Source organism: Ramlibacter sp. GCM10027632 (genome assembly GCF_042675325.1).
Taxonomy (GTDB): domain Bacteria; phylum Pseudomonadota; class Gammaproteobacteria; order Burkholderiales; family Burkholderiaceae_C; genus Ramlibacter.
On sequence record NZ_JBHTGW010000008.1, the window covers coordinates 1 to 220,957 of the forward strand.

At 71.0% G+C, this 220,957-nt stretch carries 204 protein-coding genes and 1 tRNA gene (1 of these 205 cut by a window edge); 101 read left to right on the top strand and 104 right to left on the bottom strand.

The genetic code is table 11. The features are described from left to right. From ACFQZY_RS12835 to ACFQZY_RS12850, 4 genes are all read right to left on the bottom strand, one after another. A partial coding sequence (locus ACFQZY_RS12835) for an Ig-like domain-containing protein (protein WP_377416334.1) occupies positions 1–3,914 on the bottom strand: 3,914 nt, incomplete at its 3' end. Between the two features lie 27 nt (positions 3,915–3,941). Next, entirely contained in the window at positions 3,942–4,247 is a 306-nt protein-coding gene (locus tag ACFQZY_RS12840; protein ID WP_377416336.1) for a hypothetical protein, read from the bottom strand. A 172-nt stretch (positions 4,248–4,419) separates the two neighbouring features. Next, positions 4,420–5,097 (bottom strand): LuxR C-terminal-related transcriptional regulator, encoded by a 678-nt coding sequence (locus ACFQZY_RS12845; protein WP_377416338.1) that lies wholly within the window; start codon positions 5,095–5,097, stop codon positions 4,420–4,422. A gap of 157 nt (positions 5,098–5,254) precedes the next feature. Continuing rightward, complete coding sequence (locus ACFQZY_RS12850; protein WP_377416340.1) at positions 5,255–6,049, bottom strand: SDR family oxidoreductase; 795 nt, start codon at positions 6,047–6,049, stop codon at positions 5,255–5,257. Positions 6,050–6,136: 87 nt separating this feature from the next. Between ACFQZY_RS12850 and ACFQZY_RS12855 the strand changes: the two genes are divergently transcribed. Continuing rightward, a complete protein-coding gene (locus ACFQZY_RS12855; RefSeq protein WP_377416342.1) occupies positions 6,137–7,009 on the top strand; it encodes an oxaloacetate decarboxylase in 873 nt (290 codons plus the stop codon). Between the two features lie 24 nt (positions 7,010–7,033). Continuing rightward, complete coding sequence (locus tag ACFQZY_RS12860; RefSeq protein WP_377416344.1) at positions 7,034–8,056, top strand: Bug family tripartite tricarboxylate transporter substrate binding protein; 1,023 nt, start codon at positions 7,034–7,036, stop codon at positions 8,054–8,056. 30 nt (positions 8,057–8,086) lie between these two features. Here ACFQZY_RS12860 and ACFQZY_RS12865 read toward each other — a convergent pair whose 3' ends face one another. After that, positions 8,087–11,146, bottom strand: coding sequence for an FAD-binding and (Fe-S)-binding domain-containing protein (locus ACFQZY_RS12865; RefSeq protein ID WP_377416346.1), 3,060 nt, complete (start codon positions 11,144–11,146; stop codon positions 8,087–8,089). Then, a complete protein-coding gene (locus ACFQZY_RS12870) occupies positions 11,143–11,835 on the bottom strand; it encodes a GntR family transcriptional regulator (protein ID WP_377416348.1) in 693 nt (230 codons plus the stop codon). The genes ACFQZY_RS12865 and ACFQZY_RS12870 overlap by 4 nt, the downstream gene beginning before the upstream one ends. 137 nt (positions 11,836–11,972) lie before the next feature. Here ACFQZY_RS12870 and ACFQZY_RS12875 point away from each other — a divergent pair, with 137 nt between their 5' ends. From ACFQZY_RS12875 to ACFQZY_RS12890, 4 genes are all read left to right on the top strand, one after another. Continuing rightward, positions 11,973–13,202 (top strand): pyridoxal-phosphate-dependent aminotransferase family protein, encoded by a 1,230-nt coding sequence (locus tag ACFQZY_RS12875; protein WP_377416350.1) that lies wholly within the window; start codon positions 11,973–11,975, stop codon positions 13,200–13,202. Positions 13,203–13,281: 79 nt separating this feature from the next. Beyond that, positions 13,282–14,247 carry a Bug family tripartite tricarboxylate transporter substrate binding protein gene (locus ACFQZY_RS12880; RefSeq protein WP_377416352.1) on the top strand — a complete coding sequence of 322 codons (966 nt, stop codon included), beginning with the start codon at positions 13,282–13,284 and terminating at the stop codon, positions 14,245–14,247. Further along, positions 14,244–15,476, top strand: coding sequence for a CaiB/BaiF CoA transferase family protein (locus tag ACFQZY_RS12885; RefSeq protein ID WP_377416354.1), 1,233 nt, complete (start codon positions 14,244–14,246; stop codon positions 15,474–15,476). The genes ACFQZY_RS12880 and ACFQZY_RS12885 overlap by 4 nt, the downstream gene beginning before the upstream one ends. Beyond that, the gene (locus tag ACFQZY_RS12890) at positions 15,473–16,330 is read left to right on the top strand and encodes an enoyl-CoA hydratase/isomerase family protein (protein WP_377416356.1); all 858 of its coding nucleotides are present in this window, start codon (positions 15,473–15,475) and stop codon (positions 16,328–16,330) included. Before ACFQZY_RS12885 ends, ACFQZY_RS12890 begins: the two co-directional genes overlap by 4 nt. Positions 16,331–16,376: 46 nt before the next feature. Here ACFQZY_RS12890 and ACFQZY_RS12895 read toward each other — a convergent pair whose 3' ends face one another. After that, complete coding sequence (locus ACFQZY_RS12895; protein WP_377416358.1) at positions 16,377–17,891, bottom strand: methyl-accepting chemotaxis protein; 1,515 nt, start codon at positions 17,889–17,891, stop codon at positions 16,377–16,379. A gap of 233 nt (positions 17,892–18,124) precedes the next feature. On the opposite strand from ACFQZY_RS12895, the gene ACFQZY_RS12900 reads away from it, so the two are divergent. Continuing rightward, entirely contained in the window at positions 18,125–18,973 is an 849-nt protein-coding gene (locus ACFQZY_RS12900; protein ID WP_377416360.1) for a cyclic nucleotide-binding domain-containing protein, read from the top strand. Between the two features lie 73 nt (positions 18,974–19,046). On the opposite strand, the gene ACFQZY_RS12905 is transcribed toward ACFQZY_RS12900, so the two are convergent. The 10 genes from ACFQZY_RS12905 to ACFQZY_RS12950 are packed head-to-tail and all read right to left on the bottom strand — an operon-like array spanning position 19,047 to position 30,245. After that, positions 19,047–19,493: a hypothetical protein gene (locus ACFQZY_RS12905; protein WP_377416362.1), complete on the bottom strand. Its 447-nt coding sequence runs from the start codon at positions 19,491–19,493 to the stop codon at positions 19,047–19,049. A 14-nt stretch (positions 19,494–19,507) separates the two neighbouring features. Next, a complete protein-coding gene (locus ACFQZY_RS12910) occupies positions 19,508–22,573 on the bottom strand; it encodes a chemotaxis protein CheW (RefSeq protein ID WP_377416364.1) in 3,066 nt (1,021 codons plus the stop codon). Between the two features lie 53 nt (positions 22,574–22,626). Beyond that, the gene (locus ACFQZY_RS12915; protein ID WP_377416366.1) at positions 22,627–23,031 is read right to left on the bottom strand and encodes a response regulator; all 405 of its coding nucleotides are present in this window, start codon (positions 23,029–23,031) and stop codon (positions 22,627–22,629) included. Positions 23,032–23,044: 13 nt separating this feature from the next. Continuing rightward, positions 23,045–24,154: a chemotaxis-specific protein-glutamate methyltransferase CheB gene (cheB, locus tag ACFQZY_RS12920; protein ID WP_377416368.1), complete on the bottom strand. Its 1,110-nt coding sequence runs from the start codon at positions 24,152–24,154 to the stop codon at positions 23,045–23,047. Then, positions 24,151–25,236 carry a CheR family methyltransferase gene (locus tag ACFQZY_RS12925; RefSeq protein ID WP_377416370.1) on the bottom strand — a complete coding sequence of 362 codons (1,086 nt, stop codon included), beginning with the start codon at positions 25,234–25,236 and terminating at the stop codon, positions 24,151–24,153. Before ACFQZY_RS12925 ends, cheB begins: the two co-directional genes overlap by 4 nt. A 14-nt stretch (positions 25,237–25,250) precedes the next feature. Next, complete coding sequence (locus ACFQZY_RS12930; protein WP_377416372.1) at positions 25,251–26,633, bottom strand: chemotaxis protein CheW; 1,383 nt, start codon at positions 26,631–26,633, stop codon at positions 25,251–25,253. Between the two features lie 25 nt (positions 26,634–26,658). Further along, positions 26,659–28,164, bottom strand: coding sequence for a methyl-accepting chemotaxis protein (locus ACFQZY_RS12935; RefSeq protein ID WP_377416374.1), 1,506 nt, complete (start codon positions 28,162–28,164; stop codon positions 26,659–26,661). Continuing rightward, the gene (locus ACFQZY_RS12940) at positions 28,130–28,660 is read right to left on the bottom strand and encodes a PAS domain-containing protein (RefSeq protein ID WP_377416376.1); all 531 of its coding nucleotides are present in this window, start codon (positions 28,658–28,660) and stop codon (positions 28,130–28,132) included. Before ACFQZY_RS12940 ends, ACFQZY_RS12935 begins: the two co-directional genes overlap by 35 nt. A 32-nt stretch (positions 28,661–28,692) precedes the next feature. Continuing rightward, the gene (locus ACFQZY_RS12945) at positions 28,693–29,877 is read right to left on the bottom strand and encodes an adenylate/guanylate cyclase domain-containing protein (protein WP_377416378.1); all 1,185 of its coding nucleotides are present in this window, start codon (positions 29,875–29,877) and stop codon (positions 28,693–28,695) included. Next, positions 29,874–30,245 carry a response regulator transcription factor gene (locus tag ACFQZY_RS12950; protein ID WP_377416380.1) on the bottom strand — a complete coding sequence of 124 codons (372 nt, stop codon included), beginning with the start codon at positions 30,243–30,245 and terminating at the stop codon, positions 29,874–29,876. The genes ACFQZY_RS12945 and ACFQZY_RS12950 overlap by 4 nt, the downstream gene beginning before the upstream one ends. Before the next feature lie 329 nt (positions 30,246–30,574). Between ACFQZY_RS12950 and ACFQZY_RS12955 the strand changes: the two genes are divergently transcribed. From ACFQZY_RS12955 to ACFQZY_RS12990, 8 genes are all read left to right on the top strand, one after another. Beyond that, positions 30,575–33,310 carry a PAS domain S-box protein gene (locus tag ACFQZY_RS12955; protein ID WP_377416382.1) on the top strand — a complete coding sequence of 912 codons (2,736 nt, stop codon included), beginning with the start codon at positions 30,575–30,577 and terminating at the stop codon, positions 33,308–33,310. Positions 33,311–33,442: 132 nt separating this feature from the next. Further along, positions 33,443–35,401 (top strand): methyl-accepting chemotaxis protein, encoded by a 1,959-nt coding sequence (locus tag ACFQZY_RS12960; protein WP_377416384.1) that lies wholly within the window; start codon positions 33,443–33,445, stop codon positions 35,399–35,401. A gap of 92 nt (positions 35,402–35,493) precedes the next feature. Beyond that, positions 35,494–35,853 (top strand): MarR family transcriptional regulator, encoded by a 360-nt coding sequence (locus ACFQZY_RS12965; protein WP_377416386.1) that lies wholly within the window; start codon positions 35,494–35,496, stop codon positions 35,851–35,853. Between the two features lie 4 nt (positions 35,854–35,857). Then, positions 35,858–36,418: a hypothetical protein gene (locus ACFQZY_RS12970; RefSeq protein ID WP_377416388.1), complete on the top strand. Its 561-nt coding sequence runs from the start codon at positions 35,858–35,860 to the stop codon at positions 36,416–36,418. 151 nt (positions 36,419–36,569) lie between these two features. Beyond that, entirely contained in the window at positions 36,570–37,553 is a 984-nt protein-coding gene (locus ACFQZY_RS12975; protein WP_377416390.1) for a Bug family tripartite tricarboxylate transporter substrate binding protein, read from the top strand. Position 37,554: 1 nt separating this feature from the next. Next, a complete protein-coding gene (locus ACFQZY_RS12980) occupies positions 37,555–38,061 on the top strand; it encodes a MarR family winged helix-turn-helix transcriptional regulator (RefSeq protein ID WP_377416392.1) in 507 nt (168 codons plus the stop codon). 32 nt (positions 38,062–38,093) lie between these two features. Next, positions 38,094–39,788: an FAD-dependent monooxygenase gene (locus tag ACFQZY_RS12985; protein ID WP_377416394.1), complete on the top strand. Its 1,695-nt coding sequence runs from the start codon at positions 38,094–38,096 to the stop codon at positions 39,786–39,788. Between the two features lie 14 nt (positions 39,789–39,802). Beyond that, complete coding sequence (locus ACFQZY_RS12990; protein WP_377416396.1) at positions 39,803–39,991, top strand: DUF2783 domain-containing protein; 189 nt, start codon at positions 39,803–39,805, stop codon at positions 39,989–39,991. A 48-nt stretch (positions 39,992–40,039) separates the two neighbouring features. Here ACFQZY_RS12990 and ACFQZY_RS12995 read toward each other — a convergent pair whose 3' ends face one another. The 11 genes from ACFQZY_RS12995 to ACFQZY_RS13045 all read right to left on the bottom strand — a co-directional run bounded on the left by ACFQZY_RS12995 (position 40,040) and on the right by ACFQZY_RS13045 (position 50,980). After that, entirely contained in the window at positions 40,040–40,969 is a 930-nt protein-coding gene (locus tag ACFQZY_RS12995) for an SMP-30/gluconolactonase/LRE family protein (RefSeq protein ID WP_377416398.1), read from the bottom strand. An 8-nt stretch (positions 40,970–40,977) separates the two neighbouring features. Beyond that, complete coding sequence (locus ACFQZY_RS13000; RefSeq protein WP_377416400.1) at positions 40,978–41,964, bottom strand: Bug family tripartite tricarboxylate transporter substrate binding protein; 987 nt, start codon at positions 41,962–41,964, stop codon at positions 40,978–40,980. Positions 41,965–41,985: 21 nt separating this feature from the next. Next, the gene (locus tag ACFQZY_RS13005; protein WP_377416402.1) at positions 41,986–42,978 is read right to left on the bottom strand and encodes a Bug family tripartite tricarboxylate transporter substrate binding protein; all 993 of its coding nucleotides are present in this window, start codon (positions 42,976–42,978) and stop codon (positions 41,986–41,988) included. A gap of 19 nt (positions 42,979–42,997) precedes the next feature. Next, entirely contained in the window at positions 42,998–43,990 is a 993-nt protein-coding gene (locus ACFQZY_RS13010) for a tripartite tricarboxylate transporter substrate binding protein (RefSeq protein WP_377416404.1), read from the bottom strand. 13 nt (positions 43,991–44,003) lie between these two features. Continuing rightward, on the bottom strand, positions 44,004–45,071 hold the full coding sequence (locus ACFQZY_RS13015) for a cyclase family protein (protein ID WP_377416406.1): 1,068 nt from the start codon (positions 45,069–45,071) through the stop codon (positions 44,004–44,006). A gap of 18 nt (positions 45,072–45,089) precedes the next feature. Continuing rightward, positions 45,090–46,019 (bottom strand): NAD(P)-dependent oxidoreductase, encoded by a 930-nt coding sequence (locus ACFQZY_RS13020; RefSeq protein ID WP_377416408.1) that lies wholly within the window; start codon positions 46,017–46,019, stop codon positions 45,090–45,092. Continuing rightward, the gene (locus ACFQZY_RS13025; RefSeq protein WP_377416410.1) at positions 46,016–46,696 is read right to left on the bottom strand and encodes an RraA family protein; all 681 of its coding nucleotides are present in this window, start codon (positions 46,694–46,696) and stop codon (positions 46,016–46,018) included. The genes ACFQZY_RS13020 and ACFQZY_RS13025 overlap by 4 nt, the downstream gene beginning before the upstream one ends. Positions 46,697–46,752: 56 nt before the next feature. Then, the gene (locus ACFQZY_RS13030) at positions 46,753–47,751 is read right to left on the bottom strand and encodes a Bug family tripartite tricarboxylate transporter substrate binding protein (protein ID WP_377416412.1); all 999 of its coding nucleotides are present in this window, start codon (positions 47,749–47,751) and stop codon (positions 46,753–46,755) included. A 4-nt stretch (positions 47,752–47,755) separates the two neighbouring features. Then, a complete protein-coding gene (locus ACFQZY_RS13035) occupies positions 47,756–48,652 on the bottom strand; it encodes an amidohydrolase family protein (RefSeq protein WP_377416414.1) in 897 nt (298 codons plus the stop codon). A 39-nt stretch (positions 48,653–48,691) separates the two neighbouring features. After that, the gene (locus ACFQZY_RS13040; RefSeq protein WP_377416416.1) at positions 48,692–49,678 is read right to left on the bottom strand and encodes a Bug family tripartite tricarboxylate transporter substrate binding protein; all 987 of its coding nucleotides are present in this window, start codon (positions 49,676–49,678) and stop codon (positions 48,692–48,694) included. A 201-nt stretch (positions 49,679–49,879) separates the two neighbouring features. Beyond that, the gene (locus ACFQZY_RS13045; RefSeq protein WP_377416418.1) at positions 49,880–50,980 is read right to left on the bottom strand and encodes a porin; all 1,101 of its coding nucleotides are present in this window, start codon (positions 50,978–50,980) and stop codon (positions 49,880–49,882) included. A 101-nt stretch (positions 50,981–51,081) separates the two neighbouring features. On the opposite strand from ACFQZY_RS13045, the gene ACFQZY_RS13050 reads away from it, so the two are divergent. The 3 genes from ACFQZY_RS13050 to ACFQZY_RS13060 all read left to right on the top strand — a co-directional run bounded on the left by ACFQZY_RS13050 (position 51,082) and on the right by ACFQZY_RS13060 (position 54,707). Continuing rightward, positions 51,082–51,861 (top strand): IclR family transcriptional regulator, encoded by a 780-nt coding sequence (locus ACFQZY_RS13050; protein ID WP_377416420.1) that lies wholly within the window; start codon positions 51,082–51,084, stop codon positions 51,859–51,861. 174 nt (positions 51,862–52,035) lie between these two features. Further along, a complete protein-coding gene (locus ACFQZY_RS13055) occupies positions 52,036–54,447 on the top strand; it encodes an ATP-binding protein (RefSeq protein WP_377416422.1) in 2,412 nt (803 codons plus the stop codon). Positions 54,448–54,503: 56 nt separating this feature from the next. Further along, the gene (locus tag ACFQZY_RS13060) at positions 54,504–54,707 is read left to right on the top strand and encodes a hypothetical protein (protein WP_377416424.1); all 204 of its coding nucleotides are present in this window, start codon (positions 54,504–54,506) and stop codon (positions 54,705–54,707) included. Here ACFQZY_RS13060 and ACFQZY_RS13065 read toward each other — a convergent pair. The 10 genes from ACFQZY_RS13065 to gspG all read right to left on the bottom strand — a co-directional run bounded on the left by ACFQZY_RS13065 (position 54,694) and on the right by gspG (position 63,862). Beyond that, the gene (locus tag ACFQZY_RS13065; protein ID WP_377416426.1) at positions 54,694–56,085 is read right to left on the bottom strand and encodes a GspE/PulE family protein; all 1,392 of its coding nucleotides are present in this window, start codon (positions 56,083–56,085) and stop codon (positions 54,694–54,696) included. The genes ACFQZY_RS13060 and ACFQZY_RS13065 overlap by 14 nt on opposite strands. Before the next feature lie 15 nt (positions 56,086–56,100). Continuing rightward, positions 56,101–58,359: a type II secretion system secretin GspD gene (gene gspD / locus ACFQZY_RS13070; RefSeq protein WP_377416428.1), complete on the bottom strand. Its 2,259-nt coding sequence runs from the start codon at positions 58,357–58,359 to the stop codon at positions 56,101–56,103. Positions 58,360–58,364: 5 nt separating this feature from the next. Next, positions 58,365–59,168 (bottom strand): type II secretion system protein N, encoded by an 804-nt coding sequence (gspN, locus tag ACFQZY_RS13075; protein ID WP_377416430.1) that lies wholly within the window; start codon positions 59,166–59,168, stop codon positions 58,365–58,367. Positions 59,169–59,182: 14 nt separating this feature from the next. Next, on the bottom strand, positions 59,183–59,689 hold the full coding sequence (gene gspM / locus ACFQZY_RS13080; protein ID WP_377416432.1) for a type II secretion system protein GspM: 507 nt from the start codon (positions 59,687–59,689) through the stop codon (positions 59,183–59,185). Beyond that, complete coding sequence (gene gspL / locus ACFQZY_RS13085; RefSeq protein WP_377416434.1) at positions 59,686–60,891, bottom strand: type II secretion system protein GspL; 1,206 nt, start codon at positions 60,889–60,891, stop codon at positions 59,686–59,688. Before gspL ends, gspM begins: the two co-directional genes overlap by 4 nt. An 88-nt stretch (positions 60,892–60,979) precedes the next feature. Then, positions 60,980–61,936, bottom strand: a complete 957-nt coding sequence (gene gspK, locus ACFQZY_RS13090; protein ID WP_377416436.1) for a type II secretion system minor pseudopilin GspK — start codon at positions 61,934–61,936, stop codon at positions 60,980–60,982. Then, the gene (locus ACFQZY_RS13095; RefSeq protein ID WP_377416438.1) at positions 61,933–62,649 is read right to left on the bottom strand and encodes a type II secretion system protein J; all 717 of its coding nucleotides are present in this window, start codon (positions 62,647–62,649) and stop codon (positions 61,933–61,935) included. The genes gspK and ACFQZY_RS13095 overlap by 4 nt, the downstream gene beginning before the upstream one ends. Before the next feature lies 1 nt (position 62,650). Then, positions 62,651–63,010 (bottom strand): type II secretion system minor pseudopilin GspI, encoded by a 360-nt coding sequence (gene gspI / locus ACFQZY_RS13100; protein ID WP_377416440.1) that lies wholly within the window; start codon positions 63,008–63,010, stop codon positions 62,651–62,653. Beyond that, positions 63,007–63,450, bottom strand: coding sequence for a type II secretion system protein (locus ACFQZY_RS13105; protein ID WP_377416442.1), 444 nt, complete (start codon positions 63,448–63,450; stop codon positions 63,007–63,009). Before ACFQZY_RS13105 ends, gspI begins: the two co-directional genes overlap by 4 nt. Then, on the bottom strand, positions 63,425–63,862 hold the full coding sequence (gene gspG, locus ACFQZY_RS13110; RefSeq protein WP_377416444.1) for a type II secretion system major pseudopilin GspG: 438 nt from the start codon (positions 63,860–63,862) through the stop codon (positions 63,425–63,427). Before gspG ends, ACFQZY_RS13105 begins: the two co-directional genes overlap by 26 nt. A gap of 41 nt (positions 63,863–63,903) precedes the next feature. On the opposite strand from gspG, the gene ACFQZY_RS13115 reads away from it, so the two are divergent. After that, positions 63,904–64,365 carry a type II secretion system protein N gene (locus ACFQZY_RS13115; RefSeq protein ID WP_377416446.1) on the top strand — a complete coding sequence of 154 codons (462 nt, stop codon included), beginning with the start codon at positions 63,904–63,906 and terminating at the stop codon, positions 64,363–64,365. An 11-nt stretch (positions 64,366–64,376) separates the two neighbouring features. Here the strand turns inward: ACFQZY_RS13115 and ilvA are convergent, their stop codons facing one another. Further along, positions 64,377–65,933, bottom strand: a complete 1,557-nt coding sequence (gene ilvA / locus ACFQZY_RS13120; RefSeq protein WP_377416448.1) for a threonine ammonia-lyase, biosynthetic — start codon at positions 65,931–65,933, stop codon at positions 64,377–64,379. Between the two features lie 173 nt (positions 65,934–66,106). On the opposite strand from ilvA, the gene ACFQZY_RS13125 reads away from it, so the two are divergent. Beyond that, positions 66,107–67,429, top strand: coding sequence for a hypothetical protein (locus ACFQZY_RS13125; protein WP_377416450.1), 1,323 nt, complete (start codon positions 66,107–66,109; stop codon positions 67,427–67,429). A gap of 94 nt (positions 67,430–67,523) precedes the next feature. On the opposite strand, the gene ACFQZY_RS13130 is transcribed toward ACFQZY_RS13125, so the two are convergent. Continuing rightward, a complete protein-coding gene (locus ACFQZY_RS13130; RefSeq protein WP_377416452.1) occupies positions 67,524–68,642 on the bottom strand; it encodes a porin in 1,119 nt (372 codons plus the stop codon). A gap of 295 nt (positions 68,643–68,937) precedes the next feature. On the opposite strand from ACFQZY_RS13130, the gene coq7 reads away from it, so the two are divergent. Next, positions 68,938–69,555 carry a 2-polyprenyl-3-methyl-6-methoxy-1,4-benzoquinone monooxygenase gene (gene coq7 / locus ACFQZY_RS13135; RefSeq protein ID WP_377416454.1) on the top strand — a complete coding sequence of 206 codons (618 nt, stop codon included), beginning with the start codon at positions 68,938–68,940 and terminating at the stop codon, positions 69,553–69,555. A 25-nt stretch (positions 69,556–69,580) separates the two neighbouring features. Here coq7 and ACFQZY_RS13140 read toward each other — a convergent pair whose 3' ends face one another. After that, positions 69,581–70,033, bottom strand: a complete 453-nt coding sequence (locus ACFQZY_RS13140; RefSeq protein ID WP_377416456.1) for an OsmC family protein — start codon at positions 70,031–70,033, stop codon at positions 69,581–69,583. A gap of 438 nt (positions 70,034–70,471) precedes the next feature. On the opposite strand from ACFQZY_RS13140, the gene ACFQZY_RS13145 reads away from it, so the two are divergent. Then, positions 70,472–71,491, top strand: a complete 1,020-nt coding sequence (locus ACFQZY_RS13145) for a porin (protein ID WP_377416458.1) — start codon at positions 70,472–70,474, stop codon at positions 71,489–71,491. Between the two features lie 143 nt (positions 71,492–71,634). After that, the gene (locus ACFQZY_RS13150) at positions 71,635–72,309 is read left to right on the top strand and encodes a DUF3047 domain-containing protein (protein WP_377416460.1); all 675 of its coding nucleotides are present in this window, start codon (positions 71,635–71,637) and stop codon (positions 72,307–72,309) included. 52 nt (positions 72,310–72,361) lie between these two features. Here ACFQZY_RS13150 and ACFQZY_RS13155 read toward each other — a convergent pair whose 3' ends face one another. Together ACFQZY_RS13155 and zwf are read right to left on the bottom strand one after the other, a co-directional pair. Continuing rightward, positions 72,362–73,210, bottom strand: a complete 849-nt coding sequence (locus ACFQZY_RS13155; protein WP_377416462.1) for a MurR/RpiR family transcriptional regulator — start codon at positions 73,208–73,210, stop codon at positions 72,362–72,364. Positions 73,211–73,223: 13 nt separating this feature from the next. Further along, positions 73,224–74,690: a glucose-6-phosphate dehydrogenase gene (gene zwf, locus ACFQZY_RS13160; protein ID WP_377416464.1), complete on the bottom strand. Its 1,467-nt coding sequence runs from the start codon at positions 74,688–74,690 to the stop codon at positions 73,224–73,226. Positions 74,691–74,830: 140 nt separating this feature from the next. Between zwf and tal the strand changes: the two genes are divergently transcribed. Genes tal through ACFQZY_RS13175 form a run of 3 tightly spaced genes read left to right on the top strand, consistent with a single transcriptional unit; the run spans position 74,831 to position 77,701 of the window. Further along, positions 74,831–75,778: a transaldolase gene (gene tal / locus ACFQZY_RS13165; RefSeq protein WP_377416466.1), complete on the top strand. Its 948-nt coding sequence runs from the start codon at positions 74,831–74,833 to the stop codon at positions 75,776–75,778. Position 75,779: 1 nt separating this feature from the next. Beyond that, a complete protein-coding gene (gene pgi / locus ACFQZY_RS13170) occupies positions 75,780–77,375 on the top strand; it encodes a glucose-6-phosphate isomerase (protein WP_377416468.1) in 1,596 nt (531 codons plus the stop codon). Continuing rightward, positions 77,372–77,701, top strand: coding sequence for a DUF805 domain-containing protein (locus tag ACFQZY_RS13175; RefSeq protein WP_377416470.1), 330 nt, complete (start codon positions 77,372–77,374; stop codon positions 77,699–77,701). The genes pgi and ACFQZY_RS13175 overlap by 4 nt, the downstream gene beginning before the upstream one ends. 119 nt (positions 77,702–77,820) lie before the next feature. On the opposite strand, the gene groL is transcribed toward ACFQZY_RS13175, so the two are convergent. The 4 genes from groL to ACFQZY_RS13195 all read right to left on the bottom strand — a co-directional run bounded on the left by groL (position 77,821) and on the right by ACFQZY_RS13195 (position 81,477). Further along, positions 77,821–79,464 (bottom strand): chaperonin GroEL, encoded by a 1,644-nt coding sequence (groL, locus tag ACFQZY_RS13180; protein WP_377416472.1) that lies wholly within the window; start codon positions 79,462–79,464, stop codon positions 77,821–77,823. Between the two features lie 41 nt (positions 79,465–79,505). Next, the gene (groES, locus tag ACFQZY_RS13185) at positions 79,506–79,796 is read right to left on the bottom strand and encodes a co-chaperone GroES (protein WP_377416474.1); all 291 of its coding nucleotides are present in this window, start codon (positions 79,794–79,796) and stop codon (positions 79,506–79,508) included. Between the two features lie 212 nt (positions 79,797–80,008). Continuing rightward, the gene (locus tag ACFQZY_RS13190; RefSeq protein ID WP_377416476.1) at positions 80,009–81,202 is read right to left on the bottom strand and encodes an ABC transporter substrate-binding protein; all 1,194 of its coding nucleotides are present in this window, start codon (positions 81,200–81,202) and stop codon (positions 80,009–80,011) included. 17 nt (positions 81,203–81,219) lie between these two features. After that, positions 81,220–81,477, bottom strand: a complete 258-nt coding sequence (locus ACFQZY_RS13195; protein ID WP_377416478.1) for a hypothetical protein — start codon at positions 81,475–81,477, stop codon at positions 81,220–81,222. An 80-nt stretch (positions 81,478–81,557) separates the two neighbouring features. On the opposite strand from ACFQZY_RS13195, the gene ACFQZY_RS13200 reads away from it, so the two are divergent. Next, a complete protein-coding gene (locus ACFQZY_RS13200; protein WP_377416480.1) occupies positions 81,558–81,842 on the top strand; it encodes a hypothetical protein in 285 nt (94 codons plus the stop codon). A 20-nt stretch (positions 81,843–81,862) separates the two neighbouring features. Here the strand turns inward: ACFQZY_RS13200 and ACFQZY_RS13205 are convergent, their stop codons facing one another. Then, positions 81,863–82,759: a 5'-nucleotidase gene (locus ACFQZY_RS13205; protein ID WP_377416482.1), complete on the bottom strand. Its 897-nt coding sequence runs from the start codon at positions 82,757–82,759 to the stop codon at positions 81,863–81,865. Continuing rightward, positions 82,760–83,986, bottom strand: a complete 1,227-nt coding sequence (gene gspF, locus ACFQZY_RS13210; RefSeq protein WP_377416484.1) for a type II secretion system inner membrane protein GspF — start codon at positions 83,984–83,986, stop codon at positions 82,760–82,762. Between the two features lie 107 nt (positions 83,987–84,093). Between gspF and ACFQZY_RS13215 the strand changes: the two genes are divergently transcribed. Then, complete coding sequence (locus tag ACFQZY_RS13215; RefSeq protein ID WP_377416486.1) at positions 84,094–85,362, top strand: class I SAM-dependent methyltransferase; 1,269 nt, start codon at positions 84,094–84,096, stop codon at positions 85,360–85,362. 6 nt (positions 85,363–85,368) lie between these two features. Further along, entirely contained in the window at positions 85,369–85,692 is a 324-nt protein-coding gene (locus tag ACFQZY_RS13220; protein ID WP_377416488.1) for a DUF1840 domain-containing protein, read from the top strand. Positions 85,693–85,767: 75 nt separating this feature from the next. Here the strand turns inward: ACFQZY_RS13220 and ACFQZY_RS13225 are convergent, their stop codons facing one another. The 4 genes from ACFQZY_RS13225 to ACFQZY_RS13240 form a co-directional block, all read right to left on the bottom strand. Further along, a complete protein-coding gene (locus ACFQZY_RS13225) occupies positions 85,768–86,772 on the bottom strand; it encodes a tripartite tricarboxylate transporter substrate binding protein (protein ID WP_377416490.1) in 1,005 nt (334 codons plus the stop codon). Between the two features lie 154 nt (positions 86,773–86,926). Then, positions 86,927–87,916 carry a tripartite tricarboxylate transporter substrate-binding protein gene (locus ACFQZY_RS13230; protein WP_377416492.1) on the bottom strand — a complete coding sequence of 330 codons (990 nt, stop codon included), beginning with the start codon at positions 87,914–87,916 and terminating at the stop codon, positions 86,927–86,929. A gap of 80 nt (positions 87,917–87,996) precedes the next feature. Then, the gene (locus ACFQZY_RS13235) at positions 87,997–88,464 is read right to left on the bottom strand and encodes a hypothetical protein (RefSeq protein WP_377416494.1); all 468 of its coding nucleotides are present in this window, start codon (positions 88,462–88,464) and stop codon (positions 87,997–87,999) included. Continuing rightward, complete coding sequence (locus tag ACFQZY_RS13240) at positions 88,430–89,272, bottom strand: hypothetical protein (RefSeq protein ID WP_377416496.1); 843 nt, start codon at positions 89,270–89,272, stop codon at positions 88,430–88,432. Before ACFQZY_RS13240 ends, ACFQZY_RS13235 begins: the two co-directional genes overlap by 35 nt. Positions 89,273–89,388: 116 nt before the next feature. Here ACFQZY_RS13240 and ACFQZY_RS13245 point away from each other — a divergent pair, with 116 nt between their 5' ends. After that, positions 89,389–90,159, top strand: coding sequence for a pseudouridine synthase (locus tag ACFQZY_RS13245; protein WP_377416498.1), 771 nt, complete (start codon positions 89,389–89,391; stop codon positions 90,157–90,159). A gap of 9 nt (positions 90,160–90,168) precedes the next feature. On the opposite strand, the gene ACFQZY_RS13250 is transcribed toward ACFQZY_RS13245, so the two are convergent. From ACFQZY_RS13250 to ACFQZY_RS13265, 4 genes are read right to left on the bottom strand one after another with little or no spacing between them, the layout of a single operon-like run. Next, positions 90,169–92,520: a fimbria/pilus outer membrane usher protein gene (locus tag ACFQZY_RS13250; RefSeq protein WP_377416500.1), complete on the bottom strand. Its 2,352-nt coding sequence runs from the start codon at positions 92,518–92,520 to the stop codon at positions 90,169–90,171. Continuing rightward, positions 92,511–93,299, bottom strand: coding sequence for a molecular chaperone (locus ACFQZY_RS13255; protein WP_377416502.1), 789 nt, complete (start codon positions 93,297–93,299; stop codon positions 92,511–92,513). Before ACFQZY_RS13255 ends, ACFQZY_RS13250 begins: the two co-directional genes overlap by 10 nt. Before the next feature lie 39 nt (positions 93,300–93,338). Further along, positions 93,339–93,779, bottom strand: a complete 441-nt coding sequence (locus tag ACFQZY_RS13260; protein ID WP_377416504.1) for a hypothetical protein — start codon at positions 93,777–93,779, stop codon at positions 93,339–93,341. Positions 93,780–93,790: 11 nt separating this feature from the next. Then, complete coding sequence (locus ACFQZY_RS13265; protein ID WP_377416506.1) at positions 93,791–94,273, bottom strand: spore coat protein U domain-containing protein; 483 nt, start codon at positions 94,271–94,273, stop codon at positions 93,791–93,793. A 195-nt stretch (positions 94,274–94,468) separates the two neighbouring features. Here ACFQZY_RS13265 and htpG point away from each other — a divergent pair, with 195 nt between their 5' ends. Beyond that, entirely contained in the window at positions 94,469–96,394 is a 1,926-nt protein-coding gene (htpG, locus tag ACFQZY_RS13270; RefSeq protein ID WP_377416508.1) for a molecular chaperone HtpG, read from the top strand. 19 nt (positions 96,395–96,413) lie between these two features. On the opposite strand, the gene ACFQZY_RS13275 is transcribed toward htpG, so the two are convergent. From ACFQZY_RS13275 to ACFQZY_RS13310, 8 genes are all read right to left on the bottom strand, one after another. Beyond that, positions 96,414–97,382 (bottom strand): tripartite tricarboxylate transporter substrate binding protein, encoded by a 969-nt coding sequence (locus ACFQZY_RS13275; RefSeq protein WP_377416510.1) that lies wholly within the window; start codon positions 97,380–97,382, stop codon positions 96,414–96,416. 128 nt (positions 97,383–97,510) lie between these two features. Next, positions 97,511–98,500 carry a serine/threonine protein kinase gene (locus ACFQZY_RS13280; RefSeq protein WP_377416512.1) on the bottom strand — a complete coding sequence of 330 codons (990 nt, stop codon included), beginning with the start codon at positions 98,498–98,500 and terminating at the stop codon, positions 97,511–97,513. A gap of 11 nt (positions 98,501–98,511) precedes the next feature. Further along, complete coding sequence (locus tag ACFQZY_RS13285) at positions 98,512–99,957, bottom strand: serine/threonine protein kinase (RefSeq protein ID WP_377416514.1); 1,446 nt, start codon at positions 99,955–99,957, stop codon at positions 98,512–98,514. Beyond that, positions 99,954–100,709, bottom strand: coding sequence for a metallophosphoesterase family protein (locus ACFQZY_RS13290; RefSeq protein ID WP_377416516.1), 756 nt, complete (start codon positions 100,707–100,709; stop codon positions 99,954–99,956). The genes ACFQZY_RS13285 and ACFQZY_RS13290 overlap by 4 nt, the downstream gene beginning before the upstream one ends. A 54-nt stretch (positions 100,710–100,763) precedes the next feature. Further along, entirely contained in the window at positions 100,764–101,183 is a 420-nt protein-coding gene (locus ACFQZY_RS13295) for an organic hydroperoxide resistance protein (RefSeq protein WP_377416518.1), read from the bottom strand. A 19-nt stretch (positions 101,184–101,202) separates the two neighbouring features. Next, positions 101,203–101,655: a MarR family winged helix-turn-helix transcriptional regulator gene (locus ACFQZY_RS13300; RefSeq protein ID WP_377416520.1), complete on the bottom strand. Its 453-nt coding sequence runs from the start codon at positions 101,653–101,655 to the stop codon at positions 101,203–101,205. A 76-nt stretch (positions 101,656–101,731) separates the two neighbouring features. Continuing rightward, positions 101,732–102,529 (bottom strand): ABC transporter permease, encoded by a 798-nt coding sequence (locus ACFQZY_RS13305; protein WP_377416522.1) that lies wholly within the window; start codon positions 102,527–102,529, stop codon positions 101,732–101,734. Positions 102,530–102,531: 2 nt separating this feature from the next. Next, positions 102,532–103,458, bottom strand: coding sequence for an ATP-binding cassette domain-containing protein (locus ACFQZY_RS13310; protein WP_377416524.1), 927 nt, complete (start codon positions 103,456–103,458; stop codon positions 102,532–102,534). Between the two features lie 101 nt (positions 103,459–103,559). Between ACFQZY_RS13310 and asd the strand changes: the two genes are divergently transcribed. After that, positions 103,560–104,399, top strand: a complete 840-nt coding sequence (asd, locus tag ACFQZY_RS13315; RefSeq protein WP_377416780.1) for an archaetidylserine decarboxylase — start codon at positions 103,560–103,562, stop codon at positions 104,397–104,399. A 53-nt stretch (positions 104,400–104,452) separates the two neighbouring features. On the opposite strand, the gene ACFQZY_RS13320 is transcribed toward asd, so the two are convergent. Continuing rightward, positions 104,453–105,961: an AMP nucleosidase gene (locus ACFQZY_RS13320; protein WP_377416526.1), complete on the bottom strand. Its 1,509-nt coding sequence runs from the start codon at positions 105,959–105,961 to the stop codon at positions 104,453–104,455. Positions 105,962–106,119: 158 nt separating this feature from the next. On the opposite strand from ACFQZY_RS13320, the gene ACFQZY_RS13325 reads away from it, so the two are divergent. From ACFQZY_RS13325 to ACFQZY_RS13340, 4 genes are read left to right on the top strand one after another with little or no spacing between them, the layout of a single operon-like run. Then, on the top strand, positions 106,120–106,380 hold the full coding sequence (locus tag ACFQZY_RS13325) for a hypothetical protein (RefSeq protein WP_377416528.1): 261 nt from the start codon (positions 106,120–106,122) through the stop codon (positions 106,378–106,380). A 46-nt stretch (positions 106,381–106,426) separates the two neighbouring features. Further along, positions 106,427–107,227: an MlaE family ABC transporter permease gene (locus ACFQZY_RS13330; protein ID WP_377416530.1), complete on the top strand. Its 801-nt coding sequence runs from the start codon at positions 106,427–106,429 to the stop codon at positions 107,225–107,227. An 8-nt stretch (positions 107,228–107,235) separates the two neighbouring features. After that, positions 107,236–108,219, top strand: a complete 984-nt coding sequence (locus ACFQZY_RS13335) for an MlaD family protein (protein ID WP_377416532.1) — start codon at positions 107,236–107,238, stop codon at positions 108,217–108,219. Next, on the top strand, positions 108,216–108,875 hold the full coding sequence (locus tag ACFQZY_RS13340) for a hypothetical protein (protein WP_377416534.1): 660 nt from the start codon (positions 108,216–108,218) through the stop codon (positions 108,873–108,875). The genes ACFQZY_RS13335 and ACFQZY_RS13340 overlap by 4 nt, the downstream gene beginning before the upstream one ends. 49 nt (positions 108,876–108,924) lie before the next feature. Here the strand turns inward: ACFQZY_RS13340 and ACFQZY_RS13345 are convergent, their stop codons facing one another. The 8 genes from ACFQZY_RS13345 to ACFQZY_RS13380 all read right to left on the bottom strand — a co-directional run bounded on the left by ACFQZY_RS13345 (position 108,925) and on the right by ACFQZY_RS13380 (position 119,003). After that, complete coding sequence (locus ACFQZY_RS13345; RefSeq protein ID WP_377416782.1) at positions 108,925–109,473, bottom strand: histone H1-like repetitive region-containing protein; 549 nt, start codon at positions 109,471–109,473, stop codon at positions 108,925–108,927. A 215-nt stretch (positions 109,474–109,688) separates the two neighbouring features. Continuing rightward, positions 109,689–110,879 carry a ribonucleotide-diphosphate reductase subunit beta gene (locus tag ACFQZY_RS13350; RefSeq protein ID WP_377416536.1) on the bottom strand — a complete coding sequence of 397 codons (1,191 nt, stop codon included), beginning with the start codon at positions 110,877–110,879 and terminating at the stop codon, positions 109,689–109,691. A 142-nt stretch (positions 110,880–111,021) separates the two neighbouring features. Further along, positions 111,022–113,940, bottom strand: coding sequence for a ribonucleoside-diphosphate reductase subunit alpha (locus tag ACFQZY_RS13355; RefSeq protein WP_377416538.1), 2,919 nt, complete (start codon positions 113,938–113,940; stop codon positions 111,022–111,024). 281 nt (positions 113,941–114,221) lie between these two features. Further along, a complete protein-coding gene (gene ampD, locus ACFQZY_RS13360; RefSeq protein ID WP_377416540.1) occupies positions 114,222–114,800 on the bottom strand; it encodes a 1,6-anhydro-N-acetylmuramyl-L-alanine amidase AmpD in 579 nt (192 codons plus the stop codon). Beyond that, positions 114,797–116,248 (bottom strand): sigma-54-dependent transcriptional regulator, encoded by a 1,452-nt coding sequence (locus ACFQZY_RS13365; protein ID WP_377416542.1) that lies wholly within the window; start codon positions 116,246–116,248, stop codon positions 114,797–114,799. The genes ampD and ACFQZY_RS13365 overlap by 4 nt, the downstream gene beginning before the upstream one ends. Next, positions 116,248–117,933, bottom strand: a complete 1,686-nt coding sequence (locus ACFQZY_RS13370; RefSeq protein ID WP_377416544.1) for a sensor histidine kinase — start codon at positions 117,931–117,933, stop codon at positions 116,248–116,250. The genes ACFQZY_RS13365 and ACFQZY_RS13370 overlap by 1 nt, the downstream gene beginning before the upstream one ends. 3 nt (positions 117,934–117,936) lie before the next feature. Continuing rightward, the gene (locus ACFQZY_RS13375; protein ID WP_377416546.1) at positions 117,937–118,209 is read right to left on the bottom strand and encodes a PP0621 family protein; all 273 of its coding nucleotides are present in this window, start codon (positions 118,207–118,209) and stop codon (positions 117,937–117,939) included. Continuing rightward, complete coding sequence (locus ACFQZY_RS13380; RefSeq protein WP_377416548.1) at positions 118,206–119,003, bottom strand: inner membrane protein YpjD; 798 nt, start codon at positions 119,001–119,003, stop codon at positions 118,206–118,208. The genes ACFQZY_RS13375 and ACFQZY_RS13380 overlap by 4 nt, the downstream gene beginning before the upstream one ends. Before the next feature lie 66 nt (positions 119,004–119,069). Here ACFQZY_RS13380 and ffh point away from each other — a divergent pair, with 66 nt between their 5' ends. Then, positions 119,070–120,449, top strand: coding sequence for a signal recognition particle protein (gene ffh / locus ACFQZY_RS13385; protein ID WP_377416550.1), 1,380 nt, complete (start codon positions 119,070–119,072; stop codon positions 120,447–120,449). Positions 120,450–120,452: 3 nt separating this feature from the next. Here ffh and ACFQZY_RS13390 read toward each other — a convergent pair whose 3' ends face one another. The 7 genes from ACFQZY_RS13390 to ACFQZY_RS13420 form a co-directional block, all read right to left on the bottom strand. Beyond that, complete coding sequence (locus ACFQZY_RS13390; RefSeq protein ID WP_377416552.1) at positions 120,453–122,834, bottom strand: VCBS domain-containing protein; 2,382 nt, start codon at positions 122,832–122,834, stop codon at positions 120,453–120,455. A gap of 89 nt (positions 122,835–122,923) precedes the next feature. Next, entirely contained in the window at positions 122,924–124,288 is a 1,365-nt protein-coding gene (locus ACFQZY_RS13395) for a calcium-binding protein (protein ID WP_377416554.1), read from the bottom strand. 127 nt (positions 124,289–124,415) lie between these two features. Continuing rightward, a complete protein-coding gene (miaB, locus tag ACFQZY_RS13400) occupies positions 124,416–125,756 on the bottom strand; it encodes a tRNA (N6-isopentenyl adenosine(37)-C2)-methylthiotransferase MiaB (RefSeq protein ID WP_377416556.1) in 1,341 nt (446 codons plus the stop codon). Positions 125,757–125,816: 60 nt separating this feature from the next. After that, complete coding sequence (locus ACFQZY_RS13405; protein ID WP_377416558.1) at positions 125,817–126,146, bottom strand: hypothetical protein; 330 nt, start codon at positions 126,144–126,146, stop codon at positions 125,817–125,819. 91 nt (positions 126,147–126,237) lie between these two features. Next, entirely contained in the window at positions 126,238–127,023 is a 786-nt protein-coding gene (locus ACFQZY_RS13410; RefSeq protein WP_377416560.1) for a fumarylacetoacetate hydrolase family protein, read from the bottom strand. An 85-nt stretch (positions 127,024–127,108) separates the two neighbouring features. After that, complete coding sequence (locus tag ACFQZY_RS13415; RefSeq protein ID WP_377416562.1) at positions 127,109–127,804, bottom strand: hypothetical protein; 696 nt, start codon at positions 127,802–127,804, stop codon at positions 127,109–127,111. 20 nt (positions 127,805–127,824) lie between these two features. Continuing rightward, on the bottom strand, positions 127,825–128,355 hold the full coding sequence (locus ACFQZY_RS13420) for a hypothetical protein (RefSeq protein ID WP_377416564.1): 531 nt from the start codon (positions 128,353–128,355) through the stop codon (positions 127,825–127,827). 145 nt (positions 128,356–128,500) lie between these two features. On the opposite strand from ACFQZY_RS13420, the gene ACFQZY_RS13425 reads away from it, so the two are divergent. Continuing rightward, positions 128,501–129,376, top strand: a complete 876-nt coding sequence (locus ACFQZY_RS13425; RefSeq protein ID WP_377416566.1) for a carbonic anhydrase — start codon at positions 128,501–128,503, stop codon at positions 129,374–129,376. Positions 129,377–129,456: 80 nt separating this feature from the next. Here the strand turns inward: ACFQZY_RS13425 and ACFQZY_RS13430 are convergent, their stop codons facing one another. After that, the gene (locus ACFQZY_RS13430) at positions 129,457–129,852 is read right to left on the bottom strand and encodes a surface-adhesin E family protein (RefSeq protein WP_377416568.1); all 396 of its coding nucleotides are present in this window, start codon (positions 129,850–129,852) and stop codon (positions 129,457–129,459) included. A gap of 11 nt (positions 129,853–129,863) precedes the next feature. Beyond that, positions 129,864–130,787 carry a lipid II:glycine glycyltransferase FemX gene (locus ACFQZY_RS13435; RefSeq protein WP_377416784.1) on the bottom strand — a complete coding sequence of 308 codons (924 nt, stop codon included), beginning with the start codon at positions 130,785–130,787 and terminating at the stop codon, positions 129,864–129,866. A gap of 81 nt (positions 130,788–130,868) precedes the next feature. Between ACFQZY_RS13435 and ACFQZY_RS13440 the strand changes: the two genes are divergently transcribed. The 8 genes from ACFQZY_RS13440 (at position 130,869) to ACFQZY_RS13475 (ending at position 137,920) form a co-directional block, all read left to right on the top strand. Continuing rightward, positions 130,869–131,060 (top strand): hypothetical protein, encoded by a 192-nt coding sequence (locus ACFQZY_RS13440; protein WP_377416570.1) that lies wholly within the window; start codon positions 130,869–130,871, stop codon positions 131,058–131,060. A gap of 15 nt (positions 131,061–131,075) precedes the next feature. Next, entirely contained in the window at positions 131,076–131,939 is an 864-nt protein-coding gene (motA, locus tag ACFQZY_RS13445; RefSeq protein ID WP_377416572.1) for a flagellar motor stator protein MotA, read from the top strand. Further along, positions 131,939–132,889 (top strand): flagellar motor protein MotB, encoded by a 951-nt coding sequence (locus tag ACFQZY_RS13450; RefSeq protein WP_377416574.1) that lies wholly within the window; start codon positions 131,939–131,941, stop codon positions 132,887–132,889. Before motA ends, ACFQZY_RS13450 begins: the two co-directional genes overlap by 1 nt. An 88-nt stretch (positions 132,890–132,977) precedes the next feature. After that, a complete protein-coding gene (locus ACFQZY_RS13455) occupies positions 132,978–133,568 on the top strand; it encodes a carboxymuconolactone decarboxylase family protein (protein ID WP_377416576.1) in 591 nt (196 codons plus the stop codon). 23 nt (positions 133,569–133,591) lie between these two features. Continuing rightward, positions 133,592–134,794: an MFS transporter gene (locus ACFQZY_RS13460; RefSeq protein WP_377416578.1), complete on the top strand. Its 1,203-nt coding sequence runs from the start codon at positions 133,592–133,594 to the stop codon at positions 134,792–134,794. Between the two features lie 48 nt (positions 134,795–134,842). Then, complete coding sequence (locus ACFQZY_RS13465) at positions 134,843–136,132, top strand: MmgE/PrpD family protein (protein WP_377416580.1); 1,290 nt, start codon at positions 134,843–134,845, stop codon at positions 136,130–136,132. A gap of 29 nt (positions 136,133–136,161) precedes the next feature. Further along, positions 136,162–137,148 (top strand): Bug family tripartite tricarboxylate transporter substrate binding protein, encoded by a 987-nt coding sequence (locus ACFQZY_RS13470; protein WP_377416582.1) that lies wholly within the window; start codon positions 136,162–136,164, stop codon positions 137,146–137,148. A 10-nt stretch (positions 137,149–137,158) separates the two neighbouring features. After that, positions 137,159–137,920, top strand: a complete 762-nt coding sequence (locus ACFQZY_RS13475) for an SDR family NAD(P)-dependent oxidoreductase (protein ID WP_377416584.1) — start codon at positions 137,159–137,161, stop codon at positions 137,918–137,920. Positions 137,921–137,932: 12 nt separating this feature from the next. Here the strand turns inward: ACFQZY_RS13475 and ACFQZY_RS13480 are convergent, their stop codons facing one another. Continuing rightward, entirely contained in the window at positions 137,933–138,919 is a 987-nt protein-coding gene (locus ACFQZY_RS13480; protein ID WP_377416586.1) for a Bug family tripartite tricarboxylate transporter substrate binding protein, read from the bottom strand. Between the two features lie 270 nt (positions 138,920–139,189). On the opposite strand from ACFQZY_RS13480, the gene ACFQZY_RS13485 reads away from it, so the two are divergent. The 3 genes from ACFQZY_RS13485 (at position 139,190) to ACFQZY_RS13495 (ending at position 142,638) form a co-directional block, all read left to right on the top strand. Next, positions 139,190–139,906, top strand: a complete 717-nt coding sequence (locus ACFQZY_RS13485; protein WP_377416588.1) for an OmpW family protein — start codon at positions 139,190–139,192, stop codon at positions 139,904–139,906. Positions 139,907–140,000: 94 nt separating this feature from the next. After that, on the top strand, positions 140,001–142,238 hold the full coding sequence (locus ACFQZY_RS13490) for an NADP-dependent isocitrate dehydrogenase (protein ID WP_377416590.1): 2,238 nt from the start codon (positions 140,001–140,003) through the stop codon (positions 142,236–142,238). A 100-nt stretch (positions 142,239–142,338) separates the two neighbouring features. Then, positions 142,339–142,638 (top strand): antibiotic biosynthesis monooxygenase family protein, encoded by a 300-nt coding sequence (locus ACFQZY_RS13495; protein WP_377416593.1) that lies wholly within the window; start codon positions 142,339–142,341, stop codon positions 142,636–142,638. Positions 142,639–142,669: 31 nt separating this feature from the next. On the opposite strand, the gene ACFQZY_RS13500 is transcribed toward ACFQZY_RS13495, so the two are convergent. Continuing rightward, the gene (locus ACFQZY_RS13500) at positions 142,670–143,377 is read right to left on the bottom strand and encodes a GntR family transcriptional regulator (protein WP_377416595.1); all 708 of its coding nucleotides are present in this window, start codon (positions 143,375–143,377) and stop codon (positions 142,670–142,672) included. Positions 143,378–143,513: 136 nt separating this feature from the next. On the opposite strand from ACFQZY_RS13500, the gene ACFQZY_RS13505 reads away from it, so the two are divergent. The 13 genes from ACFQZY_RS13505 to ACFQZY_RS13565 all read left to right on the top strand — a co-directional run bounded on the left by ACFQZY_RS13505 (position 143,514) and on the right by ACFQZY_RS13565 (position 157,250). After that, positions 143,514–144,287 (top strand): SDR family NAD(P)-dependent oxidoreductase, encoded by a 774-nt coding sequence (locus tag ACFQZY_RS13505; protein ID WP_377416597.1) that lies wholly within the window; start codon positions 143,514–143,516, stop codon positions 144,285–144,287. A 56-nt stretch (positions 144,288–144,343) separates the two neighbouring features. Then, positions 144,344–145,549 (top strand): ABC transporter substrate-binding protein, encoded by a 1,206-nt coding sequence (locus ACFQZY_RS13510; RefSeq protein WP_377416599.1) that lies wholly within the window; start codon positions 144,344–144,346, stop codon positions 145,547–145,549. A gap of 39 nt (positions 145,550–145,588) precedes the next feature. Next, on the top strand, positions 145,589–146,491 hold the full coding sequence (locus ACFQZY_RS13515) for a branched-chain amino acid ABC transporter permease (protein ID WP_377416601.1): 903 nt from the start codon (positions 145,589–145,591) through the stop codon (positions 146,489–146,491). After that, positions 146,488–147,519 (top strand): branched-chain amino acid ABC transporter permease, encoded by a 1,032-nt coding sequence (locus ACFQZY_RS13520; RefSeq protein ID WP_377416603.1) that lies wholly within the window; start codon positions 146,488–146,490, stop codon positions 147,517–147,519. The genes ACFQZY_RS13515 and ACFQZY_RS13520 overlap by 4 nt, the downstream gene beginning before the upstream one ends. Then, on the top strand, positions 147,516–148,283 hold the full coding sequence (locus ACFQZY_RS13525; protein ID WP_377416605.1) for an ABC transporter ATP-binding protein: 768 nt from the start codon (positions 147,516–147,518) through the stop codon (positions 148,281–148,283). The genes ACFQZY_RS13520 and ACFQZY_RS13525 overlap by 4 nt, the downstream gene beginning before the upstream one ends. Further along, positions 148,276–148,995, top strand: a complete 720-nt coding sequence (locus ACFQZY_RS13530) for an ABC transporter ATP-binding protein (RefSeq protein ID WP_377416607.1) — start codon at positions 148,276–148,278, stop codon at positions 148,993–148,995. Before ACFQZY_RS13525 ends, ACFQZY_RS13530 begins: the two co-directional genes overlap by 8 nt. Positions 148,996–149,017: 22 nt before the next feature. Next, positions 149,018–149,770: an SDR family NAD(P)-dependent oxidoreductase gene (locus ACFQZY_RS13535; protein ID WP_377416609.1), complete on the top strand. Its 753-nt coding sequence runs from the start codon at positions 149,018–149,020 to the stop codon at positions 149,768–149,770. A 14-nt stretch (positions 149,771–149,784) separates the two neighbouring features. Then, entirely contained in the window at positions 149,785–150,516 is a 732-nt protein-coding gene (locus tag ACFQZY_RS13540) for an SDR family NAD(P)-dependent oxidoreductase (protein ID WP_377416611.1), read from the top strand. Next, on the top strand, positions 150,513–152,288 hold the full coding sequence (locus tag ACFQZY_RS13545) for an FAD-dependent oxidoreductase (RefSeq protein WP_377416613.1): 1,776 nt from the start codon (positions 150,513–150,515) through the stop codon (positions 152,286–152,288). The genes ACFQZY_RS13540 and ACFQZY_RS13545 overlap by 4 nt, the downstream gene beginning before the upstream one ends. Positions 152,289–152,308: 20 nt before the next feature. After that, entirely contained in the window at positions 152,309–152,920 is a 612-nt protein-coding gene (locus ACFQZY_RS13550) for a glutathione S-transferase (protein ID WP_377416615.1), read from the top strand. Between the two features lie 137 nt (positions 152,921–153,057). Further along, positions 153,058–154,560, top strand: coding sequence for a glycerol kinase GlpK (gene glpK / locus ACFQZY_RS13555; protein WP_377416617.1), 1,503 nt, complete (start codon positions 153,058–153,060; stop codon positions 154,558–154,560). Continuing rightward, entirely contained in the window at positions 154,548–156,113 is a 1,566-nt protein-coding gene (locus tag ACFQZY_RS13560) for a glycerol-3-phosphate dehydrogenase/oxidase (RefSeq protein ID WP_377416619.1), read from the top strand. The genes glpK and ACFQZY_RS13560 overlap by 13 nt, the downstream gene beginning before the upstream one ends. 174 nt (positions 156,114–156,287) lie before the next feature. After that, on the top strand, positions 156,288–157,250 hold the full coding sequence (locus ACFQZY_RS13565; protein ID WP_377416621.1) for a homocysteine S-methyltransferase family protein: 963 nt from the start codon (positions 156,288–156,290) through the stop codon (positions 157,248–157,250). Positions 157,251–157,283: 33 nt separating this feature from the next. On the opposite strand, the gene ACFQZY_RS13570 is transcribed toward ACFQZY_RS13565, so the two are convergent. After that, the gene (locus ACFQZY_RS13570; RefSeq protein ID WP_377416623.1) at positions 157,284–157,502 is read right to left on the bottom strand and encodes a YdcH family protein; all 219 of its coding nucleotides are present in this window, start codon (positions 157,500–157,502) and stop codon (positions 157,284–157,286) included. 281 nt (positions 157,503–157,783) lie between these two features. On the opposite strand from ACFQZY_RS13570, the gene ACFQZY_RS13575 reads away from it, so the two are divergent. Continuing rightward, entirely contained in the window at positions 157,784–158,620 is an 837-nt protein-coding gene (locus ACFQZY_RS13575; protein WP_377416625.1) for a rhodanese-like domain-containing protein, read from the top strand. 42 nt (positions 158,621–158,662) lie between these two features. On the opposite strand, the gene ACFQZY_RS13580 is transcribed toward ACFQZY_RS13575, so the two are convergent. The 3 genes from ACFQZY_RS13580 to ACFQZY_RS13590 all read right to left on the bottom strand — a co-directional run bounded on the left by ACFQZY_RS13580 (position 158,663) and on the right by ACFQZY_RS13590 (position 159,953). After that, the gene (locus ACFQZY_RS13580; RefSeq protein WP_377416627.1) at positions 158,663–158,983 is read right to left on the bottom strand and encodes a DUF4282 domain-containing protein; all 321 of its coding nucleotides are present in this window, start codon (positions 158,981–158,983) and stop codon (positions 158,663–158,665) included. Positions 158,984–159,297: 314 nt separating this feature from the next. Beyond that, positions 159,298–159,374: transfer RNA gene (locus ACFQZY_RS13585), tRNA-Met, on the bottom strand. A 12-nt stretch (positions 159,375–159,386) separates the two neighbouring features. Further along, complete coding sequence (locus ACFQZY_RS13590) at positions 159,387–159,953, bottom strand: nuclear transport factor 2 family protein (RefSeq protein ID WP_377416629.1); 567 nt, start codon at positions 159,951–159,953, stop codon at positions 159,387–159,389. Positions 159,954–160,059: 106 nt separating this feature from the next. Between ACFQZY_RS13590 and ACFQZY_RS13595 the strand changes: the two genes are divergently transcribed. Continuing rightward, positions 160,060–161,190 carry a Kelch repeat-containing protein gene (locus tag ACFQZY_RS13595; protein WP_377416631.1) on the top strand — a complete coding sequence of 377 codons (1,131 nt, stop codon included), beginning with the start codon at positions 160,060–160,062 and terminating at the stop codon, positions 161,188–161,190. A gap of 27 nt (positions 161,191–161,217) precedes the next feature. Here ACFQZY_RS13595 and ACFQZY_RS13600 read toward each other — a convergent pair whose 3' ends face one another. From ACFQZY_RS13600 to ACFQZY_RS13620, 5 genes are all read right to left on the bottom strand, one after another. Then, positions 161,218–161,997 carry an enoyl-CoA hydratase gene (locus ACFQZY_RS13600; RefSeq protein ID WP_377416633.1) on the bottom strand — a complete coding sequence of 260 codons (780 nt, stop codon included), beginning with the start codon at positions 161,995–161,997 and terminating at the stop codon, positions 161,218–161,220. 86 nt (positions 161,998–162,083) lie between these two features. Continuing rightward, positions 162,084–163,319, bottom strand: coding sequence for a DUF3108 domain-containing protein (locus ACFQZY_RS13605; RefSeq protein ID WP_377416635.1), 1,236 nt, complete (start codon positions 163,317–163,319; stop codon positions 162,084–162,086). After that, positions 163,298–165,052, bottom strand: coding sequence for a M61 family metallopeptidase (locus ACFQZY_RS13610; RefSeq protein WP_377416637.1), 1,755 nt, complete (start codon positions 165,050–165,052; stop codon positions 163,298–163,300). Before ACFQZY_RS13610 ends, ACFQZY_RS13605 begins: the two co-directional genes overlap by 22 nt. Then, entirely contained in the window at positions 165,049–165,768 is a 720-nt protein-coding gene (locus ACFQZY_RS13615) for a DsbC family protein (protein WP_377416639.1), read from the bottom strand. Before ACFQZY_RS13615 ends, ACFQZY_RS13610 begins: the two co-directional genes overlap by 4 nt. 24 nt (positions 165,769–165,792) lie before the next feature. Further along, complete coding sequence (locus ACFQZY_RS13620) at positions 165,793–166,890, bottom strand: FAD-dependent monooxygenase (RefSeq protein ID WP_377416641.1); 1,098 nt, start codon at positions 166,888–166,890, stop codon at positions 165,793–165,795. 97 nt (positions 166,891–166,987) lie between these two features. Between ACFQZY_RS13620 and ACFQZY_RS13625 the strand changes: the two genes are divergently transcribed. Beyond that, positions 166,988–167,851, top strand: a complete 864-nt coding sequence (locus tag ACFQZY_RS13625; RefSeq protein WP_377416643.1) for an MOSC domain-containing protein — start codon at positions 166,988–166,990, stop codon at positions 167,849–167,851. Here the strand turns inward: ACFQZY_RS13625 and ACFQZY_RS13630 are convergent. After that, positions 167,826–169,025 carry an MFS transporter gene (locus ACFQZY_RS13630; RefSeq protein ID WP_377416644.1) on the bottom strand — a complete coding sequence of 400 codons (1,200 nt, stop codon included), beginning with the start codon at positions 169,023–169,025 and terminating at the stop codon, positions 167,826–167,828. The genes ACFQZY_RS13625 and ACFQZY_RS13630 overlap by 26 nt on opposite strands. Before the next feature lie 7 nt (positions 169,026–169,032). Then, positions 169,033–169,329: a hypothetical protein gene (locus tag ACFQZY_RS13635; RefSeq protein WP_377416646.1), complete on the bottom strand. Its 297-nt coding sequence runs from the start codon at positions 169,327–169,329 to the stop codon at positions 169,033–169,035. A gap of 190 nt (positions 169,330–169,519) precedes the next feature. On the opposite strand from ACFQZY_RS13635, the gene ACFQZY_RS13640 reads away from it, so the two are divergent. The 7 genes from ACFQZY_RS13640 (at position 169,520) to ychF (ending at position 180,432) form a co-directional block, all read left to right on the top strand. Continuing rightward, positions 169,520–170,485, top strand: coding sequence for an MBL fold metallo-hydrolase (locus ACFQZY_RS13640; protein WP_377416648.1), 966 nt, complete (start codon positions 169,520–169,522; stop codon positions 170,483–170,485). Positions 170,486–170,563: 78 nt separating this feature from the next. Further along, the gene (locus ACFQZY_RS13645) at positions 170,564–172,561 is read left to right on the top strand and encodes a methyl-accepting chemotaxis protein (RefSeq protein ID WP_377416650.1); all 1,998 of its coding nucleotides are present in this window, start codon (positions 170,564–170,566) and stop codon (positions 172,559–172,561) included. 131 nt (positions 172,562–172,692) lie between these two features. Then, a complete protein-coding gene (locus tag ACFQZY_RS13650) occupies positions 172,693–175,836 on the top strand; it encodes an MASE3 domain-containing protein (RefSeq protein ID WP_377416652.1) in 3,144 nt (1,047 codons plus the stop codon). A gap of 36 nt (positions 175,837–175,872) precedes the next feature. Further along, positions 175,873–177,126: an HD-GYP domain-containing protein gene (locus ACFQZY_RS13655; RefSeq protein WP_377416654.1), complete on the top strand. Its 1,254-nt coding sequence runs from the start codon at positions 175,873–175,875 to the stop codon at positions 177,124–177,126. Next, positions 177,126–177,416, top strand: a complete 291-nt coding sequence (locus tag ACFQZY_RS13660; protein ID WP_377416656.1) for a hypothetical protein — start codon at positions 177,126–177,128, stop codon at positions 177,414–177,416. Before ACFQZY_RS13655 ends, ACFQZY_RS13660 begins: the two co-directional genes overlap by 1 nt. A gap of 126 nt (positions 177,417–177,542) precedes the next feature. Continuing rightward, entirely contained in the window at positions 177,543–179,237 is a 1,695-nt protein-coding gene (locus tag ACFQZY_RS13665) for an MHYT domain-containing protein (protein ID WP_377416658.1), read from the top strand. Between the two features lie 100 nt (positions 179,238–179,337). After that, entirely contained in the window at positions 179,338–180,432 is a 1,095-nt protein-coding gene (gene ychF / locus ACFQZY_RS13670; protein ID WP_377416660.1) for a redox-regulated ATPase YchF, read from the top strand. Between the two features lie 64 nt (positions 180,433–180,496). On the opposite strand, the gene ACFQZY_RS13675 is transcribed toward ychF, so the two are convergent. Continuing rightward, the gene (locus tag ACFQZY_RS13675) at positions 180,497–181,222 is read right to left on the bottom strand and encodes an aspartate/glutamate racemase family protein (RefSeq protein WP_377416662.1); all 726 of its coding nucleotides are present in this window, start codon (positions 181,220–181,222) and stop codon (positions 180,497–180,499) included. 292 nt (positions 181,223–181,514) lie between these two features. Here ACFQZY_RS13675 and ACFQZY_RS13680 point away from each other — a divergent pair, with 292 nt between their 5' ends. The 3 genes from ACFQZY_RS13680 to ACFQZY_RS13690 all read left to right on the top strand — a co-directional run bounded on the left by ACFQZY_RS13680 (position 181,515) and on the right by ACFQZY_RS13690 (position 184,447). Continuing rightward, positions 181,515–182,495: a Bug family tripartite tricarboxylate transporter substrate binding protein gene (locus tag ACFQZY_RS13680; RefSeq protein ID WP_377416664.1), complete on the top strand. Its 981-nt coding sequence runs from the start codon at positions 181,515–181,517 to the stop codon at positions 182,493–182,495. 112 nt (positions 182,496–182,607) lie between these two features. After that, on the top strand, positions 182,608–183,249 hold the full coding sequence (locus ACFQZY_RS13685; protein ID WP_377416666.1) for a flavin reductase family protein: 642 nt from the start codon (positions 182,608–182,610) through the stop codon (positions 183,247–183,249). A gap of 103 nt (positions 183,250–183,352) precedes the next feature. After that, a complete protein-coding gene (locus ACFQZY_RS13690; RefSeq protein WP_377416668.1) occupies positions 183,353–184,447 on the top strand; it encodes a maleylacetate reductase in 1,095 nt (364 codons plus the stop codon). Positions 184,448–184,532: 85 nt separating this feature from the next. Here ACFQZY_RS13690 and ACFQZY_RS13695 read toward each other — a convergent pair whose 3' ends face one another. Then, the gene (locus ACFQZY_RS13695; RefSeq protein ID WP_377416670.1) at positions 184,533–185,462 is read right to left on the bottom strand and encodes a LysR family transcriptional regulator; all 930 of its coding nucleotides are present in this window, start codon (positions 185,460–185,462) and stop codon (positions 184,533–184,535) included. Positions 185,463–185,602: 140 nt separating this feature from the next. On the opposite strand from ACFQZY_RS13695, the gene ACFQZY_RS13700 reads away from it, so the two are divergent. From ACFQZY_RS13700 to ACFQZY_RS13715, 4 genes are read left to right on the top strand one after another with little or no spacing between them, the layout of a single operon-like run. Then, the gene (locus tag ACFQZY_RS13700; protein WP_377416672.1) at positions 185,603–185,935 is read left to right on the top strand and encodes a Dabb family protein; all 333 of its coding nucleotides are present in this window, start codon (positions 185,603–185,605) and stop codon (positions 185,933–185,935) included. A gap of 26 nt (positions 185,936–185,961) precedes the next feature. Beyond that, complete coding sequence (locus ACFQZY_RS13705) at positions 185,962–186,567, top strand: nuclear transport factor 2 family protein (protein WP_377416674.1); 606 nt, start codon at positions 185,962–185,964, stop codon at positions 186,565–186,567. A gap of 1 nt (position 186,568) precedes the next feature. Continuing rightward, the gene (locus ACFQZY_RS13710) at positions 186,569–187,543 is read left to right on the top strand and encodes a Bug family tripartite tricarboxylate transporter substrate binding protein (protein ID WP_377416676.1); all 975 of its coding nucleotides are present in this window, start codon (positions 186,569–186,571) and stop codon (positions 187,541–187,543) included. Positions 187,544–187,580: 37 nt separating this feature from the next. Further along, positions 187,581–188,165 (top strand): malonic semialdehyde reductase, encoded by a 585-nt coding sequence (locus ACFQZY_RS13715; RefSeq protein WP_377416678.1) that lies wholly within the window; start codon positions 187,581–187,583, stop codon positions 188,163–188,165. Between the two features lie 16 nt (positions 188,166–188,181). Here ACFQZY_RS13715 and ACFQZY_RS13720 read toward each other — a convergent pair whose 3' ends face one another. Further along, positions 188,182–189,066 (bottom strand): LysR substrate-binding domain-containing protein, encoded by an 885-nt coding sequence (locus ACFQZY_RS13720; RefSeq protein ID WP_377416680.1) that lies wholly within the window; start codon positions 189,064–189,066, stop codon positions 188,182–188,184. A 147-nt stretch (positions 189,067–189,213) separates the two neighbouring features. Between ACFQZY_RS13720 and ACFQZY_RS13725 the strand changes: the two genes are divergently transcribed. The 9 genes from ACFQZY_RS13725 (at position 189,214) to ACFQZY_RS13765 (ending at position 198,817) form a co-directional block, all read left to right on the top strand. Beyond that, positions 189,214–190,107, top strand: a complete 894-nt coding sequence (locus ACFQZY_RS13725; RefSeq protein WP_377416682.1) for a dioxygenase — start codon at positions 189,214–189,216, stop codon at positions 190,105–190,107. A gap of 79 nt (positions 190,108–190,186) precedes the next feature. Continuing rightward, positions 190,187–190,999 (top strand): citryl-CoA lyase, encoded by an 813-nt coding sequence (locus ACFQZY_RS13730; protein WP_377416684.1) that lies wholly within the window; start codon positions 190,187–190,189, stop codon positions 190,997–190,999. After that, on the top strand, positions 190,996–192,153 hold the full coding sequence (locus ACFQZY_RS13735) for a CaiB/BaiF CoA transferase family protein (protein WP_377416686.1): 1,158 nt from the start codon (positions 190,996–190,998) through the stop codon (positions 192,151–192,153). The genes ACFQZY_RS13730 and ACFQZY_RS13735 overlap by 4 nt, the downstream gene beginning before the upstream one ends. Continuing rightward, on the top strand, positions 192,150–193,154 hold the full coding sequence (locus ACFQZY_RS13740; RefSeq protein ID WP_377416688.1) for a Bug family tripartite tricarboxylate transporter substrate binding protein: 1,005 nt from the start codon (positions 192,150–192,152) through the stop codon (positions 193,152–193,154). The genes ACFQZY_RS13735 and ACFQZY_RS13740 overlap by 4 nt, the downstream gene beginning before the upstream one ends. Positions 193,155–193,177: 23 nt before the next feature. Beyond that, on the top strand, positions 193,178–194,170 hold the full coding sequence (locus ACFQZY_RS13745) for a Bug family tripartite tricarboxylate transporter substrate binding protein (protein WP_377416690.1): 993 nt from the start codon (positions 193,178–193,180) through the stop codon (positions 194,168–194,170). Between the two features lie 61 nt (positions 194,171–194,231). After that, complete coding sequence (locus ACFQZY_RS13750; protein ID WP_377416692.1) at positions 194,232–195,428, top strand: amino acid ABC transporter substrate-binding protein; 1,197 nt, start codon at positions 194,232–194,234, stop codon at positions 195,426–195,428. Between the two features lie 19 nt (positions 195,429–195,447). After that, positions 195,448–196,308, top strand: coding sequence for a branched-chain amino acid ABC transporter permease (locus ACFQZY_RS13755; RefSeq protein ID WP_377416694.1), 861 nt, complete (start codon positions 195,448–195,450; stop codon positions 196,306–196,308). Positions 196,309–196,341: 33 nt separating this feature from the next. Next, complete coding sequence (locus tag ACFQZY_RS13760) at positions 196,342–198,111, top strand: ATP-binding cassette domain-containing protein (RefSeq protein WP_377416696.1); 1,770 nt, start codon at positions 196,342–196,344, stop codon at positions 198,109–198,111. Next, positions 198,104–198,817, top strand: a complete 714-nt coding sequence (locus ACFQZY_RS13765) for an ABC transporter ATP-binding protein (RefSeq protein WP_377416698.1) — start codon at positions 198,104–198,106, stop codon at positions 198,815–198,817. Before ACFQZY_RS13760 ends, ACFQZY_RS13765 begins: the two co-directional genes overlap by 8 nt. Positions 198,818–198,868: 51 nt before the next feature. Here ACFQZY_RS13765 and ACFQZY_RS13770 read toward each other — a convergent pair whose 3' ends face one another. Next, positions 198,869–199,468, bottom strand: coding sequence for a glycine zipper 2TM domain-containing protein (locus ACFQZY_RS13770; RefSeq protein ID WP_377416700.1), 600 nt, complete (start codon positions 199,466–199,468; stop codon positions 198,869–198,871). Between the two features lie 213 nt (positions 199,469–199,681). On the opposite strand from ACFQZY_RS13770, the gene ACFQZY_RS13775 reads away from it, so the two are divergent. Both ACFQZY_RS13775 and ACFQZY_RS13780 read left to right on the top strand, forming a co-directional pair. Continuing rightward, entirely contained in the window at positions 199,682–200,743 is a 1,062-nt protein-coding gene (locus ACFQZY_RS13775; RefSeq protein WP_377416702.1) for an efflux RND transporter periplasmic adaptor subunit, read from the top strand. Positions 200,744–200,752: 9 nt separating this feature from the next. Then, positions 200,753–204,040 (top strand): efflux RND transporter permease subunit, encoded by a 3,288-nt coding sequence (locus ACFQZY_RS13780; protein WP_377416704.1) that lies wholly within the window; start codon positions 200,753–200,755, stop codon positions 204,038–204,040. Between the two features lie 4 nt (positions 204,041–204,044). On the opposite strand, the gene ACFQZY_RS13785 is transcribed toward ACFQZY_RS13780, so the two are convergent. Beyond that, complete coding sequence (locus tag ACFQZY_RS13785) at positions 204,045–204,515, bottom strand: YqaA family protein (RefSeq protein ID WP_377416706.1); 471 nt, start codon at positions 204,513–204,515, stop codon at positions 204,045–204,047. A gap of 96 nt (positions 204,516–204,611) precedes the next feature. Here ACFQZY_RS13785 and dusB point away from each other — a divergent pair, with 96 nt between their 5' ends. Genes dusB through purH form a run of 3 tightly spaced genes read left to right on the top strand, consistent with a single transcriptional unit; the run spans position 204,612 to position 207,463 of the window. Continuing rightward, positions 204,612–205,652: a tRNA dihydrouridine synthase DusB gene (gene dusB, locus ACFQZY_RS13790; protein ID WP_377416708.1), complete on the top strand. Its 1,041-nt coding sequence runs from the start codon at positions 204,612–204,614 to the stop codon at positions 205,650–205,652. Further along, positions 205,649–205,885, top strand: a complete 237-nt coding sequence (locus tag ACFQZY_RS13795; protein WP_377416710.1) for a Fis family transcriptional regulator — start codon at positions 205,649–205,651, stop codon at positions 205,883–205,885. The genes dusB and ACFQZY_RS13795 overlap by 4 nt, the downstream gene beginning before the upstream one ends. Positions 205,886–205,888: 3 nt before the next feature. Next, entirely contained in the window at positions 205,889–207,463 is a 1,575-nt protein-coding gene (gene purH / locus ACFQZY_RS13800; RefSeq protein WP_377416712.1) for a bifunctional phosphoribosylaminoimidazolecarboxamide formyltransferase/IMP cyclohydrolase, read from the top strand. Positions 207,464–207,537: 74 nt separating this feature from the next. Here purH and ACFQZY_RS13805 read toward each other — a convergent pair whose 3' ends face one another. Continuing rightward, positions 207,538–208,452 carry a LysR family transcriptional regulator gene (locus tag ACFQZY_RS13805; protein WP_377416714.1) on the bottom strand — a complete coding sequence of 305 codons (915 nt, stop codon included), beginning with the start codon at positions 208,450–208,452 and terminating at the stop codon, positions 207,538–207,540. Positions 208,453–208,547: 95 nt separating this feature from the next. On the opposite strand from ACFQZY_RS13805, the gene ACFQZY_RS13810 reads away from it, so the two are divergent. Next, on the top strand, positions 208,548–209,525 hold the full coding sequence (locus ACFQZY_RS13810; protein WP_377416716.1) for a Bug family tripartite tricarboxylate transporter substrate binding protein: 978 nt from the start codon (positions 208,548–208,550) through the stop codon (positions 209,523–209,525). Positions 209,526–209,536: 11 nt separating this feature from the next. Next, on the top strand, positions 209,537–211,126 hold the full coding sequence (locus ACFQZY_RS13815) for a sulfatase (protein WP_377416718.1): 1,590 nt from the start codon (positions 209,537–209,539) through the stop codon (positions 211,124–211,126). 151 nt (positions 211,127–211,277) lie between these two features. Here the strand turns inward: ACFQZY_RS13815 and hemL are convergent, their stop codons facing one another. Both hemL and ACFQZY_RS13825 read right to left on the bottom strand, forming a co-directional pair. Next, on the bottom strand, positions 211,278–212,588 hold the full coding sequence (gene hemL / locus ACFQZY_RS13820; RefSeq protein ID WP_377416720.1) for a glutamate-1-semialdehyde 2,1-aminomutase: 1,311 nt from the start codon (positions 212,586–212,588) through the stop codon (positions 211,278–211,280). Continuing rightward, positions 212,572–213,504, bottom strand: a complete 933-nt coding sequence (locus tag ACFQZY_RS13825) for a hydroxymethylpyrimidine/phosphomethylpyrimidine kinase (RefSeq protein ID WP_377416722.1) — start codon at positions 213,502–213,504, stop codon at positions 212,572–212,574. Before ACFQZY_RS13825 ends, hemL begins: the two co-directional genes overlap by 17 nt. Positions 213,505–213,618: 114 nt before the next feature. Here ACFQZY_RS13825 and ACFQZY_RS13830 point away from each other — a divergent pair, with 114 nt between their 5' ends. From ACFQZY_RS13830 to ACFQZY_RS13855, 6 genes are all read left to right on the top strand, one after another. Continuing rightward, complete coding sequence (locus tag ACFQZY_RS13830) at positions 213,619–213,771, top strand: rubredoxin (RefSeq protein WP_276606534.1); 153 nt, start codon at positions 213,619–213,621, stop codon at positions 213,769–213,771. A 70-nt stretch (positions 213,772–213,841) separates the two neighbouring features. Then, entirely contained in the window at positions 213,842–214,255 is a 414-nt protein-coding gene (locus tag ACFQZY_RS13835) for a PleD family two-component system response regulator (protein ID WP_377416724.1), read from the top strand. Beyond that, positions 214,255–214,620, top strand: coding sequence for a PleD family two-component system response regulator (locus tag ACFQZY_RS13840; protein WP_377416726.1), 366 nt, complete (start codon positions 214,255–214,257; stop codon positions 214,618–214,620). The genes ACFQZY_RS13835 and ACFQZY_RS13840 overlap by 1 nt, the downstream gene beginning before the upstream one ends. Positions 214,621–214,630: 10 nt before the next feature. Further along, entirely contained in the window at positions 214,631–215,200 is a 570-nt protein-coding gene (locus tag ACFQZY_RS13845; protein ID WP_377416728.1) for a chemotaxis protein CheW, read from the top strand. A 13-nt stretch (positions 215,201–215,213) separates the two neighbouring features. Continuing rightward, positions 215,214–217,433 carry a methyl-accepting chemotaxis protein gene (locus ACFQZY_RS13850; RefSeq protein ID WP_377416730.1) on the top strand — a complete coding sequence of 740 codons (2,220 nt, stop codon included), beginning with the start codon at positions 215,214–215,216 and terminating at the stop codon, positions 217,431–217,433. A gap of 11 nt (positions 217,434–217,444) precedes the next feature. After that, on the top strand, positions 217,445–220,957 hold the 5' portion of the coding sequence (locus tag ACFQZY_RS13855; protein ID WP_377416732.1) for an Hpt domain-containing protein. 2,223 nt of this gene lie beyond the right edge of the window; 3,513 of the gene's 5,736 nt are visible here — the first part of the coding sequence; the start codon lies at positions 217,445–217,447; its stop codon lies off the right edge, out of view.

A 220,957-nucleotide genomic window follows, 5' to 3' on the forward strand; every position in this document is an offset into this window, starting at 1 on the left:
ACGACCTCCAGCACATTGGAAGTGGCATCGTTGCCTGCGGCGTCGGTGACGACGGCGCGGAAGCGGTAGTTGCCGTCGGCCAGGGCGCTCTGGGCGGCGGCGGTCGAAGCCCAGTCGCCGTTGTTGAAGGAGACCTGGTACGCAACTGAGGCAGTCGACTCTTGGCCGTCCAGCGCGAGGTTGAAGGCGTTGTCCTGGGTGATGTCGACGGTGTCGTCGCTGCCGGTGTCGGTCAGGCTCTGGAACGACAGATTGCCCGGTACGGGATCGGTGTTGTCGATCACGACCTCCAGCACATTGGAAGTGGCATCGTTGCCTGCGGCGTCGGTGACGACGGCGCGGAAGCGGTAGTTGCCGTCGGCCAGGGCGCTCTGGGCGGCGGCGGTCGAAGCCCAGTCGCCGTTGTTGAAGGAGACCTGGTACGCAACTGAGGCAGTCGACTCTTGGCCGTCCAGCGCGAGGTTGAAGGCGTTGTCCTGGGTGATGTCGACGGTGTCGTCGCTGCCGGTGTCGGTCAGGCTCTGGAACGACAGATTGCCCGGTACGGGATCGGTGTTGTCGATCACGACCTCCAGCACATTGGAAGTGGCATCGTTGCCTGCGGCGTCGGTGACGACGGCGCGGTAGCGGTAATTGCCGTCGGCCAGGGCGCTCTGGGCGGCGGTGGTCGAGGTCCAGTCGCCGTTGTTGAACGAGACCTGGTACGCAGATGAGGCAGTCGACTCTTGGCCAGCCAGCGCGAGGCTGAACGCGTTGTCCTGGGTGATGTCGATGGGGTCGTCGCTGCCAGTGTCATCCAGGCCGGTGAAGCTCAGGGTGCCCGGAGCCGGAGCAGTCTTGTCGATCACGACCTCCAGCACGTTGGAGGTGGCCGCGTTGCCTGCGGCGTCGGTGACGACGGCGCGATAGCGGTAGTTGCCGTCGGCCAGGGCGCTTTGGGCGGCGGTGGTCGAGGTCCAGTCTCCGTTGTTGAAGGAGACCTGGTAGACGACATTGGCCGTGGACTCTTGGCCTGCCAGCGAAAGGTTGAAGCTGTTGTCCTGAGTGACGTCAACGGGATCGTCGCTGCCAGTGTCATCCAGGCCGGTGAAGCTCAGGGCGCCCGGAGCCGGAGCAGTCTTGTCGATCACGACCTCCAGCACGTTGGAGGTGGCCGCGTTGCCTGCGGCGTCGGTGACGAGGGCGCGATAGCGGTAGTTGCCGTCGGCCAGCGCGCTTTGGGCGGCGGTGGTCGAGGTCCAGTCGCCGTTGTTGAACGAGACCTGGTACGCAGATGAGGCAGTCGACTCTTGGCCAGCCAGCGCGAGGCTGAACGCGTTGTCCTGGGTGATGTCGATGGGGTCGTTGCTGCCGGTATCGGTCAGGTCGGTGAAACTCAAAGTGCCCGGTGCCGGAGCAGTCTTGTCGATAACGACTTCGAGCACGTTGGAAGTGTCATCGTTGCCTGCGGCGTCGGTGACGACGGCGCGGAAGCGGTAGTTGCCGTCGGCCAGGGCGCTCTGGGCGGCGGTGGTGGAAGTCCAGTCGCCGTTGTTGAAGGAGACCTGGTAGACCACGTTGGCCGCGGACTCTTGGCCAGCCAGCGAGAGGTTGAAGCTGTTGTCCTGAGTGATGTCGACGGTATCGTCGCTGCCGGTGTCGGTCAGGTCGGTGAAGCTCAGGACGCCCGGAGCCGGATCGGTGTTGTCGATGACGACTTCGAGCACATTGGAAGTGGCATCGTTGCCTGCGGCGTCGGTGACGACGGCGCGGAAGCGGTAGTTGCCATCGGCCAAGGCGCTCTGGGCGGCGGTGGTCGAAGCCCAGTCGCCGTTGTTGAAGGAGACCTGGTAGACCACGTTGGCCGCGGACTCTTGGCCAGCCAGCGAGAGGTTGAAGCTGTTGTCCTGAGTGATGTCGACGGGATCGTCGCTGCCGGTGTCATCCAGACCAGCAAAGCTCAGGGTGCCCGGAGCCGGATCGGTGTTGTCGATGACGACTTCGAGCACATTGGAAGTGGCATCGTTGCCTGCGGCGTCGGTGACGACGGCGCGGAAGCGGTAGTTGCCATCGGCCAAGGCGCTCTGGGCGGCGGTGGTCGAAGCCCAGTCGCCGTTGTTGAAGGAGACCTGGTAGACCACGTTGGCCGCGGACTCTTGGCCTGCCAGCGAAAGGTTGAAGGCGTTGTCCTGTGTGATGTCGACGGTATCGTCGCTGCCGGTGTCGGTCAGGCCGGTGAAGCTCAGGGTACCTGCGGCGGGCGCCGAGGTGTCCACAGTAAGGTTCAGTGCCGTGGTTGCAACGCTCTGGTTGCCAGCGGGGTCGGTCTGCTTCGCCCGAATGTGGTGGAGTCCCTCGGCCAGGGCAATATCAACGCTGAAGCTTCCATCGACAACGGTGGTCGTTGTGAGCAGTTCGCCTCCATCAATGACGCCATCGTCGTCAGCGTCGTCAAACAAGGCGACGCTGGCGCCGCTCTCCCCGGTGCCCGAAACGGTCAGGCCGCTGGTTTGGCTTGTGTTGTTGTCACTATTGGATGTGCCCGAATCATCGCCCGCCGCGAGGTCCAGTTCACCCAGGGACTGCAGCGCCCCGGGCGCGGTGGTGTCGATCGTGATGCTCAGGCTGCCGGAGGGCGAACTGAGGTTGTTCGCACCGTCGGCCTGGATGGCGCGGACGTGGTGGACGCCCTCGGCCAGTGCAATGTCCACCGTGAAGCTGCCGCCCGAAACCGAGGCCGTTCCCAAGGAGCCTTCGTTGCTGTCGCGAACGCCGTTGTTGTTCGCGTCATCGAACAGCGTGACGGTGTTCCCGTTCACGCCATTGCCCGTGATGGTCAGGCCGCTGGTCTTGTTCGTGAGGTTGTCGACGCTGGAGCTGCCCGTGTCATCCGCCGCGGCCAGGTCCAGCCCGGTGGGAGCGGGGACATCAGGGGCCAGGATGGTCAACGTGCGGGTGGATACCAGGACCTCCTGAACGATGTTGCCCGGGTTGGCCGTGATGACCAGCGTGTGGTTGCCGGTCGCCAGGTTGTTCGGGAAGGTGTAGCTCCAGGGGGCGTTCGTTTGCGACGCTGACAATTCAACCGTCGCGACGTTGGTCCCGTCCAGCCAGACATAGAGCTTTGCGGCGCCATTGTTCGAGGTGTAGTTGCCCCCGATCGTGGGCGTCGCGTCGGTCGTCGACAGCGTCGTGGTGAGCGTTGCGGCCGTCACGTTCAGCAGGCCCGCATAAGCCGTGTCCCCAATCACCTGCGCCTCAATCACCCCCGTACTCGCCTCCAGCACCCAATCCCCTCCCAGCGACGCCGCGCCGGTCGGGTCGGTCGACGCCGCCACGTCCGCGCCCGTCGCAGTCGCCAGGGCCTCGATCAGCGCGACGCCGTCGCTGCCCGCCGCCACGTCGCAGCCGTAGATCAGGATGTCCGCGCTGTCGCTCAGGTGGCTGCCGATCTCCTTCAGCACCGCGGCATACCCCGCCACCGTGTCGTTGCTCAGGACCGCGGAGCCCAGGATGACCGTGCCGGTGGCGCCGTGCGAGACCAGGTCCACGCTGGCAAGGCCGGTCACGATGTCGATCGCGCCCACCACCCCCGTGTTGGCCGCCAGGAAGTCGCGGATCTGCAGCAGCCCGTCGCGCGTGGCGTCCAGCAGCACGATCGTGGCGTCCGCCGGAACCGCAGCGACCAACTGCGCACAGCCGGCCACGCCCGGGTCGATGAAGACCACGCGCGAGGTGAACAGCCCCGGCACGCTCGACGAGGCCGAGACCACGTTGATCGAGGTCGCCCCCGCATCGAGCGCCGCCTGGATCTGCGCGTAGCCATGCGCCGGGTCGTCGATCCGCACCACGGTGAACGCCGCCGGGTCGTACTGTGCGGCGATCTCGTTGTAGTAAGACAGGCTGCTGTCGATGAAAACGGTGCGCAGGGCCATCGTGACTCTCCTTGGGGATGCTCTGTGTCAGTGGTGGGGGGCTTCCAGGTGCGAATCGAGGATCCGCACCGCGATGCCGTACCGGCCTCCCCGCTGCTCGTTGCGGACCACCAGGCCAATGCATTTCAGGGTCATCGCCCCCAGCGGCGTGGGCATCTCCACATCGAAGGAAATGACGCTGCCGGTCTCGGCCGCGGCATCCATCTCGAAATAGACACCCTCGTCGCTGGCATCACGCGTGAACCCGGTGCTGTCCGCGAGACGGACCGGCAGGACCACGCCAACGCGTGTCGCGTGTCGCGGTCGGGAAGGGGAGGTGCGCCGGTCCTTCATGGTTACCAAAGGTAACGATCGGGGCGCCGTGACACATGAGACCAATGTCCAGGAGCGGCCAGGACAATTGCGGGGGGCGGGAACGGGACTTCGCGGGCGCGGGTCCCGCCAGGCATGGGACAAACCTCCCAGGGAGGTCCTCCCCGGGGTCCGGGGAATTCGCTGAAAGGCCCTAGCGCGTGGAGGGCGCGGCCAGGCCGTTCTGGCGCGCGTAGGCGAGCAGGCCGGGGCGGTTGGCCACGCCGAGCTTCTCGTAGATCGAGGTCAGGTGGTTGCGCAGCGTGCTCTCGCTGATATGGAGCTTGTCCGCGATGACCTTGCCCGGGTCGCCGTCGTTGTGCGCGATGAAGGTCACGATCTGGTGCTCGCGCTCGGTCAGCTGCATCAGCTTGCCGGTGGCGCCGTCGGCGCGCGGCTCGGTGCCGGCATGCCGCAGGAACTCCACGAAGATGCGCCCCGTCGCCGTGCGATCCAGCCAGAGCTGGCCCTCATGCACTTTCTCGATGGCGGTGAGCAGCGTCGCCAGCGTCCCCTGCCGGTTGATGATGCCGCGCGCGCCGTGCATGACCGCCTTGTCCAGGAGGTCACTGTCGTCGATGCGGGTGATCAACAGCGCCTTCGCATGGGAGCGGTCCCGGAGCCGGGCCAGCAGCGGCAGCGCGCGGTGGCCGAGGCAGTCCATGTCCAGGACGATGACGTCCACCTCCAGGGCCGCGAGCTTGTCCGCCGAGATCGCCTGCGGGTCGGCGCAGCCGGCCAGGCGGAACCGGCGCGGCTCGCTGCCCAGGCACTGCTCGAGCGCGCCTGCCAGCAAGGCGTAGTCGGTGGCCAGGTAGACGTTGATCGGCACGGGCGGCGATGTCGGGATGTGAAACAAGATGATACGGGATCAGTCGCCCGATCCCTCCCGCGCGGCCCTCCCGGCGTCGCGCGCCGGCCACGCCCCGCCGGGGCCTGCGCATGGCCAGGCCGCCCGGGACCCCGCGAGCGGATCCGGCGGCCCCGGGTCAGGTGACGGTGGGCGTCGCTGCCCCGTCCAGCACCAGGCCCGCGCCCGTCACGTAGCCGGCGCGCGGCGAGGCCAGGAAGACCACCACGTCGGCGATTTCCTCCGGCCGCGCCAGGCGGCCCAGGGGGACGCGGGCGGTGGCCCGCTGCAGCGCCTCCTCGGGCGTGATGCCGTTCATGCGCGCATCCGCCGCCATGCCCTCGCGCAGGCGCTCGGTCAGCGTCTGGGCCGGGTTGACCACGTTCACTCGCACGCCCTTGGGCGCGTAGGCCGCGGCCATGCCGGCCGAGACCAGCATCAGCGCCGCGTTCGCCGCGCCGCCGGGCATGTGGATCGGGCTGGCGAACTTGCCGCCCGCGCCCACCACGTTGACGATCGCCCCCGCGCCGCGGGCACCCATGCGCTTGACCAGCGGCTCCATCACGTGGATGTAGGTGAAGTACTTGGCCTGCATCGCGTCGTGGAAGGCCTGCGGGGTGAGTTCGTCCGGCGGGGTGCGCTTGGCCGCGCCCGCGGAGTTCACCAGGACATCCACCGGCCCGCCGGCCGCCTCGGCCGCGTCCAGCACCGCCAGGGCCTGGGCCGCGTCGCGCAGGTCGGCGGCGAAGGTGCGCACCGAGGCCGCGGGCCACTGCGCGGCGAGCGCGGCGCGCGCCGCCTCGAGGTTGGCCGCGCTGCGCGAGACCAGGCTGACGTGGGCGCCCTCGGCGAGGAAGCCCTGGGCGCAGGCCAGGCCGATGCCCTTGCTGCCGCCGGTAATGAGAACGTGTTTACCCTGGAGTCCGAGGTCCATGCGTAGGTGACAGCGCCGCAGCGGGCGCCTTGCTAGATTGCGGGACCCTCATTTTCTGCAGCGGGCGCCCGGCCCGTTGTCACCCGCATGACCGCACCGCTCTCCGCCCTTCGCCAGCGCCTGGCGCAACCCGGCCTCGTCGTCGCCCCCGGCGTCTACGACATGGTCTCCCTGCGCCTGGCCGACACCTTCGGCTTCGACGCCCTGTACATGACCGGCTACGGCACCGTGGCCTCGCACCTGGGCCTGCCCGATGCCGGCCTGGCCACCTATTCCGACATGGTGGGCCGCGTGCGCGCCATGGCCGGCATGGCCCATGCGCCCCTGATCGCCGACGGCGACACCGGCTACGGCGGCCTGCTGAACATGCGCCACACGGTGCAGGGCTACGAGCAGGCCGGCGCCGCTGCCATCCAGATCGAGGACCAGGAGTTCCCCAAGAAGTGCGGCCACACGCCGAACCGGCGCGTGATCCCGATGGAGGACATGGTGCGCAAGATCCGCGTGGCCGCGGAGGCCCGCCAGTCGAAGGACTTCCTGATCATCGCGCGCACCGACGCGCGCACCTCCCTGGGCCTGGACGAGGCGCTGCGCCGCGCCGAGGCCTATGCCAAGGCCGGCGCCGACATCCTGTTCGTCGAGTCGCCCGAGTCCGAGGAGGAGATGCGCCGCATCGGCGCCAGCTTCGACGTGCCGCTGGTGGCCAACATGGTGGAGCGTGGCCGCACGCCGGTGCTCTCGCGCGCCGAGCTGGAGTCCATCGGCTACAAGCTGGCGATCTTCCCGGTCACCGCCCTGCTCGCCTCGGTGCAGGCCATGAGCGAGGTGTATGCCACCTTCAAGGCCGAGGGCTCGTCGGCCGGCGGCCGCACGCCGCTGTACGACTTCGGCGCGCTGACCCGCCTCATGGGCTTCGAGGCGGTGTGGGACTTCGAGAAGCGCCACGCCGAGACCGAATAACAAGACCCAGACCAGGAGACAAGCATGCAACCCTCGCGTTCCTTCCCGCGCCGCCGGCTCGCCGGCGCCGCGCTCGCCCTGACCGCGCTGGCCGGCGCGGCCGGCCTGTTCCCGCTGGCGGCGCAGGCCCAGGCCCCGGCGCCCGCGGCCTTCCCGACCAAGCCGATCCGCCTGGTCGTGCCCTTCACCCCCGGGGGCGTGACCGACACCAGCGGCCGCCTGGTCGCCGAGGCGCTGTCGCGCCGCCTCGGGCAGAACGTGATCGTGGACAACAAGCCCGGCGCCTCCGGCAACATCGGCACCCAGATGGTGGCCGCCGCCGAGCCCGACGGCCACACCCTGCTGCTCGGGTTCGACGGCACGCTGGTGATCAACCCCCACGTGTTCGACAAGGTGCCGTTCAACACGGTGCAGGACTTCGCCCCGGTGGGCAAGATCGGCGATGCCATCCTGATCCTGGTTTCCCATCCCGGCTTTGCCGGCAAGACGCTGCGCGAGGTGATCGCGATGTCGAAGTCGCAGGCCGGCGGCCTGTCCTACGGCACCTCCGGCACCGGCGGCACCCCGCACATCGCGGGCGAGCTGCTGCGCCAGCGCACCGGCGCCAACCTGGTCCATGTGCCGTACAAGGGCGGCGGCCAGGCGATGACGGACGTCATGGGCGGCAGCATCCCCCTGGTCTACACCGCCATCGCCGGGGCGGTGCAGCACGTCAAGGCCGGCAAGCTGCACGCGATCGCCGTGTCCAGCGCGCAGCGCGCCTCCTCCATGCCCGACGTGCCCACCTTCATCGAGGGCGGCGTGGCCGACTTCGAGGTCAACTCCTGGGTGGGCCTGCTCGCGCCGGCGAAGACGCCCAAGGCCATCGTCGACAGGCTGAATGCCGAGCTCAACGCGGTGCTGGCCGACCCGGCGGTGCGCGGCCGCCTGAACGACCTGGGCATCACCGCGATGCCGGGCACCGCCGACAAGTTCGGCGAGGAGATCCGCCGCGACCTGGCCCGCTACGGCCAGGTGGTGAAGGCGGCGAACATCAAGGCGCAGTGATCCCGGCCCGGCGGGGGCCGCGCCCCCGCCTCATCCCGCCAGCGACTGCCGCAGCAGCACCGCGGCGTGGATCGCCTCGCGCTGCGCGCCGTCGGCGATCTGGTGGCGGCAGCTGGTGCCGTCGGCCACCACCAGGGCGTCGGGCGCTTGGCGCACCGCCGGCAGCAGCGACTGTTCGGCCATGCGCATCGACACGTCGTAGTGGCCGGCCTCGTAGCCGAAGCTGCCGGCCATGCCGCAGCAGCTGCTCTCCACCAGCTTCGGCTCGAGCTGCGGCACCAGGGCCAGCACCCGCATCAGCGGCGAGACCGCGTCGAAGGCCTTCTGGTGGCAGTGGCCGTGCACCAGCACCGGCTGTCCCAGCGGCCGCAGCTTCGCCTGCAGCTCGCCGAGCCGCCCGGCCTGCGCCTCACGGGCCAGGAATTCCTCGAACATCAGCGCCTGCTTCGCCAGGGCCTGCGCGGCCTCGCCGAAGCCCATGGCGGTCATCTCGTCGCGCAGCGTGAACAGGCAGGACGGCTCCAGCCCCACGATGGCGATGCCCCGGTCCACGAAGGGCCGCATCGCCGCCAGCAGCTCGCCGGCCCGGGCCCGGGCCTCCTCCACCCGGCCGCTGGCCAGGTAGGTGCGGCCGCAGCACAGGTGGCCGCCGCCGCCTTCGCGGCTGGCCACGTGCACCGTGTAGCCCGCGGCTTCCAGCACCTCGAAGGCCGCGCGCGCGTTGCCGGACTCGAAGTAGCCGTTGAAGGTGTCGACGAACAGCACCACCGGCCGCTCTGCCGCCAGCACCTGCTCGCGGGTGGCGCCGCGCGGGCCGTCGTTGAAGAAGTGGCGCGGCTGCCAGGCCGGCAGGCTGCGCCGCGCCGACAGGCCCAGCAGGCGCTCGCCCAGGCGCGCCAGCAGCGGCACCCGGTTGCGCAGGTTCAGCAGGCCGGCGAAGCGGCTGGCCAGCGGCGCGTACTCGGGCAGGCGGGCGACGAGGGCGTCGCGCAGCGTGCCGCCCCGGCGCTGGCGGTCGGCATGGCGCGCCTCGATCTTCATGCGGGCCATGTCCACGCCGGTGGGGCAGTCGCGCTTGCAGCCCTTGCAGCTGACGCACAGGTCCATGGCCTCGCGCACCGCCTCGCTGGCCAGGCCCTCGGGGCCGAGCTGGCCGCTCAGGGCCAGGCGCAGGGTGTTGGCGCGGCCCCGGGTGAGGTGCTGCTCGTCGCGGGTCACGCGGTAGCTGGGGCACATGGTGCCCGCATCGAACTTGCGGCAGTGCCCGTTGTTGTTGCACATCTCCACCGCCTTGGCCAGGCCGCCGGCGGCGTCACCGCCGGTGCCCGGCGCGGTGGTCTGCTCGGTAGCCGGGTCGTTGCGCACGTCCCAGGCGCTCCAGTCCAGTGCCGGCTTCAGCGGGATCACGCGGTAGCTGGGCGGGAAGCGCATCAGGCGCGTGTCGTCCATGCGCGGCGGGTCGACGATGCGCTGCGGGCACAGCAGGCCCAGCGGGTCGAACAGGCGCTTGATCTCGCCGAAGGCGGCGTCGATCTTCGGGCCGAATTGCCAGCGGATCCACTCGCCGCGGCACAGGCCGTCGCCATGCTCGCCGCTGTAGGCGCCGCGGTACTTGCGCACCAGCGCCGCGGCCTCCTCGGCGATCTGGCGCATGCGCGGCGCGCCGTCGGTGCGCATGTCCAGGATGGGCCGCACGTGCAGCGTGCCCACCGAGGCATGGGCATACCAGGTGCCCTTGGTGCCATGGCGGCGGAACACCTCGGTGAGCGCGTCGGTGTACTCGGCCAGGTGCTCCAGCGGCACGGCGCAGTCCTCGATGAAGCTCACCGGCTTGCCGTCGCCGCGCAGGCTCATCATGATGTTCAGGCCGGCCTTGCGCACCTCCCACAGCGCCTTCTGCGGGCCCTCCTCGGGCATCAGCACCACCGAGCGGGGCAGGCCCAGGTCGCCCATCAGCTCCTCGAGCTGCGCCAGGTGGCGCACCAGGGCCGCGTGGTCGGCGCCGGCGAACTCCACCAGCAGCAGGGCCTCGGGCTCGCCGATCAGCGCGCGGCGCACCGTGGGCGCAAAGGCGGGGTTGTGCAGGGACAGGTCGATCATGGTGCGGTCGACCAGTTCGACCGCGGTCAGCGTGCCCTCGCCCAGCTTCACGATGTGCTGGGCCGAGGCCATGGCCTGGTGGAAGGAGGGGAAGTTCACCACCCCCAGCACCTTGTGGCGCGGCAGCGCGGACAGCTGCAGCGTCAGGCTGCGCGTGAGGGCCAGGGTGCCCTCGCTGCCCACCAGCAGGTGGGCCAGGTTGACGCTGCCGTCGCGGGTGTAGGGGCGCTGGTTCTGGTTGTGGAAGACGTCCAGGTTGTAGCCGGCCACCCGGCGCAGCACCTTGGGCCAGTGCGCCTCGATCTCCGGCGCCAGGGCCTGGGCCAGCGCGCGCACGCCCTCGCCCAGGGCACGGGCGGTGCCGGTGGCCTCATCGAAGCGGCCGAAACGGTGCAGCGCGCCGTCGCTGGTCCAGGCCTGCGCGCCGAGCACGTTGTGGACCATGTTGCCGTAGGCGATGCTGCGGCTGCCGCAGGAGTTGTTGCCGGCCATGCCGCCCAGCGTGGCCTGGGCCGAGGTGGACACGTCCACCGGGTACCACAGGCCCAGCGGCTTGAGCTGGGCGTTGAGGTGGTCCAGCACGATGCCGGGCTCCACCGTGGCCATGCGGGCCTCGGCATCCACCTCCAGCACCTGGCGCACATGCTTGGAGAAATCGATCACCAGGCCCGCGCCCACGGTCTGGCCGCACTGGCTGGTGCCGCCGCCGCGCGGCACCACCGGCACCTTGAGGTCGCGGCAGATGTCCAGCGCGAGCCGGGCGTCCTCGGCGGTGCGCGGCACGAACACGCCCACCGGCATCACCTGGTAGATCGAGGCGTCGGTGGCGTAGCGGCCGCGGTCGGCCGGGGAGAACAGCACCTCGCCGGTGGTCTCGGCGGCCAGGCGCTGGGCCAGCCGGCCCGCCACCTCGTTGCTGGCGGCGGCGACCCGGTCGTAGGCGCCGGCGGCCGCCTCGCGCGTGACCTGCAGCGGCAGCGGCGCGTTCATGAGCGCACCTCCTGCGCCGCGGCGGCTTCCTCGCGCAGCAGCTCCAGCACCGCATCGCGCTTGTGGGCCAGGTGCGCCAGGAGCACCTCGCGCATGGCTGCCGCGTCACGCGCGGCCAGGGCTTCGATCATGGTGTCGTGTTCCTTCACGGCCTGGTCCCACTTGCCGCCGTCCTGGTTGGAGCGGAAGCGCAGGGCCTGCAGCCGGGCGTTGACCTGCTGGTAGACGGCGGCGAGCACCGGGTTCTTCGCCGCGGCGTTGATGGCCGCATGGATGCGGGCGTTGAGCGCGTAGTAGGCCGAGAGGTCGCGCCGGGTGTAGGCAGCCAGCATCTCGTAGTGCATGGCCCGGATCTCGGCCAGCTCGGCGTCGGTGATGCGCTGCGCCGCCAGCTCGCCCGACTGGGCTTCCAGCCCGGCCATCACCTCGAAGGTGTGGCGCACGTCGGCCTCGGTCAGGGCCACCGCGATCGCACCCCGGTTGGGTTGCAGCTCGACCAGGCCCTCGGCGGCCAGCATCTTGAAGGCCTCGCGCAGGGGGGTGCGGGAGACCCGCAGCAGTTCGCTGAGTTCGCGCTCGTTGAGCTTGGCGCCCGGGCGGATGCGGCCTTCCACCAGCATCTGGCGCAGCCGCTGCGCGACCTGCTCATGCAGGGCGGCGCGCGGAATGGAGATCACTTCGGCGGTCATGGATAGGATCTATTTTGTATGCAAAAAATGCGGATGGATCGGAAATCGGCCAGTAATGGGTGAAAACCCTGTGGTTCAGGCATGTACTGGATTGAATTTTGTATGCAAAATTTGCCCGACTTATGGAGCCCTGCCGCATGCTGACCCTCGACTTCCACCCCACCGGCCGCCATTTCCTGCAGATTCCCGGGCCCTCGCCGGTGCCCGACCGGATCCTGCGGGCGATGAGCCTGCCCACCATCGACCACCGCGGGCCGGAGTTCGGCGTGCTGGGCCTGCGGGTGCTCAAGGGCGTCCAGCAGGTGTTCCAGACCCGCCACCCGGTGGTCATCTACCCGGCCTCCGGCACCGGCGCCTGGGAGGCCGCGCTGGTCAACACGCTGAGCGCGGGCGACCACGTGCTGATGTACGAGACCGGCCACTTCGCCAGCCTGTGGAACAAGCTGGCCGGCCGGCTGGGCCTGAAGACCGAGTTCCTGGGCCTGCCCGGGGTGGAGGGCTGGCGCCGCGGCGTGCAGGCCGACCTGATCGAGCAGCGGCTGCGGGCCGACACCGGCCACGCCATCAAGGCGGTGTGCGTGGTGCACAACGAGACCTCCACCGGCGCCACCAGCGACATCCTGGCGGTGCGCCGCGCGATCGACGCCGCCAGGCACCCGGCCCTGCTGATGGTGGACAGCATCTCCGGCCTGGCCTCGGCCGAGTACCGCCATGACGACTGGGGCGTGGATGTCACCGTCAGCGGCTCCCAGAAGGGCCTGATGCTGCCGCCGGGCATCAGCTTCAACGCCGTCTCGCCCAAGGCGCTGGAGGCGAGCCGGCGCGCCACCCTGCCCAAGTCCTTCTGGGCCTGGGACGAGATCATCCCCATGAACGAGACCGGCTACTGGCCCTACACCCCCAGCACCAACCTGCTGTACGGCCTGGCCGAGGCCTGCGACATGCTGCTGGATCCCACCCATGGCGGCCTGGAGGGCGTGTTCGCGCGCCACCGCCGCTGGGGCGAGGGCGTGCGCGCCGCGGTGCGGGCCTGGGGCCTGGAGATCCAGTGCCAGGAGGCGAGCAGCCAGTCGCCGGTGCTCACCGGCGTGGTCATGCCCGAGGGCGTGGACGCCGACGCGGTGCGTCGACTGATCCACGAGCGGTTCGACATGTCGCTGGGCACCGGCCTGGGCAAGGTCAAGGGCCGCATGTTCCGCATCGGCCACCTCGGCGACTGCAACGACCTGACCCTGATGGCGGCCCTGGCCGGCTGCGAGATGGGGCTGAAGCTGGCGGGCGTACGCCTGGCTGGCTCAGGCGTCACCGCCGCCATGGAGTATTTCGCCGGGCACCCGGCCCAGCTGCCCGCCAAGAAGGCAGCGTGAAACGAGAAGGGCGCCCGCGGGCGCCCTTTGTTTTTGAGTCCAGCAAAGACCGAGCAAAGACCCAGCAAGGAGACAGCACATGCAGCGCAGAACCTTCGTCGCCGGCAGCGCCGCGACCCTGGCAGCCCCCCTGGTGCGGGCCCAGTCCCTGCCCACCGGGCCGGTCCGCATCATCGTCGGCTTCGCGCCGGGGGGCGGCACGGACATCCTGGCCCGCGTCGTCGGCCAGAAGCTGGGCGAGATGTGGAAGACCCAGGTCCTCGTCGAGAATCGTTCCGGGGCCTCCGGCGCCATCGCCGCTGACTACGTGGCCAAGCAGCCCAACGACGGCACCGTGCTGCACATGGCGCACATCAACAGCCACGCGATCGTGCCCAACCTGCAGAAGACGGCCTACGACCCGCTGAAGGACTTCCAGCCCATCACCCTGGTGGGCGTGACGCCCAACCTGCTGATCTGCGGCGCCATGCAGCCGGCCAAGACCGTCAAGGACCTGGTCGACCTGTGCAAGCGCAACCCCGGCAAGGTCAGCTTCGGCTCGGCCGGCAGCGGCTCGGCGCAGCACCTGGCGCTGGAGATGTTCATGCTGCAGGCTGGGGTGAAGACCATCCACGTGCCCTACAAGGGCTCGGGCCCGATGCTCACCGACCTGATCGGCGGGCAGATGCAGTACAGCTTCGACACCATGACCGCGGCCACGCCGCACGTGAAGAACGGCAAGGCCATCGCCATCGCGCAGACGCGCCTGAAGCGCGCCAGCGGCCACCCCGACGTGCCGACGATGGCGGAGTCGGGCTTCCCCGGCTTCGAGGCCACCACCTGGTACGGCCTGGTGGGCCCGGGCCGCATGGCGCCCGGCCTGGCCCGGCGCATCAACGAGGACGTGAACAGGGTCCTGCAGATGCCCGACGTGGTGGCCAGGCTGGAGGCTTCGGGCGCGGAGGACGGCGGCGGCTCGGTGGAGAAGTTCGCCGAGTTCATGAACGTCGAACTGGCCAAGTGGGCCCGCGTGATCAAGGAAGCCAACGTCAAGGTGGACGCGTGACGGCGGCGGCTGCCGCTGCTGCTGCCGCCGCGCGCCCGCAGCCCCTGGCGGGCGTGCGCGTGCTCGACATCTCGCAGGTGATGGCCGGGCCCTACGCCTGCATGCTGCTGGGGGACATGGGCGCCGACGTGATCAAGGTCGAGCCGCCCGGCAGCGGCGACCAGACCCGCGGCGCCATGGGTTTCAAGATGAAGGGGGCGGACAGCCTTGGCTTCATCAACATGAACCGCAACAAGCGCAGCATCACGCTGGACCTGAAGTCCCCGGCGGGCCGCGAGGTGCTGCTCAAGCTCGCGGCGGAGTGCGACATCCTGGTGGAGAACTACCGCCCCGGCGCGCTGCGCCGCCTGGGGCTGGGCTACGAGGTGCTGCGCGAGGTCAACCCCCGGCTGGTCTACACCAGCATCTCCGGCTTCGGCCAGAGCGGCCCCTGGGCCGACCGGCCCGGCTTCGACCTGATGGCGCAGGCCATGTCCGGCGTGATGAGCGTGACCGGCTACCCCGACAGCCCCCCGGTGAAGTGCGGCGTGCCGGTGGCGGACATCGGCTGCGCGCTGTTCGCCACCTACGCCACCCTGTCCGCCTACATCGGCGCGAAGAACACCGGGCAGGGCCAGTACGTGGACGCGGCGCTGTTCGACGCCGCCATGGCCTTCTCGGTCTGGGACATCTGCGACTACTGGGGCACCGGCCAGCCGCCGCAGCCCCTGGGCACGTCCAACAAGATGACCGCGCCCTACCAGGCCATGGCCTGCGCCGACGGCCACTTCGTCATGGGCGCCAACAACCAGAAGCTGTGGACCCAGCTGTGCAAGCTGATGGGGCGCGAGGAGCTGCTGGAGGACCCGCGCTTCACCACCATCGCGCTGCGCCTGGCGAACCGCGCGGCGCTGCAGGAGGAGCTGGAGAAGACCTTCCGCCTGCAGACGAAGGACTACTGGGTGGACACGCTGCTGGCGCACGGCCTGCCGGCCGGCCCCATCCTCAGCTACCCGCAGGCCTTCGGCAGCGAGCACGGCCAGGCCCGGGGCATGCGCATGGAGATCGACCACCCGGTCGAGGGCCGCGTGCCCAACATCGGCTTCGCGGTGAAGCTCTCGGGCACGCCGCAGCAGGTGCGCCGCCATCCGCCGCTGCTGGGCGAGCACACGGAGCAGGTGCTGCACGAGCTGGGGCTCGACGACGCGGCCCAGCAGCGCCTGCGCGAGGCCGGGGCGTTCGGGGCATGAGCGCGGCGCCGGAACACGCCCCCCCGGGGGGCGACGAGGCACGCGCCGTGCCGGGCGGGGGCACATCGTCCGAGGTCCCCGCCGCCGGCGCGGTGCGCCTGGAGGTGCAGGGCGCCGTCGCCACGGTGGTCTTCGACCGGCCGCAGGCGCGCAATGCCATGACCTGGGCCATGTACGAGCAGCTGCAGGCCGTCGGCGAGCGCCTGCGCGCCGACCCCGCCGTGCGCGTGGCCTGTTTCCGCGGCGCCGGCGGCCAGGCCTTCGTGGCCGGCACCGACATCGCGCAGTTCCAGGCCTTCGGCGGCGGCGAGGATGGCGTGGCCTACGAGCGCCGCATCGACGCCTGCATCGCCCTGCTGGCCTCGCTGCCCATGCCTACCGTGGCGGTGGTGCAGGGCTGGTGCGTGGGCGGCGGGCTGGCCATCGCCGCCGCCTGCGACCTGCGCATTGCCACGCCGGACGCGCGCTTCGGCGTACCGATCGCGCGCACCCTGGGCAACTGCCTGTCCATCGCCAACGTCGCCCGCCTGGTGGCGGTGTTCGGCCGCCCGCGCGTGCAGCGGCTGCTGCTGCTGGCCGACCTGGTGGGCGCCGACGAGGCGCTGGCCTGCGGCTTCGTGCTGGAGCAGGTGCCGGCCGACCGCCTGGACGCGGCCGCGGACCGTCTCTGCCAGCGCCTGGCCGCGCTCGCCCCGGTGACCCAGCGCGTGAGCAAGGAGACGCTGGGGCGGTTGCTGGACCTGGACCTGCCGCCCGTCGAGGACCTGGTCCGCCAGGCCTATGGCAGCGAGGATTTCCGCGAGGGCGTGCGGGCCTTCGTGGCCGGACGTCCGCCGGCCTGGCAGGGGCGCTGAGGCCCGGCCGGGCGCCGGGGGCGCGCTGCGCCGGCGCGGCGGCGCCTCAGTAGGAGAACTTGGCGACCTCGTTGCGGGTCGAGCCGGCGATCTTCGCCAGCTCGATCACCGTCACCGTGATCTGCTCGGCCGCCGAGGCATTGCTGCGGGCGATGCGGTTGACGCTGTCGAGGTTGGCGTTGATGGCGTCGATCGCCGCGCTCTGCTGCTCCACGCTGGAGGCGATGCGCTGGAGCATGGTGTCGGTGCGGGCGGAGCCCACGTCGATCTGGTTCATCTCCTCGCGCACCTGCAGCACCGCCTTCACCGCCTGCTGCGTCTCGAAGACGGCCATGTGCACCAGCGCCGCGATCTCCTTGGAGCTTTCGGCGCTGCTCTGGGCCAGCTTGCCGACCTCGTCGGCCACCACCGAGAAGCCCTTGCCGTGTTCGCCCGCGCGGGCCGCCTCGATCGCGGCGTTCAGCGACAGCAGGTTGGTCTTGTTGGCGATCTTCTCGATCACCCCGGTGATCTTGTCGATCTGCTCGGAGTTGGCGGCGATGCGGGTGACGACCTCCACCATGTCCTCCATGCGCTGGATGCTGCGGCGCACCGCCTGGACCGACTGGCGCGAGACCTGGCTGGCCTCCTCGGTGTTGCGCGAGATGTCGGCGATGGCGTTGGCGGCCTGGCGCACCGCGCCCGCCACCTGGTCGACCGCCAGGGTCTGGCTCTGGGCGCCGTCGGCGATCTGGCTGACCGCATGGCTGGCGTCGCCCGAGGCGCTGGCCACCTGCTGCGCGCTGCGGGCGATGGTCTGCATCGAGCCGGCCAGGCTGTCCAGGGCCTGGTTGATGTCGGTGCGCAGGCGGGCCAGGCTGCCCTGGCCCTCGGCCAGCACGCGCGGGGTCAGGTCGCCCTTCGCCATGCGGGCCAGCACCGTCACCACTTCCTCGAGAATGCCGTCCAGCGAGCTGATGGCCTGCTGCGCGGTGAGCAGGATCAGGCGCAACTCGCCGGCCTCGGACTGGGCGTCGATGGTCCGCTTGAACTCGCCGCCGGCCATGGCCTTCATCACGTCGCGCAGGGTGAAGATGGTGCGGTCCATGCGCCGCTGCACCTCGCCGATGCTGCCCAGGCCGACCGCGAACAGCCCGCGCAGGCCGGCCGTCTGCGGCTCGCGCACCGAGTCGCCGCCGCCGGCCTTGGTCATGCGCGAGACCACGGTGAGCGACTCGCGCAGCACGGCCTCCACCTGGTCGAGCACGTCGTTGAGGCCGTCGGTGGCGCGCGCCAGCCGGTGGCCGCGCGGCACCAGGACCACGCGCGCCTCGAGCCGGCCCTGGCGGGCCTCCTCGAGCACCGACTCGACCTGCGCCAGCACCCGCGTGTCCTCGCGCAGGCCCCGCAGGGCCGCGCCGGCGAGGGCCGCGCCTGCCGCGAGCGGCGCGAGCCCCCAGGGCGAGAAGCCGCTGGCCGCCCACCCGCCGGCCAGCGCGCCGAGCAGGGACAGGCTCAGCAGCCGGATCGAGGTCGCGGTGCCGATCGAGGCGGTTTCGCTCAGGCGGATGCGCAGGCGCATGAAACTCCAATCAGGAAATGGCCAAGGACAGGTGCTCACGTGAGCCCTGCTGGAAGTCTGCGTTCCTGGAGTGGCGTCGACTTGAGGAATATCAACTAATGGTCAAAGTGGACATCGTATTCACGTTGATATTCGAAAAGTAATAGATCCTAAGGATGGGAAAACGCCTCTCAGGAGGCGGCTTGTTGCAAGCCTGTAACATCGACGGCTGCCACTTCCCTGCCTGCCTCCCGATGAAATCCGTCCTGTTCGGCGTCAACACCCAGAAGCTCCAGGAGCTCGGCGTCCTGCACCTCAAGGGGGTGGCCGAGGCCGACGCGCTGGAAGGTAACCGCCTGAGCAGCGAGGAGCACCTGTTCTGCCGGCTGTGGGCCTCCAACCAGTTGCGCGGCGAGCTGTTCACCAAGGGCGACCGGCTGATGCGCCGGGGCGAGCAGCCGGAGTTCGCGCACATCCTGTTCAAGGGCCAGGCCCTGGTATCCACCGGGGACGAGGAGTTCCTGATCGGCCCGGGCGCGGTGATCGGCCTGGCCGAGGGGCTGACCGGCGCGCCGGCGCTGTGGGACGTGCGTGCCGCCTCCTTGCTGATGACCCGGATCATCCCGATCGATGCCGCGCTGCAGGCGGTGGACCGCGCCGACCCGGGGCTGCGCGCCCTGTGCCGGGTGACGGCGCGCCATGTCCTGGACCGCGGTACGCCCCCGGCCTCGCCGCGCGAAGACAAGGCGCTGGGCGCATCGGCCTTCCCGGTGCAGTCCTGGCCCGCCGGCGCCGTGCTGGCGCGGCCCGGCGGGGCGCCGCCGGCGATGTACCTGGTCGAGTCCGGCGAGGTCGAGGTGTCCGGCAGCGGCGCGCCGCGCCGGCTGCGGGCGGGCGATGTGTTCGGCGAGTCGGCGGTCTTCGGCGGCGAGCCGGCCGAAACCGCCGTGGCGGCCACGGACCTGGTATGCACCGCCCTCAGCGCGGCGCAGCTGCAGTCGGTGCTGCGCGGGCAGAAGTCGCTGACCCGTCCGGTGATCGAGGCGGTGATGCTGCAGATGTACCTGCACAGCGCCATCCGCTCGGCCCAAGTGCCGGTCTAGCCCGGGCCTGTCGCCGAATTCCCCGGCTCCGCGCTCCCTGTCCGGGCGGGCCCGGGGAATTCGCTGACAGGCCCTAGACCGCGTCCAGGGCGCCTTCCGCGCTCCCGGAAGGCACGCCCAGCAGCGCGGCCATCACGTCCGACTTCAGCCGGTACAGCTGCTGGTGCTGCGCGGTGTCCACATGCACCGCGTCGAACAGCGCCGCGGTCTGCGCCGGCACGCTGGGGGGCAAGGGGTGCCAGGCGCCGTCCTCGAGGGGGCGCAGGCGGTTGACCTCGTCCACGCACAGCATCACCGGCTCGTCCCCCTCGCGCGGCGCGTAGACGACGCCGTGGCGGGCCTGGCCCGGCGCGAGCTGCAGGTGGCCGGCCAGCCGCACCACGTGCAGCACGCGCCGGCGCCATTCGGCGAACGCCTGGTCGTCACGGAAGTCCTCCGGCAGGGTGACGACCTCGTGCACGCGCAGGGCGTCCAGCAGCAGGCCCACCGGGCCGGCGCGCACCTGGAGGTAGACCGCCATGGCCGCCGCCCTCCTCAGGCCGCCGCGGGCTCGGCCGCCGTCGGCGCGATGCGGCGAGCCGGCAGCTGCGGCGGCTGGCGCTCGCCGTAGTTCTCGGCGAGGCGGTAGATCGCCGCGCCGTCGAGGATCAGCACGACCCGGCCATCGCCCAGGATGGAGGCGCCGCCCACGCCGGGCAGGGCGGCCAGGCGCGGATGGATGTCCTTGGTGAACAGCTCCTGCCGGCCCACGAACTCGCTGACCGAGACGCCCAGCGTGCGCTGGCCGTCCGACAGCACGACGACGAAGCGGTGCTCGTCGCCCGCCACCGGCGGGAAGCCCAGCAGGTTCTCCAGCCGTACGATGGGCAGGAAGTTGCCCCGCAGCAGGATCGCGGTGCGGCCCTTGACGGTCTGCACCTGGAAGTCGCCCAGCTCGACGAGCTCGGCCACGTAGCGGCCCGGGATGGCCAGCGTCTGGTTGGCGGTGTTGACCAGCAGCACTTCCTGCACCGCCGCCGACAACGGCATCTGCAGGGTGAACAGCGTGCCCTTGCCCGGCTCGGACTCGAGCTGGATGCTGCCGCCCAGGCGCATCACGTTCGTGCGCACCACGTCCATGCCCACGCCCCGGCCCGAGGTCTCGGTGATCACTTCGGCCGTGCTGAAGCCGGCGCGGAAGATGAACTGGAGGATGTCCTCCTTGCTCAGTTGCTGGCTCTCGTCTTCCTTGATGAGGCCGCGCTCCACCGCCTTGCGGCGCACGCGCTCGGGGTCGATGCCGCGGCCGTCGTCGCCCACGCGGATGACGATGCGGCTGCCCTGCTGCTCGGCCTGGATGCGGATCACCGCCTCCTCGGCCTTGCCGGCCGCCTTGCGGTCGGCGGGCGGCTCGACGCCGTGGTCGGCGCTGTTGCGCACCATGTGCAGCAACGGGTCGGCGAGTGACTCGACCATGGCCTTGTCGATCTTGACCTCCTGGCCCAGCAGCTCCAGGCGGATCTGCTTGCCCTGGGCCTGGGCCAGGTCGCGCACCATGCGCGGGAAGCGCTTGAAGACCATCTCGACCGGCACCACGCGCAGGCCCATCACGCTGTCCTGCAGGCGCGACAGGGCGCCCTGGATCAGGGTGTCGGTCTCCTGCAGGCGGCGGGACTGCTCGTCGATGATGTCCAGCAGGCGCTGCGCCACCGCGGCGCCCGCGGTGTCGCCGCCCAGGCTCTCGACCTCGGCGCGCAGGGCCTGGGCCGACTCGCGCAGGCGGCTGTCGGCGATGACGTGGGCCAGCTGGCCGCGCACCAGGACCATCTCGCCGATCTGGTTCATGAAGTGGTCCAGCATCTCGCCGGGCACGCGGATCACGTTGCTCGAGCCGGGCGTGGCCGCCGGCGCCCCGGGCTTGCCGGCGGCGGGGCGGGCCGCGGCGGCGGGCGCGGTGCCCGCCGCGGCCGGGCTCTTGGCGGACTGGCTGCCCAGCTGGCGCTCCAGCCGCACCAGGGCGCGGTCGGGGTCTATGGCCGCCAGCTCGGTCTCGATGAGGTCCTTGGTCGCCTTCGAGATGAAGAGCATCTCGTACCAGCTCTGGTCGTCGACGAAGACCGAGCGGTTGGTGATGACGCGGCCGCGCTGGCCGACCCAGCCCAGGAAGGCCGCGGCCACCTGCTCCGAAGATTCCAGGTGGGCCATGATCAGGTAGGCGTTGGCGCCATCCTGGATCAGCTCCATCAGCTCGCGGGTGTTGTCCGCGGACATCAGCTCGGCGAGCTCGGGCGGGATGTTGAGGCTGGCGATGAAGGCCTTGACCGCATCGACCGGGGTGTCGCCCGCGTTGTCGTGCTTCCAGAGGTAGTCCTTCATGCGGCGCGACAGCTGGGCCTGGTGGCCCTCGGTGGCGTCACGGTCGATGCGCGCGTTCTGCGCGAGGCCGCGGATGAAGGCCACGCCGTCCCGGGTGATGCCGATCACGTCGCCGAAGATCGACAGGCCGCGGCGCGCCGCGCGCGCATAGGCGTCGACGAACAGCAGCGGCAGGTCCCAGTGCACCTGCGGGTACAGCGAGGACAGGTAGCCGTGCACGCGGGAGAACTCCTGCGAGATCAGGTCGGCGACGTCCTCGTCGGCCATGTCGACGCTGGTCTCCAGCGCGTCCAGGTTCTGCTGGATCACGCCCAGCAGCCCGTCCAGGTTCTCGCGCAGGGTGCGCGAAAGCACCTGGGTCAGGGACTCGCCGCCCAGCTCGCTGCCGGTGGTCTCGCCCAGGGTGCGCAGGTCGCTCAGGAGGGCGACGATGGCGTCGACCACGCGCTCGCCCTGCTCCTGCGAGAGCTTCGGCTCGGTGGGCAGGCAGGCCAGGATCGTCTTGATGCGCTCGGTGATGCCGCCATAGCCCAGCTTGCTGGAGGCGCCCACCATCCAGCCCAGCGGGCGGCGGATGTCGTTCGCCACGGCCAGGATGCTGGCCGGGTCCTGCTTGGCGGCGATGGAGTTGGCCAGCTGCTCGAGGATGGGCAGGCCGTTGCGCACCTGGCGCAGGAAGATGGTCTGGTCGTCCGGGCGCTCCTCGTCGCTGCCGCTGGCCAGGGTGGGCGTGACGGCGGGCGCCGGTGCCGGGGCGCTGGGCACGGGGGGCGGAGCCGGTGGCGGGGGCGGGGGAGGCGGTGGGGGCGGCGGCGGCGGCGCGGCGGCCTCGGCGGTGGCGCCACCGCCAGCGGCGGCGCGCTTGTAGGCGGCTTCGAGTTCCTTGACCAGGTCCACCGGCTTCTCGCCGTCCGAACGCTGGGCCACGGCCAGGTCACGCAGGGCCTTGATCGCGTCGAGCGCGCGCAGCAGCAGGTCGGCCACCGGCTTGTCCAGGGCCACGGTGCCTTCGCGCACCAGGCCCAGCAGGTCTTCCGCGCGGTGGGCCACCGCTTCCAGGGCGCCCAGCTCCATCACGCGGCTCAGGCCCTTGAGCGAATGGAACGCGCGGAACAGCGTGGAGATCTCCTCGGCGTTCAGCGCCTGCGCGTCGGCCTTGACCAGCAGCGACTCGATGCCCTCGATGTGCTCCTCGGTCTCGATCGCGTACTGGGCCCATATGGTCTCGATGAAATCGTCGGACATCGGGGTCGGCTCCTTCGGTCAGGCTGCGGCGCGGCTCGGGGCGGTCGCGGGGCTCAGAGGCCCAGGACCTTGCGCGTGGCGGTGACGATCTCGTGGCCCTTCTTGGCGTTGAGGTCCAGGCTCATCGCGCCCGAGGGCTTGGCGATGACTTCCGACGCGCCGAGCTTGCGCGCCTCCAGGGCCTGCGGCGAACCGGTCTGGGCCACCGAGGACACGATGATCACCGGCACGTTGGACAGCAGGCGCAGGCGCTTGAGGCACTCGATGCCGTCCATGTGCGGCATCTCGATGTCCAGCAGGACCACGTCGGGATTGAGTTCCTTGATGTTCTGCAGCGCTTCCAGGCCGTTGGTGGCCTCGCCCACCACCGACAGCTCGGGGTCGGCGGAGATGATGCCGCGCAGCAGCGCTCGCATCACGAAGGAATCGTCAACGATGAGTACGTTCTTCTTGGACATCGGGTTCGAGGGGTCAGGAGGTGGGGAGGGCGAACGCCGCAGGCAGGATGCCGCGGCCGGCCAGTCGGGCCAGGCGCGCGCCCAGGCCCTGGGGATCCAGGATGGCCGTGGCCAGTCCCGCGTTGATGATGGAACCGGGCATGCCGTCGACGATGCAGCTGTTCGGGTCCTGGGCGTAGACCGGGCTGGCCTTTCGGGCTACCAGGTCCTTGGCGCCCTGGGTGCCGTCGCTGCCCATGCCGGTCATGACCACCGCCACCGAGCGGCAGGCCAGGGCCGCGGCCGAGCGGAACAGCACGTCGGCGTTGGGGTGGATGGGCGCGCCCTCGCTGGTGCGTTCGAACAGGGTGAGCTTGCCGGGCAGGGGTTCGCGCAGCACCGCGTCGGTGCCGCCCTTGATGATGACGATGCGGCCGGGCGGCAGCTCCATGCCGTCGGTGCTCTCGACCACGTCCAGCCCGGTCTCGTTGCGCAGGTGGGCGGCGAAGCCGCTGGTGAACATGGGCGGCATGTGCTGGGCCACCACCATGGGACAGCGCAGCGCGCCGCCCATGGCCTTGAGCATCTGCGGCAGGGTGGCCGGGCCGCCGGTGGAGATGCCCACCACGACCACGCCCGGCGGGCCGGACGCTTCGGCGCGGCGCAGAACGGGCGCGGCGACCGCCGGGCGGGCGGCGATGGGCGTCGCCGGCGCCAGCGCCGCGCCGGGGGGGCGCAGCCGGGATTTCTGCTTGGCCCAGAACCGGATCTTCTCGACCAGCTCGCCGCCGATCTTGACGATGTCCAGCTGCACGAAGGAGGACTTCTTGGCGATGAAGTCCGCCGCGCCCAGCTCCAGCGCCTTGATGGTGGTGACCGAGTTCCGCTCGGTCAGGCTGGACAGCATGATGATCGGGCAGGGGTGGGCCGAGGCCATGATCTGGCGGGTGGCCTCCAGGCCGTCCATCACCGGCATTTCCACGTCCATGGTGATGACGTCGGGCCGCAGCTCGCGCGCCATGTCCACGCACATCTGGCCGGTGCGGGCCTCCCCGACGATCTGGATCTCGGGGTCGCTTTCCGCCATCTTGCGGATGGCGATGCGCATGAACGCCGAGTCGTCCGAAATGAGCAGGCGGATCATACGGGCACCTTGTTTCGCACGTACCAGGGGCCGCCACTGCCTTGGCGCGCCTCGAAGTACTGGGTGGCCAGCAGCTGCACCGAGGCGCCCATCACCAGCACGCCGCCCGGCGCGATGGCGCGTGCGAGCATGGTCTGCACCGCGCGCTTGATGTCGTCGTCGAAGTAGATCAGCACGTTGCGGCAGAACACCAGGTCCATGCCGGTGACGGGGGGCCGCGAGTTCATCAGGTTGAAACGCTCGAAGCGCACGAGGTTCTTGATCCAGTCGCGGATGCGGAAGTAGTTCACCCCGGGCATGCCCGCGCCCTGCGGCATGGCGATGTCCTGGAACATCGCCTTCCAGTGCCCGGGCAGGTTGCGGAACGAGCCCATGCCCAGGTCGCCGTAGACGCCCTCGCGGGCGGTGCGCAGCGCCTGGTTGGAAATGTCGGTGCCCAGCACGTACAGCGACCAGCCGCGCGGCGCGATCTTGCCGTCGGATTGGCCGGCCTTGCCCGCCTGCTGGAGCGCGCGCAGGGCCATGTAGCCCAGGTCGTAGGCCTCCTCGCCGGTGGAGGAGGCGGCGGACCAGACCTGCAGCTGCTGCACATGCTCGCGCGAGGCGATCAGCATCGGCAGGATCTCCTGCGAGACCATGTCCAGCAGGTCCGGGTCGCGGCAGAAGTAGGTCTCGTGCACCGTCAGGTTCTCGACCAGCGACTGCCACTCGGCATGCTCCGAGGAGCAGTTGTTCATCGAGGTGACCCAGTCACGCAGCACGTTGACCGGCATGTCCTTGAGGATTCGCGTGAGCTTGCGCTCCACCAGCGTGCCCGACTTGATGCCGAAGCGCCGCTCCACGCCGCGCATCAGTTCGTGCACCAGGGCGAGCTGGTCGGCCATGGGCTTGCGCGCCGGCACCGGCACCGGCGAGGGCGCAGCGATCGGCGCGGGCGACAGCGCCGGCGGCATCGCCGGTGCGGCCACCGGCGCGTGGATCGGCGCGAGGGTCGCCGAGATCGCCTGGGTCATGTCCTGGGCGTTCTTGACGGCCTCGCGCATCTGCGCGATCAGGTCGTTGACGTGCTTGTCTGCTGCCAAGGGCTTGCTCCGGGTCAGGCCACCTGGGCCAGGGGGTCGAGCGTCAGCAGGGACACCAGGTCCCCCTGCAGGCGGGCCACTTCGTTGACGAAGTCGTTGTCCCGCGAGCGCACGGGGGTGATGTCCTTCTCGGCGATCTCCAGCACGCGGTCGACCTTGTCGACCACCAGGGCCCAGGTCCCGCCGGCCAGGCGCACCACGATGTAGGCGCCGGTCGACTGCGGCGTCACGCCGAGCATCTCGCGAAGGTCCAGCACCGGCGTGACTTCGCCCTTGATCTGGATCACGCCGGCGAGGTCGTCGTCGCCGCGCGGCAGGTCCACGCCCGGGGTGAACTCCTCGACGCGGTCGACCAGCGACAGCGGCAGTGCGCAGCGTTCGCTGCCCAGTCGGAAGCCCAGCACCCGGCGCTTGGAACGGAATTCGGGGTCGCCCATGGCGCCGGTCTCCAGTCCGTGGTCGGTGAGGTAGCGTTTGCAGCGGGCCATCAGGTCCGCGGAAATCAGGCCGTCGGTGGCGATCAGCCCGGTCATGCGGCCCTGGTGGGCGCCGGTGCCGGAGAGGTAGCCCTCGAGCTGGCCGTCGCCGCCGGTGACGGGCTGCACGTCGTCGCGGGCATAGCGCTCGATGCCGACCACCTCGGACACCGAGATGCCCAGGCGCGAGCCGCCCACCGAGATCACCAGCACGAAGCGCGGGCTCGCCTGCTGCGGCCAGTGCAACAGGCGGGCCAGGGACAGCACCATCAGCGCCTGCCCGCGCAGCTGCATCAGGCCGTCCACCTCGGGCGCGGCGCCGGGCAGGGCGGTGAGGCCGCGGATCTCGACGATCTCGCGCACGCAGTCCATGTGGAAGGCGAAGACCTCGCCGCCGTCGGTGACGGTGACGGTCTGCAGCTCCTGCGCCAGCCGGGTCTCGGTGTCCTCGCGGCCGGCGGTGGGGAACAGCCCCAGCAGGCCGCCGCCGCCCTCGGGCACGCCCGCGGCCTGCATGTCCTGCAGGCCCAGGCGGGTGAGGTCCAGCAGCAGGACCATGCCCTCGGCGTCCTGGAACTCGCCGACCACCAGCGGGCCGGTGCCGTCGCAGGGGTAGCGGTTGCACTGGCCTTCCTCGAGGCTGATCTTGCCCAGCACCCGGTCGACCTGGGCCACCACGGTCTCGCCGCCGGTGAGGATCACCAGCAGGTTGCCGTCGGCCCGCGCCGAGCGCGCCGGCTGGTGCAGGCGCGCGGCCAGGTCCACCTTCAGCAGCACCGCGCCGGAGACGTTGACCAGGCCCTCGACATCGGCCGGCGCATAGGGCAGCGGCGTGACCGGCAGGATTTCCATGACCTTGCTCACGCGCGCGGCCTCGGCCGCAAAGCGGCTGCCGCCCAGTTCGAAGATCACGAGTTCCATGGTGCGCGGCTCCCTTGCTGGTGGCTCAGATGTGGAAGCGTTCGATCTCGCGGCGGGTGGAGTCCGCGACCTTGGACAGCTCGATCATGCTGGCGGCCAGCTCCTCCGAGGCGGAGGAGTTGGAGTTGGCGATCTTGTCCAGGTTCATCACGCTGCTGTTGATCTCCTGCATCGTGCGGGTCTGCTCCTCGACGGCCGCGGAGATCCGCTGGAGCATGCTGTCGGCCTGCGTCGAGCTGGTGACGATGCGCTCCATGTCGGTGCTGACCTCGCGTACCGCCACCACCGCGCGGTTGGCCTCGGCCACCGCCTGTTGGATCAGCTGGGTGATTTCCTTGGTGCTGTCGGCGCTGCTGGCGGCCAGCTTGCCCACCTCGTCGGCCACCACCGCGAAGCCCTTGCCGTGCTCGCCGGCGCGGGCCGCCTCGATCGCAGCGTTCAGCGACAGCAGGTTGGTCTTGTTGGCGATCTTCTCGATCACGTCGGTGATCTTGGAGATCTTCTCGGAGTTGGTGGCGATGCCGTTCACGACCTCGACCATCTGCTCCATCTTCTTGCGGCCGTCGCGCACCACGCTGGCCGATTCCTGGGCCTGGCGGCTGGCGGTCTCGGTGCTGGCGGAGATGTCACCCACCGCGCTCACCGTCTCGCGGATGGCGGTCACGACCTGGCTGATGTACTGGCTCTGGGCCTGCGCGCCGTCGGCCAGCTGACCGATGGCGGTGCTGGTCTCGCTGGCCGCGCCGGCCACCTGCTGCGCGTTCTCGCCGATGGTCTGCATCGCGGCGCTGAGGGAGTCGAGCGAGCGGTTGATGTCGGTCTTGAGCTTGTCCAGCATGCCGCGGGCCGGCACGCTGACGCGCGAGGTGAGCTGGCCGCGGGCCATGGCGTCCATGGCCGTGGCCACTTCGCCCAGGATCCTGTCCAGCGACTGGATCGCATGGCTGGCGTTGTCCAGGATCAGGCGGTAGTCGCCCGCGGCGCCCTCGACGTGGGGTCGCACGGAGAAGTCGCCCTGGGCCATCGCGTCCATCGACTGGCGCAGCGCGCTGACGGTCTCCGAGACCTGCGACTGCGCGGTGGCGATGCGGCGCAGCACCTGCGGGAACAGCCCGCGCAGGCCGGCGGTCTGCGGCTCACGGTCGAAGTTGCCCTGGCCCATGCGGGTGACCACGGTGAGGGACTCGCGGAACACGGCCTCCACCTGGTCGAGCACGTCGTTCAGCCCCAGCGCCAGCTGCGCCATCTGGCCGTTGCCCCGGATGTCGATCACGCGCGGTTCCAGCACACCGCGGCTGGCGCTTTCCAGCACCACGCCCATGCGCGCGACCAGGCGCGCTTCGCGGCGCAGTCCGGCCAGCGTGGCGCCGAGCACCGCCAGGAAGACCCCGGCCAGCACGATGGGCGCGACCGCGAACCGGCTCTGGAAGATGGCGTAGACGAAGCCGGTCAGGCCCACCAGGGCCAGCAGAGCGACCCCGGCCTGCGCACCCAGCTCAAAGCGACTGGAGAGAGAGAACGAGGTTTTCATAGCTCTGCTTCTTGTCTTTCAGGAAGGTGTCCAGCACGCGGTGGGAGGCGGCGATGGCGTCGCGAGAGCCGGCGCTGCGTTCCTCGCTCAGCATGTCGCGGTACAGCTGGGTCACGATCGGGATGGCGCGCGGGTTGGGCTTGCGGCGCACCGAGTAGTAGCCCACCGTGTTGCCGCTGGCGTCCACCGAGGGCGTGACGTTGGCCAGCACCCAGTAGTAGCTGCCGTCACGGGAGATGTTCTTCACGTAGGCGAAGATTTCCTTGTTGTCCTGCACGCTGCCCCACAGCAGCTTGAAGATGCCGCGCGGCATGTCCGGGTGGCGCACCAGGTTGTGCTGCGTGCCGATCACCTCACGCTCCTCGAACCCGGAGAACTCGATGAAGATGCGGTTGCCGTAGGTGATGCGCCCCTTCAGGTCGGTCTTGGAGACGATGAAATCGTCTTCGCGCATGACGATCTCGCGGTCGGTGGGCGTGATGTCCCGTTTGCTCATAGTGTTGTCTCTCTGCCCTTGTTCCCGGGGCGTCAGCCCTTGAGGCCTTCAACGAAATAGGTCTCGACCTGCCCGAGGCTCTTGACCTCCATGAAGCCGCGCGGCTCGAGCACGAACCGGCCGGCCAGCAGGGCGGCGGTGGCGGAGGACACATGGACCTTGCCGGCCTCGCCGGAGGACTCCATGCGGCTGGCCACGTTCACGGTGTCGCCCCACAGGTCGTAGGTGAACTTGCGGATGCCGATCACGCCGGCCACCAGCGGGCCGCTGTGGATGCCGATGCGCATGTTCACGCGGCCGCCGGTGCGCTCGTGCATGTCGCGCAGGGCCTGCTGCATGTCCATCGCGGCCAGCGTCACCGCCACCGCGTGGTCGGCCCGCGGCTCGGGCACGCCGCCGGCGAGCATGTAGCAGTCGCCGATGGTCTTGATCTTCTCCAGCCCGTGCTTCTCGGTGATCAGGTCGAAGCGGGAGAACAGGTCGCCGAGCAGCTCGACCAGCTGGCTCGCGCTCATGGTGCGCGACATCTTGGTGAAGCCCGCCATGTCGGCGAACAGCACCGAGACCTCGGGGCAGGCGTCAGCGATGCGCTCCTCGCCGGCCTTCAGGCGCTTGGCGATGCTGCCGGGCAAGATGTTCAGCAGCAGCTGCTCGGTCTTCTTCTGCTCCTGGCCCAGCGCCTCGTGCTGGCGCCTGAGCTGGCGCATGCGCAGGATGTCCTGGTCACGCAGCTGCTTCTTTTCCACCGAGGTCGTCACGCGGGCGCGCAGCAGCACGGGGTTGAACGGCTTGGGCAGGTAGTCCTCGGCGCCCAGCTCGATGCAGCGCACCGCGTCGTCGATGCCGGTGCCGCCGGAGATCACGATGACCGGGGGCCAGGGGTGGTGGGGCGAGTCGCGCAGGACCTGCAGCACCTCGATGCCGTTCATCTCGGGCATCTCCATGTCCAGGAGCATCAGGTCGAAGCGGTCGCGCACCAGCATCTCGATGGCCTCGCGGCCATGGTTCGCCTCGGTGATGTCGGTCACGCCGATCGACTCCAGCGAGCGGCGCAGGCCCATGCGGATCAGGCGGCTGTCGTCCACCAGCAGCACGCGCGCGTGCCCGAGGCCGCGGGCCGGCGCGGGCGCGTCCTCGGTGGCGGCGGCCGCCACCGAGAGGTTGGCGAGGTCCAGGGTGTCCATCGGCGTGGACGGGGGCTGGGTGCGGATGCTCAAGCCGGCAGGAGCTGCGAGACCTTCTCGAGCAGCTGCTTGGCGTTGAACGGCTTGGTCAGGCTCGCATTGGCGCCCGACAGCAGGGCCGAGTCCAGCCCGAAGCGGGCGCTGACCACGCGGCTGCCGCCGGAGATGGTCAGGATCGGCACATCGGGAAACAGCTCGCGCAGCTTGGTCACGAAGTCCACGCCGTCCATGTTGGGCATGACCACGTCGGTGATGACCAGGTCCACGTTGTTGACGGCGAATTTCTCGAGCGCCTGCTGGCCGTCGCCAGCCTCGATCACGGTGTGGTCAGACATCTCGAGGATCTCCCGCACGCCTTCGCGCAGGAGGTCCTCGTCATCGACCAGCAGAATGGTTGCCATGGGTGTTGGGTTCCGTGGAGCGGGGCGCGGCGTCCTCGCGACGAGGGCGTGCGTCAAGCCGCAAAAAAGGTCTGTCTGATCATAAGCGATCGATCTGTTTGCGCGTATCGGTCAAACTCGTGGACTTGTAACTTTGCAAGTTCATGAATACCGCTCCCGTACCGCGTGCCGATTCGCCCATGAAATGGCTGTTTTCATTGGGGATGGCAATGATTGCCACCCTCGTGGCTGTCTCCTTCATCGCCTATTTAAGTGTTGAAAAACTCGGCAATCTGCAGGGGCTGCTAATTCAAAGTGGCTCAGGTTCATTTGCTGATATTCAAAAAGCATTGGATTCGGGGGTTCGCCAGGCGCAGTGGCTGGTGCTGGCCACCGGCCTGCTGGGCGCGGTCGGGCTGGCGCTGGCGCTGCGCCAGGCGCTGCGGCCGGCGCCCCCGGCCGAACGCAGCGCCGCCAGCCAGGCCCAGGCCCTGCGCCAGCACTGGCGCGACGACGGCCTGGCCCTGATCCACGAGACGGTGCTGCACGAGCTGACCCCGCGCGAGCTGGCCCGCCAGCTGTGCAACAAGCTGGCCGACCATGTGCAGGTGCCGGCCTGCGCGCTGTACGAGTACGCCTTCGTCCTGCGTGACGACTCCATGATCCAGCACCTCGCACTCAAGCGCCTGGGCGGGCGCAATGGCGAGGGCATGCGCTTTCCCGAGCTGCTGCATGTCGCCGGACCGGTGCTGCACCCGCTGCTGAAGGCGGGCCGGCTCCTGCGCAACGCCGACATCCCCGCCGAGGGCCTGCGCGAGCTGGAGGGTCTGGCGCCCGGGAGCGGCGCGGTCGCCCACCATTACCTGGTCGTGCCCTTCGAGTTCGAGGGCGAGGTGCGCGGCGTCATGGTGTTCCGCGCCTTCACCCCGGTGGCGGCGCAGGTCGACGACCTGATGATCCCCGGCGCCGCCGCCATCGGCGTGGCGCTGGAGTCGGCGCAAAGCCGCGACAACCTCTTCGCTTCCCTGCTGGACTCCCAGCACCTGGCCAACCAGCTGCAGGAGAACCAGGTCCAGCTGCAGCACAGCCAGGCCTCGCTGGAGGAGAAGATCCAGCACGTCAACGGCATCTTCGACTCGATGCAGAGCGGCCTGATCGTGGTCGACAGCCACGCCCGCATCCAGGACTGCAACCCGGCGCTGCTGGCCCTCACCGGCCGCACCCGCGAGGCGCTGATCGGCCGGCCCTGCGGCGATCTGTTCGAGAACGACGCGCTCACGCTCGAGGCCTTCATGCAGGACCTGGGCGCGCGCCTGGAGATGCTGGTCGAGACCTCGCCCCATGAGGCGGAGGCCCTGTTCCAGACCGTGCCCCTGGCCTGCCTGCGCCTGGACGAGCGGATGCGCGTGACCCGCGCCAACCCGCGCGCCGTCTCCTTGCTCGGCTACATGAAGGAGGAGTTGCGCCAGCGCACCTTCCCGGACCTGGCCGCCGACGACGAGGCGCGGGCCCGACTGCGCCGCCTCCTGGACGCCGACGCCGGCCCGGTGGGCATGGCCGCGGCCTGCCACCTGAGGCACAAGGACGGCGAGGCGCTGGCGTTCGAGGTCGGCCGGGTCTGGCACCGGCTGCGCGGCGCGCCGGGCAGCCTGGTCTTCCTGCGCTCGGATCGCGACCTGCCCTGGACGGTGTTCTGCCCCACGCTGCTGCACCGCCTCAGCCGCGAGGAGGACGACGCCCTCATCGCCCGCCTGATCCACCGCGAGCGCGAGAGCCTGCCGGTGCGGGTGACGGCCTCGTTCAACCCCGGCCATGCGGACATGCCCGAGCAGACCGTCATCAACCTCAACGACGTGTCCTCCCTGATCCACAAGAACGCCCAGATCCAGGCGCAGAACAGCCTGCTGGAGCGCACCATGGAGGCGATGCAGGACGGCGTGCTGCAGATCGACCGCGAGGGCATGGTGGTCTCGGCCAACCCCAAGTCGATGGAGCTGCTCGGCGCGTCGCGCGCCCAGGTGGTGGGCCGCGCGCTGCGCGACCTCCTGGCCCCGGCCGGGGACGACGCCTTGCTGCTGGACGGGCTGCCGGCCCACCACCAGGGGCTGATGCGCCAGCTGCTGTCGCTGGACGCGTCGCGCCTGGACCTGCAGGGCCTGGGCCTGGCCGCCGAGGAGCTCCAGGCGCAGGCCATGGCGGCCTCGCAGAACGTGGAGTGGTCGCTGGCCCGCCCCGGCGGCGATGCCATCCCGGTGGTGCTCACCGCCGCGCCGCTGCGCGATTCCGAGGGGCTGGTCACCGGCGCGGTGATCACCATCAAGGACATGCGCGAGATCAAGGAGAAGGAGAGCGAGAACCTGGAGATGGTCAAGAAGGTCGAGCAGTCCCAGCGGCTGGACGCGCTGGGCCAGCTGGCCGCCGGCGTCGCGCACGACTTCAACAACCTGCTGGGGGTGATCCAGAACCATGCCGAGCTGGTCGAGATGAAGCTGGGCCCCGACTCGAAGGCGGCGCGCAACCTCAGCGCCATCCTGCAGGCCACCACCCGGGCGCGCGACATCGTGATCAAGCTCAACGGGCTGGGCCGGGTGCAGCCGCAGGCCGAGGTGGAAGAGCACCACCCGGTGGGCAGCTTCGAGCTGGCGCCGCTGCTGGAGGAGACCAAGTCGCTGCTGCAGGCCAGCCTCAAGGGCATCGACATCGTGCTGGACCCGGACACCCTGGGCGCCGCCGCCGTCCCGCTCAAGGGCGACAGCGGCAGCCTGCAGCAGGTGCTGGTGAACCTGTGCGTGAACGCCAGCCACGCCATCGGCGAGCGCCGCAACGGGCGCATCGTGATCGGCGCGCGCCGTCCCGCGCCCGGGCAGGTCCAGGTCGACGTGGTGGACAACGGCAGCGGCATCCCGCCCGAGGTCCTGCCCCGCATCTTCGAGCCCTTCTTCACTACCAAGGAAGTTGGCAAGGGAACGGGCCTGGGCCTGGCCATGGTGCGCAGCATCGTGACCAAGATGGGTGGTTCGATCGACTGCCGTTCCACCCTGGGCGAGGGCTCCACCTTCTCTGTCACGCTGCCGCATGCCGGATGAAGGGGCGAGCCGGCGCTTATCATCGGCCGGGCATGGCACCGCCCTGGTGCGGTGCCATGAGAATCTTGGTTTTAGTTTGACTTGTTTCGGGTTTCGTGCGGCCGTTGCCGCGCTCGCCCGCAGGAGCCGTCCGTGATCCGTCTCGACAGCCTGCGCCACCTGCGCGTGCGCACCCGCCTGATGGCCCTGGTGGCCTTCCTCAGCCTGATTGCCGTCGTGATCGGCGTGAACGGGGCCCGCTCCATGGGCGCGGCCGTCGACGGCTTCCGCAGCGTGTACGAGCTGCGCATCGTGCCGATCCGCGACCTCAAGGTCATCGCCGACATGTACGCCGTCAACATCGTCGACGCCACGCACAAGGTCCGCAACGGCAACTTCTCCTGGGACGAGGGCCGCAAGAGCGTGGCCGACGCGGAAAGGCAGATCGGGGAGAAGTGGGCGGCGTTCCTCAGCCACGACCTGGTCGAGGCCGAGCGCCAGCTGGTCGCCGAGATCGAGCCGATGCTCAAGGTCGCCCAGGGCGAGCTCGACGTGCTCAAGGTGCTGCTGGTCAAGGAGGACCGCGAAGGCCTGGCCCGTTTCTCCATCGAGCGCCTGTACCCGGCGATCGACCCGATCAGCTCCAAGTTCTCCGACCTGATCGAGCGCGAGCTGAAGCTGGCCGACGACGAGTTCCACCTCGCCGAGCGGGCCTACCGGGCCAACATCCTCCTGATCGCCGCGCTGGTGGCCGGCGGCCTGATCGCGGGCCTGCTGATCGCGTTCTGGGTGCTGCGCTCCATCACCCGGCCGCTGGAGGGCGTGCGCAACGTCGCGATGGCGGTCGCCGCCACCTCGGACTACTCGCGCCGCGTGGCCGTGGCCAGCGACGACGAGGTGGGCCAGACCGCCCGCGCCTTCAACCAGATGCTGCAGACGCAGCAGGAGGCCATCACCGCGGTCAACCGCACGGTCCAGGCGCTGGCGGCGGGCGACCTGCGCCAGCGCGTGTCCGGCCACCTGCAGGGAGACCTGGGGGCGATGAAGGACGCGGTCAACGCCTCGGCCGACCAGATCGAGCGCACCTTCGCCGAGGTGCTCAAGGTCACCCAGGCGCTGCGCGCCGGCCGCTTCGACGCCGCCGCCGGCGCGCAGCTGCAGGGCGCCTTCGGCGAGGTGGTGCGCGACGCGCTGGACGCGATGGCCGCGCTGCAGTCCATGATCGGCGACATCGGCCGGGTCATGCAGAAGGTGGCCCGGGGCGACCTGTCGCTCCAGGTGCAGGCCCAGGGCCAGGGCGAGCTGGAGACCCTCAAGCGCGACATCAACGACTCCCTGCAGGCGCTGGGCCAGGCGCTGCGCGCCATCCACGCCAACACCCGCCAGGTGGCCGCCGCGTCCGGCCAGGCCAGCCAGGCCATCGGCCAGATCTCGGACGGCGCGCAGAGCCAGACCCATGCCATCGGCCAGGTCGCGGTGGCGGTGCGCCAGTCGGCCGCCTCGGTGGCCGACGTCTCGCGCAACACCTCGCTGGCCAGCGAGAAGTCGCGGGAGTCCATCGCCACCATGCGCGGCGGCATGGCCCGCATGGAGGAACTGGTGCAGGCGGTGAACAACCTCGCCGCCAACTCGGAAAAGATCAACAAGATCACTGAAGTCATCGAGAAGATCGCCAACAAGACCAACCTGCTGTCGCTGAACGCCGCGATCGAGGCGGCCCGCGCGGGCGAGCACGGCAAGGGCTTCTCGGTGGTGGCCGACGAGGTCGGCAAGCTGGCCCAGAGCAGTGCCGAGAGCTCGCAGGAGATCGCCAAGCTCGTGGGCGAGGCGGTGCAGGAGATCGGCCGGGCCGTGGTGACGGTGCGTAATGTCAGCAACGACATGGCCAGCATCGAGCGGGGTTCCGCCGAGACCGACACGATGCTCCAGCGCATCTCCGCCGCCCTCGAGGAGCAGAGCACCGCGGTCGAGGAAATCAACGCCAACCTGGGCAGCCTGGACCGCATCGCGCGCAGCAACGCCGCCGCTTCGGAGCAGATCACGGCGACGGTGGTCGAGCTGTCGAGGCTGGCGGACACGACCCGCCAGGAAGTGGAGAAATTTCGCGCCTGAGCACCGCCTGCATCCCTGTCGCCGACCCGGGTACTCCCGGGTACCCGCGGCCCCCTCGCCGCAGTACCATCGGGGGGTTCTAGAACCATTCCATGGCCAGCAAGAAAGCCCTCCCCCTCTCGTACGTCAAGTTCCTCAACCTGGTGGCTGCCGCGCGGCAGCTGCCCGGTCTGCCGGAGATTGACGCGGTCGAAGACCAGATCCTGGGCTTTCTGGCGCGCAGCTGGTATGCCGGCCAGCGCGTCACCGTGCTGGAGGCCATGAACAGCCTGCCGGACATCTCCCCCTCCACCGTGCAGCGCCGGCTGAAGACGCTGCGCGCCAAGGGCATGCTGCAGATGCAGGCGGACGAGTACGACAGCCGCTTCAAGTACATCGAGTCCACCGACCTGGCCACCCGCTACTTCGCGGCCCTCGGCCAGTGCATCCACAAGGCCCAGGCGGCGCGCTGAGCGGATGCGCCTCGCCTCGGCAGCTGACCTTCCGTTCCTCCTCGTCGGCATCGCTTCCGCGGGCCTGGCCTACGCCGGGCTCTACCACCTGAACGCCTGGCTCTTCGACCACTCGGAGTTCACCCGCCACATCAACTGGATCTTCCTGCCTGCGGCCGTGCGCATGGTCGCCGTGCTGGTGTTCGGCTGGGCCGGCGTGGCGGGCCTGTTCATCGGCTCGATCTCGGTGATTCCCGAGATCGTGCAGTCCGACTTCCTTCACGCGGCCACGCTGGCGACCCTGTCGTCCGTGCCGGCCCTGCTGGCCGCGCGGGCGGTGCAGCGCCTGCTGGACGTGCCGGCCAGCCTGGCCGGCGTCACCGGCAAGCAGCTGCTGTGCTTCGGCGTCGCCGGCGGCCTCGCCAACAGCGTGGCGCACACGCTCTACTTCGCCTGGCGCGCCGGCAGCCTGGAGCCGCTGCAGGGCTTCACGCCCATGCTGGTCGGCGACACCGTGGGCACGCTGCTGATGCTCTATGCCGGCGCGATCCTGTTGCGAGGCGTGCGGGTGCCGCCGGCCGCCTGAGCGCAGCACCCGGCGGATGGTTGCGGGCGCAACCATCCGTGCAAACACCTAGTTGCGCGCGCAACTAATCGTGCCCACAATGCGGACCTTCCGAAACGGGGGTGCGCTTTTCTTCCTTGTGCGCAGACCCCGTCCCCGACCTCCAGGAGACATGCCCGTGCACACCCTCGCCCGACGCGCCGCCCGCGTCCTGGCCGCCGCCTGCGCCCTCGGCGCGGCCGCCGCCGCCCTCGCCCAGCCCTATCCGAGCCGCCCGATCGAGTGGGTCGTGCCCTATCCCGCCGGCGGCGGCACCGACCTGGTGGCCCGCACCCTGGGGCAGGTGATGTCCGAGCGGCTCGGGCAGCCGGTGGTGATCAACAACAAGCCCGGCGCCGCGACCATGATCGGTGCCGAGTACGTGGCCCGCGCCAGGCCGGACGGCTACGTGCTCATGTCCGCCGACACCGCCACCCTGGCGGCCAACCCCTTCCTCTACAACCGCATCACCTACAACGCCGAGAAGGACTTCGCGCCGGTGGGCCTGACGGTGCGCTTTCCGATGATCCTCGTGGTCCACCCGGAGGTGCCGGCCCAGGACCTCAAGTCCTTCACCGCCTGGCTCAGGGCCCGCGATGGCGCCAACTACGCCACCCCCGGCGCCGGCAGCCCGCACCACCTGGCCACCGAGCTGCTGCGCGGCGAGCTGAAGGCGAAGATGACCCACGTGCCCTATCGCGGCGCCGCGCCCGCGGTGCAGGACGTGGTGGCCGGCCAGGTGCCGTTCATGTTCGTCGACACCGCCAGCGGGCAGCAGTTCATCAGCACCGGCAAGCTGCGCCCCATCGGCATCGCCAGCCCGAAGCGGGTGAAGAACTTCGAGTCGATTCCGACGCTGTCTGAGCAGGGCCTCAAGGGCTTCGAGGCCTACGCTTGGCAGGGCCTGGTGATGCCCGCCGGCACGCCGCCCGAGGTCGTCGCCAAGGTCAACGATGCGCTGCTCAAGGCGCTCGACGCCACCGCCGTGAAGGCCCGCCTGCAGGTGCTCGGCCTGGAGGCCACGCCGAGCGACCCGGCCCGGATGGCCGAGTTCGCGGCGAAGGAGCGCGCCAAGTGGGGCGCCGTGATCCGCGCCGCCGGCATCAAGGTGGACTGACATGGCCCCCCGCGACACCGCCCGCGACGCCGCCCGGGAAGCGGCCCGCGAGGCCGCCGCCGACTCGCTGGCGCGCAAGCTCACCTACCGCATGCACCTGCTGCACAAGCTCACCGACCAGGAGAGCCAGCGCCGCTACCTCGAGGAGGCCGGCCTGTCCCTGAGCGACGGCCGCTGCCTGAGCACCATCGGCGCCTTCGAGCCGATCTCGGTGAATGCCCTGGCGCAGATGGCCAACCTGAACAAGGCCCAGGCCAGCCGCGCCGCCCAGGCCCTGGTGGACCAGGGCCTGGTGGACAAGGCCGGCTCGGCCAGCGACGGCCGCGGCGTGCAGCTCACGCTCACTGCCCGCGGCCGCAAGGCCTGGACACGCGTCATGGAGCTGATCGACCGCCGCAACGAGGAGATCTTCGGCTGCCTCAGCGCGCAGGAGCGCCAGGTGCTCAGCGACCTGTTCGACCGCCTGATCGACAACGCGCGCGGCGCCGCGGCCGACCCCGAGGCCTGATCCCACCCCTCTCCCGCCCCCACCGATACGACATGCATCAACCCACCACCACCCCCCGCGCGTCGATCTACTACGACTACCAGGTCCACCGGCCCTGGCTCGCCTCGGCGCACCCGGCGCAGGCGCGCCAGAAGGTCGTCATCGCCGGCTCCGGCCCGGCCGGCCTGATCGCCGCGCTCAAGCTGGCGCAGCTGGGCGTGCCCAGCGTGGTCCTGACCTCCGAGCTGCAGGTCTCGCAGGGCAGCCGCGCCATCGTCTTCACCCGCCGCAGCATGGAGATCCTGCAGGATGTCGGCGTGGCCGACCGCCTGACCCAGGCCGGCCTGCCCTGGCGCTTCGGCAACTCCTACTTCCGCGGCCAGCGCGTGTTCCGCATGGAGGCGCCGCACGACGAGGACGACCGCTTCTTCCCGATGATCAACCTGCAGCAGCAGTACCTCGAGGAGTACCTCCTGGATGCCTGCGCGGCCCAGCCCCTGGTCGACCTGCGCTGGGGCAACAAGGTCGAGAAGATCGAGCAGCACGCCACCCACGCGGTGGTCACCGTCGACACGCCCGAAGGCCCCTACACGCTGGAGTCCGAGTGGGTGGTGGCCGCCGACGGCGGCCGCTCCGGCATCCGCGCCGCCATGGGCCTGCAGATGGAGGGCGCCTCCTACGAGGGCTACTTCGTCATCGCCGACATCCGCTGCGACCTGCCCCTGCCCACCGAGCGCCTGGCCTTCTTCGACCCCGAGTGGAACCCCGGCAACACGGTGCTGGTGCACCGCGAGCCGCAGGGCATCTGGCGGGTCGACTACCAGCTGCCCCCCGGGGAGACGCCGGAGGATGCGCTCCGGCCCGAGTCCCTCAAGGAGCGCATCGACGCCACGCTGGCCATGGTGGGCCATGCCGGCATCGCCTGGGAGATGGACTGGTGCTCGGTCTACTCCGCCCGCACGCTGACGCTGCCCGACTACGTGCAGGGCCGCGTGCTGTTCACCGGTGACGCCGCCCACCTGCTGCCGATCTTCGGCGTGCGCGGCGCCAACACCGGCTTCCAGGACTCGCAGTCGCTGGCCTGGCACCTGGCCCTGGTGGTGCAGGGACACGCCAGCGAGAAGCTGCTCGCCAACTTCAGCGCCGAGCGCGTGAACGCCGCGCGCGAGATCATCGACGAGTCCGGCAAGAGCACCCGCTTCATGGCGCCGCCCACCCGCGGCTTCAAGCTGCTGCGCGACGCGGTGCTCTCGCTCTCGCTGTCGCAGGACTTCGTGCGCCCGCTGTACCACTGGCGCACCTCCCGCCCCCACGAGTACACCCGCTCGGCGCTCAACGCCGCGGGCGACGACAACCTCCTGTTCCGCGCCGGCCCGGCGCATGGCGCGCCGCCGCAGAACGTGCGACTGGGCGCGGACGACTACCTGCTCGATCATGTGTCCGGCGGCGGCTTCACCCTGCTGTACGTGGCCGGCGCGGGCGGCATCCCCGCGCCGCTGCGCGACGTGGCCGACACCGTGCGCGCCCGCGGGGTGCCGCTGAAGCTCATCGCGGTCGGCGCTGCCGGCCCGGTGGAAGGCGCCGACCTGGCGCTGCCCGATGCCGACGGCCGCCTGCGCCGCCGCTACGGCATGGAGGCCGCCGGCGCGGCCTACCTGCTGCGACCCGACCAGCATGTGTGCGCGCGCTGGATCACCCTCGACGCCACCCGCCTGCGCGCCGCGCTGGACACGGCGCTGCCCCAGTGAGAGGAGCCCTCCGAATGAACGACCGCGCATTGCCCATCGCCGGCCTGGAACAGGTCTACGACCGCCTGGCCGCCGCCATCGACCAGGCCGGCCCCGAGAAATCGGAGCTGTTCCTCGTCAAGCTGGCCCTCCTGAACGCCAACGCCCTGGCCGACGCCGCGCGGTTCGACGCGCAGGTGCAGGCGGCCCTGAAGGACCTGTGACGAGCGCCCCGGCCCGCGATGGGCCGGGAGAGCCCGCGGGCCAGGGCCTCAGGCCCCTGCGGCCCCGGTGTGCAGCCGGGTGCCCGCCACCGGCATCTCGGCACGCAGGATAGTGCCGTGGGTGGAGTCGGTGCAGTACAGGGTGCGCCGGCCCTCGCCGCCGAAGGCGAGGTTGGTCACCGAGGTGCCGGGCGTGCCGGTGAGGACCTCCTCGGGCTCGGCCCGGTGCCCCAGCACCCACACATAGGCCAGGCCCGGGTTGGCCACCAGCAGGCGGCCGCCTTCGTCCATCGCCAGGCCGTCCGGCCCGCTGGGGCCGTACGAGGTGAAGAACTGCCCCGCCTTCGAGACGCTGCCGTCGGCCAGCAGCGGCATGCGCCACACGCAGTTGCCCCGCGTGGCCGCGACGAACAGGAAGCGCTCGTCATTCGACAGCACGATGCCGTTCGGGCTGGGCACATTCGACAGCAGCAGGTCCAGCCGGCCATCCCGCCCGAGGCGGTAGACGCGCCCGGTGGGGTCGTGCAGGCCGGTCTGGCCCTGGTCGGTGAAGTACAGGTTGCCGCGCGAGTCGAACACCAGGTCGTTGACGCCCTTGAAGCGCTCGCTGTTGCGCCGCTCCAGGTAGGGCCGCACCTGGCCGCTGGCGATGTCCAGGGCGACCAGGCCGTTCTTGTAGTCGGTGACCAGCAGTTCGCCCGCGCTGAGGACCTTCAGGCCGTTGGGCTCGCCGTCCCACTGGGCCACCAGGTCCCACTCGCCCTTGGGGTCGATGCGGAACACGCGGCCGAAGGGGATGTCGGTGACGTAGAGGTTGCCCGCGTCGTCGAATACCGGGCCCTCGAGGAAGGAGTCGGCGAGTCGGCCGCCCTGGTTCACGTCGGCCCAGAGGCTGCGGACACCGGTGCGGCGGTAGTGGGCCGGCATGGAGGTGAACACCTCCAGCGGTCGGACCACGGGCTGCTTGAGGAGGAACATCGCGGCGATTACTGGCGTTCGAAGGCGGTGTTCGCGGCGACCTTGCCCCAGGTGTCGGTGCTGTCCTTCAGCAGGCGGCTGAAGGCCTCGCCGCCGACCTGGCGCGGGTCCGCGCCCATGCCCTCGGCGAAGGCCTTCATGTCGGGCGTGGCCATGGCGGTGGCGATCTCCTTCTGCAGGCGGGCCAGCACCGGGGCCGGCGTGCCCTTGGGCGCCCACAGGCCGGTCCAGTTCACCACGCCGGGCCAGGCCACGCCGGCCTCGGCGAAGGTGGGCACGTCGGGCAGCGAGGCCACGCGCTTGTCGCCGCTCACGGCCAGCAGGCGCATCTTGCCGCCCTTGACGTTGGACATCACGCCGGTGGTGGAGGCGATCTGCATGTCGATGGTGTTGGCCAGCACCGCCTGCGTGGCCTCGGCCGCGCCCTTGAACGGCACGTGCATCAGGTTGGCGCCGGCGGCGATGCCCAGGGCTTCGCTGGCGAAGTGCGGCGTGGTGCCCGCGCCGCCGGAGCCGTAGGTGACCTTGTTCGGCTGCGACTTGGCCTCGGCCACCAGCTCGCGCAGGGTCTTGAAGCGCGAGTTCGCGTTGACGGCCAGGGCCATCGGGGTGAAGGCATAGGCGCTCACCGGCACCAGGTCGGTGGCGTGATCGAAGGGCAGCTTCTTGAAGATGTGCGGCAGCAGCGAGAAGGTGGTGTCGTTCGCCATCAGCGTGTAGCCGTCGGCCTCGGACTTGGCGACCTGCAGCGCGCCGATGGTGCCGGTGGCGCCGGCGCGGTTCTCGACGAAGAAGCTCTGGCCGGTCTGCTCGGTGAGCTTCTGGGCCATCTTGCGGGTGACCACGTCCACCGCGCCGCCGGGGGCGTAGGGCACGACGATCTTCACCGGCTTGGACGGCCAGGTGTCGGCGAAGGCGGCGGGGGCCAGCGCGCCCAGGCAGGCGGCGGCGAGGACGGCGAGGCCGTGGCGGCGGGTCAGGAATCGTGCGTTCATGGTGTCTCCAGGAAATGCGGCTTATTCAGCCTTGAGGTTCAGGTCGTTGGCAAGCTGGGTGTAGCCCTTGGCGTCGCGCGCCAGCTGCGCGCCGAAGGGGGCGCCGCAGGCGTTCTGCGGCTCCAGGCCCAGGCTGTTGAACTTGGCGGCGGTGGCGGGCAGCTGCGCGAATTCGGTCGCCACCTTCTCCAGCGCCTGCAGCACCGGCGCCGGCGTGTTGGCGGGGGCCAGCAGGCCGTACCAGGCGTCGGCCGAATAGCCCTTGACGCCGGCCTCGGCGAAGGTGGGCACGTTCGGCAGCAGGGGCGAGCGGCGCGGCGCGGCCACGGCCAGCGCGGTGAGCTTGCCGCCCTGCACCTGCGGCAGCACCGAGCCCAGGGTGGCGAAGGAGCTGTCCAACTGGCCGCCCATGACATCGGTCACCACCTGGGCCGCGCCCTTGTAGGGGATGTGGTTCATCGACAGCCCCACCATGCGCAGGAACTGCTCGCTGGCGAAGTGGCCCGAGCTGCCGGTGCCGGGCGTGCCGTAGGTGCGCTTGCCCGGCTGCTCCTTCACCAGCTGCATGAAGCCCGCGAGGTTCTTGGCCGGCATCGAGGGGCCGGTCACCAGCACCGTGGGGCTCACCGCCAGCGTGCACACCGGCGCGAACGAGCGCACCGCATCGAACTTCACCCGCGCGCTGTACAGGGCGGGGATCATGGTGTGGTTGGTCGCCGCCACCAGCAGGGTGTAGCCGTCGGCGGGCGCGGAAGCCACCGATTCGGCCGCCAGGATGGTGTTGGCGCCGGGCTTGTTCTCCACCACGAAGGGCTGGCCCAGTGCCTTGGCCGCATGCTCGGCGAAGGCGCGGGCCACCACGTCGGTGGGGCCGCCGGCGGAGAAGCCGACAACGAGGCGGATCGGCTTGGACGGCCAGGCCGGGGCGCTGGCCTGGGCGCTGGCGGCGCCGGTGGCGGCCGCGGCGGCGGCGGCGAGCAGGAGGCGGGCGGCGTTCATTACCTGGGTGTTCATCGGGGTCTCCGGTCCGGGATCAATCCAGCTGGATACCGGCGGTCTTGATGACGCGGCTCCAGCGCTTGCCCTCGCCATCGAGGAAGCGGGTGAATTCGGCGGCGGTGCTGCCGGCGCCCTGCACGCCCATCTCGGCCCAGCGCCGCGACAGGGCGGGCGCAGGCACCAGGGCGCGTGCCTCGGACTCCAGCCGGGCCAGCACCGCGGGCGGCGTGCCGGCCGGGGCGAACAGGCCGTTCCACTCCGCCACATCGACTTCGGCGAAGCCCTGCTCCGCGAGCGTGGGCACCTGCGGGAAGGCCTCGGCCCGGCGCGCGGCGGTGACGCCCAGGGCGCGCAGCTTGCCGGCGCGCACGAAGGGGCCGCTGGCGGAAGTGGCGCTGAACATCAGGTCCACCTGGCCCGCGATCAGGTCGGTGAGCGCGGGCGCGCCGCCCCGGTACGGGATGTGGGTGATGGAGACCTTGGCCGACTGCTTGAACAGCTCGCCCGCGAGGTGCTGCGCGCCGCCGTTGCCGGCGGAGGCATACGACAGCTTGCCCGGCTTGGTGCGGGCGAAGCGGACCAGGTCGGCCACGCTCTGGAACGGCGAGTTGGCGGGCACCACCAGCAGCAGCGGCGCGCGCGTGAGCAGCGAGATCGGCGCGAAGTCCGACGGGCCGCCATAGGGCAGCTTGGGCACCAGCAGCGGGTTGACCGCGAAGGCGGTGGCGTCGAGCAGCAGGGTGTAGCCGTCGGCGGGCGCCTTGGCCACGGCGGTGGCGCCGATGGTGCCGCCGCCGCCGGGGCGGTTGTCGACGATCACCTGCTGGCCCAGGCGCTCGGACAGCTGGGTGGCGAAGGCGCGGGCGGTGGCGTCGGCATTGCCGCCGGCGGCATAGGGCACGACCAGGCGTACCGGGCGCGCGGGCCAGGCGTCGTTGTCGGCCGCAAAGCTCGGGAAGGCCGCGGGGATCGCGGCCACCGAGCACAGGCCAGACAGCAGCTGGCGGCGGGAGATTCCTTGGTTCATGTCGTCCTCGAACTCAAACAGTGGCGATGGGGGTGACCGGCGAGCCCGCCGCGCCCGGCAGGCGCAGCGGCGGGGCCGTGAGCAGGAAGCGGCTGCGGCCGGCGCCGCGCAGCCAGGCGGCCAGCGGCGTGAGCCACCACAGCTCGCCCAGGTGGATGCCGTTCTTGAACAGGCAGTGCTCGTGCAGCGGCAGGCGCGGGCGGCGCAGCGGCGTGCCGGCGCCCAGGGCGGGCGGCGACACGAGTTCGACCGCGGGATTGTCGGCCACCAGGCAGGCCAGGCGGGTGTCGGTGATCCAGTTCAGGAGCTTCGCGTCGCCGCCGTCGAGGCCGCTGCCGGTCTCGTGCAGGTGCTTGACGTCGGGCTGGCGCTGCATGGCCAGCAGGGTGTCGGCGAAGCCGGTGTGCACGCACACCATGTCGCCGGCCTCCACCTCGACACGGTCGGCCTCGAGGATGCGCATCAGGCGGTCGTAGCCCACGGCCTCGCGCTTGCGGCCCACATGGTGCTCGAGGTCGATCATCACGCCGCGGCCCTGCGCGCCGTGGGCGGCGAGGTTGGCCACGCCCAGCGGGCCGGCGTCGGGGTCGGGGTAGCGGGCCCAGTCCTCGGTGGCCTGGGGGTCGGTGGCGCCGGCATGCAGGTGCTCGCCGGCGCGGAAGCCGTTGTAGAACACCGCCTCGGCCACGCCGTCGCCGTCGGCGTCGAAGCGGCTGCCGATGTGCGCCAGGCTGTCCCACTGCGTGGAGTACTGGGTGTTCATCAGCATCACCTCGTCGCAGACGACGTCGGTGAGGTTCGGGTCTTCCGAGGCGTAGGACCAGCAGAAGCCCTGCACGCCGGCGCTGGCGCCGTCACGCAGGGTGCCGTACAGGCGCGGCGGCAGGCGCCGCGCGTTGAGGGAGCGCCCGCCCGGCACGTCCAGCGGCAGCGAGAGGCAGAAGGACAGGCCTTCGCGCACCTCCTGCACGCCCTGGCGCACCTTGGCCGGGGTCACCAGGTTCATGCGGCCCAGGCGGTCGTCGGGGCCGAACTCGCCCCAGTGGCTGCCCTCGGGCGCGTGCTTCCAGCGTTGCGGCATGGCGGGGGCTCCCTCGGGTCAGGCGGCCACGGGCTGGGCCAGCACGTCGAGCACGTTGCGGGCCGCGCCCAGGCCCATGTTCACGTAGGCATCCGAGGTGACGCCGCCGATGTGCGGGCTCAGCAGGATGTTGGCCACGCCGTGGAACGGGTGCGGCACGGTCATGGGCTCGACGGCGAAGCTGTCCAGGGCGGCCATGGACACCTGGCCGCTGTTCACCGCGGCCAGCAGGTCGGCCTCGTTGATCAGGCCGCCGCGGGCGGTGTTGACCACGATCACGCCCTTCTTGCACGCAGCCAGGGTGGTGGCATTGAGCAGGCCGCGGTTGTCGTCGGTCAGCGGGCAGTGCAGCGAGATGGCGTCGGCCTCGCGCCAGATGGTCTCCAGGTCCACCACGCGGATGTACTCGGGCAGGTTCTTGGCGAAGGGGTCGAAGCCGATGACCTTCATGCCCAGGGCGTCGCACATGCGGGCGAAGCGCTGGCCGATGGCGCCCAGGCCGATGAGGCCGATGGTGCGGCCATGCAGCTCCACGCTCTTGTGCGTGGCCTTGTCCCAGTGGCCGGCGTGCATGCGCTCATTGAGCTTGACGACCGACTTGGCGCAGGCCAGCAGGCCGGCCAGGGCCTGTTCGGCCACGGCGGCGGCGTTGGCGCCGACGGCGGCGCGCACCGCGATGCCGCGGGCCTGGGCGGCGGCCTTGTCGATGGTGTCGGTGCCGCTGCCATGCTTGGAGATCACGCGCAGCGAGGGCGCGGCGTCCATGGCCTCGGGGCCCACGCCGCCGTAGCGCACGATGATGGCGACCGGGTCATGCTGCTTGCACAGGGCGACGATGTCGTCCTTGCTCGGCGTCTTGCCGGCGTAGACGATGTTGAAGCCTTCCAGCAGGGCCAGGGCCTGGGGCGCGAGGTCCGCGGCGGTGATGAGGATGCTGCGGGCGCTCACAGGGTCTCTCCTTCCTTCAGCGCGCCGGCGGCGCGCAGGGCGGACTGCAGCCAGGAGGCGGCGGTGTTGCCTTCCTTGATCTGGGCGATGCGCTTGGCCTCGTCCTCGACCTTCTTGTGGCAGGCCGGGATCATGGCAGCCAGCTTGGCGCGCTCGACGACCACGACGCCGTCGGCATCGGCCTGGATGAAGTCACCGGGGTTGACGGTGACGCCGCCGCAGCTGATGGGGTGGCCGATGCGGCCGGCGACGTTCTTGGTCGGGCCGTTGGGGTTGGTGCCGACGGAGAAGACGGGGAAGTCCATCTCCTCGATCTCCAGGCTGTCACGCACGGCGCCGTCCATGATCACGCCGGCGATGCCCAGCTGGCGGCAGGCCGTCATCATGATGGTGCCCATGAGGGCCGAGGTCTGGTCGCCCTTGCCGTCGATGACCAGCACGTCGCCCGGCTTGGCCAGGGCGATGGCGGCATGGATCATGAGGTTGTCGCCGGGGCGCACTTCCACGGTGAAGGCCGGGCCCGCCACCTGCATGTTCGGGCGCAGGGCCTTGATGCGGCCATGCATGGCGCCGCGGCGGCCGGCGACGTCGGCCAGGATGGCGGCCTGGAAGCCGGCGGCCTGGGCCACGAGTTCGGGGGAGACGCGCTCGAAGTCGCGGATGATGTCCTGGGTCATGTCTGGGTCCTCGTTGGAGTTGATGTTGAAGTTGAGGGCGGCGCGATCGAGAGGGCTCAATCGGCCTTGATGTTTCCGGTGCGGATCACGCGGGCCCAGGTGGCGGAGTCGGCGGCCTGGGTGTCGGCCAGCGCCTTGGGGGCGCCGCCGACCAGGGTGACGCCCAGCTTGTCGGCCAGCTCGGTGATGGCGGGCTCGCGCAGGGCCTTGTTGATCTCGGCGTTGAGGCGCTGCACCACCGGGGCCGGCGTGCGCGCGGGCAGGTACACCGCCTGCCACTGTTCGACCACGAAGTCCTTCTGGCCGGCCTCGGCCATGGTCGGCACCTCGGGCAGCTGCTTGAGGCGCGCGGCGGACGTGACCGCCAGGGCGCGCAGCTTGCCGGCCTTCACGTGCGGCAGGGCCGCGGCCACCGGCGCGAACATGAACTGCACCTGGCCGCCCAGGGTGTCCTGCAGCGCCGGGGTGTCGCCCTTGTAGGGGACGTGGATGAACTTCACGCCGGTGCGCTGCGCCAGCAGCTCGGCCTGCATCTGCAGGATGGTGCCGTTGCCGCCGGAGGCGAAGGCGATCTCGCCCGGCTTCGCCTTGCCGGCGGCGAGCAGGTCGGCGACCGACTTGAACGGCTGCGCCGGCGCCACCACCAGCAGGTGGGGGATGGTGCCGACCAGGGCCACCGGCTCCAGGTCACGCAGCGGCTCGTAGGGCAGCTTGCCCATGAGGTGCGGGGCGATGGCCTGGGCGCCGATGGTGGTGTGCAGCACGGTGAGGCCGTCGGGGTTGGCCTTGGCCACGAAGGCGCCGCCGATGGTGCCGGTGGCGCCGGGCTTGTTGTCGACGACGACCGTCGCACCCAGCGAGGCCGCGAGGCGCTGCGCGATCGCGCGGCCCATCACGTCGGTGCTGCCGGCGGCCGGATAGGGCACGACCCAGGTGACCGGGCGACCGGCGGGCCAGTCGCCCTGGGCCAGGGCCGCCGGGGCGAGCGTGGCCGCGGCCAGCGCGGTGAAGGCGCCGAGCAGGCGGCGGCGGGAAGGCAGGTTCGAGGGGTTCATGGCGTCAGTCCGTGAAGGGGTGGGGGGCGAAGCCGTAGAGGCGTTCGGGGTTGGCGACGAGGATCTGGTGCAGGCGCCGCGCATCGCCCGCCCACTGCGCCAGGCGATCGACCTGGCGGGCGTCGTCGGGCATGGGCTGGCGCCCGGCGGAGGCGGTGGCATGGGGCCAGTCGCTGCCCCAGACCACGCGGCCCGGCGCGGCGTCGATGAAGCTGCGGGCCAGGTCGTCGAGGCCGGGGTCCTCGACGCTGCCCTGCGGGCTGACGAGGTAGCCGCCGGAGACCTTGACCCAGGCGCGGCCCGCGCCCAGGAGCTCGAGCAGGAGCGCATGCGCCGGCTCGCGGCCCTGGCCGCCGGGCGGGATGCGGCCGAAGTGGTCGAACACCAGGTCCACCGGCAACCCGCGCAGCACCGGGGCGAGCGCGGTCAGTTGCGCCGCCGGCATCAGCAGCTGCAGGTGCCAGCCCAGGGGCGCGATGCGCCGGGCGATGCGGGGGATGGAGCCGGCGTCGTTCGTCGCGCCCAGCGAGAGGTTGATGCGTACGCCGCGCACGCCCTGCGCATGCAGGCCGCGCAGGCTGGCCTCGTCCTCCTCGCCGGTGAGGACGGCCACGCCGCGGGCCTCGACGCCGCGCTGCGCCAGCTGCGCGAGTCCGGCGAGCAGGAGCGTGTTGTCGGCGCCGTAGGTGGAGGGCGTGACCAGCACCGCGCGCGCGGTCCCCATGCGCGCCTGCACCTGCAGGTAGTCGTCGACCGTGGCGTCGGGCGGGAACAGGGTCGCGCCGGGCGTGGCCGGCACGCGGGCGTCATACACGTGGAGGTGGCAGTCGCACGCGCCGGCAGGCAGCGGCGTGGCGGCCACGGCCTCGCCGGCGGAGAAGGGGTAGCGGCCCTGGCTCACGTGTGCACCTGCTGCAGGCTCGGTCGTGCTCGGTCGTGATCAGTCGGCCTTGGCGCCCGATTCCTTGACGACGCGGCCCCACTTCGCGATGTCGGACCGGATCAACTGGCCGAACGCGTCGGCCGTGGCGGGCGTGACGTCCAGGCCCTGGTCCTCGAGCTTCTTGCGCAGGTCGGGCGAGGCCAGGGCCTTGCCCAGTTCCGCACCCATCGTGGCGGCCACGCCGGCGGGCAGGCGCGCGGGGCCGAGCAGGCCGAACCAGGTCACCGCCTCGAAGCCCTTGAAGCCGGACTCGGCGACGGTGGGCACCTGGGGCAGGTCGTCGGTGCGCTTGCTCGAGGTGACCGCGAGGGCGCGCAGCTTGCCGTTCTTGATCTGGCCGAGGAGCGTCGGCACCGAGGACGTGTACAGGTGCACCTGGCCGCTGATCACGTCCGTCATGCCCTGGGCCGCGCCCTTGTAGGGCACATGGGTCAGCTTGACGCCGGCCTCGCGCTGGAGCAGCTCGGTCGCCAGGTGGGCCACGGTGCCATTGCCGGAGGTGGCGTAGTTCAGGACGCCCGGCTTGGCCCGCGCCGCGGCGATGACGTCGGCCAGGGTGCGGTAGGGCGAGTTGGCCGCCACCACCAGCGCCAGCGGCGCGCTGCCGATCAGGCCGATCGGCGTGAGGTCGTTGACCGGGTCGTAGGGCAGGCGGGTGTACAGCGTGGGGTTGATCGCCAGGTTGCTGGTCTGGCCGACCACCAGGGTGTAGCCGTCGGCCGGCGCCTTGGCGGCGGCATCGATGCCCAGGTTGCCGCCCGAGCCGGGCTTGTTCTCGATGACGAAGTTCCACTTCGTCGTGGCCTGCAGCTTGTGCGTGACGTCACGGGTCACCGTGTCGGTGCCGCCGCCCGCAGGGAACGGCACGATCACGCGGATCGGCTTGGCGGGCCAGGTATCAGCGTGGCTGGCAAAGGGGGCCAGGGCGATGAGGGCGGCGAGGGCCGCTGCCTGGCGGCGCGAGAAAGAGGGATTCACTGGCATGTCTCCGGTCATGGGCAGGTGCCTGGCCCGCCCTGGGCGAACTGTAGAAGGGTGTTTCACTGATCGCAAATGAACTGCATCAAGTGCAGCGTGTTTCGCGGTGTGAAAGATTTGTGCTGGGGAAGGAAGCCCCCGGGCCTGTGCCGGGGGGCCGGCACGGCGCCGTCACGGCGCCGTGCCCTGGGTGATGCGCGCTGCGCCTCAGAAGGTGTAGCGCAGGCCCACGTCGTAGCCGGTGGACGACTTGTTGGCGCCGGTGGTGGCGCCGCCCAGGGCGACGCTGGCGCCGCCGGAGTTCGTCACGCGGGCGACGGTGGCATAGGCCACGGTGTCGGGCAGCAGGTTGTGGACGTAGCCGACGGCGTACTTCCGGGACTCGGGCTGGCCGGCCGCGTTCGTGCCGTAGCGGGAGATGGCGACCTTGACCTCGCCGGTGGCGACGGGGGCGATGCCGCCCACCGACCAGCCGGTGGCCTCCAGCGGCACGGTGCGGCTCACGCTGTCGCGGAAGTAGCCCGTCATCGCCTTGAACTTGCCGAAGTCGTACTGCACGCCGATGTTGCTGGAGGTGATGCTGCCGGTCGTCGCGGTGGTCAGGTACTTGGTGCGGCCGGTGGCGACCGACACGTTCAGCTTGCCCACGGCGTAGCCCAGGCGCACGCTGTCGCCGCTGCCGCTGTCCGGCTCGGTGGAGTTGCTGGCGTTCTCGCCGAAGTAGTGCTGCACCTGGCCGTAGATGCCGTAGCGGTTGGCGGGCAGGAAGTACGCAATGATGTTGGAAGCGCGCGTGCTGGTCGGGCCGCCCTGCGTGGCCTGGTGCGGCAGCAGGGTGCCGACGCCGACGTTGGAGAACGGGTCCACTTCGACGCGGTTGCGGTAGTGGGCGGTGAAGTCGCGGCCCAGGCGCACCTCGCCTGCGGAGCCCACCAGGCTCACCGTGGAACGGCGGGCGAAGGTCAGGCCCTGCGTGCCGGCGGTGGCGGTGCTGGTGCCCGAAGCCTGGTTGTTGGTGTTGGTGGCCTGGCCTTCGCCGGAGTCGGTCGAGACCTGCGCCTCGTAGACGAAGTTGGCGGACAGGCCGTCCTTGAGCTTGCGCTCGCCCTTGAAGCCCAGGCGCGAGGTCTGGTTGCCGCCGGAGTTCAGGGCGGACTTGCTGGCCACGCTGCCGGAGCCGTGGGTGTAGGCCGCATCGGCGACGCCGTAGATCGTCAGGCTGGTCTGCGCGGTGGGCTGCACCGTGGTCTGGGCGGCCGCTGCCGAGGCGATGGCGCACAGCGCCAGGGGGAGGGTGATCTTCTTCAAGTTAAGTCCTTTGGTTTGGGAAAGCAGGTCTCCTGCCGGGGCGGACTCTAGGTAGGTACTCCACTGCGTACAATGCAGCTGCGTACAGTGAAAGGAGCTTCATGCCGCGAAACGCCCCCGCGCCCACCCCCGCCGCCCCTGCCGGCCCCGGTAAATCCGCCGACGGCGGCGTCATCGCCGTCACCCGCGCCCTGCAGGTGATGGAAGCCTTCCGCATCGGCGAGCGCCAGCTGTCGCTGGCCGAGTTGAGCCGCCGCACCGGCCTGCACAACACCACGGTGCTGCGCCTGGCCCGCACCCTGGCCCTGTCCGGCTTCATGGTGCAGAACGAGGACGGCCAGTGGCGCCTGGGCCCTGCCGCCGGCTGGCTGGGCGCGCGCTACCAGGCGGGCTTCGACATCAACAACGTGGTGGAGCCGACCCTGCGCTCGCTGTCCCAGGTCACGCAGGAGAGCGCCTCGTTCTATGTGCGCGAGGGCAACGAGCGCGCCTGCATCTCGCGGGTCGAGGGGCCGCAGTCGGTGCGCCACCACGTGCGCATCGGCATGCGCCTGCCGCTGGACCTGGGCGCGCCGGGCCGGGTGATCCTGGCGTTCTCGGGCGAGCAGGGCGAGGTGTACGAGTCGATCCGCCGCTGCGGCTACCACCTCTCGATGGGCGAGCGCGACGCCCAGGTGTCCAGCGTGGCCGCGCCGGTCTTCGGCCTGAACTGGCACCTGCTGGGGTCCATGTGCATCTCGGGGCCGACGTCGCGCCTGACCAAGTCCCGGCTGGAGGCCCACGCCCGCACGGTGATCGACGCCGCCAACCGCCTCTCGTATGCGCTGGCAGGCGCGCGCTCCGAGGAGACGCCCCGGGTCGTGTCGACCTGGCATCCCTGAGGAAAATTTCGCACCCGGGCGGCGCCTGACGCGCCGGCGTCCCGGTTTCGCGCGGCGCCGGCGCCGGCGGGCCTATCGTGGGCGGTCCACGGCACGCCTTGCCATGCCCAGCCTGCACCCCGCGAACCCGCCCACGCCCTGCCGGGGGCGCGCCGTGGCGGGTGGAGCCGCGCCATGACGCTGTGGCGCGGGGTGGCCCGCTACGCCCTCGCCCTGGCACTGACCGGCCTGGCACTGGCCGCACGCTTCGCGATGGTCGGCCTCCTGCCGCAGGCGGGCTTTCCCTTCCTCTCGTTCTTCCCCGCCGTCCTGATCACCACCTTCGTGGCCGGGATCGGCCCCGGGCTGCTGGCGTCGGGCCTGAGCATCCTCGCCGCCTGGTACTGGTTCATGGGCGACCCCGCCGGGTTCGGCGCCATGGGCCATGCGGACCTCGTGGCCCTGGCCTTCTTCTCGGGCGTGCTGCTGGTCGACTGCGTGGTGATCCAGGTGATGAACACCGCCCTGCGGCGCGCGCACCGCGCCGAGCGCCAGGTGCGCGACACCGGCGACCGCGTGCGGCTGGTGCTGGACAAGCTGTCCGCCCATGTGGCGCTGCTCGACGCCGACGGCACGCTGCGCGAGGTCAACGAGGCGCCCCTGGCAGCCTACGGCCTGCGCCGCGAGGACCTGGTCGGCCGCCGGCTGTGGGACCTGCCGTGGTGGACGGCCGGGCCGCAGGGGGGCGACGCCGTGCGTGAGGCCGTCGGGCGCGCGGCGCGCGGGGAGGTGGTGCGGCGCGACATCGAGGTCCGGCGCCGCGACGGCGCCGCCATGACGGCGGATTTCCAGCTCGCCCCGCTGGAGGATGGCGAGGGCCCGCCCCGCAGCCTCGTGGCCTGCGTGGTCGACGTCACCGCGCGCGTGCAGGCGCTGGTCGACCTCGAGCACAGTCGCGCCGAGGCGCTGTCCGCCGCCGCGGCGGCCGAACGCGAGCGCCGCCTGCTCGACGCCACCTTCAACACCGTGCCCGCCGGGATCATCGTGGCCGACGCCCAGGGCCGCCTGCTGAGGATGAACCGGGCCAACCGCCGCATCTGGGGCATCGCGCCGTACTCGGACACCATCGACGGCTACGGCGAGTGGAAAGGCTGGTGGGCCGGCGACTCGCCGCGCGCCGGCCAGCGGATCCAGGCGCACGAGTGGGGCCTGGCGCGCTCGGTGCTGCATGGCGAGGAGTGCCACGACATCGTCGAGGTCGAGCCGTTCGACCGGCCCGGCCAGCGGCGGGTGACGATGCTGGCGTCCGCGCCGGTGCTCGACCCGGCGGGACACATCGTCGGCGGGGTGGTGGTGCAGGTGGACATCACCGAGCGCATCGAGGCCGAGCGCGCGCTGCGCGAGACCGACCGGCAGAAGGACACCTTCCTGGCCACGCTCTCGCACGAGCTGCGCAACCCGCTGGCCCCGATCCGCGCCGCGGCGCACGTGCTGCGGCTGTCCGCCCTGCCCGGCGAGCGCGCGCGCAACGCGGTGGCGGTGATCGAGCGCCAGGGCACCCAGCTCACGCGGCTGGTCGACGACCTGCTGGACATCTCGCGCCTGAACTTCGGCAACCTGAGGCTGCGGCGCGAGCCGGCCGACCTGCGCGAGGTGGTCCGCAGCGCGCTCGAGGTGGGTGGCGCCTGCCTCGAGGCCAGCGGCCACGCCCTGCAGGTGGACCTGCCCGAGGCGCCCGTGGAGGCCGAGGTGGATGCGGCGCGGCTGGCGCAGTGCGTGTCCAACCTCGTGAACAACGCCTGCAAGTTCATGCCCCCGCCGGGACGCGTCGACGTGACCCTGGCGACGCGCGGGTCGGACCAGGGCCCCGAGGCGGTGATCCGCGTGCGCGACACCGGCCAGGGCATCGCGCCGGACATGCTGCCCCGGGTGTTCGAGCTGTTCGCGCAGGAGCACCGCAGCGGCCACTCGGGCAACGCCGGGCTCGGCATCGGGCTGGCGCTGACGCGGCGGCTCGTCGAGCTCCATGGCGGCCGCGTCGACGCGCGCAGCGCGGGGCCGGGCCGCGGCGCCGAGTTCGAGATCACGCTGCCGATGCGGGCGCCGGCTGCGCCACCGCCACCCCCCGCGGCCCCGGCCCTGGCCCTGGCCGCTTCTGATGCCGCTGCTGCTGCCGCCGCGCCCCAGGCGCCCCCGGACCCGGCCCCGGCCCCGGCCCCGGCGCGGGCGCCGGAGGCCTCCACCGTCCTCGTGGTCGACGACAACACCGACGCCGCCGACACCCTGCAACTGCTGCTGGAGATGCAGGGCCTGACGGTGGTCACCGCCGGCGACGGCGCGGGCGCGCTGGCGCAGGCGCGCCGCCACCACCCGGGCGTGGTCGTGCTGGACATCGGCCTGCCGGACATGACCGGCTACGAGGTGGCGCGGCGCCTGCGCGCCGAGGCCGGCGAGGGCGAGCGGCCGGTGCTGATCGCGCTGACCGGCTGGGGCCAGGCAGCCGACCGCGCGCGCGCCGCCGAGGCCGGCTTCGACCACCACCTCACCAAGCCGGCCGACCCGGACCGGCTCGCCGCCATCCTGCGCTCGCATCTGCAGCCCGCGTGAGGCGCCTCGCAGCCAGCGGCCAGACCTTGCCTGTTCCCGCTCCTGGAGCCCAAGCCATGTGCCCCGATGACGATGTCCCCGTGCCCGAACCCGTGCCCCCGGTAAACGACCCTCGCGCGCCCGCGCCGCCGAAGCCGCCCTCGGTACCCCCCGACGAGGAGGACGGCAGCACGCCGCCGCCGATCGAGCTGCCCGGGCGCGGCGGCGTGCCCGAGCGCGTGCGGCGCGCGGCGCGCGAGGTGCGGCTCAGTCGCGCGTGACGCGCACCAGCTCCTCGCGCGAGGTGACGCCCTCGCGCACCAGGCGTTCGCCGTCGTCGCGCATCAGGGTCATGCCGCCGGCGAGGGCGGCCTCGCGGATCTGCGCTTCGCTGGCGCGGTTGTGGACCAGCGCGCGGATCGCGTCGTCCGCCGCCATCAGCTCGAAGATGCCGGTGCGGCCCTGGTAGCCGGTCTGCCCGCACTCGCCGCAGCCCGCGCCGGCGCAGGCGGGGCAGCGCTTGCGCACCAGCCGCTGCGCCAGCACGCCGAGCAGGGAAGAACTCAGGAGGAAGGGCTCCACGCCCATGTCGGTCAGGCGGGTGACGGCGCTGGAGGCGTCGTTGGTGTGCAGCGTGGCCAGCACCAGGTGGCCGGTGAGCGAGGCCTGGATGGCGATCTGCGCGGTCTCGTAGTCGCGGATCTCGCCGATCATGATGACGTCGGGGTCCTGGCGCAGGATGGCGCGCAGGGCCTTGGCGAAGTCGAGGTCGATCCTGGCGTTGACCTGCGTCTGGCCGATGCCGGGCAGCTCGTACTCGATCGGGTCCTCCACCGTCATGATGTTGGTGGTGTGGGCGTCCAGCCGCGAGAGCGCGGCGTAGAGCGTGGTGGTCTTGCCTGAGCCGGTGGGGCCGGTCACCAGGATGATGCCGTGGGGCTGCGCGATCAGCTGCTCGAACCGCTGCAGCGTCTCGCCGGCCATGCCCACCGACTCGAGACTGAGCTTGCTCTCGCTCTTGTCCAGGAGGCGCAGCACGGCGCGCTCGCCATGGGCGCTGGGCAGGGTGGAGACGCGCACGTCCACCGCGCGGGTGCCGATGCGAAGGCTGATGCGCCCGTCCTGCGGCAGCCGTTTCTCGGCGATGTCCAGTTCGGCCATGATCTTCAGGCGCGAGATCAGCGCCGCGTGCAGCGCGCGGTGCGGCTGCACCACCTCGCGCAGCGTGCCGTCGACCCGGAAGCGCACCGAGGAGTGGCGCTCGTAGGGCTCGATGTGGATGTCGCTGGCGCCGTCGCGCGCGGCCTGCGTGAGCAGCGCGTTGAGCATGCGGATGATGGGCGCGTCGTCGGCGGTCTCCAGCAGGTCCTCCACCGCGGGGAGCTCCTGCATGATGCGCGAGAGGTCGGCGTCGGCCTGCACCTCGCTGACCACGCTGGCGGCGCTCGACTCGCCCTGGGCATAGGCCGCGGTGATGCGCTGGGCCAGCGCGCCGGCGTCGAGCTGCTGCAGCTGCGGCAGGCCGTGGCGGCGTACCACCTCGCTCCAGGCGCTGCCGGGGGGCTGGCCGGCATGCCACAGGGTCAGCTCGCCGGCGTCCTCCTCCAGCAGCAGCTGGTTGCCGCGGGCGAAGGCATAGGGCAATGGGTAGCGGGGCATGGCAGGCGCCTGGGCTTACTGGCGATCGGTCGCGGGCGGCAGGGGCGCCGGGACCGGCAGGGCCGGTGCGGGCACCGGCGCCGGGGCGGCGGCGGGCGGGGTGGCCTGGGGCGGGCGCGCGGGCAGCGGCGGCATGACCAGCGTGCCGTCCACCGGCAGCACCGCGCTTGGCACCGGCTGCGCCGCCAGCTGGCGCGTGCGCATCAGGTCATAGCGGTCCAGGGTCAGCGCGTCGCCCTGCGCGCCATCGCGCAGCACCACGGGACGCAGGAACACCATCAGGTTGGTCTTCTTGCGGCTGCGGGTCTCACTCTTGAACAGGCGGCCGAGGAAGGGGACGTCGCCCACGCCGGGCAGCTTCTGCTCGGTGCCGGCGTACTCGTCCTGCAGCAGGCCGCCCAGGACGATGACGCCGCCGTCGTCCACCACCACGTTGGACTCGATCGAGCGCTTGTTGGTGGTGGGGCCGTTGGGCGCCTTGTCCGTGCCGGCCTGGACGCTGGAGACCTCCTGGAAGATCTGCATCTTCACCGTGCCGTTCTCGCTGATCTGGGGGCGCACGCGCAGGGTCAGGCCGACGTCCTTGCGCTCGATGGTCTGGAAGGGGTTCACGCTGCCGGTGCCGCTGCCGACGTTGGCGTTGGTGTACTGGCCGGTCACGAAGGGCACGTTCTGGCCGATGACGATCTTGGCTTCCTCGTTGTCCAGCGTCAGCAGGTTGGGCGTGGACAGCACGTTGCCGTCGGCCTGCGACTCGATGAAGCGGGCGAGCGCCGCCAGCAGGTAGGTGCCGTTGACGTTGCGCACGATGCCGATGTTGGCGCCGGTGGCGGGCAGCGCGGCGCCGCCGCCCGTGGCCAGCGAGATGATGTTCTGCCCGCCGATGCTGAAGTTGGTGCCGGCCACGCCGAACACGCTGCTGTTGCTGTTGCCCAGGATGTTCTGCCACTGGAAGCCGAACTCGGCGGCCTTGTCGGCGTTGACCTCGGCGATCAGGCTCTCCACGTAGACCTGGGCGCGGCGCGAGTCGAGCCGGTCGATCACCGCGCGCAGCTGGCGGTACTGGGGCTCGGCCGCGGTGATGATCAGCGAGTTGGTGGCCGGGTCGGCCTGGATCTGGCCGCCGGTCTGCACCTGGGCGGTGGGCTGGATCGCGGCGGTCGCGGGGCTGGCGCCCGCGGCGACGCCGGCCTGCACCGCGGTGGCCACCGGCGCCGCTGCGGCCACGGGGGTGGCGGTGGCGCCCGTGGCGGCGGCCGCGGGCATGCCCGCCATGGCGGCGCGCAGCGTGGTGGCCAGGCGCGTGGCCTCGGCGTTCCTCAGGTAGACCACGTGGATGTTGCCCATCGCGTTCTGCGTCGAGGGCTGGTCCAGGCGCTCGGTGATGGAGCGAACCAGGTTCATGCGGGCGGCGTTGGGCGCGCGCACGATCAGCGCGTTGCTGCGCGGCTCGGCGATCACGGTGGTGCGCAGCGCGGCGTCGATGCCGGCGGCCGCGGGCGCGCCCCCGGCCGCGGCGCCTCCGCCCTCGACCAGCCGCTGCACCAGCGGCGCGAGGTCCGGCGCCAGCGCGTGGCGCAGCGGGATCACCTCGACGTCGGTGGCGTTGGAGATGTCGAGCGCGGCGACGATGCGCGCGATGCGCTGCAGGTTGTCCGCGTAGTCCGTGATCACCAGCGAGTTGTTGCCGGGGTTCACGTTGATGGTGTTGTTCGGGCTGATCAGGGGCCGCAGGATCGGCACCAGGTTGTTCGCCGACTCGTGGTTCAGGCGGAAGATCTGCGTGACCATCTGGCTGCCGGCGGGCGCACTGCCCACCGACACCGGCCCGCCCTGGAGCTTGGCGTCGGCCTCGGGCACCACCTTGAGGATGCCGGCCGCGTCGACCACGGTGAACCCCGACAGGCGCAGCGTGGCCAGGAAGGTGTTGTACGCGGCCTGCGGCGGGACGGGCCTCTCGGTGGTGAGGCTCATCGTGCCCTTGACCCGCGGGTCCACCACGATGTTGCGGCCGGTGATGCTGGCCATGGTGCGGGCCACGGCCTCGATCTCGGCGTTGGTGAAGTTCAGCGTGACCGGCTCGCCCGCGGCGGGGCGGGCCGCCGGCGCGCGCGCGGGGGCTGCCGGTGCGGGTGTCGCGGCGGCTGCCGGGGCCGGGGCCGCGGCCTGTGCGGGCGCGGAAGCCGGCGCCTGGGCGAGGGCCGGGTCCGCGGCGAGCAGGGCCAGCACGGCGGCGATCACGGCGGCAGGAGAGGAGGGCTTGTGTGCGGACATGGTCGTCACCCTATGGTGATGAGGGAGCGCGCCCCCTGGCGCTGCCCGATGATGTTCAGGAGGTTGGACAGGGCCGCCTCGCGTTCGGGCGCGGCCGCGGCCTCGCCGGAAAAGCGCAGGCGGGCGCCGGCCCAGTGGCCCTGACCGGACAGCAGGAGGCTGCCCTCGAGCGTGTCCAGGCGCAGGGCCGGCGTGTCGCCGCCGGCCAGGCTCAGGCGGTAGCTGCCCATGGGCCGCAGTGTCGACAGGCGCGAGGCGATCCGCAAGGCCGAGACTTCGGCGCCGCCCGAGACCTCGAGGCCCCGGCGTGTCCAGCGCAGGGCCAGCCCGCGCGTGGCGAGCTGCAGGTCGCCTTCGAGCTGCAGGGTGTTCCAGGGCGTGCCCAGGCCGGCGAGCAGGGCCGCCGGCCATTGGGTGGGCGCGGCATCCAGCACGGTGAGCTGCGCGCCGTCCCCGCGGGCCTGCAGGCGCACCTGCAGCGGCTGCGGCGTGCAGCAGTCGGCCGACAGCGCCAGCCCCAGGCCGGTGAGCGCCGGTCGCATGCGCCAGGCCAGGCGGGACGGCAGGGCCGCGGCGTCGCGGCTGCCGGGGCCGCCGGTGAGCACCAGGCGGGCCGAGCCGTCCCAGAGCGTGCCGCGCGCGTCCTCCAGCACCACGCGGCCATCGCTGGCGCCGGCCACGGCCTGCGCCAGCCAGCGCGCCGGCGCGAACAGGACGAGGGCGGCGGCGAGCCCGGCCAGCGCGCCCGAGACGGCCCAGCCCCAGGGCGCGCGGCGCGGCGCGGGCAGCAGGGGCAGGGCGCGGGCCATCGGGCGCGGGGGCCTCAGCGGGGGGGCAGGGCCAGCACCACGGTGCCGTCCCAGGTGCCCTGGGGGTTGCGGGTCAGCCGGGCCTCGCCGGCCTGCGCGCGCGCATCGACCCGCGCCTTCGCGAGCCAGCGCGCCAGCGCGTCGCCGGGGATGCCGTTGACGGCCAGCGTCGCGCTGTCCCCGGCGGGCACGAGTTGCGCGGCCTCGCCGAGCGGGCGTGTCGCGGCCTCGAGGGCGCGCATCGCGTCGTCGTGGTTCATGCGCGGCTGCGACTGCATGGCGCTCGCCTGGGCCTGCAGTGCCTGCATCCGCTGCAGCAGCGCGTCGGCCGCGGCCTGCTGCGCGGGCGCGGTGCGCAGCGTGGCCAGGGCCGGGGCCAGCGCCACGCCCCATACCAGCGCCACGCCGACGACGAGGGCCGCCAGGACCAGCAGCGCGCGCTGGCGTGCGGGCTGGGCCTGCCACAGCTGGCGGGCCTGCGCGAGGCGGGGGTGTCGTGCGAGTGCCTTCATGTCCTTCATGTGCCGGACTCCGTGCGCAGCACCAGCAGCTCGCCCTCCAGGCGGGCGGCGAGACCCTGGCTTCGCAGGCGGGGCTCGGCGGCGCGCAGGTCGGTCTCGGTCCAGCCCAGGCCGCGCACGCGCAACTCGCCGGCGACGTACTCCAGGGCGGTGATGCCGCGCTGCGGTGCCACGGCGGCCAGCGCGCCGAGCAGGGTCTCGAGGTCGCGCGAGCCGGCGGTGCCGGTGGCCTGGCGCAGGGCGTTGACCTCGCGCTCCATCTGCAGCGGGGCGTCGACCACCAGCTTCACGTGCGGAAAGGTCTGCGTGAGCACGGCGCGCGCGGCCTGCTGCTTGGCGGCCAGCGAGGCGCGCTCGCGCCAGGCCCAGGCATTCAGGCCGACGAGGTGGGCGGCCACCAGCGCGACGAGGCCCCACCGCAGCGGCCGCCACTGCGGCGCGTGCAGCAGGCCGGCGAGGCCGGTGGTGAGGCGCTTGACGGTGCGCGCGCGCCCGGAGCTGGCGAACTCGAACTGGGCCAGGTCCCAGTCGCCCTGCGCCGCCTCGAGCCAGCGCTGCGCGGGGGCCTGCAGCACCATCGGGCGCTGTAGTAGCTGCTCGGCGTGGGCGGCGAGCGCGGGCTCGGCGAAACAGGGCGCGTCCTCGGGCAGCGGCGGCAGCAGGGGCAGGCCGGCCGACGACAGCGGCAGCACGGTCACACCCTCGGCATGGCGCACCAGCCACTGGGCCGACTCGGGCTCGCCGCGCGCGTGGAGGGCCGTGGGCGTGCCGGGGGACAGCTCGGGCACCACGCGCATCGCCGGCCGGCCGGCGGCTTCCAGCGCCTGCAGCGCCCCGCGCAGCCAGGCCCGGTCGCAGGCCGCCACCCAGGCCGGGCCGCCGGGGGCGGCGCCGGGCTCCAGTGCGAAGTGCAGGGATTCGGGGTCGTCCAGCAGGCGGTCTTCGAGCAGGCCCTCGAGCGCGGCGCGCAGGCGCGGCGAGCTGGCGGACAGGCCGCGGGGCCAGTCGATGCGGTGCCAGGACAGGGCCTGCGCCGGGACCACGGCCACCACCTGCGCGCCGGGGCCTGTGGCCTGGGGCAGCAGGTTCGCCGCCGCGCGGCCCGAGGCGCCGGGCGTGCGGCCGTCGGCCGACAGCACGTAGGCGAATTCGGTGGAGCCCGTCACGGGGGCGGTCGGCAGCAGGAGGTAGAGCGAACTCATGGACTGCGGCCATTGTAGGGACGGGTTCGTGACAGCTGGAACCCGAGTAAGACTCTGCACGGATCCGCTGGCCCGTGCGGGGCCTGCCTCAGCGAGGCGGCGCGGTCGAGGCGCTGGCTTCGCGCCAGAGCGTGCGCACGCTGGTGTTCTGTCGCTGGACCACGCTGCGCTCCTCGACGATGGCCCGGTCCAGCCGCACCCGGCCGCGGATCTCGAAGAACTGGCTGGCCGTGGCGGCCAGGGGCGTCTCGACGGCGCCCTGGCCCTCGTCGAGCAGTTTCAGGGCGTCGGACAGGTTGCGGAAGTGCGCGGACTGCCGGGCCGTCACCATGCGCTGCGCGTCGGCCAGGCCGATGCCGGGGATCACCGCGAAGATCGCCTGCGCGCTGGCGGTGTTCAGGTTGACCGTGGTCTTCGCGGGCAGCAGCGTGGCATGTGGGGCCAGCGCCTGCAGGGTGCGCGGCGACAGGCCGAGCCGCTCCAGGTCGGCCATGCGCAGCGCCGGCAGGGGCGCCAGCGGGTCCCGGGCGCCGGCGGCGCGGGACCGCAGCAGGTTGGACTGCAGCGCCTCGAGCTCGGTGGGCGGCAGCCCGAGCACGTCGAACAGGCGCTGGAAGGCGCGCAGCCCCGCCTCGGACGGCTTGCCGTCCTCGACGAGGTCGTTCACGTTCAGCCGCGACTGCAGGTCGGTGATGCTGCCCGAGAGGAAGGCCTCGTCGACCACCGAGCCCTCGGGGGCGGCCTGCCGGTCGGCCGCGAGGAAGGACGACAGCCGCGCCTCCTGCAGCGGCAGGGCCCAGGGCTCGCCGAGGTGGTCCACGCCGCCGGACTTGGCGTCCTCGATCAGGATCAGGCGGCCCCAGTCCAGCGCGCCGGTGAGGATCCAGCTGGCCTGCATGCGCGTGCGCTCGGCGCCCTCGACCTCGACGGCGCGCCACTGCTGCCACAGGCCGGCGGCTGCGAGCGTGGCCACCAGGGCCACGGTGAGCATCGCCGAGAGCAGGGCGGCGCCGCGCTGGGCGGGGCTCGGACGGCGCGCGCTCACGAACGGCCTCCCGCCACGCGCGGGCTGGCCCAGTCCAGCGTGAGGGTGCCGCCCAGGGGGTGGTCCGGCGGCAGCGTGAGGATGGCGCGCACCCCGTCGGGCAGCACGTTCGAGCCGTCGGCGCGGGCCTGCTGGCCGGTGCCGCTGCCGGTACCGCGCGGGGGCGCCTCGCTGCCGGCGGCCGGCTCGTCGCTGGACAGCGGGTTGGTCCATGCGCCGCCGCGGAAGAAGAACACCTGCCACTGGGCCAGCGGCACCACCGCGACTTCGGCCGCGCGCTCGGCATCGCCCGGGTTCTGCGACCAGGTGTCGGCGCGCAGCCAGGCCTGCTCAAGCTCGCTGCGCGTGGCCAGGACGGGCGACTGCCACCGCAGCCAGGTGGTGCGGCCCTCGACCACGCGCCGAGTCCAGGCGGCCACCACCAGGCCCTCGGGCATGCCGGGCGGGGCGCGCCGCGTCAGGCGCAGCACGCGCCCGTTCCAGTCGAGGGCGGAGCGGTCTGGGACCTGGGCGATCGCGTCGAGGTCGGTGTTCCATTGCGCAAGGCCGACCTGCAGCGCCAGCACGTGGTCGGCGCGCTCCTGCGTGGCGGCCTGGGCGCGCGTCATGCCGTCCAGGCCGCGCCAGGCGAGCACGGCGACCAGGGACATGACGAACAGCGCCACCAGCAGTTCGACCAGCGTGAACCCGCGCAGGGCGTGGCGGCCGGCCATCTCAGAAGCGCCCCACGATGGTCGACACCCGCAGCACCGGCTCGGCGCCGCGCCGCACGTTGGCGTCGACGCGGCGGAAGTTCGGGTTGGGCGTGGCCGCCACGGCCAGCGCCACCTCGAAGGTCTCGCCGCCCTGTTCGCAGCTCGCTACCGTCTCGCCGATGCCGGGCATCTGCTGCGACAGCCGCACGCCCACCAGCGCGTTCTCCGCGCACAGGCGGGCCAGGAGCACGTCGGACTGGCGCCGGGCGTTGTCGGTGAGGGCCGCGGTCGCCTTCAGGCCGGCGGCCAGGGCGATGGCCACGATGCCCAGCGCCACCAGCACCTCCACCAGCGTGAATCCGCGCTGGGGGGCTCTCATGGGTTCGCGCCTTCCACGCGGAAGGGGCGCAGGCCGTCGGTGGCCACGCGCAGCCGGCGCCCCGGCAGGCTGGCGGACTCGAGCACCACGGCCTGCGCGCCGATCAGGGGCTCGGGGCCGAGGAGCAGCGCGGTGGTGCCCTGCACCCTCACGTCGCCGGACTGCCACTGCGCAGGCAGGCTTCCGGCGGCGGCGCCCTCGAAGCGGAAGCCGTTCTCGGTGGGGACCCAGCGTATCGGCTGGCCGGTGCTGCGCGATTGGGCGCGGCCCGCGTCCAGCAGGGCGGCCAGGCGCAGCGCCTCGCGTTCGAGCTGGTTGCCCGCGCTGTCCCGGATGGCGAAGGCCACGCCGGCGGTCGCAATGGCGATGATCGCCACCACGACCAGCAATTCGATCAGGGTGAAGCCGGCCTGCTTACTGCCAGCTGCCGATGTCGGCATTCTTGCCTTCGCCGCCGGGCTGGCCGTCGGCGCCCAGCGACAGCACGTCGATCTCGCCCTTCACGCCGGGGTTGAGGAACTGGTAGGGCCGGCCCCAGGGGTCGGCCGGCAGCTTCTCGAGGTAGGGCTTCCAGTTGGGGGGCACGGGCTGCGCGGTGGGGCGCGTGACCAGTGCCTGCAGGCCCTGCTCGCCGCTCGGGTAGCGCTGGTTGTCCAGGCGGTACAGCTTGAGGGCCTGCATGAGGTTGTTGACGTCGGTGCGTGCGGCGGTGACGCGGGCGTCATCGGCGCGGTCGAGGACGTTGGGCACGATGAGGGCGGCCAGCACGCCGATGATCACCAGCACGACCATCAGCTCGATCAGGGTGAAGCCGGCAAGGCGGCGCAACAGGAAGCCGGTTCTCTTCATCATCTCGACATCTCGAAGGGGGTGTGGGCCATGATAATCGACGCATGTTGCACGCGACCCGCTCCGCACGCGCCCAGCGCTGGCTGGTGGGCGCCGCCACCTTCGTGGTGTGGGCGCTGGCGGTGCTGGGGGCGGCGTACTGGGGCCTGCGCATCGCCGGCACTGGTGCTCGGGCTTCGGCGGCGCCCGCGGTGGTGCGCCAGCCCGAGGCGCCCGACCCGGCGGCCATTGCGCGCCTGCTCGGCGCGGTCGGCACGCCGGGCGAGCCGGCCGCGGCGCCAGCCCTGGCCAGCCGCTTCGTCCTGACGGGGGTGGTCGCCGGCGCAACCGGCGCCGGCGCGGCGCTGATCGCGGTGGATGGCCGCCCGCCCAAGCCCTTCGCCGTGGGCAGTGCGGTCGAGGCCGGTCTGGTGCTGCAGTCGGTGGAAGGCCGCCGCGCCCGCCTGGGCCCGGCCCCGGGCGCCCCGGCGGCGCTCACCCTCGAGTTGCCGCCGCTGCCGCAGTAGGCCGGCCGCGCTCAGGCGCGCAGGAACAGCCGGTACACCGGGTTCTGCGTCTCGTCCACGAACGGGTAGCCGAGCGTGTCGAGGAAGGCCTGGAACTGCGCCTCCTCCGACGGCGGCACCTGCAGGCCGACCAGGATGCGGCCATAGTCCGCGCCCTGGTTGCGGTAATGGAACAGGCTGATGTTCCAGTTCGGCTGCATGTGCGAGAGGAACTTCATCAGCGCGCCGGGCCGCTCGGGGAACACGAACCGCAGCAGGCGCTCGTCCTGCGCCAGGGCCGAGTGGCCGCCGACCATGTGGCGGATATGTTCCTTGGCCAGGTCGTCGTGCGTGAGGTCCAGCGCCTCGAAGCCGTGCTTGCTGAAACTGGCCGCGATGCGGGCCGACTCGCCGCGCCCGTGCGTGGTCAGGCCCACGAACACATGGGCCTGGGCCGCGTCGCTGATGCGGTAGTTGAACTCGGTCACGTTGCGCGGCCCGCCGGGCAGCTCGCCGATCAGGGCGCAGAAGCGGCGGAAGCTGCCCCGCTCCTCGGGGATGGTCACCGCGAGCAGCGCCTCGCGCTCCTCGCCCACCTCGGCCCGCTCGGCGACGAAGCGCAGGCGGTCGAAGTTCATGTTCGCGCCGCACAGGATGGCGGCGTACGTTTCACCGCGGGTCTTGCGATCGGTCACGTACTGCTTGATCGCGGCCACGGCCAGCGCCCCGGCAGGCTCGACGATGCTGCGGGTGTCGACGAACACGTCCTTGATCGCGGCGCACACCGCGTCGGTGTCGACGGTGACGTAGTCGTCCACCAGGTCGCTGGCGATGCGGAAGGTTTCCTCCCCCACCAGCTTCACCGCGGTGCCGTCGGAGAACAGGCCCACGTCGGACAGAGTGACGCGCTCGCCGGCCTCGACGGACTGCAGCATGGCGTCGGAATCGTTCATCTGCACCCCGATCACCTTGACCTCGGGCCGCACCGCCTTGATGTAGCTGGCCACGCCCGAGATCAGCCCGCCGCCGCCGATGGCGACGAACACCGCATCGAGCGGGCCCTGGTGCTGGCGCAGGATTTCCATCGCGATCGTGCCTTGGCCGGCGATCACGTCCGGGTCATCGAACGGGTGCACGAAGGTCAGGCCCTGCTCCTTCTCCAGCGTCAGCGCATGCTGGTAGGCGTCGGAGTAGCTGTCGCCGTGCAGCACCACCTCGCCGCCCAGGGCCTTGACCGCCTCCACCTTCACGCCGGGCGTCGTTACCGGCATCACGATCACCGCACGCGAACCCAGGCGGTGCGCCGACAGCGCCACCCCCTGGGCGTGGTTGCCGGCCGAGGCGCAGATCACGCCGCGCTCGAGCTGCCCGGGCGTGAGCTTGGCCATCTTGTTGTAGGCGCCGCGCAGCTTGAAGCTGAACACCGGCTGCTGGTCCTCGCGCTTGAGCAGGATCTTGTTGTGCAGGCGACGGCTGAGGTTGCGCGCCGGCTCCAGCGCCGACTCGACCGCAACGTCGTAGACCCGGGCCGTCAGGACACGGCGGAGGTAGTCATCAGGGGTCAAGGCAGAGTGTTCGGCGCTCGTCATGTTGTTACAAGAAGACAATACGTTTTACCTAATTACACCAACACGCCTGGGCGAAATGTCATGGTCACGGGTTGAGCAACTTGTAACAGTTGGGCGGACCAGCTCTTCCGTCCAATTGTCATGACAAAAATGAATGAGTGCTCGCCAGAAAAGCTTGAACAGGGAATTAAGACGTGTCTCAGGGAGTCAGCAGGGTCATCGGGGCGTTCGCCACCCCGTCCAACGACGAGGTGTTCCGCGCCTCGCGGGGACGGACGGTGCCCATCCCGGAGAGCCTGACCTCCGTCCCCGGTTACCCGGAGAAGCTCCGAATCTACAGGATTGAAGCCAGCCGTTTCTGGCAGGTACGCTGCTGGTTCAGCGGCAAGACCTACAGCAAGAGCCTGCGCACCACCTCCAAGAAGAATGCGCTGGTGCTGGCGAAGCGATTCTTCGATGTGACCTCGGCGCAGATCCACATGCTGCGGGACACCGGCCAGGAGGCCGGCGCGGTGAACTTCGCCCAGGTCGCGGAAAAGCTCTTCAACCAGGAAGCCGCGCGCCAGCAGCGTGGCGAGTTCAGCCGCGGCTCGCTGATGGTGATGCGCAACCGGCTCGACGCGCACATCCTCCCCGAGCTGGGCAGTGCGCCGGTGAAGGGGCTGGGCTACGTGGCCCTGCAGCACTTTGCCGACCGCCTGGGCCAGCAGGGCTTCACCACCACCACGATCTCGCAGTACCTGGTCATCGTGCGCAAGATCCTGAAGCTGGCGCGCCACCTGGGGCACCTGGGCGAACTGCCGGAGTTTCCACGCATCCGAGTCACGGCCACGCCGCGCGGCGGCTTCAGCATTGCCGAGTACCGCCAGCTCCTGCGCAAGTCGCGGGCGCTGGTCGGCCAGCCGCACCCCGTGCTGGCCCGCCTGGGCCCGAACGAGCGCTTCTGGATCGCCCGCGAGCTGCTGCTGATGCCGCAGGACATTCCGTGGGTCATCGGCTTCATGGTCAATACCTTCGTGCGGCCAGGCGACATCAAGCTCATGCGGCACCGCCACATCGAGGAGATCCGCGGGCGCCACATGTACCTGCGAATGAACCTGCCCGAGACCAAGCGGCACGACAAGCCGGTCGTGAGCATGCGCGCGGCGGTCCGCATCTTCCGGCAGATCCAGGCCCGCAACGCGGCCAACGGCTACGGCGGCCCGGACGATTTCCTTTTCCTGCCGCAGTTGTCGAACCGTGAGCACGCGCTGGCCGTGATGAACCAGCTCTTCCAGTGGGTCATGGCCGAGTGCGGCATGACCAAGGGGCCGCAGGGCCAGACGCGCACGCTCTACAGCCTGCGCCACACGGCCATCACCTTCCGACTGCTGTACGGACAGGGCATCGACATGCTGACCCTGGCGCGCAATGCCCGTACCAGCGTGAACATGATCGAGCGGTTCTATGCCTCTTCGCTGAGCGGCGAGATGAACGTCGGCCTGCTGCACAGCCGTCGCCAGGCCGGGCAGGGCTGAAGCGCCCTGCTTCGCGGGCCCAAAGAAAAACCCCGCCGTGTCGCCACGGCGGGGTTTTGTTCTATGTGTCTAACCGACGGAGTCGGTCAGGCGATTAGAACGTGTGGATCACGCCCAGGATGTTGGACGACTTCTTGTCCACGCCACCGGTGGCGGCGTCCTTGGTCTGGCCGGAGTAGAAGTAGGCGGTGGTGCGCTTGCTCAGGGCGTACTGAACAGCGAACTGGGCCTGCTTCAGGTCTTCGGTCTTGGCGCCGACGGAGTTGGTGGTCTCAGCCTTGCCGGTGGTGGCGATCAGCTTGAAAGCGCCGACGGGCACGGTCACGCCCAGCTGGTAGGCCTGGTACTCACGGGCGGCAGCACCGGCGTCGCCGTTCTTGCCGTCGTTGTAGGTACCGGTCAGGGCCAACATGCCGAAGTCATAGCGAGCGCCCACTTGGGTCAGCTTGCCGGTCTTGTCGACGATGGCGGTGTTGCCAGCAGCGGTGCCGTTCTTGTACTCGGTGTAGGCAACCTTGACCGACAGGGCGCCGGCGTTGTAGTTGGCCAGGATACCGGTGCGCTTGGCGTGCACTTGGGTGTCGGCGGCGTTCTTGCTCTCGAAGGTGTCGAGGCTGGTGGCAGCGCCGTACTGCAGCTGGGCGGAGAAGCCGCCGAAAGCCGGGGTGATGTAGGTCAGGCCGTTGGCACGGGTGCCGCCGACGGCAGCGTTGCCGTAGGTGTGGGCGGAGTCGGCGCCGTTGGTGCCCTCGGAGCCGGCGTTGAAGCCAGACAGGGTCGACAGCTCGTACAGGTTGGTGTACTGGTAGCCGGCACGGACTTCACCGAACTTGCCAGACAGACCGACCCAGCTCTGACGGTTCAGGCTGGTGGCGGAACGGCCGGTGGTGGCGCCAGCGGCAGTCGTGTCGATCTGGGGGGCCGAGGTGGCGGTGCGATAGTTGGTCAGCTGCGAGCTGGTCGGGGAGATACCTTGCTCGATCACGAAGTTGGCCTTCAGGCCGCCACCCAGGTCTTCCGTGCCACGGAAGCCGAAACGGGGGCCGGCGACGGCGCCGTCAGCAACGCCGTTGGCCTTGACGGTGGTCACGCCAGCGTCCTTGTAGGTCTGGGCCTTGTAGCCGATGTCCATCACGCCATACAGGGTGACGGAGGATTGGGCAAACGCGCCGGTGGCTGCAAGGGCAGCCAAAGCAACTAGAGATTTTTTCATGCAAGTTTCTCCAAGGTTAAACATGAGGCGCCGGCGCTGGAGGTGCTGTGAACGACCTCTTTCGCGCCCCGGGCCAACCTCCTTCACGGAAGTTGACGCTATTCAATCAGAGGGCCTCGGTAAGGCGCAAAGAATTTGCGCTCGGCAGGGTTTCATCGTTGCAGGCGGACAACAGACCCCCTTTCTGGGCTCGTGTGCGCCACGGGTAAACCCTTGATTTTTCAGGAGAAATTGCAACTTTCTGTTTATGGTCAGGCTTCGATCAGGCATCGGCGGCCGGCGTAAACTCGCCTGCATGGATGCCGCCATCAGCGCACTCGACAGCGCCTTGCGCACGCTGTTCGCCCGCCCCCGTTCCCAGCGCCCCAGCCCGGGTGCGGGGGTCCCCCCCCCCGATCTCTCACCGGCTCAAAAGCGCGAGGCCGCGGCACTGATGCGGGTCAATCATGTAGGAGAGATCTGCGCGCAGGCCCTGTACACCGCCCAGGCCCTGGCGACGCGTGACCCGGCCTTGCGCCGCCATCTGGAGCAGGCTGCGCGCGAGGAAACGGACCACCTCGCCTGGACCTTGGAGCGCATCGAAGCCATGGGCGATCGGCCGTCCCTTCTCAATCCGCTGTGGTACGCGGGCGCATTCGGGCTGGGCTTGCTGGCGGGGCGATTCGGGGACCGGGTGAGCCTGGGGTTCGTCGTCGAGACGGAGCGCCAGGTCGAGGCGCACCTGGATTCCCATCTGGAGCGCCTTCCCGAGAGCGACGCACTCTCGCGAGCGATCGTGTCGCAGATGAAGCTCGATGAGCGCGAACACGCGGACCAGGCACTCGCCGCCGGGGCGGTGGCGTTGCCCGCGCCTGTCCGCGGAATGATGCGGGCCGCCGCCAAGGTCATGACGACCACGGCCCATTACGTCTGACGATGTAGTTCTTTAGCTCGGTCCGTCAGGCTACTTCGACAAGGTCGAAGCCAGTCGTGATCTCTGCTGTCTTGCCAATCATGATGCTGGCCGAGCAATACTTGTCATGGCTCATGGCAATGGCCCGCTCGACTGCGGCGGCGGGGATGCCCTTGCCAGTGACCGTGAACTGCATGTGCAGTTTCGTGAAGACTTTGGGATCACTGTCTGCGCGTTCGGCGCTGAGCTTGACCGAGCAGCCACGCACATCGTGGCGTCCGCGCTTGAGGATCAGGACCACGTCGTAGGCAGAACATCCGCCCGTGCCCGCCAGAACGGTCTCCATGGGGCGCGGCGCCAGGTTCAGGCCGCCGTTTTCCGGTTTGGCCGCGTCAGGTGCTCCGTCCATCATGAGGACGTGCCCGCTTCCCGTTTCCGCCAGGAAACCCATGCCCGAGCGCGCGCCCGTGGTCCCCGTCCAACTTACCGTGCATTCCATTCCGACCTCCTTGGGATCATTTCGGTTGAGCTAAATCAATTCAGCGGCTGATAGCCGGGATTTTGCACTTGCTGTGCTGCAACGCAGCACGTACCGGGCTATACTGTGGCCACGCTTGAATTAGTGATGCTGATTCAGGCACTGATTGTCTCCTCCACCTCTCCTTTGGTGGATTTAGCCCCCGGATCGCAAGGCCCGGGGGCTTTTTTCTGCCTGATCCGGTAGCAGTTTCACACTGCACCGGTTCCAAGTCATGGCGGACGAGACCTGCAAGTGCTTGATTCATAAGCTATCCTTGCTCGACAGTTGAATTACGGCAGTCGTTCACTCAGCACTGTCGAACTGAAAGCCCCCCAGCCCATCCGGTGGTCGGGGCCTCTTTTCGAGGGAAACAGCCCGCCGGGCGCAGGCTGCTCAACCTTAAAAAGCCTAGCTGCTTTGGCCGCCCTAACGGCAACCTCGGTTTTTGCCCAGTCCTCCGTCACCCTTTCCGGCCAGATCGATGTCGGCTTGAGCAACCCGATCGGTGCCGACCGAACCCGCATCGACCAGTCCGCCAACGGCGCCAACCAGATCGTCTTCAGCGGTTCCGAAGACCTGGGCGGTGGGCTCAGGGCCACGTTCCGGCTTGCTGAGCGCTTCAGCCCCGAATCCGGCCTCAACGACGGCAGCAATGCCAACCGGCCCCTGTTCCAGGGGGAGTCCACCGTCGGGATCGCCGGCACCTTCGGCGCCCTGCGGATCGGACGTGCGCTCACCGCGTTCCAGGGGCCCATCAACAATACCGACCCCTGGGGAACCCTCCAGCAGGCCTCCCTCGCCGTCCTGACCACGGCTTACGCCAGCGCGCCCGACAACTACGCCTTCACCCCCGGCGCCGGCGGCGTCGCCACCCTCACGGGAACCGGGGGCAACCTCGGCCGATCCGACGGCATCTTCTACACAGCGCCCAACTGGAATGGCTTCGGCGGCGCACTGACCTACGGCCCCAAGAGCACCCAGGTCACCGGCCTGGTCACCACCGGCGACAAGGCCCTCCTGAGCGGGTGGCTGTCCTACGGCGCAGGGCCCATGTCGCTGGCCATCGGCGCTGAACGCAATCGCATCGGGGATCGCATCGCAGCTGTCCAGGGCTCCTACAACTTCGGCTTCGCCACCCTGGGCGGCACTTACGCGCAGACCGATTACGACGCCGCGGGCGCAGCAGACCGCCGCAGCTTCAACGTGAGCGCCGTCGCCCCCATGGGCGCCTTCACGCTGAAGGCCGGCGTCGGCCGCAGCAAGCTCAAGGACGGACCTTCCACCGTCCGCAAGATCGGCCTGGGCGTTGACTACAGCATGAGCAAGCGCACACTTATCTACACGTCTTGGGCCCGGGACAACGGCGTGAGCGCCTCCACCGGTCTGTCCGCGAGCCCGAAGACTGGCTTCGACATCGGCATCCGCCACAACTTCTGACCTAGCCCTTCAGGGTGTAAGCCCATGCCCAGGGGTGAGACAATCACCCCATGGGACTCATGGGGATGTCGTTGAAGACAGGGGCTGCTGCGCTCCTGGTGGCCGTCTTGGCCGGCTGCGCGTCTGCGCCGCCGGCCGTTTCCGTGGGCTCATCGCCCTGGGCCAGCCACGACACCACCGACCCGCGGGGCGAGGCGGCTTGGGAAGACTACCGCTTCCCAGGCAAGACGCCCACTCGCTTCGCCTATGAGCGCAAGGACGGACGCGACGCGCTCTCAGTGCTCGCGCAGTCGTCCGCCAGCATGAAGCGACAGCGCGTGCGCGTGGCGCCCGAAGATCTGGGCTCTGTCCGATTCTCCTGGAATGTCCCTGCCCTCATCCCCGGCGCCGACATGGCGCGCCGGGACGCGGAAGACTCCCCGGTGCGTATCGTGCTGGTGTTCGAGGGTGACCGTTCCCGCTTCTCGCCGCGTGACGCCATGCTCTCCGAACTGGCGCGCGCCTTGACCGGCGAGGAGATGCCGTACGCGACCCTCATGTACGTCTGGTGCAACCAGCGCCCGGCCGGTACCGTGATCGAGAACCCGCGTACCAGCCGCATCCGCAAGCTGGTCGTCGAGTCCGGCTCGGGCAACCTCGGTCACTGGCTGGACTACGAGCGCGACATCCGTGCCGACTACGAGCGCGTGTTCGGCGAGGCGCCCGGCGCGCTGGTGGGCGTGGGCATCATGACCGACACCGACAACACCGGCTCCGTCGCCCGCGCCTGGTACGGGCCGCTGAGGTTCACGCCGACCGCCCGCCTGGCCGCGCGCTGAGCGCCCGGACGCCGCGTTGCCGAGCCTGGTCGGCCGGGGGGACCGGCGCGGATCACGCGTAACGCTTGTTCCGCAGGTTGTTCTTCATTTCCTTGAGCATCGGCTGCAACTTGTCACCGCCGATTCGCAGCGCCACGCAGGTCGCCAGTACGTCGATGATCAGCAGGTGCAGCAGGCGCGACACCATGGGGCTGTAGCGGTCATAGCCTTCCGGGTGGTCCGCCGCCAGGTGGATGTGGCCAGCAGTGGCCAGGGGCGAGCCGGTGGCCGTGATGACGATGGTGGTGGCGCCCCGGCGCTTGGCGATGTCGCAGGCGTCCATCAGGTCCCGGGTGCGGCCGGAGTTGGAGATCACCACCACGCAGTCGCCCGGCCCGAGCAGCGAGGCGCTCATGACCTGCAGGTGGCCGTCGCTGCAGGCCGCCGTGTGCAGGCCCAAACGGAAGAACTTGTGCTGGGCGTCCAGCGCCACGATGCCCGAGTTGCCTACGCCATAGAACTCGATGCGCCGGCTCGTGCGCGAGGTCGAGGCGAGCGCGTCGACCGCGCGCTCGATCGCATGGGCCGAGGCATCGTTGCGGTACTTGAGGAACGCAGCGACGGTGTTGTCGATCACCTTGACCATCACGTCGGCCGGCTTGTCGTCCGCGTCGACGCTGCGGTGGATGAAGGGCACGCCCTCATTCACGCTGCCGGCGAGCTTCAGCTTGAAGTCCGAGAGGCCGTCATAGCCCATGCTGCGGCAGAACCGGACCACGGTGGGTTTGCTCACATGCGCCCGGTCGGCGAGTTCGCTCACTGGCAGGGAGGCGAAGGCGCGCGGGTCGGCGAGGACCAGGCGGCCGACGCGTTGTTCGGCGGGGGCGAGGGAGGGCAGGGATGCCTTGATGCGATCGAGCATGCGGTGATGTGCCTCAGCGTTCTTCCGACCAGCAGTGGCCGTCACGCGCAATCATCGCACTCGAGGCGCTCGGACCCCAGGACCCGGCAGCATAGGGACGCAGGCCGTCGCGGTGGCCGCGCCAGTGATCGAGCAGCGGCTCGACCCAGCGCCAGGCCTCCTCCTGTTCGTCGCTTCGCACGAACAGGTTCAGGCGGCCGTCGATGACATCCAGCAGCAGCCGCTCGTAGGCGCCCACGCGCTCGGCGCCGAAGCGCTTGTCGAAATCCAGGTCCAGCTGCACGGGCGCGAGGTGCTGCGCGGCGGACCGGGCCGCGTGGCGGTTGTCCTGCCCCTGCGCCATCAGGTGCAGCTCGAGCCCGTCACGCGGCTGCAGGTTGATCACGAGGCGGTTGGCCGCACCGGCCGGCCCGCCGAAGATGGCGTGCGGCGCGGGGCGAAAGTTGACGACGATGTGCGCGTCGCGCGCCGCCAGGCGCTTGCCGGTGCGGATGTAGAACGGCACGCCCGCCCAGCGCCAGTTGGCGATCTCGGCGCGCAAGGCGACGAAGCTCTCCGTCGCACTGTCGCGGCCGACGCCCGCCTCGTCGAGGTAGCCCGGCACGGCCTCGCCGCCGACCCGTCCGGCCACGTACTGGCCACGGATCGCGTGCTGGTCCAGCGTCACCGGGGTCCAGGGCTTGAGCGAGCGCAGGACCTTGAGTTTCTCGTCACGGATCGCGTCGGCGTGGGCATTGATCGGGGGCTCCATCGCCAGGGCGCAGAGCATCTGCAGCGCGTGGTTCTGGACCATGTCGCGCAGCGCGCCGGTGCTGTCGTAGAAGGCGCCGCGCTTTTCCACGCCGAGGTCCTCGGCGATGGTGATCTGGATGTGGTCTATGTGTTCGCGGCGCCACAGCGGCTCGAACAGGGCGTTGCCGAATCGCAGCGCGAACAGGTTCTGCACCGAGGGCTTGCCGAGGTAGTGGTCGATGCGGAACACCTGCCTTTCGGACAGCACCGTGCGCACCGCCTCGTTGATGGCGCGGTTGGAGGCGAGGTCGTGGCCCAGGGGCTTCTCGAGCACCACGCGGGTGTGCGGCGTGTTCAGGCCGGCGGCTCCGATCTGCTCGCAGATGGTGGTGAACAGCGCCGGCGCGGTCGCCAGGTACATCACGACGGTGCGTGCATTGCGCTCGGCCAGGCGGGTCCCCAGGCGGGCGTAGTCCGCCGGGTTGGACAGGTCCATCCGCACGAAGGCCAGCAGGGCGGCGAAGCGGTCGAACTCCTCGGCGCTGGGGCGCTTGGACAGTTCGACATCGTCGAAGCGGGCGCGGATGAAGGCGCGGTAACCGTCGTCGTCGAGGTCGTCGCGGGCCACGCCGACGATGCGTCCGCCCAGGGGCAGGGTGCCATGGCGGAAGGCCTGGAACAGGGCTGGCATCAGCTTGCGCCAGGCGAGGTCGCCAGTGCCGCCGAACAGGACGAGGTCAAAGCTCATGGAGGTTGCGCGGAGTGGGGAAATCAGGCGAGAATGTAACTTGATTTCAGATGTTCGGCCACATCCCTGACTCATCGTCAGAGGAGAATGGGGCCTGAAGGTAACCGAATTACTCCCGTTTCGCCCGGATAATCCAGTCCATGAATCAACTCGAAGCGCTCAAGCAGCACACCACCGTGGTCGCCGATACCGGCGACTTCCACCAGCTCGCCCAGTTCCACCCTCAGGACGCCACGACGAACCCCTCCCTGATCCTGAAGGCGGTCCAGAAGCCCGAGTACGCGCCGCTGATGCAGGAGGTCGTGGGCCGCTTCCGCGGCCAGCCGCTGGATGAAGTGATGGACCGCCTGCTGGTGCGCTTCGGCTGCGAGATCCTGCGCCACGTGCCGGGCCGCGTCTCGACCGAGGTCGATGCGCGCCTGAGTTTCGACACCGAGGCCACCATCGCGCGCGCCGAGCGCATCATGGGCCTGTACCAGGCCGAGGGCGTGAAGCCCGAGCGCGTCCTGATCAAGATCGCCTCGACCTGGGAGGGTATCCAGGCCGCCGCGCGCCTCGAGCAGAGCGGTATTCGCACCAACCTCACGCTGCTGTTCTCGTTCTGCCAGGCGGTGGCCTGCGGCCAGGCCCAGGTGCAGCTGATTTCCCCCTTCGTGGGGCGCATCTACGACTGGTACAAGAAGGCCGCCGGCCCGGCCTGGGACGAGGCGGCGAACGCCGGCGCCAACGACCCCGGGGTGAAGTCGGTGCGCCAGATCTGGCAGTACTACAAGCGCTTTGGCATCGACACCGAGGTGATGGGGGCCAGCTTCCGCAACACGGGCCAGATCGTGGCCCTGGCCGGCTGCGACCTGCTCACGATCAGTCCCGACCTGCTGGCCCAGCTGGCCGCCTCCGAGTCGCCGGTCGTGCGCGCCCTGGACCCGGAGCAGGCGCAGGCGATGGACCTGGCCGAGGTCACCTACGACGAAGCCGCCTTCCGCTACGCCCTCAACGACGACGCCATGGCCACCGAGAAGCTGGCCGAGGGCATCCGGGCGTTCGCCGCTGACGCGGTGAAGCTCGAGCAGCTGATGAAAGCGGTGTGACATGGGCGGCGTGGACCTGAGCACCTTCGCGCGCTGTGACCGCACGCCCGCGTGGTCGGCCCTGGCCGAACGCCACGCGGCCTCGGGCCGCAGTTTCGACATGCGCCAGGCCTTCAGCGAGGATGCGTCCCGCTTCGAGGCCTTCAGCCAGGAAGCGCCTCATGTCTTCGCCGACCTGTCCAAGAACCTGATCGACCGCGGCACCGAGGCGCTGCTGCTGCAGCTGGCGCGCGAATGCGGCCTGGAGGCGCAGCGCGACGCCATGTTCGAGGGCGCCACGGTCAATGTGACCGAGCAGCGCGCGGTCATGCACTGGCTGCTTCGGTACCCCGGCAGCGGCGCGCAGTGGAAGCCGCAGGGCCTGGCCGGATTGTCCGGGCCGCGGGCCGAGGTCGACGCGACGCTGGAGGCGATGCTGGCCTACGCCGAACGCGTGCGCGCCGACGACGCCATCACCGACGTGGTGAACATCGGCATCGGCGGCTCCGATCTCGGGCCTCAGATGGCCGTCGTGGCGCTGGAGCGCTACGCCTCGCCGGGCCGCCGCATGCACTTCGTGTCCAACGTCGACGGCCACGAGCTCGACGGCGTGCTGGCGCGCCTGAAGCCCGAGAACACGCTGTTCCTGGTCGCTTCCAAGACTTTCACCACGCTGGAGACCCTGGTCAACGCGCGCTCGGCGCGCGCCTGGTTCGCCGCCCAAGGCGGCACCGACGTCGCCCGCCACTTCGCCGCCCTGACCACCAACGTGGCCGCGGCCGCGGACTTCGGCATCACCACCACCTTCGGCTTCTGGGACTGGGTGGGGGGGCGCTACTCGATGTGGTCGGCCATCGGCCTGCCGATCGCCATTGCGATCGGGGCGCGCAACTTCTGCGCCTTGCTCGCTGGCGCGCATGCGATGGATGCGCACTTCGCCACCGCGCCGCTGGAGCGCAACCTGCCGGCCCGCCTGGCCTTGCTCGATCTCTGGTACCGCGACTTCCACGGCTTCACCAGCCGCAGCCTGGCCGCTTACCACAGCAGCCTGCGCCGCCTGCCGGCCTATCTGCAGCAGCTCGAAATGGAGAGCAACGGCAAACGGGTCGATCGCCGTGGCGAGGTCGTGCCCTATGGCACCTCTCCGGTCCTGTGGGGCGAGGTCGGCACCAACGGCCAGCATGCCTACTTCCAGATGCTGCACCAGGGCACCGACGTGGTCCCGGTGGAATTCGTGGCTGTGCGCGAGGCGGCCCATTCGCTGCCGGGGCACCAGGAGCTGGTGCTGGCCAACGTCCTGGCCCAGGGCCAGGCGCTGATGCAGGGCAAGGCCGATGCCGGCGGGCACCGCCACTTCACCGGCAACCGGCCCAGCACCCTGCTGCTGCTCGAGCGCCTCGACCCGGCCAGCCTGGGCGCGCTGATCGCGCTGCAGGAGCACCGCGTGTTCTGCAGCGGCGCGCTGTGGGGCATCAACAGCTTCGATCAGTGGGGGGTGGAGCTGGGCAAGGTGTTGGCGAAAGACATCACCCCGCGGCTGGCCTCGGGGGATGTGGAGGGGCTGGACGCCTCCACGGCCGGGTTGCTGCGTCGATTGACGCGACAATCTGTCACATGAGCATCGTCCAGAGCGTCAAGCACTGCCTGTCCCATTACGCCACCTTCCGCGGCCGTGCGCGCCGTCCCGAGTTCTGGTGGTTCATGTTGTTTTGCGTGCTGGCCATCGGCCTGGCCGAGGGCCTGGTCGGCGAGGGCTTCAGCGGCCTGGTGACGCTGGCGCTGCTGCTGCCCACCTTCGCGGTGTCGGCCCGCCGCCTGCATGACATCGGCCGCAGCGGCTGGTGGCAGCTGGTGAGCCTGGTGCCCCTGGTGGGCGTGCTGGTGGTCCTGTACTGGTACGTGCAGCCCAGCGACGCCTACGAGAACAAGTTCGGCCCCGTCTGAGGCCGCCCGTCGAATCCCCCAAAGAACAAAGGCCGGGTCTCCCCGGCCTTTGTTCTTTGGCTGTCCTGGTGGGACAGGGCGCGGCGGCAAGCGCCTGAGCGCCTCCCGCCGTGCGGGCATTACATGCCCATGCCGCCCATGTCGCCCATGCCGCCGGGCATGCCGCCGGCCGCCGGAGCGTCGTCCTTCGGGGCCTCGGAGACCATGCACTCGGTGGTCAGCATCAGGGACGCCACGGAAGCGGCGTTCTGCAGCGCGGTGCGGGTGACCTTGGTGGGATCCAGGATGCCCATCTCGATCATGTCGCCGTAGGTGTCGTTGGCGGCGTTGAAGCCGTAGTTGCCCTTGCCGTTCAGGACGGCGTTGACGACCACGGAGGGCTCGCCACCGGCGTTGCCCACGATCTCGCGCAGGGGGGCTTCGATGGCCTTCAGGACCAGCTTGATGCCGGCGTCCTGGTCGGCGTTGTCACCCTTGATCTCGCCAGCGGCTTGCTTGGCGCGCAGCAGGGCGACGCCACCACCGGCGACGATGCCTTCTTCCACCGCAGCGCGGGTGGCGTGCAGGGCGTCTTCGACGCGGGCCTTCTTTTCCTTCATCTCGACTTCGGTGGCGGCACCGACCTTGATGACGGCGACGCCGCCGGCCAGCTTGGCCACGCGCTCTTGCAGCTTCTCGCGGTCGTAGTCGGAGGTGGCTTCCTCGATCTGGACGCGGATCTGCTTGACGCGCGCCTCGATGTCAGCGGCAGCGCCGGCGCCGTCGATGATGGTGGTGTTTTCCTTGCCCACTTCGATGCGCTTGGCCTGGCCCAGGTCGGCCAGGGTCACCTTCTCGAGGGTCAGGCCCACTTCTTCGGCGATGACCTTGCCACCGGTCAGGATGGCGATGTCTTCCAGCATGGCCTTGCGACGGTCGCCGAAGCCCGGGGCCTTGACGGCCACGACCTTCAGGATGCCGCGGATGGTGTTCACCACCAGGGTGGCCAGGGCTTCGCCCTCGACGTCCTCGGCGATGATCAGCAGCGGACGGCCGGCCTTGGCGACTTGCTCCAGGGTGGGCAGCAGGTCACGGATGTTGCTGATCTTCTTGTCGAACAGCAGCACGAAGGGGTTGTCCAGGAGGGCAGCCTGCTTCTCGGGGTTGTTGATGAAGTAGGGCGACAGGTAGCCGCGGTCGAACTGCATGCCCTCGACGACGTCGAGTTCGTTCTGCAGGGACTTGCCGTCTTCGACGGTGATCACGCCTTCCTTGCCGACCTTGTCCATCGCGTTGGCGATGATCTCGCCGATGGAGGTGTCGCTGTTGGCGGAGATCGAGCCGACCTGGGCGATTTCCTTGGAGGTGGTGGTGGGCTTGGAGGCCTGCTTCAGCTGGGCGATCAGGGCTTCCACAGCCTTGTCGATACCGCGCTTGAGGTCCATCGGGTTCATGCCCGCGGCCACGTACTTCATGCCTTCGCGCACGATGGCCTGGGCCAGCACGGTGGCGGTGGTGGTGCCGTCGCCAGCGTTGTCGGAGGTCTTGGAAGCGACTTCCTTGACCATCTGGGCGCCCATGTTCTGGAGCTTGTCCTTCAGCTCGATTTCCTTGGCCACGGACACGCCGTCCTTGGTCACGGTGGGGGCGCCGAAGGAGCGCTCGAGCACCACGTTACGGCCCTTGGGGCCCAGGGTGACCTTGACCGCGTTGGCCAGGATGTTCACGCCTTCGACCATGCGGGCGCGTGCTTCGCCGCCGAAAACAACGTCTTTAGCTGCCATTTGTCTAACTCCGAATTCGATTCAGTGGGGGTGACCCGGGATTACTTCTCGACGACCGCGAACAGGTCGTCTTCCTTCATGACCAGCAGTTCGTCGCCGTCGACCTTGACGGTCTGGCCGCTGTACTTGCCGAACAGCACGCGGTCGCCGACCTTCACGTTCAGGGCGATCAGCTCGCCCTTGTCGTTCTTGCGGCCGGGACCGACTGCCAGCACCTCACCCTGGTCGGGCTTCTCGGCGGCGTTGTCGGGGATGACGATGCCGGAGGCGGTCTTGGTCTCGTTTTCCAGGCGCTTGACGATCACGCGATCGTGCAGGGGACGAAGTTTCATGGGATCTCCTTGACTTCTGGGCTATTGAAGTGACATCAGAAAGCGCCAACCGGTCGTGCGACCGAGTTAGCGCTTTGGAATTACCCTGGGGCGTTGTTAGCACTCAGCCCCAGCGAGTGCTAATGATAGGGCCTTTCGGGACGGTTTCAAGCCGTCCCCGGGATGACCCTGAACGGGCCGGTGCTGCCGGCCCGTGCGCGCGTGGCGCCTGCTTACTTCCTGGCCGCGGCGGGGGCTGCGGCAGCCGGCCGGCTGCCGGTGTCGATCGGGCCGTTGAGGGGCGGCAGGTTTTCGATCACGACCTGGCGGCCGTTCTTCACCTCCACCAGGAAGCTGTCGCGGTCCAGGTCGCCCTTGTCGTCGAAGCGGACGTCCATGATGACCCCGGGGTACTTCTTCGCGCTGATGACCAAACCCTTCATGGCCTGCGCAGTCGCCTTGCGGTCCACCTTGCCGGCTTTCTCGATGGCGGCCTTCAGCGTGTACACGCCCATGTAGCCCTTGATGCCGTTGTGGTCCGGGATGTACTTGTACGCCTGGTAGAACTTGCCCTTGAAGGCCAGCATCTCGGGAATGGGCGCGTCCACGGTCAGGCCCACGTGGGCCATGGCGCCGTTGGCGGCGTCGCCGGCCAGTTCGATCACCCGCTGGCCGGTCAGCGTGGTCTCACCCAGGATGGGCTTGTTCCAGCCCTGCTTGCGGAACTCGCGCAGGATGCGGGCGGACTCTTCCTCGGTGACGTAGACGAACACCGCGTCGGCGCCGCTCTGCCGGGCGCGGATCACCGCGGCCGAGAAGTCCACCTGCATCGGTTCGGTGGAGATGTCGGCGACGATCTTCGTGGCCGACCCTTCCAGGTTCTTGATGATCGCGTCGCGGCCGCCCTTGCCGAAGTCATTGTTCTGGTAGATCACGGCCAGGGTCTTGGCCTTGGTGGTGATCCACTTGGCCATCTTCGGGAAGCTGGTGGACTGGCCGAAGCTGGTGCGGAACACGTACGGGTTGCCCTGCTGGGTGATGGCGGAGGCTTCGCCACCGGTCCAGTTGGGCACCTCGGCTTTGCGGCTCTCGGCCATCGACACCATGATCGAGCCCGAATACACCGGGCCGAAGATCGCGAACGCGCCCTCGTCGATCGCCTTCTGCGTCAGGCCCTTGGCCACGCCCGGGTTGGTCTGCGTGTCCATGTCGGTGACCTGCAGCTTGCGGCCCAGGATGCCGCCCGAGGCATTGATCTCGTTGATGGCCAGACGCACCCCGTCGCGGAAATAGGTGCCCGGGGTCGTGCCGCCCCCCGACAGTTCCACGATGTTGAAGATCTTGATGGGCTCCTGCGCGTGGCTGGCTGCGGACAGCGCCAGGGCCACGCAGGCAGGGACGAGCTTGAGCAGGTTGCGCTTGTTCACGGTTGTCTCCGGTCGGATTAAAGTGGAATGGTGTTCTGAAATTGAATGTCGTTCCGATCGTCGCTGCACTGGCGGAATCGTACCGGCTCAGCTGAACGATGACTACTACCCGGATCGCACTTTTCGATGCTGGAGCCATCGGGAAAACCCACATTGACCGCCTCCTGCGGACGGAAGACCTCCAGCTGGCCGCCATCGCCGATCCCGCCGAGGCCGGCCGTGCGCTGTCGGCCCGCCGCGGCCGTACTGCGCTTCGCCAACGGCGCGCTGGGCACGGGGGGCTCTCGGATACGGCGGCCTCCCCTGGTGCTGGGACTTCTGCGCCGGCGAGCAGGACCCTTGCCCGCACCCGCCGGTGCAGTCCCACTTCATCAACGGCACCCATGGCTCGCTGTCGCTGCCGGACCTGTCGCTGTGGCACGACCAGGGCGACCGCAGCTGGCACGCCGAGCTCACGCGGGAGCAGACCGGCGTGCGCCAGGCCGACCCGTACATCCGGCCGCAGCTGCACTTCGCCGCGCTGGTCGCCGGCCGGGAGGCGCCCCTGTGCAGCGCGCTCGACGGGCCGCGGACGCTGCAGGCCACGCTGGCGGTGACCGAGGCCGCCCGGTCGGTGCCGGCCGTCCCCAGCGTGGGCTGACGCGAGAAGCCGGCCCGCGCTCAGGCGTTGGCGATGCCGCCGGCCACATGCCCGGCCGGCACATGCCGGGCGGCGTGGTTGACGTGACCGGTCTGGTCGTCGAAGAAGAAGTCGGGCTCGAACTCGCGCAGGAACTCGCCCTTGGGCAGGCCGCCGAGGAACATGGCCTCGTCGACCTGGATGTTCCAGTCCATCAGCGTACGGATGGCCCGCTCGTGCGCGGGCGCGCTGCGCGCCGTCACCAGCGCGGTGCGGATCTTCATGCGCGGCGTGCCGGCCTGCTGCAGCCGATGCAGCGCGGCCAGCAGCGGCTTGAAGGGGCCTTCGGGCAGGGGCTGGGCGATCTTGCTGGTCTCGTGCTGGACGAAGGCGTCCAGGCCCTGGGCCTGGTAGACGCGCTCGGCCTCGTCGGAGAACAGCACGGCGTCGCCGTCGAAGGCGATGCGCACCTCGTCGGGGTAGGCATCGCCTGCCGGCATGGACTCGGTCAGCACCCGCGCCGCGGGGAAGCCGGCGTTGAGCGCCTCGCGCACGTCCTCGGCGTTGGCCGAGAGGAACAGGTGCGCCCCGAGCGGGCGCAGGTAACGGAAAGGCGGCCGGCCCTGGGTGAAGACGCCACGCTCCAGCTTGATCTCGTTGGCCAGGCCGGAGCGGAAGATGCGCATGCCCGAGACCGGGTCATTGCGCGAGAGGATCACCACTTCCACCCGCTGCTGCCCCGGTTCGTTGAAGGCCATCAGCTTCTTGATCAGGGAGAAGGCGATGCCGGGCCGGGCCGGCAGCTCCAGGCGGTCGAGCTGCAGCGCCATGTAGGCGCCCGGGTCGCCGTCCTCGAACAGCCGGTTCTCCTCCTCGAAATCGAACAGCGCCCGCGAGGAGATCGCGACCACCAGCTTGTCCTGCAGCGTCACCGCCATTCAACGCACCCACTGATTGAGTTGGATGATCGGCAGCAGCACGGCCAGCACGATCAGCATCACCACGAGGCCCATGGCCACGATCAGCAGCGGCTCCAGCAGCGTGGCCAGCTGCATCGCCCGGCGCTGCACCTCGGCCGAAAGCTGGTTGGCGGCGCGCTGCAGCATCACCGGCAACTGGCCGGTCTGCTCCCCCAGCCGGGCGAACATCGACAGCAGCCCCGGGAAGCGCTTCTTCTGTGCCAGCGCCGAGGCCAGCGGCGCGCCTTCGCGCACCATCACCAGGGCGTCCATCGCGTCGGCGCGCATGGCCCGGTTGCTCAGGGTCTCGCCGGCCGCCTGCAGGGCCTTCAGGATCGGGACGCCCCCGGCCGCGAGCATGGCCAGGGTGCTGGCGAAGCGCGCCGCGTTGTAGCCCCGGGCGAGCCGGCCGACCAGGGGAAGCTGCAGCCAGGCGGCGTCATAGCGCTCGCGCAGCGCCGGGTTGCGCAGGGCCAGGCGCAAGGCCACGGCGCCCGCCGCCAGCAACCCCGCGGCCAGCCAGCCCCAGTCGCGCACGGCGGCGCTGATGGCGAGCATGGCGCTGGTCAGGAAGGGCAGCGCGCGCTTGGTGCCGGCGAAGACGTTGGCCACCTGCGGCACCACGTAGGTCACGAGGAACAGCACGATGACGATGGCCACGAGGGTGACGATGGCCGGATACAGCGCTGCGCCGACCAGCTTGGCCTGCAGGGCCTGACGCTCCTCGAGGTCGTCGGCCAGGCGCTCGAGCACGGTGCCGAGCTGGCCGCTGTGCTCGCCCGCGCCGACGACGGCGACGTAGATGTCGCCGAACTCGCGCGGGAATTGCGAGAGCGCCTTGGCGAACGCCGAGCCGGCATTCACCTCGGCGCGCAGCGCCGCGACCAGGGCGCGCTCGCGCTCGTTCGCGGCTTCCTCGGACAGGGCGGTGAGGGCCCGCTCCAGCGGCAGGCCCGAGGTGACCAGGCCGGCGAGCTGGCGGGTCCAGACGGCCAGCTGGGTGGCGTTGAAGACGGGCCGCGTGGTCCAGCGCGCCAGGCTGCCCGCCGCGGCCGCGACCTGGCCGGTGGCCACCGGCTGCACCTGCAGCGGCACCAGCGATTGCGCCCGCAGCAGGCCGCGCACCGCCTTGGCGGTGTCGGCTTCCATCACCCCCTTGCGGGTGGCGCCCTGTTCGTCCAGGGCCTCGAAGGAATACGCGGGCATGCGGCGATTATGGCCACGCGGCCCTGACACCACGCAGGCGCAAGTCGGGTCCTTGTCCTACAGCTGGGCCGATTGACGGTGTTTTCGGGCCGACGCAAGAATTTTGAATGGAAGCTCTTGTGCGTCGCATCGCCCCGCAGCTCGCCGGCGCGCCGGTCCGCGTCTCGGTGGTGCTGCCCGGCGGGCAGCGGATCGGGGATGGCTCGGCCGAGGTCGTCCTGCGGTTCCACGACTGGGGGGCGCTCGCCCACCTGGCCACCGGCCGCATCGGCGCGCTGGCCGAGGCGGTGGTCGAGGGCCGGGTGGACATCGACGGGCGCATGCGTGACGTGATGGAGGTCGCGGCCTACCTGTTGCCGGACAGCCCGGTGAGCCGCCGCTCGGACCGCTGGGCGGGCCAGTGGCAGCGCCTGCGGTCGATCGCGCTGCACACCCGCCAGCGCGACGCGCAGCAAATCCAGTTCCACTACGACGTTTCCGACGATTTCTACGCACTGTGGCTGGACCCGCGCCGGGTCTACTCCTGCGCCTACTACCGCAGCGCCGACATGCCGCTGGCCCAGGCCCAGGAGTCCAAGCTGGACCACATCTGCCGCAAGCTGATGCTTCGCCCGGGTGAGCGTTTCCTGGACATCGGCGCCGGCTGGGGCGGGCTGCTGCTGTGGGCAGCGGAGCATTACGGCGTGCGCGCGCAGGGCATCACCCTCTCGCGCAACCAGCATGCCCATGTGAGCCGGCTGATCGAGGAGCGGGGCCTGCGGGGCCGGGTGCGGGTCGACCTGCTCGATTACCGCGACCTCACCGAGGGCGAGGACGGGGGCTACGACAAGATCGCCTCGGTAGGCATGTTCGAGCACGTGGGCCAGGCCAACATGGCCCGCTACTTCGGCAAGATCGAGCGCCTGCTGCGACCCGGCGGGCTGGTGATGAACCACGGCATCACCGCCGGGGGCACCACGCCCGGACAGCTCGGCGCGGGCATGGGCGACTTCATCGAGAAATACATCTTCCCCGGCGGCGAACTGCTGCACGTGAGCCATGTGCTGCGCGAGATGGCGGACGCAGGGCTGGAAATGCTCGACACCGAGAACCTGCGGCCGCACTACGCGCGCACGCTGTGGGCCTGGTCGGACGGGCTCGAGGCGCGGCTCGACGAGGCGCGCCGGGTGCTCGCGGCGCAGGGCGATGCCGGGCGCGGCGAGCGCACCGTGCGGGCCTACCGGCTGTACCTGGCGGGCAGCGCCATGTGCTTCGAGCGGGGCTGGCTGTCGCTGCACCAGATGCTGGCGGCGCGGCCGGATGGCGAAGTGCCGGGCGGCACGCTGCGCGGCGCACAATCGGGTTATCCGTTCACCCGGGGGTACATGTACCCCTAGCCCGTCATGCTGTTCAAGTTCAAGTCCAAGGCCGCCGGCGACCTGGTGATGCTCGAGCCTACCGGCCGCCGCATCCTGAAGATCATCGGCAAGGACCCGTCGCCCACGGGCATCATCCAGCCGCCCGAGATGGCAGCCGCCGCCACGGCGCTCGAACGCGCCGTCGCCGAGGAGGAGGCGCAGCAGAAAGCCGCGATCGAGGAAGCCCGCGCCAAGGGCGAGCCGCCGCCGCGCTTCGAGGCCATCAGCCTGCGCCAGCGCGCGCATCCCTTCATCGAGATGCTGCGCCGCTGCGAGAAGGCGGACCGGGAGATCGTCTGGGGCGTCTGAGGCGCACGGCCGAGGCGCCCGTAACGCCTGGGGTGCCCCGTTGCCCGAGGCGCGCCTGGCCCGCCGGCGGCGCGATCAGTCGACCTTCGCGCCCGACACCTTGACCACCTGGGCCCACTTGCGGTGCTCGGACTCGATCAGCTTCGCGAACTCCGCGGGGGTGTTGCCGCTGGGGATGGCGCCCTGAGCCAGGAGCCGCTCCTTCATCGCCGGCGTGGCCAGCGCCTTGGCCGTTTCCTGCTGGACCCGCTGGATGATGTCCGCCGGCGTGCCTGCCGGCGCCAGCAGGCCGAACCAGGAGGTGGCCTCGAAGCCCTTGAGGCCGGCGGCCTCCTCGATCGTCGGCACATCGGGCAGGGCCGCGGAGCGCTCCAGGCTGGTGACGGCCAGCGCCTTGAGCTTGCCCGCCCTGATCTGCGCCATCGACGAGGGCAGGTTGTCGAACATCACGTCCATGTTGCCCGCGATCATGTCCAGCAGCGCCGGGCCCGAGCCGCGGTACGGGAAGTGGACCATGTAGGTGCCGGTCATGCTCTTGAACAACTCGCCGGCCAGGTGGATCGAGGTGCCGTTGCCGCTGGAGGCCATGTTCAGCTTGCCGGGGCGGGACTTGGCCACGCGGATGAAGTCCTGCACGCTGTTGACGCCCAGCGCCTTGGCCTTGTCGGTGCCCATGACCATGACGTTGGGCACGCCGGCCACCAGGGTGATCGGCGCGAAGTCCTTGAACGGGTCGTAGGGCAGCTTGTCGTAGAGCGCCCGGTTGATGCCGTGGGTGCCCACGGTACCCATGAGGAGGGTGTAGCCGTCGGCCGGCGACTTGGCCACCTGCTCGGCGCCGATGTTGCCGCCCGCGCCGCCACGGTTCTCCACCACGAAGGATTGGCCGAAGGCCTTGCTCAGCTCCGGGGCGAGCGCGCGCGCCAGGATGTCGGTGGTGCCGCCCGGGGCGAACGGCACGAGGATGCGTACGGGTTTGGTTGGCCAGGCGGCAGCCTGGGCCCACGCACCCGGCGCGAACGCGGCGGCAGCGAGCGATGCGAGGGCGAGCCGGCGGCGCGGCAGGTATTCGGCGGTCACGCGTTTCTCCTTGGGGTGTTGCTCTTGTCGGGAGCATCCTGCACCGGGCGGCCCGCTCCGCGCATCCGTGTAAACGGCAATCCGGCACGGCCATGAAAAAGGCCGCCCGGAGGCGGCCTCGAGGTCACGCGCGCACAGGCGCGGCGCGCCAGGCTCAGTCGGCGTAGACGCCGGCGGCCTTGATGATCGGGCTCCACTTGGCGATCTCGGCGGCGACGAACTTCTTGTGCTCGGCCGGGTCGCTGCGGCGGTCGGACACCACCACGGCACCCAGGCCTTCCTGCTTCTTGATGAACTCGGGGTCCTTCAGGGCGACCTTGAGCGCGTCGTTCAGCTTCTTCTGCACGTCGGCGGGCGTGCCCTTGGGGGCGTACAGGCCGTGGAAGACCGACACGGAGAAGCCCTTCAGGCCAGACTCGTCCAGGGTGGGCAGGTCCTTGAGCGCCGGGGTGTTGATGCGCTTGGGCGTGCTGACGGCGTAAGCCTTGACCTTCTTGCCCTCGATCTGCGAGGTGGTGTTGGTCGTCTGGTCGCACATCAGGTCGATCTGGCCGCCGATGAGGTCGGTCATGGCCGGGGCGGCGCCCTTGTACGGCACGGTCGTCATGTCGATCTGCAGGGCGTTCTGCAGCAGCAGGCCGCACAGGTGCGAGGCCGAGCCCACGCCGGCGTTGCCCAGGTTGACCTTGCCCTTGTTCTGGTTGATCCAGGCCACCACTTCCTTGAAGTTGTTGGCAGGCAGGGTCGGGCGGGCGACGAAGGTCATGGGCACGTCGTTGATCATGCCCAGGTACTCGAAGTCGCTTTCGACCTTGAAGGGAATGTTGCGCACCAGGGTGGGCATGGTGGCCATGCCGATGTGGTGCAGCAGCAGGGTGTGGCCATCGGGCTGGGCCTTGGCGACCTTGTTGGCGCCGATCGAGCCGCCGGCGCCGGCGGAATTGTCGATGACGATGGTCACGCCACCCAGCGGCTTGCGCATGGCTTCGGCGAGGTCACGTGCCACCCGGTCGGTCGGGCCGCCGGCGGTGAACGGGACGATGATCGTGATGGGCTTGTCCTTCGCGGGGAAGTCGGCAGCCTGGCTGCCGACGCCGGCCAGGGCCAGCACCGCCAGGGGGACGATCTTCATGAATGACTTCATCTGGGAAACTCCGGGGGATATATGACCCAAAGATGCTAGTCCATTCCGCCGGATGAGGCCTCGGTAATTTGCCGAATCCCTTAAGGCAGAAGTGCGAACCTTCCCTGGAGTGCCTTGATCTTTGTCAGGCAACTGACAAGTAAGGCCGTCAGCAGCCAGCCGTCGGGGTCGAGGCCGGCCAGCGCGAGGCTGCCCTTGGCGACCAGGTGGCCGGAGCCCGGGTGGCGGGCGAAGCACAGCGCCGGCAGGTCGTTGGACAGCGCCTCCTCCAGGAGGTGGCAGAACACGTCGGCCTGCTCGCCGGGCACCGGGGTGCCGCAGTCTCCGAAGAACTCCAGGTGCTGGTTGGCCTCGTTCACGCGCAGGGCGAAGTCGACGCCCTCGATGTTCAGGCAGCCCGAGGCGACGATGTCCGCGGCCTGCGCGTCGCCGACGCCCAGGCGGGCGCACAGGCGGACGAGGATCTCCTCGATCCCCGGCAGCGCCCCGGGGGCGGCCGGGGAGGCGCCCGGGTCAGGTGCCTGCGGGTCGGGCCGGGTGTGCGCCATGGGGAAGGTCTCCATCGGGGCCGGGGGGCATGAGGTCCTTGCGCAGCGCGCCCCAGGTGAACAGGCCGATCTGCAGCGGCTGCATGCGCAGGGCCTCCGGCACACGGCCCAGGTGGGTGACGTGCGCGACCAGGCGCAGGTTCGCCAGCCCCATGGGCACCAGGCTCAGGGCGCGGCCGACGGCGGTGCGCCGGATCTCGTCGTCATCGGGCATCGGGGCAGGTCGGCCGCCGGCCCACTGCGCCGAGGCTTCGCAGGCCACGCCGGCAGCGGCGGTGCCGGCCATGGACAGGGCCAGCGTCGTGAGGGCCGCGCCCGGCGTCCCCGGCACCGGGCGCGGCAGGAAGCGGGCGTTCGCATAGAGCATGTTGACCGTGTAGATGCACACCGATGGAATGAACTCGTGCCAGCGGGCGCGTCGGGGTGGCTGCGTGGACTGGAAGTCCAGGGCCTCGAACAGGGCGCGCTGGGCCGGCGCGGTGAGGTAGCCGGCCAGGCTGGGGAGGACGAAGCCCGCGACGCCCGCCACCGCCGGGTTGCCGCGCAGCCGCAGGTGGTTGCTCAGGGCGAACGCCAGGCCGAAGCAGGAGCCCTGGCCGATGGCCGTGGCGACGGCGGCCTTGGCGAGGGCCTGCGGGTCCTTCCGCGGCGGGGGCCCTTCCTGCGAATGGGGCAGCAGGCGTGCCTGCACCGCCTGGGGCTGCGGGCAACGCAGGTCCGCGCTGCCGGTGTCAACGGGGCCTGCCGGGGGCTGCGGGGGCGCAGGGGGCGGCGGGAAGTACATGTGGCGAAGCCAGATCCTGTCCATGCGCGCTCCTTGGGCGGGGCCGGGGGCGCGATCATAGGAGCAAGTCCCTCCCGGGGACCCACGGCCACGCCCGGGAAACGGAAGCAATGCACACAAACCGATAATCGCGCTCTCCCATGACCGACTCTGCCGCCCCCACCACCCGCCTCAACAAGCGCATGGCCGACCTTGGCCTGTGCTCCCGCCGCGAGGCCGACGACTGGATCGCCCGCGGCTGGGTGCGGGTCGACGGCCAGGTCGCGACCATGGGCCTGCAGGTCGGGCCGCGGGCGCGCATCGAGGTCGACCCGGCGGCGCGAGGCCAGCAGGCGCAGCGTGTCACGGTGATCCTCCACAAGCCGGTGGGCTACGTCAGCGGCCAGGCCGAGGACGGCCATGAACCCGCGGTGACCCTGGTGCAGGGGCGCACCCACTGGCGAGGCGACCCGTCGAAGACGCGTTTCGCGCCCGCGCAGCTGCGCGGCCTGGCGCCGGCCGGCCGGCTCGACATCGACTCCACCGGCTTGCTCGTGCTCACGCAGGACGGCCGCGTCGCCCGCCAGCTGATCGGCGAGGATTCCGACGTCGAGAAGGAGTACCTGGTGCGGGTGAGCTTCGGCGACATCACGGCGGACGTGCAAAAGGCCTTCCCCGCCGCCAAGCTGGCGCTGCTGCGCCACGGCCTGAGCCTGGACGGGCAGGCGCTCAAGCCGGCCCGGGTGGACTGGCAGAACCCCGAGCAGCTGCGCTTCGTTCTGAAGGAGGGCCGCAAGCGCCAGATCCGCCGCATGTGCGAGCTGGTGGGCCTGAAGGTGGTGGGCCTCAAGCGGGTGCGCATCGGCCGGGTGATGCTGGGCCAGCTGCCGCAGGGGCAGTGGCGCTACCTGGGCCCGGGTGAGCGGTTCTGAGCGCGCGGCTCAGGGCGCGCAGCGCAACTCGCCGAGGTCGGCCAGGAGCTCGTCGCCTGCCGGCACGTCGAGCGTGAAGGCGCAGGCGGCCGGCGCCACGCCGGCCACGCCGGCATGGCGGCCCGGGGGCAGGTTCTCCAGGTAGAGGGTGCCGTCGCTGCCGGTCAGCGTCTCGATCACCAGGCCCGCCGCGTCGATCCGCACCGGCAGGACCGCCACGGGGCCCCGGGAGTCGCGCAGCCGGGTGGACACGGCACGCACCCGGATCGCGCCGAAATCCACCACCGCGCCGGTGCGCGCCGGCAGCACCACGCGCCGCTGCAGCCGTGGCACCGTGTGGTCGATCGGCAGGCCCTGCGGGTCGATGCCGACCTCGGCCTCGCGGAAGGCCGCAACCTCGGGCAGTAGGACCTCGCCGCGTCCGTCGCTCGTGCCCACCACCTCGCCGCCCAGGGTCACCGGGACCTGGGCCAGCGCCTGGCCCACGCGCGCCACGATGAAGCCGTCCCGGATCGGCCGGGCCAGGTAGGCGCGGCCGTCCACCCAGGCGATGCCGCCGCTGGCCGACAAGCGCAGCTCGTCCTGCGCGCCGGCGCGCTGCCAGCCGCCGCGCAGCAGCGCCTGGCTGCCCTGGTACTGCGCCTCGGCGCGCCAGGCCTCGTCGGCGTCCACGCCACCGGCCGGCCGCAGGCGTTCGGCGGCAAGGTCGTAGCCCCAGCCCGGCCCGGCGGGCAGGTGGCGGCGCAGCTGCAACGCATCGTGCGACTCGCCGCCGGCCTGCCGCGTCTCGAGCGTGGCGGTGCGGCGGTCGTCGAGCAGCAGCGTCAGGCCCAGGCGCACCTCGAGGTGCGGGCCGCGGTCGTCCCGCACGCGGGCGATGCCGGCGCGCAGCCCGGCCCGCCACTGCGGCAGGAAGACGCTGTAGCCGAGCGCGGTCGCATCGCGCGGCGACCGCCATGGCGCGGTGTCGCCCGCCGGCGCCTCGTGCACCGTCTGGCGCGTGCGGCTGATCGACAGCGTGCCGGCCTGCGGCCAGGAGCGGCTCGCGTGCAGGGCGATGGCGTTCCTGCGGTGGCTGGGGGCGACCGGCTCGGCCAGGACCGCGTAGCCGGCGGATTCGTGCCGCCACGCCGCGCCGGCCGCCCAGGCCTCGGCCTCGTACTGGTACCGCAGCGACAGGGCCCGCCCGGGCCGGCCGGCCCACCGGCTCCAGGCCGCCGTCGCGGACAGCACGCCGGCCGCGCCAAGCCGCGCGGTGGCCATCGGGCCCGCATGCAGCAGGCCGCCGCGGCCCTGGGCATGGGCGCCCAGGGTCAGCGCGTCGGACAGGCCCCGGCGGTGCCAGGCCGAGAACGCCGGCGCGCCGTAGTCGCTGCCGGCCTCGCCGAGGCGGCGGCGCAGCGCGCCGATGGCGTACTGGTAGTCGTGCAGGCCGGGGCGCAGCAGCTCGGGGCTCGCGTAGAACGCGTAGGGTGTCGTGGTGGTGCGGCCGAAGGGGTCACGCACCAGGACCTGAACGTCACGCGCGCCGGGGCGCAGGTCGAGGTCGCGGATCTCGAATTCGCCGGGCCGCACCCTTTCGCTGCGCACCCGCTGGCCGTCCACGTAGACCTCCACCTCGCTGGGCAGGCTGGCCTGCCCCTGCACCACGCCCAGCGGGTGATGGCGGCGGTACGGGTCCAGCCCGGCATGGCGCGAGACCGACAGCCCGCCCAGCGCGACCCCGCCACCCAGTTCGGCGGGCGTCGTGAACAGGTCGCCCGCCGTCCACCGCTGCAGGTCCTGTGGACGGTCGACGGTGAGGCTGGTGGCGTGGCGGATGAAGCGGCGGCTGCCGACGGTGGCGGTATGCCCCGTGGCCTGCAGCAGCACCGGCCCGAGGCGCGCACCGCCCTCGAGGGAATAGGTGGGCCCGGCACGCGCGACGTCGCCCCGCGTGTGCTGGATCGCCCAGTTCAGGAAGCCGCTGGCCTGGCCGACCTGCTCGAGCCGCGGCGCGCGGTTCGCGGCATCGACCGCCGTGCGCGCCAGCAGGCGGGGTTCGGCCAGGAGGTCCAGGCGCAGCGCGCGCTCGTCGAGCGTCCATGACAGCCCGGCGAGCCGGTCCAGGTGCAGGTGCGCCTCCCCGTCGACCTGGACGCGCGCCGCCTCCGGCGGCGGTTGCAGGCCCAGGGCCGGCAGGTCGTCCTGCCGCAGCAGCAGGCGGCCGTCGGGCTCGCGCAGCACGAACAGGTCACCGCGCCGCTCGCTGTTGACGGTGACCGCGAGCACCATCGGTTCGGGTTGCGCGCGGGCCGGCATCGCCGCGAGCGACGCGGCCAACGCCAGCAGCAGCGCGCCTGCGCGGGCGGTCACGGGCATGCGGCTGCGTCCGCCGGCAGGGCGCGGCGCAGGTCGACGGCGTGGGTGCGCACCTCCAGCGAGAGGCGGACGATGCGGCGGCAGGCCTCGGGCGGCATGGCCAGCGCGAAGGCGCGCGAGCGTCCGGCCAGCAGGTAGCCGGGGCCGGCCTGGCCATCGAACACTTCGGCATCGCGTGCGTCGAAGCCGCGCACGCGCACCGCCTCGAGGCGCTCGTGGCGGTTGCCGTCGTTGCGCAGGCGCCAGCGCACCTCGCCGGCGGTGACCGCGAGCCCCTCCGCCTCGAGGCGGGCGACCGGCTGCAGCGGCCGCACGAACACCGGCGCGCCAAAGCGCACGAGCATGCGTACCTGGGTCGGGGCCTGCGACGGCTCGCCGGCGGGCGCCCGGGCCGGCGGCGGCAGCTCCTCGACGAAGAGGCGGAAGGCCTTCTCGACCTGCGTCAGCGGCTGGCGCAGGCCGATGCGCACCACGCCCTCCTGGCCCGGGGACAGCAGCAGCATCCGCGGGAAGTGCACGAGTTCAGGCGACTCCTCGTAGGTGTCCTGCCCGGCATCGTCCTGGGACCAGGCCATGGCGCGCACCTGGAACGCCATGGGTGCGGTGTCCTCGTTGCGCACCGTCAGGGCGGCGCTGCGCACGGCGCCGCCGAGTTCCAGGCGCATGGGGGAGACGGAGAAGGCGCCGGCATGGGCGCCGGCGGGCAGGTGGCCCAGGATGGCGAGGCCCAGGGACAGGAGCCGGCGGGCGACCGCGGGCGGCAGCGAGAGGATCGGCATGGCAGGAAGGCCGGGTCGGGCCGGCCGCAGTGGCGACGCTCAGGGCGTCAGGCAGACGACGAGGCTGTCCTCGTAGCGGCCGGCGCGGGCACGGCTGTAGCTGCCCGCCGGCAGGACCGCGTGGAGGGACAGGGTGCGGGTACGGTTCACGACCGGGCCGAGGCTGCGCGAGAGGGTGTAGGCGATCGAGGGGCCATCGGGCTGCTTCAGGTGGCGCGTCACGGCGCCGTTGCCCAGGACCTGGTTGTCCGCCGCGACGTGGAGCTGGGCGAGCTCGCGGTCGCTGCAGTCGCTGGCGGTGAAGTGCACGCTGGCGCGGACCTCGCTTCCCTCCGAGGGCCGCAGCGTGCCCAGGTTCAGCGCCTGCCCGCCCGCCGTGAACCGGCAGGCCCAGGCCGGCGCGGCGGCCAGCAGGGCGAGCAGTCCGGCGGCGGCCGCCCGGCGGGCGGCCCGGCGCCTGTGCGTGGCCGGGGCAGGCATACGCCAGGGGCTCAGGGCGTGATGGTGAAGGACACCGTGTCTTCGTAGGCGCCCGCCTTGGTCAGCGAGTACGCGCCTTCGGCGACGGTGGCATTGATGTCGATGCCCACGCGGGTCGGCGACGGGCCGGCGCCGGGCGTGAAGCCCATGCCGGCGGCGTAGTCCGTGGGCCAGCTCAGGCGGTAGGCGAACTCCTGGTTGGCGCCGCCGGCGGAGTCCTTGAGCTTCATCTTGCCGCTGTAGCTGCCGGCGGCCTGCGTGCCGACCTGGATGGCGGAGGGCTTCACGCCGTAGGTGCATTCATAGGTCAGGACGGCGCCGGCGGTCTTTTCGCCGCCCGCGGAGGGGTCGAGCTTGCCGAGGTCGATGCTGAGGGTGCCGGACGTGAACTTGCAGCGGGCCTCGACTTCGGCCTTGACGGTGAGGTCACGGGAGTCGGCGTGCGCGGCGGCGGCGGCCAGGGTCAGGAATGCCAGCAGGAGGCGGTTCTTCATGGGGATCCTCGGTGGGGGTGGTGGATGCCGGCGGGGGTGCCGGCGGGCGAAAGCTGGCCAATGTAATGAATACTTTATGTTGAATTCCTGACTGTCCAGCTGGAGCGGGGGTGGCTTGAAACCCGGCGGCGCGCCCCCACCTGCCGCACGCGGCCGGCCTTCCCGGGCGGCCTGTCACACGAACCCAGAACGACGATGACCCAGAAACAGACCCTGTCCTTCCAGGCCGAGGTGGCGCAGTTGCTGCACCTCGTCACCCACTCCCTGTACTCCAACAAGGAAATCTTCCTGCGCGAGCTCGTCTCCAATGCCTCCGATGCCTGCGACAAGCTGCGCTTCGAGGCCCTGGCCGACAACGCCCTGTACGAGGACCAGCCCGAACTCGAGGTGCGCGTGCACTTCGACACCGCGGCTCGCACGCTGACCATCACCGACACCGGCATCGGCCTGTCGCAGCAGGAGGCGATCGACAACCTCGGCACCATCGCCAAGAGCGGCACGCGCGACTTCCTCGGCCGCCTGTCTGCCGAGCACAAGGCCTCGGCCACCGAGCAGGGCCAGTTGATCGGCCAGTTCGGCGTGGGCTTCTACTCCGGCTTCATCGTCGCGGACCGCATCACGGTGGAGTCGCGCCGCGCCGGCCTCAAGCCCGAGGAGGGCGTGCGCTGGAGCAGCGGCGGCACCGGCGAGTTCGAGGTCGAGGCGATGACCCGCGCCGAGCGCGGCACCAGCGTCATCCTGCACCTGCGCGAGGACGCCGGCGACTACCTCGCCACCTGGAAGCTCAAGTCCATCATCGCCAAGTACTCCGACCACATCGCGCTGCCCATTCGCATGCGCAAGGAGGAGTGGAAGGAGGGCGAGAACGGCCAGCCGGGCGGCATGGTCCTCACGGACGAGTGGGAGACGGTGAACCAGGCCAGCGCCCTGTGGACCCGACCGAAGAAGGACATCACGCCCGAGCAGTACGCCGAGTTCTACAAGGCGATCAGCCACGACTACGAGGCGCCGCTGGCCTGGGCCCACAACCGAGTCGAGGGCAACACCGAGTACACGCAGCTGCTGTTCATCCCGGCGCATGCCCCCTACGACCTGTGGAACCGCGACAAGAAGGCGGGCGTGAAGCTGTACGTCAAGCGCGTCTTCATCATGGACGAGGCCGAGGCGCTGATGCCGGTGTACCTGCGCTTCGTCAAGGGCGTGGTTGATTCCTCGGACCTGCCGCTCAACGTCTCGCGCGAGCTGCTGCAGGAAAGCCGCGACGTGCGCGCGATCCGCGAAGGCTCCACCAAGCGCGTGCTGTCCATGCTGGAGGAACTGGCGAAGCACGAGAAGGACGAGTCCGCTTCCGCCGAGGACAAGGCCAAGTACGGCAAGTTCTACGCCGAGTTCGGCGCGGTCCTCAAGGAGGGCCTGGGAGAGGACGCCGCCAACCGCGACCGCCTGGCCAGGCTGCTGCGGTTCGCCTCCACCACCAGCGACACGGTGGGCGTCTCGCTGGCCGACTACAAGGCCCGCATGAAGGAAGGCCAGGAGGCGATCTACTACATCACCGCCGACACCCTGGCCGCGGCGAAGAACAGCCCGCAGCTGGAGGTGTTCCGCAAGAAGGGTATCGAGGTGCTGCTCATGACCGACCGGGTCGACGAGTGGGCGCTGAACTTCCTGACCGAGTTCGACGGCACGCCGATGCAGTCCGTGGCCAAGGGCGCGTTCGACCTGGGCAAGCTGCAGGACGAGGCCGAGAAGAAGGCCGCCGAGGAAGCCGCCGAGGCGTTCAAGCCCCTGCTCGCGCAGCTCAAGGAGGCGCTCAAGGACCGCGCCGAGGACGTGCGCGCCACCAGCCGCCTGGTCGACTCACCGGCCTGCCTGGTGGCCAGCGACGGCGGCATGAGCATGCAGCTCGCGCGCATGCTGAAACAGGCCGGCCAGCCGGTGCCCGATGCCAAGCCGGTGCTCGAGGTGAACCCCGGCCACCCGCTGGTGAAGAAGCTGGAGGGTTCGGTGCATTTCCACGACCTCGCGCAGATCCTGTTCGACCAGGCCCTGCTGGCCGAGGGCGGCCTGCCGGAGGACCCGGCAGCCTACGTGAAGCGCGTGAACGCGCTGCTGGCGGGCTGAGCGCCCGCCCGGGGCGAGGTCAGTCGACCTTGCCCATCTTGCGCACGACCTCCGCCATGCGGCGCACGTCGGCCTGGACATAGCGCTCGAAGTCCGGCGTGTCCTGGTACAGGATGGGACTGCCGGCGTTGCCGATCACCTCGCGCACCCGGGCGTCCTGGGCCGCCGCGCGGGCCGCGGCGCGCAGGCGCTGGGCCACCGGCTCGGGCACGCCGGCGGGGATGAACAGGCCGGACCACTGCGCGTACTCGGCGTTGTAGCCGGCGTCCTTGAGGGCCGGCACCTCGGGCAGCGCCTCCAGCCGGCCGTTGCCCCAGTGGGCCAGCACGCGCAGCTTGCCCGCCTTCACATGCTGCAGCACCGTGGCCGGGCCGGAGGAGACCGCGTCGATCTGCCCGCCCAGCAGGGCCACCACCGCGGGGCCCGCGCCGGTGAAGGGCACGTGCGTCATGCGGATGCCGGCGGTCTGCGCCAGGATCTCCATGGGCACGTGCATGGTGCCGTAGTTGCCCGAGGAGCCGTAGTTGAGGGCGCCGGGCCGGCGCTTGGCCTCGTCGACGAACTCCTGCACCGTCTTCCACGGCGACTCGGCGCGCACCGCCAGCACCGTGGGATCGGCGGTGAAGCGAGCGATGGGGCGCAGCGCGGCGTGGGTGTAGAGGGGCGCCTTGCCGGTGAGCGCGTCGGCCTCGGGCAGGACGCTGTACGAGGACAGCGCCATCAGCAGGGTGTGGCCGTCGGCCGGCGCCTTGGCGGCCAGGCCCATGCCGATGCCGCCGCCGGCGCCGCCCCGGTTCTCGATGACCACCGGCTGCCCGAGTTCGCGGGCCATGGCCTCGGCGACGGGGCGGGCGACGATGTCCGCCAGCCCGCCGGGCGGGAAGGGCACGATCATGGTCAGGGGCTTGCTGGGGAACGGCGCCTGGGCGGCGGCGCCGCCGCACAGGGCGGCCAGCGCCGCGGCGGCGACGAGGTGTCGGCGTTGCATGGTCTTGTCTCCTGGAATGGCCGGCATCTGGCGTGCCGTGCGGCCATGCTAGGAAGCGGACGGCCCGCCGCAGGACAGGGGTTTCCCGCAGGCCGCCGCCCAGGTGACAGCCCGCCCGGTCCCGCGCCTCAGGCCACCAGCGGCGGCTCGGCCATCGCCTCGAGCTGCTCCTCGAGCATCTGCACCTGGCCGCGCCAGTAGTCGCTGCTGCCGAACCACGGGAAAGCGTGGGGAAAGGCCGGGTCGTCCCAGCGCCGCGCGAGCCAGGCGCTGTAGTGGATCAGGCGCAGCGTGCGCAGGGGCTCGATGAGTGCAAGTTCGCGCCGGTTGAACTCGCGCATCTCGTCGTAGCCATCGAGCAGCGCCCCGAGTTGGCGCTGGCGCTGGTGGCGTTCGCCGGACAGCAGCATCCACAGGTCCTGCACCGCGGGGCCCATGCGGGCGTCATCGAGGTCGACGAAGTGCGGGCCCTGGTCCGGCGTCCACAGGATGTTGCCGGGGTGGCAGTCGCCATGCAGGCGCAGCGCGGGCACCGGGCAGGCGGCGAACGCCTCCTCGATGGCGGTGATGGCGAGGTCGCACTGGCGGACCCAGGCCGACTCGACATCGAGTGGAATCGCCTGGTGCGCCAGCAGCCACTCGCGCGGCTCGCGGGCGAAGGACTGCACGTCCAGCGTCGGCCGCTCGGCGAAGGGCCGGCGCGCGCCGACAGCGTGGATGCGGGCGAGGAAGCGGCCGATCCACTCGAGCACCTCGGGGTCGTCCAGCTCGGGGGCGCGGCCGCCGCGGCGCGGGCTGACGCTGAAGGCGAAGCCTGCGTGCTGGTGCAGGGTGCGGCCCTCCAGCACCAGGGGCGGGACCGCAGGGACCTCGGCCGCCGCGAGTTCCGCGGCGAAGGCATGCTCCTCGAGGATGGCGGCCTCGCTCCAGCGCCCCGGCCGGTAGAACTTGGCGACGACCTGGGCGTGGCCCTCCACGGCGTCCTCCAGGTGGACCTGGTAGACGCGGTTCTCGTAGGAACTCAGGGCCAGCAGGCGGCCGTCGCCGTACAGGCCGACGCTGGCCAGCGCGTCGAGCACGACGTCGGGGGTGAGGGTTTCGTAGGGGTGGGAGGCCATCCCCCCGATTGTCAGGCGTCTGCGGCGCCGACCGGCTCCGGGGCCTGCGCGCCGAGCCGCGCGAAGGGCGCGTCCTGCTTGACCAGCAGCACGCTGCACGGCGCCGCCATCGCCACCCGCGTGGGCACGGTGGCGACCAGGCGCTGCAGCGACAGGCCGTGGGTGGCCGCGCCGATCACCAGCAGGCTCACGTGGTTGCCCTCGGCGTAGGCGATCAGCGCCTGCGCCACGTCGGAGGCCTCGAGCACGTGGTATGAAACCTGGTGGCCCTCCAGCTTCACGCCCTCCGACCACCGGCGCAGGCGCTCGAGGTGCTCGCGCTGGTGCAGGGTCTCGTCGTCGTCGGGCGCGATCACCGTCACGCAGGCCAGGCGCGCGCCAGGGCGGATGCCCAGCGAGCGCGAGGTGGCGGCCCGCAGCGAGTACAGGGTGCTGTCGCTCACGTCGCGGTGCGGCACGGCCACCATCACGATCGGCACCTGGTCGAGTTGCTCGGCGGGCAGCGGGCTGGGCTGGTAGTGCATGCCCGCGGCCCGGAACCAGCGCCTGAGGTGGGTGCGCCAGGAGGTGCCCTTCGTGGCCTGCCCGCGCTCGGTCACCTGGACCTGCTCGGGGTGCGCGAGGTCGAAGGCCAGGAGCGCCGCCGAGGGGTAGCGCTGCGCCGCCTCGGGCGCCAGGCACTTGAGGATCACTTCCTGCAGCCAGGGCGGCAGGTCGGCGCGGCGCGCGCGCGGCGGCACCGGGTCCATCCACAGGCGCTGGCGCAGGCCGCCCGGGGTGGCCGGCGCGCCGAAGGGCAGCTCGCCGGTGGCCAGCTCGTACAGCATCACGCCGATGGCGAAGATGTCGCTGCGCAGGTCGCCGCGCACGCCCACCACCTGCTCGGGCGCGATCCAGGCGGGCGAGCCCACCGCGAGACGCAGTTCCTCGGCCAGCAGGTCCGGCACATGGGCGTGCCAGCTCAGGCCGAAGTCCAGGAGCACGGCGCCGCCGTCGGGGCGCAGCAGCACGTTGGCCGGCTTGAGGTCCAGGTGCACCGCGTGCTGCTGGTGCAGGGCGTGGCAGGCGGTGGCGATGGCGCCGCCCAGGCGCGCGATCTCGTCCACCGGTACCGGCTCGCGCTTCTCGAGGGCCTCGTCCATCCGCTGCTGCAGCGTGCGGCCGGGGATGTACTCCATCACCAGGTGCGGCAGGCGGGCGAGGTCGCCGGCGGCGACGAAGCGCGGCACGTGCGGGCCGGCCACGCGCTGCATCATCTGCTGCTCCACCTCGAAGCTCACGATGTTCTCGGCGCCGTCGCCGCCCGCCATGCGCGGGACCTTCATCACCATCGGGAAGCCCGGGTCGGGCCGGCCGCTGGCGTACTTCACGTGGTACAGGTGCGCCATGCCGCCGGCATGCACGAGCTCCTGCACCACGAAGCCGTCGATCTCGGTGCCGGGCGCCAGCAGCTTCATCGTCCCTCCTTCAGTCGCTCGGAAAAGTTCGCGGGCAGGCCGGTGCGGGCCACGGCCTCTGCGGCCGCGAGGTGGTCGTAGGGCACCCGGTGGAAGACCACGCGCGGTGTCGTGCCGGTGGCGTCCCACAGGGCGTAGCCGGCGCGCTGGTCGCCGTCGCGCGGCTGGCCGACCGAGCCGATGGTGGCCACCCAGCGCCGGTGCCGCGGCAGCGGGATCGGTGCGCCCGGCGTCGGCTTGAAGGGCATCAGGCTGCCGCTGCGCCCGGCATACCACAGGCACTGCGCGTGCACATGGCCGCCGAAGACCACATGCACGCCGGGCACGGTGCGGGCGGCGTCGAGGCTGCGCTGCGCGCGGGTGGGGTGGGTGACGTAATGCCAGGCCGCGGGATCGTCGGCGCTGGCGTGCACCAGCAGGGCGCCGGCGCAGTCCGCCTGCAGCGGCAGGCCGTCCAGGAAGGCGCGCTGGGTGTCTGAGAGCTGGTCGTGGGTCCAGCCGGCGCCGACCTCGGCGATGGTGGGCCCGGTGCCGCCGCGGACGGCCAGGCTGTCGTGGTTGCCCTGGATGACGATGGCGCCGGTCGCGGCCAGCGCCATGGCCATGTCGACGACCTCGGCCGGCTCGGCGCCGTAGCCGACCAGGTCACCCAGCAGCGCGAAGCGGGTCGCGCCGTGGGCGCGGGCGTGCTCGAGGCACGCCCGGAAGGCGCGCAGGTTGGCGTGGATGTCCGACAGCAGGGCCAGGATCATGATTGTCTCCATGACCATCATCCCGCCCCAACCTGATGCGGGGCTTGCGCCGGATCAAGCCAGGGTGATCTGCACGTCGACGTTGCCGCGGGTGGCGTTGGAGTAGGGGCAGACCTTGTGGGCGGCGTCCACCACCTTCTGGGCGACGGCGCGGTCCAGCGAGGGCAGGTGAACGGTCATTCGCACGGCGATGCCGAAGGCCTCCGGGATGGTGCCCAGGTCCACCTCGGCGTCCACCGCCACGTCGGCGGGCAGGGGCGCGCCGGCGATGCCGGGAGCCACGTGCTTGAGGGCGCCGATGAAGCAGGCGGAGTAGCCGGCGGCGAACAGCTGCTCGGGGTTGGTGCCGGCGCCGTTGGGGCCGGGGGGCGAGAGGCGCACGTCGAGGCGGCCGTCATCGCTGCGGGAAACGCCGTCGCGGCCGCCGGTGGAACGGGCCTTGGCGGTGTAGACGACTTTTTCGAGCTGGGTCATGGGGCTTCCTTTCAGGAGGTCAGGCGGCCAGGCGGCCGCGGAGGGTCTTCAGCTGCCGCGCGAGCGCGGCGAGTTCGGACAGGCTGCACTGGCTGGCATCGACGATGCAGCCCGGGATGGGGCGGGCGCGCGCCTTGAGCTTGCGGCCGGCCTGTGTCAGCACGACCTCCACGCGGCGCTCGTCCTCGACGCTGCGCACGCGCGCCACGAGGCCGGCGGCCTCCAGGCGTTTGAGCAGGGGCGTGAGCGTGCCCGAGTCCAGGGCCAGGCGCTCGCCGATGGCCGAGACCGAGGCACCGTCCTGCTCCCACAGCACCAGCATCACCAGGTACTGCGGGTAGGTGAGGCCCAGCTCGGCGAGCAGGGGCTTGTACACCTTGGTCATGGCCAGCGATGCCGAGTACAGGGCGAAGCACAGCTGGTTGTCCAGCAGCAGCGCCTGGTCGGCCGTGGGGAGGTCTTCGCGTCGCATGAGTCTAATTTTGCCAAATTAAATTGTGCGCAATTGAAAAGACCCGTATCACGCGGGGTGATGGCGTGGACGGGGTTCAGGCGCGGAAGCGCTTGCGGGTCAGGCCCAGGGCGAGCCAGAAGGCGCCTGCGGTATAGGCCGCCAGCACCAGCAGGTGGCGCACCGGGTGCTCGGGCCAGCGGTCCATGAACATGGGGCGCACCATCTCGACGGCGTTGGTCAGGGGCAGCCAGTCGGAGGCCAGGCGCACCAGCTCGGGCAGCTGCTCGCGCGGGAAGAAAACGCCCGAGAGGAACATCATGGGCGTGAGGAACAGGGTGAAGTAGTAGGTGAAGAAGTCGTAACCCTTGGCCAAGGCGTTGAAGATCAGCGCGATGCAGGAGAAGGTGATGCCCACCAGCCCCAGCACCACCCAGGCCACCGCCAGCTTGGGGCTGGCGCTGATGCCCAGGGCCAGCATCACGCCCAGGATGGCGGTGCTGGTGAACAGGGCCTTGTAGGCGGCCCACAGCATCTCGGCGAGGACCACGCTGTCCAGGCTGACCGGGGCGTTCATGATGCCGTCCCAGGTCTTTTGCACGTGCATGCGCGAGAACGCGGAGTACAGCGCCTCGAAGGAGGCGGCGTTCATCGCGCTCATGCAGATCGAGCCGCTGGCCAGGAACAGGATGTAGGGCACCTGCGCGCCGCCCAGTTCGACCTGCCCCACCAGCGCGCCCATGCCGTAGCCGAAGGCCACCAGCCACATCAGGGGCTCGGCGATGTTGCCCACCAGGCTCGGAATGGCGAGCTTGCGCCACACCAGCAGGTTGCGCAGGAAGACGGGCCACCAGCGCAGGGAGAGGTCGGGCGCGCGCCACGGGTTCATCTGCATCGTCAGCCCTCCTCGCGGATCTGCCGGCCGGTGAGCTTGAGGAACAGGTCCTCCAGGTTGGCCGGGCGGTGCAGGGTGCGCAGGCCGTGGTGCGCCGACAGCGCCTCCAGCAGGGCGCGCGCGTCCTGGGTGTAGAAGAAGACGGTCTCGCCGCTGACCTCGACGCGGCTGGCGAGCGCGCGCACCGGCGATTCCGCCAGGCCCAGCGCGCCGTTGCCGTAGGCCTCGACGACGTCGGGTTCCAGGTGCTGGGCGATCAGGTCGCGGGGCCGGCCCTCGGCGATCTTGTGGCCATGGTCGATCACCAGCAGGCGGCTGCACAGGCGCTCGGCCTCGTCCATGAAGTGGGTGGTCAGGAGGATGGACTTGCCCTGTTGCAGCAGCAGCTGCAGTCGCTCCCACATCAGGTGGCGGGCTTGCGGATCGAGGCCGGTGGTGGGCTCGTCGAGCATCAGCAGGCGCGGGTCGTTGACCAGGGCGCGGGCCAGGCTCAGGCGCCGGCGCATGCCGCCGGACAGCTCGCCCGGGCGGGCGTCGGCCTTGTGCGAAAGCGCGGCGAACTCCAGCAGCCGGGGGATGCGCTCGAGGATCTGCGACTTGCGCAGGCCGAAGTAGCGGCCGAAGACCAGCAGGTTCTCGGCGCAGCTGAAGTCCGGGTCCAGGGTGTCGAACTGGGAGACCACGCCCAGCTGCGACTTGATCGCCATCGCGTCGCGCGGCATGGACAGGCCCATGGCCTCGATCTCGCCGCCGTCGGGCGCCGTCAGGCCCAGGCACATGCGGATGGTGGTGGTCTTGCCGGCGCCGTTGGGGCCGATCACGCCCAGGCACTCGCCCGGCGCGATGTGGAAGGACAGGTCGTCGACCACCGTCTCGCTGCCATAGCGCTTGGTCAGGTGGCGGGCTTCGAACAGGTTCTCGGGCTGCATCGGCGACCATTGTGGCCCAGCCCGGGAGCACCCCCGCGCGCCCGTAGAATTTTGGGATCACTCCGACCAGGCCCCGCGTGTCCTTGCCCTTCTCCATCCAGATGCAGCACCTGCTGCCCCAGCAGCTGCTGACCCGCTTCGCCGGCCGCGTCGCCGAGATGCGCGGTGGCGCCGTCACCCAGGCCATCATCCGCAACTTCATCCGACGCTACGGCGTTGACATGTCGGAGGCCGCCAACCCGGACCCGGCCGCCTACCCGACCTTCAACGAGTTCTTCACCCGCGCCCTGCGCCCCGGCGTGCGGCCCATCGCCGACGCGCCCTTCGTGTGCCCGGTGGACGCGGCGATCAGCCAGTTCGGCCCGATCGAGCACGACCAGATCTTCCAGGCCAAGGGCCACAGCTATTCCACGACCGCCCTGGTGGGCGGGGACGCGGCGCTGGCGCGCCAGTTCGACCACGGCCACTTCGCCACGCTGTACCTGTCGCCCAAGGATTACCACCGCATCCACATGCCCTGCGAGGGCCGCCTGAGCCGCATGGTCTACGTGCCGGGCGACCTGTACTCGGTGAACCCGCTGACCGCGCAGCACGTGCCCGGCCTGTTCGCGCGCAACGAGCGGGTGGTGTGCGTGTTCGACACGCCCTACGGCCCTTTCGTGAACGTGCTGGTCGGCGCGACCATCGTGGGCAGCATGGCCACCGCCTGGCATGGCGTGGTGAACCCGCCGCGCACCGGCCACGTTCGCCAGTGGCGCTACGACGACCAGAAGATCGTGCTGCGCCAGGGCCAGGAAATGGGCCGCTTCCTGCTCGGGTCCACCGTGGTGATGCTGTTCCCGAAGAACGTGGTCACCTTCAACGCCGACTGGGCGCCGGCCCGGCCGGTGCGACTGGGCGAGGCGATGGCCACGCTGGCGGGGGCGATCCCGCCGGTCTGAGGCCGTCGCGCGGGGCCCCTGCCCCGGCCCCCTCCCCCAGATCGGACGGGGGGTTATTGGAAGGCGACCTCGTTGAAGCTTCGCAGCTTGCGGCTATGCAGCCGCGCGCTGCCGCCCTCGCGCAGGATCTCGATGGCCCGCATGCCGATGCGCAGGTGCTGGTCGACCCGCTCGCGGTAGAAGCGGTTGGCCATGCCGGGCAGCTTGATCTCGCCGTGCAGCGGCTTGTCGCTCACGCACAGCAGCGTGCCGTAGGGGACGCGGAAGCGGAATCCATTGGCCGAGATGGTGGCGCTCTCCATGTCCAGGGCCACCGCGCGGCTCTGGCTGAAGCGGCGCTGCGCCTGGTTGCCGGGAAGCAGCTCCCAGTTGCGGTTGTCGGTGCTGGCCACGGTGCCGGTGCGCATGATGCGCTTGAGGTCCGCGCCCTGGCAGCGGGTGACGTCGGCCACCGCCTGCTCCAGCGCCAGCTGGATGTCGGCCAGCGCGGGGATCGGCACCCACAGCGGCAGGTCCTCGTCGAGCACGTGGTCCTCGCGCACGTAGGCGTGGGCCAGCACGTAGTCGCCGAGCTGCTGGCTGTTCCGCAGGCCGGCGCAGTGCCCCAGCATCAGCCAGGCGTGCGGGCGCAGCACCGCGATGTGGTCGGTGATGGTCTTGGCGTTGGCCGGGCCCACGCCGATGTTCACCATGGTGATGCCGGCATGGCCCGGGCGAATGAGGTGGTAGGCCGGCATCTGCGGCAGGCGCGGCGGTGCCACGCCGGGGGTGGTGGGACCGTCCACCGGCGTGGCCAGGCCCGCGCGGCGCGTGACCACGTTGCCCGGCTCCACGAAGGCGGTGTATTCGCTGCCCGGGTCGGCCATGGCCTCGTGGCCCAGGCGCACGAACTCGTCGATGTAGAACTGGTAGTTCGTGAACAGCACGAAGTTCTGCACCCACTCGGGCGCGGTGCCGGTGTAATGGCGCAGGCGCTGCAGCGAGTAGTCCACCCGCGGCGCGGGGAACAGCGACAGCGGCTGCGGCTCGCCCGGCCCCGGCTCCCAGGTGCCGTTGGCGATGCCGTCGTCCATGGCGCCGAGGTCGGGCAGGTCGAACAGGTCCCGCATCAGCGCGCGGCGCTCGGGCGGCATCGTGCCCTCGATGTGGTCGTTCTCCGCGAACGAGAAATGCACCGGGATCGGCTGCGTGCTGGTGCCGATCTCCAGCTCCACGCCGTGGTTGCGGCGCAGCAGGCGGAACTGCTCGAGGTAGTAGCTGGAAAACAGGTCGGGCCGCGTGAGCGTGGTCTCGAAGCGGCCGGTGCCGGCGACGAAGCCATACGACAGGCCCAGGTTCTCGAGCGCCTCGGTGGCCTGGGGCCGCACGGTGGAATCGACGTGGATGCGCACGTAGGGGTAGCAGCCCCGCACCCGCCCGGGCAGCGCCTCGCCCGCCGTGAACCGCTGCACCGCGTCGCGCAGGTGGTCCACCTGCTGCTGGTAGATGCGGCGCACCTGCTGCAGCGCCTCGTCGGGGTCTTCGTAGCGGATGGGAGCGATGAAGGCGGGCATGAAGGGCATGGCCCCATTGTGCAACGGTGCCGCGACAGCCCGGTGTCGGCCTGCAGAGCGTGATTCCTACATCTCGTCACGACGCTCCCTGACGCTGCGGCGCGCGCCCCATCTGCCACAGTGGCCGCATCCCACCCGGCGGGACGATTCGACCAAGGAGCTTTCGCGTGAGAACTGATGCCACGGCCAACAACCCCTTTGCCCTGATGACCGACCCCGAGGCCGTGCGCCAGGTGGTGAGGCAGTCCGAGCAACTGAGCCGACTGAGCCAGCGCCAATGCCACCCGCTGGACCGGGCCGTGATCCGCAGCGCCAGCGCCGAAATCGCTGCCTTCGATGCCAAGATCGACCGCACCACCATCTACCTGCCCCCGGAGGAGGACAAGCCCTCGGGGATGTCGCGCTCCTGGGCGCGTGCGATGAACTGAGCGCCGGGCCTGCACGGCGAGGCATGCGGTCGTTATCATCGACCGCATGACGAACACTGCGGGGGTTCGTGACCTGCGGCGCGCCGTGCGCGTGCCTTTGCGCTGGCTTGCGGGCTGGGGGCGCATCGGCTGGTCCGGCGCGCTGCTCTGCGCCCTGGCCCTCTCGCCCGGCACCTGGCGCCCCGCCGTGCGGCATGCGCTGGCCCGCCACCTGGTGCTGGACACCGCCCCCATCCTGGCCGGCTTCACGGCGCTGTGCGCGCTGCTCACGCTGGTCATCACCCGCATCGTCGTCGTCACCGCACAGAGCTATGGCCTGTCGCGGTACGCGCTGGAGATGGTGATCCGCGTGCTGGTGCTGGAACTGATCCCCCTGGTCGCGGCGCTGTTCGTGGCCCTGCGCTGCACCATCCCCAACGGCGCGGCGCTGGCGGCGCTGCGGCGGGCTCGCCCCAGCGGCGCCGGGCGCGCCAATGCGCTGGACCCGCTGGCCCTGGAGGCCGTGCCCCGCATGCTGGCGGGCATGTTCTCGACCATCACCCTCGCGGCCCTGAGCTGCGCGGTGGCCACCGTGCTCGCCTACTTCGCGGTCTACGGCTTCACCGCTGCCGGCTTCGCGGGCTACACCCGCGTGTTCGGCCATGTCTTCGACGGGCCGGTCTCGCTGATCTTCGCGCTCAAGACCGCGCTGTTCGCGCTCGCGGTCTCGGTGATCCCGATGGCGACCGCGCTGCAGGAGGCGCCGGCGCGCGGCTCGCGCGAGAGCGCGGCCCTCCAGGGGCTGGTGCGCCTGTTCGCCGTGCTGCTGCTGCTCGAGGCCCTGTCCCTGGTGGGCAACTACTACTGAGGCGGCCCATGGCGGACCCGGACGAATCCTCCCTCCTGGCCTCCGAGCCCGAGCACGGGGTGCCGGTGGCGAACGTCGAGCGCAAGGCGCGCTGGCTGCTGGCGCTGGCGGCGCTGCTGGTGGTGGCCTCGACGCTGTACCTGCTGTATGCGCGCGGCTGGTTCGAGCCCACGCAGACCCTGGTGCTGGTGACCGACGACTCCGAGGGCGTGGCGGTGGGCATGGACATGACCTTCTCCGGCTTTCCGATCGGCCGCGTGCGGCGGGTGGAGCTGGGCGCGCAGGGCCATGTCCGCATCACGATCGACGTCGCGCGCAAGGACGCGCACTGGCTGCGCACCAGCAGCGTCTTCACCCTGGTGCGCGGGGTCGTGGGCGGCACCGCGATCCGCGCCTTCAGCGGCGTGCTCACCGACCCGCCGCTGCCCGACGGCGCCGAGCGGCCCGTGCTGCGCGGCGACGCCACTGCGGAGATCCCGCGCGTGATCGCCAGCGCCCGCGAGGCGCTGGAGAACGTGGTCGCCCTCACCGCGCAGGAAGGCGCGCTGCGCCAGACGCTGGCCAACCTGCAGGCGGTGAGCGAGCGTGCCCGCGGGCCGCAGGGCGCGGTGGGCGCGCTCCTGGGCAACGAGAAGGATGCGCGTGCGCTCTCCGAGGCGCTGCAGCGGGCCAACGCCCTGCTCGCGAAGGTCGACCAGATGGCGGCCCGCGCCGACACCCAGGTCTTCGGCCCCGAAGGCGCGGTGCCGGAGGCGCGCGCCGCCATCGTCCAGCTCAATGGACTGCTCGCCGACACCCGGGCGAGCCTGCGCCGGGTGGACGCGGTGCTGGCCGAGGCGCAGGCGGTGGGCGCCAACCTGCGCGGCGCCACCACCGACCTGGGCGCGCTGCGCGGGGAGGTCGAGGCGAACCTGCGCAAGATCGAAGGGCTGTTGAACGACATCCAGCGCCGTTGGCCGTTCGCGCGGGAGACGGAGGTGAAGCTGCCATGAGGCGCGCCGCCAACCGGGCCGCCGCGACCCTGTGTGCCGTGCTGGCCGGCTGCGCCGGCGGGCCGCGTGCGCCGGACTGGCAGGTCGAGGCCCACGGCGCGATCGAGCGTTACCAGCAGGCCTTCCTCACCGGCGCCTCGCGCGCTGCGGAGGCGGAGTTCGCGCGAGCCCGCGCGGCCCTGTCGGCCACGGGGGATGCCACGCAGGTGGCGCGCGCCGAGCTGGTGCGCTGCGCGCTGGAGGCCGCGAGCCTGGGACCGGCGCCGTGCCCGGGCTTCGAGGCGCTGCGCGCGGACGCGGCGGCGCCCGAGGCGGCCTATGCCGATTACCTGGCGGGCCAGCCCTTGCCCGCCGCGCGCGCGGCCTTGCTGCCGCCAGCCCACCGGGCGCTGGCGACGCAGGCCGCCGATGCCGACAGCATCGCCCGCATCGAGGACCCGCTGTCGCGGCTGGTGGCCGCGGGCGTGGCGCTGCGCGCAGGCCGCGCCACGCCGGGGATGATCGCCGCGGCCGAGGCCACCGCCTCGCGCCAGGGCTGGCGCCGGCCGCTGCTCGCGTGGCTGGGGGTGCAGGCGCGCCGCGCCGAGGCGGCGGGGGACCTGGACGCCGCGCAGCGGCTGCGCCGGCGCATCGCCCTGGCCGCCGGCGCGCCATAAAAAAACCCGGCATCTTTCGATGCCGGGTTTCGGGTCAGCCGAGGGCTGCTCAGGGCTTGCTGGCCGTCGGGAAAGGCCAGGCGGCCTGCGGGTTCAGCGTGGTCTGGGCAGCGGGCGCAGCGGCAGCAGCAGCGGCGGCGGCGGCAGGCTTGGCCTTTTTCGCAGCGGGCTTCTTCGCAGCCTTCTTGGCAGCGGGCTTCTTCGCGGCGGGCTTCTTGGCGACAGCCTTCTTCGCAGCAGCCTTCTTCGCCGGTGCGGCCTTCTTGGCAGCGGGCTTCTTGGCGGCAGCGGCCTTCTTCGCCGGAGCGGCGGCCTTCTTGGCAGCGGGCTTCTTGGCGGCAGCGGCCTTCTTCGCCGGAGCGGCAGCCTTTTTGGCGGCGGGCTTCTTGGCGGCGGCGACCTTCTTGGCCGGAGCGGCCTTCTTGGCTGCAACCTTCTTGGCGGCCACCGGCTTCTTGGCGGCGACCTTCTTCGCGGCGGGCTTCTTGGCCGCAGCGACCTTCTTCGCGGCCGGCTTCTTGGCGGCGGCGACCTTCTTGGCGGCCGGAGCCTTCTTCGCAACGGCCTTCTTGGCGGCCGGTTTCTTAGCAGTTGCCATCACTATCTCCTGTTCAAGTTGATCAACATCAACGAAAGAAGCACTCCACATCGCCCGATGGCGCCGGGAGCGATTCATGCGGCTGGGCCCGGGCCCAACTGCATGAACACCGTAGCCCGCGTGCCGCCCGGCTCTCCGGCCAGGTCGGCGCCCGCGGGCGAATCTCGTCTCAAAGCACGGCTGTGGTCGCTATCCAACTCCCGCAGTTGCCGTCGTCAATCCCAGGAAAGCGCGCCACCCGACTGGTACTCGATCACGCGGGTTTCGAAGAAATTGCGCTCTTTCTTCAGGTCAATCATTTCGCTCATCCAGGGGAAGGGGTTTTCCTCGTTGGGGAAAAGCGCTTCCAGGCCGATCTGCGTGGCGCGGCGGTTCGCGATGTAGCGCAGGTAGCCCTTGAACATGGAGGCATTGAGGCCCAGCACGCCACGCGGCATGGTGTCCTCGGCATAGCGGTACTCGAGTTCCACGGCCTTGAGGAACAGGGCCTTGATCTCGGCCTTGAACTCGGCGGTCCACAGGTGGGGGTTCTCGAGCTTCAGCTGGTTGATCAGGTCGATGCCGAAGTTGCAGTGCATCGACTCGTCGCGCAGGATGTACTGGTACTGCTCGGCGGCGCCCGTCATCTTGTTCTGGCGGCCCAGCGCCAGGATCTGGGTGAAGCCGACGTAGAAGAACAGGCCCTCCATCAGGCAGGCGAAGACGATCAGGCTCTTGAGGAGGGTCTGGTCGGCCTCGGGGGTGCCGGTGCGGAAGTCGGGGTCCATGATCGCGTCGATGAACGGGATCAGGAACTGGTCCTTGTCGCGGATGGACTGGACCTCGTGGTAGGCGTTGAAGATCTCGGACTCGTCCAGGCCCAGCGACTCCACGATGTACTGGTAGGCGTGGGTGTGGATCGCTTCCTCGAAGGCCTGGCGCAGCAGGAACTGGCGGCACTCGGGCGCCGTGATGTGGCGGTAGGTGCCCAGCACGATGTTGTTGGCGGCCAGCGAGTCGGCGGTGACGAAGAAGCCGAGGTTGCGCTTGATGATGCGGCGCTCGTCCTCGGTCAGGCCGTTCGGGTCCTTCCACGTGGCGATGTCGCGGGTCATGTTGACCTCTTGCGGCATCCAGTGGTTGGCGCAGGTGGCCAGGTACTTCTCCCAGGCCCACTTGTACTTGAACGGCACCAGCTGGTTGACGTCGGTCTGGCCGTTGATGATTCGCTTGTCGGCGGCGACGACGCGGCGCGTGCTGGCGGCTTGCGCGGACGACGCGGCGAGGGGTGCGGAGGCGGCGGTGACGGTGGCCGCCACGGGGGACAACTGGGCTTCACCGAAGGAAGCGGGACCCTGGCTGCCGGTGAAGCCGGTGCCTTGGGGAGCCTGCGATGCGGGCTTGACGTCTTCGTCCCAGGTCAACATAGATTTTCCAATGCTCTCATTATGAGAGCAGCGATGTGGAATGCAAAGTGTTCATTCACATCACTGCCCGATTCTGTTGCTCGTTTGCGTCGACGCACTGTCGGAGAAGACCGACAGCGCGCCTTCGCGTTCCATCACTGCGTCACTGGCAGGCTTCGCACGTGGGATCGTCGACGCCACAGAACTTCACGTCGGTGGCGGGGACGGCATCCATCTGCGCGCGGGCCGCGGCGGCGGCGGCCTCGAGGGCGCTCATGCCCTGGCCCTGCGACGGCGCGCCCGAGGACACGGCGTTCAGGCGGCCCGAGGTCACGGTGGACTTCTCGGTGTGCGTGGCGCTGATGGTGCGCAGGTAGTAGGTGGTCTTCAGGCCGCGGGTCCATGCCAGCTTGTAGGTGTCGTCGAGCTTCTTGCCCGAGACGCCGGCCATGTAGATGTTCAGGGATTGGGCCTGGTCGATCCACTTCTGGCGGCGGGCGGCGGCTTCCACCAGCCACTGCGGCTCCACCTCGAAGGCGGTGGCATACAGGGCCTTGATCTCCTGCGGCACGCGGTCGATCGGGCGCAGCGAGCCGTCGAAGTGCTTCAGGTCCATGACCATCACGTCGTCCCACAGGCCCAGGCGCTTGAGGTCACGCACCAGGTAGTGGTTGATGACGGTGAACTCGCCGGACAGGTTGGACTTGACCGACAGGTTGCCGAAGCACGGCTCGATCGAGGCGTCGACGCCGATGATGTTGGAGATGGTCGCCGTCGGCGCGATGGCCACGCAGTTGGAGTTGCGCATGCCGTCGGCCGCGATCTTCTTGCGCAGCGCGTCCCAGTCCAGGGTGCTGGAGCGGTCCACTTCCACGTAGCCGCCGCGGGCCTGCGCCAGCAGGTCGACGGTGTCGGGCGGCAGGATGCCCTTGTCCCACAGCGAGCCGCGGTAGCTGGAGTAGCGGCCACGCTCCTTGGCCAGCTCGGTGGAGGCCCAGTAGGCGTAGTAGCAGACGGCTTCCATCGACTTGTCGGCGAAGTCCACCGCCTCCTGCGAGGCGTAGGGGATACGCAGCTCGTACAGCGCGTCCTGGAAGGCCATGATGCCCATGCCCACCGGGCGGTGGCGCAGGTTGGAGTCACGCGCCTTCTTGACGGCGTAGTAGTTGATGTCGATCACGTTATCGAGCATGCGCATGGCCACGGAGACCGTGCGCTTGAGCTTGTCGTGGTCGATGGCGCCGTCCTTGAGGTGCTGGCGCAGGTTGATCGAGCCCAGGTTGCAGACGGCGGTCTCGGTGTCGCTGGTGTTCAGGGTGATCTCGGTGCACAGGTTGGACGAGTGCACCACGCCCACGTGCTGCTGCGGCGAGCGCACGTTGCAGGCGTCCTTGAACGTGATCCAGGGGTGGCCGGTCTCGAACAGCATGGTGAGCATCTTGCGCCACAGGTCGGCGGCCTGGACGGTCTTGCTCGGCTTGATCTCGCCGCGGCGGGCCTTCTCTTCGTAGGCGACGTAGGCCTTCTCGAACTCGGCGCCGTACAGGTCGTGCAGGTCCGGGCAGGTGGAGGGGGAGAACAGGGTCCACTCGCCCTTTTCCATGACGCGGCGCATGAACAGGTCGGGGATCCAGTTGGCCGTGTTCATGTCGTGGGTGCGGCGGCGGTCGTCACCCGTGTTCTTGCGCAGCTCGAGGAATTCCTCGATGTCCAGGTGCCAGGTCTCCAGGTAAGTGCAGACCGCACCCTTGCGCTTGCCGCCCTGGTTCACCGCCACGGCGGTGTCGTTGACGACCTTCAGGAAGGGGACCACGCCCTGCGACTCGCCGTTGGTGCCCTTGATGTGGGAGCCCAGGGCGCGCACGCGGGTCCAGTCGTTGCCCAGGCCGCCGGCGAACTTGGACAGCAGGGCGTTTTCCTTGATGGACTCGTAGATGCCGTCCAGGTCGTCCGGCACCGTGGTCAGGTAGCAGGAGGACAGCTGCGAGCGCAGCGTGCCGCTGTTGAACAGCGTCGGCGTGGACGACATGAAGTCGAAGCTGGAGAGGACTTCGTAGAACTCGATGGCGCGGGCTTCGCGGTCGATTTCGTTGAGGGCCAGGCCCATGGCGACGCGCATGAAGAAGGCCTGCGGCAGCTCGATGCGGGTCTTGCGCACGTGCAGGAAGTAGCGGTCGTACAGGGTCTGCAGGCCCAGGTAGTCGAACTGCTGGTCACGCTCGGCCTTCAGGGCGGCGCCCAGGCGGGCCAGGTCGTACTGCAGCAGCTCGGGATTGAGCAGCTCGCTGTCCACGCCCTTCTTGATGAAGGTGGGGAAGTAGTCGGCGTAGCTGGCGGCGGCCTCGGCGGGGGTGACGTCGCGGCCCAGGACCTCCTTGAAGATCGTGTGCAGCAGCAGGCGCGCGGTGGCGTAGGTGTAGTCCGGGTCCTTCTCGATCTTGGTGCGGGCGGCCAGGATGGAGGCCTTGTAGACCTCGTCCATCGGCACGCCGTCGTACAGGTTGCGCAGCGTCTCGGCGACGATGGGCTCGGCCTTCACGTCGGCGCCCAGGTTGGCGCAGGCGCTCTCGATCAGGGCCTTGAGCTGGGCGACATCCAGGGGGATGCGCTGGCCGCCGTCGGTGACATGCAGCTGGGGCTCGGCCGGCTTGGCGGCCTCGGGCTGCTTGGCGGCGCGCTCCTGGGCGCGGCGCTCGCGATACAGCACGTAGGCGCGGGCGATCTCGTGGTGGCCGCCGCGCATCAGGCCGAGTTCGACCTGGTCCTGCACGTCCTCGATGTGGAAGGTGCCGCCGCCCGGGCGCGAGCGCAGCAGGGCGCGCACCACGGCCTGGGTCAGGCCGTCGACGGTCTCACGCACGCTGGCAGAGGCGGCGCCCTGGGTGCCGTGCACCGCCAGGAAGGCCTTCATCAGCGCGATCGCGATCTTGTCCGGCGCGAAGGGCACGACCGCGCCGTTGCGTCGGATGATCTGGTAGTTGGCCAGGCCCTGGCCGGCGGCGCCGGCTTGGGACGCGGCGCCCGACGAGGCAGCGGCGCCGGTGAAGGCTTGTGCGGAGGGGGTGCTCAGGGCAGTTTGCATGGGACCTCGTGTGGTGTGTCTTCTCGTGTGTTTTGGATGGGCGCAAAGCGCACGCGCTGGGATTCGCCGGGGGTTGCGCGGTAGTGCCCGCTCACCTTTTGTGGTCGGAATTCGGCGATTCCGTGTCAACAACGCAGGCACTATATCTAGGGCCTGAGTGTATCGCAAGGCACCACATGTAGTGTTCTTGCCATTGACGAGAATTTCGCGCGCGACCTCGCGGCGGCGGCCTAGAACCTAGGGTGTGTCATCGGATTCCCTGGCCCGGGAACACGCTGAGTTCAGGAGGGCAGGGAGTCGCCGGCCCCGCCCAGGCTGCGGGCCAGCCGCGCCCAGTCGAAGCCGGGGCCCGGGTCGCGCTTGCGGCCGGGCGCGATGTGCTCGTGCCCGGCGATGTGGCGCACCGGGTAATGCTGCTGCAAGGCCGAGGCCAGGCTGGCGAGGGCCTCGTACTGCGCGGGCTCGAAGGGGTCGCCCTCCAGGCCCTCGAGCTCGATGCCGATCGAGTCGTCGTTGCAGTTGCCGCGCCCGCGCCACTGCGAGGCGCCGGCATGCCAGGCCCGCGCGTCGCAGCTGACGAACTGCCACAGCGCGCCGTCGCGTCGGATATAGAAATGCGCGGAGACCTGCAGCCCGCGGATCCCCTGGAAGTAGGGGTGGGCGTCCCAGTCCAGGGTGTTCGTGAACAGGCGCTGCACCTCGTCGCCACCGTACTGCCCGGGCGGCAGGCTGATGGAGTGGATCACCAGCAGGTCGATGCAGGCGCCGGCGGGGCGCGCGCCGAAGTTGGGCGAATCCAGCCGGCGCGCGAAGCGGTACCAGCCACCCTGGAACAGGGGCGCGGCGGGGGCTTCCCTCATGCGCGGTCGTCCGCCGCGTCGTCGGGGCCGGGCGTGGCGATGCCCAGGCGCGCGATGCGGTAGCGGATCTGGCGCAGGCTCAGGCCCAGGCGTTGCGCCGCGGCGGTGCGGTTGAAGCCGCTCTCGCGCAGGGCCCGCACCAGGATCTCGCGCTCGCGCTCGTCAAGCCAGGCCTGCAGGTCGGAGGGCAGGCCGGCGGCGGGGACGGCCTGCGCACCGGCGGCGGCCGCGGCGGGCAGGGGCGCCGGCGCGCTCACCGCGGGCTCGGCTTCGAGCGACAGGTCCAGTCCATCGCTCAGGGCCACGGCCCGGTGCAGCATGTTCTCCAGCTCGCGCACGTTGCCCGTGAGCGGCAGCGACTGCAGTTGCGCCAGCAGCCCGGGCGTCAGCGGCGGCACTGGCGTGCCGGCGTCCTGGGCGATGCGCGCGAGCAGCGCGGCGCACAGGGCCGGCAGGTCCTCGCGCCGCTCGCGCAGCGGCGGCACCAGGATCTCGATGACGTTGAGGCGGTAGTACAGGTCCTGGCGGAAGCGACCGGCCTGGACCTCGGCGGCGAGGTCCTTGTGCGTGGCGCTGAGGATGCGGGCATCGACCGCCTCCTCCTGGGTGGAGCCGATCGGGCGCACCCGGCGTTCCTGGATCGCGCGCAGCAGCCGCGACTGCATCGCCAGGGGCAGGTCGCCGATCTCGTCGAGGAACAGGGTGCCGCCATGGGCGGCCTGGAAGAAGCCGGGCCGGTCGTGGGTGGAGCCGGTGTAGGAGCCCTTGCGCGCGCCGAAGAACTCGGCCTCCAGCAGCGACTCGGGAATGGCGCCGCAGTTCACCGCCACGAAGGGGCCGGCGGCGCGGTGGCTGCAGGCGTGGATGGCGCGCGCCACCAGCTCCTTGCCGGTGCCCGACTCGCCGCGCACCAGCACCGGCGCCATGCTGCGGGCGACCTTGGCCACCCGGTCCTTGACCGAGCGCATCGCCGGGGAGTCGCCGGCCAGGCGCTCGAGCGCGGATTCGCCGCGCGGCAGCGCGGCGGCGCTGGCCCGAGGAGCGCCGGCCCGCATGCCGGCGTCGCCCTCGTGGACGGCCGAGGCCACCACGGCGCGGAACTGGCGCAGGTCCACCGGCTTGGTGAGGTAGTCGAAGGCGCCGGCCTTGAGGGCCTCGACCGCGTTCTCGGCCGACCCGTAGGCCGTCATCACGATGCAGCGTTCGGGACGCTGCTGGCGCGAGATCTCCTGCAGCAGCGACAGGCCCAGGCCGTCGGGCAGGCGCATGTCGGAGATGACCACGTCGAAGCGCCGGGCCGCGAGCATCGCGCGGGCCTCCTCCAGCGTGGCGGCGGCGTCGACGCTGTAGCCTTCACGCAGCAGGGTCAGCTCGTAGAGCGTGCGCAGGTCCGGCTCGTCGTCGACGACGAGGACCTGGGCCGCGGCGTGGGAGGCAGGCTGCTGCATCAGACGGGTATTGTGGCAGGCGAGGGTCCGGCGACATCCGCCGGCGGCGGGCGGAAACTCACGATGAAGGCGTTGCCCTCGCGCCCGTTGTCCTGCGGCGAGGGCGCGCGCCGGTAGCCGATCTGCGCGCCATGGCGCTCGCACAGCTCGCGGCAGATGTACAGGCCCAGGCCGCTGGAGCGGCTCTCGGACGAAAAGAACGGCTCGAACAGGTGACGCTGCACCGCGGGCTCCAGCGGCGCGCCGTCGCTCCAGACCACCAGCACCGCGCGGTCGGCGCCGGGCTGGGTGGTGACCTGGATCGCGTCGGCCCGGTCGCTGGCGTAGCGGCTGGCGTTGTCCAGGAGGTTCACCAGCACGCGGCGCAGGTGCTCCGGCTCGAAGGGCACGCGCGCCAGCGGCGCGCGCAGCGCCATCGCGGGGCGGCCGGGCAGGCCGGCCTGGCGCGACCAGTCCTGGCACACGGTCGCCACGCTGGCGTCCAGCGCCAGCGGCGGTGAGGGCGCGGTGTCCTGCTGCTGCACCCGCGAGACATTGAGGATCTCCTCGACGATGCGCTCCAGGCGCCGTGCGTTCTGCCCCACCAGCGCGCTGAGCTTGCGGTGGGCCGGCTCGCCCAGGTCTTCCTCGAGCAGCGCGTTGGCCTGGGTGATCGCGGCCAGCGGGTTGCGGATCTCGTGCGCCACGGCTGCCGACATCCGGCCCATCGCCGCCAGCTTCTCGGTGCGCAGGCGTGCCTCCATCTCGCGCAGGTCCTCCAGGAACATGACGCACAGGTTGCCGTCCCCGCCATCGCCGGCTGCCCGGGTGCGTACCGAGACGCGCCGCTGCTGCCCGGCGCGGCCCAGCGTGACCTCGCGCACCTGCGGGGTGCGGGTGGCCAGCGTCTGCGCCGCCAGGTCGCACAGGGCCTGCCAGCCCGGCTCGCCCTCGAGGCGGAACTGCGGGTGCGCCGCGTTCGCCCCGAGCAGCAGGCAGGCGGTGGGGTTGGCCGCGCGCACGCGGCCGTCGGCGTCGACGACGAGGATGCCGTCGGCCAGCGTCTCGATCACCAGCGCGTTGACCAGCGCCTGGGTGCGCGCGGCCTCCTGGCTGCGGCGGGCGCGGTCCTCCTCGCGGGCCAGCCGCGCGGCCAGGTGGTGCGCCAGCAGCGCCAGGGCCAGGTAGCCCGCGCCCGTGCCGGCCGCCTGCAGCAGCCGCAGCGCGCTGTCGCCGGGCACCTGCGTCGCGCGCAGCCAGGCCTCGGCCAGCATCAGCAGGCTGGCCGCCCCGGCGGTGCCGATGGCCATGGCCCTGCTGCCCAGGACCGCGGCCATCAGCACCGGCACCGCCAGCAGCGGGGTGAAGTTCAGGCCGCCTGCCTGCAGCAGCTGCAGGGCGGAGGCGCCGCCCAGGTCCAGGGCCAGGATGGCGACCCAGGTGACGTCGAGGCGGGGCCCCGGGGGGCGCGTGAGCAGGCGCACGGCCACCGCCGCCGCGGTGTAGGCGACGCAGGCCAGGAGCAGTGCGCGGTCACCGGGTGCCCCCGGCGTGGCGACCCGCAGCGCGGCCAGCAGCGCGAGCAGGCCGGCGCCGATGATCACGCGGGCGCTGGCGAAGGAGCGCCACAGGCGCAGCGGCGCGGAGTCTTCCGCCGGCGACGCGGGCGGCTGGGCCCAGGACGCGACGGAGACGGGACCTGTCATGGGTCAGCGGCGGGTGTCGGTGGGGGTCGCCCGGTACTCCTCGCGGTGCTCCGGGCTGCAGAAGAGGCGGCCCTGGGCATCGGCCACCGCGTCGGCCTGCGGCAGGTGCACCGCGCAGGCGGCGCAGCGCACCATGGCCTGGGGCTGGCCGCTGCGGGGCGCCTGGTTGCGGCCCGGCGCGCCGGCGCCGGCGCCGGGACGGGCGCCGGTCTGGCGCTGGTGCTTCCACACCAGGTAGATCACCGCCAGCACGGCGAACAGCACGAGGTACTTCATGCGGCGCGGCCCAGGACGACCTCGAGCACGAAGCGCGAGCCAACGTAGGCGAGCAGCAGCAGCAGCGAGCCCACGTACAGCCCCCGCACCGCCTTGCGGCCGCGCCAGCCGAAGCGCGCGCGCCCGAGCAGCAGGCCGGCGAAGGCGCACCAGGCCAGCACCGAGAACACGGTCTTGTGGTCCCAGCGCCAGCGGGTGCCGCCGCCGACCTCGCCGAACACCAGGCCGGCCAGCAGCGTGGCGGACAGCAGCACGAAGCCGCCGGTGGCGAAGCGGAAGGTCAGGCGCTCGAGCGTGAGCAGGGGCAGGCCGGCGTGGGCGTCGTCGGCGTGGCGGATGGCGCGCTCGGCGCGCATCATCAGCCAGGCGTGGACGACCGCGGCGGCGAACAGGCCGTAGGACGCGATGCCCAGCGCCCAGTGCAGCGGCAGCCAGGGCGAGGCGCCCACGTGCAGTGGCGTGCCGGGGAACACCAGGGCCAGCACCACGGCCGCCGAGCCCAGGCCGGCGAGGGCCCAGCGGGCCTGCAGCTGCGGGAAGACCTGGCGCTCCACCGCGTACACCGTGAGCACCAGCCAGGCGGTGACCGACAGCGCCGGCGCGAAGCCGAAGCGCGGCGCGTCCCCGAGCAGGGACCAGGCGATCACGCCGGCGTGCAGCAGCCAGGCCGCCAGCAGGGCCAGCCGCGCGGCGGAGTCGGACAGCCGCGAGGCCGCCGCCGCGGGCAGCGCGTAGGCGGCCGCCGCGGCCAGGGACAGGGCGACGCCGGCGGGGGAGGCGCTGGGTAAAATCATGGGTCCTCAGTGTAGTCCCTCGCTGCAGGCCTCCCGGCCTGCGCGACACCCCATCCTCCCACCCCCATGGCCTCCGCACTCACCGACAAACTTTCCCGCCTGGTCAAGGAAATGCGGGGCCAGGCCCGCATCACCGAAAGCAACGTGCAGGACATGCTGCGCGAGGTGCGCATGGCCCTGCTCGAGGCCGACGTGGCCCTGCCCGTGGTGCGCGACTTCATCGCCCGCGTGAAGGAGAAGGCCCTGGGCCAGGAGGTGGTGGGCTCGCTGAACCCCGGCCAGGCGCTGGTGGGCATCGTCAACCGCGAGCTCGTGGCCACCATGGGCGAGGGCGTGAGCGACATCAACCTCGCGGCCCAGCCCCCGGCGGTGATCCTGATGGCCGGCCTGCAGGGCGCGGGCAAGACCACCACCACCGCCAAGCTGGCCAAGCACCTGATCGAGAAGCGCAAGAAGAAGGTGCTCACGGTCTCGGGCGACGTCTACCGCCCCGCGGCCATCGAGCAGCTCAAGACGGTGACGGCGCAGGCCGGCGCCGAGTGGTTCCCCAGCTCGCCGGAGCAGAAGCCGCTGGACATCGCGCGCGCCGCGCTGGACCACGCCAAGCGTGGCTATTTCGACGTGCTGCTGGTGGACACCGCCGGCCGCCTCGCGATCGACGAGGCGCTGATGAACGAGATCAAGCAGCTGCACGCCACGCTGAACCCGGTGGAGACCCTGTTCGTGGTGGACGCCATGCAGGGCCAGGACGCGGTGAACACCGCCAAGGCCTTCAAGGAGGCGCTGCCCCTGACCGGCATCATCCTGACCAAGATGGATGGCGACTCCCGCGGTGGCGCGGCGTTGTCCGTGCGCCAGGTCACGGGCGCGCCGATCAAGTTCGCGGGCGTCTCCGAAAAGATCGACGGCCTGGAGGTCTTCGACGCCGAGCGCCATGCCGGGCGCATCCTGGGCATGGGCGACATCGTGGCCCTGGTGGAGCAGGTGCAGGCGGGCGTCGACGTGGACGCCGCCAAGAAGCTGGCCGAGAAGGTCAAGAGCGGCGAGGGCTTCGACCTCAACGACTTCCTCTCCCAGATCCGCCAGATGAAGAACATGGGCGGCCTGTCGCAGATGCTGGACAAGCTGCCCGCGCAGATGCAGGCCAAGGCCGGTCAGGTCGACATGGACAAGGCCGAGCGCGACATCCGCCGCAAGGAAGGCATCATCTGCAGCATGACGCCGCTGGAGCGGCGCAAGCCCGACCTGATCAAGGCCACCCGCAAGCGCCGCATCGCGGCGGGTGCGGGGGTTCAGGTCCAGGAGGTCAACCGCCTGCTCAATGAGTTCGAGCAGATGCAGGGGATGATGAAGAAGCTCAAGGGCGGCGGGCTGATGAAGATGATGAAGCGGCTCGGGGGGATGAAGGGGATGATGCCCCCCGGCATGCCCAAGCCGCCGTTCTGAGCCTCAGGCCACGAAGAAGGTGTCCGCGGTGACCCAGGCCGTGAACGGGTTCGCCACCGTCGCGACCAGCACCGCCGGCGCGTTCGGGGGGCCGAAGAACCCGCTGCTGCCGTCCGGGTCGTAGTAGACGGCGCCCGAGGCCCCGTCGTAGACGATGCCGGCCATGCCCTGTGCCAGGGGGGCGAACGGGTTGTCCGAGAACTGCGAGGCGGTCAGCGTCCCGGAGGTGGCGAATTCGGTGAAGTAGGCCGCGTCCAGTTGGATACGGGTGCCCAAGGTCACTCCGTGGAGGATGTCCACCCCTTGACGCGTCAGGACGCCGACGCTGGCTTCGCCCAGGAACAGGGCATCGTCGCCGAGGCCCCCGACCAGGACGTCGTTGCCCGTGTCGGCGTAGAGAACGTCGTCCCCCGCCTGGCCCCAGATCACGTCATCTCCGTCGCCGCCGTGCACGGTGTCATTGCCCAGGCCGGCAAAGACCACATCGTTGCCCCCGAGGGCATTGATGTTTTCGCCGAAGTCGGTGCCGGTCAGGAGGTCGTCGCCCTCGGTACCCACGAGGGGTGCGGCCGCGTCCTCGATCCCGTGGAGCGTGACTGTGACCGTGCCGTAGGTGCCGCCGGAACCCAGGTCGCCGAACGCGCCGAAATTCATGGTCTCGTATACCGTCGTGTTGCCAAGAGCCAGGGTGAGCACCGGGTCCGGCGTGTAGGTCCAGTGGCCGTCGGTCTCCAGTGCAAAGGCGCCATAGGCGGCATCCATGCTCCGGATACCGAGCAGATAGCCGTCCCCGTCGATGTCCGTGATCGTGATCTGGCCCTCCACGGGCGGGTCGTCCTCGCTGAGTTCACCGGTCAGGGTGCCTCTCACCTGCGCGGGATCGTCGCGCCCCTCCACGTGGACGTTGATCGGAATGCTGAGGGAGCCGTCATACGATACGGCCATGTAGTGCTCGTCGACCGATTGACCCAAGGGCAGCGCCTGGGCGCGCGCGTCCAGGGTGTAAGTCCAGGTACTCGAGGTACGGTCATAGGCGAAGGAGCCGACCTGGCCGTCTTCCAGGCCGGTGACCCGGAACGTGCTCTCGTCGGCCCCGTCCGGATCGCCCAGGATGGCGAACCAGGTCAACGCGGCGGTGTCGTCCTCGGTGATCGCGCCGCTGAAACCCGTGGCCGGGTCGAAGTCCGCAATATCGGTGGCTAGGAACGGGGGCTCGTTGACGGTTGCGCCGCCGCCTTCGTTGGCGCCGTCGAGGGTGACCTGGATCGCGAAGCTCCCGAGGTGGGGGTCGGTGCTGCCCAGGAGCTGCACCTCGAAGTTCAGCGGCAGGCTCTGCCCGTCGTTCATCCCCAGCTCCTCGACGGCTGACGCGTCGACGGTGTAGGTCCACTGGAAGCTGAGCGTGTCGGGGGTCAGGACCCGGGTCACCGCAAGGGTGCCGGGTGCGCCGGCGGGGGCGATGATCTCGCCGATCTGGATGTCCAGCATCAGGTCCGGGTCCGTCAGGGTGAACGCGCCCGAAGCGACCTGCTGGCCCTGCGGGTTGATGCCCACGCCCTCGACGATATGGCCCTCGAGATCGGCCGCCGTGACCACGGGCCTGTCATCGGTGCCCGTGATTGTGACCGTCACGAGTTGCTCGGTGTCGTCGGCGGCCTTGGCGATGAAACTGTCCGTGAGCTGCAGGCCGCCGGTCATCCAGTCCATGGAGTCGTAGGTGGTGTAGGTCCAGGCGCCATCGGCCTGGAGCGTGAAGAAGCCATGACCGCCGGAGCCGGCCACGTGAGCCTGGGCCTGGAAGGTGTCCTGGCCCTCCGGGTCGCTGATGGTGAGCAGGCCGCCGGTGTGCATGACGGCGTTGGTCTCGGTCACCGCGCCCGCGATGGCGCCGCCGATCGCGGCTGGCTGGTCCTGCGCCTGGCCCTCGCCGGTCACGATGAAGTTGATGGTGGCGTAGCTGAGGGTGCCGTTGCCAAGCTGGATCGCATAGACGAAGGAGCCGCGCAGCGTCTGGTCCGCGGTGAGGTCCGCGAGCCCGCCAGCGCCCATCGCTCCGCTCAGGTCGACCTCGACCTTGCCGTTGCAGGTGCGGACCAGGATGTCGTGGTAGGCGGGCGTATCCTCGCCCTGGGTCCACAACGCGATCCGCGCCGTTTCCCAGGCGCCTGCCGCGTCTCGCTGCAGCAGCTCGGTCAGGCCGTCCATGTCGCCGTCGACCGAGTACAGGGTCTTGCCATTGCCGCCCAGGTCGTTGGCCATCACGTCAAGGGTGATGACCTCGCGGGTGGGGTCGTAGAGAACGCTCTCGAGGAGCTGCGACTCTGTGAATCCGTAGGTGTCGGTCGTTGCCTGCGGGGTATTGGTGTACGAGGTGGTTGTGGCCATGATCGCTCCGGTACGTGGGTGAAAGTTCGACCCGCCGGCCCCGGTGCTGCCCGGGACTGGATCGGATCACGGGGGACTGCGGGGGAGACTCAGGCGACCTGGAAGTCGAGGTCGCTCAGGCTGGCCGGCACGCCGACCAGCCCGTCGGATTGCAGTCGCGCGAAGGCCACGGGACTTTCGGGGCCGTCGAAGCCGTCGAGGTCCACCGAGAGCCAGCCCGTGCTGCTGTCGTAGAAGATGTAGTTGCCCACCAGCACCTCGTTCAGCCCGCCGAGCGGTGCGAAGGCGGAGCCGGGCGCGGTGCTGAGGCGGATCCTGTCGAGGCCCGGCTCGAACCCGTTGATGAAGGCCTTGTCCGTGCCGAGAAAGCCCGCCGCGATGTCGATCGCGTAGGTGTCGTTGCCCGCGTTCCCGTACACGAAATCGATGCCGCCCCCCGTGCTCAGGAGGTCATCGCCGTCGCCGCCCTCGAGGAAATCGTTACCGGCTTCGCCATACAGGGCGTCGTTGCCATCGATGCCCGTGAGGCTGTCGTCGCCATCGCCGCCGCGCAGGGTGTCGTTGCCGCCCAATCCCGCGACGTTGTTGTTGCCGGGCCCGCAGAGGATCAGGTCGTCGTTCGCCCCCCCGTTGTAGACGGAGTCGTTGGTGCGCACGGCGCGGTCCTGCAGCACGACTTCCACCAGGGCCTGGGTGCCATCCTGGGTGGTGACGGTCAGCGTTTCACGGAAGCTGGCATGGTCGTAGTCGAAGGGGACGGCCGCCTGCGGTGCGAGGTCGTAGCGCCAGGTGGCCGAATCCGGGCTCAGGTGGACGGTGAAGGTCCCGAACTGGGTCTGCGTCGAGTAGCCGGTGAACGCCGCCTGGCCGAGGTCCGGGTCCGTGACGGTGAGCGGCGCGCCCTGCGTGTAGGTGGGGTCCGTGGGCGAGACATACATGCCGAACTGCCCGGCGTTGGCCACGAAGGCGGGGTCGTCCTCGCCGGCCAGCGTGAACGTCACCCGGTTCCAGCTCAGGGTGCCGTCCGCCATCTGGATCGCGTAGCTGAAGGAGTCGCTCAGGCGGTCGGCGCTGGTCAGTTGGTCGAGGGTGCGGCCCGCCAGCCAGGGATCCAGGTCCAGCTGGACCTGGTTGTCGTAGATGCGAACCCTGTTGATCCCCGCGGTCGACTCCCAGCCCGAGACGGTGTGGCCGTCCACCACCGAGGTCACATCGCCTGCCTGCAGGTCGGACTGGGTGTTGCCCAGGCCGTCGTCCAGGGCGTAGAGCGTGCGCATCCCGCCCTTGGGCAGGTTCAGGTCGTTCGCAAGCACGTTGATCGTGACGACCTGACGGCCGTCGGGCGTGGTGCCGAAGGCGCCGCTGCCATCCAGGCTGGACTCGGTATGGGACACCGTATCCAAGGTGGCGTAGACCTTCTTGGCGTACCTCGGGGGGCTGGGTGAACGTGCCATGACGTCGACCTCCTGCATGGATGAGTACTAAGGACCCATTTTTAGGTCGGCTCATCCGCCAATTCAAGGAAAAAATTAAATCCTTGTGGCTACAGTCCTGGGCCCTGCACCCAGCCCGGTGCCGGGGTCAGGCGCTGGTATCGGCGTTGACCACGGCTTCACCCCTCAGCGAATGCGGCAGCGCCTCGGTGATCGTCACGTCCACCATCTGCCCGATCAGCCGGGCCGGCCCCTTGAAGTTCACCACCCGGTTGCACTCGGTGCGCCCGGCCAGCTCACTGGCGTCCTTGCGCGCGGGGCGCTCGACCAGGATCCGCTGCACCGTGCCGACCCGGCTGGCGCTGATGCGGCGCACGTTCTCCTCGATCACCGCCTGCAGGTGCTGCAGTCGCTTCAGCTTCACCTGCTGCGGGGTGTCGTCCTGCAGGTTGGCGGCCGGGGTGCCCGGGCGCGGGCTGAAGATGAAGCTGAAGCTGGTGTCGTAGCCCACGTCCTCGATCAGCTTCATCATCTTCTGGAAGTCGTCCTCGGTCTCGCCGGGGAAGCCCACGATGAAGTCGCTGGACATGGACATCTGCGGCCGGATCGCCCGCAGCTTGCGGATCGTGCTCTTGTACTCCATGGCGGTGTAGCCCCGCTTCATCGCCATGAGGATGCGGTCGCTGCCATGCTGCACCGGCAGGTGCAGGTGGCTCACCAGCTTGGGCACCTTCGCATAGGTGTCGATCAGGCGCTGGGTGAACTCGTTGGGGTGGCTCGTCGTGTAGCGGATCCGCTCGATGCCAGGGATCTCGGCGATGTATTCAATGAGCAAGGCGAAGTCGGCGATGTCGCTGGTGTCGCCCATCTTCCCGCGGTAGGCGTTCACGTTCTGCCCCAGCAGCGTCACCTCGCGCACGCCCTGGTCCGCCAGACCGGCGACTTCGGCGAGCACGTCCTCGAATGGGCGCGAGACCTCCTCGCCGCGGGTGTAGGGCACCACGCAGTAGCTGCAGTACTTGCTGCAGCCTTCCATGATGGAGACGAAGGCCGAGGGGCCGTCCACCCGCGCCGGCGGCAAGTGGTCGAACTTCTCGATCTCGGGGAAGCTGATGTCCACCTGCGAGGCCTTCTCGCGCTCGCGGCGCGCCAGCATCTCGGGCAGGCGGTGCAGAGTCTGCGGGCCGAACACCAGGTCCACGTAGGGCGCGCGCTCGATGATGGCCGCGCCCTCCTGGCTGGCGACGCAGCCGCCCACCCCGATCAGCACGCCCTTGTCCTTGAGGTGCTTCACCCGGCCCAGGTCGGAGAACACCTTCTCCTGCGCCTTCTCGCGCACCGAGCAGGTGTTGAACAGGATCAGGTCGGCCTCCTCGGGGTCCTGCGTGGGCTCGTAGCCCTCGGCGGCCTTCATGACGTCGGCCATCTTGTCCGAGTCGTACTCGTTCATCTGGCAGCCGAAGGTCTTGATGAAAACTTTCTTGGCCATGGCGGCCCTCTCTCGCGAAAACAAAAAACGGGAAGGAAAACGGCAGGCGCGCGCCGCGAATCAGCGGCGCGGCAGGCGGGCGTATTCGGCCTCGGTGAGCAGCCAGACCTCGTGGACCAGGCCCAGGGTGTCGCGCCGCAAGGCGACCGGCAGGTCCTGCCCGGTGAGGGAGGCCGAGAGCACCAGCAGGTTGCGGGTGTCGCGGATGCGGGCGCCGGGCGAGAGCTGCGCGGGCTGGCCGTTGACCAGCACCTGCGGCGCCAGGGTGACGACCAGGCGCGCGGGGCGCGCGTCGGCCGGGATTTCGCGCGCCAGGGACTGCGCGAAGGCGCCGGCAGCGGCCAGCAGGGCGGAAAGGAGGATGGCGGTCGGGCGGGTCCAGCGGTTCATGGTGTTGATCCAGAGGCTGAGGGGCCTCCGCCCGGTCAGGCGAAGGCCGCCGATTTTACCGGCCGCCACCCGGCGGCGGGACCGCGGCGCCTCAGGTGATCTTCACGGACAGGTCCGGCAGGCCGTCGATGTGGCAGGCGATCACGTCCCCGCGCACCACCGGGCCCACGTTCTCGGGGGTGCCGGAGTAGATGATGTCCCCGGGCTGCAGCTCGAAGGCCGCCGAGAGCCGCGAGATCTGCTCGGCGACGTTCCAGATCATCTGGTTCAGGTTGGCGTTCTGCTTGGTCGTGCCATTGACCTTGAGCCAGATGCCGCCGCGGGTGAAGTGGCCGGTCTGCGAGGCCAGGTGCAGCGGGCCGATCGGGGCGCTGCGGTCGAAGCTCTTGCCGATCTCCCAGGGCTTCTTCTCGTCGCCCATGGCGCGCTGCAGGTCGCGGCGGGTCATGTCCAGGCCCAGCGCGTAGGCGTAGACATGGTCCAGCGCGCTGGCCACCGGGATGTCGCGCCCGCCCTTGTGCAGCGCGGCGACCAGTTCCACCTCGTAGTGGTAGTTCTTGGTCAGCGTGGGGTAGGGGTGGTCGGCCACCGTGCCGGGGGCCACGTACTGGATGGCGTCGGTGGGCTTCTGGAAGAAGAACGGCGGCTCGCGCGTCGGGTCCGAGCCCATCTCGCGGGCGTGGGCGGCGTAGTTGCGGCCGATGCAGTAGATGCGGCGCACCGGGAACATCATGTCGCTGCCGGCGATGGGCACCAGGGTCTCGGGCACGGCGAACGGCGTGCGCGCGCGCGATTGCGACTGCACCGGCAGGGCGCAGCCGGCGATCGCGCCGGCGGCCAGGGTGGCACTGGTGGTGAAGAGTCCGCGGCGGTCCATGGGGGTGTCTCCTTGTCGTTGTCGTGAGACCGGGAGTGCAGCATGGCCCCAGGGCCGCGACTGTCGTCCCCGCGACATGCGTCGCTCAGGCCGGCACCCAGCCCGCCTGCAGCCAGTGCCAGTACCCCGGCGCCAGCTGCCACGGGACCATCACCGAGCCGGCCTGCCGCGGCAGCAGTCCGCGCGTGAGGTGGTCGCGCCACTCGCCGCGCGCGCCCACCTGCCGCAGCAGGGGCTGGTCGGGCCAGGGGGCGCCGGGCGCCAGCGGCACCGGGGCGGGCTCGTCGGCCAGCGCCAGGCGGGCGCCCTCGCCCGAGAGCGCGTCATGCACGCTGCCCCAGGCCCGCCCGCGCAGGCGGCGCTGGATCTCGCCGAGGCGCGCCTCGGCGAGCGCGATGTCGCGGCAGGTCAGGGTGTACTGGCCCAGCACGTTGTCGAACAGCACCAGGGCCCGCGGGTGGGCGGCGAGCAGCCGGTCCAGGGCGCCGATCGCCTCGGTGCGGTGAAAGGTGAGGGAGATGCCCCGCTCGCGGACCACGCCGGCATGGCGCCACCGGAACAGGGGCGCGGCCGCCCACTCGAAGTCGACCGCGTCGATGCGCCGGAAGCGCCCGAGGAAGTCGTCCGGCATCATCCAGCCGGCGCTGGCGCCGAACAGGAGCAGCTCGTCGTAGCCGGGTGGCGCGGTGTGCAGCCAGTCGCGGATCGCCGCGCGGGTGCGGGCCCAGCGGGCCTGGGCGCGCCAGGCGCGCAGGTGCCAGCGCAGGTCGAACAGGACCAAGGCCGTGCCGCCGGTGCGCCTCAGAACGGCGGCTTCGTCACCTTGGCGCAGGTGCCCTTGATCAGCTTGATGCTGCGGCCGTCGTTCAGGGTCAGGGCCTGGACGAAGTCACCGGTGTCGCGGTCCACGGTGAACTGCTCCTGGGTGATCATCACGCCGAAGCGCTCGAACATCGCCGGGCGCGAGACCACCAGCTTGCGTCCCTGCTGGGACAGCGTGCCGGCGCGGCTCTCGGTGATGCTGATCTTGCCCTGGTACCAGCCGGACTTCTTGTCCAGGTCCACCTGGGCGATGGTGATGCGAGAGGGCTCGTTGCCCTGGATGCCCAGGGCCATCTGGCCCTCCACGTCCAGGTGCAGCTCGCAGATCAGGTCGACCACGCCGGTGGCCTGGTTGCCGACGCTGGTTGCGCGGGTGCGCGTGCCGCTCTCGGCGGTGACCGCGGGGGCCTCGCCGCCCTTGGAGAACATGGCCGAGAGGCCCCAGATCCCGGCCCCGGCAATGGCCGTGGCCACGGCGCCGATCGCCACGCCCGTCATCAATTTGCTCATGCTGCCCTCAAGCCTGGTGGGTTCGATCCGATCATACTGGCTCTATCCAACAATAATTCGCCCCATGCCCGGGGTGTCCGAGGGCCGGATGTACCGGCCGCCACGAAATAAATCGGACTAATTTCCAGTTTCTTGAGGTCGGACCATGTTCCTGCGAATGATCGCCATCGGCATCGTCGTCATCCTGTTCGGGGTGCTCGGCACCCTGGGCTTCGTCAACACCAAGAAAGCCGCCGACCTGAGCAAGGAGGTGGTCCTGGTCAAGAAGGAGCTCAAGGAGCACGAGGGCGAACTCCACAAGCTGCGCGAGGAGTTCGAGGCGCTGGAGAAGAAGTCGCACGGCGGCGCCCATGCCGGCCCGGTGCACTGGGGCTACGAGGGCGAGTTCGGCCCGGAGAACTGGGGCAAGCATTTCGCCACCTGCGGCAGCGGCAAGTCGCAGTCGCCGGTGGACCTCACCGGCCCGTTCGAGAAGGCCAGCCTGGCGATCAAGCCCGAGTACAAGGCCGGCGCGCTCAAGATCGTGAACAACGGCCACACCGTGCAGGTCAACGTCCCCCCGGGCAGCACGCTCAAGGTGGGCGACGAGAGCTACGACCTGCTGCAGTTCCACTTCCACCGCCCCAGCGAGGAGAAGATCGACGGCAAGCCCATGGCCATGGTGGTCCACCTGGTCCACAAGAGCGCCAGCGGCAAGCTGGCGGTGGTGGGCGTCCTGATGCGCGAGTCGGCGCAGCTCAATCGCACCCTGTGGTCGATCTGGAAGCACATGCCCAAGGAGGCCGGCCCGGAGCAGGTCGTCTCCGGCGTCTCGATCAACCCGGCCAACCTGCTGCCCGAAAGCCTGGCGCATTACAGCTATGAGGGTTCGCTGACCACCCCGCCGTGTACCGAGGGCGTGCGCTTCTTCATCATGAAGAACCCGATCGGCGTGCAGCGCGAGATGGTGGACAGCTTCCCGTTCAAGATGAACGCCCGCCCGGTGCAGCCCCTGAACGGCCGCAAGATCTCGGCCTCCTGAGGCCGGGACAGCCCGCGGGCCCGAGCGCGGTCCGTGCGGCCTGGGCGGCCTGGGCGGGTGCGGCGTCCGAGCCGTCCCCGCTACTTCCCGCAGTGGATCACGTAGGCCAGCGCGAACAGCCCGCGGCGCGGGATGTTGCGCCAGTAGCCGAACTCCTCCACCTCGTGCAGCTTCTCGCCCGTGAGCAGCGGGCCCGAGTAGCTGACCATGCGGCCGATGCGGTGCATCTTGTGCTCGCAGTCGTACTCGTTCAGGTAGCGGCGCGAGCGCACGCCGTCCGGGTCGGGGCTCTTGAGGTCCTGCAGCTCCCAGGCGCGCCACTGGTGCTCGCCGATCTGCTGCATGGAGTTCTTGTCCATGTACAGCGTGACCCGGTCGGTCTGGCCCACCTTGAACCAGGAGGCGGCGCTCGCCATCGGCCAGCCCGCGAGGGCGGCGGCGAGGGCGGCGGCGAGGACGGGGCGGCGCAGGTTCATGGACGGTATTGTCAGTAATAGGTGCCCGCCAGCGTCAACGGCTGCCCGCCCGCGCCGAGCTTGAAGCGCGAGATCCCGGGCAGGGCGCGGGTGTTGATGCCGCCCAGGTCCAGGCGCTCCAGGCCCTGCTTCTTCAGGTGCTCGATGCCGCGCCACAGCAGCAGGTTGTGCGCGTTGGCCTTGCGGCCCGCCTCGCTGGCCCAGCCCAGGTGGTAGGTGGCCACGCTGCCGTGGACCAGGAACAGCATCGCGGCCTGGGTCTCCTTGCGGGCCTGTGCGAAGCTCACCGCGAAGGCCCGCTCGCGCGAGCCGCAGGCCTCGATGTAGGCCGGCACGAACTTCGTGGGCAGGCCATGGAAGCGCTTCTCCGCGCGCTGCTGCGTCTCGCGCTCGAGCAGGCGCTGGCACTCCGGCAGGTTCGGCTCCACGCGCACCGCCAGGCCCGCATCGGCCTCGGCCTTGGCCAGGCGGTTGCGCCACTTGCCGTCGAGGTCCGCGCGCAGTTCGGGCAGCGGCCGCCGCAGGTCCAGCAGCACGGTGGAATAGCCCGTCATCACGCGCCACAGGCCGGCGGTCTCGGCGTCGGCCTGTTCGCCCGCCGGCAGGTCGGGCGAGACCAGGGTGACGCGCAGGGGGCGGGTGGGAATGGCGCGGCGCATCTCGCGCCAGGCCTGGGCCCGCAGCGCCGCGGGGGTGTCCGCGCTCCACACCGGGCCGCGGGTGCAGGAGGACAGCGAGAGGTAGCCGGCGATGCGCCGGGTCATGAACTGGGCCACGCCCAGGAGGCGCTCGCCGTCCCAGGCGCAGGCGCGATCGATGCGTACGCCCAGCGCGGTAAGCGCTTCGCCGTACGCCCAGGCCTGTTGCAGGCTGCCGTTGTACTTCTTATGGAATAGCTCCCACTTATCTCGAGGGCAGGAGTTCCATGTCACCATCATCGCTCGATAATATGCGACTACGAAATCACGGCGGGTCAAGTTATCGCTGCACCGGCCGATTCACCTGCGAGAGATGAGTTGGGTTCCGCAATGAAAGGCAGCCATGCCAAGCCCGATCGCCAGGAGTACCCGGGCGCCGGGATGACCGTCGCAGGGCTGCTTTTGTGTCTCGCTTATCTCGGGATTCCGGTGCTGGTGCTCGGGAATCTCGCCGACTTTCTCATCCAGTGGCTGTTCGGCTGGTGCGTCGGCTTCTGGTGCGTTTTCTAGTTCTGAAGGTCAGTCATGTTCTTCTTCATCGGCCTCGCGGTGGTGTTCGGCGCCGTGTTCGGCGGCTACATCGCCGCCGGCGGCAAGATGGCGCCCATCATCAAGGCGGCGCCCTTCGAGATCATCATCATCGCGGGCGCCGCCATCGGCGCCTCGCTCATGGGCAACAGCTTCCCGATCTTCAAGTCCGCCATGGGCGGCATCGGCAAGTGCATCTCGGGCTCCAAGTGGAAGCAGGCCGACTACCTGGCCGTGATGGTGCTGGTGGGCAAGCTGCTGGGGGTGATGAAGAAGGAGGGCGTGGTGGCGCTGGAAGCGCATGTGGAGAACCCCGACTCCAGCCCCATCTTCGGCGAGTTCCCCAAGCTGGCGAAGGACCACTTCATCGTGCAGATGATCTGCGACCCGCTGCGCCTGGCGGTGATCTCGCAGGGCAACCTCGAGGCCGACACCGTCGAGGACATCATGAAGACCGCGATCAAGGTCCACCACCATGACGCGCTCAAGGCCTCGGGCGCGCTGGCCGCCATCGCGGGCGGCATGCCGGCGCTGGGCATCGTGGCCTGCGTGCTGGGCGTGATCAAGACCATGGGCGCCATCGACCAGCCTCCGCCGGTGCTGGGCGCGCTGATCGGCGCCGCGCTGGTGGGCACCATGCTGGGCGTGTTCATGTCCTACGGCATGTTCGACCCGTGGGCCGGCCGGCTCACGCAGATCATCGACGAGGAAGGCCAGATCTACAACGTGATCATGCAGATGATCGTCTCCAACCTGCGCGGCTACCCGCAGCCGGTGATGATCGAGACGGCGCGGGCCTGCATCAGCCACGACAACCAGCCGAGCTTCTCCGAAGTGTTCGACGCGTTGCGAGGGGCGTGATGGCAGAGGCAGCCGCCCAGGAGAACAAGCCGGCCGGCGCCGCGGATGCGGCGGCGGCACCGGCGGAGGCGCCGGTCGCGCCCATCATCGTCAAGAAGATCATCCTCGAGGATGGCCATGGCGGGGCGCACGGCGGCGCCTGGAAGATCGCGCTGGCCGACATGATGACGGCCATGATGGCGTTCTTCCTGCTGATGTGGCTGCTGGGCGCGACGCCCGAGGACAAGCGCAAGAGCGTGGCCGACTACTTCCGGCCGGCCTCCCACAGCCAGATCAAGTTCGGCGAGCTCGCGGGCTCGGACGGCCTGTTCGGCGGCAAGTCCATCATCGACCCCGACGGCTTCCCCTTCACCGCCAAGCAGACCGCGCTGCTCGAGCGCCTGACCCCCAACTCCGAGGGCGGCACCAAGGAGGGCGAGTCCGGCACCGACGGCAAGGGCCAGGGCGTGCCGGGCGAGGACGCCAAGGCCAAGGAGGACCGCGAGAACTTCGAGAAGCTCGAGAAGGAGCTGAAGGAGAAGATCTCGCAGAACAAGGCCCTCAAGCAGATGCAGGACCAGGTGTCGATCTCGCGCGAGGCCGACGGCCTGCGCATCGACATCATCGACAAGGCCGACTACTCCATGTTCAAGCTGGGCACCAACCAGCTCGACCCGAAGGCGGCCCAGCTCCTGGGCGAGGTGGCCAAGTCCATCAAGGACCTGCCGAACAAGCTGGCCGTGCGCGGGCACACCGACAGCCTGGGCTTCGCCGCGGACAGCGGCAAGAACAACTGGACGCTGTCCACCGAGCGGGCCGACGCCACGCGCCAGCTGATGCAGCAGTCCTCGGGCCTGCCCTCCAGCCGCTTCCAGCGCATCGAGGGCGTGGCCGACACGGCGCCCTTCGTGCCGGCCAACCCGTCCGATCCGCGCAACCGGCGCGTGAGCATTACCGTCCTGAACCAGTGAGGCCGGGGCGGGGCGGGCCGCAGTCGTGTGGGAGACTGCCCGCCGCCGCCGCGCTTGGTAAGGTGCCGGTGCCAGTGCAGGAGGCGCCATGACCGAGAGACTTTCCCAGATCGCGTACGAGGACCTGCCGCCCGCCGTGCGGCCCCTGGCCGACGACATCCTCAAGGTCTCCAGCGCCGCCCTCGGAGGCCCCTACAACGCGCTGCTTCGCAGCCCCGACATGGCGCGGCGCTGCTTCGACCTGCTCGACTACCTGCGCTTTCGCACCTCGGTGGACAAGCGGCTCAACGAGCTCGCCATCCTGATCCAGGCGCGCATCGCCAACGCGCAGTACGAGTGGTGGGCCCACGAGCCGATCGCCCGCCGCGCCGGCCTGTCCGACGAGGTCATGCGCGACCTGCGCCAGTGCCGCCGCCCCACTGGCATGCAGGCCGACGAGAGCCTCGTCTACGATTACTGCACCGAGCTGACCCTCAACCACCGCGTGCCCGAAGGCCTGTGGCATGAAGCCGTCGACCGCATGGGCGAACAGGCGGTGATCGACCTCACCGTGCTGTCCGGCACTTACGTGATGGTGTCCATGGTGCTGAATGCGACGCAGGTCGGCATCCCGGGCGGCGCCGAGCCGCCCCTGCAGGAGATGGAGCCGGCGGAGATCCGCCGCCGGCTGCTCGCCTGATTGACCGTGACCCAAGGATTGGATTGAACCCGCGAACGTCCCCCGGCCCCTGGCTGCCCCTTTTCCTCACCCTCGCCATCCAGGCCATGGTCTCCATGGCCCTCATCACCCTGCCCGTCATCGCGCCGCAGGTCGCGCGCGCGCTGCGGGTCTCGCCGGCGCTGGTCGGGCCCTACGTGTCCATCACCTACCTGGCCGCCATGTTCTCCAGCCTGCTGGGGGGCATCGGCGTGCGGCGCTGGGGCGCGATCCGCGTGAGCCAGTGGGGCCTGCTGTCCTGCGCCGCCGGCCTGGTGCTGTGCGCGGTGCCCTGGCTGCCGGCGATGGCGCTGGGCGCCTTCCTGATCGGCATGGGCTATGGCCCGATCACGCCCGCCAGCTCGCACATCCTCGCGCGAACCACCTCGGCGCAACGCATGTCGCTGGTGTTCTCGGTCAAGCAGACCGGCGTCCCCATGGGCAGCGTGCTGGCTGGCGCCATCGTGCCCTCGCTGATGCTGGCCACCGGCTGGCAGGCCAGCCTGGTGGTGGTGGCGGCGGTGTGCGTGGCCTGCGCCTGGGCCAGCGAGCGCCAGCGCCCGGTGCTGGACGACGACCCGCGCGAGCACGTGCCGTTCCAGCTCACCACGCTGCTGTCGCCGGTGCGCATGGTGCTGGCGCACCGCGCGCTGGCCACCATGGCGGCCTGCTCCTTCCTGTTCTCGATGGTGCAGATGTCCCTGAGCACCTACCTGGTCACCTTCCTGAACCAGGACCTGGCCTACGGCCTGGTGGCGGCGGGCCTGGTGCTCTCGTTCGCGCAGATGGGGGGCGTGGCCGGCCGCATCGCCTGGGGCTACGTGGCCGACCGCTGGCTCGGCACCTTCGCCATGCTGATGACGCTGGCGGGGCTGATGGTGGCCTGCGCGCTGGCCACCGCCGCCTTCACGCCGGACACGCCGCGCTGGCTGGTGATCGCGGTGCTGGTGGTGTTCGGCGCCTCGGGCATCGGCTGGAACGGGGTCTACCTCGCCGAGGTGGCGCGGCGCGCGCCGCCCGGGCAGGCCGGCGTGGCCACCGGCGGCACCCTGGCCTTCACCTTCCTGGGCGTGGTGATCGGCCCGCCGGTGTTCGGCGCGCTGTCGGCGGGCTTCGGCGCCTACCGCGCCGGCTTCCTGTCGCTGGTGGTGGCCGCATCGGCCGCGGCGGTGATGCTGGTGTGGAGCCGCCGGCGCGCCGGGGCCTGAGACGCTGTGAACGAAACCGCCATTCCCGCAAGAGGAGCTTCGTCGCCCATGAACCTGGAAGCCCTGGTCGCCCGCCTGCGGTCCGCCGACCCGCAGGCGCATCCCGCGCTCGACGCGAAGCTGCGCTGGATGCTGCTGGACACCTGGGGCTGCGTCGTCGCCGGCAGCCAGGCCGCGCCCGTCGCGGCCCTGGCCTGCCAGCTGGCGCCGCCGCCGCAGCCCGGGTCGCTGCTCGAGGGCGGCGGGGCCGGCTCCCCGCAGGCGCGCGCCCTGTGGCTGGCGATGGCGGCCTGCTGGGACGAGGCCTGCGAAGGCCATGCCGGCGCGCATGGCCGGCCGGGGGTGGCGGCGCTCGCCGCGCTGCTGCCGGTCGCGGGCGGCCTGCGCTGGGGGGAGTTCCGGCGCGCCCTGCTCGTGGGCTACGAGGTCGGCGCGCGCATGGGCGCTGCGCTGCGGATCCGCCGGGGCATGCATGTCGACGGCAACTGGCCGGCGCTGGGCGCCGCCGCGGCGGTGGCCACCGCGATGGGCCTGGACGACGCCGGCGTGGCCACCGCGATCCGCCTGGCGGCCTGCCAGATGCCCCTGAGCCTGTACCGCCCGGTGCAGACCGGCGACACCGCCCGCAACACCTACCTGGGCCATGCCGCGGCCCTGGGCCAGTTCGCCGCCCTCGGCGCGGCCAGCGGCCTGACCGCGCCGCAGGATGCGGTGGACGCGTATGCGCAGGTGGGCCTCGGGCACGCGGCCGTGTCCCTGGACGAATCGCCCGCCTTCCACGTGCTGGACGCCTACTTCAAGCCCTACGCCGCGGTGCGCCACGTGCACTACGGCGCCTGGGCCGCCAGCCTGCTGCGCGAGGATCTCGGCGGGCGCCAGCCGGTGGCCATCGCGCTGGAGGTCTACGAGGAGGCCACCGTCTACTGCGGCAACCGCCAGCCGCGCACGCCGCTGCAGGCGCAGTTCTCGCTGTCCTTCGGCATCGCCGCGATGCTGCGCTGGGGCCGGCTGGACCCCTGGGTCTACCGCGACCCGCAGTTCCACGACGAGCGCCTGCGGGCGCTGGAGGCGATGGTCACCGTCTCGGTGCACCCGCAGTGGACGGCGGCCCAGCGCCGGGGGGCGGTGCTCACGCTCACGCTGGACGACGGCACGGTGCTGCGCCGCGAGGTCACCGCGGTCGCCGGGGACCCGGCGATGCCGCTGCCCGAGGCCGACCTGCGCGGCAAGTTTCTTGCGTACTGCGACAGCGGCGGCCAGGCCGGCGCGGCGCAGCGCTGGCTGGACCGGGTGCTGGGGGCGACGCCCGCGACCCCGATGGCGGCCATCGGTTTGTGAATCACTCGTTGACTGACAGGAGATCCCGCATGAATCGAAGAACCTGGAGCCTGGCCGCGGCCATCGCCTGCCTCGCCGCCAGCGCTCCCCTGACGGCCCTCGCGCAGGCCCCGGACGCCTTCCCCTCGCGCGCGGTGCGCATCGTCGTGCCGTTCCCGGCGGGCGGCGCCACCGACATCACGGCCCGCGCCGTCGCCGAGAAGCTCACGGCGAAGTGGGGCCAGCCGGTGGTGATCGACAACAAGCCGGGCGCCGGCGGCAACCTCGGCTCCGAGCTCGTGGCCAAGGCCGCGGCCGACGGCTACACCCTGGTGCTGGGGGTGACGGGGTCGCACGCGATCAACACCACCCTGTACAAGAAGATGGCCTACCACCCGCTCAACGACTTCGAGCCGTTGACGCAGGCCACGATCTACCCCAACGCGATCGTGGTGCACCCGCAGGTGCCGGCCAGCAACCTGCAGGAGCTGATCGCCCTGGTGAAGAAGGAGCCGGGGAAGTACGCCTACGGCTCGGACGGCAACGGCACCGCCTCGCACCTGGGCATGGAGATCCTCAAGTCGCGCGCCGGCATGAACCTCACGCACGTGCCCTACAAGGGCAGCGCGCCGATGATGAACGACCTGCTCGGCGGCACCCTGCCCGTGGGCATCACCGGCCTGCCGGCGGTGCAGCCCCACCTCAAGGCGGGCAAGCTGAAGCTGATCGCTCTGACCACCGCGCAGCGCGCCCCGGGCACGCCCGACTACCGCACCGTCGCCGAGCAGGGCTTCCCCGGCTATGCGGCGGCGCCCTGGGCCGGCTTCTTCGCGCCCAAGGGCACGCCCCGCGCGGTGGTGGACAAGCTGGCCAACGACCTGGCCGAGGCCCTGCGCCAGCCCGACGTGACCCAGCGCATGCTGGACCTGGGCAGCACCATCGTCGCCAGCCGGCCCGACGAATTCCGCACCTTCGTGGCGCGGCAGATCGACAGCTGGGGCGAGGGCGTTCGCCTGTCCGGCGCCACCGTGGACTGAGGGGGCGCGCATGACCCTGCACCTGCCGGGCAGCGACTTTGCCCGCCCCCACGCGGCCCTCGCCGGCCGCCAGGTCCTGGTCACGGGCGGGCGCGGCACCCTCGGCACGGCCCTGTGCGAGGGCTTCCGCTCCCTGGGCTGTACCGTGTGGTCGGTGGACCGCGCGCCGGTCGCCGGGCCGGCCGATGCCGAGGGCATCCGCCACCGGGTGGCCGACGTGCGTGACCGCGCCTCGCTCGAGGCGGTGCAGGCGGAGATCGCCGGCACGCCGGGCCTCGACGTGCTGGTGAACGCCCACGGCCTGCAGCTGCGAAGCGACTTCGCCGGCTGCGACGAGGAGACCTGGATGACGCTGACCGACATCAACCTCAACGGTGTCTACCGCAGCTGCCAGGTGTTCGGCGGGCCGATGCGCGAACGCGGCGGCACCATCGTCAACATCGGCAGCGTCAACGGGGTCGTCGTCTCGGGCAAGGGCACGCCCTACGGCATCCAGAAGGCCGCCGTGGCCCACCTGACCAAGGTGCTCGCGGCGGAATGGGCGCCGACGGTGCGGGTCAACGCGATCGCGCCGACCGCCATTCCCTCGGGCATGACGAAGGACCTGTTTTCCGACCCGCAGTACGTGGCCTCGAAGGTGCGGACCATCCCGCTGGGCCGCTACGGCACGGCCCAGGACATCGTGCACGCCATCGTGTTCCTCGCCTCGCCGGCCTCCGGCCTCATCACCGGCCAGACGCTGGTGATGGACGGGGGCGTGTCGATCGTCTGAGCGGCGGCGGGCTCAGTCGGGCTTGATGCCCGCGCGCTGCACCACCGGCTTCCAGCGCTGGATCTCGCTGGCGATCAGCTGGCCGAAGGCCTCGGGCGTGGTGGGCGTGGCGTAGGCGCCTTCGTTGCGCAGCCGCGCCGCCACCTCGGGCGAGCTGAGGGCCTGGTTGACCTGCGCGTTCAGCCGGGCCACCACCGCCGCCGGCGTGCCGGCGGGCGCCACGATGCCGTACCACTGGTCCGCCTCGAAGCCGGCCAGCCCGGGCAGCCCGGTCTCGGCCACGGTGGGCAGGTCGGGCAGGCTGTCTAGCCGCTTCGGGCTGGAGACGGCCAGCGCCCGCAGGCGGCCGGCCTTGACCATGGGGATCACTGCCGGCGCACCGGTGAACACCAGCTGGATCTGGCCGGACACCGCGTCGTTCACCGCCGGCGCGGTGCCGCGGTAGGGCACGTGCACCATGAACGTCTGCGAGACGAGCTTGAAGTACTCGGTGGCGATGTGGGCGGCGCTGCCGTTGCCGCCCGAGCCGAAGTTCAGGCGGCCGGGGTTGGCCTTGGCATAGGCCACGAGCTCCCTGACGTCCTTCGCCGGCACCGAGGGGTGCACGGCCAGCACGTTGGGCACGCGGGCGACCCAGGCCACCGGGGCGAAGGACTTGACCGGGTCGTAGGGCAGTTGCGGGTAGATGGAGGGGGTGACGGCCAGGGTGCCGATATGCCCCATCAGCAGCGTGTGGCCGTCGGCCGGCGCCTTGGCCACGCGCTCCGCGCCGATCGAGCCGCCCGCGCCGGGCACGTTCTCGATCACCACCGGCACGCCCCAGGCCTGCGTGAGCTGCTGGCCGATGGTGCGCGCCAGGATGTCGGTGCTGCCGCCGGGGGTGAAGGGCACGACCATGCGGATCGGCTTGCCGGGCGCGGGGTAGGCGGGCGCCTGGGCCAGCGCGGGCGCGGCGGCGGCCAGGGCGAGGGCGGCGGTGACGAGGCGGCGTGAAGTCATGGCGGGTGTCGGGGCGCAGAGGGGAGAGACTCGCATTGTCGCGCGCCGCCGCGGGGCTGCGCATTTCGTAGTAGTTGTTGCGATCGGGTGGCGCCTGAAATGCCTTAACTTATCAACTTTCAAAGTGTCATCATTTCTTGCAGATCAGTGCTTCTTACTAGTGGCAACTCCTGTGCATGGTCGAAATAAGGTGTGCCTAGAATGAAAATAGACGGCACCCGGCCCCGGGTGTCGGAACGCAACTCCAACCCTGGCCATTCAGGAAGCACGATGAAGAAGAACCTGTTCAAGGCGGCCGCCTGCGTCGCGGCGCTGGCGGCATCCAGCGCGTTTGCCCAGAAGGCGGGCGACAACATCGTCGGCCTGGGCCTCGCCTCGATCAACCCGGACGCCAAGCTCGGCGGCCTGTCCTCCAGCGGCCCCTTCGCCGTGCCGTTCTCCGCGGTGACCGCGGGCGCCAGCGGCGACGTGAGCAGCGAGATCACCGGCTCCCTGAGCTGGCTGCACATGTACTCGAACGCGATCGGCATCGAAGCCACGATCGGCCTGCCGCCCAAGCACACGATCGACCTGCGCACGCCGTCGCCCTTCGCCTCGGCGGCCTTCCACCCGGCCGCGGCGACCCTCAAGCCCTATACCCCGGCGGTGGTGGCCAAGTACTTCTTCAGCCAGCCCGGCGCCACGGTGCGCCCCTACCTGGGCCTGGGCCTGTCTTGGGTGACCTTCCACGGCTTCAACGTGAACAAGGCCGACCCGATGGTCGCCCAGGTGGCCGGCACCTCGGCCAGCGCCAGCTCGGACTGGACGCCCGTCTACAACGCCGGGGTCATCTACAACATCAACGACCGCTGGAGCGTCAACGCCTCGGTGGCCTACCTCCCGATCCGCACCACCGTCACCTTCGTGGGCGCGGGCGGCACCGTCACCCGCGGCGACCTCAAGCTCAATACGACGGACTACGTGGTCCGCCTCGGCTACCGCTTCTGACCTCCCGGGTTGGGCCCCCCGCCGGCCCGACCTTAAAATGGGCTCCGTGCGCCGACCCGGCGCGCTGAGCCCAACTTTTTTTACAGAGACGCCCGTGGCTGCCGATACCTCCAAGATCATCTACACCCTCACCGACGAAGCGCCCTATCTCGCGACGCATTCGTTCCTCCCCATCGTCCGCGCCTTCGCCGGGGCTGCCGGCATCGACGTGGTCGAGAGCGACATCTCGGTGGCCAACCGGATCCTGGGCGAGTTCCCGGAGTTCCTGACGGACGCGCAGAAGGTCCCGAACACCCTGGCCGACCTGGGCAAGAAGACCCTGCAGCCCGATGCCAACATCATCAAGCTGCCCAACATCTCCGCCTCGCAGAACCAGCTGGTGGCCGCGATCCGCGAGCTGCGCTCCAAGGGCTACATGGTCCCCGAGTTCCCGGACAACCCGCAGACCGACGAGGAAAAGGCGATCCGCCAGCGTTACGGCAAGGTGCTGGGCTCCGCGGTGAACCCGGTGCTGCGCGAAGGCAACTCCGACCGCCGTGCGCCCAACGCGGTCAAGGCCTACGCCCGCAAGAACCCGCACAGCATGGCCGAGTGGAGCCCCGCCTCGCGCACCCACGTCTCGCACATGTTCCACGGCGACTTCTACCACGGTGAGAAGTCCATGACCCTGGACAAGGCCCGCGACGTGAAGATGGAGCTGATCACCAAGTCCGGCAAGACCCTCGTCCTCAAGCCGAAGGTCTCCCTGCTGGCCGGCGAGATCATCGACTCGATGTTCATGTCCAAGAAGGCGCTCGTGGAGTTCTACGAGAAGCAGATCGAGGACGCGCACAAGACCGGCGTGATGTTCTCGCTGCACGTCAAGGCCACGATGATGAAGGTGTCCCACCCCATCGTCTTCGGCCACTGCGTGAAGATGTTCTACAAGGAAGCCTTCGAGAAGCACGGCAAGCTGTTCGACGAGCTGGGCGTGAACGTGAACAACGGCATGGCCAACCTGTACGACAAGATCTCCACCCTGCCGCAGTCCAAGCAGGAAGAGATCAAGCGTGACCTGCACGCCTGCCACGAGCACCGCCCCGAGCTGGCCATGGTGGACTCGGCCAAGGGCATCACCAACTTCCACTCGCCCAACGACATCATCGTGGACGCCTCCATGCCGGCCATGATCCGCCAGGGCGGCAAGATGTACGGCGCTGACGGCCGCCTGAAGGACGTCAAGGCGGTCATCCCCGAGTCCACCTTCGCCCGCATCTACCAGGAGATCATCAACTTCTGCAAGTGGCACGGCGCCTTCGACCCGAAGACCATGGGCACGGTGCCCAACGTCGGCCTGATGGCCCAGCAGGCCGAGGAATACGGCTCGCACGACAAGACCTTCGAGATCCCCGAGGACGGCGTCGCCAACATCACCGACCTGGCCACCGGCGAGGTGCTGCTGTCGCAGAACGTGGAAACCGGCGACATCTGGCGCATGTGCCAGGTCAAGGACGCCGCCATCCGCGACTGGGTGAAGCTGGCCGTGACCCGCGCCCGCAACTCCGGCATGACCGCCGTGTTCTGGCTGGACCCGTACCGTCCGCACGAGGCCGAGCTGACCAAGAAGGTCAAGGCCTACCTGAAGGACCACGACACCACCGGCCTGGACATCCAGATCATGAGCCAGGTGCGCGCCATGCGTTACACCCTGGAGCGCGTGATTCGCGGCCTGGACACCATCAGCGTGACCGGCAACATCCTGCGCGACTACCTGACCGACCTGTTCCCCATCATGGAGCTGGGCACCAGCGCCAAGATGCTGTCCATCGTTCCGCTGATGGCGGGCGGCGGCATGTACGAGACGGGCGCCGGCGGCTCCGCGCCCAAGCACGTGCAGCAGCTGGTCGAGGAGAACCACCTGCGCTGGGACTCGCTGGGCGAGTTCCTGGCCCTGGCGGTGAGCCTGGAGGAAGAGGGCATCAAGACCGGCAACGCCAAGGCCAAGATCATCGCCAAGGCGCTGGATGCCGCCACCGGCAAGCTCCTGGACAACAACAAGAACCCCTCGCCCAAGACCGGCCAGCTCGATAACCGCGGCAGCCAGTTCTACCTGACCCTGTACTGGGCCCAGGCGCTGGCCGAGCAGACCGAGGACGCCGACCTGGCTGCGCGCTTCAAGCCGCTGGCTGCCACCCTGGCCGCCAACGAGCAGAAGATCGTCGAGGAGCTCAACTCCGTCCAGGGCAAGGCCGTGGACATCGGCGGCTACTATTTCCCCGACCGCGCCAAGGTCAGCGCGGTGATGCGCCCGAGCGCCACGTTCAACGCGGCACTGGACAGCGTCAAGGGCTGATCCCCCGCTCCCCACGAAGGGCCTCGCAAGAGGCCCTTTTTTTCGTCGGCGCCCAGGCCCGGGACGGGCCGGCCGCACTCAACCCCAGAGGCAGATTTCCATGATCGTCGAAGTTGCAGATTTCAAGGTCCGGCCCGAGGACGCCGCCGCGTTCTCCGAGGCCATCACCCGCGCCGCCGCCAGCGTGCTGGCCCAGGCCGGCGGCTACCGCCGCCACACCATCCTGGCCTGCCAGGAAACCGCCGGCCGCTTCCTGCTCACGGTGGAGTGGGACACGCTGGAGGACCACACCGTGGGCTTCCGCCAGTCGCCGGCCTTCACCGAGTGGCGCGCCATCATCGGCCCGTTCTTCCTGCAGCCGCCCCACGTCGAGCATTTCGACGTGGTGGCCGCGGCCTGAGGCAGGCCCCTCCACGCGGGCGGCGCGCCCTTCAGGCCGCGGCGGTCGGCGCGGGCACCTGTGCGGCGACCGGGGACTCCGACGCCTGGTAGTTGTCCCGCAGGATCACGCCCGCGTAGTAGACGTGCTCGCGCATCAGCTGCTCGGCGCGCGGGGCATCGCGCTCCAGCACCGCCTCGACGATGCGATGGTGGTCGCCATGCGAGCGCAGGATCACCGCATGTGACACGTCCCACAGCACCAGCCGGTCCGAGGCGTAGGGGATCTGGTGCGCCTGCTCGACGAAGCGGTCCAGCCAGGCATTGCCCGCCGCCGCCATCAGCGTGTCGTGCAGGTCCACGTTCATCTGCTGGTAGGGCGCATGGTCCTCGGGTAGCAGGGCGCCCTTGGCCAGGATGCGGTCGCCCAGCGCCAGGCAGTCCTGCAGCCGCTGCGCCTGCGCCGGCGTGAGGCCCTTCTGCGCCGCGCGCCGGCAGGCCAGCCCCTCCAGCACCGAGCGCACCTCGTAGGCCGCCAGGATCATGTCCAGGTCGAAGGCCCGCACCAGGTAGCCGCGCTTGGCCTGGTAGTCGATCAGCCCCTCGCTGGCCAGGCGCGACAGCGCCGCGCGCACTGGCGTGCGCGACACCCCGAGCAGCGCCGCCGCCGGGATTTCCTCGATGCGCTCCCCAGGCTTGAAACGACCCGCCAGGATCCAGCTGCGCAGCGTCTCGGTGACATGTTCGGAGAGCGTTTCCATGGGGGTGAAGCGTAGCAGGGATACCGGCCATGTGTATACATGTATGTCGGAAATGTCCGAATTTAAGGGTTTACCCGGTCGAATTGAGGGAATCATGTATGCATGATGCCTTCCGTTGTCCTGATCCGGTCTTCCCATGAACTCCTCTTCCCCCTCCTCGCGCCTGGCCCTGGTCACCGGGGGTGGCCGTGGCATCGGCGAGGCGATCTGCCGCCAGCTGGCCCGTGACGGCCTGCGCGTGGTGGTGGCCGACCTCGACGCCGCCAATGCCGCCCGCGTGGCCGATGCGCTGGGCCCGGGCCATGCCGCCTGCGCCGTCGACGTGGCCGACGAGGCCGCCGTCACCCGCCTGTTCGACCAGGTCGAGGCCGCCCACGGCCCGGTCGCGGTACTGGTCAACGTGGCGGGCCTGCTGATCCTGCCGAACGGCGAGCGCCCCCTGATCAAGGACATGAGCCTGGATACCTGGGAGCGCAGCTTCGCCGTCAACGCCCGCGGCGCCTTCCTGTGCAGCCGCGAGTACCTGCGCCGCCGCGAGGCGCTGCCGGTGGCGGGCGGGCGCGTGGTCTTCTTCGGCTCGGTGGCCGCCCAGCTCGGGGGCTACCGCTCCAGCGCCGCCTACATCGGCGCCAAGGCCGCCGTGATGGGCTTCGCCAAGGCCTTCGCCCGCGAATCGGCCCACCTGGGCATCACCGCCAACACCATCGCCCCCGGCCTGATCGACACCGACATGCTGCGCGCCACCGTCACCAGCAGCGGGGCCCTGGCCGCTGCCGCCCAGAACATCCCCCTGGGCCGCATCGGCACGGTGGACGACTGCGCCGCCGCCGTCGCCTACCTGGTCTCGCCCCAGGCCGCCTACATCACCGGCAACGTGATCGACGTCAACGGCGGCTACCGCATGCAGTGACGCCGCGCCATTTCCTCCCGCTCCCTTCCGCACCCATCCCACACAAGGAGACACCGATGAAACTGATGAAACCCCTGGCCCTGGCGCTCGCCCTGTGCGCCGCCGGCCTCGCCCAGGCCCAGCAGGAGCCCGGCCTGACCGACAAGGTCATCAAGATCGGCGCGTTCGCGCCCCTGTCCGGCAACTCCATGGCCTATGGCTTCGACGTGCTCAACGCCGCGAAGATGTACTACGACAAGGTCAACAAGGAAGGCGGTATCCATGGCCGCAAGATCGAGCTGGTCGTCGAGGACGACCGCTGCAACGCCAACGACCTGCTGGCCGCGGTGAAGAAGCTGACCGAGCAGGACAAGGTCTTCCTGCTCAATGGCGGCTCCTGCTCGGGCGCCGTGGTCGGCGCGCGCGAGTACATCGAGCGTGCCCAGATCCCGTACGTGATGCTCAACGCCTCCGGCGACGGCGCGCTGTACCCGCCCTCCAAGTACATCTTCGGCGCCTTCTCCATCTCGCAGCGCGCGGTGGGCGGCTCGATGGTGCAGTTCGCCGCCGAGCACCTCAAGGGCAAGAAGATCGGCTACATCAACCACGACGACGCCTACGGCGGCTGGAACCTCGAGGCCGCCGAGTTCCAGGCCAAGCGGATCGGCGTGGACCTGCAGGTGCAGTCGGTCAACCCGAACCTGACCGACGTCACCGCGCCCATGCTCAAGATCCGCGCCGCCAACCCGGACGTGCTGCTGATCACCACCTACGCCCGCCCGGTCAGCCTGCTGGTGAAGAAGGCCCACGAACTGGGCTGGAACAAGCCCATCGTCATCGCCGTGAACGGCACCGCCGACCTCAAGCAGCTGGTGGAGAACGTGGGCAACAAGGACGCCTTCAAGAACGTCTACCTGCAGGAGGTCATGCTCGACGTGCCCGGCGGCCCCAAGCTGAAGTGGGTCTACGACATGTACAAGCAGTACTACCCGGACCTGGCTGCCAAGCCCGGCTACCCGCAGACCTACATGCCCTATGGCATCCCCTCGGCCATGGCCGTGGTCAACGCGCTCAAGGCCGCCGGCCCGCAGCCGACCCGCGAGAAGGTGCTGACCGCGCTCACGCAGACCAAGTTCGACTCCGGCGTGATGGCCGGCCCGATCGAGCTGACCGCCACCGACCACGCCGGCCAGAAGTCCGCCATCTACCTGAAGTTCGACGGCGAGAACAAGACGCTGGTCCCTGGCAGCTACCGCAGCGCCTGGACCTACCAGCCCAAGTAAGGAAGGAGGGGCCGGGGGCTCGCCCCCGGCCCGCACGACATGAGCTTCAGTGACATCTGGCTGTTCCTCCAGCAGGGCGTGCTGTCCGGGCTGGTGACCGGCAGCGTCTACGCGCTGCTGGCCATTGCCATCGTCTCGGTCTTCAAGACCACCGACGTCCCCAACTTCGCCCAGGGCGAGATCTTCATGATGGGGGGCTACATCGCCCTGTCGCTGCTGCTCATCGCGGGCTGGTCCTATGCGGTGGTGATCCCGGTCACGGTGCTGGCCGTGGCTGCCCTCGGCGCCGTCTTCCAGAAGGTCGTGATGGAGCGCGTCACCCACTCCAAGGGCGTGGGCGTGCAGCTGGTCATCGCCACCCTCGGCCTGGCCTACCTGCTCAAAGGCCTGGTGCGCCAGACCGGCCTGGGCGACACGCCGCGCTCGCTGCCCTCGCTGGTCTCCAACGACCCCATCATCGTGGGCGACGCGGTGCTCACGCACCTGGACCTGGCGATCTTCGCCGTGGCGGTCACCGTCATGGTGCTGCTGTACCTGATGTTCAACCGCACCCGCATCGGCAAGGCCATGCGCGCGGTGGGCATGAACCCCAAGGCGTCCCAGATCGTGGGCATCCGCCTGTCCCGCATCCGCATGATGGTGTGGGCGCTGTCCGGGCTGGTCTCGGCGGTCGCCGCCATCCTCATCACCCCCAAGATCCTGATCACGCCCGACATCGCGCACATCGCCATCCTGGCGTACGCGGCGGCGATCGTCGGCGGGTTCACCAGCCTGCCCGGCGCGGTGCTCGGCGGCCTCATCGTGGGCATCGTGGAGAACCTGGTGGGCCTGTTCGTCTCGACCAACGCCATCGTGGTCGCGCCCTTCCTCCTGATCCTGGTCACCCTGGTGGTGCGCCCGCAGGGCCTGCTGGGCGGCAAGCCGCAGGTGAAGAAAGTATGAAGTCCCTCCCGATCGACAAGGCGGCCCTGGCCGCCGCAGCCGTGGTGCTCGCGGCCCTGCCGTTCACCACCTCCGGCTACGTGCTGTACGTGGTCAACCTGCTCATGGTCTTCGTGGTGCTGGCCCTGGGCATGCACCTGGTGATCGGCGAGACCGGCCAGTTCGCGCTCTCGCACACCGCCTTCTACGGCATCGGCATCTACACCGCCGGCCTGGTGAACACCGCCTGGCACCCGCCCTTCGTGGTGTCCATCCTCGCCGGGGCGCTGCTCTCGGCGGTGCTGGGCTACCTGATCGGACTGCTGGCCCTGCGCATGCGGGACATCTACCTGGCCCTGGCCACCTTCGCCTTCGGCGAGGCGATGCAGTGGGTCTTCCTGAACTGGGACAAGGTCACCGGCGGCTCCAACGGCATGCGCATGCAGCCCGCCGAGCTGTTCGGCCTGAAACTGACCAACGACCTGCAGGCCTACCCCTTCGTCATCGTGCTCACGGCGCTGATGCTGTGGCTCACCGTGGCCCTCTCGCGCTCGCAGTACGGCTCCTCGCTGCGCGCGGTGCGCGAGAGCGACGTGGCCGCCATGGCCATGGGCATCAACGTCAAGCGCATGAAGCAGAGCGCCTTCGCGCTGTCGGCCGCCTATGCGGGCATGGCCGGCGGCATGTACACCCTGTTCACCTCCTTCATCCACCCCGAGAGCCTGGGCTTCCAGACCACCATCCTGGTGCTGACCATGGTGGTGGTGGGCGGTATCGGCTCGGTGCGCGGCGCGGTGCTGGGGGCCATCGCCTTCGGCCTGATCTCCGAGCTGCTGCGCCAGGCGCTGTCGATCCAGGAAATCATCTACGGCGCCATCCTCATGGGATTCATGATGTTCAAGCCCAAGGGCCTGTTCGCGGACCGCCGCGCCAGCGCGCCCGAACCGGTGCGCGCGCCGGCGGCCGCTGCGGCTGCCGCGGCGTTGCCCGCCGCCAGCCCGGCGGCTGCCCGCGCCCCGGCGCAACACGCCGCGGAGGTGACGCCGTGAGCGCTGCCCCCTTCCTCGACATCGACGGCCTGACGGTGCGCTTCGGCGGCCTCACCGCGGTCAATGGCCTGTCGTTCCAGGTGCAGCGCGCGAGCATCCACGCGCTGATCGGCCCCAACGGCGCCGGCAAGTCCACCACCTTCAACTGCATCTCCCGCTACTACACGCCCTCGGCCGGCCGCATCACGCTGGACGGCCAGGACATCACCCGCCTGCCGCCCTCGCGCATGGCCTCGCTGGGCGTGGCCCGCACCTTCCAGAACCTGGAGCTGTTCGGTGAGCTCACCGTCTACGAGAACGTGCTCCTGGGGTGCCACACGCACAGCGCCTCCAGCCTGGGCGGCCTGCTGCGCCGGCCGGGCGCCGATACCCGCGAGCTGGTGGACAGCCTCATCGAGCGCGTGGGCCTGAGCGCCGACCGCGCCACCCGCGCCCGCGAGCTGGACTTCGGCCGCCAGAAGCTGCTGGAGATCGCCCGCGCGCTGGCCATCAAGCCGCGCCTGCTGCTGCTGGACGAGCCGGCCGCCGGCCTGCGCAATCGCGACATCGAGGCGCTGGATCGCCTGCTCACCGAGCTGGCCCGGCAGGACGGCATCACCGTGCTGCTGGTGGAACACGTCATGCAGCTGGTCATGTCCATTTCCGACCGCATCACCGTCATGTCCTTCGGCGAGAAGATCGCCGAGGGCACGCCGCAGGAAGTGGCGGCGGACGAGCGCGTCATCGAAGCCTACCTGGGCAAGGGAGTCACGGCCGATGCCTGAAGCCATGCTGCAAGTCAGCGGCGTGAGCGCCGCCTACGGGCCGATCCAGGCCCTGTCCCATGTGTCCCTGGCCGTGCCCAAGGGCGAGATCGTCGCCCTGCTCGGAAGCAACGGCGCGGGCAAGAGCTCCACGCTCAATGCGATCACGCGCCTGATCCAGCCCACCGCGGGCGAGGTGCGCTTCGACGGCGAGGTGATCTCGCGGCTGCCGTCCGACGAGATCGTGCGCCGCGGCCTGGTGCAGGTTCCCGAGGGCCGCGAGGTGTTCCGCGAGATGAGCGTGCGCGAGAACCTCGAGCTGGGCGCCTACCTGCGCCGCGACCGCGGCGGCATCGCGCAGGACTTCGAGAAGGTCTTCACCCTGTTCCCGCGCCTGCGCGAGCGGGCCGACCAGCGCGCCGCCACCCTGTCGGGCGGCGAGCAGCAGATGCTGGCCATCGGCCGGGCGCTGATGTCGCGCCCGCGCATGGTGCTGTTCGACGAGCCCTCGATGGGCCTGTCGCCCCTGCTGGTGGAACAGATCTTCGCCGCCATCCGCCGCCTGAACCGCGAGGAGGGCATGACCGTGCTGCTGGTGGAGCAGGACGTCCAGCTGGCCCTCACCGTGGCCAGCCACGCCTACATCCTGGAGAACGGCGAGGTGACCGTGCAGGGCCCCTCACGGCAGCTGATGAACGACCCCGCCGTGCGGCGGGCCTACCTCGGCGCCTGACCGGCGCCACCGGAGTCAACCCATGGATCTTCTCAAGGGCAAGCTGGCCCTGGTCACCGGCGCGGCCGGCGGCCTGGGCAGCGCCATCGCCGAGGGCTTCGCGCGCGAGGGCGCGCGGGTCATCGTGGCCGACCTGGACCGCGCCAGGGCGCAGGCCGTGGCGGACCGCATCACCGCCGCCGGCGGCCAGGCCTGGGGCGAAGCGGTCGACGTCACCGACCGCGGCGCGGTCAACGCCTTCGCGCAGGACATCGGCGCGCGCCGCGGCGCCATCGACGTACTGGTGAACAACGCCGGCATCTCCGGCCGCGCCCGCATCGACGATCCGCAGGCCGCCGAGGTCTGGGACCGCATCATCAACGTCAACCTCGAGGGCCTGTTCAACGTGACGCAGGCCTTCGTGCCGGCGCTGAAGTCCACCCGCGGCAGCATCGTCAACCTGTCGTCCATCGTGGCCTTCGTCAGCGGCATCTCCTCGGCCGGCTACGTCGCCTCCAAGGGCGCGGTGCGCTCGCTCACGCAGGTGCTGGCGCGCGACCTCGCGCCCTTCGGCGTGCGCGCCAACGCGGTGGCCCCGGGCCTGATGCTCACCGAGATGGTGAGGCCGCAGCTGGAGGTGCCCGGCGGCACCGACTGGTACATGGACCGCGTGCCGATGGCGCGCGGCGGCGAGCCGCACGAGATCGTCGGCCCGGTGGTCTTCCTGGCCTCGGAGATGGCCAGCTACGTCAATGGCGTGGTGCTGCCGGTGGACGGCGGCTTCCTCGCCGCATGAAGGGAATCGAGAACATGAGCAGCAAACCCCTGGCCCTGGTCACGGGCGGCGCCAGCGGCATGGGCCTGGCGACGGTGGAGCGCCTCGCGCGCGACGGCTTTGCGGTGGTGATGGTCGACCGCGTGGCGGACCTCGCCGAGCGCGAGACGGCGCGCCTGTGCAGCCTGGGCCTGGACGTGCGCTGCGCGGTGGTGGACCTCACCGACGAGGCCGCCGTACGTGCGCTGGTGCGCTCGCTGGGCCCGGTCCGCGCCCTGGTGAACAACGCCGGCGTGTTCGACGAGCGCAAGTTCCTGGAGGTCACCAACGACGACTTCCGCCGCGTCTACGAGGTCAATCTCGTCGCGGTCGCCACGCTCACGCAGGAGGTGGCCCGCACCATGCCCGAGGGCGGGCGCATCGTGAACATCGCCTCGCGCGCCTACCTGGGCGCGAAGAACCACCCGCACTACGTGGCTTCCAAGGCGGCGGTGGTCGGCTACACCCGCGCCAGCGCGATGGAGCTGGCCCCGCGCGGCATCCTGGTCAACGCCATCGCGCCGGGACTGATCGACACCCCCCTGCTGCGCGCGCTCACGCCCGAGCGCATGGCGGCGCAGCTCGCGCTGCAGCCCACCGGCAAGGCCGGCCGGCCGGAGGACATCGCCCACGCGGTCTCCTTCCTCGCCTCGCCCGCCACCGACTTCATCACCGGCCAGGTGCTGTTCCTCGACGGCGGCAAGTCGCTGGGAGGGTCGGCGGCATGAGCGCAGCGCAGGGCGTGGGGGCACCCGCGGGTGCAGCGGCGTGGGACCAGGCGTTCGACCTGGTCGTGGTCGGCGCCGGTGCGGGCGGCATGGCCGCGGCGCTGGCGGCGCGCATCGAGGGCCTCTCGGTGCTGCTGCTGGAAAAGAGCGACCGCATCGGCGGCTCCACCGCCGTCTCCGGCGGCGCGGTGTGGGCGCCCCTGAACTCGCAGACCGCGCAGGCCGGCCACCCCGACACCCGGGAACAGGTGCTGACCTACCTGCGCCACACCGTGGGCGACGCCTCGCCGCAGGACCTGCAGCGCGCCTTCGTCGACTCGGCCTCGCAGGCGGTCGACTACTTTGCCCGCCATACCGAGGTGAAGCTGGCCGCGCGCACCTACTCGCCCGACTACTACCCCGACCGCCCCGGCGCCGCGCTGGGGGGCCGTTCGCTCGACCCGCTGATGTTCGACGGCCGCCTCCTGGGCAAGCGGCAGTTCCGCGAGCTGCGCGACCCGCTGCCGGAGTTCCTGGTGCTGGGCGGGATGATGATCACGATGACCGATGCCAAGCACCTGCTCGCGGTCACGAAGTCCTTCACCTCCTGGCGCGAGGGCATGAAGCTGGTGCTGCGCTACTTCGCCGACCGCCTGGCCGGCTACCACCGCGGCACCCGGCTGGTGCTGGGCAACGCGCTCGCCGCCCGCCTGTTCAAGAGTGTGATCGACCGCGGCATTCCCTACTGGCTGGAGGCCGACACGCAGCGGCTGCTGCACGGCGCGGACGGCGGCGTCGATGGCGTCGAGGTGAGCCACCAGGGCCGCCTGCTGCGCGTGCGCGCGCGCCGCGGCGTGGTGATTGCCACCGGCGGCTTCCCCTGGAGCGAGCCGCTGCGCGCGGCGCAGTACCCGGAGCCCACCGGGCCGTGGTCCATGTCGCCGCAGGGGAACCGCGGCGAGGGCATCGCGCTGGCCCGCGCCGCCGGCGCAGCGCTGGGCGAGGGCCATGCGAGCCCGGCGTTCTGGGCGCCGGTCTCGGTGCTGACGAAGCCCGACGGCAGCGTCACCCGCTACCCGCACCTGGTGTGGGACCGCGCCAAGCCGGGCCTGATGGCGGTGAACGGCGCCGGCCGCCGCTTCGTCAACGAATCCACCTCGTACCACGAGTTCGTGCGCGGCATGTACGCCTCGCACGCCTCGGTGCCCACGGTGCCGGCCTTCCTGGTATGCGACAGCGACTTCATCGAGCGCTGGGGCCTGGGGCTGGCCCTGCCGGGCGGGCGCCCGCGCGAGCACCTGGTGCGCGCCGGCTACCTGCACAAGGCCGACTCGCTGGAGGCCCTGGCCCGCCAGCTGGGCCTGGACCCGGTGGCCCTGCAGGAGTCGGTCGAGCGCTTCAACCGCCTCGCCGCGACCGGCCGCGACGAGGACTTCGGCAAGGGCGGTACCGCGTACAACCGCTACCTCGGCGATCCCGGGCACCAGCCCAACGAGTGCCTGGGGCCGCTGCGCCAGGGCCCTTTCTACGCCGTCAAGGTCTACCCCGGCGACATCGGCACCGCCTGCGGCGTGCGATGCAATGCCGACGCGCAGGCGCTGGACGCCCAGGGCCGCGTGGTCCGCGGGCTGTACGCCGCGGGCAACGACATGCACTCCGTCATGGGCGGCCAGTACCCCGCGCCCGGCATCACCCTGGGCCCCGCGCTCACCTTCGGCTGGCGCGCGGCGATGCATGCGGCGCATGGCGCGGCGACAGCCGCCGCCGCGCCGGCCACCGTGGCCACCGCCTGACCTCACCGAGAATCCACGCGATGAAGATCTACTTCTCCCCCTTCTCCCCCTACGTGCGCAAGTGCCTGGTGGCCGCCCACGAACTGGGCCTGGCCGACCGCCTCGAGCTCCTGCCCTCCAACGCCCACCCGGTGCAGCGCGATCGCCAGATCATCGAGACCAACCCCCTGGGCAAGGTGCCCACCTTCTTCACCGACGACGGCCTGGCGCTGTACGACAGCCGGGTCATCTGCGAGTACCTGGACACGCTGGCCGGCGGCACGCTGTTCCCGCGCTCGGGCCGCGCGCGCTGGCAGGCGCTGACCCTGCAGTCGCTGGGCGACGGCATCCTCGACGCGGCGCTGCTCGCGCGCTACGAGGACGTCGCCCGCCCCGAGGCGATCCGCTGGCCCGAATGGCGCGCCGCGCAGCTGGACAAGGCCGAGACCTCGCTGGCCCACCTGGAGGCGCATCCCGAGCTGCTGGAGGGCCGCGTCGACATCGGCTCGCTGGCGGTGGGCTGTGCGCTGTGGTACCTGGACCTGCGCTTCCCCGACCTCGGCTGGCGCCACCGCTTCCCCGGCGTGGCGGCCTGGTATGCCGGCTTCAGCCAGCGGCCGTCGATGGCCAGCACCTGGGCGCTGCCGGCCTGACGCCTTCCGCGGCTGCGGGGCGCGCGGTGGCGGCCCCTGGTCCGGCCCCGTCCCGATAGCCCGCCCGCACCGCACGCACTATCCTGTGGCCCTGGCCGGCCCGCACCGGGCCGCGCCGCTGCCTCGGCGGGGTGTGCATGCGACATGTTCTTGCGCTCGACCAGGGAACCACCGGCTCCCGGGCCATCGTCTTCGATGAAGCCGGCGAGGCGGTCGCCACCGCCCAGCGCGAGTTCCGGCAGCACTTCCCGCAGCCGGGGTGGGTCGAGCATGACCCGCTGGAGATCTGGGAGAGCCAGCGCGCCGTGGCGCTGCAGGCGCTGGCCGCCCTGCGCGAGGCGCGCGGGGCCGCGCAGGTCGACGCCCTGGCGATCACCAACCAGCGCGAGACCGTGGTGCTGTGGGACCGCCGCACCGGCGAGCCGCTGTGGAACGCCATCGTCTGGCAGGACCGGCGCACGGCCGGCCGCTGCGAGCGCCTCGTCGCCGAGGGCCATGAGGCCGCCATCCGCCGCAAGACCGGGCTGGTGGCCGACGCCTACTTCTCCGCCACCAAGCTGCAGTGGCTGCTCGACACGGTCCCCGGCGCCCGCGAGCGCGCCGGGCGCGGCGAGCTGGCCTGCGGCACCATCGACAGCTGGCTGGTCTGGCGCCTCACGCAGGGCGCCAGCCATGTCACCGACGTCGGCAACGCCTCGCGCACGATGCTGTTCGACATCCACCGCCTCGACTGGGACGACGAGCTGCTGCGCCTGTTCGACATCCCGCGTGAGGTGCTGCCCCGCGTCGTCCCCTCCTGCGGCGTGATCGCGCAGGCCGCCCCCGCGGTGCTGGGGCAGGCCCTGCCCATCGCCGCCATCGCCGGCGACCAGCAGGCCGCGACCTTCGGCCAGGCCTGCTTCGCGCCCGGCCTGGCCAAGAACACCTACGGCACCGGCTGCTTCATGCTGATGAACACCGGGGCGCGGCCGGTGGACAGTCCCAGCCGCCTGCTCGCCACCGCGGGCTGGCAGGCGCAGGACGCGCGCCTGCCCCTGGCCTACTGCCTCGAGGGCTCGGTGTTCGCGGCGGGCGCCACGGTGCAGTGGCTGCGCGACGGGCTGCAGGTGATCGAGTCCTCGCGCGAGGTGGAGGCGCTGGCCGCGCAGGTGGAGGACACCGGCGACGTGTACCTCGTGCCCGCCTTTGCCGGCCTGGGCGCGCCCGACTGGGACGCGCGGGCCCGCGGCGCCCTGGTGGGCCTGACCCGCGGCACCACCCGCGCGCACATCGCCCGCGCCGCGCTGGAGGCCATCGCCCTGCAGGTGGCGGACGTGTTCGACGCCATGGGCCGCGACGCCGGCCTGCCGCTGCGCGAGCTGCGCGTGGACGGTGGCGCCTGCCGCAACGACCTGCTGATGCAGCTGCAGGCGGACATCCTCGGCGTGCCCGTGGTGCGGCCCACCGTCACCGAGAGCACCGCGCGCGGCGCGGCCTTCCTCGCCGGCCTGGCCACCGGCGTGTGGCGCGATGCGGACCAGGTCGCCGGGCTCTGGCGCGTGGACCGCCGCTTCGAGCCCGCCTGGCCGGCCGAGCGCCGCCAGGCGAAGCACCACCGCTGGCGCCAGGCGGTGGACCGGGCGCGGGCATGGGCTCTGTAGGCACGGGCCCGGCCGACCGGGCCCTCCAGCTCGCGCGGCTGTCCTCGCAGGCCTGGGACCTCGCCATCGTCGGCGGCGGGGCCACCGGCCTGGGCCTCGCGCTCGACGCCGTGCTGCGCGGCTACCGCGTCGCCCTGGTCGAGGCCCATGATTTCGCCCAGGGCGCCTCCTCGCGCTCCACCAAGCTGCTGCACGGCGGCGTGCGCTACCTCGCGCAGGGCCGGCTCGGCCTGGTGCGCCAGGCCCTGCGCGAGCGCGCGATCGTGCTGGCCAACGCGCCGGGGCTGTGCCGGCCGCTGTCCTTCGTGGTCCCCGTCTACAGCGGCTGGGACCGGGTGCGCTACGGGCTGGGGCTGTCGGCCTACGCGCTGCTGGCGGGCGCCCGCAGCCTGGGGCCGACACAGTGGCTGGACGCCGGCGAGACCCTGCGCGCGCTGCCCGCGGTGAAGCGCGCCGGTCTGCGGGGCGGCATCCGTTACTGGGACGCGCAGTTCGACGACGCGCCGCTGGCCGTGGCCCTCGCGCGCAGCGCGGCGCGCGAGGGGGCAGTGGTGCTGAACCACCTGGCGGCGCGGGCCTTCGCCTACGAGGACGGGCGGGTGGTCGGGGTGGCGTGTGCCGATGCGCAGACGGGCCGCGGGCACACGCTGCGCGCGCGCTGCGTCGTCAATGCCGCGGGCGCGTGGGCGGATGCGGTGCGGGCCCTCGAGCCGGCCGGCGCCGGCGACGCGTTCGAGGCCCGCCTGCGCCCCAGCCGCGGGTCGCACCTGGTGCTGCCCAGCGAGTGCCTGGCCTCGGACGAGGCGCTGCTGGTGCCCAGCACCCGCGATGGCCGCGTGCTGTTCGCGATCCCGTGGGAAGGGCGGCTGCTCGCCGGGACGACTGACGTGCCCTGTGACGGCCCGCAGGACGCGCCCGAGCCCTCGCCGGACGAGGTCGACTTCATCCTCGGCGAACTGGCGCGCTACCTGGAGCGCCCGCCGGTGCGCGCCGACATCGTGAGCCAGTGGTCGGGCCTGCGTCCGCTGGTGAGGCCGCAGGCCCGGGGCATGGCCAGCGCCTCGATCAGCCGCGAGCACGACATCGCCATCGGCCCGTCGGGGCTGGTCACCGTGACCGGCGGCAAGTGGACCACCTACCGCGTCATCGCCGACGACGTGGTGCGGGCCTGCGTGCGCGCCGGGCTGCTGCAGGCCCGGGGGGACTGCCGCACGGCGGACTACCGCCTCACGGGCGGCGGCGCCGGTCCGGACCTTGGTGCGGACGGGGTCGGCGCGGGGGATGCGCACGACATGGCCGACGTGGTGGATCGCACGGGCGGGGACGCCCTGGGCCCCGGCCTCACCGAGGCCCGCGTGCGCTTCGCGGTGCACCAGGAGTTCGCGCAGACCGTGGAGGACGTGCTCGCGCGGCGGGTGCGCCTGCTGTTCACGGATGCCCGCGCGGCCCTGGCGTGCGCCCCGCGCGTGGCGCAGGTCCTGGCCGCCGAGGGCATCGCCGAGCCGCGCCTGGCGGCCTTCCAGGCGCTGGCGGCGCACTACCTGCCGCGGTGAGGTCCAGGCCTTGCGGATGTCCCGCAGCGGGATGACGGTGTCGCCGTCCTGCGGGATGCTGCCCCGTTGCAGGGCCGGGGCCAGGCGCCACGGCACGGCGCCGTGCCGTGGACAGCCCACCGGGCGAGGCGCAGACTTCGGCAGGTGCCGCCTTCAACGATGGGAGGACTGCCCATGTCGACCTCGCCCCGCCCGCTGCCGCAACTCGCACCGGTTCCCTTCCTCACCGATGGCGGACTCGAGACCACCCTGGTGTTCCGGGAGGGCCTGGAGATCCCGTCGTTCGCGGTCTTCACGTTGCTCCGTTCCCCGCAGGGGCGCGAGGCCCTGCGGCGCTACTACGCTGACTACCTGCAGCTCGCCGTGCAGCATGGTGTCGGCCTCATCCTCGAGGCGCCGACCTGGCGCGCCAACCCGGACTGGGGCTGGAGGCTGGGCTACACGCTCGACGAGCTGGCCGCCGCCAACCGCGAGGGCATGGCCCTGCTGGCGGAGGTGGCGGCGGACACGGTGGCCGCCGGGCAGCCCCGGGTCCTGAGCGGCTGCATCGGGCCCCGGGGTGATGGGTATGTCGCCGGCGGCGTGATGTCGGTGCCCCAGGCACGCGCCTACCACGCGTGGCAGGTTGGCGTGCTGGCCCGCACGCAGGCCGACATGGTCTGCGCCATGACCATGACCAGCGCCGAGGAGGCCGCCGGGGTCGCCCTGGCGGCGAAGGCGCATGGCATGCCCGTCGCGATCTCGTTCACCACCGAGACCGATGGCCGCCTGCCCAGCGGGCAGGCACTGGGCGAAGCCATCCAGCAGGTCGATTCAGCCTCGGACGGCTACCCGGGCTACTACATGGTCAATTGCGCGCATCCCACCCATTTCCGTGAGGCCCTGGCGGGCGCAGGCGCCTGGCTGCAGCGCCTGCGAGGCATCCGCGCCAATGCGTCGCGTCTGAGCCATGCCGAACTCGACGCGGCGCCGGTCCTGGACGACGGCGACCCGGTGGACCTCGCGCAGTCCTATGTGCAATTGCGGCCCCTTCTGCCCGCATTCACCATCATGGGGGGCTGCTGCGGAACCGACACTCGCCACGTCGACGCCATGGCCCGCGCCTTGCGGCCCCTCTTCGGCTCTGTCCCGGGTTGACTGGCAGGGTGAGCCACGCGCGCGGCGTGGATGTCAGTGGCCCGCTGCCTTCTTCAGGAGGGCATACAGGTCGTCCTTGATCCGCAGCTTTTCCTTCTTCAGGGCCTCGATCTCGCCCAGGGCCGAGGGCTCGATGCGCTCCTCCATGTTGCGGATCTTCTGGTCGAGATCGTTGTGCCTGTCGAACAGGCGGGTGAAGTGCTGGTCCCGGTGCTTGAGGGTCGTGATGAGGTCGCGGTATTCGGGAAACATCGGATCACCTTTCAAGGACGGCCCGGATGCAGGGCGCGGGTCGCCCGCGTGGCCAGGTCGCCATCTTGAACCTTGCGGGCCTGCCCGTGCGTTGATGGAAATCAATCGCCGGGACGCGGCGGCAGGGGCTGGGCCTGCGTGGCCCGCGCCCGCGGGCGGCCGTGGCCCGCGGCATGCCCGCAGGCGGAATATCCAAATGAAAAGAAGTTCGAACGTTTGGTATTCATTTTGACCGTGACCCATGGATACTCGCCCGTTCGAATTCTCCCGAGGAAAGAGCCATGTTCTCCCATGTCCTGAAGTGCGTTGCGCTGGCCGGTGCGGCCCTGTGCGCCTCGCTGTCCGTTTCCGCACAGGATGCCGTGAAGCCGGCCTCCGGCCCGCTGGATGGCAACCGCTACATGCACGAGCGCTTCTATGCCGCTGACATCAGCGCCGCCTCGGCCTACCTGCGCTCGCAGCGCACCGGCGCCGGCCGCCTGGCCATCGTCGACGTGCGTGATGCCACCGAGTACCGCAACGGCCACCCCGCCGGCGCCCGCCACATCCCCTACCCGCGCGTCTTCCAGGAGTGCAACGCCAACCCCAAGGCGCCCGGCGACACGGTGCTGCGCTCGGAGGATGGCGGCACCTGCCTCTACGGCACCAAGAGCGGCTCGGTCGTCCGCATGAGTGACGAGGAACTGTTCAAGGCCTTCGAGGCCGCCTACCCGGACAAGAACCAGGCCTTCGCCCTCCTGTGTCGCACGGGCTCGCGCTCGGCCAAGGCGGGCAACGTGCTGTCGAACCCGGAGAAGTACCTGGGCGCCGCCTATGCGGGCCGCGGCTACAAGCAGGTGTTCAACATCTGGGAAGGCTTCGTCGGCATGCCGCTGGTGCCGATCCATCCGGACACCCGCACGGTGATCGGGGCCGAGGGCGGTACGGTGCCGATCACGCTGGAGAACGGCATGCAGGCCGTGGGCTTCAAACCGGCCTACCTGGACCTGGACAAGGACGGCAAGATCACCAACGCCGACCTCGACGGCTGGCGCTACCACCAGGGCCTGCCCTTCGAGCTGACGATGGACAAGGCCCACCTGAACGCGAAGGCCGCGCCGTACTACGAGAAGAACTGATCACGCGCGGGGCAGGGGCCGGGTCATCCGGCCCTGCGCCGCTCACGACTGCTCGAAATGCGCCGCGGTGCGGATCGAGGCGTCGCTCAGGTCGCACAGCATCAGCGAGATCTCGCGGAACAGCCGTGACAGGAAGATCGTCGCCACCGCGATGAACAGGCACACCGCGAGGGTCAGGATCCGGTCGGAGGCCCGACTGGTGAAGATGTTGATCAATCCGCCCACGACCCACAGCGCCGCCAGGGCGAGGCCCAGCAGGTAGGCCATCTGGGTCAGGCTTCGGGAGGCCGGGTACAGGCTTTCCTTGCGCATGCGCACGGCGAAGGTCTGCGGGTCGCAGAAGTCGTCACGCCGCCGGGTCATGGCCCGTTTCAGGGCCGGCCCCGCCACGGGCGCACCCGCGGCGGCTGCCGCTTCGACCCGGCTGTAGATGGCCCCGCACCGGGGGCAGGGCTCCATCGAGTCGCCGCGCGCGGCGTCCTTCACGAAACCGCATTTCAGGCACTTGCGCTCCATCGCACATCCTTTCCGGATCGACTTGTACGGATGGGTAACAAGTTTATCAATCTGATAATGGGTTCGAATTGAATCCCTGGTCCGGAGTCGTCATTTGGTTGACGCGGGCGCGGCGCGGGCCAAAGAAAAAGCCCGCTGTGCGGGCACAGCGGGCTTTGATTTGGTGGCGCTTCACGGACTCGAACCGCGGACCTGTGGATTATGATTCCATCGCTCTAACCGACTGAGCTAAAGCGCCGAGAAAACAAGATTATAGCGGATCTGCGAAGCGGCTTTCCGCGAGGTCGTTCCAGACCTCCTGCCTGCGAATTTTTCCGGACTCCAGCTCGAAGCGGTCGATGAAGCGCACCCCCTCGAAGGGGCGCCCGTCGGGCCACCGGCCCTGCAGCGTGCCGCTGCAGTGGACCACCGTCACATCCCCCTGCCACGACTCCTCGAAGCGCTCGCAGCGCTTCTCCACCGACTGGTAGCGCCCCTTCGCCCACTCGACGAGTTCGTGCAGCCGGTGCATGGCCCGCCCGCCCGGGAACACCATCTCGAAACCCGGCGCGAGCCACTGGGCGGCCGCCTCCAGGTCGCGCCGGCCCATCGCCTCCAGGAAGGCCCGCACCACGGGCGTTGCCTCGGGCACGACCGGGCCGCCCGCCGAGGCGATGCGGCCGTCGCGCCGGTAGGTGGCGGCCTCATGGACGAAGACCGTGGTGCCGGCCTCCGGCGCGAGGACCACGGAGCGGGCGGCCGTGGCCACGCGATCGACCAGGCGCTCGCGCGCATCCGCGGGGTAGCCGGGCAGGAGGGTGATGGCGATGACGGGCATGGCAGAAGAAGTGTCTCGGTGAAGTCCCGCGATGGTGGCACAGCCCCCGCCGCCTATGATGGCCCGCAGCCAGACCCCGGGCTCCACCGGGGCACCAGGAGACTCCATGACCGTCCACCGCCGCCACCTCCTGGCAGCCGGCGCCAGCCTGCTCGCCTCGCCCACCGCCTTCGCGCAGCCGGGCCACGCGGGCCACGCGCCCTCCCTGCCGGCCGCCCCGTCCTCCCCCGAGCCCTATGCCCGCCTGCAGGGCGGCGTGCCGCACCACCTCACGCCCGACCAGGAGGCGCAGCGTTCCTTCGCCAGCCCCGCGCCGGCCGGCGCGCCCGGGCGCTGGGTGCCGCGCGCGGCGCTGCCGATCCCCCGCAGCGAGATGGCCTGGGCCGTCGAGTGGGCCGGGCGGCTGCACGTGATCGGCGGCTACGGCGAAGGCCGCGTCGACCGCGGCTACCACCACATCTACGACCCGCGCGACGACCGCTGGTACCTCGGCGCGGCGCTGCCCCGCGGCGCCAACCATGTCGCGGTGGCCGCAGCGGCCGGGCGCATCTATGCCTTCGGCGGCTTCATCGAGCAGAACCGCAACCCCGACACCCATGCCTACGCCTACGACGTGGCCGCCGACCGCTGGAGCCCGGTGGCACCCTTGCCCCGCCCGCGCGGCGCAGCCGCAGCCGTGGCCCTGGCCGGGAAGATCCACCTGATCGGGGGCGCCTCGGCGCCGACCGAGGAGCGCGCCAGCGTGGGCTGGCACGAGGTCTACGACCCGCAGGCCGACGCCTGGAGCCGCCGCAAGGCGCTGCCCGGCGCGCGTGACCACGTCGGCTGCGTGGCCTGGCAGGGGCGCCTCCATGTGATCGGCGGGCGCTTCAACACCTTCGAATACAACACCGGCCTGCACCACGTGTACCTGCCCGATCGCGACACCTGGGAGCTGCGCGCGCCGCTGCCCACGCCGCGCTCGGGGCATGGGCTGGTGGTCTACCGGGACCGCCTGTTCGCCATGGGCGGCGAGGGCGGCATCATCAACCGGCCGGGGCAGCAGACGGTGTTCGGCCAGATGGAGAGCTACGACCCGGCCAGCGACCGCTGGCAGTCCCACGCGCCCATGCCGACGCCGCGCCACGCGGTGGGCGCGGTGACCATCGGTGACTGGGTCTACGTGGCGGGCGGCGGCGCGGTGCTGGGCGGCTCGGTGCAGTCCGCCGTGCACGAGGCCTTCACGCTCGGGGCCTGAGCGCCGCGGCGCAGCCCCGGCGCCGCGTCAGCGGTGCTTGAATTGCGGCTTGCGCTTGTTCACGAAGGCGTCCATGCCTTCCTTCTGGTCCTCGGTGGCGAAGAGGGCGTGGAACATGCGGCGTTCGAACATCACGCCGTCGGACAGCCCGCCCTCGAAGGCGCGGTTCACCGACTCCTTGGCCGCCATCACCGCCAGCTGCGAGAACTCGCAGATCACCAGCGCGGCGCCGAGCGTTTCCTCCATCAGCTTGTCCAGGGGCACGACGCGGCTCACCAGGCCGGAGCGCTCGGCCTCGGTGGCGTCCATCATGCGGGCTGTGAGAGCCATGTCCATGGCCTTGGACTTGCCCACTGCGCGCGGCAGGCGCTGCGTGCCGCCGGCGCCGGGGATGATGCCCAGCTTGATCTCGGGCTGGCCGAACCTGGCGTTGTCGGCGGCGATGATGAAGTCGCACATCATCGCCAGCTCGCAGCCGCCGCCCAGGGCGAAGCCCGCGACCGCTGCGATCACCGGCTTGCGGATGCTGCGGATGGTTTCCCAGTTGCGGGTGATGTAGTCGCCGCCGTAGGCGTCGGCGAAGGTGTACTTGGCCATGGCGCCGATGTCGGCGCCGGCGGCGAAGGCCTTCTCGCTGCCGGTGATGACCATGCAGCCGATCGCCGGGTCGGCGTCGAAGGCCTGGAGCGCGGCGCCGAGTTCATCCATCAGCTGGCCGTTCAGCGCATTGAGCTGCTTGGGGCGGTTCAACTGGATGATGCCGACCTTGCCGGCTTCGGTGCGCACTTCGATGCATTCGTAGGACATGCCGTCTCCTCGGGGGTAGTTGTCCCGACGACTATACCCAAGGCCCCTTGCATGAAACCTTCGCGGAAGCCGCGCGGCCCGCCGCCTCAGCGCTGCTCGATGACCTCGACGACCAGGTCGATGGTGGCCTCATCGCCCATGGAAAGCCGCACCCGCGCCGGCAGGTACTGCAGGCTCGGCGCGAACCAGAACTCGGCGGTGATGTTGCCGCGCGGCGTGGCCAGCGGCCGCGGCCGCAGCCGCCAGGCCGCGACCTCGCCGAGGCGCGGCGTGCGCAGCAGGTCCTGCGCGACGACGTCGTAGGTCCAGGCGTCCAGGCCGCCGGGGCGCGCCAGCCACACCTCCACGGTGCTGCCCAGCGCCAGGGCCTGCCGGCCCGAGGCGAAACGCTGGCCGAGCTCGACGAACTGGCTCGCCGCATCCTGCACGCTGGCCGGGCGTGGCAGGCTGCGGCCGTCCTGCAGCACCACCTCGGCGTCGGTCATGCGCACGCTGCGCCGGCGGCTGCGGCGCACCTCCTCGTAGGCGCGCGGCACCAGGCCCTGCGCGGTGGCCTCGCCCTGGCTGGTGAGGGTGAGCGTGCCCACCAGGCCGAAGTCGATCACCACCTGCACCTGGTACAGCGGCCCCTGGCGCTGCCACTGCACGCGGGCGTTGCCATGCAGCGGGTTGCCGCGGAAGTCGCCCCGCAGCTGGTAGGTGACGCGGGTGTCGCGCGGCCACGGGTCGGCCGGGGACGGTGGTGCGGCCGGTGCGGCCGCCGGGGTCACCGGGGTCGCCGGGGTCGCCGGGGCCGCCGGGGTCGCCGGGGTCGCAGGGGTCGCAGGGGTCGCAGGGGCCGCGACGGCGGCATCGGGCGAGGCAGCCGGCAGGGCAGAAGGTGCGGCGGCAGGAGCAGGCGCGGCGGCCGGTGTCTCGGGCGCTGCCTGCGCTGACGCGGCCGCATCCAGTGCCGGCTCGGGCGCCGCCTCCTGGGCCGGCGCGGGAGCGGGCGTGGTGGGCGTGGCCGTGCGCGGCACGCTGGGCACGGCGGTGGCCACCTGCAAGGCGCCTTCGCGCTGGGGCGGCTGCGCTGGCGCCGCCTCGGCGTCCGCGTCGCGCGCCGGCGGCGGTGGCGGTGGCGGTGGCGGTGGCGGTGGCGGTGCCTCGGGCGTGAGCACGCGCGTGAACATCGGGTCGGCCACGGCGCGCAGCGCCGAGGGCGTGGCCTGCACGCGGGCCAGCCACTCCAGCCCCAGCAGGTGCAGGGCCAGCACCACCGCGCCCAGCGCGGCGAGCGGGACCGCGGCGCGGCGCGGCGTCAGGCGTGGGCCGCCAGCCATGGCTGCACCCGGGCCGCGTCCTTCACGCCCAGGCGCCAGGTGGTGGCCGCCGCGGGCAGGGTGAGGTCCAGGCGCAGCAGGCGGCGGTCGCGCGCCACCAGGGCGACGAGCTTGCGATGCGCGCCGGCGTAGAGCGTGACGTCGTCGACCTTGGCCAGGCGCCAGCCTTCGCCGGCCACCTCGATGCCAAGCCATTCGTCATTGGGCGCGAAGCCGGCCTGCTCGGCGGCGCCGCCCCGCAAAACGGTCTTGACCAGCACCGTGCCGCCGTTGTCGGCGGTGCGCAGGCCCAGCCGCTGCTGCAGCTGCGCCGGGTCCTGGAAGACGGTGACGCCGTGGCGGGCCAGCAGGTCCTCCAGCGGCAGCTCGCGGGTGCCGTGCACCCAGGCCGCGATCTCGCGCGCGAAGCTGCGCCCGCCCAGTTCCTTGAGCACCGCGGCGAAGTCGGCCTCGGTCATGGGGCCGGCCTTGCAACGCGCCCACAGCGCGCGCATCACCTCATCGAGCGTGGTGTTGCCCTCGGCGCGCAGCGTGAGGTCGAAGCACAGCGCCACCAGCGCGCCCTTGGTGTAGTAGCTGATCGTGGCGTTGGGCGTGTTCTCGTCCTGGCGGTAGTACTTCACCCAGGCGTCGAAGCTGGCCTGCGCCACCGACTGCACCTCGCGGCCGGGCGCCTGCAGCACCTGGTTGACGGTCTTGGTCAGGAGCTTGAGGTAGGTGGCGTCGTCGATCAGGCCGCAGCGTCGCAGCAGCAGGTCGTCGTAGTAGCTGGTGAAGCCCTCGAAGAACCACAGCAGCTGCGTGTAGTTCTCCTGCCCGTAGTCGTAGCGCGCGAACTCGGCGGGCCGCAGCTGCTTCACGTTCCAGGTGTGGAAGTACTCGTGGCTGATCAGCCCCTGCAGCGTGGTGTAGCCGTCGGACGCGCGCGCCTCGCCCGCGCGGGGCAGGTCGCGGCGGCCGCAGATCAGGGCGGTGGAGTTGCGGTGCTCGAGGCCGCCGTAGTTGTCGTCGACCACGTTCAGCATGAACAGGTAGGACTGGAACGGCGGCTTCTTGCGGTCATGCCAGAAGCGGATGCCGGCCTCGCAGATCTTGTGCGTGTCGGCCAGCAGGCGCTCGCCGTCGAAGGAGGGGGGCGCGCCCGCCACCACCAGCCGGTGCGGCACGCCGCCGGCCTTGAACTCGGCGCTCCAGAAGCTGCCCATCTCGACCGGGCAGTCCACCAGCTCGTCGTAGTTCTCGGCGAGGTAGGTGCCGAAGCCGCGCTTGCCCACCTTGTGCGGGGGCAGGCCGGTGGCCGCCTCCCAGGCCGCCACCGGCGAGACCAGCTCCAGCGCGTGCGGCTGCTTCTCCTGGCCGTGCACGCGCAGGCACAGGCTGGTGCCGTTGAAGAAGCCGCGCGAGGCGTCGAGCCAGGCGGTGCGCACCGAGTTGTCGAAGGCGTAGACCTCGTAGGTCAGCACCAGTTCGCCGGAGGCCACGCAGTCGGCCTGCCAGCTGCATTTGTCCACCTGCTGCAGCGGCACGGGCTTGCCGTCCTGGCGCGCCGCGAGCCTTTGCAGGTTCTTGGAGAACTCGCGCACCAGGTAGCTGCCCGGGATCCACACCGGCAGCGACAGGCGCTGCGGCGCGGCGGGCCGGGCGATGGTGAGGGTGACGCGAAAGAGATGGGCGTGCAGGTCGGCCGCTTCGACCTTGTAGTGCAGGGGGGCGGCTGCGGGGGAGGGGCTCACTTCACCTCGGCGAGTTTCTGTTCGACCTGCGCGGCGTTGATCGCGCCCGGAATGCGGCTGCCGTCGGCGAAGACCAGGGTCGGCGTGCCGGTGATGCGCCACTTGCGCCCGAATTCGGTGTTGCGCGTGAGGGCCGCCGTGTCGCAGGTGGCATTGGGCGGCAGCTGCTCGCGCACCATCCAGTCGGTCCAGGCCTTGGCCTTGTCCTTGGCGCACCAGATGTTGCGCGACTTGGTGACCGAGTCCGGCCCGAGGATCGGGTAGAGGAACAGGTGGATGGTGACGTTGTTCACGGCCTGCAGGTCCCGCTCGAAGCGCTTGCAGTAGCCGCAGTTCGGGTCCTCGAAGATCGCGATCTTGCGCTTGCCGTCGCCCCGCACGATGGTGAAGGCATCGGCCACCGGCAGGCTGGCGAAGTCGATCGCCAGCAGCTTCTCCTGGCGCTCCTCGGTCAGGTTCTTGCGGGCCTTGGTGTCGATCAGCGCGCCCTGGATCAGGTAGTTGCCCTGGGCGTCGGTGTAGAACAGGTCGGTGCCCACGCGCACCTCCCACAGGCCGGCCATGGGGGTCTTGCGCACCTCCTCGATGGCGTTGCCCAGTTGCGGGACGCGCTCGGCCAGGTTCTTGCGGATCGCCGCTTCCTGGGCGGATGCCGCCCCGGCCAGGCCGGCGGCGAGCAGGGCGGCGGCGATCAGCCGCCGCGTCGTGTGTGCCATGGTGGCTTTCCTCTCAATGACTCGTCACAGGTGGCCGGCCGCCTGCCGCGCCGTCCACCGCTTCACCGGGCCGCTGTGCTCGAAGCCCCGCATGCCCCAGTTGCGCAGGACACTCCAGGCACGCGCGTCCTGCTCGAACAGCACCTGCAGGCCGTCGCTGGCCAGCTGCATCGTGGCCACCTGCGCCTTGCGGGCGCGCTCGTAGCGCCGCAGCAGCTTCATGTCGCCCAGCGGCCGCCAGTACTCGCGCCCGTGCAGCACCTGCGCCAGCGCCTGCACGTCGGCCAGGCCCAGGTTCAGGCCCTGGCCGGCCAGCGGATGCACCGCGTGGGCGGCGTCGCCCGCCAGCACCCAGCCCGGGCCGCACCAGTGGTCGGCCTTGGCCAGCACCAGGGGCCAGCGCACGCGCTCGCTGGACAGGCGCAGGGCGCCCATCTCGCCGTGGCTCGCCTCGGTCAGGCGCGCCTCGAATTCCTCGGCGGGCAGCGCCAGCAACTCGGCGGCGCGCTCCTGCCTGACAGACCACACCAGCGCCGCCGAGTTCCCGTCCGCCCCGCCCAGGGGCAGCAGGGCGAGGATCTCGCCGTCGCGGAACCACTGGCGCGCCACCTGGCCGTGCGGGCGCTCGCCCACCAAGCGCGCCGCGATGGCGTGCTGCGGGTAGGGCCGCACCTCGTACTGCACCCCCAGCTCGGCGCGGGTGGCGCTGGCCTTGCCCTCGCACACCACGGTCAGGGCGGCGGGCCGCGGCTCACGCAGGATTTCGACGCCGGGCTGGTAATGCAGCGCCTGCGCCAGACCCTGCTCGAGGGCGGTGGCGCCGGCGATCCAGGCCAGGGCGGGCATGCCCTGCTCGCCGGCGTCGAAGCGCACCAGCCCGCCCTCGTCGCCATGGACTTCCATGTGCATCACGGGGGTGGCCTCGGTCTCGGCGGGCCAGGCGCGCAGGGACTCGAGCAGCGCGCGCGAGGCGGCGTTCATCGCATAGGCCCGCACGTCGGCGGGGCCGGCCGGGGGGGCCTCGACCAGGCCGACGCGCAGGCGGTCGCGCGCCAGCAGCAGGGCCAGCGTGCGGCCCACGACGCCGGCGCCGCGGATACAGACATCAAGGGGCGCAACCATGGAGGCATTGTAGGAGCGGGGCACAATCGCGCCGGCGCCCCGGGGCCCTGTTTTCGCCCTGTTTGCGCCTCCGTCCAACACCCCCAGGAACTCCGTCATGAGCGACCGCGCCCCCGAAGTGCAGGCCACCGTCTCCCGCCTGTTCGTCTACCCCGTCAAGTCCTGCGCGGGCGTGGCGCTCCAGGAGGCCGTGCTCACCGAGGCCGGGCTGGACCTCGATCGCGCCTGGATGGTGGTCGACGAGGAGGGCGAGTTCGTGTCGCAGCGGGAGCTGCCCCGCATGGCCCTGGTGCAGGTGGCGCTGAAGCTGCACGAGGTGGTGCTGCGCGCGCCGGGCATGCTGGCCCTGCACCTGGAGATCGACCGCGTCGAGAAGCCGGCCCGGGTGCGGGTGTGGGACGACGAGGTGCCGGCGTGGGACATGGGCGACACCGCCGCGCAATGGTTCTCGGATTTCCTCGGCCAGCGCCTGCGGCTGGTGCGCTTCGAGCCGGAGCACCGTCGCCTGTCCAGCCTGAAATGGACCGGGGGCGTCGAGGCACCCAACCAGTTCAGCGACGGCTTCCCGGTGCTGGTGGCCAGCGAGGCCTCGCTGGCCCTGCTCAATGAGCGGCTGGCCGCCGCCGGCCAGCCCGCGGCGGGCATGGAGCGGTTCCGGCCGAACCTGGTGATCGCCGGCGTCGAGGCGCACGACGAGGACCGCCTCGCCACCCTCGACATCGCGGCCGGCGTGCCGGCGCGCCTGCAGCTGGTCAAGCCCTGCGCGCGCTGCCCGATCCCCGACATCGACCCCGCCACCGCGCAGCCCGGCACCGCGGTGGGCGATGCGCTGCGCGCCTACCGCCAGGACCCGCGGCTGGACGGCGCCATCACCTTCGGCATGAACGCCATCGTGCGCGCCGGCGACGGCGCCGTGCTGAAGGTGGGCCAGGCGGTCAGCGCGGACTGGCGCTTAGACTGAACACCAGCCGCCGGAACACCAGCAGCCCCAGCGCCGGCCCCGCCGCCACCGGAACGAACCACAGCGGCGCCGGCAGCCGCTCCACCAGCCACGCCATGGCATGCAGGCTCGCCACGCTGATAGCGAAGCCGATGCAGTTGACGATGGTCAGCGCCGAGCCCACGTAGCCGGGCGGGGCGAGGGCGGCATTGAGCGCGGAGAACTGCGGCGAGTCGCCCGCCACCGCCACGCCCCAGGCCAGCATGAAAGCCAGGAAGCCCGCCGGGGGCAGCGCGTAGGCCAGCGGCGAGAGCAGGCAGCACAGGCCCGAGAACCCGAGCTGGCCGAAGGCCACCCGCGCCCCGCCGGCGCGGCGCGACACCAGCCCGCCGCCCACACAGCCCACGGCGCCGGCGGCGATCACGCAGAAGCTCCAGAAGGGGATGTCCAGCGCCAGGGCCTGGCGCTGCGCATAGGCCGCCAGCATCATCGGCGCGAAGGCCCACAGCGTGTACAGCTCCCACATGTGCCCGAAATAGCCGCTGGCGCTGGCGCGGAACTGCGGCGAGGCGAAGGCCCTGACCACCGCGCGCGGGTCGAAGGGCGCGCCGCTGCCGCCGTGGGGGCCTTCAGGCACCAGCAGGTGCATGGCCACGCCCCCGGCCACCGCCAGCAGCGACACGCCGGCCACCACCTGCGGCCAGAGCCCGCCCACGCCGGCGCCCCGCAGCAGGTGCGGCAGGGCCGTGCCCGCCACCAGCGCGCCCACCAGCCAGCCCAGCGCGACGCCCAGGCCCTCGCGGTACCAGGTGGCGGCGATCTTCATGCCCACGGGGTAGATGCCGGCCAGGAAGAACCCGGTGGCAAAGCGCAGCGCCAGCAGCGTGGCGTGCGGGGCGGGCAGCGCCGGCAGCAGCAGCGTGCCGGCATTGGCCAGCGCGCCGAGCAGGGCGCTGGCCAGGAACAGGTCCCGCGGCCGGAAGCGGTCCGCGAGGTTCAGGACGGCGAAAACCAGGGTGCCGGCGATGAACCCGAGCTGCACCGCCGAGGTGACCCCGGCCAGGGCGTCGGCCGGCAGCCCGAGCGCCTCCTGCAGGTCCGGCAACAGCGCGTTGCCGGAGAACCACAGGGAAGCTCCCGCCAGCTGCGAGAACACGATCGCCGGGAGGATGCGCCCGGGGCGCTCGCCGGCCACGGGGGCCTTACGCGCCGACCGCGTCCTTCACGCACTTCTTGACGTTGCTGGCCTTGGCGGCGCCCGCCAGCTTCTTCTCGGCGGCCGCGGCCTCGCACTTGGCGGTGGCGTCCGACTCGCACTTCTTCATGAAGGAGTTCTTCGCGGCGCCGGCGAGCTTCTTCTCGGCGGCGTTGGCCGTGCAGGTGGCGCCGGCGGGGGCGGCTGCGGCTGCCGGGGCCGAGGCGGCGGCGGGTGCGGCGGTCTGGGCCAGGGCGGGCAGGGCGGCCAGGGCCAGCAGCAGGCTGAGGGTGGTCTTGCGCATGGGGGTGTCTCTTCCGGGGGTACGTGGCGCCAGCCTTTCCGGCGCCTGGCCCCATCGTACTCATCCGGCCAACCTGCAGGCCAGGTGCGAAACAACCTTCTACGCAAGTCAGGAAAATTGCTACCGCCGGCGGCCCGGGCGCGTGCATGTGAAGCTCGCGCCCCCTTCCTACCCTCTGCAGGAGATTTGCATGGATCGACGTGGATTTCTGGGTGCCGGCATCGCGGGCGCAGGCCTTCTGACGCTGGGATCGTCCTGGTCCCAGGCGAGCGCGAACGTGGGGGTGCCCACGCTGCCCGAGCCGGGTTTCTGGCGCATGAAGGTCGGGGCGATGGAGGTCATCGCCCTCAACGACGGTGCCACCCGCCGCCCGCTGGACGACGAGTTCGTGCGCAATGCGCCCCTGGAGCAGGTCAAGGCCCTGCTCGCCTCCCAGAACCTGCCGACCGACTACGTCGAGATCCCCTACACCCCGTTCCTGATCGTTCAGGGTGGCACGCGCATCCTGCTGGACACGGGCTTCGCCGACAACGGTCCGCCCACCACCGGACGGCTGCGCGGGCTGCTGGCCTCGGCGGGCTACCGGCCCGAGGACATCCAGCATGTGGTCGTGAGCCACTTCCACCCGGACCACATCAACGGCCTGCGCGCCAAGGACGGCTCGGCCGTCTTCCCCAACGCGCGGGTGCATGTGCCGGCGCCGGAGTACGCCTTCTGGATGGACGACGCCCGCATGAATGCCGCCGGCCCCGGCCTGCGCGGCGTGTTCCAGCTGATTCGCAACCGCCTGGGCGCGGTGCCTGCCGACCGCCTGGTCAGGTTCGAGCCGGGGCAGGACGTGCTGCCGGGCCTCAGCTCGATGGCCGCCTTCGGCCACACCCCGGGCATGAGCGTATTCTCCGCGCGCTCCGAGGGCCAGACCTTCACCTACGTGGCCGACGTGACCAACATCCCCTCCCTGTTCGCGCGCAACCCGGACTGGTCCGTCACCTTCGACATGAATCCCGAGCAGGCCCGCCAGACGCGCCGGCGCATCTTCGACCTGGCGGTCAAGGAGAAGGCGCTGGTGGGCGGCTTCCACTTCCCCTTCCCCGCGCTGGGCTCGCTGGAGCCGTCCGGAAGCGGCTACCAGTTCAAGCCGGTGACTGCAGGATAAGAACTTCTTGTTTGCACCGGCCCGTGGCCGGCTCCCAGGGCGAGTGCGTGCAGGGTTTGCCCCTACACTGCCGTACTTATGAAAGTTAAGACGCGCCTGGTCCTGGGAGGACTGATCTCTTTTGCCGGCCTGCTGGTCGTCGCCCTGCTGGCCCTGTGGCTGGAGCGCGCGGCGCTGCTCGAGGAGCGCAAGGTCAAGACCCGCCACCTCGTCGAGGCCGCGCACACGCTCGTGACGCACTACCAGGCGATGGAGAAGGCGGGCCTGTCCGCCGCCGACGCCCAGGCCGCCGCGATGCAGGCCGTGCGCGGCCTGCGCTACGAGCAGAAGGAGTACTTCTGGATCCATGACCTGGGCACGCCGGCGCCGCGGATGCTGATGCATCCCACCTCGCCCGCGCTCGAGGGCAAGACGCTGGACAGCGAGAACTTCAACCGCGCGACCAGCCTGCAGGCCGGCGCCGACGGCCCGGTGGTGGCCACCACCGGCCGCAAGAACCTCTTCATCGCCTTCAACGAGGTGGTCGCCCAGGCCGGCCACGGCTTCGTCACCTACGAGTGGCCCAAGCCGAAGCAGGGCGGCGGCACCACCGAGGAGGCCTACGAGAAGCTCTCCTACGTGAAGAAGGTCGACGGCTGGAACTGGGTCGTCGGCTCGGGCATCTACATCGACGACCTGGACGCCCGCTTCTGGCGCCTGGCGGGCCAGTACGGCCTCGTGCTGCTGGCGGCCATGGCGGTCATCGCCTGGATGATCCGCTGGCAGATCACCAGCATCACCCGCCCGCTGGAGGCGCTGCGCAGCACCGTCACCGCGATCGAGCAGACCTCCGACTTCTCCCGTCGCGCCGACGTGCGCTCGCAGGACGAGGTCGGCGCCACGGCCCGCGCCTTCAACCAGCTGGTGGCCGCGCAGCAGGTCGCCATCGGCGAGGTCAACGCGGTGGTCAAGGCCATCGCCTCCGGCGACTTCAGCCAGCGCGTCAACGCCGACCTGCGCGGCGACCTGGGCATCATGCGCGACGCGGTGAACGCCAGCGCGCAGAGCGTGGACCAGACCATGAAGGCCCTGCAGGCCATGATGAAGGCCCTCTACAACGGCGACTTCGCCCAGCGCATGTCGCCCCAGGTCAAGGGCGAGCTGCGCGCCGCCGTGGACAACGCCATGCAGGCCATGCAGGTGCTGCTGGACGACGTGGGCCGCGTGATGAACGCGGTGGCCCAGGGCGACCTGCGCGGGCGCGTCGGCGCCGAGGCGCGCGGCGACCTGGCGCAGCTCAAGACCCACATCAACGACTCGCTGGACGCCCTGGGCGCCACCATGCGCGCCGTCAGCGGCAACACCCGCCAGGTGGCCGCCGCCGCCAACCAGAGCAGCCAGGCGATCAGCCAGATCAGCGACGGCGCGCAGAACCAGATGCATGCCATCGGCCAGCTGGCCAACGCGGTGCGCGAGACCGCCACTTCGGTGGGCGACGTCTCCCGCAACACCGAGGCCGCCAGCTCCCGCTCGCGCGACTCGATGGCGCTGGTGCGCGCCGGCCGCGACAAGATGGCCACGATGGTCGAAGTGGTCAACGGCATCGCCGCCAACTCCGAGAAGATCAACAAGATCACCGAGGTGATCGAGAACATCGCCAACAAGACCAACCTGCTGTCGCTGAACGCCGCGATCGAGGCCGCCCGCGCGGGCGAGCATGGCAAGGGCTTCTCGGTGGTGGCCGAGGAGGTGGGCAAGCTCGCGGCCAGCAGCGCCGAGAGCACCCAGGAAATCGCGCTGCTGGTGCAGCAGGCCGTGGCCGAGGCCCGCCGCGCGGTGGAGACGGTGCAGCAGGTCAGCGCCGACATGGAGCAGATCGAGCTGGGCGCCAGCGAGGCCGACGGCATGATGCAGCGCATCTCCGCCGCCCTGGAGCAGCAAAGTTCCGCGGTGCAGTCCATCAACCAGAACATGGCCAGCCTGAACCAGATCGCCGAGTCCAACGCCTCGGCCAGCGAGGAGATCACGGCCACCGTGATCGAGCTGTCGAAGATCGCGGACGGCACCCGCCGCGAGGTGGAGAAGTTCAGCGTCTGAGGCGCTGACACCCCGGCCAAGCCCGGGGCTGGCGGGAGCCTGCGGGCCCGGTTGCTAGTGATTTAACATGTTCATGGGAGATACTCTCCATGAACATCGAATAACGCACGCAAGACCCGGGAACCCGCCTGGTGCAGTCAGACAACCCGATCACGTCCTGGAAAACACTGGTCCGAGTCCTGTGGCTGCCAGCCACGCTCTCGGTCTTCAGCTGGCTGGCGGCGCAGGTGAACTACCTGCTGTTCCACTCGCTCGCCGAGTCGTTCTCCATCATCGTGGCCGGCTCCGCGCTGGTCGTGGCGTCCAGCGCCATGCGCTACACGCGCAACCACTTCGTGGTGTTCATCTCGGTGGCCATCGGTTGGTGCGCAGGCCTGGACCTGCTGCACACGCTGGCCTTCAAGGGCATGAACGTGCTGCCCACCGACAGCGCCAACCCGGCCACCCAGTTCTGGATCGCCGCGCGGTTCATGCAGGCCGGGGCGCTGGTGGCCGCCCCCTGCTTCCTGCGCCGTCCGGTGCGCCTGGCCTGGCTGCACCTGGTGTTCGGCAGCGTCTCTGCGCTGTTCACGCTCCTGATCTTCCTGGGGTATTTCCCCGACGCCTACGTCGACGGCCAGGGCCTCACCGACTTCAAGGTCTACGGCGAGTACGCCGTCATCGGCCTGCTGGCCCTGTCGGCCCTCCTGCTGTGGCGTCAGCGCGCGCGGATGTCCAGGCCGGTGCTGGGCGGCATGCTCGCGGCCATCGTGGCGATGATGCTGTCGGAGTTCGCCTTCACCCAGTACGTCGGCGTCTACGCCTCGGCGAACCTGGTGGGCCACCTGCTGAAGATCCACGCGTACTGGTTCGTCTATCTCGCGCTGGTGCGCAACTCCGTGCACGAGCCCTTCCTCCAGCTGCAGGACGAGATCCGCGAGCGCGAGCGCCTGGGGCGCGAGCGGGAGCAGGCACTGCACCAGCTCGGCGAGCGGGTCAAGGAGCTGCGCTGCATGGGCGCGGTGGCCGCCCTCATCGAGCGGCCCGACCTGCAGGTCACGCAGCTGCTCCAGGGAGTGGCCGAGGTGCTGCCCCCGGGCTTCGAGCATCCCGCGGCCGCGCGGGCGCGCATCGTCAGCGAGTGGGGCGAGTTCGGCGCGGCGCGCCCCGGCACGGCGCCGGCCCGGGGCCTGTCCCAGCCCCTGTGGCTCGACGGCCGCGACGTCGGCCGCATCGTGGTCTGGTATGACGACGCGCTGGTCCCGGCGGATGCGCAGTTCCTGCCCGAGGAGGTGGACCTCCTGCACCACATCTCCCGGCAGGTGTGCGACGCGATCAAGCGGCTGCAGGCGGAGGAGCGCATCCAGCGCCTGCGCTACCTGTACGAGATGCTCAGCGCCACCACCCGCACGGTGGTCCACAGCCAGAGCCGCGACGCCTTGCTCGAGGCGCTGGTCAAGGTGCTCATGGCCCACGGCGCCTTCCCCGTGGTGTTCATCGCGGAGACCCGCGAGGACCCCTGGCCGCTGCAGCTGAAACAGCATGCCGGCATCGCCGAGGACCGGCTGCCGCTGCTGCGGCGGCTGCTCGGCGAACGTGGCAGCCCGCTCCAAGACGTGGTGGTCCACCTGGCCGGCGGGGAGGTCTTCGCGGAGCCGGTGCCGCGCCTGCCCGGGGCGGCGGCCGGCGACGAGGCCAGCGACATGGCGCAGTGGCGCGAGTACCTGTACGGGCGCGGCATCACCCAGCGCGCGGTGATGCCGCTCCTGTGCCAGGGGCGGCTCACGGGCATGGTGGCCCTGTACGCAGGCGGCCTGTCCACCTTCGACGACGAGCAGCTCCAGCTGCTGCGGGAAATCGCGCGGGACATGGGCTTCGCCCTGGACCACCTGGCGCAGCGTGAGCGGTTCGAGCAGACCTCGCAGCAGGCGCGGCTGATGGAGCTGCGCTTCCAGGAGGTGTTCAAGGCCTCGCCGGTGCCGATGCAGCTGATGGACCTGTACCAGCACCGCGTGCGCGCCCTCAACGACGCCCACCGCCAGTGGCTCGGGTACTCGGACGACGACCTCGTCACCGACGACGACTGGTTCCGCCTGGTCTACCCCGACGACCAGGTTCGCAGCGAGCTGCGCGCCCACTGGGAGGCGAGCATCGCGCAGGCGCGCCTGGGCGGCCCGGTGGTTTCGCCGGAGATCACACTGCGGCGCAAGGACGGCAGCACCCGCATCGCCCGCGGCACCATGACCGTGGTGGGTGAGGACGCCATCATCGCCTGGACCGACCTCACCGAGCTGCGCGAGGGCGAGCGCGCCCTGCGCGAAAGCGAGCACCGCTTCCGCAGCCTGGTCGAGGAGACCGTGACGGGCATGTACGTGCGGCGCGAAGGCCGCTACATCTACGTCAACCCCCGCTACTGCGAGATCACCGGCTGGCCGGCCGAGGCGCTGGTGGGGCAGGAGGTGCTGCAGTTCACCGACCCGGATGCCCAGAACGTGGACCGCATCCGCCATGCCTGGTCGCAGGTGCACGACGGCCGCAACGAGCCGGTGTCTTACGTGGTGCCGTACCGGCGGCAGGACGGCAGGCGCATCGAGCTGGGGCTCACCGCCAAGGTCATCACCTGGGACGACGGCCTGCCGGCCACCGTGGTCCTGGCCGAGGACATCACCGAGCGCCGGCGCACCGAGGAACAGATCGCGGCCTATGTGAAGCAGCTCGAAGGCGCGATGCGCGGCACCCTGCAGGCTGTCTCGAACATGGTGGAACTGCGCGACCCCTACACCGCCGGCCACGAGCGGCGGGTGGGCCTGATCGCCAGCGCCATCGCGCAGGAAATGGGCTGGCCCGCGCCACGCTGCGAGGCGCTGGAGATGCTGGGCCTGGTGCATGACGTGGGCAAGATCGCCGTGCCCTCGGAGCTCCTGACCAAGCCGACGCGGCTGTCCGGGCCGGAGATGGACCTGATCCGCGGCCATGCGCAGGCGGGCTACGAGATTCTCAAGGACGTGCCCTTCCCGTACCCGGTGGCCGAGATCGTCTGGCAGCACCACGAGCGCATGGACGGCAGCGGCTACCCGCGCGGCCTCAAGGGCGAGGAGATCCTGCCCGAGGCGCGCGTGCTGGCGGTGGCCGACGTGATCGAGTCCATGGCCTCCCACCGCCCCTACCGGCCGGCAGTGGGCCTGGAGGCAGCCCTCGCCGAGGTGGCCGCCAACCGCGGCACGCTGTATGCGCCGGAGGTGGTGGACGCCGCGATCCGCCTGGTCCGGGACAAGGGCTACGTGCTGCCCACGTGAGGCCGCCGCACCGCTGACACGCGCAGGAGGAGAACGATGATCCACGCCGATTTCCGCCAGGTCGTCTACGCCCTGTCCGATGCCCTGGACCTGGTGGGCGTGGACGACGTCGCCCACGGCAAGCGGGTCGGCGTGATGGCCGCCGAGTGCGCGCGGACCCTGGGGCTCGGGGACGCGGAGGTCCACTTCGTCTTCGACCTCGGCCTGCTGCACGACATCGGCGTGTCGACCACCACCATGCACCGCCACCTGGTCGAGGAGTTCGACTGGGCCGGCTCGCAGGCGCATGCGATCGTGGGCTGGGAGCTGCTGCGGGATTTCCGGCCGCTGGCGCCGCTGGCCCTGCCGATCCGCTACCACCATACGCGCTGGGACCGCCTGGTGGCCGAGGGTGTCGACGCCGACGTGCGCCGGCGCGCCAACCTCACGCTGCTGGCCGACCGGGTCGATGCGATGGCGGCGCCGCACTACGCCAGCGGGAAGGTGCTGCAGCATCGCGACGCCATCCGCCACGAGATCGAGTCGCGCAGCGGCAGCTATTTCTCGCCGGAGCTGGTGGCGGCCTTCATGAAGATCTCGGCCCACGAGGCCTTCTGGCTGCAGCTGGAGCCGGCGGCCCTGGCGGGCTACCTCGCGGACATGCTGGCCACCAGCCGCCCGCTGGCGGCCAGCCACGCCGAGATGCTGCAGCTGGCGCGGATCTTCGCCGCCATCGTCGACGCCAAGAGCCGCTTCACCGCGGCCCACTCGCGCGGCGTGGCGCTGGTGGCCCGGCGCCTGGGCGAGCGCCTGGGCCTGGAGGCCGAGCGCTGCGACGAGATCGAGATCGCCGGCCTGCTGCATGACCTGGGCAAGCTGCGGGTCCCCGACGAGATCCTGGACAAGCCCGCCGCGCTCGACGCCGACGAGCGCCTGGTGATGAACGCCCACAGCTTCGGCACGCTTCAGATCCTGCGCAAGATCCGCGGCTTCGAGGCCATCGCCGACTGGGCGGCGGACCACCACGAGGCGCCTGGCGGCAAGGGCTATCCGCGCGGGCGGGACGGCGCGGCGCTGCCGCTGGAGTCCCGCATCCTGCGCGTGGCGGACATCTTCCAGGCCATGGTGCAGGACCGCCCGTACCGCCAGGGGCTGGGCCCGCAGGCGCTGGCGGACTTCATGCGGGACCTGCGTGGCAAGGGCGCCATCGACGCGCAGGTGGTCGACGTGGTCCTGGCGCACCTCGACGAGATGATGGCGATTGCCCGCCGGCCGCAGCCGGCGACCGAAGAATCCATGGAGGACGCATGATGAAGACCCTGCGACCCGCATTGCTCCTGGCCGCCGCCTCGCTCCTGGCGGCCTGCTCCAGCGAGGTGGACAAATGCGTCGCCGCCCAGGTGGACGCCTGGCAGGCGGAGCAGAAGCGCCTCAAGGACGACATCGCCAGCGGCCGCAAGCAGCAGGCCACCGGCGAGAACGACCTCACCCGTGCCCTCGAGCGCCTGGAGGGCAAGGTGGTCCTCGACACCCGCAGCAAGGACGAAGTGGCGGCGCAGGCCCGCCTGAAATGCCTGCAGGCGGCGCCCGCGCCGAAGTGACGGCCTCGCCCTGGCCGGGCTCGCCGATACCGCTTTTGGGATCGTGATAACCTGAGCAAAATCCACTGTTGCTGACGCATCTTTCCGAAGTAACGAGATGCAGGGCAGATGGATGTCCACCACCTCATGATCCCCCACGTCGCAGACTGGTTCCTGGCTGCCGGGCCCGCGTCGCTGGTGCCCGGCGGCTACCAGTGGCCGCTCGTGCTGCTGTCGCTCCTGGTGGCCGCAGCCGGCTCGGGCACGGCGCTGTACATCGCCTCGGCCCAGCAGCTCATGGCCTCGCCGCGCCACCGGTGGCTGGCGCTGTCGGCTGCCACGCTGGCTCTCGGCGGCGCGATCTGGAGCATGCACTTCATCGGCATGCTGGCCTTCGAGCTGTGCGCCAGCGTGCGCTACGACCCGGCCATCACCGTGCTGTCCAGCCTGCCCGCATTCGCGGCGGCGGCCGTGGCCCTGCGCGCGCTCGAGCACGGTCGGCTGGGGCCGCGCCGACTGCTCGCCAGCGGCCTGTGCATGGGCGCGGGCATCGGTGCGATGCATTACAGCGGCATGCTGGCCATGACCATGGCGCCGGCCCTGCGCTTCGACCCGTGGCTGTTCGCCCTGTCGGTCGTGGCGGCCGTCACGCTGGCCACCCTGGCCCTGTGGGTGCGTGAGTTCATCGCGCGCCTGGGCGGCGCGGCCAAGCGCCTGCGCCATGCGCTGGGCGGCCTGGTGATGGGGGCGGCGATCACCGCCATGCACTACATCGGCATGGCGGCCGCGCGCTTCGTGGGTACGGCCGAGAGCGCCGTGCCGGTGCCGGCCGAGGACCGCTGGCTCCTGACCTGGATGATCGCCATGGGCGCCTTCGGCCTGGTCGGCGTGGTCTTCTCGGGCGGGCTGCTGATGCGCCTGCGGCTGATGCTGACGCAGCTGCGCCTGCGTGAGCGCGAGCTGCGCACCATCTTCCAGAACGCGATCGATGCCATCGTGACCACGAACGACAAGGGCCAGGTGCAGTCGGTCAACCACTCGTTCGAGTGGATGTTCGGCATGCACACCGACCAGATCCTGGGCCGGGACGTGCACCGCATCCTGCCCGAGTGGCCCTCGGACGCGGGACGCTCCCGCGCGGCGGCGGACGATTTCAGCGGCGTCGAGTCGCACACGATGGAGGTGCGGGCGGTGCGGGCCGATGGCAGCGAGCTGCCCCTGCGCCTGTCGCTGGTGCGCATCACCGAGCGGGGCCAGCAGGTGCAGGTCGGCTTCCTCATGGACATCACCGACATCAAGCAGCGCGAGGCCGCCGCCGAGCACCAGGCCCACCATGACCCGCTCACCGGCCTGTGCAACCGCACCGGTGCCCTGCGCGCCCTGCACGACACCCTGGCGGCGGCGCCGTACCACGCCGGGCGGCTGGGGGTGCTGTTCATCGATGTCGACGGCTTCAAGCAGGTCAACGACGGCCTGGGCCATGCGGCCGGCGACCGGGTGCTGGTGGAGGTTGGCCGCCGGATCCGCGGCTGCATCCGCCACTCGGACCTGGCGGCGCGGCTGGGGGGCGACGAGTTCCTGGTGCTGCTGCGGGAGCTGCCCGACGCGGGGATCGCGCAGTCGGTGGCCGCCAAGATCCTGGAGGCGGTCTGCGCGCCGGTCGGTCTGGAGCAGGGCGAGGTCCGCGTCGGCTGCAGCATCGGGCTGGCCATGGCGGTCGAAGCCGACGGCCAGCCGGGCGGCGCCGGGCGCCTCATCGAGCGCGCGGATCTGGCGATGTACGAGGCCAAGCGCCTGGGCAAGGGTCAGGTGCGGCAGGCGGAGCCGGTGCCCGCCGGTTAGTACAATCGCCCCCATCTCCGCCGCCCCCAGGCGGCATGTGGACGAGGTCCAGCGTCCCGCGCCCCGCGTGCCCGGGCCGTCCAATCCAAAAGGTTTTTCCATGTCCCTCAAATGCGGCATCGTCGGCCTGCCCAACGTCGGCAAGTCGACCCTCTTCAACGCCCTGACCAAGGCCGGCATCGCCGCCGAGAACTACCCCTTCTGCACCATCGAGCCGAACACCGGCGTGGTGGAAGTGCCGGACCCCCGCCTGCAGCAGCTGGCCGACATCATCAAGCCCGAGCGCATCGTCCCCGCCATCGTCGAGTTCGTGGACATCGCCGGCCTGGTGGCCGGCGCCAGCCAGGGCGAGGGCCTGGGCAACCAGTTCCTGGCCCATATCCGCGAGACCGACGCCATCGTCAACGTGGTGCGCTGCTTCGAGGACCCCAACGTGATCCACGTGGCCGGCAAGGTCGACCCCATCGCCGACATCGAGGTGATCCAGACCGAGCTGTGCCTGGCCGACCTGGGCACGGTGGAAAAGAGCCTGCAGCGCTACACCAAGGCCGCCAAGAGCGGCAACGACAAGGAAGCCGCCAAGCTGGTGCAGATCCTGGGCAAGGTGCAGGCCGTGCTGAACGAGGGCAAGCCCGTGCGCACGCTGGACCTGTCCGCCGAGGAGCAGGCCCTGCTCAAGCCCCTGTGCCTGATCACCGCCAAGCGCGCGATGTTCGTGGGCAACGTGAGCGAGGACGGCTTCGAGAACAACCCGCTGCTCGATCGCCTGAAGGACTACGCCGCCGGCCAGAACGCACCCGTGGTGGCCATCTGCGCCAAGATGGAAGCCGACATGGCCGACATGACGGACGACGACCGCGCCATCTTCCTGGAGGAGATGGGCCAGACCGAGCCTGGCCTGAACCGCCTGATCCGCGCCGCCTTCAAGCTGCTGGGCCTGCAGACCTACTTCACCGCCGGCGTGAAGGAAGTGCGCGCCTGGACCATCCACATCGGCGACACCGCGCCCCAGGCCGCCGGCGTGATCCACGGCGACTTCGAGCGCGGCTTCATCCGCGCCCAGACCATCGCCTTCGACGACTACATCGCCTTCAAGGGCGAGCAGGGCGCCAAGGACGCCGGCAAGATGCGCAGCGAAGGCAAGGAGTACGTCGTCAAGGACGGCGACGTGATGAACTTCCTGTTCAACGTCTGATCCCCCGGCGCCTCCCGCCCAGCCCGCTCGATGCGGGCTTTTTCATGCCTGGCGCCGGCGCCGCTCAATCCCGGGCCGGCAGGCCCGCCAGGGCCGGCGCCACGCCCTGCCACCGCGCGAAGAAGCCGTCCTGCGCCTGCGGCGCCGGCGGCAGCTGGCGGCCCAGCAAAACGTCCAGGCCGGCGTGGGCGCTGTCGATCAGGGGCAGGGGGCTGCGGTCCTGCAGGCGCTGCGCGTAGCCTGCCAGGCCCGCGCCGCCGAGGATGACGGACTGCACGCCGGCCTGGGCCGCCCGCTCGCAGGCCTGCCCCAGGCAGCGCAGGGCCATCTCCGGATCCGCCTGCAGCGCCGCCCCGCTGGGCGCCACCGTTTCGATGTGCCGCAGCAGGTCGCCAAACCCCAGGCTCTGCGCCAGGCGCTGCAGCATGGGCTTCCAGCGCTCGCCGCCGGTGACGATGGCAAACGGCCCGCGCGCCGCCGCCACGAGGAACGAGGCCTCGGCCAGGCCGGTGACGCCGCAGCCGCTGGCTTCCCGCAGCGCGAACAGGCCGGGGTCCCCGAAGCAGCCGATCAGCACCCCGTCCAGGGGCTCGGGCTGCGCCTGCCGGTCCTCCGCCCAGGCCTGCAGGCAGGCGTGGGCCGCGACCGCATGGCTGGCCTCGCAGGCGATGTAGCTGGCGCCGAAGCGGGCCGTGCGCACGTCCAGGCGCGTGTCGGCAGGCAGGCGGGGCAGCAGGGTGTCCTGCAGCCGCTGCGTCGTGAGCGGGTTCGTGTTGGGGTTGATCAGCAAGAACCTGCGTGTCTTCTTCTGGTGCATGTCGTGTGGGGTTTCGGGCTGTCGGGCCGGGGCGTGTCCGGAATTGGTGCGCCGGGATCTGCAAGACGGGGCATTCAAGTTCCGCGCCAGGGCGCGATCGCCCCGTCCTGGCGCAGGCCGCACCGGACGGGCCCCTGGCGCCGCGGCCCTCGCTCGCACGAACAGGCGTTGGCCCGGACTGGCACAGGTCGTGCTGAAGAGCTTCCAACCGGCGAGTGCAGCGCATCGCCGGGAACCGCTTCAACCTGAACCAGAAAGAACCGACATGAAACGCCGTGAATTGCTGGCTGCCGGCGCTGCCGCCCTCGCCGCCCCCTGGGTCCACGCCCAGTCCCCCGCGTGGCCGACCAAGGGCCCGATCCGCCTGATCTGCCAGTACCCGCCCGGCGGCCTGGTGGACACCGTGGCGCGGCTGATGGCCCCGCACCTGTCGCAGGCCCTGTCCCAGACCGTGGTGGTCGACAACCGCGCGGGCGCGGGCGGCCTGATCGGCACCGAGTTCGCTTCCCGCCAGGCCGCCGACGGCTACTCGCTGCTCGTGAGCCACGCCTCGGTCCACATCTACGCGGCGGCCACCCGCCGCACCATGCCCTTCGACCCGGTGAACGACTTCACCCACCTGGGCATGCTGGTGGAGGCGCCGATGATGCTGCTGGTGCGCGCCCAGTCCCCGTACCAGACGCTGGCGCAGTACGTGGCCGCGGCCAAGACCAAGCCGGTGCGCTACGGCACCTCCGGTATCGGCTCGGCCAACCACCTGTATGGTGAGCTGCTGAAGATCGAGGGCCAGGCCGACCAGCACGACCACGTGCCCTACCAGGGCAGCGCCCCCGCCATGCAGGACCTGCTGGGCGGCCAGATCGACAGCGTGTTCGACCCGGTGACCACCAACGTCAACCAGCTCAAGGCGGGCTCCCTGCGCGCGCTGGCCGTGTCCACGCCCAGCCGCCTGCCGGCCCTGCCCAACATCCCGACCTTCGCGGAGCTGGGCTATCCCTCGCTGACCGGCTCGCAGTGGCTCGGCCTGTCCGGCCCGAAGAACCTGCCCGCGCCCATCGCGCAGCGCCTGACCGCCCTGATTCCCGAGATCCTGGCCAAGCCCGATGTGATCGCGCGGCTCGAGGAGGTGCAGACCCTGCCGCGCAAGACCCCCGTGGTCGGCGAGGAGTTCAACAAGCTGATTCGCTCGCAGATCGGCAGCTGGACCGCCGTGGCCAAGCGCGCCAAGGTCGAAGTGGTCACCTGAGCGCGCGGGGCGCAAGGCCCCGGCGCCTCGGCGGCGTCCCGGTTCACCTAGACTGGGCGCCGCCTTGATTTTTTGCAGGCGCGGCGCCCGGCCGCGCCAGGACCGGAATCCCATGACGGAAGTCAACTTCGACGACATCACCAGCTACCAGCGCTACAAGCTGATGGCCAGCCTCATCGTGCCGCGGCCGATCGCCCTGGTGACCACGCTGAGCGCGCAGGGCGTGGCCAACGCCGCGCCGTTCTCGATGTTCAACATGATCGGCGAGGACCCCCCGATCCTGATGATCAGCATCAACCGCCTCGACGACGGGCGCCTCAAGGACACGGCGGCCAACATCCTCCAGAACGGGGAGTTCGTGGTCCACATGTCCGACGAGCCGATGGCCCAGAAGATGCACGCCTGCGGGGAGAGCTTCCCGCCCGACGTGAGCGAGCTGGCCGCCGTGGGGCTGACCCCGGTGCCCTCGCGCTGCGTGGCGCCGCCCCGCATCCGGGAGGCGCCGATCGCCTTCGAGTGCGTGCTGCACGAGACCCTGGAGACGCCCAGCCGCTACGTGTTCATCGGCCGCATCAAGTGGCTGGCCGCGCGCGACGGGCTCGTCGACACCCAGGCCTGGCGCGTCAACCTGCGGGACTACCGCCCCATCGCCCGCTTCGGCGCCAGCTTCTACACGCGCACCGACGACCGCTTCTCGCTGGCCGACCAGGCCCACCAGGCGGCGCCGGTCTCCACCCCGATCGACACGCTCTGAGGCCGTCCGGGCCGGCCCGTGTTCCATCCCGCGCAAAACTGATTTCCGGCTGCGCGCGTGCGGCCGGCCGGCGCGGTGCGGGGCTTGCCGCTACGCTGGCGCCATGGACCAGAAGGACTTCGTCTTCATCGGGCGGCCCGCCCGCGTGATCTTCGGCAACGGCAGCCTGCGCCACCTCGAGCGCGAGGTCGACCTCGTCGGCGCGCGGCGCGCGCTCGTGCTGTGCACCCCGACCCGGCGCGACGAGGGCGAGCGCGTCGCCGCCCTGCTGGGGGCGCGCTGCGCCGGCCTGTTCGACGCGGCGGCGATGCATGTGCCGATCGAGGCGGCGCGGGCCGCCCGCGAGATGGCCGCGCGCCTGGGCGCAGACTGCGCCGTCGCCATCGGCGGCGGCTCCACCATCGGCCTGGGAAAGGCCATCGCGCTGGAGTCCCCGCTGCCGATCGTGGCCATCCCCACCACCTACGCCGGCTCGGAGATGACCACCATCTTCGGCATCACCGAGGCCGGCGTGAAGAAGACCGGGCGGGACGAGCGTGTGCTCCCGCGCACCGTGATCTACGACCCGCAGCTGACCCTGGGCCTGCCCGCGCGGGTCAGCGTGACCAGCGGCATGAACGCCATCGCCCATGCGGCCGAGGGGTTCTACTCCGTCAACACCAACCCGGTGATCGACCTGATGGCGCAGGAGGGCATCGCCGCCTTCGCCCGGGCGCTGCCGGTGATCGCCCACACCGCGCCCGGCACCGGCGGCGAGCACGGCGAGGCGCTGCTGCAGGCGCGGCGCGACGCGCTCTATGGCGCCTGGCTGTGCGGCACCGTGCTGGCCAGCGTGGACATGGCCCTGCACCACAAGCTGTGCCACACCATCGGCGGCAGCTTCAACCTGCCGCATGCGGAGACGCACACCGTGATCCTGCCGCATGCCCTGGCCTACAACGCCCCGGCCGCGCCCGGGGCCATGGCACTGACCGCGAAGGCCCTGGGCGGGCGCGCCTCGGCGGCGCGCGCCGCCTTCGACCTGGCGCGCGACAACGGCGCGCCGGTGTCCCTGCGCGAGCTGGGCTTCCAGGCCGGGGACCTGGACCGCGCCTGTGACCAGGCGATGCAGAACCAGTACCCGAACCCGCGCCCGCTGGAGCGCGCAGCGCTGCGCCAGCTGCTGCAGGACGCCTTCGAGGGCCGCCGGCCGGACTGAGGGGGAGGGCGGCGCGGGCCGGAGCCGGTGCCGGTGTCGGTGCCGGTGTCGGTGCCGGGGCCGGGGCCGGGGCTCGCCCGGCGGCTCAGGCCGTGTTCCAGCGCTGCGTCCACTTGCGCGCGTAGTCCTCGCGCTCGAAGTGTTCCGCCATGAAGTCGATGAAGCTGCGCACCTTGGCCGAGAGGTGCTTGCGGCTCGGGTAGGCCAGGTTCACCGTCAGGCGCGGCAGGTCCCAGTCGTCCAGCACCGGGACCAGGCGGCCGGCCATGATGTCCTCGTACAGGATGTAGGTGGGCTGCACCAGGATGCCCATGCCCGAGAGGGCGGCGGCGCGCAGCACCTGGCCGTCGTTCGACTCGAGCAGGCTGCGCACCGTCACCGACTGCTGCTGCCCGTCGCGGGTGAAGCGCAGCTCGTGGGGGTTGTTCGCATGCGAGTAGATCAGCATGCTGTGGCGCTGCAGGTCCTCCAGCGCGCGCGGCGTGCCGCGCCCCTGCAGGTAGCCGGGTGAGGCGGCGAGGATGCGGCGGGTCTGGCTCAGGCGGCGGATGGTCACATTGGAGTCCGGCTCGAACTCGCGCGTGCGGATCGCCACGTCGATGTTGTTGTCGATGATGTCGAAGTAGCGGTTGGCCACCTCCACGTGCACGCTCACCTTGGGGTAGCGGCGGGTGTAGGCGTCCAGCAGCGGCGCGATGTGCTGCACCGAGAACGACAGCGAGGCCGTCACCCGCAGCGTGCCCTGCGGGTCGAGGGCGGCGGCGTTGACGGTTTCCTCCGCGTCCTTCAGGTCGGCCAGGATGTTGCGGGCGCGCCCGTAGAACTCGCGGCCGGTGTCGGTCAGGTACAGCCGGCGCGTGTTGCGCTCCACCAGCCGCACGCCCAGGCGCGCCTCCAGGGCGGCCAGGTGCCGGCTCGCGGCGGCATTGGACAGGTCCAGCGCCTCGGCGGCGCGGCTCAGGCTGCCGGTCTCGGCCACCTGCACGAACAACTCCATCTCGGTCCAGCGGTCCACGTCGTCTCCAGCGGGGGCGGCCGGGCCGCGCCCCTCGTTCTCTTGTTCCGCTGCATGGAAAAGTCATTTGCAGCGGCGTCGTTTCGCAAATTGTGACGCGCTTCTAGAGTCGGCCCCCATCCGCATTCCGCAACGACGCCATGACCGACACCCCGCGCCCCGACCGGCCCATGCGCCACATCGTGATGTGGAACGTGCGCGGCGAGACCCAGGCGCAGAAGGCCGCCCACCTCGATCGCCTGCGCGCCAGCTTCGAGAGCCTGCGCGGGCGCGTGCCCGGCCTGCTTCGGCTGGAGGTCGGCGTGGACACCAGCCGCGTCGACTACGCCTGCGACGTGGTCCTCTACACCGAGTTCGACAGCCAGGCTTCGCTGGACGCCTATGCCAGCCACCCCGAGCACCTGCGCGTGAAGCAGGAGCTGGGCGACATGCGCATCGCCCGCCACCAGGTCGATTACCCGGCGCAGGCCTGAGCCCCCGCACCCCCCACGGAGACCCCATGACCGATACCTTGCAAGAGGAACTCCTGATCCGGCGCACCATCGAGCGATGGGCCGTCTGGCGCGACGCCGGCGACTGGGAGCGTTTCGCCACCGTGTGGCACCCCGACGGCGTGATGATGGCCACCTGGTTCCAGGGGCCCTTCCGCGACTTCATCCGCGTGACCCAGGAGGGCTGGGCCAAGGGCGTGAGCATCCTGCACTTCCTCGGGGGCTCGGCCATCGAGGTGAACGGGGACCGCGCCATCGCCCAGACCAAGATGACGATCTCGCAGCGCGGCATGGTCGAGGGCGTGGCCTGCGACGTGGTGTGCACCGGCCGCTTCTACGACTTCGTGCAGAAGCACGAGGGCGAGTGGAAGGTGCTGCACCGCCAGCCGATCTACGAGAAGGACCGCATCGACCCGATCGATCCCTCGGCCCGGCTGGTGCTGGACATGGAGGCGATCGCGCAGTTCCCGGTGGGCTACCGGCACCTGGCCTACATCCAGACGCGCATCGGCTACAACGTCAAGCGCGACATGCCCATGCTCACCGGGCCCGAGGTCGAGGCCCTGTACGCCCGCGGCGCGCGCTGGCTCGCCGGCGGCCCCCTGGAGCGCTGACATGGACCGCCGTCGCTTCTCCGCCCTGGCGGTGGCCGCCGCCGGCTCCCTGGCCCTGCCCGCGGCGCGCGCGCAGGCCTACCCCGCGCGCCCGGTGAAGGTGGTGGTGCCGCAGCCGCCCGGCGGCGGCTTCGACTTCGTCGGCCGCCTGCTCGCCGACCGCCTCGGCAAGCTGATGGAGCAGCCCTTCGTGGTGGAGAACCGCCCCGGCTCCGGCACCCTGGTGGGCACCGACGCGGTGGCCAAGGCCGCCCCCGACGGCTACACGCTGCTGGTGGGTTCGGTCTCGAACATCGCCCTCAACCCCGGCCTGTACCGCAACCTGCCGTATGACAGCCTGCGCGACTTCGAGCCGCTGGGCCTGGCCGTGGCCTACAGCTACACCCTGATCGCCCGCAAGGACCTGCCCCTGGCCTCGCTGCGCGACGTCATCGCCCACGCGCGGGCCAACCCCGGCAAGCTCAGTTATGCCTCGGGCGGCGTGGGCTCGGGCCAGCACGTCCTCGCCGCGGTGCTGTGGAAGCAGGCCGGCGTGGAGTTGAACCACATCCCCTACCGCGGCGCGCAGGCGGCCTACCAGGACCTCCTGGGCGGGCGTGTCGACCTGTTCTTCGACCTCAGTCCCACCGCCCGCCCGCAGGTCGAGGCCGGGCACGTGAAGGCACTGGCCGTCTCCGGCACGCAGCGCAACCCGATGCACCCCGAGGTGCCCACCGTGACCGAGACCGGCGTGGCGGCGATCGACCTGGAGTCCTGGTTCGGCCTGTTCGCGCCGTCGCGGACGCCGGCGCCGGTACTCGATCGCCTGCGCGCCGAACTGGGCAAGGTGATCGCCGCGCCCGACGTGGTGGAGACCTTCCGCAAGGCGGGCGGACGGCCGCTCTCTCTGGCCGCCGCCGACACCCGCGCGCTGGTGCAGGGCGACGTGGTGCGCTGGACCCGCCTGGTCCAGGACGCCGGCGTCCGGGGTGAATAATCGGCACCGTTCCAACCACCCTGACCCCCTGACCGACATGACCATCAACCAAGAAAGCTTCGACCGCCTGTTCTTCAAGGCCCGCTCCGCCAACGGCTTCATCGACAAGGCGGTGCCCGCCGAACTCCTGCGCAAGGTCTACGAGACCGCCAGCATGGCGCCCACCTCGATGAACACCCAGCCCACGCGCTACGTGTTCCTCACCACCCCGGCCGCCAAGGAGCGCCTGATCCCCACGCTGTCGCCCGGCAACGTGGACAAGACGCGCTCGGCCCCCGTCACCGTGATCGTGGCCACCGACACCCGCTTCTACGAGTTCATGCCGCAGATCTGGCACCGCGAGGGCGCCAAGGAGAACTTCGAGGCGAACCCGGCGCTGGCCGCCGCCACCGCCAACCGCAACGGCACGCTGGGCGGCGGCTACTTCATCCTCGCCGCGCGCGCCCATGGCCTGGACTGCGGCCCCATGAGCGGGGTCGACCTGGCCAAGGTGAACGCCGAGTTCTTCCCGGACGGCCGCTGGCAGGCCAACTTCCTGATCAACCTGGGTTATGGCGACGACAAGCTGCTGTACGACCGCAACAAGCGCCTCGCTTTCGAGCAAGCCTGCCAGGTCCTCTGAGGGACCCCGCGGGGCCTCAGTTCGCCAGGCCCACGGCGTTGCGGATGATGTCCGCGAACTGCCGCACCGCCGGCGACTTCACCGCCCCGCGTTTCCACAGCAGGCCCGGCGTGCGCACCGGCGTCGGGTCTTCCAGCGGGATCACGCGCAGGTCCGCGCTGGGCTCCACCGCCGTCTCGGTCACGATGCCGGCCAGCTGCGTCTGGCGCACCAGGGCCAGCATCGGCGCGATGGAGTTGAGCTGCGCGGCCACCACCACGCTGGCGCCGGCGGCCTGCAGGCAGTCGTCGATCAGCTTTCGCGTGGCGAAGCCCTCGGGCAGCATGACCATGCGCACCTGGTGCAGTTCGGCCATGCGCACGCGCCGGCGCCGCGCCAGCGGGTGGGCCGGGTTGACCACCAGGCGCAGTTCCTCGGTGTACAGCGGCTCGAACCACAGGTTCGTGTCCCCCTCGGGCCGGTAGGAAACGGCCAGGTCCAGCCGGTCGCCCTCCACCGCCTCGGCGATGGCGGCGGCCGTGAGTTCCTCCACCACCACCTCGTGGTCCGCATGGTCGGCCAGGAAGGCCGAGACGCAGCGCGGGATCATGCGCGTGTTGAAGCTCGGCGTGGTGCCCACGCGGATGCGCCCGGTCATCGCGCCGCCGGACTCGCGCACCGCCTGCAGCCCGCGGTCGATCTGCGCCAGCGCCGGCGCCATGTGGCTGCGAAGCAGCTCGCCCGCCTCGGTCATGCGCACCCGCTTGCCCACGCGGTCGAACAGCGTGATGCCCAGTTCCTCCTCCAGCTGCCGGATCTGGTGCGACAGCGTCGACTGCGTCACGTGCAGGCGCTGCGCGGCGCGCGTGAAGTTCAGCGTCTCGGCGACGGCGTCGAAGTACCGCACATGGCGAAGTTCCATGGGTTTTCCCTGAGGAGGCTCGGATGATTGATGGCATCGATCGTATGCGTCGAAATAAGTCACTTCCCATCGGTGAAACCCGACCCTAGACTGACTCGCAACAGGCCACACCAAGAGCCCGCGGACCCCGACAACAGGAGACAAGAGATGCGTCAATACGCCGCCACGGACCTCGCGCAGGCCGTCATCGACCGCATGACGGACTGCAAGGACCCCCGCTTCAAGCAGGTGATGACTTCGCTGGTGAAGCACCTGCATGCCTTCGTGCAGGACGTCGACCTGCGCCCCGAGGAGTGGATGACCGCGATCCAGTTCCTCGCCGACACCGGCCACATGTGCGACGAGAAGCGCCAGGAGTTCATCCTGCTGTCCGACACGCTGGGCGTGTCCATGCTGGTGGTAGCCCTGGACCAGGCCCGCGGCGCGGCCAGGCACCAGCCCGCGCCCGGCGAGCAGCCGCCTACCGAGGCCACCGTGCTGGGCCCGTTCTACTGGGAGGGCGCGCCCGTGGTCACCGCGGGCACCGACATCGCCGAGGGCATGGCCGGCGCGCGCGCCTGGTACCACGGCCGTGTCACCGACACCGCCGGCAAGCCGGTCGCCAACTGCCGCCTCGACGTCTGGTCCGGCGACGACGAGGGCTTCTACGACCTGCAGAAGGGCCAGGACGCGCCCATGCAGCTGCGCGCCACGATGTACACCGACCAGGACGGCCGCTACAGCTTCTGGTCCATCCGCCCCAACTACTACCCGGTGCCCGACGACGGCCCGGTGGGCAGGATGCTGCGCCTCATGGGCCGCCACCCCAACCGCCCCGGCCACATGCACACCTGGCTGCGCGCCGAGGGCCACGAGCCGCTGGTCACGCACCTGTTCGTCTCGGACAGCCCCTACATCGAATCCGACGCCGTCTTCGGCGTGCGCGAGAGCCTGATCGTGGACTTCAAGGAGCATCCCGCAGGCCAGGCGCCCGACGGCCGCCAGCTGCAGCAGCCCTGGTACGAGTGCCAGTACGACTTCCGGCTCGTGCCCTCGGCCTGAGCCCCGGAGCCCCTCCGTCCGGGGCCGGCGCTCGCAGCGTCGCGCCACGGGTCCGTCCATTCTTCGCGGGAGAACCCACTTGAAAATCGGCAAGGCCACCACGCCACGCTCGGCCATCTGCACCTCGAACGAACACCGCATCGTGGTGCGGGGCGCCAACCTCACCGAGGAACTGATCGGCCGCATCAGCTTCACCGACTACTTCCACCTGCTGGTCACCGGCCGCCGCCCCGACGCCGCCGCCAGCGCGGTGCTCGACGCCACCCTGGTGGCGATCGCCGAGCACGGCCTGGTGCCCAGCGTGCAGGCCGCGCGCATGACGCTGGCCGCCGCACCCGACGCCCTGCAGGGCGCCGTGGCCGCCGGCATCCTGGGCTGCGGCTCGGTGATCCTGGGCGCCTCGGAGACGGCGGGCCGCATGTTCCTGGAGATCGAGCAGGCCGCCGCCAGCCAGGGCGGCGACATCCAGGCCGCCGCCCGCGCGGTGGTGGCCGAGCGGCGCGCGCGCCGCGCGCCGATCCCGGGCTATGGCCATCCCGAGCACAAGACCCTCGACCCGCGGGTGACCCGCCTGTTCGAGGTCGCGCGCGCTGCCGGCGCCAGCCAGAAGTACGTGGGGATCGCCCAGGCCGTCGAGGCCGTGATCCCCGAGGTGGTGGGCAAGGAGCTCAAGCTCAATGTCTCGGCGGCCATCCCCGCGGTGCTCCTGGACGTGGGCTTCCCGGTCAATGCGCTCAAGGGCGTGCCGATGCTGGCCCGCGTGGCCGGCCTGATCGGCCACATGACCGAGGAGTACGAGGACCCGATCGGCTTCGCCCTGTCGTACCAGGCGGTGCGCGAGTACGAGTACACCGGCGGGCTGCCCGCCGGGGAGCGTGGGGGCCAGGCATGACGGCCCCGCGCCCCCTGCAGGACGTGCGCGTCGTCGAGCACGGCACCTTCATCACCGGCCCGGCCGCGGGCATGATGCTCGCGGACCTGGGCGCCGACGTCGCCAAGGTCGAACTCCCCGGCTCGGGCGACCCGTTCCGCGCCTTCAAGGGCGGCCTCTACAGCCCGCACTTCCAGACCTACAACCGCAACAAGCGCAGCGTGGCGCTGGACACGCGCCTGCCGGCGGACCTGGAGGCTTTCGACGCCCTGATCCGCGACGCCGACGTCTACATCCAGAACTTCCGCCCCGGCTTCGCCGAGAAGATCGGCGCCGGCGAGGAGCGCCTGCGCAAGATCAACCCGAAGCTGATCTACTGCGCCATCAGCGGCTTCGGCCCCGACGGCCCCTACGTCGAGCGCCCGAGCTACGACTCGGTGGCCCAGGCCTACGGCGGCCTGCTGCGCCTGCTCGTGAACCCGAAGGACCCGCGCGTGGTGGGCCCCGCGATCGCCGACGCCATGACCGGCATCTTCGCCGCGCAGGGCATCCTGGGCGCGCTGCACGAGCGCCATGCGACGGGGCAGGGCCGGCGCGTGGAGATCTCGATGTTCGAGGCCATGGCCTACTTCAACATCGACGCCTTCCAGCACCTGTTCTCCGCGCAGGAGGTGATGGACGCCTTCAGCCGCGCCCGCGTCTCGCAGTCCTACGTGCTGGAGTGCGCGGACGGCAAGTGGATCGCGCTGCACATGTCCTCGCCCGAGAAGTTCTGGCAGGGCCTGGCCAAGGCGATGGAGCGGCCCGACATCTTCGAGGACGAGCGCTTCGCCAGCCGCGTCGCGCGCATCGGCAACCAGGACGCGCTGATCCCGGTGCTGGCCGGCATCTTCAAGAAGCATGACCGCGCCGAGTGGTGCCGCCGCCTGGTGGCCGAGGACGTGCCGCATGCGCCGATGTACGCCACCGACGAGGTCCCCGACGACCCGCAGGCCAGGCACCTGCAGCTGTTCGTGGAGGCCCGCCACCCGGTGATGGGCGAATTCCGCACCGTGCGCCCGCCGGTGACCTACGACGGCGTGCGCGACCTCGAGGTCGTGCCCCCGCCCGTGCTGGGTGAGCACACCGAGGAACTGCGCCACGGCTGGTCGCCGCGCCGCAAGGAGTCTGCATGAGCGCCCCGATGAACGCCCGCCGTGACTGGCTCCTGAAATCTGCGGCGCTCGCCGCCGGGCTCGCCCCGCTGGGCGTGCCGCTGCTGGCGCGCGCGCAGGCCGCCGGCGACTTCCCCTCGCGCCCGCTGCGCATGGTGGTCCCCTTCGGCGCCGGCACCACCACCGACATCGTGGGCCGCGCCATCGCCGAGGGCCTGGCCCGGCCCCTGGGCCAGCAGGTCGTGGTGGAGAACCGCGCCGGCGCCGGCGGCTCCATCGGCTCCGACGCCATCGCCAAGGGCCCGGCCGACGGCTATGGCCTGGTCATGGGCACGGTGGGCACCCACGCGATCAACGCCACCCTGTTCCGCAAGCTGCCCTACGACCCGCTGCGCGACTTCGCGCCGCTGGCCTTCGCCGGCTACACCCCGACGCTGCTGGTGGTGGCCGCGAATTCCCCGATCCGCACGCTCAAGGACCTGGCCGACAAGGCCCGCGCCGGCGGCGTGACCTTCGCCTCCGCCGGCAACGGCACCTCCGGCCACCTGGCCGGCGAGCTGCTCAAGGTGCGCCTGGGTGGCGACATGGTGCACGTGCCGTACAAGGAGGGCGGCCAGGCCCTCACGGACGTGATGGGCGGGCAGGCCGGCTTCATGTTCTATCACCCGGCCGCGGTGCTGCCCCACATCCGCTCGGGCAAGCTGCGCGCGCTGGGCGTGTCCAGCGCGCGGCGCAGCGCCGCCGCGCCCGACGTCCCCACCATCAGCGAGCAGGGCTACGGCGATTTCGACCTGGTCGCCTGGTTCATGCTGTACGCGCATGCCGCCACGCCCGCGCCGGCGCTGGCCAGGCTGCGCGAGGCCTGCGCCCAGGTGCTGGCGCAGCCCGAGATGGTCGCCAAGCTCGGGGCCCAGGGCCTGGAGCTGCGCGCCATGAAGCCGGACGAACTCGTCGCCTTCAACCGCGCCGAGATCGCCAAATGGGCCGAGCTGGTGCGCCGCTCCGGCGCCCAGGTGGATTGACCTTCAACACGCAGGAGGACTTCATGCGTTCCAGTCTGAACAAGCGCGATTTCCTGAAGGCGGCCGGCGCCACGGCCGCCGCCGCCGTGGCGCCCGGCCTGGCCCGGGCCCAGGCGGGGTTCCCGAACCGGCCGATCAAGGTCATCGTGCCCTACGCCGCCGGCGGCACCACCGACATCGTCGGTCGCCGCATGGCGCAGCGCATGTCCGAGCTCCTGGGCCAGCCGGTGGTGGTGGAGAACCGCACCGGCGCCAACACCGCCATCGGCGCCGAGGCGGTGGCCAAGTCCGCGCCCGACGGGCACACGCTGCTGTTCACGAACGACGCCACCTTCGTCGCCAACCCGGTGCTGTACCCGCAGCTGTCGTACAACGTGCAGCGCGATTTCGTGCCGGTGGCGCCCGTCACCTACGTGGCCCTGGCCCTGGCCGTGGCCGGCAACACGCCGGCGAACGACATGAAGGAGCTGATCGCCTACATGCGAAGCCGCAAGGACCTGAGCTACGGCTCCTTCGGCGCCGGCAGCCAGCCCCACCTGATGGGGGAGATGCTGAAGAAGCTCACCGGCGCGGACCTGGTGCACGTGCCGTACCGCGGCGCCGCGCCTGCCATCACCGACGTGATGTCCGGCCAGATCCTCCTGACCTTCCCCGCCTTCCCCACCATCCAGGGCCACCTGGGCAGCGGCAAGATCAAGCTGCTGGCCGTCAGCGGCGACAAGCGCGTGCCGGCGGCGCCCCAGGTGCCGACGCTCACCGAGGCCGGCCTCAAGGAGATGGACATGGGCGCCTGGTACGCCTTCCTCGCGCCGGCCGGCACGCCGCGCGACGTGGTCGCGAAACTGAATGCGACCGTCAACACCATCCTCGCGGACAAGGAGTTCGTCGAGAAGAACATGACCAGCCAGGGCATGGCGCCCATGGTCATGAGCCCCGAGCAGATGGCGGCGCTGATCCGGTCCGAGACCGCCAGCACCGCCGACTATGTGAAGAAGTCGGGCGCGCGGGTGGAGTGATCCATCGGCCGACCCGGACCCCAGAGCGACCCTGCGAAAACAACCACCGAAGGAGACAACCATGCAAGCATCCCGTCGAAGCGTCCTCACCGCGGCAGCTGCCGCAGCGGCCGCGACCGTCCTGCCCGCCGCCGCGCAGCAGGCGCCGATCCGCATCGGCAGCACCCTGGCGCTGACCGGCCCCCTGTCGCAGACCGCGCTGACGCACAAGCTGGTGGGCGACATCTACATCGAGCAGCTCAACGCCCGCGGCGGCCTGCTCGGTCGCCGGGTGGAGTGGATCGTCAAGGACGACCAGTCCAAGCCGGACCTGGCCCGCACGCTCTACGAGCAGCTGGTCACCTCCGACAAGGTGGACCTGCTCATGGGCCCCTATGCCACCGGCGCCATCCTCTCGGCGATGGGCGTGGCGCAGCGCTACGGCAAGGTTCTGGTGCACCACACCTTCGGCATCCCGTCGCTGGCCAAGTACGACATGCAGTTCCCCGCCTGGTCGCTCGGCGCCAACCCGCAGGAGACGGTGCCCAACACGCTGTTCGACGCGCTGGCCGCCTCGCCGAAGCCGCCCAAGACGATCGCCATCGTGACCAGCAAGTTCCCCTCGATCCACTTCATGTCCCTGGGCGGGCGCGAGGTGGCGAAGAAGCGCGGGCTGCAGGAGGTGCTGTTCCTCGAGTGGGAATTCGGCAACCGCGACTTCGGCCCGATCGCTGCGCGTGTCAAGGATGCCAAGCCCGACCTGGTCTGGATGGGCGACATCGGTCTCGAGGGCAACATGCTGCTCGACGCGATGAAGAAGATCGACTACACGCCGCCGCTGCACTTCCACCTGTACCCGGCGCCCGGCCCGATGTCCAAGGCCGCCGACGGCAACAACGCCCTGGCGGTGACCATCTTCGAGGAGCACGCGCCCTTCACCAGCAACCCGGTGGCGGCCGCCTTCGTGAAGGTGTTCAACGAGCGCGCCACCAAGGCGGGCCTGCCCGAGACCAGCGTGGAGGTGCAGGCCGCGGCGTCCTATTCCGCCTGGCAGATCCTGGAAGCCGGCGTGCGCGGCGCGGGCAACCTGGACGACAAGGCCATCGCCGCCTGGCTGAAGGCCAACCAGGTCGACTCCATCCACGGCCGCCTGCGCTTCAACGGCCCGGGCAACTACGGTGACGACCTGATGAAGATCAAGCAGGTGCAGAACGGCAAGTGGAACGTGGTCTGGCCGCGCGCCTCCGCCGCCCCGGGCGCCACCCTGCAGGTCCGCTGAAGCAAGAGGAGCCCCTGGCATGACCTTGCCCAGCCTGAACCTGCTGCTGCAGTCCATCCTGTCCGGCATCTTCATCGGCAGCCTGTACGGGCTGATCGGCCTGGGCCTGGGCCTGACCTGGGGCCTGCTGCGACAGATCAACCTGTCCCACTTCGGCCTGGTGTTCCTGGCCGCCTACCTCGGCTACCACCTGGCCACGGTGTGGCAGATCGACCCCCTGGTGGGCCTGGTGGTGCTGCCGCCGCTGTTCTTCCTGATCGGCGCCGGCATGCAGTGGGTGCTCTCGCGCTTCGCGATCACCCCGTTCAACTCGCTGCTGGTGACCTTCGGCGTCACCGTGGTGCTCGAGAGCGTGATCCAGGGCATCTGGACGGCGGACTTCCGCAAGCTCGAGTCGCACTACGCGGACATGAAGTTCACCGTCGGCTCGCTCTACGTGCCGGTGCCCGAGCTGATCACCCTGGTGCTGGCCGTGGCGATCTCCGTCGGCATCTGGGCGGCGATGCGCTTCACCGACCTGGGCAAGGCGCTGCGCGCCATGGCCGAGGACGGCGCCATCGCCCGCGCCTACGGCATCAACGAGAAGCGCCTGTCCCTCGTGCTGGCCGGCGTCTGCGCCGCGCTGGCGGCGGCGGCGGGGGTCTGCCTCGCGCTGACCTTCACGCTCACGCCCTCGCAGATCTTCGCCTGGGTCGGCGTGGTCTTCGCGGCGGTGATGATCGGCGGGCTGGGCAGCCCCCTGGGCCCGCTGCTGGCGGGCATCCTGATCGGGGTGAGCGAGGCGGTCACCATGGCCGTCACCTCGCCCTCGTGGGCCCCCATCGTCTCCTTCTCCCTGCTGATCGCGCTGCTGCTGCTGCGCCCCGGCCGCCTGCGCTGAGCGCGGCGCCATTCCCCACGACGAGACACACGCATGAACCGAACGGTCGTCGCCCTCCTCGCCGCCGGTGCGGCCCTGGCCAGCGTCCCCTGGCTGGGCCTGCCGCCTTTCTACGAGTCCCTCCTGTACCTGGTGTGCCACTGGATCATCCTGGCGGTGTCCTGGAACATCCTGTCCGGGTACTCGGGGTATTTCTCCTTCGGCCACGGCGCCTTCTTCGGCGTCGGCATGTACTGCGCGGCGGTGTTCGCCGGCAAGCTCGGGTGGCCCTTCCTGGCCTCGCTGCCGATGGCGGCCCTGGTCTCCGCCGGGCTGGGCGTGGCCCTGGGCGCGGTGGTGTTCCGGGTCAAGTCGGTGCGCGGCGAACTGTTCGCGCTGCTCACGCTGGCCATCACCTTCGTCATCGCGACCATCGTCATCAACACGCCCATCGACGGCGGACCCGGCGTCTACCTGAACGCGGTCGAGATTCCCAAGCTCGGGCCCAGCCAGGCCTCCTCCATCTACCTGATGGCGGTGGCGGTGGCCACGGTCACCGTGCTGGCCGGCTGGAAGGTGCAGCGCTCCAAGCTCGGCACCGGCCTGTTCGCGATCCACGACGACGAGGACGTGGCCGAGGTCATGGGCGTGCCCACCTTCCGCTACAAGCTGATGGCCCTGGCCCTGTCCTGTGCGCTGGCCGGCCTGGCCGGCGCCATCCACGCGCTGTTCGTGCAGTACGTGACGGTGGGCGAGACCTTCAACATCACCGTGCCGCTGACCGTGGTCCTCATGAGCATCCTGGGCGGCAGCCGGCACTGGGCCGGCCCGGCGCTGGGGGCGGTGTTCATCACCGGCCTGCTGTACTACTTCACCGCCGGCAACAGCCCGCTGCTCGGGAAGGCCGCCGTCGGCGTGGTGCTGGTGGTGGTGATCCTGTTCATGCCCGAAGGCTTCATGGGCTGGATCCAGAAGCGCTGGCCGGCGCGGCGCGCGGGCGCCCCGGCGGGCGCACGCACCGACGACGCGCAGATCCCCAACACCGTCGCCCCCGGCGAGGTGCTGCTGCGTGCGCGCGGCCTCGGCAAGCATTTCCGCGGCGTGCGCGCGCTGGACGGCGTGGACCTGGATGTGCGCCGCGGCGAGATCCTCGGCCTGCTGGGGCCCAACGGCTCGGGCAAGTCGACCTTCATCAACGTGGTCAGCGGCCACTTTCCGCCCACCATGGGCGAGGTGGAGTTCGAGGGCCGGCGCATCGAGAGCCTCACGCCGCACGAGATCGCCCATGCGGGCATCGCCCGCACCTACCAGATCCCCCGGCCCTTCCCCCACCTCACGGTGCTGGAGAACGTGGCCCTGGTCGCCCACTTCGGCAGCGCGGGCCTGACCCGCGAGCAGGCCGAGCGCGAGGCCTGGACCTGGCTGGAGTTCACCGGCCTGGCCGAGAAGGCACACAGCCTGCCCGACGACATCAACCTGCACCAGCGCAAGTTCCTCGAGCTGGCGCGCGCGCTGGCGGCGCGCCCGCGCCTGGTGCTGCTGGACGAGGTGCTCTCGGGCCTCACGCCCGGCGAGATCAACGAGGCGATCGAGCTGATTCGCAAGATCCGCGACCGCGGGTCCACCATCGTCTTCGTCGAGCACGTGATGCGCGCCGTGATGGCCCTGGCCGACCGCGTCGCCGTGTTCAACCAGGGCAAGCTGCTGGCGCTGGGCCTGCCCCAGGACGTGATGAACAACCCCGAGGTGATGAGCGCCTACCTCGGGACCGCGGCCACGCCCGCAGACACTGCCAACGACGCCCGGGAGGTCGCCCATGCTTGAAGTCGATGCCATCTCGGTGCGCTACGGCGCCGCCCCGGCGCTGTGGGACGTGAGCCTGCGCGCCGGTGACGGCGAGCTGGTCTGCGTGGTCGGCCCCAATGGCGCGGGCAAGACCACCCTGATCAACGCCATCGCCGGCCTGCACCGCGTCAGCGGCGGGCGCCTGCGGTTCCAGGGCCAGGACATCACCGACCTGCCGGGCCACCGCTTCTGCAGCGCCGGCATCGCCATCGTCCCCGAGGGCCGGCGGCTGTTCACGCAGATGACGGTGCGGGACAACCTGGAGCTGGGCAGCTACATCCCCGGCGCCAAGGCGCATCGGGCGCGCAATCTGGAGCGTGTGCTCTCGCTGTTTCCGGCGCTGGAGGCCAAGCTGCACCAGCCCTCGGGCTCGCTCTCGGGCGGTCAGCAGCAGATGGTGGCGATCGGCCGCGCGCTGATGGCGCAGCCGGCGCTGCTGCTGCTGGACGAGCCCTCGCTGGGCCTGTCGCCGCTGGTGGTGCAGGACATGTTCCGGGCGATCCGCGAGGTCAACGCACAGGGCACGGCCGTCCTGCTCGTGGAGCAGAACGTGCACATGGCGATGTCCCTGGCGCAGCGCGCCTACGTGGTGGAGGAGGGCCGCATCGTGGCCGACGGGCCGGCCAGCGAGCTGCTGGAGCGCCCCGAGATCCAGCGCGCCTACCTGGGCCTGGAGGCGCACTAGGCCGGGCCGGCGCCCCGCGGCGCGCCGTGCCCGCAGGCGCGCCTGGCTCGCTCAGGGGCGGGCCAGGCCGTTGCCGGACTTCTTCACCAGGTCGCCGGCCTTGTAGCCGGGGTCCTGGGCGAACTCGTACTGCGCGGTCTGGTTGCCGGCGAAGGTCACCCCCACCACCCACACCGTGTGGGTGCGCACCTTCTTCTCGATCTCGCGGCCCGCATAGGCGCCGGCCGCCGCGCCGCCCAGCGTGGCGATGTCGCGGCCGCTGCCGCCGCCGATCTGGCGCCCGAGCAGCGCGCCACCGATGCCGCCGGCGATCAGGCCCGCCGCGGTCGGCTCGCCTTCCTTCTCGCGTGTGGTGACCGAGGTGACGCGGCCGCAGTCGGCGCACAGGGCCTCGGCCTTGGCGGCGCCCTTGGCGCCCGTGCTGGCGCCGGCGCGGGCCTTGGCATCGGCCACCGCCTTGTCGTATTCGGTCTTGGCGTCGCGCTTGCACTGCAGGCGGCCGGCCGAACTGGCCTCGCTGTTGCAGATCTGCAGGTCCGCCTGGTAGCGGGCCGACAGCTCCTTGCTCTCGGCGGCGGTCTGCGCCCCGGCGTGGGACAGGGCGGCCGAGAGGCTGCAGGCGAGCAGGGTGAGGGTCAGGCGGGATGTCATGGCTTCTCCTTGAAAGGTCGTGCCGGCTTCTGGGTCGGCTTTCATCTCAACCGTTTTTCTACGCCGAAGGTTGACAAGGCTCAAGGCAGAAGAACTTTGTTGCTCAACCATGCAGTTGGCAACAAGGGTGGGAAATTTCCCTTCACTTGCATATTTGCACAATCATGCAAATAATAGGCCGCTGATATGAAGCCCGACCCGGAGGACCGACCGATGAAGACGCCCCTGACCCTGCGCGCCGCCGTCCTGGCCGCGGCTGCCGCCCTCTTAGCGATGGCGGTGCCCGCCCGCGCCGCGGAGCTGGCTGCCGTCGTCGTGCAGCCGGGCGCGGGCACCGCCAGTTCGGTGTTCGACGGCTCGGTCGAGGCGGTGCGCCAGACCACCATCGCGGCGCAGGTCGCCGGCGCGGTGGTGCGCCTGGAGGTCCGGGCGGGCGACCGCGTCGCCGCGGGCCAGGTGCTGCTGGAGCTGGACGCGCGCGCCGCCGAACAGGCCGCCGCCGCCAGCGACGCCCAGGTGCAGGCGGCCCGCGCCGCGCTCGATGTCGCCACCCGGGAGTTCGAGCGCCAGAGGCGCCTGCACCAGCAGCAGTACATCAGCCAGGCGGCCCTGGACCGGGCCGAGGCCGAGTTCAGGTCCACCCAGGCCCAGGTCAACGCGCAGTTGGCACAGGCCGGCGCGGCCCGTACCCAGAGCGGCTTCTACCGGGTGCGGGCGCCCTATGCCGGCGTGGTCGCCGACGTGCCGGTGACGCTGGGGGACATGGCCCTGCCGGGCCGTCCCCTGGTCACCGTCTACGACCCGGCCGCCCTGCGCGTGACGGCCGCCGTGCCCCAGAGCGTGGCGGCGCGGCTGGCCCCGGGCCTGCTGCCGCGGGTCGAGGTGCCCGGCGCGGCGCAGGCGCCGGCGGTCACGCGGGCCCAGGTGCTGCCCACGGTGGATCCCTCCACCCACACCGTGCAGGTGCGGGCCGACCTTGCCGGCGGCGCCCCGGCCGCCCCGTTGTCGCCCGGCATGTTCGCGCGCCTGTGGCTGCCGGTGCCCGCCGCCGGCGCCACCGCGACGGCCGCCGCCGCCAGCCCGCGCGTGCCGGCGCAGGCGGTGGTGCGGCGCGGCGAGCTCACCGGCCTGTACGTGCTGGACGCCCAGGGCCGGCCGGTGCTGCGCCAGGTGCGCCTGGGCCGCGCCGAGGGCGGCCAGGTCGAGGTGCTGGCCGGGCTCGCGCCGGGCGAGCGCGTCGCCACCGACCCGCAGGCCGCGGCGCGCGTGCGCTGAGGAGGGCCGATGGACAGGAACGACACCCGCATGGGCCTCTCCGGCCGCATCGCCGCCTTCTTCCAGGCGGCGCGGATCACGCCGCTGCTGGCCCTGGTGGCGCTGCTGCTCGGGGTCTTCGCGGTGGCGGTCACGCCCCGGGAGGAGGAGCCGCAGATCAACGTGACCATGGCCAACGTGCTCATTCCCTTCCCCGGCGCCGGCGTGAAGGACGTGGAGCAGATGGTGGCCGGGCCCGCCGAGCAGGTGCTGGCGCAGATCTCGGGCATCGAGCACGTGATGTCGGTCTCGCGCCCCGGCCTGGCGGTGCTGACCGTGCAGTTCAAGGTGGGCGTGCCGCGCACCGAGGCGCTGGTGCGCCTGCACGACACCCTGCGCGCCCATGCCGACTGGCTGCCGCGCGGCCTGGGCGTGGGCGAGCCCCTGGTCAAGCCCAAGGGCATCGACGACGTGCCCATCGTTGCCCTGACCCTGCATGCGGCCAACGCCACCCCCTTCGACCTGGAGCGGGTCGCCCACGCGGTGGAAGCCGAGATCAAGCGCGTGCCCGGCACGCGCGAGGTCACCACCCTCGGCGGCCCGGGCCGCGCGGTGCTCGTGGAGATCGACCCGGCACGCATGGCCGGCGCCGGCGTCACCGTGGCCGACCTGCGCGGCGCGCTGCAGTCCGCCAACCAGGGGCTGCCGGTGGGCGAGCTGGTCGCGGGCAACCGCGCCGTCGCGGTGGAAGCCGGCCCCTTCCTGGCCAGCGCCGCGGAAGTCGCCGACCTGGTGGTCGCCGCGCGTGGCGGCAAGCCGGTCTTCCTGCGCGAGGTGGCCTCGGTGCGCGACGGCGCGCCGCCGGCCGCACGCTACGCCTGGCACGGCACCGCGGCGCGCGACGGCCGCCCGGCCACCGAGTCGCCGGCGGTGACGATCGCCGTGACGAAGAAGCCCGGGGAGAACGCCATCGACGTGGCCGACGCGGTGATGCGCCGCGTGGACCTCCTGCGCAACACCGTCATCCCGGCCGAGGTGCAGGTGGCCCAGGTCCGCAACTATGGCGCCACCGCCGACGACAAGGCGCAAAAGCTGATCCAGAAGCTCATGTTCGCCACCGCCTCGGTGGTGGCCCTGGTCTTCATCGCCCTGGGGCGGCGCGAGGCGGCCATCGTCGGCACGGCGGTGGTGCTGACGCTCACCGTGACCCTGTTCGCCTCCTGGGCCTGGGGCTTCACCCTGAACCGGGTGTCGCTGTTCGCGCTGATCTTCTCCATCGGCATCCTCGTGGACGACGCCATCGTGGTGGTGGAGAACATCCACCGGCACCAGCAGCTGCACCCGGGCCGCCCGCTCACCGCGATCATCCCTGCGGCGGTGGACGAGGTCGGCGGCCCCACCATCCTGGCGACGCTGACCGTGATCGCGGCGCTGCTGCCGATGGCCTTCGTCTCGGGGCTGATGGGGCCGTACATGAGCCCGATCCCGATCAACGCCAGCCTCGGCATGCTGCTGTCGCTGGCCATCGCCTTCGTCGTCACGCCCTGGCTGGCGCGCCTGTGGATGAAGGCGGTGCCGGCCGGGGAGGGCCGTGCCGGCGGGGCGGCGGCGGGCCATGGCGGACCTGGCCATGACGGCGCACACGGCGCACACGGCGGCCTGGCTGCGCGCCTCGCCCCGCTGGCCGGGCGCGTCTTCCGCCCGCTGCTGGACCCGCGCACCGGCGCACGCAGCCGCCGCCTGCTGGGGCTGGGCGTGGCCGGGCTGATCGCGCTCTCGCTGCTGCTGCCGGCCACCGGCCTGGTGCTGCTGAAGATGCTGCCCTTCGACAACAAGTCGGAGTTCCAGGTGGTGGTGGACCTGCCCGCCGGCACCCCGCTGGAGCAGACCGCCGCCGTGCTCCAGGCGCTGGGCCGCCACCTGGCCACGGTGCCCGAGGTCACCGATTACCAGGCCTACGCCGGCACCGCCGCGCCGATCAACTTCAACGGCCTGGTGCGCCAGTACTACCTGCGCGCCGGCAGCGAGCAGGGCGAGCTGCAGGTGAACCTGGTGGACAAGGCGGACCGCAAGGCCCAGAGCCATGCCATCGCCACCCGCGTGCGCCCGCAGCTGCAGGCCATCGGCCGGCGCTTCGGCGCCAACGTGAAGGTGGTGGAGGTGCCGCCCGGCCCGCCGGTCCTCGCGCCCCTGGTGGCCGAGGTCTACGGCCCCGAGGCCGAGGGCCGCCGCGCGGTGGCGCGCGCAGTGCGCGCCGTGTTCGAGCGTCACGAGGGCGTGGTCGACGTGGACGACAGCAGCATCGCCGACGCCCCGCGCACCCTGCTGCTGGTGGACCGCCGCAAGGCCGCCAGCCTGGGCGTGAGCCAGGCCGACATCGTGGCCACGCTGCGCGCCGGCCTGGCGGGCGAGGCCGCGGCCTGGCTGCACGACCAGTCGAAGTACCCGGCGCCGGCACTGCTGCAGCTGCCCGCCGAGCGCCATGGCGACCTCGACGCGCTGCTGGCCCTGGCCGTGCGCGGCGCCAGCGGCCGGCTGGTGCCGGTGCGCGAGCTGGTCACGGTGACCGACACGCTGCGCGAGCAGCCCGTCTTCCACAAGGACCTGCTGCCGGTCAACTACGTGGTGGGCGACATGGCCGGCCGCCTGGACAGTCCCCTGTACGGCATGTTCGCCATGCGGCCGCAGCTGCTCGCCCTGCCCACGCCCGGCGGCGGCACGCTGCAGGAGGCCTTCATCCGCCAGCCCGAGGACACCCTGCGCGACTACGCGATCAAGTGGGACGGCGAGTGGCAGGTGACCTACGAGACCTTCCGCGACATGGGCGCGGCCTACGCGGTGGGCCTGGTGCTGATCTACCTGCTGGTGGTGGCGCAGTTCGGCAGCTATCTCACGCCGCTGGTGATCATGGCGCCGATCCCGCTGACGATCATCGGCGTCATGCCGGGCCACGCCCTGCTCGGGGCGCAGTTCACCGCCACCAGCATGATCGGCATGATCGCGCTGGCCGGCATCATCGTGCGCAACTCCATCCTGCTGGTGGACTTCATCAACCTGCAGGTGCGCGCCGGCGTGCCGCTGGAGGCAGCCATCGTGCAGTCGGCCGTCACCCGCGCGCAGCCCATCGTCCTCACCGGCCTGGCCGCCATGCTCGGCGCCTTCTTCATCCTGGACGACCCGATCTTCAACGGCCTGGCGATCTCGCTGATCTTCGGCATCCTGGTGTCGACGGTGCTGACGCTGGTGGTGATCCCGATCCTGTACTACATGGCCTGGCGCCACCGCCTGGATGCCATCACCGGCGCGCCCGCGCCGTGAGGCCTCAGACCGGGAAGAGGTGCAGCAGGGCGACGGTCATGACGACGTAGCGCAGGAACTTGCCCACCAGCATGTACCCGACGCAGGGCCAGAAGGGCATGCGCAGCCAGCCGGCCACGGCGCACAGCGGGTCGCCCACCGCGGGCAGCCAGGAGAGCAGGCAGGCCTTGGGGCCGAGGCGCTCGAGCCAGTCGAGCGCGCGCACGTGCACCTTGGAGTGCTTCCACTTGTCCAGGACCTGGTGGGCCTCGTAGCCCATCCACCAGTCCAGCATGCCGCCCAGGGTGTTGCCGGCGGTGGCCACCAGGATGGCTGGCCAGAACAGGTCCGGGTTCAGCCTGAGGAGCCCGAACAGCACCGGCTCGGACCCCATGGGCAGCAGGGTCGCCGAGACGAAGGCGACGACGAACAGCGTGCCCAGGCTGAACTCCGGCAGGGCGAGCAGCGCGAGCAGGGATTGGAACCACGCATCCATCGCGCACGAGTATAGGGATCCGGCCGCCGCACCCCCCGGCCCGGACCCACTACAATCGTGCCTCATTTTTCAGCAACGACGCTCCCCGCCTCCCCCATGAACATCGGCCCGCATGTCCTGGCGAACAACCTGTTCGCGGCGCCGATGGCCGGCGTGACCGACCGGCCCTTCCGGCAGTTGTGCCGCCAGTTCGGGGCGGGGTACGCGGTGAGCGAGATGGTCACCTCGCGCAAGGACCTGTGGAACAGCCTCAAGACCTCGCGCCGCGCCGACCACACCGGCGAGCCGGGCCCGATCGCGGTGCAGATCGCCGGGACCGACGCGCCGATGATGGCCGAGGCCGCTGCCTACAACGTGCAGCGCGGCGCGCAGATCATCGACATCAACATGGGTTGCCCCGCCAAGAAGGTGTGCAACAAGTGGGCCGGCTCGGCGCTGATGCAGGACGAGGCCCTGGCCGTGTCCATCGCCCGCGCCGTGGTGCAGGCCTGCGAGCCGCATGGCGTGCCCGTCACGCTCAAGATGCGTACCGGCTGGTGCGACGCGCAGCGCAACGCCGTCACCCTGGCGCGCGCCTTCGAGGCCGAGGGCGTGCAGATGCTCACGGTGCACGGGCGCACGCGCGAGCAGGGCTACAAGGGGCAGGCCGAGTACGACACCATCGCCGCGGTGAAGGCCGCGGTGAAGGTGCCGGTGGTGGCCAATGGGGACATCGACTCGCCCGAGAAGGCGCGCGAGGTGCTGGCCCGCACCGGGGCCGACGCCCTCATGATCGGCCGCGCCGCCCAGGGCCGCCCGTGGATCTTCCGCGAGGTCGGCCACTTCCTGGCCACCGGCACCCACCTCGCCCCGCCCCTGGTGGCCGAGGTGCGGCGCCTGCTGCTGGCGCACCTGCAAGACCACTACGCGCTGTACGGCGAATTCACCGGCGTGCGCAGCGCGCGCAAGCACATCGGCTGGTACGTGCGCGGCCTGCCGGGCGGCGAGGCGTTCCGCGAGCGGATGCTCGTGCTGGAAGACAGCCAGGCGCAGTGGCAGGCCGTGGCGGACTACTTCGACGAACTCGGTGCGTCGACCGACCGCCTGCCTGCCGTCAACACACAACGACAAGCCCACACCAGCGTGGAGGACGCGTGAGCAAGAAACACATCGAGGAATGCGTGAGGACCAGCCTGGAGGGCTACTTCCGCGACCTGCGTGGAACCGAACCCGACGGCATGTACGAGATGCTGGTCAAGGTGGTGGAAAAACCCCTGCTGGAGGTGGTCATGGCCAAGGCCGACCAGAACCAGTCGCGCGCGGCCGACTGGCTGGGCCTCAATCGCAACACCCTTCGCAAGAAACTCGTGGAGCACAAGCTCCTGAAATAAAGAATGAACGCACTCATCTCCGTTTCCGACAAGACCGGCATCGTCGACCTCGCGCGCGCCCTGCACGCGCTGGGCGTGGGCCTGATTTCCACCGGCGGCACCGCCAAGCTGCTGCAGGACGAGGGCCTGCCCGTGAAGGAGGTGGCCCAGGTCACCGGCTTCCCCGAGATGCTGGACGGCCGCGTCAAGACCCTGCACCCCAAGGTGCATGGCGGCCTGCTGGCCCGCCGTGACGTGCCCGAGCACATGGCCGCCCTGGCCGCCCACGGCATCGACACCATCGACCTGCTGGTGGTGAACCTGTACCCCTTCGAGGCCACCGTGGCCAAGGCCGGCTGCACGCTGGAAGACGCGATCGAGAACATCGACATCGGCGGCCCGGCCATGGTGCGCAGCGCCGCCAAGAACTGGAAGGACGTGGCGGTGCTGACCGACGCCTCGCAGTACGCCGGCGTGGTGGAAGAACTCAAGGCCAACGGCGGCAAGCTGTCCGACAAGACCCGCTTCGCGCTGTCGGTCGCTGCCTTCAACCGCATCTCCAACTACGACGCCGCGATCAGCGACTACCTCTCCAGCCTGCTGGACGACGGCACCCGCTCGATGTTCCCGGCCCAGAGCAACGGCCGCTTCGTCAAGCTGCAGGACCTGCGTTACGGCGAGAACCCGCACCAGCAGGCCGCCTACTACCGCGACCTGTACCCGGCCCCCGGCTCGCTGGTGACCGGCGTGCAGCTGCAAGGCAAGGAGCTTTCGTACAACAACATCGCCGACGCCGATGCCGCCTGGGAATGCGTCAAGAGCTTCGACGCGCCGGCCTGCGTCATCGTCAAGCACGCCAACCCCTGCGGCGTGGCCGTGGGCGCCAATGCCTTCGAGGCCTACGACAAGGCCTTCAAGACCGACCCCACTTCCGCCTTCGGCGGCATCATCGCCTTCAACCGCCCGCTCGATGGCCAGGCCGCCCAGGCCGTGAGCAAGCAGTTCGTCGAGGTGCTGATCGCCACCGACTTCACGCCCGAGGCCCTGGAGGTGTTCAAGTCCAAGGTAAATGTGCGCCTGATGAAGATCGCGCTGCCCCCGGGCGGCGCCACGCCCTGGGACAAGGGCCAGAACTTCATGGACGTCAAGCGCATCGGCTCGGGCCTGCTGATGCAGACCGCCGACAACCACGAGCTGCAGCTGTCCGACCTGAAGGTCGTGACCAAGAAGCAGCCCACCCCCGAGCAGCTGCAGGACCTGCTGTTCGCGTGGAAGGTGGCCAAGTACGTGAAGTCCAACGCCATCGTCTTCTGCAAGGGCGGCATGACCATGGGCGTGGGCGCCGGCCAGATGTCGCGCCTGGACTCGGCCCGCATCGCCAGCATCAAGGCCCAGCACGCCAACCTCACGCTCGAGGGCACGGCCGTGGCCAGCGACGCCTTCTTCCCGTTCCGCGACGGCCTCGACGTGGTGGTGGACGCGGGCGCGACCTGCGTCATCCAGCCGGGTGGCAGCATGCGTGACCAGGAGGTCATCGACGCCGCTGACGAGCGCGGCGTGGTGATGGTGTTCTCGGGCGTGCGTCACTTCCGCCACTGAGCACGTGCACGCCGTACCAGCGGGCCTGAAGGCCTCGCTGGTCCGCCAGGCCCCGGCGCATGCCGGGGCCTTTTTCATGGGCGCGCCGACTCTCCGGCCCCCAGCGCAGCCAGCACCCGCCCCATGCCCGCCGGCCACGGGTGCAGGGCCTCGTCCTGCCAGAACAGGCAGACCTCGTAATGCGGCAGGCCCTCGGTGACCCGCACCGGGACCAGCCCCTGGCGATGGGGCGCGGGGACTAGGCCGGGGTGCGAGACCACCCCCAGCAGGTCGCTGGCGCTCACGATCTTCAGCAGCATCGCGTAGTCCGCGCACTGCACCGCGATGCGCGGGGGGCGCCAGCGTCGCACGCGGAAGGCCTCCTCCACCACGTTGCCCGGCGTGCCCGCCGAGCCGGCCACCGCCCACTCGGCGCGGGCGATCGCGCGCAGCGTGGTGGCCCGCGCCAGCGGGTTGCCCTCGCGGGCGTAGATGGTCGGGTGGCTGGTGTACATCACCTGGTGCCGCAGCCGCGGGTCCTGGAGGCCGCGCGGCCGCGGCGCGATCACCAGGTCGAGCTCGCCGCGCAGCAGCTGGGCCAGCATCCCGGGCGCAGGGCCGGTCGAGATGCTCAGGAGGGGCCGCGGCCGGGCCGCGTGCACGGCCTCGACCATGGTCGGCCCATAGACCAGGCCCGCAGCCGGCGCCAGCCCGACCCGAAGCACCTGGCGCCGGCGCCCGGCATCGCCTCGCTGCGCGGCGTGCACCGCCTCGACGGCCTGCGCCCGGGCTTCGTCCATCGGCACCGCGGCGCGCGCGAGTGACAGCGCCCGCACCGTCGGCCGGGCCTGCCGGCCACTGCGCACGAACAGCGGCTCGCCCACCTGGCGCGCCAGCGACGCCATCGCCTGCGACACAGCCGGCTGGGAGATGCCCGCCTGCCGCGCGGCCGCGGTGAAGCTGCCGGTGTCGACGACCAGGCGCAGGAGACTCAGTTGTCCCAAATTCATAAGTCTGGATTATGAGTTGGCGGTCGGCCGCCTTGTGGCCGCGGCGCGGTGCGCGAACAATCGCCGGATTCGCCACTACCGCTGCCCGCCCGCCCATGACCCTCCGCCGCCGTCACCTCCTTGGCGCTGCCTCGCTGCTGGCCGTGCCTGCCTCGACCTGGGCCCAGGACTACCCCTCGCGCCCCGTGCGCCTGCTGGTCGGGTTCGCACCGGGCGGCCCCACCGACCTCCTGGCGCGCGTCGTCGCCGTTGCCCTGGGCAAGGCCCTGGGCCAGAGCGTGGTGGTGGACAACCGCGCCGGGGCGGCCGGCGCCCTGGCGGCGCAGGCCACCGCCAAGGCCGACGCCGACGGCTACACCCTCCTGTTCGCGGGAGACGGCCAGCTGACCCTGCTGCCCCAGCTGCTGCCCGCCGCCGGCTACTCGACGCAGCGTGACCTCGCCGTCGTCCGCACCGTGGCGGGCCAGAGCAACGTGCTGCTGGCGCAGCGCTCGGCCGGCATCACCGACATGCCCTCGCTGCTGCGGGCGGTGCGCGCCCGCCCCGGCAAGGTGAGCTACGGCTCCGCCGGCAACGGCACGCCCTCGCACCTGGTGGGCGCCCTGTTCGAGACCGCCACCGGGACCGAGCTCCTGCACGTCCCGTACCGCGGCGCCGGCCCGGCGATGGGCGACTTCATCGGCGGCCGGCTGGACCTGATGTTCGTCGGCATGCCGGTGGCCTCTCAGCACGCGCAGGACCCGAAGTTCGTGCCGCTGGCCGTCACCGGCCGGCGCCGCTCGCCACGCCTGCCGCAGGTGCCGACGTTCGCGGAGCTGGGCATCGCCGGCCTGGGCGACGAGACCGACGTGTGGTGGGCGCTGGCCGCGCCCGCCGCGACCCCGGCCAGCGTGCGTGCCCGGCTCGACGCCGCACTGCGCGCCGCCATGGAGGACCCGCAGGTGCGCCAGGCCTTCGAGACGCAGGGCGTGGAACTGGTCGATCGCGATGCCGCCGCGACGCAGGCGCGCATCCGCGCCGACGAGGCGCGCTGGGCCGGCCTGCTCAAGGCCGGCAAGGTCCGTCCCGAGTGAGGGCCGGCCGCATGCGCGCCCCCAACTTCCTGGTCTTCCTCACCGACCAGCACCGTGCGGACCACCTCGGCTGCTACGGCAACCGCATCGTGCGCACGCCGCGCATCGACGCCCTGGCCGCGGCCGGCTCGCGCTTCGACCGCACCTACGTCGCCAACCCGGTGTGCATGCCCAATCGCGCGGCCATCCTCACCGGGCGCATGCCCTCGGTGAACGGGGCGCGCGGCAACGGCACGCCACTGCCGCTGGACGCGGTGACCTTCGCCGACGTGCTCTCGGAGTTCGGCTACCGCACCGCGCTGGTCGGCAAGGCCCACTTCCAGAACATGGAGGATGTCCCGCCGGCGCTGCCGCCCGCGCCGCCGTCGCAGTTGCGCGTGTCGGCGCGGCACCCCGAGGCCCGGCGCATCGACCTGGCCGACCCGGCTTACCGCCAGGAGCTGCGTTCGAGCTGGGATGACCCCGCGCACCGCCTGCGCCTGCCGTATTACGGGTTCCAGGACGTGGTCCTGTGCAACCACCATGCCGACGAGTGCTTCGGCGACTACCTGCGCTGGCTCGCCGCGGAGCACCCCGGGGTGGCGGGCCGCATCGGCCGCGCGCACGGCCGGCCCGACCCGCGCTTCGTCGCGCCGCAGGCCTGGCACACGCGCCTCGACGAATTCCAGTACCCCACGCACTACGTCGCCGAGCAGGCCATGGGCTGGCTGCAGCGGCACGCGCGCGACAGCGCCGACCAGCCCTTCGCGATGGTGTGCTCCTTCCCCGACCCGCACCATCCCTGGACACCGCCCGGGCGTTACTGGGACATGTACGACCCCGACACGATCGAGGTGCCCGGGACCGCGGTTTCGCCTGCGGCGTCGGCGCGGCATGTCGAGTGGCTGCGGCAGGAGCGCGCGAGCGGGCGGGCCCGGCTGGACTCGCCGCGCATGTTCGCGGCGAACGAGCGCGAGATCCGCGAGATCATCGCCCTGACCTACGGGATGATCACCAACATCGACGACCGCATCGGCCGGGTCCTCGACACGCTGCGCGATCTCGGCCTGGACCGGGACACGGTGGTGGTCTTCACCTCGGACCACGGCGACCTGATGGGGGACCACGGCATCATGCTCAAGGGGCCGCTCCACTACCAGGGGCTGGTGCGCGTCCCGTTCATCTGGAAGGAGCCGCAGGGCGGGGCGCCCGAGGTCCGTGCCGACCTCGCCAGCAGCATGGACCTGGGCCCGACGATCCTGCGCCGCGCGGGCATCGCGCCGCCCAATGGCGTGCAGGGTGTGGCGCTGTTCGACGAAGCGGGCAAGGCGCTGGCGTCGGGCCGCAGCGGGGTGTTGATCGAGGAGGCGCAGCAGCGCGCCTACGTGGGCTTCGAGACGCCGGTGCAGGTGCGCACACTGGTCACGCAGCGCCACCGCCTGAGCCTGTACCACGAGGGGGACTGGGGCGAGCTTTACGACCTCGTCGACGACCCGCTGGAGCAGCACAACCTCTGGGATGCGCCCGAGGCGCGCGCGCTGCGCCAGTCGCTGGTGGAGGAGCTGGCACGCACCCTGGTGCACCACGCCGACCGCTGCCCGCGCCCCACCAGCCTGGCCTGAGCGGCGCGGCGCTCCTTCCGCGCGCGGGTCCTGGGTCCTGCTGGCGCCGGCGCAGGACCGGCAGATCGCCTGGCTGAACCGGGAATGAAAAAGCCCGCGGCAAGCGGGCTCGTTCATCGGGGGCGCCGGTTCGTCGCGGGCGTGTGGCGGGTCACCCGGCCAGCAGCCGGAACGACTCCCGCGCGGCGGCGATCGTCATGGCGATGTCCTCGTCGCTGTGCGCCGAGCTCACGAAGCCGGCCTCGTACAGCGCCGGGGCGATGTACACGCCGCGATCGAGCAGGCCGTGGAACAGGGTGTTGAACTTCGCGCCGTCGCTGGTCATCACCGTCTTGTAGTCCTGCGGCAGCTGCGGCAGCAGGAAGAAGCCGAACATGCCGCCCTCGCAGTCGGCCGCGAACGGCACGCCCTCCGCGGCGGCGGCGGCCTTCAGGCCGTCGACCAGGCTGCGGGTGCGCGCGGCCAGGGCGTCGAAGTAGCCGGGCTTCGAGATCTCGGCCAGCGTGGCCAGGCCGCAGGCGGTGGCCACCGGGTTGCCCGAGAGCGTGCCGGCCTGGTAGACCGGGCCCAGCGGGGCGAGCTGCTCCATGATCGCGCGCGGGCCGCCGAAGGCCGCCAGCGGCATGCCGCCGCCGATCACCTTGCCCATGACGGTGAGGTCCGGCTTGAAGCCGGGGATCAGCTTCGCGTAGATGCCCTGCGCGCCGCCCAGGGCGACGCGAAAGCCCGTCATCACCTCGTCGAACACCAGCAGCGCGCCGTGCTGCGAGCACAGCTCGCGGCAGCGGGTCATGAAGGGCACGCTGGCGCGCACGAAGTTCATGTTGCCGGCGATCGGCTCGATCATCAGGCAGGCGATCTCCGCGCCGTACAGGGCGAAGGCCTCCTCGAGCTGGGCCAGGTTGTTGTACTCCAGCACGACGGTGTGCTGCGCCACTTCCTCCGGCACGCCGGCGCTGGTGGGGTTGCCGAAGGTGGCCAGGCCCGAGCCGGCCTTGACCAGCAGGGCATCGGCATGGCCGTGGTAGCAGCCCTCGAACTTGATGATGCGCTTGCGGCCGGTGGCGCCGCGCGCCAGGCGCAGCGCGCTCATGGCGGCCTCGGTGCCGGAGCTCACGAGGCGCACCATCTCGATCGAGGGCACGAGGTCGATGATGGCCTGCGCGAGGTCGACCTCGCGCTCGGTGGGCGCGCCGAAGGAGAAGCCGTCGAGCGCCGCCTTCTGCACCGCCTCGACCACCGCGGGGTGGCCGTGGCCCAGGATCATCGGGCCCCAGGAGCCGATGTAGTCGATGTAGCGGGTGCCGTTGGCATCCCAGAAATGCGCGCCCTGGGCGCGCTGCACGAAGCGCGGCGTGCCGCCGACGGCGCGGAAGGCGCGTACGGGCGAGTTCACGCCGCCGGGGATCAGCGCGCGGGCGCGGTCGAACAGTTGCTGGTTGCGGTCAGTGCTTGGTGTCATGGGCAGGCATGTCCAGGACCTGGAGGGCCTTGGCTTCTTCTTCGGTCAGGGGTTCGGGTTCGCCGACATCGGGCTGCGCCCAGAACAGGCGGTCGGGGATGACATTGCCCATGCCGGGGCGGAAGCCCGCGTCCAGCGCCTCGTCCAGGTAGCCCAGGGCCTCGGTGGTGGCGGCGGCCAGGTCGGTGCCGTTGGCCACCAGGGCCGCCAGCGCCGCGCACAGCGTCTCGCCGGCGCCGGAGAACACGGCCTCGAAGCGCTCGAAGCGCTGGCTGGCCAGCACCGCCTGCGGCGTGGCCAGCACGTTGTCGATGAACTGGTCGGGCAGCGGCACGCCGGTGACCAGCGTGTAGGGCACGCCGGCCTCGGCCGCGGCCTTGGCGATGTCGCGCGCGCCGGGGCTCTTGTCGCCGCTCCAGTCGGGCAGCAGCCAGCGCCACAGCGTGCTGTGGTTGCCCACCAGCACGGTGGTTTGCGGCAGCATGAGCTCGCGGAAGGCGTCGAGGTACAGGTCGATCTGGTTCTCGTCCCACCAGGAGAGGTTGGGCATGTAGGCGATCAGCGGCACGTCGGCGTAGTCGGCGGCGATCTCGGCGATGGTGCTGATGTTCTCGGGCGAGCCGACGAAGCCCACCTTCATCACCTGCACCGGCGCGTCCTCGAGGATGGCGCGGGCCTGCTCGGCGACCGCCTCCTCATCGAACGCGAAGTGGTCGAAGATCTCGGCGGTGTCGCGCGCGTAGGCGCCGGTGACCACCGGCAGCGCATGCGCGCCGACCGAGGCCATGGTGGCGACGTCCGCTGCCAGCCCGCCGGCGCCGCTGGGGTCGCTGGCGTTGAAGGTCATGACGCAGGGCGGGCCGGCGTCGATGCCGGCCTCGGGCTCGTCGGAGTCGGGAATATTGGGCGTGGTCATGGGCCTCGGAACATCAGGCGTGTGCCCAAATCGGGGGGTGCCAGCGGCGCGATAGATACAATCGTTGCATTCTATTGGAAGCCCCCGTAAGCTGTGACTGAAGAAAAAACCTGGATGTGTCTGATCTGCGGCTGGATCTACGACGAAGCTGCTGGCGCGCCTGACCATGGTATCGCCCCCGGGACCGCCTGGGCCGACGTTCCCATGAACTGGACCTGCCCCGAGTGCGGCGCCCGCAAAGAAGACTTCGAGATGGTGCAGATCTGACGCTGGGACGCCGCTGACCTGACCGGTCGACGCGCTCCCGCCCGGGTTGCCAACCAGGGAGCGGCGTCAATTGAGCGAGACAGACGATGAAGAGGGCCCACCAGCCCTCAAGGTGTTGGTCATCGATGACAGCAACACCATCCGCCGCAGCGCGGAAATCTTCCTGAAGCAGGGGGGCCACCAGGTCCTGCTGGCCGAGGACGGCTTCGATGCCCTGTCCAAGGTCAGCGACTGGCAGCCCGACCTGATCTTCTGCGACATCCTCATGCCGCGGCTGGACGGCTACCAGACCTGCGCCATCATCAAGCGCAACGCGCGCTTCTCCGCCACGCCCGTGGTCATGCTGTCCTCCAAGGACGGCGTGTTCGACAAGGCCCGCGGCCGCATGGTCGGCTCGCAGGACTACCTCACCAAGCCCTTCACCAAGGACCAGCTGCTGCAGACTGTGCTGCAGTTCGGCGCCGCCGTGCCGAAAGGACACTGATGCCCATCTCCACCGTCCTCGTCGTGGACGACTCCCGAACCGAGCTCATGCACCTGTCCGAGGTGCTCGCCAAGGCCGGCTACACCGTGCGTACCGCCGAGAACGCTGAGGAGGCGATGCGCCAGATCGAGCAGGCCCGGCCCGACCTGATCCTGATGGACGTGGTGATGCCCGGCCAGAACGGCTTCCAGCTCACCCGCACGATCACGCGTGACCCGCGCTTCGCGGGCCTGCCGGTCATCATCTGCTCCAGCAAGAACCAGGAGACCGACCGGGTCTGGGGCATGCGCCAGGGCGCGCGCGACTACATCACCAAGCCGGTCGACGCGCGCGAACTCGTCACCAAGATCCGGGCGCTGGGCTGAGCGGCGCGCCATGGCGAACCGCGAAGCCTTGCGCGAACTCCAGGGCCGGCTGGCCGACCGCCTCCAGGCCCCGCGCGGCGACCGCGCGCAGGCCGCCTGGCTGGCCGTGGAGGCCGGCGGCGCGCGCTACCTGCTGCCGCTGGCCCAGGCCGGCGAGATCAGCGCCTTCCAGGCGCCGCAGGCCGTGCCCTACACCCGCCCCTGGTTCCTCGGCGTGGCCAACCTGCGCGGCGGCCTGTGGGGCGTGGCCGACCTGGCCGCGTTCGTCGCGGGCGAGCCGCCGCGGGCCGAGCCCGCCGACCGTACGCAGGCCCGGCTGGTCGCCCTCGGCGCCGTCCTGGAGGTGAACTGCGCGCTGCGCATCGACCGCCTCGCCGGCCTGCGCGGCATCGACGCCTTCCGCGCCAGCGCCTCCCGCGCCGAGTCCGACCCGGCCTGGTTCGGCAGCCGCTACACCGACGCCCAGGGCCAGGCCTGGCAGGAGCTGAACCTGCAGGCCCTGGCGCGCGACCCGGCCTTCCTCGACATCGCCGAGGACCCCGCCCCCACCCCCGCCGCCACCCCCGACACCCGCACCTGAGAAGGCCGCCACCATGTCCGTCCTCGATCCCCTGATCGCCCTGCTCAAACGCAAGCCGCGCTTCGTGGCCTCGATGGGTGATGCCATGGCGCTGGAGACGCCCGGGCTCGCCGGCGTGGCGCGCACCGTGTTCGCCCCCGGCCCGATGGGCCCGGTCGCCGAGTCCGAGCTGGTGGCCCTGCCCCTGCTCGGGCGCCGCCCGGTCGCCCGCCACCAGCGCCTGCTGTACGTGCTGCTGGCCGCTTCGCTGCTGGTGCTGGCCACCGTCACCGTGCTGGCCACGCGCCAGGCCGACCGCCTCGCGCGCCAGGTCGCCGGCACCGGCCAGGCCCTGATGCAGTCGCAGCGGCTGGCCAAGTCGGTCTCGCAGGCCCTGGTGGGCAGCCCGCAGGCCTTCCCCGATGTCAAGGAAAGCGGCGACGTGCTGGCCCGCAACGTGCGCGGCCTGCTCGCCGGCGATGCCGGCCTGCAGCTGCAGCCCGTGTCCGGCGCGCTGCAGGCGGACGTCACCGGCGTGCTGCCCCTGGTGGAGCGCGCCGAGCGCGCCGCCGGCGTGGTGATGGGCCAGCAGAAGGTGCTGACGCAGGTCGGCGCGGCCCTGCACACCATCAACCGGCAGTCGTCCGACCTGCTCGAGGTGGCCGAGACCATCGCCGCCCTCAAGCTGCAGCAGGGCGCACCGGCGGCCGAGATCTCCGCCGCCGGCCAGCTGGTGATGCTCACGCAGCGCATCGGCAAGTCGGCCAACGAATTCCTCACCGCCGAGGGCGTCAGCCCCGAGGCCGTGTTCCTCCTGGGCAAGGACCTCAACACCTTCCGCGAGACCGCGCAGGGCCTGCTCGGCGGCAACCCCGAGATGCGCCTGGGCGCGGCGCGCGACCCGCAGGTGCGCGAGCGCCTCGAGGCGCTGCTGCGCCTGTACGACGAGACCCGCAACCAGGCCAGCGCCATCCTGGGCAACCTGCAGGGCCTGGTGGCCTCGCGCGAGGCGCACACCGTCATCCTCGCCGACAGCGAGCCGCTGCGCCGCGGCCTCGAGGCCCTGCAGGGCAAGCTGTCGGACCGCGCCGGCCTCGGCGCGGGCATGCTGCTGGCCCTGGTGCTGTCGGCGGCGGCCACCATCCTGAGCGCGCTGGGCTTGGCCTACGTGCAGCTGCAGGACAGCCGGCGCCGCCAGGTCGTCGCCGAGCAGCAGCGCCTGGAGGCCGAGCTGCAGGAGCAGGAAGCCAAGCGCATGAACGACGCCACGCAGGCGGCCATCCTGCGCCTCATGAACGAGCTGCAGTCGGTGGCCGAGGGTGACCTCACCCGGCAGGCCACCGTGACCGAGGACATCACCGGCGCCATCGCCGACTCGGTGAACTACACGGTCGAGGAGCTGCGCCAGCTGGTGGGCCATGTGCAGGACACCGCCAGCCGCGTCGGCCAGACCACCGGCCAGGTGGAGTCCACCTCCACCGAGCTGCTGGCGGCATCGACCGAGCAGCTGCGCGAGATCCGCGCCACCGGCCAGTCGGTGCTGGAGATGGCCGGCCGCATCCAGCAGGTCTCGGGCCAGGCCCAGGACTCGGCGCAGGTGGCGCGCCAGTCGCTGCAGGCCGCGGCCTCCGGCCTGCAGGCGGTGCAGGACGCCATCGGCGGCATGAACGTGATCCGCGACCAGATCCAGGAGACCTCCAAGCGCATCAAGCGCCTGGGCGAGTCCTCGCAGGAGATCGGCGAGATCACCGAGCTGATCTCCGACATCACCGACCAGACCAACGTGCTGGCGCTGAACGCCGCCATCCACGCCGCCGCCTCGGGCGAGGCGGGCCGCGGCTTCTCGGTGGTGGCCGAGGAGGTGCAGCGCCTGGCCGAGCGCTCGGCCGACGCCACGCGCCAGATCGCGGCGCTGGTCAAGGCCATCCAGACCGACACCCAGGATGCGGTGGCCGCCATGGAGCGCTCCACCCAGGGCGTGGTCGAGGGCGCGCGGCTGTCCGACAACGCGGGCGCCGCGCTGCAGCAGATCGACGACGTCTCGCGCCGCCTCGCCGAGCTGATCGAGCAGATCGCCGCCGCCGCCTCCCATGAGGCCGAATCCGCCAGCAGCGTGGCGGGCAGCATCCAGCACATCTTCGCGGTCACCGAGCAGACCGGCGAAGGCACGCGCTCCACCGCGCAGCAGGTGCGCGAGCTGGCGCGCATGGCCGAAGAGTTGCGCCAGTCGGTCGCCCGCTTCAAGATCGCCTGATGCCGCCCGCCATGAGCCAGACCGCGCCCGACACCGGACTCGCCGCGGACGACCTCGGGCCGCTGGCCTGGGTCATGGACGAATTGCGCAAGTCGCTGGAGGGCGCCTCGAACGCGCTGCGGCGCTTCGTGCGCGAGGTGGCCCAGGGCGCGGTGCCCGACACCGGCGCGCTGCGCCAGGCCCGCCAGCAGCTGCACCAGGCGGTGGGGGCGCTGGAGATGGTCGGCCTGTCCGCGCCGGCCCAGGTGCTGCGCGCGATGGAGCAGGCGGTGCACCGCTTCACCGAGCGCCCGGCCCTGTGCGACGAGGCCGCCGCTGCGCGCGTGGAGCGCGCCGGCTTCGCGGTGGCCGACTACCTCGAGGGCCTGCTGCACGGCAAGCCGCAGCAGCCGGTGGCGCTGTTCCCGCAATACCGTGACGTCCAGGCGCTGTGGGGCGCGGACCGCATCCACCCGGCCGACCTGTGGCCGTTCGACTGGCAGTGGCTGGAGGCGCCCGACCTCGGCGGCGCGCCGCTGGCCGAGGGCGCCGCGGTGCGCGCGCGCATGGACCAGTCGGTCCTGCGCGTGGTCAAGTCGGCCGACCCGGCCGCGGCCGGCGAGCTTGCCGGCATCTGCGCCGCCCTGGCCGCTGCGCCGGGTGCGCGCGAGGTGCGCGGCTTCTGGGCGGTGGCCACCGGCTTCTTCGAGGCGCTGGCGCAGGGGCTGCTGTCCGGTGATGTCTACGCCAAGCGCGCCGCCTCGCGGGTGCTGCTGCAGTACGCGCAGCTGGCGCGCGGCGAGGCCGGCGTGTCCGAGCGCCTGGCGCAGGACCTGGCCTTCTTCTGCGCCCAGGCCGCGCCGGCCGAGGCGGGCCGGGCGCCCCGGCTGGCCGCGGTGCGCCGGGCCTGGCGCCTGGAGCAGCATGCGCCGGTCGACTACGAGCAGGAGCGCTACGGCCGCTACGACCCCGGGCTGCTGGCCCAGGTGCGCAAGCGCGTGGCCGCCGCACGCGAAGGCTGGTCGGCCCTGGCCGGCGGTGACACCAGCCGCCTGCGCACCACCGGCGAGCTGTTCACCGGCCTGGGCGAGGCCCTCACCCGGCTGCATCCGCCGCTGGCGCCGCTGGCGCAGGCCCTGGGGGCCGTGGCGGGCGAGGCCGTGGTGGTGGCCGAGGCGCCGCCCCCGGCGCAAGCCATGGAGGCGGCCACTGCCATCCTGTTCCTCGAGGCCCTGCTGCAGGAATTCGACCCGTCCGACGAGGCGCTGGCCCAGCGCGCGCAGCAGCTCGCGCAGCGGCTCGACCAGGTGCGCCACGGCGGGGCTCCCGGGCCGCTCGAGCCCTGGATGGAAACGCTGTACCGCCAGGTGAGCGACCGCCAGTCCATGGGTAGCGTGGTCGGCGAACTGCGGGCCACGCTGGGCGAGCTCGAGAAGTCGCTGGACGCCTTTTTCCGCCAGCCGCGGGACCGCACCCCGCTGGGGGGCGTGCCGGGCCACCTGTCGCAGATGCGGGGCGTGCTCTCGGTCCTGGGGCTGGACCATGCGGTCCAGGCCGTGGCCGCGATGCGCGAGGCGGTGCAGGCCATCCTCGCCAGCGCGCCGGACGAGCCGCCGCCGGGCGTCGAGCGCCTGGGCAACAACCTGGGCGCGCTGGGCCTGCTGGTCGACATGCTGGGCTACCAGCCCGCGCTGGCGCGCCAGTTGTTCGTGTTCGATGACGTGGCGGGCGCGCTGCGCCCGCTCATGGGCCGCATCAGTGCGCCGCCGGCCGTGCAGCCCGAGCCGCCGCTGGAGGCGGCCCTGGCCGAGGCCTTGCCGGAGCTGTCCGACCTGCCGGAGCTGCAGGCGCTGGCCCAGCAGGGGGCGCTGCCGGCCACGGTGGCGGAGGCGGCCGGGAGCACCGCCGCCGCGGAGGCTTCCGACGCGGTCGAGGCTTCCGAAGCCGTGGATGCCGTGGATGCGCCGGAGGCGGCCGCAGGCATCCAGGCGCCTGGGGCGGTCGCGGGGATCCAAGCCATCGAGGCGGTCGAGGCCGACGGCGCTGCCGACCTCATGGAGGCCTTCCGCGCCGAGCGGGCGGCCGGTTCCCTGGAGGTCGAGGAGGTGCCGGCCTGGGCTGGGCTGGAGGCGGTGGAGGTCGTGGAAGTCGACCCTGCCGACGAGGAGGCCGAGCTGCTGGCCATCTTCCTCGAGGAGGCCCGCGAGGTCATCGCCGCCGGCCGCGAGGCCCTGGACGTGCTGGTGGCCGAGCCCTCGGACCTCGCCGCGCTCACCACGCTGCGCCGCGCCTTCCACACGCTCAAGGGCAGCTCGCGCATGGTCGGCCTGCAGGCCTTCGGCGAGGGCGCCTGGGCGATGGAGCAGGTCCTCAACGCCTGGCTGGCGGACCAGCAGCCCGCCAGCGACGCCATGCGCGGCTTCGCCGGCCGTGGCCTGGAGGGGCTGGCGCGCTGGGCGGACGACATCGCCGCGGGCCGTGACCCGGGCTGGTCGCCGTCCCTGTTCGAGTCGCCCGCCCAGGCCTGGCGGGACGGTGTGGTGCCCGTGCGCTGGCGCTTTCCCGGCGATGCCGAGGCGGCCGCGCTGGTGGAGTCCGTGGAACCCATGGAGGCTGTCGAGGCTGTCGAAGCTGTCGAAGCTGTCGAAGCTGTCGAAGCTGTCGAAGCTGTCGAAGCTGTCGAAGCTGTCGAAGCTGTCGAAGCTGTCGAAGCTGTCGAAGCTGTCGAGGTCGCGGAGGTCGCGGAGCCGGTGGAGGTTCCCGAGCCGGTGGACTCGATGGATCCGGCCAAGGGGGGCGAGGTCGCCGAGGCCTTCGACGTCCGGGAGTCCCCGGCGCCGGCCGGCGCCGCCGAAGCGGAGGCGGCCGCCGCGGCCTTCGAACCCGGCGCGCCCGCCGAGCCCGCATCCGCGTCCCCGGCCCTGATCAATGTCTACCTCGGCGAGGCCGACGAGGGCTCCCTGCGCCTGCAGGCGTCGCTGGCCGAGTGGGCGCGTGACCCGCAGCAGCCGGTGCCCGCGACCCTGGCTGCCCTGGCCCATTCGCTGGCCGGCAGCTCCTCGACGGTCGGCTTCGTCGCGCTGTCCGCGCTGGCCCGCCGCCTGGAGTCCTCGTTCGACGCGGCGCGCGCCCTGTCCTGCGCCGCGGCCCCGCATGCCCAGGCCTGGACCGACGCGGCCGAGGAAATCCGCCGGCTGCTGCACCAGTTCGCGGCCGGCTTCCTGCCCGCGGCGCGGCCCGAGGTGGCCGCGGCCCTGGACGCGCTGGACACCCTGGCCGCGCCTCCCGCGCGCGCCCAGCCCGCCCGCGCCGACAGCGATCCCGACACCGCGCGAGGCCGGACCGCGCCCGACCGCGACCTGTTCCCCTTCTTCGAGGAGGAGGCCCTGGAGCTGCTCCCCGCCCTGGGCAGCGTCCTGCGCCAGTGGCACGGCCAGCCCGAGCGGCGTGGCCCGCGCGACGAGGCCCTGCGCCTGCTGCATACGCTCAAGGGCGGCGCCCGCCTGGCCGGCGCGCTGGCGCTGGGCGAACAGGCGCATGCGCTG

What these genes read in the sequence shown, in the direction of transcription:
- gspL (WP_377416434.1), bottom strand. Translation starts at nt 60,891, where the DNA reads ATGAGTTCGCTCTACCTCCTGCTGCCGACCGCCCCCGTGACGGGCTCC.
- ACFQZY_RS13830 (WP_276606534.1), top strand. Translation starts at nt 213,619, where the DNA reads ATGTGTCTGATCTGCGGCTGGATCTACGACGAAGCTGCTGGCGCGCCT.
- cheB (WP_377416368.1), bottom strand. Translation starts at nt 24,154, where the DNA reads ATGATCCGCCTGCTCATTTCGGACGACTCGGCGTTCATGCGCATCGCC.
- ACFQZY_RS13340 (WP_377416534.1), top strand. Translation starts at nt 108,216, where the DNA reads ATGAGGCGCGCCGCCAACCGGGCCGCCGCGACCCTGTGTGCCGTGCTG.
- ACFQZY_RS13295 (WP_377416518.1), bottom strand. Translation starts at nt 101,183, where the DNA reads ATGACCCAGCTCGAAAAAGTCGTCTACACCGCCAAGGCCCGTTCCACC.
- ACFQZY_RS13430 (WP_377416568.1), bottom strand. Translation starts at nt 129,852, where the DNA reads ATGAACCTGCGCCGCCCCGTCCTCGCCGCCGCCCTCGCCGCCGCCCTC.
- ACFQZY_RS13140 (WP_377416456.1), bottom strand. Translation starts at nt 70,033, where the DNA reads ATGGAATGCACGGTAAGTTGGACGGGGACCACGGGCGCGCGCTCGGGC.
- ACFQZY_RS13350 (WP_377416536.1), bottom strand. Translation starts at nt 110,879, where the DNA reads ATGTTGACCTGGGACGAAGACGTCAAGCCCGCATCGCAGGCTCCCCAA.
- ACFQZY_RS12995 (WP_377416398.1), bottom strand. Translation starts at nt 40,969, where the DNA reads ATGTTCCTCCTCAAGCAGCCCGTGGTCCGACCGCTGGAGGTGTTCACC.
- ACFQZY_RS12975 (WP_377416390.1), top strand. Translation starts at nt 36,570, where the DNA reads ATGCCCGTGCACACCCTCGCCCGACGCGCCGCCCGCGTCCTGGCCGCC.
- ACFQZY_RS13520 (WP_377416603.1), top strand. Translation starts at nt 146,488, where the DNA reads ATGAAGTCCCTCCCGATCGACAAGGCGGCCCTGGCCGCCGCAGCCGTG.
- ACFQZY_RS13735 (WP_377416686.1), top strand. Translation starts at nt 190,996, where the DNA reads ATGACGGCCCCGCGCCCCCTGCAGGACGTGCGCGTCGTCGAGCACGGC.
- ACFQZY_RS13275 (WP_377416510.1), bottom strand. Translation starts at nt 97,382, where the DNA reads ATGCAACGCCGACACCTCGTCGCCGCCGCGGCGCTGGCCGCCCTGTGC.
- ACFQZY_RS13755 (WP_377416694.1), top strand. Translation starts at nt 195,448, where the DNA reads ATGACCTTGCCCAGCCTGAACCTGCTGCTGCAGTCCATCCTGTCCGGC.
- ACFQZY_RS12910 (WP_377416364.1), bottom strand. Translation starts at nt 22,573, where the DNA reads ATGTCCGACGATTTCATCGAGACCATATGGGCCCAGTACGCGATCGAG.
- ACFQZY_RS13530 (WP_377416607.1), top strand. Translation starts at nt 148,276, where the DNA reads ATGCCTGAAGCCATGCTGCAAGTCAGCGGCGTGAGCGCCGCCTACGGG.
- ACFQZY_RS13255 (WP_377416502.1), bottom strand. Translation starts at nt 93,299, where the DNA reads ATGCCGATCCTCTCGCTGCCGCCCGCGGTCGCCCGCCGGCTCCTGTCC.
- ACFQZY_RS13625 (WP_377416643.1), top strand. Translation starts at nt 166,988, where the DNA reads ATGAGCGACCGCGCCCCCGAAGTGCAGGCCACCGTCTCCCGCCTGTTC.
- ACFQZY_RS13620 (WP_377416641.1), bottom strand. Translation starts at nt 166,890, where the DNA reads ATGGTTGCGCCCCTTGATGTCTGTATCCGCGGCGCCGGCGTCGTGGGC.
- ACFQZY_RS13130 (WP_377416452.1), bottom strand. Translation starts at nt 68,642, where the DNA reads ATGAAAAAATCTCTAGTTGCTTTGGCTGCCCTTGCAGCCACCGGCGCG.
- ACFQZY_RS13725 (WP_377416682.1), top strand. Translation starts at nt 189,214, where the DNA reads ATGCGTCAATACGCCGCCACGGACCTCGCGCAGGCCGTCATCGACCGC.
- ACFQZY_RS13330 (WP_377416530.1), top strand. Translation starts at nt 106,427, where the DNA reads ATGACGAACACTGCGGGGGTTCGTGACCTGCGGCGCGCCGTGCGCGTG.
- ACFQZY_RS13570 (WP_377416623.1), bottom strand. Translation starts at nt 157,502, where the DNA reads ATGTTTCCCGAATACCGCGACCTCATCACGACCCTCAAGCACCGGGAC.
- ACFQZY_RS13205 (WP_377416482.1), bottom strand. Translation starts at nt 82,759, where the DNA reads ATGGCGGTGACGCTGCAGGACAAGCTGGTGGTCGCGATCTCCTCGCGG.
- ACFQZY_RS13265 (WP_377416506.1), bottom strand. Translation starts at nt 94,273, where the DNA reads ATGAAGAACCGCCTCCTGCTGGCATTCCTGACCCTGGCCGCCGCCGCC.
- ACFQZY_RS12905 (WP_377416362.1), bottom strand. Translation starts at nt 19,493, where the DNA reads ATGGCGGTCTACCTCCAGGTGCGCGCCGGCCCGGTGGGCCTGCTGCTG.
- ACFQZY_RS13370 (WP_377416544.1), bottom strand. Translation starts at nt 117,933, where the DNA reads ATGACAGGTCCCGTCTCCGTCGCGTCCTGGGCCCAGCCGCCCGCGTCG.
- ACFQZY_RS13250 (WP_377416500.1), bottom strand. Translation starts at nt 92,520, where the DNA reads ATGCCCGTGACCGCCCGCGCAGGCGCGCTGCTGCTGGCGTTGGCCGCG.
- ACFQZY_RS13750 (WP_377416692.1), top strand. Translation starts at nt 194,232, where the DNA reads ATGCAAGCATCCCGTCGAAGCGTCCTCACCGCGGCAGCTGCCGCAGCG.
- ACFQZY_RS13710 (WP_377416676.1), top strand. Translation starts at nt 186,569, where the DNA reads ATGGACCGCCGTCGCTTCTCCGCCCTGGCGGTGGCCGCCGCCGGCTCC.
- ACFQZY_RS13775 (WP_377416702.1), top strand. Translation starts at nt 199,682, where the DNA reads ATGAAGACGCCCCTGACCCTGCGCGCCGCCGTCCTGGCCGCGGCTGCC.
- ACFQZY_RS13420 (WP_377416564.1), bottom strand. Translation starts at nt 128,355, where the DNA reads ATGAGCAAATTGATGACGGGCGTGGCGATCGGCGCCGTGGCCACGGCC.
- ACFQZY_RS13015 (WP_377416406.1), bottom strand. Translation starts at nt 45,071, where the DNA reads ATGCCGCAACGCTGGAAGCACGCGCCCGAGGGCAGCCACTGGGGCGAG.
- ACFQZY_RS13510 (WP_377416599.1), top strand. Translation starts at nt 144,344, where the DNA reads ATGAAACTGATGAAACCCCTGGCCCTGGCGCTCGCCCTGTGCGCCGCC.
- ACFQZY_RS13540 (WP_377416611.1), top strand. Translation starts at nt 149,785, where the DNA reads ATGAGCAGCAAACCCCTGGCCCTGGTCACGGGCGGCGCCAGCGGCATG.
- ACFQZY_RS13680 (WP_377416664.1), top strand. Translation starts at nt 181,515, where the DNA reads ATGAAACGCCGTGAATTGCTGGCTGCCGGCGCTGCCGCCCTCGCCGCC.
- ACFQZY_RS13580 (WP_377416627.1), bottom strand. Translation starts at nt 158,983, where the DNA reads ATGACCCGGCGGCGTGACGACTTCTGCGACCCGCAGACCTTCGCCGTG.
- ACFQZY_RS13560 (WP_377416619.1), top strand. Translation starts at nt 154,548, where the DNA reads ATGGGCTCTGTAGGCACGGGCCCGGCCGACCGGGCCCTCCAGCTCGCG.
- ACFQZY_RS13760 (WP_377416696.1), top strand. Translation starts at nt 196,342, where the DNA reads ATGAACCGAACGGTCGTCGCCCTCCTCGCCGCCGGTGCGGCCCTGGCC.
- ACFQZY_RS12900 (WP_377416360.1), top strand. Translation starts at nt 18,125, where the DNA reads ATGAAATCCGTCCTGTTCGGCGTCAACACCCAGAAGCTCCAGGAGCTC.
- ACFQZY_RS13005 (WP_377416402.1), bottom strand. Translation starts at nt 42,978, where the DNA reads ATGAACACCCAGGTAATGAACGCCGCCCGCCTCCTGCTCGCCGCCGCC.
- ACFQZY_RS13395 (WP_377416554.1), bottom strand. Translation starts at nt 124,288, where the DNA reads ATGGCACGTTCACCCAGCCCCCCGAGGTACGCCAAGAAGGTCTACGCC.
- ACFQZY_RS13155 (WP_377416462.1), bottom strand. Translation starts at nt 73,210, where the DNA reads ATGCTCGATCGCATCAAGGCATCCCTGCCCTCCCTCGCCCCCGCCGAA.
- ACFQZY_RS13550 (WP_377416615.1), top strand. Translation starts at nt 152,309, where the DNA reads ATGAAGATCTACTTCTCCCCCTTCTCCCCCTACGTGCGCAAGTGCCTG.
- ACFQZY_RS13025 (WP_377416410.1), bottom strand. Translation starts at nt 46,696, where the DNA reads ATGACCCAGGACATCATCCGCGACTTCGAGCGCGTCTCCCCCGAACTC.
- ACFQZY_RS13345 (WP_377416782.1), bottom strand. Translation starts at nt 109,473, where the DNA reads ATGGCAACTGCTAAGAAACCGGCCGCCAAGAAGGCCGTTGCGAAGAAG.
- ACFQZY_RS13030 (WP_377416412.1), bottom strand. Translation starts at nt 47,751, where the DNA reads ATGAACCCCTCGAACCTGCCTTCCCGCCGCCGCCTGCTCGGCGCCTTC.
- ACFQZY_RS12990 (WP_377416396.1), top strand. Translation starts at nt 39,803, where the DNA reads ATGAACGACCGCGCATTGCCCATCGCCGGCCTGGAACAGGTCTACGAC.
- ACFQZY_RS13410 (WP_377416560.1), bottom strand. Translation starts at nt 127,023, where the DNA reads ATGGACCGCCGCGGACTCTTCACCACCAGTGCCACCCTGGCCGCCGGC.
- coq7 (WP_377416454.1), top strand. Translation starts at nt 68,938, where the DNA reads ATGGATGCCGCCATCAGCGCACTCGACAGCGCCTTGCGCACGCTGTTC.
- ACFQZY_RS12970 (WP_377416388.1), top strand. Translation starts at nt 35,858, where the DNA reads ATGCGCCTCGCCTCGGCAGCTGACCTTCCGTTCCTCCTCGTCGGCATC.
- ACFQZY_RS13290 (WP_377416516.1), bottom strand. Translation starts at nt 100,709, where the DNA reads ATGATCCTGGCCCTGCTGTCGGACATCCACGCCAACCTGCGCGCCTTC.
- ACFQZY_RS13375 (WP_377416546.1), bottom strand. Translation starts at nt 118,209, where the DNA reads ATGAAGTACCTCGTGCTGTTCGCCGTGCTGGCGGTGATCTACCTGGTG.
- ACFQZY_RS12930 (WP_377416372.1), bottom strand. Translation starts at nt 26,633, where the DNA reads ATGGAACTCGTGATCTTCGAACTGGGCGGCAGCCGCTTTGCGGCCGAG.
- htpG (WP_377416508.1), top strand. Translation starts at nt 94,469, where the DNA reads ATGACCCAGAAACAGACCCTGTCCTTCCAGGCCGAGGTGGCGCAGTTG.
- gspM (WP_377416432.1), bottom strand. Translation starts at nt 59,689, where the DNA reads ATGAAGGACATGAAGGCACTCGCACGACACCCCCGCCTCGCGCAGGCC.
- ACFQZY_RS13700 (WP_377416672.1), top strand. Translation starts at nt 185,603, where the DNA reads ATGACCGACACCCCGCGCCCCGACCGGCCCATGCGCCACATCGTGATG.
- ACFQZY_RS13575 (WP_377416625.1), top strand. Translation starts at nt 157,784, where the DNA reads ATGTTCTCCCATGTCCTGAAGTGCGTTGCGCTGGCCGGTGCGGCCCTG.
- ACFQZY_RS13770 (WP_377416700.1), bottom strand. Translation starts at nt 199,468, where the DNA reads ATGACATCCCGCCTGACCCTCACCCTGCTCGCCTGCAGCCTCTCGGCC.
- ACFQZY_RS13720 (WP_377416680.1), bottom strand. Translation starts at nt 189,066, where the DNA reads ATGGAACTTCGCCATGTGCGGTACTTCGACGCCGTCGCCGAGACGCTG.
- ACFQZY_RS13355 (WP_377416538.1), bottom strand. Translation starts at nt 113,940, where the DNA reads ATGCAAACTGCCCTGAGCACCCCCTCCGCACAAGCCTTCACCGGCGCC.
- ACFQZY_RS13615 (WP_377416639.1), bottom strand. Translation starts at nt 165,768, where the DNA reads ATGGCACACACGACGCGGCGGCTGATCGCCGCCGCCCTGCTCGCCGCC.
- ACFQZY_RS13825 (WP_377416722.1), bottom strand. Translation starts at nt 213,504, where the DNA reads ATGACCACGCCCAATATTCCCGACTCCGACGAGCCCGAGGCCGGCATC.
- purH (WP_377416712.1), top strand. Translation starts at nt 205,889, where the DNA reads ATGAACGCACTCATCTCCGTTTCCGACAAGACCGGCATCGTCGACCTC.
- ACFQZY_RS13565 (WP_377416621.1), top strand. Translation starts at nt 156,288, where the DNA reads ATGTCGACCTCGCCCCGCCCGCTGCCGCAACTCGCACCGGTTCCCTTC.
- ACFQZY_RS13435 (WP_377416784.1), bottom strand. Translation starts at nt 130,787, where the DNA reads ATGGTGACATGGAACTCCTGCCCTCGAGATAAGTGGGAGCTATTCCAT.
- gspN (WP_377416430.1), bottom strand. Translation starts at nt 59,168, where the DNA reads ATGGCCCGCGCCCTGCCCCTGCTGCCCGCGCCGCGCCGCGCGCCCTGG.
- ACFQZY_RS13010 (WP_377416404.1), bottom strand. Translation starts at nt 43,990, where the DNA reads ATGAACCAAGGAATCTCCCGCCGCCAGCTGCTGTCTGGCCTGTGCTCG.
- ACFQZY_RS12850 (WP_377416340.1), bottom strand. Translation starts at nt 6,049, where the DNA reads ATGGACCTCGGACTCCAGGGTAAACACGTTCTCATTACCGGCGGCAGC.
- ACFQZY_RS12895 (WP_377416358.1), bottom strand. Translation starts at nt 17,891, where the DNA reads ATGCGCCTGCGCATCCGCCTGAGCGAAACCGCCTCGATCGGCACCGCG.
- dusB (WP_377416708.1), top strand. Translation starts at nt 204,612, where the DNA reads ATGAACATCGGCCCGCATGTCCTGGCGAACAACCTGTTCGCGGCGCCG.
- ACFQZY_RS13845 (WP_377416728.1), top strand. Translation starts at nt 214,631, where the DNA reads ATGGCGAACCGCGAAGCCTTGCGCGAACTCCAGGGCCGGCTGGCCGAC.
- ACFQZY_RS12840 (WP_377416336.1), bottom strand. Translation starts at nt 4,247, where the DNA reads ATGAAGGACCGGCGCACCTCCCCTTCCCGACCGCGACACGCGACACGC.
- ACFQZY_RS13715 (WP_377416678.1), top strand. Translation starts at nt 187,581, where the DNA reads ATGACCATCAACCAAGAAAGCTTCGACCGCCTGTTCTTCAAGGCCCGC.
- ACFQZY_RS13590 (WP_377416629.1), bottom strand. Translation starts at nt 159,953, where the DNA reads ATGCCCGTCATCGCCATCACCCTCCTGCCCGGCTACCCCGCGGATGCG.
- ACFQZY_RS13260 (WP_377416504.1), bottom strand. Translation starts at nt 93,779, where the DNA reads ATGCCTGCCCCGGCCACGCACAGGCGCCGGGCCGCCCGCCGGGCGGCC.
- ACFQZY_RS13175 (WP_377416470.1), top strand. Translation starts at nt 77,372, where the DNA reads ATGAGCATCGTCCAGAGCGTCAAGCACTGCCTGTCCCATTACGCCACC.
- ACFQZY_RS13320 (WP_377416526.1), bottom strand. Translation starts at nt 105,961, where the DNA reads ATGCCCTTCATGCCCGCCTTCATCGCTCCCATCCGCTACGAAGACCCC.
- ACFQZY_RS13220 (WP_377416488.1), top strand. Translation starts at nt 85,369, where the DNA reads ATGCTGTTCAAGTTCAAGTCCAAGGCCGCCGGCGACCTGGTGATGCTC.
- gspD (WP_377416428.1), bottom strand. Translation starts at nt 58,359, where the DNA reads ATGTCCGCACACAAGCCCTCCTCTCCTGCCGCCGTGATCGCCGCCGTG.
- ACFQZY_RS13475 (WP_377416584.1), top strand. Translation starts at nt 137,159, where the DNA reads ATGACCCTGCACCTGCCGGGCAGCGACTTTGCCCGCCCCCACGCGGCC.
- ffh (WP_377416550.1), top strand. Translation starts at nt 119,070, where the DNA reads ATGGCCTCCGCACTCACCGACAAACTTTCCCGCCTGGTCAAGGAAATG.
- ACFQZY_RS13850 (WP_377416730.1), top strand. Translation starts at nt 215,214, where the DNA reads ATGTCCGTCCTCGATCCCCTGATCGCCCTGCTCAAACGCAAGCCGCGC.
- pgi (WP_377416468.1), top strand. Translation starts at nt 75,780, where the DNA reads ATGGGCGGCGTGGACCTGAGCACCTTCGCGCGCTGTGACCGCACGCCC.
- ACFQZY_RS13765 (WP_377416698.1), top strand. Translation starts at nt 198,104, where the DNA reads ATGCTTGAAGTCGATGCCATCTCGGTGCGCTACGGCGCCGCCCCGGCG.
- zwf (WP_377416464.1), bottom strand. Translation starts at nt 74,690, where the DNA reads ATGAGCTTTGACCTCGTCCTGTTCGGCGGCACTGGCGACCTCGCCTGG.
- ACFQZY_RS13310 (WP_377416524.1), bottom strand. Translation starts at nt 103,458, where the DNA reads ATGCAGCCCGAGAACCTGTTCGAAGCCCGCCACCTGACCAAGCGCTAT.
- ACFQZY_RS12870 (WP_377416348.1), bottom strand. Translation starts at nt 11,835, where the DNA reads ATGACCGCCGAAGTGATCTCCATTCCGCGCGCCGCCCTGCATGAGCAG.
- ACFQZY_RS13505 (WP_377416597.1), top strand. Translation starts at nt 143,514, where the DNA reads ATGAACTCCTCTTCCCCCTCCTCGCGCCTGGCCCTGGTCACCGGGGGT.
- ACFQZY_RS13465 (WP_377416580.1), top strand. Translation starts at nt 134,843, where the DNA reads ATGAACCTGGAAGCCCTGGTCGCCCGCCTGCGGTCCGCCGACCCGCAG.
- ACFQZY_RS12890 (WP_377416356.1), top strand. Translation starts at nt 15,473, where the DNA reads ATGAGCGCGGCGCCGGAACACGCCCCCCCGGGGGGCGACGAGGCACGC.
- ychF (WP_377416660.1), top strand. Translation starts at nt 179,338, where the DNA reads ATGTCCCTCAAATGCGGCATCGTCGGCCTGCCCAACGTCGGCAAGTCG.
- ACFQZY_RS13455 (WP_377416576.1), top strand. Translation starts at nt 132,978, where the DNA reads ATGACCGAGAGACTTTCCCAGATCGCGTACGAGGACCTGCCGCCCGCC.
- ACFQZY_RS13285 (WP_377416514.1), bottom strand. Translation starts at nt 99,957, where the DNA reads ATGAAGCTGCTGGCGCCCGGCACCGAGATCGACGGCTTCGTGGTGCAG.
- ilvA (WP_377416448.1), bottom strand. Translation starts at nt 65,933, where the DNA reads ATGACGAGCGCCGAACACTCTGCCTTGACCCCTGATGACTACCTCCGC.
- ACFQZY_RS12980 (WP_377416392.1), top strand. Translation starts at nt 37,555, where the DNA reads ATGGCCCCCCGCGACACCGCCCGCGACGCCGCCCGGGAAGCGGCCCGC.
- ACFQZY_RS13805 (WP_377416714.1), bottom strand. Translation starts at nt 208,452, where the DNA reads ATGAATTTGGGACAACTGAGTCTCCTGCGCCTGGTCGTCGACACCGGC.
- ACFQZY_RS12875 (WP_377416350.1), top strand. Translation starts at nt 11,973, where the DNA reads ATGCTGACCCTCGACTTCCACCCCACCGGCCGCCATTTCCTGCAGATT.
- groES (WP_377416474.1), bottom strand. Translation starts at nt 79,796, where the DNA reads ATGAAACTTCGTCCCCTGCACGATCGCGTGATCGTCAAGCGCCTGGAA.
- ACFQZY_RS12940 (WP_377416376.1), bottom strand. Translation starts at nt 28,660, where the DNA reads ATGAGCAAACGGGACATCACGCCCACCGACCGCGAGATCGTCATGCGC.
- glpK (WP_377416617.1), top strand. Translation starts at nt 153,058, where the DNA reads ATGCGACATGTTCTTGCGCTCGACCAGGGAACCACCGGCTCCCGGGCC.
- ACFQZY_RS13485 (WP_377416588.1), top strand. Translation starts at nt 139,190, where the DNA reads ATGAAGAAGAACCTGTTCAAGGCGGCCGCCTGCGTCGCGGCGCTGGCG.
- ACFQZY_RS13780 (WP_377416704.1), top strand. Translation starts at nt 200,753, where the DNA reads ATGGACAGGAACGACACCCGCATGGGCCTCTCCGGCCGCATCGCCGCC.
- ACFQZY_RS13645 (WP_377416650.1), top strand. Translation starts at nt 170,564, where the DNA reads ATGAAAGTTAAGACGCGCCTGGTCCTGGGAGGACTGATCTCTTTTGCC.
- ACFQZY_RS13685 (WP_377416666.1), top strand. Translation starts at nt 182,608, where the DNA reads ATGACGGAAGTCAACTTCGACGACATCACCAGCTACCAGCGCTACAAG.
- ACFQZY_RS13745 (WP_377416690.1), top strand. Translation starts at nt 193,178, where the DNA reads ATGCGTTCCAGTCTGAACAAGCGCGATTTCCTGAAGGCGGCCGGCGCC.
- ACFQZY_RS13390 (WP_377416552.1), bottom strand. Translation starts at nt 122,834, where the DNA reads ATGGCCACAACCACCTCGTACACCAATACCCCGCAGGCAACGACCGAC.
- ACFQZY_RS13040 (WP_377416416.1), bottom strand. Translation starts at nt 49,678, where the DNA reads ATGCCAGTGAATCCCTCTTTCTCGCGCCGCCAGGCAGCGGCCCTCGCC.
- ACFQZY_RS13095 (WP_377416438.1), bottom strand. Translation starts at nt 62,649, where the DNA reads ATGGCCGGCCGCCACGCCCTGCGCGGGTTCACGCTGGTCGAACTGCTG.
- ACFQZY_RS13635 (WP_377416646.1), bottom strand. Translation starts at nt 169,329, where the DNA reads ATGCGCAAGACCACCCTCAGCCTGCTGCTGGCCCTGGCCGCCCTGCCC.
- ACFQZY_RS13115 (WP_377416446.1), top strand. Translation starts at nt 63,904, where the DNA reads ATGTTGCACGCGACCCGCTCCGCACGCGCCCAGCGCTGGCTGGTGGGC.
- ACFQZY_RS13055 (WP_377416422.1), top strand. Translation starts at nt 52,036, where the DNA reads ATGACGCTGTGGCGCGGGGTGGCCCGCTACGCCCTCGCCCTGGCACTG.
- ACFQZY_RS13535 (WP_377416609.1), top strand. Translation starts at nt 149,018, where the DNA reads ATGGATCTTCTCAAGGGCAAGCTGGCCCTGGTCACCGGCGCGGCCGGC.
- ACFQZY_RS12915 (WP_377416366.1), bottom strand. Translation starts at nt 23,031, where the DNA reads ATGTCCAAGAAGAACGTACTCATCGTTGACGATTCCTTCGTGATGCGA.
- ACFQZY_RS13545 (WP_377416613.1), top strand. Translation starts at nt 150,513, where the DNA reads ATGAGCGCAGCGCAGGGCGTGGGGGCACCCGCGGGTGCAGCGGCGTGG.
- ACFQZY_RS13365 (WP_377416542.1), bottom strand. Translation starts at nt 116,248, where the DNA reads ATGCAGCAGCCTGCCTCCCACGCCGCGGCCCAGGTCCTCGTCGTCGAC.
- ACFQZY_RS13515 (WP_377416601.1), top strand. Translation starts at nt 145,589, where the DNA reads ATGAGCTTCAGTGACATCTGGCTGTTCCTCCAGCAGGGCGTGCTGTCC.
- ACFQZY_RS13785 (WP_377416706.1), bottom strand. Translation starts at nt 204,515, where the DNA reads ATGGATGCGTGGTTCCAATCCCTGCTCGCGCTGCTCGCCCTGCCGGAG.
- ACFQZY_RS13230 (WP_377416492.1), bottom strand. Translation starts at nt 87,916, where the DNA reads ATGAAGTCATTCATGAAGATCGTCCCCCTGGCGGTGCTGGCCCTGGCC.
- ACFQZY_RS13690 (WP_377416668.1), top strand. Translation starts at nt 183,353, where the DNA reads ATGGACCAGAAGGACTTCGTCTTCATCGGGCGGCCCGCCCGCGTGATC.
- hemL (WP_377416720.1), bottom strand. Translation starts at nt 212,588, where the DNA reads ATGACACCAAGCACTGACCGCAACCAGCAACTGTTCGACCGCGCCCGC.
- ACFQZY_RS12855 (WP_377416342.1), top strand. Translation starts at nt 6,137, where the DNA reads ATGACCGCACCGCTCTCCGCCCTTCGCCAGCGCCTGGCGCAACCCGGC.
- ACFQZY_RS13450 (WP_377416574.1), top strand. Translation starts at nt 131,939, where the DNA reads ATGGCAGAGGCAGCCGCCCAGGAGAACAAGCCGGCCGGCGCCGCGGAT.
- ACFQZY_RS13000 (WP_377416400.1), bottom strand. Translation starts at nt 41,964, where the DNA reads ATGAACGCACGATTCCTGACCCGCCGCCACGGCCTCGCCGTCCTCGCC.
- ACFQZY_RS13655 (WP_377416654.1), top strand. Translation starts at nt 175,873, where the DNA reads ATGATCCACGCCGATTTCCGCCAGGTCGTCTACGCCCTGTCCGATGCC.
- ACFQZY_RS13810 (WP_377416716.1), top strand. Translation starts at nt 208,548, where the DNA reads ATGACCCTCCGCCGCCGTCACCTCCTTGGCGCTGCCTCGCTGCTGGCC.
- motA (WP_377416572.1), top strand. Translation starts at nt 131,076, where the DNA reads ATGTTCTTCTTCATCGGCCTCGCGGTGGTGTTCGGCGCCGTGTTCGGC.
- ACFQZY_RS13380 (WP_377416548.1), bottom strand. Translation starts at nt 119,003, where the DNA reads ATGATTTTACCCAGCGCCTCCCCCGCCGGCGTCGCCCTGTCCCTGGCC.
- ACFQZY_RS13640 (WP_377416648.1), top strand. Translation starts at nt 169,520, where the DNA reads ATGGATCGACGTGGATTTCTGGGTGCCGGCATCGCGGGCGCAGGCCTT.
- ACFQZY_RS12865 (WP_377416346.1), bottom strand. Translation starts at nt 11,146, where the DNA reads ATGAACGCGCCGCTGCCGCTGCAGGTCACGCGCGAGGCGGCCGCCGGC.
- ACFQZY_RS13495 (WP_377416593.1), top strand. Translation starts at nt 142,339, where the DNA reads ATGATCGTCGAAGTTGCAGATTTCAAGGTCCGGCCCGAGGACGCCGCC.
- ACFQZY_RS13060 (WP_377416424.1), top strand. Translation starts at nt 54,504, where the DNA reads ATGTGCCCCGATGACGATGTCCCCGTGCCCGAACCCGTGCCCCCGGTA.
- ACFQZY_RS13425 (WP_377416566.1), top strand. Translation starts at nt 128,501, where the DNA reads ATGTTCCTGCGAATGATCGCCATCGGCATCGTCGTCATCCTGTTCGGG.
- ACFQZY_RS13840 (WP_377416726.1), top strand. Translation starts at nt 214,255, where the DNA reads ATGCCCATCTCCACCGTCCTCGTCGTGGACGACTCCCGAACCGAGCTC.
- ACFQZY_RS13305 (WP_377416522.1), bottom strand. Translation starts at nt 102,529, where the DNA reads ATGCAGATGAACCCGTGGCGCGCGCCCGACCTCTCCCTGCGCTGGTGG.
- ACFQZY_RS13605 (WP_377416635.1), bottom strand. Translation starts at nt 163,319, where the DNA reads ATGGCTGGCGGCCCACGCCTGACGCCGCGCCGCGCCGCGGTCCCGCTC.
- gspF (WP_377416484.1), bottom strand. Translation starts at nt 83,986, where the DNA reads ATGCCCGCGTATTCCTTCGAGGCCCTGGACGAACAGGGCGCCACCCGC.
- gspI (WP_377416440.1), bottom strand. Translation starts at nt 63,010, where the DNA reads ATGAGAGCCCCCCAGCGCGGATTCACGCTGGTGGAGGTGCTGGTGGCG.
- ACFQZY_RS13280 (WP_377416512.1), bottom strand. Translation starts at nt 98,500, where the DNA reads ATGGCCTCCCACCCCTACGAAACCCTCACCCCCGACGTCGTGCTCGAC.
- ACFQZY_RS12950 (WP_377416380.1), bottom strand. Translation starts at nt 30,245, where the DNA reads ATGGCAACCATTCTGCTGGTCGATGACGAGGACCTCCTGCGCGAAGGC.
- ACFQZY_RS13300 (WP_377416520.1), bottom strand. Translation starts at nt 101,655, where the DNA reads ATGCGACGCGAAGACCTCCCCACGGCCGACCAGGCGCTGCTGCTGGAC.
- ACFQZY_RS13215 (WP_377416486.1), top strand. Translation starts at nt 84,094, where the DNA reads ATGGAAGCTCTTGTGCGTCGCATCGCCCCGCAGCTCGCCGGCGCGCCG.
- ACFQZY_RS13050 (WP_377416420.1), top strand. Translation starts at nt 51,082, where the DNA reads ATGCCGCGAAACGCCCCCGCGCCCACCCCCGCCGCCCCTGCCGGCCCC.
- ACFQZY_RS13240 (WP_377416496.1), bottom strand. Translation starts at nt 89,272, where the DNA reads ATGGACAGGATCTGGCTTCGCCACATGTACTTCCCGCCGCCCCCTGCG.
- ACFQZY_RS12860 (WP_377416344.1), top strand. Translation starts at nt 7,034, where the DNA reads ATGCAACCCTCGCGTTCCTTCCCGCGCCGCCGGCTCGCCGGCGCCGCG.
- miaB (WP_377416556.1), bottom strand. Translation starts at nt 125,756, where the DNA reads ATGGCCAAGAAAGTTTTCATCAAGACCTTCGGCTGCCAGATGAACGAG.
- ACFQZY_RS12965 (WP_377416386.1), top strand. Translation starts at nt 35,494, where the DNA reads ATGGCCAGCAAGAAAGCCCTCCCCCTCTCGTACGTCAAGTTCCTCAAC.
- ACFQZY_RS13660 (WP_377416656.1), top strand. Translation starts at nt 177,126, where the DNA reads ATGAAGACCCTGCGACCCGCATTGCTCCTGGCCGCCGCCTCGCTCCTG.
- gspG (WP_377416444.1), bottom strand. Translation starts at nt 63,862, where the DNA reads ATGATGAAGAGAACCGGCTTCCTGTTGCGCCGCCTTGCCGGCTTCACC.
- ACFQZY_RS13065 (WP_377416426.1), bottom strand. Translation starts at nt 56,085, where the DNA reads ATGCCCCGCTACCCATTGCCCTATGCCTTCGCCCGCGGCAACCAGCTG.
- ACFQZY_RS13405 (WP_377416558.1), bottom strand. Translation starts at nt 126,146, where the DNA reads ATGAACCGCTGGACCCGCCCGACCGCCATCCTCCTTTCCGCCCTGCTG.
- ACFQZY_RS13245 (WP_377416498.1), top strand. Translation starts at nt 89,389, where the DNA reads ATGACCGACTCTGCCGCCCCCACCACCCGCCTCAACAAGCGCATGGCC.
- ACFQZY_RS12880 (WP_377416352.1), top strand. Translation starts at nt 13,282, where the DNA reads ATGCAGCGCAGAACCTTCGTCGCCGGCAGCGCCGCGACCCTGGCAGCC.
- ACFQZY_RS13480 (WP_377416586.1), bottom strand. Translation starts at nt 138,919, where the DNA reads ATGACTTCACGCCGCCTCGTCACCGCCGCCCTCGCCCTGGCCGCCGCC.
- asd (WP_377416780.1), top strand. Translation starts at nt 103,560, where the DNA reads ATGCAGCACCTGCTGCCCCAGCAGCTGCTGACCCGCTTCGCCGGCCGC.
- ACFQZY_RS13335 (WP_377416532.1), top strand. Translation starts at nt 107,236, where the DNA reads ATGGCGGACCCGGACGAATCCTCCCTCCTGGCCTCCGAGCCCGAGCAC.
- ACFQZY_RS13595 (WP_377416631.1), top strand. Translation starts at nt 160,060, where the DNA reads ATGACCGTCCACCGCCGCCACCTCCTGGCAGCCGGCGCCAGCCTGCTC.
- ACFQZY_RS13740 (WP_377416688.1), top strand. Translation starts at nt 192,150, where the DNA reads ATGAGCGCCCCGATGAACGCCCGCCGTGACTGGCTCCTGAAATCTGCG.
- ampD (WP_377416540.1), bottom strand. Translation starts at nt 114,800, where the DNA reads ATGAGGGAAGCCCCCGCCGCGCCCCTGTTCCAGGGTGGCTGGTACCGC.
- ACFQZY_RS12935 (WP_377416374.1), bottom strand. Translation starts at nt 28,164, where the DNA reads ATGAAAACCTCGTTCTCTCTCTCCAGTCGCTTTGAGCTGGGTGCGCAG.
- ACFQZY_RS13500 (WP_377416595.1), bottom strand. Translation starts at nt 143,377, where the DNA reads ATGGAAACGCTCTCCGAACATGTCACCGAGACGCTGCGCAGCTGGATC.
- ACFQZY_RS13235 (WP_377416494.1), bottom strand. Translation starts at nt 88,464, where the DNA reads ATGGCGCACACCCGGCCCGACCCGCAGGCACCTGACCCGGGCGCCTCC.
- ACFQZY_RS12985 (WP_377416394.1), top strand. Translation starts at nt 38,094, where the DNA reads ATGCATCAACCCACCACCACCCCCCGCGCGTCGATCTACTACGACTAC.
- ACFQZY_RS13815 (WP_377416718.1), top strand. Translation starts at nt 209,537, where the DNA reads ATGCGCGCCCCCAACTTCCTGGTCTTCCTCACCGACCAGCACCGTGCG.
- ACFQZY_RS13600 (WP_377416633.1), bottom strand. Translation starts at nt 161,997, where the DNA reads ATGTCCTACGAATGCATCGAAGTGCGCACCGAAGCCGGCAAGGTCGGC.
- ACFQZY_RS13105 (WP_377416442.1), bottom strand. Translation starts at nt 63,450, where the DNA reads ATGCCGACATCGGCAGCTGGCAGTAAGCAGGCCGGCTTCACCCTGATC.
- ACFQZY_RS13470 (WP_377416582.1), top strand. Translation starts at nt 136,162, where the DNA reads ATGAATCGAAGAACCTGGAGCCTGGCCGCGGCCATCGCCTGCCTCGCC.
- tal (WP_377416466.1), top strand. Translation starts at nt 74,831, where the DNA reads ATGAATCAACTCGAAGCGCTCAAGCAGCACACCACCGTGGTCGCCGAT.
- ACFQZY_RS13665 (WP_377416658.1), top strand. Translation starts at nt 177,543, where the DNA reads ATGATCCCCCACGTCGCAGACTGGTTCCTGGCTGCCGGGCCCGCGTCG.
- ACFQZY_RS13705 (WP_377416674.1), top strand. Translation starts at nt 185,962, where the DNA reads ATGACCGATACCTTGCAAGAGGAACTCCTGATCCGGCGCACCATCGAG.
- groL (WP_377416472.1), bottom strand. Translation starts at nt 79,464, where the DNA reads ATGGCAGCTAAAGACGTTGTTTTCGGCGGCGAAGCACGCGCCCGCATG.